Source organism: Bradyrhizobium sp. NBAIM14 (genome assembly GCF_020193895.1).
Classification (GTDB): domain Bacteria; phylum Pseudomonadota; class Alphaproteobacteria; order Rhizobiales; family Xanthobacteraceae; genus Bradyrhizobium; species Bradyrhizobium yuanmingense.
Map to the genome: position 1 here is coordinate 172,435 of NZ_JADYVQ010000002.1, position 230,686 is coordinate 403,120.

At 64.7% G+C, this 230,686-nt stretch carries 195 protein-coding genes and 1 pseudogene (2 of these 196 running past the window's edge); 81 read left to right on the plus strand and 115 right to left on the minus strand.

Annotated elements, in window-relative coordinates; all coding sequences use genetic code 11:
- A protein-coding gene (locus I6F28_RS06575) for a GMC family oxidoreductase (RefSeq protein WP_036006074.1) crosses the window boundary here: on the plus strand, positions 1–975 show its 3' portion. 645 nt of this gene lie to the left of the window's left edge; 975 of the gene's 1,620 nt are visible here — the last part of the coding sequence; its start codon lies off the left edge, out of view; it ends in the stop codon at positions 973–975.
- A 13-nt stretch (positions 976–988) separates the two neighbouring features.
- Positions 989–1,870 carry an alpha/beta fold hydrolase gene (locus tag I6F28_RS06580; protein ID WP_225139719.1) on the plus strand — a complete coding sequence of 294 codons (882 nt, stop codon included), beginning with the start codon at positions 989–991 and terminating at the stop codon, positions 1,868–1,870.
- A gap of 38 nt (positions 1,871–1,908) precedes the next feature.
- Here I6F28_RS06580 and hpnO read toward each other — a convergent pair whose 3' ends face one another.
- Complete coding sequence (hpnO, locus tag I6F28_RS06585; protein ID WP_036042881.1) at positions 1,909–3,300, minus strand: aminobacteriohopanetriol synthase HpnO; 1,392 nt, start codon at positions 3,298–3,300, stop codon at positions 1,909–1,911.
- A gap of 141 nt (positions 3,301–3,441) precedes the next feature.
- Here hpnO and I6F28_RS06590 point away from each other — a divergent pair, with 141 nt between their 5' ends.
- On the plus strand, positions 3,442–4,104 hold the full coding sequence (locus I6F28_RS06590; protein WP_036006080.1) for a DUF2147 domain-containing protein: 663 nt from the start codon (positions 3,442–3,444) through the stop codon (positions 4,102–4,104).
- Here the strand turns inward: I6F28_RS06590 and hpnN are convergent.
- Entirely contained in the window at positions 4,072–6,660 is a 2,589-nt protein-coding gene (hpnN, locus tag I6F28_RS06595) for a hopanoid transporter HpnN (RefSeq protein ID WP_036006082.1), read from the minus strand. The genes I6F28_RS06590 and hpnN overlap by 33 nt on opposite strands.
- A gap of 456 nt (positions 6,661–7,116) precedes the next feature.
- Here hpnN and ispH point away from each other — a divergent pair, with 456 nt between their 5' ends.
- Together ispH and hpnH are read left to right on the plus strand one after the other, a co-directional pair.
- A complete protein-coding gene (gene ispH, locus I6F28_RS06600) occupies positions 7,117–8,043 on the plus strand; it encodes a 4-hydroxy-3-methylbut-2-enyl diphosphate reductase (RefSeq protein ID WP_036006084.1) in 927 nt (308 codons plus the stop codon).
- A gap of 36 nt (positions 8,044–8,079) precedes the next feature.
- Positions 8,080–9,240: an adenosyl-hopene transferase HpnH gene (hpnH, locus tag I6F28_RS06605; RefSeq protein ID WP_036006086.1), complete on the plus strand. Its 1,161-nt coding sequence runs from the start codon at positions 8,080–8,082 to the stop codon at positions 9,238–9,240.
- A gap of 165 nt (positions 9,241–9,405) precedes the next feature.
- Here hpnH and I6F28_RS06610 read toward each other — a convergent pair whose 3' ends face one another.
- The 6 genes from I6F28_RS06610 to I6F28_RS06635 form a co-directional block, all read right to left on the minus strand.
- A complete protein-coding gene (locus I6F28_RS06610; RefSeq protein WP_225139519.1) occupies positions 9,406–10,155 on the minus strand; it encodes a phosphorylase in 750 nt (249 codons plus the stop codon).
- A complete protein-coding gene (gene shc / locus I6F28_RS06615; protein ID WP_036023097.1) occupies positions 10,152–12,104 on the minus strand; it encodes a squalene--hopene cyclase in 1,953 nt (650 codons plus the stop codon). Before shc ends, I6F28_RS06610 begins: the two co-directional genes overlap by 4 nt.
- 64 nt (positions 12,105–12,168) lie before the next feature.
- On the minus strand, positions 12,169–13,425 hold the full coding sequence (hpnE, locus tag I6F28_RS06620) for a hydroxysqualene dehydroxylase HpnE (protein ID WP_225113510.1): 1,257 nt from the start codon (positions 13,423–13,425) through the stop codon (positions 12,169–12,171).
- Positions 13,425–14,264, minus strand: a complete 840-nt coding sequence (gene hpnD, locus I6F28_RS06625) for a presqualene diphosphate synthase HpnD (protein ID WP_057027142.1) — start codon at positions 14,262–14,264, stop codon at positions 13,425–13,427. Before hpnD ends, hpnE begins: the two co-directional genes overlap by 1 nt.
- Positions 14,254–15,138 (minus strand): squalene synthase HpnC, encoded by an 885-nt coding sequence (gene hpnC / locus I6F28_RS06630; protein ID WP_036023092.1) that lies wholly within the window; start codon positions 15,136–15,138, stop codon positions 14,254–14,256. Before hpnC ends, hpnD begins: the two co-directional genes overlap by 11 nt.
- Positions 15,139–15,327: 189 nt before the next feature.
- Positions 15,328–15,561, minus strand: a complete 234-nt coding sequence (locus I6F28_RS06635; protein ID WP_025035011.1) for a hypothetical protein — start codon at positions 15,559–15,561, stop codon at positions 15,328–15,330.
- 458 nt (positions 15,562–16,019) lie between these two features.
- On the opposite strand from I6F28_RS06635, the gene I6F28_RS06640 reads away from it, so the two are divergent.
- Together I6F28_RS06640 and I6F28_RS06645 are read left to right on the plus strand one after the other, a co-directional pair.
- Complete coding sequence (locus I6F28_RS06640; protein WP_036006098.1) at positions 16,020–16,517, plus strand: hypothetical protein; 498 nt, start codon at positions 16,020–16,022, stop codon at positions 16,515–16,517.
- A gap of 91 nt (positions 16,518–16,608) precedes the next feature.
- Positions 16,609–17,442 (plus strand): hypothetical protein, encoded by an 834-nt coding sequence (locus tag I6F28_RS06645; protein WP_225139520.1) that lies wholly within the window; start codon positions 16,609–16,611, stop codon positions 17,440–17,442.
- Between the two features lie 16 nt (positions 17,443–17,458).
- Here the strand turns inward: I6F28_RS06645 and I6F28_RS06650 are convergent, their stop codons facing one another.
- The 5 genes from I6F28_RS06650 to I6F28_RS06670 form a co-directional block, all read right to left on the minus strand.
- Positions 17,459–18,241, minus strand: coding sequence for a class I SAM-dependent methyltransferase (locus I6F28_RS06650; protein ID WP_225139521.1), 783 nt, complete (start codon positions 18,239–18,241; stop codon positions 17,459–17,461).
- A 73-nt stretch (positions 18,242–18,314) separates the two neighbouring features.
- Positions 18,315–20,681: an efflux RND transporter permease subunit gene (locus tag I6F28_RS06655; protein WP_036006102.1), complete on the minus strand. Its 2,367-nt coding sequence runs from the start codon at positions 20,679–20,681 to the stop codon at positions 18,315–18,317.
- A gap of 208 nt (positions 20,682–20,889) precedes the next feature.
- A complete protein-coding gene (gene eutC / locus I6F28_RS06660) occupies positions 20,890–21,675 on the minus strand; it encodes an ethanolamine ammonia-lyase subunit EutC (RefSeq protein ID WP_225139522.1) in 786 nt (261 codons plus the stop codon).
- 6 nt (positions 21,676–21,681) lie between these two features.
- Positions 21,682–23,268, minus strand: coding sequence for a B12-binding domain-containing radical SAM protein (locus I6F28_RS06665; RefSeq protein ID WP_225139523.1), 1,587 nt, complete (start codon positions 23,266–23,268; stop codon positions 21,682–21,684).
- A 148-nt stretch (positions 23,269–23,416) separates the two neighbouring features.
- Complete coding sequence (locus I6F28_RS06670; protein WP_225133428.1) at positions 23,417–24,799, minus strand: ethanolamine ammonia-lyase subunit EutB; 1,383 nt, start codon at positions 24,797–24,799, stop codon at positions 23,417–23,419.
- A gap of 235 nt (positions 24,800–25,034) precedes the next feature.
- Between I6F28_RS06670 and I6F28_RS06675 the strand changes: the two genes are divergently transcribed.
- Positions 25,035–26,774 carry a methyl-accepting chemotaxis protein gene (locus I6F28_RS06675; RefSeq protein ID WP_225127280.1) on the plus strand — a complete coding sequence of 580 codons (1,740 nt, stop codon included), beginning with the start codon at positions 25,035–25,037 and terminating at the stop codon, positions 26,772–26,774.
- Positions 26,775–26,988: 214 nt separating this feature from the next.
- Here the strand turns inward: I6F28_RS06675 and I6F28_RS06680 are convergent, their stop codons facing one another.
- The 8 genes from I6F28_RS06680 to I6F28_RS06715 form a co-directional block, all read right to left on the minus strand.
- Positions 26,989–27,282: a hypothetical protein gene (locus I6F28_RS06680; RefSeq protein ID WP_225127281.1), complete on the minus strand. Its 294-nt coding sequence runs from the start codon at positions 27,280–27,282 to the stop codon at positions 26,989–26,991.
- A gap of 156 nt (positions 27,283–27,438) precedes the next feature.
- Positions 27,439–28,653, minus strand: coding sequence for an acyl-CoA dehydrogenase family protein (locus tag I6F28_RS06685; protein WP_225139524.1), 1,215 nt, complete (start codon positions 28,651–28,653; stop codon positions 27,439–27,441).
- A 223-nt stretch (positions 28,654–28,876) separates the two neighbouring features.
- Complete coding sequence (locus tag I6F28_RS06690) at positions 28,877–30,088, minus strand: ABC transporter substrate-binding protein (protein WP_036006122.1); 1,212 nt, start codon at positions 30,086–30,088, stop codon at positions 28,877–28,879.
- 223 nt (positions 30,089–30,311) lie between these two features.
- Positions 30,312–30,887 (minus strand): HdeD family acid-resistance protein, encoded by a 576-nt coding sequence (locus I6F28_RS06695; protein ID WP_036006124.1) that lies wholly within the window; start codon positions 30,885–30,887, stop codon positions 30,312–30,314.
- A gap of 144 nt (positions 30,888–31,031) precedes the next feature.
- Positions 31,032–31,658, minus strand: coding sequence for a GTP cyclohydrolase I FolE (gene folE / locus I6F28_RS06700; RefSeq protein ID WP_225139525.1), 627 nt, complete (start codon positions 31,656–31,658; stop codon positions 31,032–31,034).
- 171 nt (positions 31,659–31,829) lie between these two features.
- Positions 31,830–32,723: an alpha/beta fold hydrolase gene (locus I6F28_RS06705; RefSeq protein WP_225139526.1), complete on the minus strand. Its 894-nt coding sequence runs from the start codon at positions 32,721–32,723 to the stop codon at positions 31,830–31,832.
- A 134-nt stretch (positions 32,724–32,857) separates the two neighbouring features.
- A complete protein-coding gene (locus I6F28_RS06710; protein WP_036023069.1) occupies positions 32,858–33,685 on the minus strand; it encodes an HD domain-containing protein in 828 nt (275 codons plus the stop codon).
- Positions 33,686–33,895: 210 nt separating this feature from the next.
- Positions 33,896–34,795, minus strand: coding sequence for a LysR family transcriptional regulator (locus I6F28_RS06715; RefSeq protein ID WP_225139527.1), 900 nt, complete (start codon positions 34,793–34,795; stop codon positions 33,896–33,898).
- 150 nt (positions 34,796–34,945) lie between these two features.
- Between I6F28_RS06715 and I6F28_RS06720 the strand changes: the two genes are divergently transcribed.
- Genes I6F28_RS06720 through I6F28_RS06735 form a run of 4 tightly spaced genes read left to right on the plus strand, consistent with a single transcriptional unit; the run spans position 34,946 to position 39,180 of the window.
- Complete coding sequence (locus I6F28_RS06720) at positions 34,946–36,097, plus strand: ABC transporter ATP-binding protein (protein ID WP_036023063.1); 1,152 nt, start codon at positions 34,946–34,948, stop codon at positions 36,095–36,097.
- Positions 36,090–37,037, plus strand: a complete 948-nt coding sequence (locus I6F28_RS06725; protein ID WP_036006139.1) for a carbohydrate ABC transporter permease — start codon at positions 36,090–36,092, stop codon at positions 37,035–37,037. The genes I6F28_RS06720 and I6F28_RS06725 overlap by 8 nt, the downstream gene beginning before the upstream one ends.
- Positions 37,034–37,870 (plus strand): carbohydrate ABC transporter permease, encoded by an 837-nt coding sequence (locus I6F28_RS06730; RefSeq protein WP_036023062.1) that lies wholly within the window; start codon positions 37,034–37,036, stop codon positions 37,868–37,870. Before I6F28_RS06725 ends, I6F28_RS06730 begins: the two co-directional genes overlap by 4 nt.
- Before the next feature lie 29 nt (positions 37,871–37,899).
- Positions 37,900–39,180, plus strand: coding sequence for an ABC transporter substrate-binding protein (locus tag I6F28_RS06735; RefSeq protein ID WP_225139528.1), 1,281 nt, complete (start codon positions 37,900–37,902; stop codon positions 39,178–39,180).
- Between the two features lie 410 nt (positions 39,181–39,590).
- Here the strand turns inward: I6F28_RS06735 and I6F28_RS06740 are convergent, their stop codons facing one another.
- Both I6F28_RS06740 and I6F28_RS06745 read right to left on the minus strand, forming a co-directional pair.
- Entirely contained in the window at positions 39,591–45,134 is a 5,544-nt protein-coding gene (locus tag I6F28_RS06740; RefSeq protein WP_225139529.1) for a DUF4082 domain-containing protein, read from the minus strand.
- Positions 45,135–45,620: 486 nt separating this feature from the next.
- Positions 45,621–46,850 carry a GTP-binding protein gene (locus tag I6F28_RS06745; protein WP_036023058.1) on the minus strand — a complete coding sequence of 410 codons (1,230 nt, stop codon included), beginning with the start codon at positions 46,848–46,850 and terminating at the stop codon, positions 45,621–45,623.
- Between the two features lie 253 nt (positions 46,851–47,103).
- On the opposite strand from I6F28_RS06745, the pseudogene I6F28_RS06750 reads away from it, so the two are divergent.
- Positions 47,104–47,376: pseudogene (locus I6F28_RS06750) on the plus strand (caspase family protein); the annotation flags it as partial.
- Positions 47,377–47,534: 158 nt separating this feature from the next.
- On the opposite strand, the gene I6F28_RS06755 reads toward I6F28_RS06750, so the two are convergent.
- The 8 genes from I6F28_RS06755 to hpaR all read right to left on the minus strand — a co-directional run bounded on the left by I6F28_RS06755 (position 47,535) and on the right by hpaR (position 59,589).
- Positions 47,535–48,413 (minus strand): transglutaminase family protein, encoded by an 879-nt coding sequence (locus tag I6F28_RS06755; protein WP_036023057.1) that lies wholly within the window; start codon positions 48,411–48,413, stop codon positions 47,535–47,537.
- Entirely contained in the window at positions 48,410–50,923 is a 2,514-nt protein-coding gene (locus tag I6F28_RS06760; protein WP_036023056.1) for a circularly permuted type 2 ATP-grasp protein, read from the minus strand. The genes I6F28_RS06755 and I6F28_RS06760 overlap by 4 nt, the downstream gene beginning before the upstream one ends.
- Positions 50,924–50,950: 27 nt before the next feature.
- Complete coding sequence (locus I6F28_RS06765) at positions 50,951–54,220, minus strand: transglutaminase family protein (RefSeq protein WP_225139530.1); 3,270 nt, start codon at positions 54,218–54,220, stop codon at positions 50,951–50,953.
- Positions 54,221–54,510: 290 nt separating this feature from the next.
- Complete coding sequence (locus tag I6F28_RS06770; protein ID WP_225139531.1) at positions 54,511–55,815, minus strand: methyl-accepting chemotaxis protein; 1,305 nt, start codon at positions 55,813–55,815, stop codon at positions 54,511–54,513.
- A complete protein-coding gene (locus tag I6F28_RS06775; protein WP_036006163.1) occupies positions 55,793–56,311 on the minus strand; it encodes a PAS domain-containing protein in 519 nt (172 codons plus the stop codon). The genes I6F28_RS06770 and I6F28_RS06775 overlap by 23 nt, the downstream gene beginning before the upstream one ends.
- A 245-nt stretch (positions 56,312–56,556) precedes the next feature.
- Entirely contained in the window at positions 56,557–58,080 is a 1,524-nt protein-coding gene (locus tag I6F28_RS06780; RefSeq protein WP_225139532.1) for a D-arabinonate dehydratase, read from the minus strand.
- Between the two features lie 97 nt (positions 58,081–58,177).
- Entirely contained in the window at positions 58,178–58,954 is a 777-nt protein-coding gene (locus I6F28_RS06785) for an HpcH/HpaI aldolase family protein (protein WP_100230151.1), read from the minus strand.
- A 116-nt stretch (positions 58,955–59,070) separates the two neighbouring features.
- Positions 59,071–59,589, minus strand: coding sequence for a homoprotocatechuate degradation operon regulator HpaR (hpaR, locus tag I6F28_RS06790; RefSeq protein WP_057027114.1), 519 nt, complete (start codon positions 59,587–59,589; stop codon positions 59,071–59,073).
- Positions 59,590–59,700: 111 nt separating this feature from the next.
- Here hpaR and hpaH point away from each other — a divergent pair, with 111 nt between their 5' ends.
- The 6 genes from hpaH (at position 59,701) to I6F28_RS06820 (ending at position 66,095) form a co-directional block, all read left to right on the plus strand.
- The gene (gene hpaH / locus I6F28_RS06795) at positions 59,701–60,507 is read left to right on the plus strand and encodes a 2-oxo-hept-4-ene-1,7-dioate hydratase (protein ID WP_225139533.1); all 807 of its coding nucleotides are present in this window, start codon (positions 59,701–59,703) and stop codon (positions 60,505–60,507) included.
- 20 nt (positions 60,508–60,527) lie between these two features.
- Positions 60,528–60,926, plus strand: a complete 399-nt coding sequence (locus I6F28_RS06800; protein WP_225139534.1) for a 5-carboxymethyl-2-hydroxymuconate Delta-isomerase — start codon at positions 60,528–60,530, stop codon at positions 60,924–60,926.
- Positions 60,919–62,457 (plus strand): 5-carboxymethyl-2-hydroxymuconate semialdehyde dehydrogenase, encoded by a 1,539-nt coding sequence (gene hpaE, locus I6F28_RS06805; protein ID WP_225113529.1) that lies wholly within the window; start codon positions 60,919–60,921, stop codon positions 62,455–62,457. The genes I6F28_RS06800 and hpaE overlap by 8 nt, the downstream gene beginning before the upstream one ends.
- Positions 62,458–62,591: 134 nt before the next feature.
- Entirely contained in the window at positions 62,592–63,575 is a 984-nt protein-coding gene (hpaD, locus tag I6F28_RS06810) for a 3,4-dihydroxyphenylacetate 2,3-dioxygenase (protein ID WP_109144450.1), read from the plus strand.
- The gene (locus I6F28_RS06815; protein WP_225139535.1) at positions 63,575–64,444 is read left to right on the plus strand and encodes a fumarylacetoacetate hydrolase family protein; all 870 of its coding nucleotides are present in this window, start codon (positions 63,575–63,577) and stop codon (positions 64,442–64,444) included. The genes hpaD and I6F28_RS06815 overlap by 1 nt, the downstream gene beginning before the upstream one ends.
- Before the next feature lie 25 nt (positions 64,445–64,469).
- Positions 64,470–66,095 (plus strand): thiamine pyrophosphate-dependent enzyme, encoded by a 1,626-nt coding sequence (locus tag I6F28_RS06820; protein ID WP_225139536.1) that lies wholly within the window; start codon positions 64,470–64,472, stop codon positions 66,093–66,095.
- Here the strand turns inward: I6F28_RS06820 and I6F28_RS06825 are convergent.
- The 5 genes from I6F28_RS06825 to I6F28_RS06845 form a co-directional block, all read right to left on the minus strand.
- Positions 66,073–67,314 carry an MFS transporter gene (locus I6F28_RS06825; protein WP_225139537.1) on the minus strand — a complete coding sequence of 414 codons (1,242 nt, stop codon included), beginning with the start codon at positions 67,312–67,314 and terminating at the stop codon, positions 66,073–66,075. The genes I6F28_RS06820 and I6F28_RS06825 overlap by 23 nt on opposite strands.
- Positions 67,315–67,367: 53 nt before the next feature.
- Positions 67,368–68,021 (minus strand): DNA oxidative demethylase AlkB, encoded by a 654-nt coding sequence (gene alkB, locus I6F28_RS06830; protein WP_036023030.1) that lies wholly within the window; start codon positions 68,019–68,021, stop codon positions 67,368–67,370.
- Between the two features lie 9 nt (positions 68,022–68,030).
- Positions 68,031–68,777 (minus strand): 2OG-Fe(II) oxygenase, encoded by a 747-nt coding sequence (locus tag I6F28_RS06835; protein WP_036023029.1) that lies wholly within the window; start codon positions 68,775–68,777, stop codon positions 68,031–68,033.
- A 400-nt stretch (positions 68,778–69,177) separates the two neighbouring features.
- On the minus strand, positions 69,178–69,864 hold the full coding sequence (locus I6F28_RS06840; RefSeq protein ID WP_036023028.1) for a DUF2848 domain-containing protein: 687 nt from the start codon (positions 69,862–69,864) through the stop codon (positions 69,178–69,180).
- A complete protein-coding gene (locus tag I6F28_RS06845) occupies positions 69,857–71,206 on the minus strand; it encodes an amidase (protein WP_225139538.1) in 1,350 nt (449 codons plus the stop codon). The genes I6F28_RS06840 and I6F28_RS06845 overlap by 8 nt, the downstream gene beginning before the upstream one ends.
- A gap of 176 nt (positions 71,207–71,382) precedes the next feature.
- On the opposite strand from I6F28_RS06845, the gene I6F28_RS06850 reads away from it, so the two are divergent.
- The 3 genes from I6F28_RS06850 (at position 71,383) to I6F28_RS06860 (ending at position 74,042) form a co-directional block, all read left to right on the plus strand.
- Positions 71,383–71,796 (plus strand): Zn-ribbon domain-containing OB-fold protein, encoded by a 414-nt coding sequence (locus tag I6F28_RS06850; protein WP_027558650.1) that lies wholly within the window; start codon positions 71,383–71,385, stop codon positions 71,794–71,796.
- A 4-nt stretch (positions 71,797–71,800) separates the two neighbouring features.
- A complete protein-coding gene (locus I6F28_RS06855) occupies positions 71,801–72,940 on the plus strand; it encodes a thiolase C-terminal domain-containing protein (RefSeq protein WP_225139539.1) in 1,140 nt (379 codons plus the stop codon).
- A 187-nt stretch (positions 72,941–73,127) separates the two neighbouring features.
- Positions 73,128–74,042, plus strand: coding sequence for an SDR family NAD(P)-dependent oxidoreductase (locus I6F28_RS06860; protein ID WP_036023023.1), 915 nt, complete (start codon positions 73,128–73,130; stop codon positions 74,040–74,042).
- Between the two features lie 70 nt (positions 74,043–74,112).
- Here I6F28_RS06860 and ppc read toward each other — a convergent pair whose 3' ends face one another.
- Positions 74,113–76,911: a phosphoenolpyruvate carboxylase gene (gene ppc / locus I6F28_RS06865; RefSeq protein ID WP_225139540.1), complete on the minus strand. Its 2,799-nt coding sequence runs from the start codon at positions 76,909–76,911 to the stop codon at positions 74,113–74,115.
- A 1,232-nt stretch (positions 76,912–78,143) separates the two neighbouring features.
- On the opposite strand from ppc, the gene I6F28_RS06870 reads away from it, so the two are divergent.
- From I6F28_RS06870 to I6F28_RS06880, 3 genes are all read left to right on the plus strand, one after another.
- Positions 78,144–79,250 (plus strand): TRAP transporter substrate-binding protein, encoded by a 1,107-nt coding sequence (locus I6F28_RS06870; protein WP_036006206.1) that lies wholly within the window; start codon positions 78,144–78,146, stop codon positions 79,248–79,250.
- Positions 79,251–79,344: 94 nt separating this feature from the next.
- The gene (locus I6F28_RS06875; RefSeq protein ID WP_085968941.1) at positions 79,345–79,908 is read left to right on the plus strand and encodes a TRAP transporter small permease subunit; all 564 of its coding nucleotides are present in this window, start codon (positions 79,345–79,347) and stop codon (positions 79,906–79,908) included.
- A 26-nt stretch (positions 79,909–79,934) separates the two neighbouring features.
- On the plus strand, positions 79,935–81,329 hold the full coding sequence (locus I6F28_RS06880) for a TRAP transporter large permease (RefSeq protein WP_225127319.1): 1,395 nt from the start codon (positions 79,935–79,937) through the stop codon (positions 81,327–81,329).
- 73 nt (positions 81,330–81,402) lie between these two features.
- Here the strand turns inward: I6F28_RS06880 and I6F28_RS06885 are convergent, their stop codons facing one another.
- The 3 genes from I6F28_RS06885 to I6F28_RS06895 all read right to left on the minus strand — a co-directional run bounded on the left by I6F28_RS06885 (position 81,403) and on the right by I6F28_RS06895 (position 84,473).
- A complete protein-coding gene (locus I6F28_RS06885; protein WP_036023017.1) occupies positions 81,403–81,807 on the minus strand; it encodes a YccF domain-containing protein in 405 nt (134 codons plus the stop codon).
- 171 nt (positions 81,808–81,978) lie between these two features.
- A complete protein-coding gene (locus I6F28_RS06890) occupies positions 81,979–83,523 on the minus strand; it encodes an acyl-CoA synthetase (RefSeq protein ID WP_225139541.1) in 1,545 nt (514 codons plus the stop codon).
- A 140-nt stretch (positions 83,524–83,663) separates the two neighbouring features.
- Complete coding sequence (locus I6F28_RS06895) at positions 83,664–84,473, minus strand: crotonase/enoyl-CoA hydratase family protein (protein WP_225127324.1); 810 nt, start codon at positions 84,471–84,473, stop codon at positions 83,664–83,666.
- Positions 84,474–84,589: 116 nt separating this feature from the next.
- On the opposite strand from I6F28_RS06895, the gene I6F28_RS06900 reads away from it, so the two are divergent.
- Complete coding sequence (locus I6F28_RS06900; protein WP_109144463.1) at positions 84,590–85,462, plus strand: SDR family oxidoreductase; 873 nt, start codon at positions 84,590–84,592, stop codon at positions 85,460–85,462.
- A gap of 295 nt (positions 85,463–85,757) precedes the next feature.
- Entirely contained in the window at positions 85,758–87,335 is a 1,578-nt protein-coding gene (locus I6F28_RS06905) for a fatty acid--CoA ligase (protein ID WP_225139542.1), read from the plus strand.
- A 142-nt stretch (positions 87,336–87,477) separates the two neighbouring features.
- Here I6F28_RS06905 and I6F28_RS06910 read toward each other — a convergent pair whose 3' ends face one another.
- Positions 87,478–88,752 carry an acyl-CoA dehydrogenase family protein gene (locus I6F28_RS06910; protein WP_225139543.1) on the minus strand — a complete coding sequence of 425 codons (1,275 nt, stop codon included), beginning with the start codon at positions 88,750–88,752 and terminating at the stop codon, positions 87,478–87,480.
- A gap of 211 nt (positions 88,753–88,963) precedes the next feature.
- Here I6F28_RS06910 and I6F28_RS06915 point away from each other — a divergent pair, with 211 nt between their 5' ends.
- On the plus strand, positions 88,964–89,743 hold the full coding sequence (locus I6F28_RS06915) for an enoyl-CoA hydratase-related protein (RefSeq protein ID WP_036016254.1): 780 nt from the start codon (positions 88,964–88,966) through the stop codon (positions 89,741–89,743).
- 252 nt (positions 89,744–89,995) lie between these two features.
- Here the strand turns inward: I6F28_RS06915 and I6F28_RS06920 are convergent, their stop codons facing one another.
- The 3 genes from I6F28_RS06920 to I6F28_RS06930 are packed head-to-tail and all read right to left on the minus strand — an operon-like array spanning position 89,996 to position 92,148.
- Positions 89,996–90,373, minus strand: a complete 378-nt coding sequence (locus I6F28_RS06920; RefSeq protein WP_036023007.1) for a DUF6285 domain-containing protein — start codon at positions 90,371–90,373, stop codon at positions 89,996–89,998.
- 3 nt (positions 90,374–90,376) lie between these two features.
- Positions 90,377–91,363 (minus strand): phosphotransferase family protein, encoded by a 987-nt coding sequence (locus I6F28_RS06925; RefSeq protein ID WP_225139544.1) that lies wholly within the window; start codon positions 91,361–91,363, stop codon positions 90,377–90,379.
- Positions 91,360–92,148: an enoyl-CoA hydratase/isomerase gene (locus I6F28_RS06930; RefSeq protein WP_036044702.1), complete on the minus strand. Its 789-nt coding sequence runs from the start codon at positions 92,146–92,148 to the stop codon at positions 91,360–91,362. Before I6F28_RS06930 ends, I6F28_RS06925 begins: the two co-directional genes overlap by 4 nt.
- Positions 92,149–92,313: 165 nt before the next feature.
- Here I6F28_RS06930 and I6F28_RS06935 point away from each other — a divergent pair, with 165 nt between their 5' ends.
- The 4 genes from I6F28_RS06935 (at position 92,314) to I6F28_RS06950 (ending at position 95,918) form a co-directional block, all read left to right on the plus strand.
- Positions 92,314–93,093, plus strand: a complete 780-nt coding sequence (locus I6F28_RS06935) for an SDR family NAD(P)-dependent oxidoreductase (RefSeq protein ID WP_036044683.1) — start codon at positions 92,314–92,316, stop codon at positions 93,091–93,093.
- 106 nt (positions 93,094–93,199) lie between these two features.
- On the plus strand, positions 93,200–93,580 hold the full coding sequence (locus I6F28_RS06940) for a VOC family protein (RefSeq protein ID WP_036023004.1): 381 nt from the start codon (positions 93,200–93,202) through the stop codon (positions 93,578–93,580).
- 376 nt (positions 93,581–93,956) lie between these two features.
- Entirely contained in the window at positions 93,957–95,234 is a 1,278-nt protein-coding gene (locus I6F28_RS06945; protein WP_036023003.1) for an acyl-CoA dehydrogenase family protein, read from the plus strand.
- A gap of 69 nt (positions 95,235–95,303) precedes the next feature.
- The gene (locus I6F28_RS06950; RefSeq protein ID WP_036016244.1) at positions 95,304–95,918 is read left to right on the plus strand and encodes a flavin reductase family protein; all 615 of its coding nucleotides are present in this window, start codon (positions 95,304–95,306) and stop codon (positions 95,916–95,918) included.
- A gap of 194 nt (positions 95,919–96,112) precedes the next feature.
- Here the strand turns inward: I6F28_RS06950 and yghU are convergent, their stop codons facing one another.
- Positions 96,113–96,985: a glutathione-dependent disulfide-bond oxidoreductase gene (gene yghU, locus I6F28_RS06955; RefSeq protein ID WP_225139545.1), complete on the minus strand. Its 873-nt coding sequence runs from the start codon at positions 96,983–96,985 to the stop codon at positions 96,113–96,115.
- A gap of 285 nt (positions 96,986–97,270) precedes the next feature.
- Here yghU and I6F28_RS06960 point away from each other — a divergent pair, with 285 nt between their 5' ends.
- Positions 97,271–98,404: a nitronate monooxygenase gene (locus tag I6F28_RS06960; protein ID WP_225139546.1), complete on the plus strand. Its 1,134-nt coding sequence runs from the start codon at positions 97,271–97,273 to the stop codon at positions 98,402–98,404.
- Positions 98,405–98,527: 123 nt separating this feature from the next.
- Positions 98,528–100,036 (plus strand): acetyl-CoA acetyltransferase, encoded by a 1,509-nt coding sequence (locus I6F28_RS06965; protein WP_225139547.1) that lies wholly within the window; start codon positions 98,528–98,530, stop codon positions 100,034–100,036.
- A 141-nt stretch (positions 100,037–100,177) separates the two neighbouring features.
- Here I6F28_RS06965 and I6F28_RS06970 read toward each other — a convergent pair whose 3' ends face one another.
- The 6 genes from I6F28_RS06970 to ltnD form a co-directional block, all read right to left on the minus strand.
- Entirely contained in the window at positions 100,178–101,872 is a 1,695-nt protein-coding gene (locus tag I6F28_RS06970; RefSeq protein WP_225114884.1) for a methyl-accepting chemotaxis protein, read from the minus strand.
- A gap of 233 nt (positions 101,873–102,105) precedes the next feature.
- Positions 102,106–103,794, minus strand: a complete 1,689-nt coding sequence (locus tag I6F28_RS06975; protein WP_225139548.1) for a methyl-accepting chemotaxis protein — start codon at positions 103,792–103,794, stop codon at positions 102,106–102,108.
- 244 nt (positions 103,795–104,038) lie between these two features.
- Positions 104,039–105,730 carry a methyl-accepting chemotaxis protein gene (locus I6F28_RS06980; RefSeq protein WP_057027090.1) on the minus strand — a complete coding sequence of 564 codons (1,692 nt, stop codon included), beginning with the start codon at positions 105,728–105,730 and terminating at the stop codon, positions 104,039–104,041.
- A gap of 168 nt (positions 105,731–105,898) precedes the next feature.
- Positions 105,899–107,173 carry a 3-oxo-tetronate kinase gene (otnK, locus tag I6F28_RS06985; protein WP_225139549.1) on the minus strand — a complete coding sequence of 425 codons (1,275 nt, stop codon included), beginning with the start codon at positions 107,171–107,173 and terminating at the stop codon, positions 105,899–105,901.
- A complete protein-coding gene (gene otnI / locus I6F28_RS06990; RefSeq protein ID WP_225139550.1) occupies positions 107,170–107,952 on the minus strand; it encodes a 2-oxo-tetronate isomerase in 783 nt (260 codons plus the stop codon). The genes otnK and otnI overlap by 4 nt, the downstream gene beginning before the upstream one ends.
- Before the next feature lie 13 nt (positions 107,953–107,965).
- Positions 107,966–108,883, minus strand: coding sequence for an L-threonate dehydrogenase (ltnD, locus tag I6F28_RS06995; RefSeq protein ID WP_225139551.1), 918 nt, complete (start codon positions 108,881–108,883; stop codon positions 107,966–107,968).
- A 106-nt stretch (positions 108,884–108,989) separates the two neighbouring features.
- Between ltnD and otnC the strand changes: the two genes are divergently transcribed.
- Positions 108,990–109,664, plus strand: a complete 675-nt coding sequence (gene otnC, locus I6F28_RS07000) for a 3-oxo-tetronate 4-phosphate decarboxylase (protein WP_225139552.1) — start codon at positions 108,990–108,992, stop codon at positions 109,662–109,664.
- A gap of 181 nt (positions 109,665–109,845) precedes the next feature.
- Here otnC and I6F28_RS07005 read toward each other — a convergent pair whose 3' ends face one another.
- The 6 genes from I6F28_RS07005 to I6F28_RS07030 form a co-directional block, all read right to left on the minus strand.
- Positions 109,846–110,550, minus strand: coding sequence for an ABC transporter ATP-binding protein (locus I6F28_RS07005; RefSeq protein ID WP_061878149.1), 705 nt, complete (start codon positions 110,548–110,550; stop codon positions 109,846–109,848).
- Positions 110,534–111,265: an ABC transporter ATP-binding protein gene (locus I6F28_RS07010; RefSeq protein WP_225139553.1), complete on the minus strand. Its 732-nt coding sequence runs from the start codon at positions 111,263–111,265 to the stop codon at positions 110,534–110,536. The genes I6F28_RS07005 and I6F28_RS07010 overlap by 17 nt, the downstream gene beginning before the upstream one ends.
- A complete protein-coding gene (locus tag I6F28_RS07015) occupies positions 111,262–112,245 on the minus strand; it encodes a branched-chain amino acid ABC transporter permease (RefSeq protein ID WP_057027087.1) in 984 nt (327 codons plus the stop codon). Before I6F28_RS07015 ends, I6F28_RS07010 begins: the two co-directional genes overlap by 4 nt.
- Entirely contained in the window at positions 112,245–113,123 is an 879-nt protein-coding gene (locus I6F28_RS07020) for a branched-chain amino acid ABC transporter permease (protein ID WP_036004931.1), read from the minus strand. Before I6F28_RS07020 ends, I6F28_RS07015 begins: the two co-directional genes overlap by 1 nt.
- 174 nt (positions 113,124–113,297) lie before the next feature.
- Positions 113,298–114,542: an ABC transporter substrate-binding protein gene (locus tag I6F28_RS07025; protein WP_036043192.1), complete on the minus strand. Its 1,245-nt coding sequence runs from the start codon at positions 114,540–114,542 to the stop codon at positions 113,298–113,300.
- Between the two features lie 89 nt (positions 114,543–114,631).
- Positions 114,632–115,447 carry a putative hydro-lyase gene (locus I6F28_RS07030; protein ID WP_225139554.1) on the minus strand — a complete coding sequence of 272 codons (816 nt, stop codon included), beginning with the start codon at positions 115,445–115,447 and terminating at the stop codon, positions 114,632–114,634.
- Positions 115,448–115,567: 120 nt separating this feature from the next.
- Here I6F28_RS07030 and I6F28_RS07035 point away from each other — a divergent pair, with 120 nt between their 5' ends.
- The 5 genes from I6F28_RS07035 (at position 115,568) to I6F28_RS07055 (ending at position 120,583) form a co-directional block, all read left to right on the plus strand.
- Entirely contained in the window at positions 115,568–116,485 is a 918-nt protein-coding gene (locus tag I6F28_RS07035; RefSeq protein WP_036004923.1) for a LysR family transcriptional regulator, read from the plus strand.
- 32 nt (positions 116,486–116,517) lie between these two features.
- The gene (locus tag I6F28_RS07040; protein ID WP_225127336.1) at positions 116,518–117,768 is read left to right on the plus strand and encodes a Zn-dependent hydrolase; all 1,251 of its coding nucleotides are present in this window, start codon (positions 116,518–116,520) and stop codon (positions 117,766–117,768) included.
- 12 nt (positions 117,769–117,780) lie between these two features.
- Entirely contained in the window at positions 117,781–118,692 is a 912-nt protein-coding gene (locus I6F28_RS07045; RefSeq protein ID WP_225139555.1) for an NAD(P)-dependent oxidoreductase, read from the plus strand.
- Between the two features lie 11 nt (positions 118,693–118,703).
- A complete protein-coding gene (locus I6F28_RS07050; RefSeq protein ID WP_225139556.1) occupies positions 118,704–119,777 on the plus strand; it encodes a malate/lactate/ureidoglycolate dehydrogenase in 1,074 nt (357 codons plus the stop codon).
- Positions 119,778–119,941: 164 nt separating this feature from the next.
- Complete coding sequence (locus tag I6F28_RS07055) at positions 119,942–120,583, plus strand: suppressor of fused domain protein (protein WP_036004875.1); 642 nt, start codon at positions 119,942–119,944, stop codon at positions 120,581–120,583.
- 247 nt (positions 120,584–120,830) lie between these two features.
- Here the strand turns inward: I6F28_RS07055 and I6F28_RS07060 are convergent, their stop codons facing one another.
- Positions 120,831–121,904: a tartrate dehydrogenase gene (locus I6F28_RS07060; RefSeq protein ID WP_225139557.1), complete on the minus strand. Its 1,074-nt coding sequence runs from the start codon at positions 121,902–121,904 to the stop codon at positions 120,831–120,833.
- Positions 121,905–122,057: 153 nt separating this feature from the next.
- On the opposite strand from I6F28_RS07060, the gene I6F28_RS07065 reads away from it, so the two are divergent.
- Positions 122,058–122,834 carry an SDR family oxidoreductase gene (locus I6F28_RS07065; protein WP_225139558.1) on the plus strand — a complete coding sequence of 259 codons (777 nt, stop codon included), beginning with the start codon at positions 122,058–122,060 and terminating at the stop codon, positions 122,832–122,834.
- A 126-nt stretch (positions 122,835–122,960) separates the two neighbouring features.
- Positions 122,961–124,379: an amidase gene (locus tag I6F28_RS07070; RefSeq protein ID WP_225139559.1), complete on the plus strand. Its 1,419-nt coding sequence runs from the start codon at positions 122,961–122,963 to the stop codon at positions 124,377–124,379.
- Between the two features lie 114 nt (positions 124,380–124,493).
- Here the strand turns inward: I6F28_RS07070 and I6F28_RS07075 are convergent, their stop codons facing one another.
- The 3 genes from I6F28_RS07075 to I6F28_RS07085 form a co-directional block, all read right to left on the minus strand.
- The gene (locus I6F28_RS07075) at positions 124,494–125,930 is read right to left on the minus strand and encodes an extracellular catalytic domain type 2 short-chain-length polyhydroxyalkanoate depolymerase (protein ID WP_225139560.1); all 1,437 of its coding nucleotides are present in this window, start codon (positions 125,928–125,930) and stop codon (positions 124,494–124,496) included.
- Between the two features lie 104 nt (positions 125,931–126,034).
- Positions 126,035–127,144, minus strand: coding sequence for an amino acid ABC transporter permease (locus I6F28_RS07080; protein ID WP_225139561.1), 1,110 nt, complete (start codon positions 127,142–127,144; stop codon positions 126,035–126,037).
- A gap of 2 nt (positions 127,145–127,146) precedes the next feature.
- Positions 127,147–128,328 (minus strand): amino acid ABC transporter permease, encoded by a 1,182-nt coding sequence (locus I6F28_RS07085; protein WP_225139562.1) that lies wholly within the window; start codon positions 128,326–128,328, stop codon positions 127,147–127,149.
- Between the two features lie 87 nt (positions 128,329–128,415).
- Here I6F28_RS07085 and I6F28_RS07090 point away from each other — a divergent pair, with 87 nt between their 5' ends.
- From I6F28_RS07090 to I6F28_RS07105, 4 genes are all read left to right on the plus strand, one after another.
- A complete protein-coding gene (locus I6F28_RS07090; RefSeq protein WP_074447505.1) occupies positions 128,416–129,288 on the plus strand; it encodes a MurR/RpiR family transcriptional regulator in 873 nt (290 codons plus the stop codon).
- A gap of 3 nt (positions 129,289–129,291) precedes the next feature.
- On the plus strand, positions 129,292–130,641 hold the full coding sequence (locus I6F28_RS07095; protein ID WP_225139563.1) for an aspartate aminotransferase family protein: 1,350 nt from the start codon (positions 129,292–129,294) through the stop codon (positions 130,639–130,641).
- 12 nt (positions 130,642–130,653) lie between these two features.
- Positions 130,654–131,664 carry an amino acid ABC transporter substrate-binding protein gene (locus I6F28_RS07100; protein WP_057027076.1) on the plus strand — a complete coding sequence of 337 codons (1,011 nt, stop codon included), beginning with the start codon at positions 130,654–130,656 and terminating at the stop codon, positions 131,662–131,664.
- Between the two features lie 168 nt (positions 131,665–131,832).
- On the plus strand, positions 131,833–132,480 hold the full coding sequence (locus tag I6F28_RS07105; protein ID WP_225139564.1) for an aspartate/glutamate racemase family protein: 648 nt from the start codon (positions 131,833–131,835) through the stop codon (positions 132,478–132,480).
- 97 nt (positions 132,481–132,577) lie between these two features.
- On the opposite strand, the gene I6F28_RS07110 is transcribed toward I6F28_RS07105, so the two are convergent.
- Complete coding sequence (locus I6F28_RS07110) at positions 132,578–133,225, minus strand: TetR/AcrR family transcriptional regulator (RefSeq protein WP_036025733.1); 648 nt, start codon at positions 133,223–133,225, stop codon at positions 132,578–132,580.
- A 138-nt stretch (positions 133,226–133,363) separates the two neighbouring features.
- Here I6F28_RS07110 and I6F28_RS07115 point away from each other — a divergent pair, with 138 nt between their 5' ends.
- The 4 genes from I6F28_RS07115 (at position 133,364) to I6F28_RS07130 (ending at position 136,849) form a co-directional block, all read left to right on the plus strand.
- Positions 133,364–133,573 carry a ferredoxin gene (locus I6F28_RS07115; protein WP_018648108.1) on the plus strand — a complete coding sequence of 70 codons (210 nt, stop codon included), beginning with the start codon at positions 133,364–133,366 and terminating at the stop codon, positions 133,571–133,573.
- Between the two features lie 56 nt (positions 133,574–133,629).
- Positions 133,630–134,853 (plus strand): cytochrome P450, encoded by a 1,224-nt coding sequence (locus tag I6F28_RS07120; protein ID WP_225139565.1) that lies wholly within the window; start codon positions 133,630–133,632, stop codon positions 134,851–134,853.
- 86 nt (positions 134,854–134,939) lie between these two features.
- Positions 134,940–135,599: a sulfite oxidase-like oxidoreductase gene (locus I6F28_RS07125; RefSeq protein ID WP_225139566.1), complete on the plus strand. Its 660-nt coding sequence runs from the start codon at positions 134,940–134,942 to the stop codon at positions 135,597–135,599.
- 26 nt (positions 135,600–135,625) lie between these two features.
- On the plus strand, positions 135,626–136,849 hold the full coding sequence (locus I6F28_RS07130; RefSeq protein ID WP_225139567.1) for a bifunctional alpha/beta hydrolase/OsmC family protein: 1,224 nt from the start codon (positions 135,626–135,628) through the stop codon (positions 136,847–136,849).
- A gap of 10 nt (positions 136,850–136,859) precedes the next feature.
- Here the strand turns inward: I6F28_RS07130 and pdxR are convergent, their stop codons facing one another.
- Complete coding sequence (gene pdxR, locus I6F28_RS07135; protein ID WP_225139568.1) at positions 136,860–138,305, minus strand: MocR-like pyridoxine biosynthesis transcription factor PdxR; 1,446 nt, start codon at positions 138,303–138,305, stop codon at positions 136,860–136,862.
- 83 nt (positions 138,306–138,388) lie between these two features.
- Here pdxR and I6F28_RS07140 point away from each other — a divergent pair, with 83 nt between their 5' ends.
- On the plus strand, positions 138,389–139,303 hold the full coding sequence (locus I6F28_RS07140; RefSeq protein ID WP_225139569.1) for a DMT family transporter: 915 nt from the start codon (positions 138,389–138,391) through the stop codon (positions 139,301–139,303).
- On the opposite strand, the gene I6F28_RS07145 is transcribed toward I6F28_RS07140, so the two are convergent.
- The 16 genes from I6F28_RS07145 to I6F28_RS07220 all read right to left on the minus strand — a co-directional run bounded on the left by I6F28_RS07145 (position 139,282) and on the right by I6F28_RS07220 (position 153,221).
- The gene (locus tag I6F28_RS07145; protein ID WP_036004835.1) at positions 139,282–140,337 is read right to left on the minus strand and encodes a YeeE/YedE family protein; all 1,056 of its coding nucleotides are present in this window, start codon (positions 140,335–140,337) and stop codon (positions 139,282–139,284) included. The genes I6F28_RS07140 and I6F28_RS07145 overlap by 22 nt on opposite strands.
- A gap of 2 nt (positions 140,338–140,339) precedes the next feature.
- Entirely contained in the window at positions 140,340–141,341 is a 1,002-nt protein-coding gene (locus I6F28_RS07150) for a quinone oxidoreductase family protein (protein ID WP_225139570.1), read from the minus strand.
- 64 nt (positions 141,342–141,405) lie between these two features.
- On the minus strand, positions 141,406–142,737 hold the full coding sequence (paaK, locus tag I6F28_RS07155) for a phenylacetate--CoA ligase PaaK (RefSeq protein WP_225139571.1): 1,332 nt from the start codon (positions 142,735–142,737) through the stop codon (positions 141,406–141,408).
- A gap of 39 nt (positions 142,738–142,776) precedes the next feature.
- Positions 142,777–143,226 (minus strand): hydroxyphenylacetyl-CoA thioesterase PaaI, encoded by a 450-nt coding sequence (paaI, locus tag I6F28_RS07160; protein WP_225139572.1) that lies wholly within the window; start codon positions 143,224–143,226, stop codon positions 142,777–142,779.
- Between the two features lie 101 nt (positions 143,227–143,327).
- Positions 143,328–144,410: a 1,2-phenylacetyl-CoA epoxidase subunit PaaE gene (gene paaE / locus I6F28_RS07165; protein ID WP_225139573.1), complete on the minus strand. Its 1,083-nt coding sequence runs from the start codon at positions 144,408–144,410 to the stop codon at positions 143,328–143,330.
- Positions 144,411–144,412: 2 nt separating this feature from the next.
- Complete coding sequence (gene paaD, locus I6F28_RS07170; RefSeq protein ID WP_370143314.1) at positions 144,413–144,913, minus strand: 1,2-phenylacetyl-CoA epoxidase subunit PaaD; 501 nt, start codon at positions 144,911–144,913, stop codon at positions 144,413–144,415.
- Positions 144,907–145,683 carry a 1,2-phenylacetyl-CoA epoxidase subunit PaaC gene (gene paaC, locus I6F28_RS07175; RefSeq protein WP_225139574.1) on the minus strand — a complete coding sequence of 259 codons (777 nt, stop codon included), beginning with the start codon at positions 145,681–145,683 and terminating at the stop codon, positions 144,907–144,909. The genes paaD and paaC overlap by 7 nt, the downstream gene beginning before the upstream one ends.
- Positions 145,683–145,970, minus strand: coding sequence for a 1,2-phenylacetyl-CoA epoxidase subunit PaaB (paaB, locus tag I6F28_RS07180; protein ID WP_015687593.1), 288 nt, complete (start codon positions 145,968–145,970; stop codon positions 145,683–145,685). The genes paaC and paaB overlap by 1 nt, the downstream gene beginning before the upstream one ends.
- A 9-nt stretch (positions 145,971–145,979) precedes the next feature.
- On the minus strand, positions 145,980–146,972 hold the full coding sequence (paaA, locus tag I6F28_RS07185) for a 1,2-phenylacetyl-CoA epoxidase subunit PaaA (RefSeq protein WP_225139575.1): 993 nt from the start codon (positions 146,970–146,972) through the stop codon (positions 145,980–145,982).
- Between the two features lie 75 nt (positions 146,973–147,047).
- On the minus strand, positions 147,048–147,914 hold the full coding sequence (paaX, locus tag I6F28_RS07190; protein WP_225139576.1) for a phenylacetic acid degradation operon negative regulatory protein PaaX: 867 nt from the start codon (positions 147,912–147,914) through the stop codon (positions 147,048–147,050).
- 131 nt (positions 147,915–148,045) lie between these two features.
- Positions 148,046–148,816, minus strand: coding sequence for an esterase/lipase family protein (locus I6F28_RS07195; RefSeq protein WP_036025751.1), 771 nt, complete (start codon positions 148,814–148,816; stop codon positions 148,046–148,048).
- A gap of 203 nt (positions 148,817–149,019) precedes the next feature.
- On the minus strand, positions 149,020–150,306 hold the full coding sequence (locus I6F28_RS07200) for a DUF445 domain-containing protein (protein WP_225139577.1): 1,287 nt from the start codon (positions 150,304–150,306) through the stop codon (positions 149,020–149,022).
- 186 nt (positions 150,307–150,492) lie between these two features.
- A complete protein-coding gene (locus tag I6F28_RS07205; protein ID WP_036004804.1) occupies positions 150,493–150,948 on the minus strand; it encodes a phasin in 456 nt (151 codons plus the stop codon).
- A 223-nt stretch (positions 150,949–151,171) separates the two neighbouring features.
- Positions 151,172–151,765 (minus strand): GNAT family N-acetyltransferase, encoded by a 594-nt coding sequence (locus I6F28_RS07210; RefSeq protein WP_225127366.1) that lies wholly within the window; start codon positions 151,763–151,765, stop codon positions 151,172–151,174.
- Positions 151,762–152,844, minus strand: a complete 1,083-nt coding sequence (locus tag I6F28_RS07215; RefSeq protein WP_225139578.1) for a PHA/PHB synthase family protein — start codon at positions 152,842–152,844, stop codon at positions 151,762–151,764. Before I6F28_RS07215 ends, I6F28_RS07210 begins: the two co-directional genes overlap by 4 nt.
- Positions 152,841–153,221: a hypothetical protein gene (locus I6F28_RS07220; protein WP_036004795.1), complete on the minus strand. Its 381-nt coding sequence runs from the start codon at positions 153,219–153,221 to the stop codon at positions 152,841–152,843. Before I6F28_RS07220 ends, I6F28_RS07215 begins: the two co-directional genes overlap by 4 nt.
- Before the next feature lie 162 nt (positions 153,222–153,383).
- Between I6F28_RS07220 and I6F28_RS07225 the strand changes: the two genes are divergently transcribed.
- Together I6F28_RS07225 and I6F28_RS07230 are read left to right on the plus strand one after the other, a co-directional pair.
- Positions 153,384–154,298: an alpha/beta fold hydrolase gene (locus I6F28_RS07225; RefSeq protein WP_225139579.1), complete on the plus strand. Its 915-nt coding sequence runs from the start codon at positions 153,384–153,386 to the stop codon at positions 154,296–154,298.
- Between the two features lie 122 nt (positions 154,299–154,420).
- The gene (locus I6F28_RS07230) at positions 154,421–154,882 is read left to right on the plus strand and encodes a nuclear transport factor 2 family protein (protein WP_225127369.1); all 462 of its coding nucleotides are present in this window, start codon (positions 154,421–154,423) and stop codon (positions 154,880–154,882) included.
- A gap of 13 nt (positions 154,883–154,895) precedes the next feature.
- Here the strand turns inward: I6F28_RS07230 and I6F28_RS07235 are convergent, their stop codons facing one another.
- From I6F28_RS07235 to I6F28_RS07260, 6 genes are all read right to left on the minus strand, one after another.
- On the minus strand, positions 154,896–155,570 hold the full coding sequence (locus I6F28_RS07235) for a polyamine aminopropyltransferase (RefSeq protein WP_109144507.1): 675 nt from the start codon (positions 155,568–155,570) through the stop codon (positions 154,896–154,898).
- Positions 155,571–155,709: 139 nt separating this feature from the next.
- The gene (locus tag I6F28_RS07240) at positions 155,710–158,946 is read right to left on the minus strand and encodes a bifunctional cytochrome P450/NADPH--P450 reductase (RefSeq protein WP_225139580.1); all 3,237 of its coding nucleotides are present in this window, start codon (positions 158,944–158,946) and stop codon (positions 155,710–155,712) included.
- A 159-nt stretch (positions 158,947–159,105) separates the two neighbouring features.
- On the minus strand, positions 159,106–160,101 hold the full coding sequence (locus tag I6F28_RS07245; RefSeq protein WP_225139581.1) for an alpha/beta fold hydrolase: 996 nt from the start codon (positions 160,099–160,101) through the stop codon (positions 159,106–159,108).
- A 10-nt stretch (positions 160,102–160,111) separates the two neighbouring features.
- Positions 160,112–161,662, minus strand: coding sequence for a WS/DGAT/MGAT family O-acyltransferase (locus I6F28_RS07250; protein WP_036025769.1), 1,551 nt, complete (start codon positions 161,660–161,662; stop codon positions 160,112–160,114).
- 45 nt (positions 161,663–161,707) lie between these two features.
- On the minus strand, positions 161,708–162,508 hold the full coding sequence (locus tag I6F28_RS07255; protein WP_225139582.1) for an esterase/lipase family protein: 801 nt from the start codon (positions 162,506–162,508) through the stop codon (positions 161,708–161,710).
- Positions 162,508–162,765: a DUF6489 family protein gene (locus I6F28_RS07260; RefSeq protein ID WP_036004778.1), complete on the minus strand. Its 258-nt coding sequence runs from the start codon at positions 162,763–162,765 to the stop codon at positions 162,508–162,510. Before I6F28_RS07260 ends, I6F28_RS07255 begins: the two co-directional genes overlap by 1 nt.
- 328 nt (positions 162,766–163,093) lie before the next feature.
- On the opposite strand from I6F28_RS07260, the gene I6F28_RS07265 reads away from it, so the two are divergent.
- From I6F28_RS07265 to I6F28_RS07320, 12 genes are all read left to right on the plus strand, one after another.
- Complete coding sequence (locus I6F28_RS07265) at positions 163,094–164,689, plus strand: ABC transporter substrate-binding protein (RefSeq protein WP_225139583.1); 1,596 nt, start codon at positions 163,094–163,096, stop codon at positions 164,687–164,689.
- 104 nt (positions 164,690–164,793) lie between these two features.
- Entirely contained in the window at positions 164,794–165,774 is a 981-nt protein-coding gene (locus tag I6F28_RS07270) for an ABC transporter permease (protein ID WP_036004888.1), read from the plus strand.
- Between the two features lie 10 nt (positions 165,775–165,784).
- On the plus strand, positions 165,785–166,756 hold the full coding sequence (locus I6F28_RS07275) for an ABC transporter permease (RefSeq protein ID WP_225139584.1): 972 nt from the start codon (positions 165,785–165,787) through the stop codon (positions 166,754–166,756).
- 13 nt (positions 166,757–166,769) lie between these two features.
- Entirely contained in the window at positions 166,770–167,756 is a 987-nt protein-coding gene (locus I6F28_RS07280) for an ABC transporter ATP-binding protein (RefSeq protein ID WP_225129402.1), read from the plus strand.
- Positions 167,753–168,742: an ABC transporter ATP-binding protein gene (locus I6F28_RS07285; protein ID WP_036025780.1), complete on the plus strand. Its 990-nt coding sequence runs from the start codon at positions 167,753–167,755 to the stop codon at positions 168,740–168,742. Before I6F28_RS07280 ends, I6F28_RS07285 begins: the two co-directional genes overlap by 4 nt.
- 87 nt (positions 168,743–168,829) lie before the next feature.
- Positions 168,830–170,635, plus strand: a complete 1,806-nt coding sequence (locus tag I6F28_RS07290; RefSeq protein ID WP_225139585.1) for a gamma-glutamyltransferase family protein — start codon at positions 168,830–168,832, stop codon at positions 170,633–170,635.
- A gap of 9 nt (positions 170,636–170,644) precedes the next feature.
- Complete coding sequence (locus I6F28_RS07295; protein WP_036004762.1) at positions 170,645–171,355, plus strand: DUF1028 domain-containing protein; 711 nt, start codon at positions 170,645–170,647, stop codon at positions 171,353–171,355.
- Positions 171,352–172,341 carry an ABC transporter ATP-binding protein gene (locus I6F28_RS07300; protein ID WP_225139586.1) on the plus strand — a complete coding sequence of 330 codons (990 nt, stop codon included), beginning with the start codon at positions 171,352–171,354 and terminating at the stop codon, positions 172,339–172,341. The genes I6F28_RS07295 and I6F28_RS07300 overlap by 4 nt, the downstream gene beginning before the upstream one ends.
- Positions 172,341–173,447, plus strand: a complete 1,107-nt coding sequence (locus I6F28_RS07305; protein ID WP_225139587.1) for an ABC transporter ATP-binding protein — start codon at positions 172,341–172,343, stop codon at positions 173,445–173,447. Before I6F28_RS07300 ends, I6F28_RS07305 begins: the two co-directional genes overlap by 1 nt.
- 22 nt (positions 173,448–173,469) lie before the next feature.
- On the plus strand, positions 173,470–174,978 hold the full coding sequence (locus I6F28_RS07310; RefSeq protein ID WP_225139588.1) for an ABC transporter substrate-binding protein: 1,509 nt from the start codon (positions 173,470–173,472) through the stop codon (positions 174,976–174,978).
- Between the two features lie 10 nt (positions 174,979–174,988).
- Positions 174,989–175,930: an ABC transporter permease gene (locus I6F28_RS07315; protein ID WP_025034874.1), complete on the plus strand. Its 942-nt coding sequence runs from the start codon at positions 174,989–174,991 to the stop codon at positions 175,928–175,930.
- Between the two features lie 3 nt (positions 175,931–175,933).
- A complete protein-coding gene (locus I6F28_RS07320; RefSeq protein ID WP_057027046.1) occupies positions 175,934–176,818 on the plus strand; it encodes an ABC transporter permease in 885 nt (294 codons plus the stop codon).
- A gap of 21 nt (positions 176,819–176,839) precedes the next feature.
- Here I6F28_RS07320 and cnbZ read toward each other — a convergent pair whose 3' ends face one another.
- The 9 genes from cnbZ to I6F28_RS07365 all read right to left on the minus strand — a co-directional run bounded on the left by cnbZ (position 176,840) and on the right by I6F28_RS07365 (position 188,284).
- Positions 176,840–177,586, minus strand: a complete 747-nt coding sequence (gene cnbZ / locus I6F28_RS07325; RefSeq protein ID WP_225139589.1) for a 2-amino-5-chloromuconate deaminase CnbZ — start codon at positions 177,584–177,586, stop codon at positions 176,840–176,842.
- Between the two features lie 9 nt (positions 177,587–177,595).
- On the minus strand, positions 177,596–178,846 hold the full coding sequence (locus tag I6F28_RS07330) for an adenylate/guanylate cyclase domain-containing protein (RefSeq protein WP_225139590.1): 1,251 nt from the start codon (positions 178,844–178,846) through the stop codon (positions 177,596–177,598).
- The gene (locus I6F28_RS07335; protein WP_025034870.1) at positions 178,843–179,232 is read right to left on the minus strand and encodes a response regulator; all 390 of its coding nucleotides are present in this window, start codon (positions 179,230–179,232) and stop codon (positions 178,843–178,845) included. Before I6F28_RS07335 ends, I6F28_RS07330 begins: the two co-directional genes overlap by 4 nt.
- Positions 179,229–181,823: an ATP-binding protein gene (locus I6F28_RS07340; RefSeq protein WP_225139591.1), complete on the minus strand. Its 2,595-nt coding sequence runs from the start codon at positions 181,821–181,823 to the stop codon at positions 179,229–179,231. The genes I6F28_RS07335 and I6F28_RS07340 overlap by 4 nt, the downstream gene beginning before the upstream one ends.
- 130 nt (positions 181,824–181,953) lie before the next feature.
- Entirely contained in the window at positions 181,954–185,049 is a 3,096-nt protein-coding gene (locus I6F28_RS07345) for a MexW/MexI family multidrug efflux RND transporter permease subunit (RefSeq protein WP_036025801.1), read from the minus strand.
- 69 nt (positions 185,050–185,118) lie between these two features.
- The gene (locus I6F28_RS07350) at positions 185,119–186,312 is read right to left on the minus strand and encodes an efflux RND transporter periplasmic adaptor subunit (protein WP_036004727.1); all 1,194 of its coding nucleotides are present in this window, start codon (positions 186,310–186,312) and stop codon (positions 185,119–185,121) included.
- Position 186,313: 1 nt separating this feature from the next.
- Entirely contained in the window at positions 186,314–187,015 is a 702-nt protein-coding gene (locus I6F28_RS07355) for a TetR/AcrR family transcriptional regulator (protein WP_063822469.1), read from the minus strand.
- Positions 187,016–187,154: 139 nt separating this feature from the next.
- On the minus strand, positions 187,155–187,745 hold the full coding sequence (locus I6F28_RS07360; RefSeq protein WP_225139592.1) for a thiamine pyrophosphate-dependent enzyme: 591 nt from the start codon (positions 187,743–187,745) through the stop codon (positions 187,155–187,157).
- On the minus strand, positions 187,742–188,284 hold the full coding sequence (locus I6F28_RS07365; RefSeq protein ID WP_036004713.1) for a phosphonopyruvate decarboxylase: 543 nt from the start codon (positions 188,282–188,284) through the stop codon (positions 187,742–187,744). Before I6F28_RS07365 ends, I6F28_RS07360 begins: the two co-directional genes overlap by 4 nt.
- A gap of 105 nt (positions 188,285–188,389) precedes the next feature.
- On the opposite strand from I6F28_RS07365, the gene I6F28_RS07370 reads away from it, so the two are divergent.
- Both I6F28_RS07370 and rocD read left to right on the plus strand, forming a co-directional pair.
- A complete protein-coding gene (locus I6F28_RS07370) occupies positions 188,390–189,610 on the plus strand; it encodes a cytochrome P450 (RefSeq protein WP_225139593.1) in 1,221 nt (406 codons plus the stop codon).
- A gap of 231 nt (positions 189,611–189,841) precedes the next feature.
- Positions 189,842–191,056: an ornithine--oxo-acid transaminase gene (rocD, locus tag I6F28_RS07375; protein ID WP_036025809.1), complete on the plus strand. Its 1,215-nt coding sequence runs from the start codon at positions 189,842–189,844 to the stop codon at positions 191,054–191,056.
- A 290-nt stretch (positions 191,057–191,346) separates the two neighbouring features.
- Here rocD and I6F28_RS07380 read toward each other — a convergent pair whose 3' ends face one another.
- Entirely contained in the window at positions 191,347–191,517 is a 171-nt protein-coding gene (locus tag I6F28_RS07380; RefSeq protein ID WP_225139594.1) for a hypothetical protein, read from the minus strand.
- A gap of 167 nt (positions 191,518–191,684) precedes the next feature.
- Here I6F28_RS07380 and I6F28_RS07385 point away from each other — a divergent pair, with 167 nt between their 5' ends.
- The 3 genes from I6F28_RS07385 to I6F28_RS07395 all read left to right on the plus strand — a co-directional run bounded on the left by I6F28_RS07385 (position 191,685) and on the right by I6F28_RS07395 (position 197,112).
- Entirely contained in the window at positions 191,685–193,214 is a 1,530-nt protein-coding gene (locus I6F28_RS07385) for a Spy/CpxP family protein refolding chaperone (RefSeq protein ID WP_225139595.1), read from the plus strand.
- 102 nt (positions 193,215–193,316) lie between these two features.
- Positions 193,317–193,703 (plus strand): YybH family protein, encoded by a 387-nt coding sequence (locus I6F28_RS07390; RefSeq protein WP_051056878.1) that lies wholly within the window; start codon positions 193,317–193,319, stop codon positions 193,701–193,703.
- Positions 193,704–193,740: 37 nt separating this feature from the next.
- Positions 193,741–197,112: an AAA family ATPase gene (locus tag I6F28_RS07395; protein WP_225139596.1), complete on the plus strand. Its 3,372-nt coding sequence runs from the start codon at positions 193,741–193,743 to the stop codon at positions 197,110–197,112.
- A 564-nt stretch (positions 197,113–197,676) separates the two neighbouring features.
- Here the strand turns inward: I6F28_RS07395 and I6F28_RS07405 are convergent.
- The 9 genes from I6F28_RS07405 to I6F28_RS07445 form a co-directional block, all read right to left on the minus strand.
- The gene (locus tag I6F28_RS07405; protein ID WP_225139598.1) at positions 197,677–198,540 is read right to left on the minus strand and encodes a sugar phosphate isomerase/epimerase family protein; all 864 of its coding nucleotides are present in this window, start codon (positions 198,538–198,540) and stop codon (positions 197,677–197,679) included.
- A complete protein-coding gene (locus tag I6F28_RS07410; protein ID WP_225139599.1) occupies positions 198,540–199,730 on the minus strand; it encodes a dihydrodipicolinate synthase family protein in 1,191 nt (396 codons plus the stop codon). The genes I6F28_RS07405 and I6F28_RS07410 overlap by 1 nt, the downstream gene beginning before the upstream one ends.
- Before the next feature lie 120 nt (positions 199,731–199,850).
- Complete coding sequence (locus tag I6F28_RS07415) at positions 199,851–201,002, minus strand: Gfo/Idh/MocA family protein (RefSeq protein ID WP_225139600.1); 1,152 nt, start codon at positions 201,000–201,002, stop codon at positions 199,851–199,853.
- On the minus strand, positions 200,999–202,393 hold the full coding sequence (locus I6F28_RS07420; RefSeq protein ID WP_225139601.1) for a hypothetical protein: 1,395 nt from the start codon (positions 202,391–202,393) through the stop codon (positions 200,999–201,001). The genes I6F28_RS07415 and I6F28_RS07420 overlap by 4 nt, the downstream gene beginning before the upstream one ends.
- Before the next feature lie 4 nt (positions 202,394–202,397).
- Positions 202,398–203,228 carry an ABC transporter ATP-binding protein gene (locus tag I6F28_RS07425; RefSeq protein ID WP_192893460.1) on the minus strand — a complete coding sequence of 277 codons (831 nt, stop codon included), beginning with the start codon at positions 203,226–203,228 and terminating at the stop codon, positions 202,398–202,400.
- 14 nt (positions 203,229–203,242) lie between these two features.
- The gene (locus I6F28_RS07430; RefSeq protein ID WP_109144529.1) at positions 203,243–204,235 is read right to left on the minus strand and encodes an ABC transporter substrate-binding protein; all 993 of its coding nucleotides are present in this window, start codon (positions 204,233–204,235) and stop codon (positions 203,243–203,245) included.
- 57 nt (positions 204,236–204,292) lie between these two features.
- Positions 204,293–205,102 carry an ABC transporter permease gene (locus I6F28_RS07435; RefSeq protein WP_036004651.1) on the minus strand — a complete coding sequence of 270 codons (810 nt, stop codon included), beginning with the start codon at positions 205,100–205,102 and terminating at the stop codon, positions 204,293–204,295.
- 321 nt (positions 205,103–205,423) lie between these two features.
- A complete protein-coding gene (locus I6F28_RS07440) occupies positions 205,424–206,131 on the minus strand; it encodes a TetR/AcrR family transcriptional regulator (protein WP_193375190.1) in 708 nt (235 codons plus the stop codon).
- A 174-nt stretch (positions 206,132–206,305) separates the two neighbouring features.
- Positions 206,306–207,154 carry a VOC family protein gene (locus I6F28_RS07445; protein ID WP_225139602.1) on the minus strand — a complete coding sequence of 283 codons (849 nt, stop codon included), beginning with the start codon at positions 207,152–207,154 and terminating at the stop codon, positions 206,306–206,308.
- A gap of 212 nt (positions 207,155–207,366) precedes the next feature.
- Between I6F28_RS07445 and I6F28_RS07450 the strand changes: the two genes are divergently transcribed.
- Together I6F28_RS07450 and I6F28_RS07455 are read left to right on the plus strand one after the other, a co-directional pair.
- Positions 207,367–208,260, plus strand: coding sequence for a sugar kinase (locus I6F28_RS07450; RefSeq protein WP_057027031.1), 894 nt, complete (start codon positions 207,367–207,369; stop codon positions 208,258–208,260).
- A gap of 6 nt (positions 208,261–208,266) precedes the next feature.
- Positions 208,267–209,175 (plus strand): ribokinase, encoded by a 909-nt coding sequence (locus I6F28_RS07455; protein WP_109144532.1) that lies wholly within the window; start codon positions 208,267–208,269, stop codon positions 209,173–209,175.
- Positions 209,176–209,336: 161 nt separating this feature from the next.
- On the opposite strand, the gene I6F28_RS07460 is transcribed toward I6F28_RS07455, so the two are convergent.
- Entirely contained in the window at positions 209,337–210,554 is a 1,218-nt protein-coding gene (locus I6F28_RS07460) for an NAD(P)/FAD-dependent oxidoreductase (protein ID WP_225139603.1), read from the minus strand.
- Between the two features lie 227 nt (positions 210,555–210,781).
- Between I6F28_RS07460 and I6F28_RS07465 the strand changes: the two genes are divergently transcribed.
- Positions 210,782–211,576, plus strand: a complete 795-nt coding sequence (locus tag I6F28_RS07465; RefSeq protein WP_036004639.1) for an enoyl-CoA hydratase/isomerase family protein — start codon at positions 210,782–210,784, stop codon at positions 211,574–211,576.
- A gap of 239 nt (positions 211,577–211,815) precedes the next feature.
- Here I6F28_RS07465 and I6F28_RS07470 read toward each other — a convergent pair whose 3' ends face one another.
- Positions 211,816–213,528 carry an IlvD/Edd family dehydratase gene (locus I6F28_RS07470; RefSeq protein ID WP_225139604.1) on the minus strand — a complete coding sequence of 571 codons (1,713 nt, stop codon included), beginning with the start codon at positions 213,526–213,528 and terminating at the stop codon, positions 211,816–211,818.
- A gap of 365 nt (positions 213,529–213,893) precedes the next feature.
- Here I6F28_RS07470 and I6F28_RS07475 point away from each other — a divergent pair, with 365 nt between their 5' ends.
- Positions 213,894–214,865, plus strand: a complete 972-nt coding sequence (locus tag I6F28_RS07475; RefSeq protein WP_225139605.1) for a DUF6662 family protein — start codon at positions 213,894–213,896, stop codon at positions 214,863–214,865.
- A 15-nt stretch (positions 214,866–214,880) separates the two neighbouring features.
- Here I6F28_RS07475 and I6F28_RS07480 read toward each other — a convergent pair whose 3' ends face one another.
- Complete coding sequence (locus tag I6F28_RS07480; RefSeq protein ID WP_109144533.1) at positions 214,881–215,813, minus strand: LysR family transcriptional regulator; 933 nt, start codon at positions 215,811–215,813, stop codon at positions 214,881–214,883.
- 105 nt (positions 215,814–215,918) lie between these two features.
- On the opposite strand from I6F28_RS07480, the gene I6F28_RS07485 reads away from it, so the two are divergent.
- From I6F28_RS07485 to I6F28_RS07500, 4 genes are all read left to right on the plus strand, one after another.
- Entirely contained in the window at positions 215,919–216,731 is an 813-nt protein-coding gene (locus I6F28_RS07485) for an SDR family NAD(P)-dependent oxidoreductase (protein WP_036004628.1), read from the plus strand.
- A gap of 30 nt (positions 216,732–216,761) precedes the next feature.
- Complete coding sequence (locus tag I6F28_RS07490) at positions 216,762–217,295, plus strand: YkgB family protein (RefSeq protein WP_225139606.1); 534 nt, start codon at positions 216,762–216,764, stop codon at positions 217,293–217,295.
- A 166-nt stretch (positions 217,296–217,461) separates the two neighbouring features.
- On the plus strand, positions 217,462–217,914 hold the full coding sequence (locus I6F28_RS07495; RefSeq protein WP_225139607.1) for a carboxymuconolactone decarboxylase family protein: 453 nt from the start codon (positions 217,462–217,464) through the stop codon (positions 217,912–217,914).
- Positions 217,915–217,957: 43 nt separating this feature from the next.
- Positions 217,958–218,368, plus strand: a complete 411-nt coding sequence (locus I6F28_RS07500; RefSeq protein ID WP_225139608.1) for a cupin domain-containing protein — start codon at positions 217,958–217,960, stop codon at positions 218,366–218,368.
- Between the two features lie 7 nt (positions 218,369–218,375).
- On the opposite strand, the gene I6F28_RS07505 is transcribed toward I6F28_RS07500, so the two are convergent.
- Positions 218,376–219,200, minus strand: coding sequence for an NAD-dependent epimerase/dehydratase family protein (locus I6F28_RS07505; RefSeq protein ID WP_057027024.1), 825 nt, complete (start codon positions 219,198–219,200; stop codon positions 218,376–218,378).
- A 90-nt stretch (positions 219,201–219,290) separates the two neighbouring features.
- On the opposite strand from I6F28_RS07505, the gene I6F28_RS07510 reads away from it, so the two are divergent.
- Positions 219,291–220,268, plus strand: a complete 978-nt coding sequence (locus I6F28_RS07510; RefSeq protein ID WP_225139609.1) for an SMP-30/gluconolactonase/LRE family protein — start codon at positions 219,291–219,293, stop codon at positions 220,266–220,268.
- A 35-nt stretch (positions 220,269–220,303) separates the two neighbouring features.
- On the opposite strand, the gene bla is transcribed toward I6F28_RS07510, so the two are convergent.
- The 3 genes from bla to I6F28_RS07525 form a co-directional block, all read right to left on the minus strand.
- Complete coding sequence (bla, locus tag I6F28_RS07515) at positions 220,304–221,194, minus strand: subclass B3 metallo-beta-lactamase (RefSeq protein ID WP_225139610.1); 891 nt, start codon at positions 221,192–221,194, stop codon at positions 220,304–220,306.
- 123 nt (positions 221,195–221,317) lie between these two features.
- A complete protein-coding gene (locus tag I6F28_RS07520; protein ID WP_128263508.1) occupies positions 221,318–222,748 on the minus strand; it encodes an aldehyde dehydrogenase family protein in 1,431 nt (476 codons plus the stop codon).
- 268 nt (positions 222,749–223,016) lie between these two features.
- Positions 223,017–225,380 (minus strand): thiamine pyrophosphate-binding protein, encoded by a 2,364-nt coding sequence (locus tag I6F28_RS07525; RefSeq protein ID WP_225139611.1) that lies wholly within the window; start codon positions 225,378–225,380, stop codon positions 223,017–223,019.
- Positions 225,381–225,511: 131 nt separating this feature from the next.
- Between I6F28_RS07525 and I6F28_RS07530 the strand changes: the two genes are divergently transcribed.
- Positions 225,512–225,973: an Lrp/AsnC family transcriptional regulator gene (locus tag I6F28_RS07530; RefSeq protein ID WP_027571162.1), complete on the plus strand. Its 462-nt coding sequence runs from the start codon at positions 225,512–225,514 to the stop codon at positions 225,971–225,973.
- Positions 225,974–226,064: 91 nt separating this feature from the next.
- A complete protein-coding gene (ppk2, locus tag I6F28_RS07535) occupies positions 226,065–226,985 on the plus strand; it encodes a polyphosphate kinase 2 (RefSeq protein WP_036025906.1) in 921 nt (306 codons plus the stop codon).
- A 5-nt stretch (positions 226,986–226,990) separates the two neighbouring features.
- Here ppk2 and I6F28_RS07540 read toward each other — a convergent pair whose 3' ends face one another.
- The 4 genes from I6F28_RS07540 to I6F28_RS07555 form a co-directional block, all read right to left on the minus strand.
- Positions 226,991–228,070, minus strand: coding sequence for a zinc-binding dehydrogenase (locus I6F28_RS07540; RefSeq protein WP_225123688.1), 1,080 nt, complete (start codon positions 228,068–228,070; stop codon positions 226,991–226,993).
- A gap of 56 nt (positions 228,071–228,126) precedes the next feature.
- On the minus strand, positions 228,127–229,068 hold the full coding sequence (locus I6F28_RS07545; RefSeq protein WP_225139720.1) for a DMT family transporter: 942 nt from the start codon (positions 229,066–229,068) through the stop codon (positions 228,127–228,129).
- Positions 229,069–229,255: 187 nt separating this feature from the next.
- Positions 229,256–230,095: an aldo/keto reductase gene (locus tag I6F28_RS07550; RefSeq protein WP_225139612.1), complete on the minus strand. Its 840-nt coding sequence runs from the start codon at positions 230,093–230,095 to the stop codon at positions 229,256–229,258.
- A 200-nt stretch (positions 230,096–230,295) separates the two neighbouring features.
- On the minus strand, positions 230,296–230,686 hold the final stretch of the coding sequence (locus tag I6F28_RS07555) for an SMP-30/gluconolactonase/LRE family protein (RefSeq protein ID WP_225139721.1). It continues 506 nt past the right edge of the window; only the last 391 of its 897 coding nucleotides appear in the window; its start codon lies beyond the right edge, outside the window — the gene reads right to left on this strand; the stop codon is at positions 230,296–230,298.

A 230,686-nucleotide genomic window follows, 5' to 3' on the forward strand; every position in this document is an offset into this window, starting at 1 on the left:
CGGCTCGAGAAGCACGTGCTGGTCGACCGCCTCATCATCGAGCAGGGCCGCGCCGTCGGCGTGCGCTTCATCCAGAACGGCGAGATCATCGAGGCGCGCGCAAAGCGCGAGGTGGTGCTCTCGGCAGGCTCGATCGGCTCGGTGCAGGTGCTGCATCGCTCCGGCATTGGACCGGCCGACTGGCTGTCGCCGCTCGGCATCGACATCGTCATGGACAAGCCCGGCGTCGGGCGCAATCTGCAGGATCACCTGCAGCAGCGCGCGATCTACAAGGTCGAGGGCGTGCGCACGCTGAACGAGACCTATTACAATCTGTTGCGCCGCGGCCTGATGGGGCTCGACTACGCTGTCCGCCGCCGCGGCCCGCTCACCATGGCGCCGTCGCAGCTCGGCATCTTCACGCGCTCCGATGCGACGCGCGCCCGCGCCAACATCCAATTCCACGTGCAGCCGCTCTCGCTCGACAAGTTCGGCGATCCCCTGCACCGTTTCCCTGCGATCACGGTGAGCGCGTGCAATCTGCAACCGACCTCGCGCGGCACTGTGCGGTTGCGCGCGACAACGCCTGACGAGAAGCCGATCATCGCGCCAAATTACCTGTCGACCGACGACGACCGCCAGGTCGCCGCCGACGCCATTCGCACCACGCGGCGCCTGATGCAGCAGAAAGCGCTGGCCAAATATCGCCCCAGCGAATATCTGCCCGGCCCCTCCGTCGGCGACGACGATGCCTCCCTCGCAAAAGCCGCCGGCGACATCGGCACCACCATCTTCCATCCCGTCGGCACCGCGAAGATGGGCACGGCGAACGATCCAATGGCGGTGGTGGACGAGCGGTTGCGATTCTACGGCCTCGACGGCCTGCGCATCGTCGATGCCTCGATCATGCCGACGATCACCTCGGGCAACACCAACACGCCGACCGCGATGATCGCTGAGAAGGGCGCCACGATGATTCTGGAGGATGCGAAGTAGCATCCCATCGCTCATGATCGATCCGCACCGTTTCTCAATCGGTCCCGCCGACGCAGAGATCGCCATGCTGCAATGGGGCGACAGCGGCAAGCCGCCTGCCCTGCTCGTACACGGCACCGGCTTCGTCGCCGACGTCTGGCACGAGGTCGCGCGCGAGCTCGCATCGACCTACACCGTCTATGCCCTCGACCGACGCGGTCATGGCGCAAGCCACAAACCCGGCGCCTATCACTTCCTTGATTACGCCGACGACATCTGCCGGGTGGTCGATACGCTCGATCTCCGCGACATCTACGGGATCGGCCACAGCGCGGGTGCGACCGATCTCCTTCTCGCGGCGAAACTCCTGCCCGGTCGCTTCGCACGCCTGTTCGTGATGGAGCCGACCGTCATGGACCCGCGCGCGGCGCGCTCCGGAGGATTGAGCGAAGAATCGCTCGCCCGCGTGCAGGGCACGCTACGCCGACGCGCCGAGTTCGACAGTCCCGACGCAGTGTTCGAACGTTACCGCGCAGCACCGGCGTTTGCGGATTGGACCGAAACCTCGCTACGGACGTATGTGCGCCACGGCTTCGCGCCCCTGGATGACGGCCGCGTCCGGCTCTGCTGCACGCCCAAAATCGAAGCCGCGATCTTGCTTCCCATCTACGAGGCGATGGAGCAGGTCTACATTGGGGATGCCCGCGGCAATCCGTTCGCGATGCTCAGCGAGATCGACTGCCCGGTGCGCGTCACGACAGCGGCGAAGTCGGGTCCAATCTACAAGGAGATGGCGCAACGCGCTGTGTCGCTGATCCCGGGTGTGACCACACGGGTTTTCGAGAATGCCGGCCACTGCGTCGCGCAGGAAGTGCCGGAGCACGTGGTGGAAGCCGTGCGCGAGTTTGCCAAATAAGGTTCGGCCGCGGACCGAGGCGGCCTGAGCGAACGTCTCTAAGCCGACCTGCGCACCGCGTTGTCCACCAGTGTCTTACCGAGCGACCAGATCGCGCCGGGCACCTTGTGGCTGCCGGCGATGACGTCGTCGAACGCCTTCTCGATCCAGGCGCAGTCTTCCTCGGTGATCGTGAGTGGCGGCAAGAGCTTGATGGTGTGGCTGCCGTGGCCGGCGACTTGCGTGAGGATCTTGTGATCTTTGAACAGCGGCACGGTGATGAGCTGGCAGAATAAGCCCTTGTTGGCGGTCTCCAGCACGTTCCAGGAGGCCCGCAGGCGCAGCGACTTCGGGGGACCGAATTCGATGCCGATCATCAAGCCCTTGCCGCGGACTTCCTTGAGCAGCTCGTAGCCTGGCACCATGCGCGTCAGCGCGAGGCGCAGCTCGGCGCCGCGCTTGGCGGCCGCATCGATCAGCTTCTCCGATTCCATGACGTCGAGCGTGGCTATGCCCGCGGCCATCGCGAGGTCGTTCTTGGAGAAGGTGGAGCCGTGCACCACCGCGCGGTCCATCTGGTTGAAGATCTTGTCGAAGATGCTCTTGCGCGTCAGCACGGCGCCGACCGGCACGTGGCCGCCCGACAGCGACTTCGACAGCAGCACCATGTCGGGCTCGACGTTCCAGTGCTCGACCGCGAGGAAGCGGCCGGTGCGGCCCATGCCGGTCTGGATCTCGTCGGCGACGAACAGCGTGCCGTATTTCTTGCAGAGCGCGGCCGCGCCGGGCAGGAACTCGTCGGTGGGCATGTTGACGCCCTTGCCCTGGATCGGCTCGACCACGAAGGCTGCGACCTCGCGCGAGGCCAGCGCCTTTTCCAGCGCCGCCAGGTCGTTGAACGGGATCGCGGTGCAGCCCGGCAGCAGCGGCTCGAAGCCGGTGCGGAAATTGGCATCGCCGGTCAGCGACAGCGCGCCGTAGGTCAGTCCGTGATAGCCGTGCGCGCAATAGACGATGCCGGGACGCCCCGTCGCGCCGCGCGCGAACTTGATCGCGGCCTCGACGCATTCGGCGCCGGAATTGGCGAAGAACGCCTTGTCGAGATAGGGAACGTATTTCAGGAGGCGCTCAGCCAGCACACCTGCGAGCGTCGAGACGTCGAATTGGACGAGGTTGGGCAGGTCGGCATCGAGCACGCTCTTGAGCGCCTCGCGCATGACCGGATGATTGCGCCCGATCGCAAACACGCCGAAGCCGGACAACAGGTCGAGATAGCGCGCGCCCTCACGGTCGTAGAGATACTGCCCATGCCCCTTCTGAAAGCCGACATCGTAGCCGATGGTCTTGAGAACCCGGACGAACTGCTCGTTCAGATACCGGTTATGCAGGGTGCTGCGCTGGGCCTGACGGTCCGCGAATAGCTGAGACATGTCTGGATTTGGGCTGTGCATCCGCTACATACTTCGGTTGAGGGCCGTCTCGTCAACTGAAAACGGACCGTTACTGAAAACGGTCTGTGCGGCCTTTTGCCCTTTTTCGGACCATCTTCGCAAGCACAGCTTTAGACCATGTTGCACTGCCAAGGAACACACATGCGTTTGGCCCTTTACACCGGACTAATACTGGCTGGCGGTTACGCCGGCCTGACGCCCGCGCTCGCCGCGGATCCGACCGGCGACTGGCGGGTCGCCGACGGCGTTGCCAACATTCGCGTCGCCCAATGCTATGGCAGCATGTGGGGCGCGGTTTCCTGGGAAAAACAGCCCGGCGGACGCGACGAGAACAATCCGGACGCCTCGAAAAAGAACAGGCCGACGCTCGGCATGGCAACCCTGATCGACATGAAGAAGAAGCCCGGCGTCGATCAGTGGGAAGGACAGGTCTACAACGCCAAGGACGGCCAGCTCTACAGCGCGACCATCACGCCGGCCGGTCCCGACCAGCTCGAGATCAAGGGCTGCGTCATGGGCTTCCTCTGCGGCGGCGAAACCTGGACCCGGGTCGGCCCGCCGATCCCTTCGAGCCCTGCCAACGCCATGGCCAAGGGCGCAGCGAAATCCAGCGGCACTGCGCCGAAGCCCCAAGGGGGGCAAGCGGGGCAAGGGGCCCAAGCAGCCCAAGCCGGGAGCGGCACCACCACGCCTGCGCCCGCAGCTCCCAAGGCCGCCGGCGCAGCCAAGCCCGGTCAGAAGGGCGCCGCCGACCCGGTCGGCGACATCTGCCTACTCGCTGAGATTGCGGGGTTTGCCCATTAGGGCCGGCTGGAACAGCAGCACGGCGGCGAGCGTCGTCACCAGCGACAGTGCCAGCAGCTTGCCCATGCTGGACGTGCCGGGATGGCTCGACAGCCACAGGCTGCCGAACGCGGTCGCGGTCGTCAGCGCGCTGAAAAAGATCGCGCGCGTCAGGCTGGTCTGGAGCAGGTTCGTCCTGCCCGAGCGCCAGGCCACGACATAATAGATCTTGAAGGCGACGCCGACGCCGAGCAGCAGCGGAAGCGCGACGATGTTGGCGAAGTTGAGCGGCAGGCCGATCAACACGCAGATCTCGAGCGTCACCGCGCCGGCAACCAGCAGCGGCACCAGCGTCATCAGCACGTCGACGAAGCGGCGCAGCGTGATCCACAGCAGCAGCCCGATCACCAGCAGCGCATAGATGCCGGCGTGGATGAACGCCTTCACAACGGTGTCACCGGATTTCAGGATCGAGACCGGACCGCCGATCGCAGTCGGCTCGGCCTGGAGAACCGCCGCCGCGAATTTGCGCAGCGTATCGTTGTCGTTGGGATCGCCCTTGGGCAGCGCCTCGACGCGGATGATGCCGTCCTTGCTCTTCCAGGCGCTGACGAGATCGGGCGGCAGCGAGCTCAGGGTGACGGGACCTGCCTGCATCGCGTTCCTGAGCTGGTCGAACACGATCTTCAATGGCGCGACGAACACGTCCTGCGCCTTGTTGCGCGTGGCCTCGTCGCCGTTGGCGAGCTTCTCGAGCGCGTCGGCAAGACGGCGCGAGGCAACAGCGCCCGGGCCCTTCGCGTCGCCCGCGGTCCGGCGCAGATTGTCGACCGACGATTTCAGCGATTCGACATTCTCCTGGTCCGTCGGCGCCGCGTCGATCTGATCGGGGTTGAGCGCCGGATTCAACACCTTGGCGCCCTGCGCGATGAGCTTCAGCTTCGGCGGCTGGTCCTGCGGCACAAAGCTGTCGAGCGACATCACCCTGAGCACCTCGGGCACCTTCTCCAGCTTCGCCTCGACCTGCCTTGCCTGCTCCTCGGAAGTGGTCATCACGTTGATGGCATTGGCACCAGTATTGGGGTCCTTGCGCAGATCGAGGAAGGTGGCGATCGACTCGGCGTGCGGATTGCGCAGGTTCATCGGGTTGAAGTCGAACTTCATGAAGTAGAGCAGCGGCAGGCCGCCGAGCGCGAGCAGCAGCGTGCCGCCGACGATCAGCACCCGATGCTTTTCCAGGAAGTGATCGAGCGGCGCCAGGAAGGCGTACCCGACAGGCTCCGGCTCGCCGGGCGGGTTCAGAAGCTTGAGCAGTGCCGGCAGAACGGTGATCGACGAGATGAACGCCACCAGCATGCCGACGCCGGCGATCTGGCCGAGCTCTGCGATGCCCTTGTAGTCGGTCGGCATGAAGCAAAGGAAGCCCGCGGCCGTCGCCATCGCCGCCAGCGACAGCGGCACCGCCGAGCGCTTGGCTGCCAGCACCAGCGCGCCCGCGAGATCATCGTGCTTGTAGCGCTCCGAGCGGTAGCGGACGCTGTACTGGATGCCGAAGTCGACCCCTAAGCCGACGAACAGCACCGCGAACGCAATCGACAGCAGGTTGAACGATCCGACCATCATCAGGCCGGCCGCTGTCGTGATCGCCAGGCCGACGAACAGATTGACGAACACCGCGAAGATGATCTTCGACGAATGCAGTGCGAGCCAAAGGATGACCAGCACGACGAGAATCGTGCCGACGGCGTTGACGACCGCGCCCTCCTGAACGGTGGCGTATTCCTCATTGGCGATCGGCACCGGACCGGTCAGCCGCACCCGCGCCTGGTATTTGCCGGTAAAATCCAGATCCGCCGCCGCTTTCCGGATCGCGTCGGTCGCATCCTTGCCGGGCTCCAGCGCGTTGTAGTCGAGAATCGGCTTGAACTCGATGAAGGTGCGCTTGTCGGAATCCTTGAGCGGCTCGTCGCTGACGAGTTCGCGCCAGGAGAAGCTGGCGTTGCCCTTGTTGAGCACGGTCTCGACTGTCTGCGCGATCAGGTTGAAGGGCCGCTCGGTGCTGTCGAGCTTGACCTGGCCCCGCTTGACGCCGGCAAGGCCGGTCTCCAGCGCCCCGGTCAGGCCGCGGATCGAGGGATCGCCGGCCATGATCTCGATCAGCGGCGCGGCGGCTTCGAACTGGCCGGTGATCTTGCCGACCTCCTCGGTCGGCAGGAACAACAGGCCGTTCCGCTCGAAGAACGCGCCGCTGCCGAGCTGCTGCATCGAGTGGAAGTTGGTCCTGTCGTCCTTCAGCCTGGCATAGAGCGCGTCTGCCGCGGCGCTCGCCATTTCCGGCGTCCTGGCCTCGACCACAGCGAGGATCATTTCGTTCTGATCGAACGCCTTGTCGAATTGCTGGTCACGCTGCCGCCAGTCCAGATTCTGGGCAATCAGCGAGTTGATATCGGTGTTGATGGCAAAGTGGCGCGCAGCGTAATAGCCCGCCCCTACCGACAGCAGGAGCCCGAGAACGACGACGAGGGAGGCAAACCGGGTGCAGGCCCTGACGATGGCAACGACGACGCTTTGCAGCACTTCTTTTCTTTCTGCGGTTAACAGCTTGCCGGAAACGCCCGCTGTTTATCGGAGTTCCCGGCCGAAACCTATTGCTGTTTTGGGTGGTTCTCGCCGCCAGAAGGTTCGAGGTAAACGGCGGGAGACCGTGGCAAAATCATGCGGGGCGGCCGGTATAGGCAGGGAGTTGAGGCGGGAACGTGACGAAGGACTATGCAGGAATGTCGCGCACGCAGGCACACCGCAATCCCTACTAAAATACCTCACAGACGCCTCCCTCAGCGGTTCCACCTTCCCCTACCGCCGATTTTTTGACACAAAGTATTGCGCCTCCATGCGCCGGAGCCGTCCACACGGGTGGGTGGCTACCGCAGGCGCGAACCAATGGTGCGGATATTGCAACTCATTGGTCAGTATCGGAGTGCCGCTTGGGGACTGCAAAGAGCGGATTGGTGCAACTTGCGTGATGGGCGTCCAATGGAAGTTTATCTGGCGCAACCGCGCGGCTTCTGCGCGGGGGTGGTACGAGCAATCGAAATCGTGGAGCGGGCGCTGGAGAAGTACGGCCCGCCCGTCTACGTGCGCCATGAGATCGTGCACAACAAATACGTCGTCGAGAGCCTGAAGGCCAAAGGAGCCATCTTCGTCGAGGAACTCTCCGAGGTACCGCCGAAGGCGGTGACGGTGTTCAGCGCGCATGGCGTCGCCCGCAGCGTCGAGGAAGAGGCCGTCGCGCGCGACCTTCCGGTGCTCAATGCCACCTGCCCGCTGGTCACGAAAGTTCACAATCAGGGGAAGCGCTACATCGGCAAGGGCCGCACCCTGATCCTGATCGGCCACGCCGGCCATCCCGAGGTCGAGGGCACGATGGGCCAGGTCCCGGGGCCGGTGCAGCTTGTCCAGAGCGTTGAAGAGGTTAAGGCGCTGACCCTGCCGGCGGATACGCCAGTGGCCTACATCACCCAGACCACCCTGTCGGTCGACGACACCAAGGACATCATCGCGGCCCTTCAGGCCCGCTTTACAGACATTCAAGGTCCGGATATCCGGGATATCTGCTATGCGACACAGAACCGCCAATCTGCGGTAAGGGACTTGAGCAAGCTGGTCGACGTGATCTTGGTGGTGGGCGCTGCCAACAGCTCGAACTCGAACCGGCTCCGCGAAATCGGCACTGAGGCCGGCGTCGCGAGTTATTTGATTGCCGACGGCAGCGAGCTCAATCCGGAGTGGTTGAAGGATGCCAGGACCGTCGGCGTCACGGCCGGCGCTTCGGCGCCCGAGGTACTCGTGGATGACGTGATCGAAGCGATGCGGCGGATCGGACCGGTAAAGGTCTCGGTGTTGCCGGGCCGCGAGGAAAACATCGAATTCCGGCTTCCGGCCCAACTGGCCGCGAGCTGACCCACCCGAATTGAAAAGCCCAGAAAGAAACCTGTAATGGCTATCCCGTTCTTCAAGGAAATGCGTATCGGCGGCTATTTGCTCAAGCAGAAACTGCTTGGCCGCAAGCGCTATCCGCTCGTGCTGATGCTGGAGCCGCTGTTCCGCTGCAACCTCGCCTGCGTCGGCTGCGGCAAGATCGATTATCCCGATGCGATCCTCAACCGCCGCATGACGGCGCAGGAGTGCTGGGACGCCGCCGACGAGTGCGGCGCGCCGATGGTCGCCATTCCCGGCGGCGAGCCGCTGATCCACAAGGAGATCGGCGAGATCGTGCGCGGCCTCGTCGCGCGCAAGAAGTTCGTCTCGCTCTGCACCAACGCGCTGCTGCTGGAGAAGAAGCTCGATCTGTTCGAGCCCTCGCCCTATCTGTTCTTCTCGGTGCATCTCGACGGCCTGCGCGACCACCACGACAAGGCCGTGTCGCAGAAGGGCGTGTTCGACCGCGCGGTGTCGGCGATCAAGGCGGCCAAGGCGCGCGGCTTCACCGTCAACGTCAACGCCACCATCTTCGACGGCCACCCGGCCGAGGAGATCGCCAAATTCCTCGACCTCACCACCGAGCTCGGCGTCGGCGTCTCGATGTCCCCGGGCTACGCCTATGAGCGCGCGCCGGACCAGGAGCACTTCCTCAACCGCACCAAGACCAAGAAGCTATTCCGCGACGTCTTTGCGATGGGCAAGGGCAAGAAGTGGAATTTCATGCATTCCGGACTGTTCCTGGACTTCCTCGCCGGCAACCAGGAATACGAATGCACCCCGTGGGGCATGCCCGCGCGCAACATCTTCGGCTGGCAGAAGCCCTGCTACCTGCTCGGTGAAGGCTACGCGAAGACCTTCAAGGAGCTGATGGAGACCACCGACTGGGATTCCTACGGCACCGGCAAGTACGAGAAGTGTGCCGACTGCATGGCCCATTGCGGCTACGAGCCCACGGCTGCGACCGCAGCGCTCAACAACCCGCTGAAGGCGATGTGGGTGGCGCTGCGCGGCGTGCGGACGAGCGGCCCGATGGCGCCGGAGATCGACCTCTCCAAGCAGCGCCCGGCGCAGTACATCTTCTCCGAGCAGGTCCAGAAGAAGCTCTCGGAGATCCGCAAGGACGAAGCTGCGGCTGCGCAGGCGAAAGCAGCGCAGAAGGCGTCGACGGCGGCGTAAAGCGCAGAGCCCGTAGCCCGGATGGAGCGCAAGCGAAATCCGGGATGGTCTCTCCAAGGCCCCGGATTACGCTTCGCTCCGTCCGGGCTACGAACGTCGAAACAAAAAGGCCCGGACGCCAATGGCGACCGGGCCCTTTCTTTATTCTCAGATCGAAGCCCCCGCTCACGCCGCCTTCGACACCAAGGCCTCGCTCTCGACGAACTCCGTCCCGATCAGATAATCGCGGCAGCCGCGCAACGACCGCAGGGCGCGGTTGAAGTCGATGCCGGTCGAGACCAGGGCATGCAGCGTTGCCGGATTGCGCACGATGCCGCGCAGCACGGCTCCGAGGTCGATCTGGCCGTTCGGCTTGATCGCGGCGCGGGCCAGCGCCGGCAGCGCGCGGTGGGCGGGGTCGCTGATGACGCGGACGGCGGCGAAGGGCAGCCCGGCGTCGGCGGCGTAGGCCGCGGCGATGTGGCTTTCCATGTCGACCGCGGCGGCCCCCGTCTCGGAGTGCAGGGCCGCCTTGCAGGAGCGCTTCGTGACCACTTCCTCGGCACCGGCGAGACTACCGCGCACGACGCGGCGGCGGCCGGACGTCAGGCGATCGATCAGATCGTCGCCGAGCGACAGGCCGGCGGCCCAGCGGGTGTCGCCGGAGAGCACCTCGGTCGCCAGCACGACGTCGCCGGAGCGCAAGCTCGGGTCGAGCCCGCCGGCCACGCCGAACGAGATCACACCGCGAATCGTCTCAGGATCCACCACCGTCAGAAGCGCCCGCAACTGGGGCGGGCTGCTGGATGAACAGATGACCGCCATTCCGGGCCCAGCCGCGATGCGGGCCTCCTGAACCAATCCGGTCACGATCAGTATCGGCCGCGGGTCGATGGCCTGACCCGCGGTAACATAGTCCCCCGTCCCCAAAGTCACATTCCGACCCCTACCACCCTGCTGTTGGTGTTCCGTAAGTTCCGATACCGCGCCAACGCCCACAGCGGAAAGAACTTTGGGTAACCATGATAACGTAGATAGAACACGCGGGGGAAGCCTGTGGCGGTGTACCGCTGCTCGTCCCACAGTCCTTTTTTGTCTTGTGTTGCAATCAGGTACTCCACCCCGCGGGCAACGGCCGGGTGATCAACCTCGCCTGCCGCCATCAGGGCAAGCAAGGCCCATGCCGTTTGCGAGGCGGTCGAGGGAGCGGCCTCCCAGCCCTTGTAGTCGAGGCGGTAGCTGACGGCGTCCTCGCCCCAGCCGCCGTCGTCGTTCTGGATCGAGGTCAGCCAGGCCGCCGCCTTGCGGATCATGGGGTCCTTGTGGTCGACCCCGGCCATGTTGAGGGCGCACAGCACCGACCAGGTTCCATAGATGAAGTTCATACCCCAGCGGCCGTACCAGGACCCCTCCGGGTGCTGGGTCTTCCGCAGATAGGCGACCCCGGCGGCCACCTGCTTGCTGGTCTTGGCGGTCTCACCGAGCTGGGCCAGCATCGAGATGCATCGCGCCGTGACGTCCTCAGTCGGCGGATCGAGCAGCGCGCCATGGTCCGAGAACGGGATGTTGTTGAGGTAATATTCGAGGTTGTTGACGTCGAAGGCGGCCCAGCCACCGTCGTCGCTCTGCATGCCCTCGATCCACTCCCGGCCGCGGGCGATCGCGTCGTCATAGCCGGCCGCACCGTGCTCCCGGCGCATGCGGTCCATCGACATCACCACGACGGCGGTGTCGTCGAGATCGGGGTAATGGGCATTGTTGTATTGGAAGGCCCAGCCGCCCGGGCGCACGTCGGGCCGCTTCACCGCCCAGTCGCCCTTCACCTCGAGCTCCTGCCTCGGGATCAGCCAGTCGAGGCCCTGCTTGGCGGCCGGCACCGCCTTGTCACCGCCGGCCTCCAGCAGCGCATGCGCGGTGAGCGTCGTGTCCCACACCGGAGAGACGCAGGGCTGGCAATAAGCTTCGTCGTCCTTGATGACGAGCAACTTGTCGATGCCCCGGCGCGTGATCGCGCGTGGCGGGAAGTTCTCGTCCTTGCCGAGGGCGTCGTACATCATGACGATGTTGGCCATGGGCGGGTAGATCGCGCCCATGCCGTCCTCGCCGTTGAGCCGTTCCTCGGTGAAGGCGAGCGCGGCGTCGATCGCGCGCTTGCGCAGACTCTTCGGAAACAGCGGCTCGATCACGCGCAGGATCGCATCGAGCGAACGAAACAACAGAAACCAGGCCATGCTCTGGTGCGGCGCCTTGGCGGTCATGCCGATCGAGCGCGGATCCTGCAGGAACAATTCGTCGATGCCGACGCCCTTCGGATTCCTCGCGCGCGGCTTCAGCGCGGCGATCACCATCAGCGGCACCATCGTGGTGCGCGCCCAGTAGGAGATCTTGTTGAGGTGGAACGGCGACCAGAACGGCAGCAATACGATCTCGATCGGCAGCACCGGCACCGCGCGCCAGGTCACGACACCGAAGGTCGCGAGAAGGAAGCGGGTGAAGACGTTGCTGTTGATCGCGCCGCCGCGGGCATGGATTGCCTCGCGCGCCCGCACCATATGCGGCGCGTCGATGGAGTCGCCGATCATCTTCAGCGCGAAGTACGCCTTCACGCTGGCGCTCATGTCGAACTCGCCGTCATGCACCAGCGGCCAGCCGCCATGGGTACCCTGGATGCGGCGCAGATAGTTGCCGATCTTGGCCTCGAGCACGGTGTCGACGGGCTCGGCGAGATAATGGCGCAGCAGAACGTATTCGGCCGGAATCGTGCAGTCGGCCTCGAGCTCGAACACCCAATGGCCGTCGGCTTGCTGGAAGCCGAGGAGGCCCTGGGTGGCCGACGCAATGCTCGATTCCAAAGCTTCGCGGCTGGTCGCGGTCACGGAATCCATGTCGCTCGATTGCTCCGATAGTCGATTGAAAGTTGACCGGGAGAATTGCCCGTCGGGCCGCCTTTCAGGATCCTTTGGCGGCCAGAACCAGATCGGCGGCGCGGTCACCCGACCGGACCGATCCCTCGATGGTTGCTGGCAATCCCGTAGCAGTCCAGTCGCCGGCGAGGAACAGGTTTTTCAGCGCAGTGACCGGCCCGGGACGCAGGGCGTTCTGGGCCGGCGTCGCCGCAAATGTGGCGCGGCGCTCGCGCACGATCTGCCAAGGAGGCAGCTCACCGGAGACACCGCCCGCCTCGCAGACCTCGTTCCAGATCGTCTGCGCCAGTTCCTCGCGCGGCATGTCGACCAGGCGGTCGCCATTGCTGATGGTCACCGAGAGCCGGTTCGGGAACGCGAACAGCCATTCCACCACGCCGCCGATCACGCCGAGGATGGGCGCCGAGCCCGGCGGCGGCTCAAAGCGGAAATGCGCGTTCACAATGGCGCGGAATTCGGTCGGCGTCTTCAGCCCCGGGAGCAGGCTAGCGGCCGCGCGCGGCGGCACCGCCATCACGACGACATCGCCCGCACCGAGCTGGATCAAATCCTCGCCGCCGAAATTCAGCGCGGTCACCTTGCCGTCCGTGCTGACGAACGAGCGCAGCTCGTGGCCGAGCTGAACGCTGTGACCACGCTCCTGCAGAAACTTCACGGCGGGTTCGATCAGAACCGCGCTGAGACCGTCGCGCGCGATCAGCGGACGACAGGCCTGCCCGCCCGCAAGCAGCGTCTCCCGCACGATCGCGCCGGCGAGCCCGGCCGAGCCCTCGGGCGGATCGACGTTGAGAGCTGCCAGCAGCAGCGGCTGCACCAGGCGCTGATAGAGGATGCCCTCGGTCGGAATCGACTTGCCGACCAGCGTCTCCTCCGACGCCCAGATCAGTGGCGCCAGCTTGAGATAATCGGAAAGGCCGGTGTCGGGCACGCGGCGGCTTTCGTCGAGCACCCAGGTCGGCCACCGGCCATCGCCGAGATCGATCTGCCAGCGCTGCCCGGTTTTGACATCGACGAACGGAAATTGCGCCCGCTCGGGGCCGACCAGGCCCGCCTCGGTGCCGATCGCGCGCGCATAGGCGCGCGCATGGCTGTTGCCCGACAGCAGCAGATGATTGCCGTTGTCGATGGTGAGATTGGTGGCGCCGTCGAAATAGGACCGGCAGCGGCCGCCGGCCTGGTGCGTCGCCTCGTGCACGGCGACCTTGAAGCCGGCATTGGCGAGCCGCACGGCGGCGGAGAGGCCGGAAATTCCAGCGCCGATGATGTGAGCTGTGTTTTGCATCAGATGAAAGCGTAACGGAGCAGGATCAGGATGCGCGTGATCTTCGACACACGGACCGGCTCGCGCGGCGCGGTGAAGCCGCGCGCGATCAGGAGGTCCAGAATGGAATGGTAGTATTTCGACATGATCCGCGGCGCGCGCACGGCGCGGCGCCTGTTGCGGTTCATGATCTCGTCCGACTTCTCGAAGTGCACCTTGGCGCGCTGCGCCAGCGGCATGCAGACCTTCGGCAGCGCGCGCTCGGCGATCACGCGGTTCGGATCATCAGAGGTGATGCCGGCATGCAGCAGCGCCTCGCGCGGCAGATAGAGCCGGCCAAGGCCGGCGTCCTCGTCGATGTCGCGCAGGATGTTGGTGAGCTGCAGCGCGCGGCCGAGGTGGTGCGCGAGCAGGATGCCGTCTTCCTCGGGCATGCCGAACACGCGCACCGACAGCCGCCCCACGGCGCTGGCGACGCGGTCGCAATACAGATCCAGCGTCGCCATGTCGGGCGCACGGATGTCCTGCGGCACGTCCATCTCCATGCCGTCGACGATGGCGAGGAAATCCTCGCGCTTGAGCCCGAAGGTCTTCACCGAGGCGACGTAGTCCTTCAGCCGCGGCGGCGGATGGCCCTGATAGAGCGCGTCAATATCGTTGCGCCATTCCTGAAGTGCGGCGAGCCGCTCGTCGCGCGGGCCGTCGGAATCGGCGATGTCGTCGACCTGGCGGCAGAAGCTGTAGATCTGAAACATCGCTTCGCGCTGATCACGCGGCAGGATGCGCATCGCGGCATAGAACGAGCTGCCGGATGCGGTCGAGCCGTAATTGGCGCCGGGCGTGGTCGCCTCAAGCGTCATGGGCAGTCCCCGGTCTGGAAATGGCCTTGCGACGGATCGCACGGCGGCCAACTTCGCCGATGATCCCGGCGAGGCTGAAGGCGAGCAGCTCGAATTTGTTCAGATGTACGCGCTCCCGCAAGGGATCGCGTACCTTGAGCAGGCGCACGATGCGGTCGGCATAGGCCTGGATGACGGAGACGTCGACGCCGAGACGGAAATCCCGGATCTCGGCTGCGAGCGACCTGCCCTCTCCGAGCAGCGCCTCGTTGCGTGCGGCGAGCGACTGCAGGCAGGCCAGCATCGCCGGCGGCGACTGCGCGAGACCGAGCTGCTCGACGGTGGCGCCGTGTGCTGCTAGCGCATCGCGCGGCAGATAGACGCGGTTGAGCTCGCGATAATCCTTGCCGCAATCCTGCAGGTGATTGTTGATCTGAAGGCCCGCGCAGAGCGCGTCCGAGGCGGCCCATGTCGAGGTGCTCTCGCCGTGAACGTCGAGCATGAAGCGGCCGACCGGCATCGCCGAGTAGCGGCAATAATGGATGACCTCGTCCCAGGTCTCATAGCGCAGCTTGGTCACGTCCATGCGGAAGGCGATCAGCACGTCGAGCGCATGACGTGGCGCCATGCCGCGCTCGGCCAGCGCGCGGCGCAAGCTGACGGCCTCAGGCTGGGTGTCACCCTTGCCGAGCAGTTCCGCCTCGAGCAGATCGAGATAAGCGAGCTTCTGGTCGGGGGGGAGCGTGGCGTGATCGGCGATGTCGTCCGCGGTGCGGACGAAATTGTAATAGGCCAGGATCAGGGCGCGATGACGCGGATGAATGATCCAGGACGCGACGGGAAAATTCTCGTCGCGGTCACCCTTGCCGGATCGCAATTCGCTCGCAGAGGTCATCGAGGGCTGGTTTACAATCGTTTGGACAGGAAGGGCTTTTTCGCTCGGGCGGGCTCACGCCGCGACGCCGCCGCGGCCCCCATATAGGGGAATACGGCCGCAAAACCAATCCTGTCCGTCGATGGCTGCCCCTTCGAATTGGGCCCGGAAAAGCGGCCGAGGGCCGCCTTTCTAGGCCAATGGCCGAGTTTATTGATTGTGGTTCTTCAGCACCTGGTCGCAGGCCTGCGAGATCTTGGCCCGGTTCTCCTTGAGGCAGGCCAGGATGGTGAAATCGCCCTGGTCGATGACCGGGCGGCAGAACTTCTGCACATCGCGGGTGCAGGCCTTCTGCTCGGCGTCCGTGCCACGCCCTTGTTGGGCGAACGCTGCCGTCGAAAGGGAGGCCGACAGCAGGGTGAGAGCGACGAGAAGATTGCGCATTGTATTCCTTCATTCTGACGGCAGAATCGCACCGATCCCGGACTGCGCAGGGCGGATGGCCGGAACGGATTGGTTCTGATGGCAAGTCGCCGCTTGTAGCGGCCTCAGGGAAGGCACAAGCACTGGCAAATGCGGCCAAATTGGCGCCGCCCCCGCCGAATCAGGTCTTCCCCGCGCCTTCATTGACAGATGTAAGGGATTGATACTACATCATAATTCGGGAGCATTGCGTTTTAATGCAGACCTGTTGCCGCGCTGCATCTCTTCGCCCGTCCTCGGCTGCCGGAAACATGACGAAGCGCGGCAAATCGCGGCCCCTGGAAGCACGGCGCGGCCGCGTGAACCGCCGTCTCTGGCCGCAGGGCTTTGAACCTGCGACTTGCTCGGAGCACTAAACTTTCGATGTGGCGAGACGTTCTCGATCGAAGCGAACGTCGTTCCAAAGCGGGATATTCGAGATGACATTCTTTTGGCGATCTGGACTGGCAATCAGGGCGGCCGGCATCGGGGTGGCGCTGCTCTTCTCGGCATCGGCAAGCCACGCGCAGTCGTCCGGACCGTTTGCCGGTTTCGACGGCGCGTGGACCGGAACCGGCACGGTGTCGCTGTCCGACGGCTCCACCGAGCGCATTCGCTGCAAAGCGGACTATAAGGTCGCCGGCAGCGGCCTCAACCTGAAGCAGGCGCTGAGCTGCGCCTCCGACAGCTACAAGTTCAACCTCACCAGCGACGTGACGAGCCAGGGCGACCGCATCTCCGGCAACTGGAGCGAGTCCAGCCGCAACATCTTCGGCAATCTCCAGGGCACCGCCGGCGGCGGCCAGATCGAGGTCTTCGTCGAGGCCAACGGCTTTGCCGCCAACCTGTCGCTGCGCACCAACGGCACCAAGCAGACGGTGCAGATCTCGTCCAAGGGCGAGATCCGCGGCGTCAACATCACGATGACGAAGGGCTGAAGGCCTTTCGCACGCAATGAGGAACATGCCCCCGGTTCTCGCGAGCCGGGGGCTTTTTGCTGACACGAACTGACCGGCTGGATTTGCTGAGATGGACCCGATCCGCAGACATCTGCTGAAGGCCGCCGGGCTCTTCGTGGCCAGCCGCGCCTTCGCCAGCGATCAGCAGGGAGCGAACATGCAGCCTTCGTCCGTGAAGCCGCGTCACGTGCTCTGCTTCCTCGGCAGGAATGAAAGCCTGCTGCATCCGCCCAAGGCGGTGGCGAAGACGATCGCCGACTTCGGCTTCGAGATCGACCGCACCTATTCGCAAGCCAAACCCGATCCGCACATGGAGCGCTCTTTCGGTGTGTGCTGGGACCGCGTCTTTCCGAAAGCGTGGTCCGAGGCGGACGAAATGGCCGTACTCAATCACAAAGCGGTCCTCTACGTGCTGAGCCCGCCGATGGAGCAGCACAAGACGGTCGCCTATTCAGCTGCCGCCTTGCGAATTGTCGAGGAGATGATCGAGGCCGGCGCCACGGCCGTGAAAGGAGAAAGCGCGGGCGTTGCCCACGGACTCACGCGATGGCGGCAACTGGCCCGCGAGTGCAAGGCCGCCGCAAACACGAACCAGGGCCTTACCGTCACGCCAGCGATGGGCCGATCCTGTCGCCTCGCCTTCGCCAAGCGTCCGCTTGCCGGCGACACCTACAACGAAAGCGTCGGCTTCCACCTCGTCGGACTGCCGGAAATCTATGTCGCGCGATCGCGCGGCAGCGACCGGAACGCAGCGAATCTGATGGACGAAATCGCGGACGCAATGGCCGAGCGCGGCATCGAGGCAACGCTGCGCGACCGCAAGCTCGCGCTGTCGCGGGAGCAGGACTACGCCGAGGGCGACTTCAAGTTCAATCCCTATGGAATCGTCCGCGTCGAGGCGTGAGCCGAACCGCGCCGGATCAGTCCTTTCGCGCGATGCATTCGCAGCGGCATCGGAAATAGACCGCGTCCGGATCGCGTTCCCAGGCCTCCCAGCCGGCAAGCGCGGCCCGGATCTCATCGTCTGTCGCGAGCCGCCTGGCCACGAGTTGCGGTCCGAGCCCCAGCAGGCTCCGCTGCGCATCGGCAACGGCCTCGCTGCGGCTCTGCGCATCGGCACTGTGGTTGACGTAGCTCGCACCGGCCCAGACCGGCGCGAAGCCGTGGGCTCGGAGGATGGAGCCCTGCCGGCGCCCGAAGCGAAGCGCCTCCAAATCGTCGTGCTGGTACCAGCGTTGCCAAAGATCGAGCGCGAGCCGCACGCCGTCGATTTCAGGGTGAAGAACGTTGCCGCCGACGTCGGCATCGCGCGTTGCGACGAGGCCGCCCGGCTTCAGCACACGTCGCGCTTCGGCCAGCGTTCGCACCAATATCTCTCGGCTCTGATGGTAGAGCACCGCGTGAAAGAACACGGCATCGAACGTTCCATCGTCGAACGGCAGCGCCGTCATGTCGGCTTCGACAAAGGCCAGATTGGTCGAGCCCGCCGCCGACACGAGCCGATTGGCGGCGGTAATGGCCGTCGGCTCGATATCGAGGCCGACGGCCCTTTCGACGTGCCCCGCCAGCGCTGCCGTAATGGTGCCGGGCCCGCAGCCGGCGTCGAGCAGGGTCATACCCGATGTCAGGAACGGGACGAAAAAGGCGGCTGAATCGCCGCCTCGCTTCTGCTGAAACGCCACGATCGCGCCGTCGTGCTGCATGATTCGTCCCCGACCGGAACTCCGGCGCAGTCATTCAGACTGCGCCGATTCCATGTCCGGTGGATGAAGCCCCTCAGATCGCCTGCTTGTCCGCGCCATGCAGCTTGGCGTGCAGATTGATCAGCCACATCGCCGTCGGCCGGAGGATGAAGAGATCAGCGACCAATGCCATCACCATCGAGAAGGCGCTGAGCCAGCCGAACAGACGCAGCGATGGCAGGTCGGAGAACACGGTGACGACGAGGCCGCAGGCGAGCACCACCGTGGTCAGGATCAGCGCAGGTCCCACCAGCACGGTGGCCCGCTCCACCGCGAGCGCCGAGCCGACACCCGGCTTGTTCTCCAGCCGCAGGCGGTTGAGGAAGTGGATGGTAGCGGAAAGGCCGAGGCCGAACGAGACCGTGAGCGCAACGACGCTGGCGAATTGCAGCCCCTCGCCCATCGCCCACAGCACCGTGCCCGACATCACCACCGGGAAGATGCCCGGCAGGATGCAGGCGAGTGTCACCACCCAGGAGCGGAAGGCGAGGCCGATGAAGATCGCGACCAGCGCGAATTCGATCGTGAGGCCGTGGTTCAGCTTCTCGATCATGTTGGCCGAGTTACGCGCGGCGATAGCGGCGAGACCCGTCACGGCGATCTCATAGCCCGGATGCTTCTTGCGGACGGCGTCGAGCTCCGAATCGAGCTTGTCGACGATCGGCAGGAGCTGGCTGGAATCCTTGTCCGGCACGCGGCCGGCCACTACGACAGCGTCCTGCTCGGCGTCGATGAAGCGGCGCACCAGGTGCTCGGGGATGACGCTGACATATTCCTTCAGCGTCGCGACGTCGGCACTGCCGGCCTTCTCCGCCAGCCAGCGGCGCAGCGTCTCCAGCGACCACACGTTGCCGACCCCTGCGGATTTCTCGACTGTCGCGTGCACCTCGGCGATGGTCTGGAGCGTCTGCGGCGAATAAAGCGATTCACCCTTCGGGAACACGATCAGCACGTTGACGGGATTGGCGCCGGTCAGCTTGGCGTCTAACCGGTCGCTGGCGGCAACCGCCTGGCGCTTGTCCGGCACCTGGTCGGCGAGCCGGTAGCGCGGCTCCAGATTGGCATAGATGACGCCGAGGCCGCCGACGAACAGCACCGCCAGCAGGCTGAACAGGCCGGGCCGGCCGACCATGCGCACCGCAATCCAGTAGCAGAAATTGCGCAGCGCCTGTACGCCGGCATCAGCGCCCTGGAACTTGACTGCAAAGACCTTCTCGTTGCGCACGAACAGCACGCCGAAGACAGGCACCAGCGACAGCACCGCGACCAGCGCGATGATGGTGGCGGCAAGGCCCGCCTCGCCGAACTTGCGGATCAGGTCGGAGTCGGAGAATTGCAGCGCGATGAAGGAGATGCCGGCGGTGCCATGCGTCAGCACGCAGGCCGGGCCCACCACCAGCACCGCGTTCTTGAACGCGGTGAACTTGTCCTGGCCCGCGATCAGCCGGTCGCGCGCGGCGAAGGTCAGCTGCATCGAGTCCGAGAAGCTGATCACCATGATGAGCGGCGTCATCACGTTCAGGAACATGTTGAGGTTGAAATTGGCCCAGCCGAGCGCGCCGAGCGCCAGCAGGATAGCGATCATCGGCGGGAATGCCGCCGCGATCATGAACGAGATCTTGCGGAAGAAGATGATGGCGATGATGCAGCCGGCGAGGATGCCGAGGATGTTGTAGGTCAGCCCGTCGCGCTCGACCGCGTTGCGGATCTCGAGCTGCATCACCGGGACGCCGGAGAGCTGCACGTTGAGGCCGGTGTCCCCGAGCGTCTCCTTCATCAGCGCACGGATGTCGGCGACGGTCTTGGTCAACTTGTTGGAAGCGACCACCTCCGGATCGAGCGACAGCACAACCAGCGCCAATGTGCCGTCCTCCGACAGCAGCTTGCCGCGGATGATCTCGTTGTTCTTGACGGTCTCGATGAACTTGTCATAGGCCGCGCCCTCCGGTAGCTCGGGCGGGAACAGGGCCGCCGGCAGCTTGCCGGGGGCCGGCGCCTGGCGCGCCGAGAACAGCGAGACCAGCCCGCGCGTGCCTTCGACCAGCTGCAGGTCGGTGACGAAGTCGCGCAGCTTCTCGAGGTTGCTGCGTTCCAGGAGGGTCTTGCCCTCGACCACGACAAGTACGTCGAACTCTTCGGCCGGGAACTTCTTGGTCACCTCTTCATATTGTTTGAATTCGCGAGTGTCGGAGCGGAACAGCTGCGACAGCGAATCGTCGATCTTGATCCGGTAGATGCCGAACACCGCGCCGACGATCAGCGCGAGCAGGACGATGCAGGAGACGATTGGGGCCCGAACGGCGATCAGCCCGAGACGCTCCAGCCCGAAGGCGATGGAGGACGTAGATCCCTGCTCGACCTTGTCGACATGAACCTCACTCTCGCTGTGCTTTTCGAGCATGCCTTGTCCAGTTCCTAAATCGGCTCGGGCTGTGAGCTTATCGCGCCGCGCGAACGGCTTGAAAACGCCATACCAATGGGAGGCTTGCCCTTTGAAAATGCGCGGAAAATCGCCGGCAGCGGTTTAGCAGGTCAACAGGTCTTTTCGCAAGCAGGCCCGGCGCGGCCGAATCGATCAGAAAAGTGGCGATCCGGGCGTGGAATGACCCTCATCCCGGCGAGGATGTGCCAATCTGGCGCGGCGCGCGGTCCGCACTCTCGTCCTTCAGCGCCACGCCGGTGATCTCCCGGGCCAGCCCCTCGCGGACCAGCCAGGCGATCTTGAACGCCGCCTCCTCGTGGCTCAACCCGGCGTGGTGGATGTTGGAGACGCAATTGCGCTCGGCATCGGTGCGGCCGGGCCTCGGCGCAAAGGTCAGATAGGCGCCGAGGCTGTCGGGCGCGGACAGGCCGGGCCGCTCGCCGATCAGCATCATGACCATGCGCGCGCCGAGAATGGCGCCGATCTCGTCGCCGAGCGCGACGCGCGCGCCCGATGCGACGACGACATGGCCGATCGCGACGGCATCCCCCTGCGCAAGCGATTGCAACAGGCGCCTTACCACGATCGCCGCATGGCTATGGACCGCCGCCGCGGACAGGCCGTCTCCGATCACGACCGCGAGCTGGCACGGCGCCGAGATGCTTCGTGCCAGACGCTGCGCCGAGTCTTGGTCGAGCTGTCGTCCCAAATCCGGCCGCCGCAGATAGTCGCTGCGATCGACCGCCCGGCTCCTGACCTCGGTCACCGCAACACCGAGTGCGTCGAGATCGGCGATGAGACGCGGCGTGTCGAAGGCCGCATGCACAGCATCGCGCGCGCGGGCATGGTCCAGCGTGAAATCGAGCAACGCTCTCGTCGGCAGGCTCGCGCCGCTGCGCCCCAGCGCGACGCGCGCAGGCGTAAACGAGCGCAAATCGAGGGTCGGACGGCGCGGCAGGGCCGGGTCAGACATGTGGCATCATTCGGCGGGCACGGCGGCCTCGCGCAGCCGGATCGAATAGTTCGAGGCGTTCTGCTTGCCGCTGGAGGCCGCGCGCGCAAAGGTGATGAGATGGTGCGCGACCAGCGTGCAGCCGATCAGGCCTTCGATGTCGCCGCGCTTGATGCGGCCCAGCGCGAACTTCCAGAACACGCGCCTATAGTCGCCGAGCACGCCGACCTTCCAGAAGATGTTGCGCAGTATGACGAGGCCGCGCCGGATGCTGCGCCAGGTCTTCATCTCGTCCGGCACCGGTACCTTGAGCCGGTTCACATAGACGTGGTCGCATTGGTGCTGATAGCGCGCGTAGACCTTGTCGGGCGCGTAAGCGACTGCCATGGCGTGCTTCCAGGACGCGACGACCTCGTCATAGGGCAGCAGGAAGTCGACGTTGGAATCGCGGCCATCGTCCTCGACCAGCCGCCCCTCGCGCTCAAGCCGGTCCCATAGCGGCGTCTTCGGCAGCGCCTGCAGCAGATTGATGGTGAGCAGCGGAATCCGGGACTCCTCGACGAAGGCGAGCAGCGCCTCCGAGGTGTTCGGCTTGTCGGTGTCGAGTCCCATGATGATGCCCGAGACCACCTCCATGCCATAGGAGTTAATGGTGCGCACGCCCTCCAGGATCGGGACCATCATGTTGTGGTCCTTCTGCATCGCCTTCAACGCGTCGGGATCCGGCGTCTCGATGCCGCAGAAGATGGTGATGAAATAGGCCTCGCGCATCTTCTCGAGGATCTCGGGGCGCTTGGCGATGTTGAGCGTCGCCTCGCAAGCGAGCCGCACCACGTAGCCGGTCCGCTTCTGCCACTCGATCAGGTGCGGCAGCAGGTCCATGGCCGCCTTGCGGTTGCCGATGAAATTGTCGTCGACGAAATAGACCGTGTCGGTCATGCCGCATTCGCGCAGGCGGTCGAGCTCGGCGATGATCTGCTGCGGCGTCTTGATGCGCGGATTGCGGCCGTAAAGGCCGGGGATGTCGCAGAACTCGCACTGGTAGGGACAGCCGCTGGAATATTGGATGCTGCCGAGGAAGTACTTCTTCACGTCGGCGAGCTCGTAGGCCGGGATCGGAAACTCCGTCATCGGCACGCGGTCCTTGGTCGTGAGCACGACCTGCTGTTCGGGCCGCGAGGTGCCGCGCGACAGGATCTCGATCAGCTGGTTGGTGGCATCGCCGAGCTCGCCGACATGCAGATAATCGAAGGACGGGTAATAGTCGGGACAGGCGCTGACAGAAGGCCCGCCGAGCGCGACCGGCAGATCGAACTCATGGGCGCGGCGGCAGATGTCGGTCATCTGCTGGCGCTGGATGTGCATGCCGCTGACGAAGACGGCTTCCGCCCATTCGAACTCCTCCCTCGTCGTGCGGCGCAGGTTCTCGTCGACGAATTTGACCTGCCATTCCTTCGGAAGATAGGCGGAGATCAGCAGCAGCCCTTGCGGCGGCATGAAGGCGCGGACGCCATCGGTCAGGGGATAGGAATGCTCGAACGTGCCGAAGGACGAGGTGTAGCGCGGAAACACGCAGAGAATCCGCCGGGACGTTCCGTTACTTTCAGCTCGCATCAAAGCTCCCCCGCCACACTCAACCGATGGTACGGAAATTGCCAGCCCGACACATAGCGTAATGCTGTCGCCGGAATTTCTCAATATTGTGGCGTAAGCATAATTCCGAGAGGCGCCGATGGTTTCCCAACCGAGTTGACCTTCCGCCTCATGCGATCAGCCGCGCGGCAAAATCGGGCAGCAGGCCTGCATCGCCGGCAATCCGGAAATCGGCACCTGCAATGCCCGAGCGCGCCAGCCAGTCGTCGAATTCCGGCGCGCGGCGCAGCGCGAAGACGTCCCTGACATAGAGCGCGTCGTGAAAAGACGTCGACTGGTAGTTCAGCATGACGTCGTCGGCACCGGGAACACCCATGATGAAGGTGACGCCGGCGGCGGCGAGCAGCGTCAGGAGATTGTCCATGTCGTCCTGATCTGCCTCGGCGTGGTTGGTGTAGCAGATGTCGACCCCGAGCGGCAGGCCGAGCAGCTTGCCACAGAAATGATCCTCCAGCCCCGCGCGGATGATTTCCTTGCCGTCATAGAGATATTCCGGGCCGATGAAGCCGACCACGCTGTTGACCAGCAGCGGAGCGAAGGCGCGGGCGACCGCATAGGCGCGCGCCTCGCAGGTCTGCTGGTCGACGCCGTGATGGGCGCCCGCTGACAGCGCCGAGCCCTGGCCGGTCTCGAAATACATCAGGTTCCGCCCGACCGTGCCGCGCGACTGCGACAGCCCGGCCTCTTGCGCCTCCTTCAACAGTGCGAGGTCGATGCCGAAGCTGCGGTTGGCGGCCTCGGTGCCCGCGACCGACTGGAAGACGAGGTCGACCGGCACGCCCTGCCCGATCAGCGACAGCGTCGTCGTGACATGGGTCAGGACGCAGCCTTGCGTCGGGATCTGTAGCCGCGCGATGATCTCGTCGAGCAGCCGCAGCAATTGCGCGATGACGGCGGGGTCATCGCTGGCGGGATTGATGCCGATGCAGGCATCGCCCGCCCCCAGCAGGATGCCGTCGAGGATTGAGGCGGTGATGCCCCTTGCATCGTCGAAGGGATGGTTCGGCTGCAGGCGTGTGCTCATCCGCCCCCTCAGGCCGATAGTGTTGCGAAAGGCGGTGGTGACCTCGCATTTCCGCGCCGCCAGGATCAGATCCTGGTTGCGCATCAGCTTCGACACCGCGGCCGCCATCTCCGGCGTGATGCCGGGCGCCAGCTTGCGCAGGATCTCGGGCGTTGCGGCGTCCGACAGCAGCCAGTCGCGGAAGGCGCCGACCGTCAGCGATGCCACCGGCGCGAACGCCTTGGCGTCATGGCTGTCGATGACGAGGCGGGTGACCTCGTCGGCCTCGTAGGGAACGACGGCTTCCTGCAGGAACTGGCCGAGCGGCACATCGGCGAGCGCCATCCGCGCGGCGATCATCTGCTCGGAGCTGGCAGCGGCAATGCCGGCCAGCCGGTCGCCGGAGCGCGGGGGTGTCGCCTTGGCGAGCAGGTCGCGCAGGTCAGGGAAGCTGTAGGTCGTGGCGTCGATGCTGTGGCGGTAGACCAAGGGTCTCTCCGGGGTTGCTCGGCCAACGGCCGACTCCAAGACTATCCCAAAAGACTATCCTGAAACTAAACCTTCGGATCAAGACGCTGAAATGACTTGCCTTTCCTTCGACCAAGGACGGAGGCGGCCAGGCCGCGCGTTAACGAGGCGTCCATCTTCGTTCTGCATAGTTTTGCAACAATTTGCCTGACCCCGTTCACCGGCCGGTCAGGCCAATCCGGGCTCCTTGAACATCATGACATCCGACCGATCTGGGAATGCCGCAAAGCCGGCAGGCCGCTTCACGCTTGCCAGCAAGCTCTATGCGATCTTCGCGCTGTTCGCGCTGCTCACGGCAGCGATCGCGATCTTGTCCGACTACAACAGCCGCCGCAGCGCGGACCTCGCAGTCGCGATTGAGACGGCCAATGCCGCCGCGCTGAACGTCGAGCGGGTCAACTCCCTCGTCTATGCGGTGGTGATGGAATCGCGCGGCATCTACATGTCGACCGAGCCGGCCGTGGTGAAGAAATACGGCGACGGCCTGCTCAAGTTCAACGCCCAGATCCTCGACGTCGTGAAGCGCTGGGAGACCATCGTCAAGGCCGACGATGCCGAGCAGTTCGCGACCTTCAAGAAGCGCATCGAGCAGTTCGTCGAGTTCCGCAAGGAGCTGGTGCGGCGCGGCGTCGAGATCAACGCGGCAGCGGGCCGCGAATGGGGCGACAACGACGCCAACCGCAGCGTCCGCTCGGCGCTGAACAAGGACCTCGAGGCGCTGTCCAAGGTCTATGCCGAGCGCGGCAGGCAGATCGCGCAGCAGACCGAGACCGCCCGCACATTGTCGTTCATCCTCACCTGCCTCGGCGGCGTGGCGCTGGCCCTCGTCGTCGCTGGCATCGTCATCATTGCCCGCTCGATCGCCCGGCCGCTCGCCGCGATCACCGCAACCATCAAGCAGGTCGCCGACGGCGCCGCCGATGTCGTGGTGCCGCACTCCGACCGCGCCGACGAGATCGGCGCGCTGGCCCGCGCCATCCAGGTGTTCCAGGACTCGATGGGGCGCAACCGCAATCTCGCCTCGCAAGTGTCGCAAGACGCCGCCGCGCGCGAGGAGCGCGCCCGTCACGTCGAGCGGTCCGTCGAGCAATTTCGCGAGGCGATCGGCGCGATCATGCGCGGCCTCAGCGACAACGCCTCCGTCATGCGCGAGACGGCGCAGACCATCACGCGGGTCACAGCGGATGCGAGCAGCCGCGCCGGCACCGCGGCGAACGCCACCGAGCAGGCCTCGCACAACGTCACCGCGGTGGCGGGCGCGGCCGAGGAGCTTTCGGCCTCGGTGGTGGAGATCGGCCGCCAGGTGCGGCAGAGCGCCGGCGCGGTCGAGCAGACCGGCCAGCGCACCGAGAAGTCGATCTCCGAGATCGAGAGCCTCGCTGCAGCCACGCAACGCATCGACGGCGTGCTCAACCTGATCCAGGCGATCGCCGAGCAGACCAACCTGCTCGCGCTGAACGCCACCATCGAGGCGGCGCGCGCCGGCGATGCCGGCCGCGGCTTTGCCGTCGTCGCCCACGAGGTGAAGGCGCTCGCGGGCCAGACCGCCAAGGCCACCGCCGAGATCAGCGAGAACGTCGCGATGATCCAGGCCTCGACGCGGAACGCCGTCGACGCCGTGCGCGAGATCGGCGGGGCGGTGCGCGAGATCAACGAGGTCACGTCCGCGATTGCCGGCGCCGTCAGTCAGCAGGACCAGGCCACGCGCGAGATCTCCTCCAACGCGCAAAGCGCTGCCCAAGGCAACGAGACGCTGGTGGCGAACATCACCTCGCTGCGCGATGCCATCGGCGAGACCGATACTGCGGCGGCTTCGGTGTTCACCGCCGCCAGCAGCCTGACCGAGACGGCGCAGACGCTGTCGCGGGAGGTGGAGACGTTCTTCCAGAATCTGCGCGCGGGGTCGGCGGACGGTCGCATCGCCAAGGCGGGGTAGCGGCCCGCCTGGCGCCGCGAAAACGGTCGCTCCAGCAAAAACGGAAAAACAACCCCATGCACAGTAGACGGGGGTCAGCTTTTTCAATGGCTTGGCGGCCCGGCGCGAAGCCCTGCTGTTTTTACGGACCGATTTTGACTCGTCGGGCAAAACAGGGGCATGATGTCAGCATGCCGAGCGTGGCGCCTGTGCCGCGGCTGGCAACCGAACGGGGTTACCGCTCCGAACCCGATCGAGCGACCAAGATCCGGACGCGGCCGCCGGCATCCTCGAGCTCGCGGTAACGACTTAGTTCGGCCTGGAGCTCCGGATCGGACCTTGCCCAGGCCAGCCAGTCGAACGGGACCGCGCTGAGCAGCCGGGTATCCACGAGGATCACATCCGGACGACCGGCGCGCAGGTCCGCGAGCAAGTGCCGCCGCTCGAAATCGATGATGCTGTCCAGTCTTGCGCGCTCGCCTTCGGCATCGGACGTTTTCTCGCGCAAAAGCGATCTATGCTCTTTCACCTGGGTGAACCCGCCATGGCGTGCAGGGTCACTCTCGGTCAGCAGTTACTATCGTACTACACTGATCTGAGGCCATACTGCATCGCGGCCAAAAGACTTGCCCGTCGCGGCGCTTCGAAGCGCCGCCGATGCGCAATCCGGCCAAGGGCCACGGCGCTACCCCATCACCCCGCCGCGCCTGATCAGCTCCTTCCCGACGGCCGCGAGATGCACCTGGTCCGGCCCGTCGCCGATGCGGATGAAGCGGGCGTAGACGTAAGCGCGCGCGAGGAACGTGTCCTGCGAGACCCCGGCGGCGCCGTGAATCTGGATGGCGCGGTCGATGACGCGGGCGGCCATGCTGGGGACCACGATCTTGGCCGCGGCGATCAGGTCGCGCGCGGCCTTGTTGCCCTCGCGGTCCATCTTGTCGGCGGCCTGCAAGGTAAGCAGGCGGGCTTGCGCGATCTCGCAGAAGGAATGCGCGATGTCCTCGCGCACCGAGCCCTGCTCTGCGAGCGGCTTACCGAAGGCGACGCGCGAGACCGCGCGCTGGCACATCAGTTCGAGCGCACGCTGGGCGCAGCCGATCAGGCGCATGCAATGGTGGATGCGGCCGGGGCCGAGACGGCCTTGCGCGATCTCGAAGCCGCGGCCCTCGCCGAGCAAAATGTTCTCGGCGGGCACGCGGACGTTGTCATAGACGATCTCGGGATGGCCGACCGGCGCATCGTCATAGCCGTAGGTGAGCATGTCGCGGACGATGCGCACCCCACGCGTATTCTTCGGCACCAGGATCATGGATTGCTGGCGATGGCGGTCGGGATGGTCGGGCGCGGTCTTGCCCATCACGATCAGGATCTCGCAATCCTCGTTCATCGCGCCCGAGGTGAACCATTTGCGGCCGTTGATCACGTAGTCGTCGCCGTCACGCCGGATCTCGCACTGGATGTTGGTGGCGTCGCTGGAGGCGACCTGCGGCTCCGTCATCGAGAAGCCGGAGCGGATGCGCCCCTCGAGGAGCGGCTTCAGCCAGCGCTCCTGCTGCGCCTTGGTGCCGTAGTTTGCGAGCACCTCCATGTTGCCGACATCGGGCGCGGAGCAGTTGAAGACCTCGGGCGCCCAGAGGATGCGGCCCATGATCTCCTTCACCGGCGCGTATTCGAGATTGGTCAGACCCGGCCCGTGCTCGCCGGACAGGAACAGGTTCCAGAGCCCCTGCTCGCGCGCCCGCCGCTTCAGATCCTGAAGGATTTGCGGAGTCTTGTAGCGTGAAGCTTCCGGCTTGACCTGCTCGTAATAGAGCTCCTCGACCGGCTCGACATGGGCCTGCATGAACTGGCGAACGCGGTCCTGGAGCTCCAGCGAACGGGCGGAGTGGTGAAAGTCCATGGTGGTCTCCTGTTCGCCAAGTATATTGCGCTCGATGAGGGCGCTTCTTCCCTTCTCCCCTTGTGGGAGAAGGTGGCGCGAAGCGCCGGATGAGGGGTTGTCTCCGCAACACAACAGACAGCTTCGCACGCGGAGAGAAACCCCTCACCCGGCTGCGCTTCGCGCATCCACCCTCTCCCACAAGGGGAGAGGGTGCACCGCCGTGTGACCGCTATTTCATCTCTCACGTCCCGCGCAACAGCTCGCTTGCCACCACCCAGTCGTTGCCGTCGAACTGGAGCATGTAGCCGTCCTTGATCGGGCGGAAATCCTGCGGCGTGGTGTTGAGGGTGATGCCGGGCATCAGGAGCGACAGCGGCACGTTCTTCAGATTCGCGGCCTGCGCCATGATGTTCTCGCGCGTCAGATTGTCCTTGCACTGCTTCAGCAGCGCCACCAGCGCCTCGGCGACGGTGTAGCCATAGAGGCCCGCGACGTTGTTGATGTCGGCATTGGGCAGGCGCTTCTTCATGAAGTCGATATAGGCCGTCATCGCCGGATCGTCCTTCGGCGCCTCGACGAACGGCTTGAGCGCGCCGAGCGACAGCACACCCTTGCCGGCCTCCAGGCCAGCGGGCGCCATCACGGTAGCCTTGTTGGCGCAGCCGGAGGCCAGAAAGCGCGTCGGCTGCCAGCCGACCTCGTGCGCCTTGCGGATCGCCTGCGCGCAGGCGCGCGGCGTCACCGAATAGATCATGAAGACGTCGGCCTTGGTATTGGCGAGCGTCAGGACCTGGGAATCGACGGTGGGATCGGCGACCTCGAAGCTCGAGGCCATCGCGATCGCCTTGTCGGCGTCGGCACCGAGCGCCTCCTTGACGCCGCGAAGATATTCCTTGCCGGCGTCGTCGTTCTGGTAGAGCACCGCAAAGCGCGCATTCGGGTTCCTGGCGCGGGCATAGGCGACGTCGATCGCAGCCTCGCTGGTGTAGTTCGGCGCCCAGGGCAGCGCGATCGACCAAGGCATGTTGGCGGGATCGTTCCACTTCGAGGCCGAGCTGATCAGGAAGATCTGCGGCACCTTGTTGCTGTTGAGATATTTTGCGATCGCCGAGCTCGGCGCCGTGCCCATGGTGGCGAAGATGAAGGCGACGCCGTCGCCTTCGACGAGGCGCCGCGCGGCTTCCATGGTCTTGGGCGGCGAGAAGGCATCGTCGAGCGAGATCAGGTTGAGCTTGCGGCCGCCAACGCCGCCCTTCTCGTTGATCTCGTCGAAATAGGCGGAGATCACCCGTCCCGTGATGCTGAGCGGCGATGCCGGGCCGCTATAGGGCATGGTGTTGCCGATCTTGATCTCGGTGTCGCTAACTCCAGGACCGTAGGATTTTTGCGCGGAGACAGGAGCGGACAAGCAGGCGGCAGCCAGCGCTGCGGCCAGGGCCAAAGCGGCTTTCATGGTTTCTCCCCAATGATTGTCGCCGCGGCGAAACGACCGCGCGGCGCGCTGCTTCTTGTCAGCGCGTCAGATCAGCGGAGTTCATCAAGATGGTCTTGCGTCGAGTTGCTGATGGCATCGCCTGAAGCGCGACGAGATTTTGATGAATCGTCATCGTGCGTCAGGTTGTTCTTGACGCATGAGCTTTCCGGAAAACCGCTTCGGCACTTTTCCGGATCATGCTTTAGCCGCGCCGCTTCAAGGCGAAGCCCAAGCTGACCCATCCGGCACCGGCCATGATCAGGTCGATGCCGAGGAACAGGCCGAGGATGTAGACGCTGTTCACCGGCCAGCGCACCAGGATCAGCAGCCCGAGCAGCAGCGTGACGACGGCCGACACCGCCACCCAGCCCCACGGGCTTTCGCGCTTCATGCTGAAGGCGAGAAACAGCCTGACCGCGCCGGAGGCCAGCAGCGAGGCGCCGAGGAACAGCGTGAGCAGAACCGCGGCGAAGAGCGGGTTCGCGAAGGTGAGGAAGCCGGCAACGATGTAGAGCACACCGAGCAAGGCCCAGATCAGGAACTTTCCCCAGCTCTTCATCTGGAATGCGCCGATCACCTCGGTGACGCCGGCGACGATCATCATTGCGCCGACCACGATCACGCTCGCCACCGTTGCCATCACCATGCTGCCGAGCGCGACGAAGCCGGCAATCAGGTAGACGACGCCGAGCGCGACGATCCAGCCCCATTTGGCGTGTAGCGCAGCCATTCCCGAGCCGAGACCGGACGGATGAGACGTATCTGACGCAGTTGTCATGGGCCACTCCTGCATGCGAAGCCCCCGGGCACACGCCATGATAGCACGCACCCGACCGAGACAACACCCAGCAGAGCAGACCTCGCCTGCCGCAACCTTGACGCAAATCAAGATCGAATGCGGCGGGTCAGCGCCGAGCGCAGGTCAATCGTCCGAACTGGCGAGCCCCAGCAGTTCCTGGCGCGTCAGCGCATTGTCGCGGAACACACCCAGCATACGGCTGGTGACGAGATCGGTCCCGGGCTTGTGCGCGCCGCGCGTGGTCATGCAGTGATGCGTCGCCTTGATGATGACGCCGACGCCTTCGGGCTTGAGCACGTCGTTGATGGTGTTGGCGATCTGTGCGGTCATCTTCTCCTGGATCTGGAGCCGTTTTGCGTAGACGTCCACCACGCGTGCGAGCTTGGAGATGCCGACGACGCGCCCCTGCGGAATATAGGCGACCCAGGCGCGGCCGACGATCGGCGCCATGTGGTGCTCGCAATGGCTCTCGAAGCGAACGCCGCGCAGCACGATCATCTCGTCATAGCCTTCGATTTCCTCGAAAGTCTTCTGCAGAATTTCGGTCGGGTCCTGCGCGTACCCCGAAAAATACTCCTCGAAAGCGCGTGCGACGCGATCAGGTGTCTCGCGCAGACCGTCGCGCGCGGGATCATCGCCGGCCCAGCGGATCATGGTCCGGATCGCCTCTTCGACCTCCGCCCTGTCAGGCCGATCGCTCGGCGTCTGCGCCACGGCGACACGTTCCAGCTTGCGCACTTGTGACTTCATCAAGCTTCTCCCCTGCAACGAGCCCGCATATGGAAGCGGGCCCACAGCTTGGACGGCCGCAATCGGAAAAGGTTCCCGAAAGTCGGGGAAATTTGGGGAACGGATGGATGGCCTAGTGCCGACCCGCCAATCCCCTCATGATGAGGTGCGCCGAGGGCGCCTCGGGGCCGCCTATGACGCAGCCGCTTTCCGCACGTCGATCACGGCCTGTGCCCATTCGGCCGGCCGCTCCTGCGGCAAATTGTGACCGGCATCGGTGAAGACGCGCCGCTCGAAGAATCCCTCGAACTTGCGCGCGTGGTGGGCGGTGCCGGAATTGACGCCGTCGCTGTCGCCGTCGATCGCGATCGTCGGGACGCGGATCGTCGGCTGCGCGGCGAGCTTTGCCTCGATCCCCGCATAGGCGGGATCGCCGGCCACGAGCGCGTAGCGATGGCGGTAGGAATGGATCACGACGTCGACGAAATCAGGATTGTCGAACGACACGGCGCTCGTCTCGAACGTTGCGTCGTCGAAGACCCATTTCGGCGACCACATCGTCCAGAGCTGACGGGCAAAGCCGCGGCGGTTGCGCTGCAGCGCGCGGCGGCCGCGCTCGTTGTGGAATAAATATTGATACCAGAACGCCGCCTCCTCCGGCGGCGAAGCCGGCTCCATGGCGAGGGCGATGTTCTGGATATTGTAGGAATTGCCGGAGACGAGACCGACCACGCGCTCCGGATAGAGCGCCGAGACCACACAGGCGGCACGCCCGCCCCAATCGTAGCCGCCGACGACGGCGCGCCTGATACCGAGCGCATCCATGAAGGCCAGGAGATCGGCACCTAACGCCGCCTGCTCGCCGGAGCGCAGCGTCTCAGCGAAGCGAAACCGCGTCGGCCCGTACCCGCGCAGCCAGGGCACCAGCACGCGTGCGCCGGCCTCGGCGAGGATCGGCGCGGTCTCGGCATAGGCGTTCGCGTCATAGGGAAAGCCATGCCCCATGATGCAGGGCCAGCCGTCCGGCGCACCGTATTCGCGATAACCGATGTCGAGGATATCAGCGGTGATGGTTTTTTGTTGCATGATTTGCTCACGGATGATCTCGTTGCGCAGAGCTCTTGTAGCCCGCATGGAGCGAAGCGCAATGCGGGGACGCCTGTATCCGCGAATCCCGGATTTCGCTTACGCTCCGTCCGGGCTACGAGGCTACAAGGCGCCTATTTCTGCGGACCGGACAGCGAGATGTCACGTTCGGCGCGGAACACGTTGCTGTAGAGGTTGGCGATCCATTGCCGGCCGATCTCGGTCTTGTTGAGATAGCCGATCTCGGTCTGGATGTGCGGAGCAACGCTGTTCCAATAGAATTGCGGGTAGCGGTTCACGATGTCGGCGGGCGAGTCGTAGCCGAGCTGGCGGTTGATGCCGACCTCCTCGAACTCGTAATAGAGCGCGTTGGCCTTGCGCAGATAGTTGGGATCGCCGAGCTGGCCGATGAAGTCGGCCGCACGCAGGATCGAGGCTTCGTCGTCGTATTCCTGGCCTTCACGGGCGGGAAAGCGCGTCCCCTCGATGGCGCGGGCAACGCGCTCCGGATCGACTCCCGGGATATGGCGCAGCCGCCGCGTCACATACAGCTTCGAGCGGTCGACGTGATACATCATCAGGCTCGCGTCCGATGCACCGCGCGGCAGCGAGATCTTGTTGTCGGCGGCGTCGATGACGAAGCCGTCGGCGTCATCCTCCTCGAACAGGCCGCGGACATAGCCGATGTCGTGGGCGAGGCAGGCGATCAGGACATGAACGTAATCTTCCGCCGAAAGATGGGTATGAAGGCTTCGGCCGCGGAGGATCGCCTGGGCGGCCAGGGTCACCAGCATCGTATGCTCGATATTGTGGTAGAGCGCATCGCTGTTGCCGATGCATTCCATCGCGGTACGGGTTGCGCTGGCAACGATGCTTGCGGAAGTCTCATCGTACCGGCGGCGCATGAAGTTGCCGAGGAACTGCTCCAGCGATTCAGCTGCCAGTCTGGGTAAGGTTATCATGGACGCAGCCCCGTCCGCCGCTGGTATCCCATGCCATCTCCCGACGTCTCATTCTTGTCGTCGACGCAGCGGGGAGCATAGCCCATCTTGGGCCGGGTAACCAAACTTCGGGGACGGAAAATACGCAAATACCTTACCGTCCCGCTGCGCAACATCACGGTTGCCGTCACAGTTCAGCACAACCCAAAGCGGCGGGAAGGCGGCCGCCGCTCAGGGCGCGGCCAGGATATCGGCGCCGTCGGCCGGGCGCGAAAGGCTTCTGGCGAGATAGAACAGCTCGACCAGCTTGCCGCGCTTGCCCGCCAGCGAGAAGATGTATTCGGGCGACTCCGCCTCGATTTCCGCGATCGCCACCTTCGCGATCCGGTCGATGCGGCTCGAGCCGTGCTCCCAGACAAAGCCGACACCAAGCCGGTTGGCGACGGCCTCCAGCATCCCCTCGCGCGTGTTGACGATGATCGCCGGATTGGCGCGCAGGTTGACGGCGCGAAACGCCCTGTCCACGGCGCGCTGGGTCGCGGAATCCCGGGTCCGAAACACCAGCGGATACTGCACGAGGCCCGCAATGGATATCCGCGCTTGACGGCTGAGGTCGTGAACGGGATGGCAGATCGCAACGACGCGTTGCTGCACGCAGGGCTCGCGCCGGAAGCGGTTGTCCTGCGGCACCTCCGGCAGTACGGCGACGTCGACGCGCTGGTCGACCACCGCGGCCATGATCGCCGACCAGCTGCCGATCTCGATGTTGATCTGGATCTTCGGATAGAGATTGCGGAACGCCGCGATCAACGCCATGCCGGGCATGGCGTTGCCGAGCCCGATGCGAAGCTCACCTCCCGTGAGCTCGTCGCGCTGCTGCAGGATGGCGAGCGCATCGGCTTCGACCGCCTGCATGCGGCTCGTCGCGGCATAGAGCCGCCGGCACAGCGATGTCGCGATCAGGGTCTGGCCGTGCCGGTCGAACAGCGCCACCCCGAACTCGGCCTCCAGATCCCGCACCAGCTGCGCAACGGCCGGCTGCGACACCCCGAGCCGCCTTGCCGCAGCGGCAAAGCTGCCGGTATCGAACACCGCATTGACCGCCCGAACGCGCGACGACGTCAACGCCACGACGACAACCCCAAGATGATATTCCCCGTCGGACGGGGCGAAAGCAAAACCTGGGATGACCATAAGGAAGGCCATTGACCGTTATGTGAATGTCAGACGCGCTTCCTACTCCTCGTGCGCCGCAAACGGACCAGCAGGGGATCAGCGCGCATGGCGCAAATCGAACTATCCGCAATCCGCAAGTCCTTTGACGGCACCGACGTCCTGAAAGGCATCGATTTCCGCATCGCCGACGGCGAATTCATCTCGCTGGTCGGCCCGTCCGGCTGCGGCAAGTCGACCCTGCTTCGCATCATTGCCGGGCTCGAGCCGCAAGATTCCGGCGAGGTCCACATCGACGGCCGCCCCGTGGACGGCATTCGCCCGAGCGCGCGAAACCTCGCGATGGTGTTCCAATCCTATGCGCTTTATCCGCATTTGAGCGCCTTCGACAATATCGCGGTGCCGCTGCGGATGCGGCGCCTCTCCGCGATCGAGCGACTGCCACTGCTGGGTGCGCTGCTGCCGGGCCGGCGCGCCAAGGAACGGCACATTCGCGCCGACATCGAAGGCATCGCCGAGCAGCTCGACATCAGCCCATTGCTGCGGCGCAAGCCCGGACAATTGTCCGGCGGACAGCGGCAACGCGTCGCGGTCGGACGCGCCATGGTGCGCGAGCCGGTGGCCTTCCTGTTCGACGAACCGCTCTCCAATCTCGACGCCAAGCTGCGCGTCCACATGCGCGCAGAGCTCGCCGAGCTGCATCGCCGCCTCAAGGCAACGTTCGTCTACGTCACGCACGACCAGGCCGAGGCGATGACGATGTCGAGCCGGATCGCCGTCATGATGGGCGGTGAGCTGATCCAGGCCGGCACGCCGGCCGAGATCTACAACGAGCCCGGCGACATCCGCGTTGCCGAATTCATCGGCAGCCCCAAGATCAACGTTCTCCCCGGCCGGATCCGAAAGGACGGCGGCGTCGATGTGCTGGGGACCGCCTTGAAACTTACGTGCAATGCGGCGGCCGGCGATTGCCGCATCGGGGTCCGTCCGGAGCGGATCGAGCTCGGCACCGGGCCGTTCTCCGGAACCGTCGTCCATCTGGAGAATCTCGGCGCCGAGGCCTTCGTGCATCTGGCGGTCGAAGGCATCGGGTCGCGCCTGATCGCGCGGCTCGCGGACGTCAAGCATTTGCCGGCGATGGCAAGCTCCGTCGCCTTCGGCTTCGCACCAGACGCGGTGCGGATGTTCGATCCGGCCGGGAAACGGATCGAGCTCAGAATGGAGCAGGCCGAGCGCATCCGTGAGCCCGCCCATGTCTGACGGCTCCATCACCATCGGGGCGACTGTTGCTCCCGCGGGCACGACGAGGCGCACGCTGCCGGCCCATGGCAGCAGGCGGAGCCATGCCGCCTACGCGCTGGTGACGCCGGCCGCCGCGCTCATGCTGGTCATGCTGCTCGGTCCGCTCGCCGGCGTGATCGCCCTCTCCTTCACCGACTATCAGCTCGGCGCGCCGCATTTCTCCTGGATCGGGCTCGCCAACTACCAGGACCTGTTCGCCGACAAGGTGTTCTGGACCGCGCTGCGCAACACGCTGACTTACGTCGTGATCGTGGTGCCCGGCGCCGTGATCGCCGGCCTTGCGATCGCGCTTTTGATCCAGAGCGGCACCAGCCTGCGCAGCCTCTACCGGACGATCTATTTCCTGCCCGTCATGGCGACCCTGATCGCGATGGCGGTGGTGTGGGAATTCATGCTGCATCCGCAGTTCGGCCTGGTGAACGGGCTGTTGCGCGGCGCCGGCCTGCCGGCCTTCGCCTGGCTGCAGGACCGCAGCACGGCGCTCTATGCGCTGTGCGCGATCGGCATCTGGCAGGCCGTCGGCTTCAACATGGTGCTGTTCCTGGCCGGCCTCGTCTCCATCCCCAAGCAGCTCTACGAGGCGGCCGAAATCGACGGCGCCTCGAGCGGCTGGGCGCGCTTCCGCCTCGTGACCTGGCCAATGCTGGGGCCGGTCACGACCTTCGTCGTCGTGATCTCCGGCATTCGCTCGTTCCAGGTGTTCGACACCGTGCACGTCTTGACCAAGGGCGGCCCGTCGAAATCCACCGAGGTCCTGATCCACACGATGTACACGGAAGGATTCGAGTTCTTCCGCTCGGGCTACGCCGCGGCGATCACCGTGGTCTTCCTGGTCTTCGTCCTCGCGCTCACCCTGATCAAGTCGAGGCTCGCCGATCGCGGCGTGCACTACACATGACCAACGCGCATCCCATCCCATTCCGGGCGATCCTCCGCCACGTGCTGCTGATCGCGGGCGCCGCGCTCATGCTGGCCCCCTTCATCTGGATGATCTCGACCGCGTCCAAGCCGCAGACCGAGATCTTCTCCAGCGAATTGCACCTGATCCCGCACCAGTTCGCGCTTGTCGAGAATCTGCGCGAGGCCTTCGCCAAGGCCAATCTGCTGCGCTTCCTGCTCAACGGAATCATCGTCACGGTCTCGATCTTCGTGCTGCAGGTGATGGTGGCGCTGCCGGCGGCCTACGCGCTGGCAAAACTCCGCTTCCTCGGTCGCGAGACGCTGTTCGCCCTGGTGCTGTTCGGAATCCTGATCCCGCCGCAGGCGACCGCGATCCCGGTCTTCCTGCTGCTGCACAAGATCGGTCTGCTCGACAGCTATGCCGCGCTGGTGCTGCCCTTCACGATCTCGGTGTTCGGCATCTTCCTGATGCGCCAGTTCTTCAAGACCGTGCCCGACGATCTCGTCGACGCCGCGCGCATGGACGGCATCTCCGAATTCGGCATCGTCTGGCGGGTGATGCTGCCGGCCGCGATTCCCGCAGTGACCGCCTTCGGCATCTTCTCCGTGGTCGCGCATTGGAACGATTATTTCTGGCCACTGATCGTGCTCAACAGCGAGCACTTGCGCACGCCGCCGCTCGCGGTCGCCCATTTCCGCAACAGCGAGGCCGGCACCAGCTACGGCCCGCTGATGGCCGCCGCGATGGTGATCATCGCGCCGCTCGTCATCGCTTTCCTCTTTGCCCAGCGCCGCTTCATCGAAGGCATCACCCTCACCGGGATCAAGTAACCGCGTCACCTCAAACAGGGAGTCTATCCATGCTGAAGTCCATCATCGCCGCAGCGGCTCTGTCGCTCGTGGCCGGATCTGCGCTCGCGCAGGCCCAGACCGAGATCGTGATGCAATATCCCTATCCGGAGCTGTTCACCGAGACACACAAGCGCATCGCCGAGGAGTTCGCCAAGGTGCGCCCGGAGATCAAGGTCACCATGCGGGCGCCTTACGAATCCTACGAGGACGGCACCCAGAAGGTGCTGCGCGAGGCCGTGACCAACCAGATGCCGGACGTGTCCTTCCAGGGCCTGAACCGCATCCGCGTCCTGGTCGACAAGAACATCCCGGCCGAGCTCGACGGCTACATCGCTGCCGAAAAGGATTTCGACAAGCAGGGCTTCCACCAGGCGATGTTCGACATCGGCACCGCCAGCGGCAAGGTCTACGCCCTGCCCTTCGCGATCTCGCTGCCGATCGTCTACGTCAATCTTGACCTGGTGAAGCAGGCCGGCGGCGACGTGAACAATTTGCCGAAGACATGGGACGAGCTGATCGCGCTGGCCAAGAAGATCAAGGCGCTCGGCAATGACAACAACGGCGTCACCTATGCCTGGGACATCACCGGCAACTGGCTGTGGCAGGCGCCGGTGTTCGCGCGCGGCGGCACCATGCTCAATGCCGACGAGACCAAGGTCGCCTTCGACGGAGCCGAGGGCAAGTTCGCCATCAACACGATCGCGCGGCTCGTCAACGAGGCCGGCATGCCCAATCTCGACCAGCCGTCGATGCGCGCCGCGTTCGCGGCCGGCAAGACTGGCTTCCACGTCACCTCGACCTCGGACCTCAACAAGGTCACACAGATGACCGGCGGCAAGTTCGCGCTGAAGACAATTTCGTTCCCGGACCTCGCCTCCCCGAAGGGCAGGTTGCCGGCCGGCGGCAACGTCGTGCTGATCCTCGCTAAGGACAAGGCCAAGCGCGACGCCGCCTGGGAGGTGGTGAAGTTCTGGACCGGCCCAAAGGGCGCTGCGATCATGGCGGAGACGACCGGCTACATGCCGCCGAACAAGGTCGCCAACGAGGTCTATCTGAAGGATTTCTACGTCAAGAACCCCAACAACTACACCGCGGTCAGCCAACTCGCGCTGCTCACCAAATGGTACGCCTTCCCCGGCGACAACGGCCTGAAGATCACCGACGTGATCAAGGATCATCTCAATTCGATCATCTCGGGCGCGCGCGCCAAGGAGTCGGAGGCCGTTCTCGCCGACATGACGGCTGACGTGCAGAAGCTGCTGCCGAAGACGACCGGCGCGGCGCGCTGACCATCCTCACATCCCCCGGCACGGGACGCACCAGCGCCCCGTGCCGCCGTATTGACGCGGCTGTCAGGCATGGATCGCGAGACCATGGTGCGGTGACCGGCGGGCGCCGACCATTTCCTGCGGTTCTTCACCTTGATCCAGAACTTTTGCCGTCCGCCGGGTAAGGCCGATCGCGATGCTTGGGCAGGAGACCTGATTTCAAAATCTGCAAAAACAACCCGATGCAGTAGCCGACACGAGCTCAGGCGACCCTTGCGGCACCAACCGCAACCCGCGCTCTAGTAGAGACACGGTGGGAGGAATTTCGGATAAGCTAGTGTAATGATTCATCGACTGAAGTCATGGAGCGTACTCCGCATTGCGTCCTTGCCATCTGACCGTAGTCGCTACGCAAACGGGCGCTGCCCCCGTTAGCCAGTCAGTTGCTGGCGGAACAGAACGTCCACACCGTAGCTCGTTGAGTTGTAAGTGTCGGTTGGGAAGAGGCTGTTTGATCCATATGCATACACTCCATTGCCTCCGCTCGAAGCCGAGGATGGCGCAGTCAGCGGTCCGTTGCTAACCGCCGAGCTAAACAAGTTGGGATCGGCGGAGTAGTTTCCCGACGTATGATAGGATGCAACATACGTCTGCCCTGGCGTGATCGTCACCGGTGTGGCGAAGTTGACTTGCTGCCAGCCGCTCGCCGTCTCGTTGGTGAAGGTGGCGGTGGCCAGCAGGGTGCCGGTGCTGCTCCAGAGATTGGCGGTGTGAGTGCCGGTGTTCGACGGGCCCTTGTAGAAGCGTAGCCCGGTGACATCGCCGGCGCTCGACGCCCGGAATTTGAACCCAAGCTCCACCGAATTCGGATCATTGACCGATACCACACTCGGCGTCGGATTATTGCTGAACAGACTTACGATGCTCGCAGATGCTGCGTTGACGTTGAGAGAGGCGGACGCGCTTGCCGTCCCACCTCGACCGTCAGAGATTGCATAAGTGAATGACGCCGGTCCCGTATATCCGGAGTTCGGGGTGAAAGTGACGGTGCTGGTCTGCGCGTTGTAGCTCGCGACGCCGCCGGCGCCGTTGCTGACGCCCGTGATGGTCAGGGCATCGCCGTCGGGATCGGTGTCGTTGGCCAACAATGCCGAAGCCGGGATCGAGATCGCAGTGTTCTGAGTAGCGCTGAACCCGGAGTCATTCGCCGCGACTGGTGGCCGGTTGACGCCGCTCGCGGGGCTATACATCACGTCCACCCAGTAGTTGGTGGCCCCGAAGGTGCTGGTTGGGAACAGATTGCCGGTGCCGTAGGTGTAGACGCCATTGTTGCCGGCGGGCGCTGTGAGCGGACCATTGACGCGCGGGGCCGTAAAGTAGTTGCTCGTGGACGTGTAGTGCCCGTTGCTGTGGTAGCTTGCCACATAGGTCGTGCCGGCGGCGATCGAAACCGGATTGTTGAAGATGACGGTCTGCCATCCACTGCTGGTTTCGTTCGTGAACGTCGCGGTCGCGAGCAGCGTGCCCGTGCTGCTCCATAATGACCCCGTATGGGTGCCGGTGTCGCCGGTACCCTTGTAGTACTTGATGCCGCTGATGGTGCCGGCCGCGGATGACGTGAAACGCACCCCGAGATTGACCTGGGCCGCGTCAGGATCCGAGAGAATGGCCGGCGTGTCGGAACTTGAAAACAGGCTCACTGTCGGCGGGGTCACTGTCAAATTAGCCGTTGCAGTTGCGGTGCCGCCGCGACCATCCGAGATGGCATAGCTGAAGGATGCAGCGCCGGTGTAGCCGGTGGTCGGCGTGAAGGTGACGCGATTGGTCTGGGCATTGAAGCTGACGGTACCGTTGACGCCGCCGCTCACGCCCGTGATCGTCAGCGGGTCGCCATTCGGATCGGTGTCGTTCGCAAGCAGGGCCGACGCGGCAATCGTGAGAGCCGTGTCCCGCGTGGTGCTGTAGCCGCTGTCGTTGCTAGCTACCGGCGGCTGGTTCGTTGCGGTATTTACCGTCAGGCTGACCGTGGCAGTTGCGGTTCCGCCCTGTCCGTCGGCAATGGCATAGCTGAAGGATGCCGCACCGGTATAGCCGGTAGTCGGCGTGAAGGTAACTACATTGGTTTGGCTGTTGAAGCTGACGGTGCCGTTGACGGCGCCGCTCACGCCGGTGATTGTGAGAGTGCCGCCATTGGGATCGGAGTCGTTGGCGAGCAGCGCGCTGCCCGCAATCGTCAGTGCGGTATTCTGGGTGGTGGTGTAGCCGCTATCGTTGTTGGCAACCGGTGGCTGGTTGCCGCCGCCGGACGGCGCGAACACAACATCGACCCAGTAGTTGGCGGCGTTATAGGTACTGGTCGGGAAGATGCCGGACGTGCTGGTGCCGCCATAGGAATAGACGCCGTTGCCGCCGGCCGTCGTAGTCGAAAGCGCGGTCAATGGGCCGTTGGTGACAGCCGTGGTGAAGTAGTTGCTGGTGGCCACATAGGAGCCGGTGGTGTGATAAGAAGCAACATAGGTCGTGTTGGCGGCGATCGAAATTGGGGACGGCAGGGTAACGGTCTGCCACCCGCTGACCGACGTATTGGTGAAGGTGGCGGTAGCAAGTCGGGTGCCCGTTGACGTCCAGAGATCAAGCACGTCGGGACCAGTGTCGCCGGCGCTGCGGTAGAATTTGAGAGCCGTGATCTGGCCGGCGACGGAGGACGTGAACTTCATCCCGACTTCAAGCTGCGATCCGTCATTGAGGTTGGTCTGCGCTGGTATATTTGACGCGCTGAACAGGCTGACGGGAGCCGCACCGGGCGGTACCACCGTGAGGCTGACACTGGCAGTGGCCGTACCGCCGCGCCCGTCCGAAATCGTGTAGCTGAAGCTGGCCGGACCGGTATAGCCGGCGGCGGGCGTGAATGTGATGTTGTTATTCTGCGGATTGGGTTGCGTGTTGAGGACCACGGTGCCGTTTGTCGCTGCGCTTACTCCGCTTATGGTTAGGGCGTCCCCATTGGGGTCGCTGTCGTTGGCGATCAGCGACGCCGCAGTGATCGTCATGGGCGTATTTTGCGTCACGGTCGGCCCGGTATCGTTCGTAGCCACCGGCGCGGAATTGGTGGTGGAAGGGTTGAACATGACGTCAACCCAGAAATTTGTCGATTGGAACGTGGTGGTCGGGAATGCCCTGTTGCTGCTGTAGGTATAGACGCCGTTACCATTGGCGAGGGCGGTCAGCGGACCGCTGGTCACATTGCTCGTGAAGTAGTTCACGCTGGAGGAGTAGTGGCCTACGTTCGTGTGATAAGACGCGACATAGGTGGTGCCTGCCGTCAGCGGGACCGGGTTGGAGAAGGTCACGCTCTGCCAACCGCTTGTCGTTTCGTTTGTAAACGTGGCGGTTGCCAGCAAGGTGCCGGTGCTGGTCCAGAGTTCACCCGTGTGGGTGCCTGTATCCTGGCTGCTCTTGTAGAAGCGGATTCCGCTTACGGTGCCGGCAGTCGACGTCTGAAACCTCACACCGAGCTCGACGGCGCTGGCATCTATGGTGTTGACTGTGGCGGGGGTCGCCGAGCCAGGAAAGAGCGAGATGAAGGACGGCGCGCTCACGGTCACCGTGCGGCCCGCCGAAGGCGTTTCCAGATTGATGCTGTCGTCCACCGCGCGTGATTTGATCGTGTAGGTCCCGGCAACTTGCGGCGCCCAGGTATAAGTCCACGTCTCATCGCCAATCGCGTTCTGCCAGCTCAGCCCACCATCGGTCGAGACCTCCACGCCGGCGATCACGCCGCCGCCCACATCGGCTGCCGTGCCGGAAATCGTGACCGTATTTCCGGCACTGAAATTTGCCAGGGCGTTGATGGTGGAGGTCGGAGCTGTCGAGTCCGTCGAGCCGGTACCCGCGACCATCCCCGGTTGGAGCGTTCCCGGTTGAATCCCCATGTCGGCGAGCAGATTGATCATAGCCTGTTGCACGCGCGGATCGGTCGGCGTCGGCGCTAGGTCGTGATTGTCGCTCAGGCCCCATGCCCAGTAGACCGTACCGGCGCCGAAGACTAATGCGCCGCTCGGAGCGCGATAGAGGGTCAGGTTATGGGTTGAAACGCCACTTCCGGTCGTGTTGCCATAGTCAAGCAGATAGGTATTGACCGGAATGGTTGTCGAGGAAAGCCGAACCAGGCCGGCTGGATCGAATCCGTTGTCAGGCGCTTCATCCCACTCATAGCCAAGATAGTTCTTGGTCAGCGTTGCCGTTTGCCCGGGCTGAAGATTGGCAACGCTGGTATTGCGCCAGAAGCGCAGGTTAGCGTCGTCATAGGGAATTGTGATTGACTGGAGGCCGCTGCCTTGGCCGACATCATCGACCTGGAACATCTGTCCGATCAGGGCATTTTCCGGGATTCCCCCGCCGACCGCCGGCGGGCTGAGGCGCGGATCACGGAACGTTCCTGTCCACTGGTCGCTTGGATCAATCGACGCTCCTGGTGAAAAAGTCTCCTTATAGGAGATCAAGGTGCGGTAGGCGGTGGCGTCGCTGCTTATGCTGTTACCCCAGCGCGTGCGCCAATACATCTCGTTGCCGCTCCAGAACGCAAGATTCACGCCGGCATCGCGGGCCGCCTGGACATTGGCGCGTTGCTGCCCTGACCAATACTCGTCGTGACCAACGTCGAGATAGAGCTGGTGGTTGAGGAGGAGACTGCCGTAACGATCGGCATCGACTCCCGACATGTAGGAGACGTCGTAACCATTCTGCTCCAGCCAGTAGATCGCAGAATACTCAGCGCCGAACAAATAGTCCTGCGGGCCGGCATAGGTCCCGACGTTGCCGCGGGTGGCGATCGGCCGGTTGTAGCTCACCGCGTAGGCGCGCCCGGCGCCTTGACCGGTCGCGGGACCGTTGCCGCCATAGAAATTTGCACCACCCCAGCCGTTATAGGCCTGCCAGGTTGTATCCGAGGTCTGGAAGATCACATCGCTGGTGCTGCTGTCGTCTCGAACGATGAAGGGGATGTGATTGGCGCCGGCAGTTCCGTCCTGGCGCACGAGCTTTGCAATATAGACGCCGGACACGGCATCGGCGGGAATATCCCAGGAGGCTGAGATGGACCAATTGCCGGCATCGACCAGGCCGGTCGCCGCGTCGCGCAGCGGCGTAGGCTGGTTCTGCACGCCCGTGTGCTGGATGGTGGCGACCTTTCGCGCTCCCATGCCGCCATAGTAGCCGAGGCGGTAGATGTCGATCCGGTAGTTTGATGAATTCGTATTGATCTTGAAGTCGACCCGGTTACCCCGATTGACGCTGATGTCGGTGGCGAAACCTTCGATATTCGAACTGCCCGCGCCAACGATATCCCATTCGCTTTGTGGGTTTCCCGGCTTCTGGTTCTCGAGAACAATTGGGTTTGTGGAAGTCGCTGCAGCCGCGAGACTGCTGGTGGACTCCGTTGTGGCGGCCTGCCGGCCGGCTGGGGGAGCCTTTGCGGTTGTCACCGAGCCGGACAGAATTCCAATTGGGCTGGTTGCCGTCCCGGTACCGGTCTCTCCTCCACCTGGCAGCGCGTTCCAGTTGATAAGAGGCGTAACCTGCTGCAATGGCATGTCGGCACTGGTGGAGGCTCCCATGATTCCGGTCTGGCCGGTCAGCACGAAGTCCGCTCCACCAGATAAACGATTACCTTGCAACTGCCCGATGTGGGCTGCACTTTGATCGAGCAATCGTGTTGGAGCAATGAAGTAGCCGCAACCACAAACCTGCGCGGCCGCTGGAATCCCCGACGATCCAACGATACTCGGAGCCAAGGCCGCCGAGGGAATCCGACCAAGAATGACGACCGGATTTGAGGTCGTTTGGTCGGCTGCCGCAGAGGTTGGCGTTCGCCATCCTGCGGTTACCCTCGGCAATTCGGCGCTCGAAGCCAAATTGGATAAAGATAGTGCAGTGGCATCTGAGGCGCGCAGGTCCGTTTCAAGCGGATTGCGCACGGGGTGCGTTGGCAGCAGCTCGTCCTTAGCCTCTGGATCTGACGCCCAAATGCTCCTCCGGTGCAGGGTCCGTGGCCAAGTCCGCAATCCGAAAGCCAACTGGCTCAAGCCAGACTTTTCGTACAAGGACCTCATGACATCCTCGCGAGAGATGTGAGAGTGTGAATGAAAGATTCTGATGCCCGTCACCTAGACGATGACGTGGATGTCGGAGGGACATCCCCAATGTTCGCGAACGAGCCAATTTTGGACTGACAGGCGGGGCTCTGAACCAGTAGGCGAGCGGGAAGCCGCACTGCTCGATCTGCCTTTCGGCTGCGGTTGCACCGTTACTGGTAGCGGCTGCCATGATTGCCCAAAATTCAATTCCGCCGAATTAAAGCGCACATTTTAACTTATTAAATATTAAATATCAAGATTTTTCATATCACATACTCGCCATCTGGCCGTCTTGATGTAGCTAAAATGCAAAGCGCCCGGCGCCGCCTAGCTTACGTGATCAGGATATTGCCAGGGCGGAAAGGGATCGCTGAGATTGCGCCAACTCTGGGGATCGAACCCATTCTCCGAATCGGCAAGGCAGGCATCCAGCGAAGCTCGGATGGACACTTCGTCCATGCCTGAACCGATGAACACAAGCTCCTGGCGGCGATCGCCCCAGGTGTTGTCCCATTGGTGATCGAGATGTTGTTGGACCTGAGGATGGCTTGGCCACGTCGACTTCGGGACCGTCGCCCACCAATGTCCCATGGGCTCGCATCGACGCTGCATCCCTGCGACGGAGAGAACACCCACCCAATCCGGGCGGGTCGCAAGCCAAAAATGTCCTTTGGCGCGCAATACGCCTGGCCAGGGTTTATTGAGAAAGGACAAGAGACTGACGGGATCGAACGGACGTCTTTCCAAGTAGACGAAACTGGATATGCCGTACTCCTCGGTCTCCGGCACATGGCAAGCGGGATTGTACAGCTCCTTGTTCCAGAGAGGATGTGTCGCAGCCTTGGCTTCATTGAAGAGGCCGGTGTTAAGAATTGTGTGGAGAGGAACGTCGCCAAAGTCGGTCTCGATTGTGCGTGCCCGGGGATTGAGCGCGGCAACCACCTTGCGCACGTCCGCTCGCGTCGCCTCGGTCACTTCTGACACCTTGTTGATGACGACTACATCAGCGAATTCGATCTGCTCAACTAGGAGATCGACGACCGTACGAACGTCGGAGGCATCACGTAGCTCGCCGTGGTCGCGCAAAAGATCGCGACTGCTATACTTGGCGAGCAAGTCCGTCGCGTCCACGACGGTCACCATCGTGTCGAGTTTCGCAAGATCGGAGAGCGAGACGCCGGCTTCGTCGCGAAAGGAGAAAGTTGCCGCGACAGGGAGAGGTTCAGAAATCCCGGTCCCTTCAATCAGAAGATAGTCAAAGCGCCGCTCCTCGGCCAACCGCCTGACCTCCACCAGGAGATCGTCGCGCAGCGTGCAGCATATGCAACCATTGCTGAGCTCCACGAGTGTTTCGGTGGTATGCGATAGGTTCGCGCCACTGTTGCGAACCAGATCCGCATCTACGTTCAACTGACTCATGTCATTGACGATGACTGCAACTCGGAGGCCCCCGCGATTCCTCAGCACGTGGTTGAGCAATGTCGTCTTCCCCGAACCCAGAAATCCACTGAGCACGGTGACCGGTAGCCGATTGGCGGCGCTTGCTCTCTCTTGCATAAGTCTCCCCGGCCGATGACGTCCCAACTAAACAACGTTGACGGAGGCAAGTAGTGCTGCTGCAGGCGCGCATCGCAACTATTTAGACCTATCTGTCTCTTCCGAGTCTGCCAGTTATTAGTATAATGACAATATTAATAACAGGTCTAACAATTAAATCAGCGAATCGCCGCCGGCAGAAGTTCGTCCGTGTTCCCGACACGGCGCTAGGGCCTGCTTCGGCTAATCGCCTTATTGATATTGTGCAGTCTGGTTGGGCTATAGCTCCGCACACGCTGAAAAGCGCGGCGCGCTGGTGATCGGTAACTCGGCGCGAAGCTGGCGAACCCCACGAACGATGCCGCATTAGTCGCCGGCATGCAGGAGGGCCGGGTTCGATAATGTTAACATCAAGCTCGAACTCAATGTTTCGGAGATGCGCAGGACGCTGCGCGACTTTGGCAGTAAGGCGCGCGATGCCGAGGTCGCGGTGGTCTATTACGCCGGGCATGGCACCGAACTGGACTGCATCAACTATCTGATCCCGGGCTGCCGGCTGGTAAGGTCCGGTTGTCGGACAGAAGGCACTGTCGTACGAGTACGCGGTGGGAGGGCACAGCGGAAGTGTGTGATTGAGCCGCGCGGCCGCACAGCTCACGTCAACTTCCGCAACGGGGTCATAAGCCGACTCTTTGAGTACCCACCCTACTCCACCAGCAGCACGTCGACGGCGACGCCGAGCTTCTGCTTGGGCGAGCCGACGATGATGCCGTCGACCGGCGAGACGTCGGAAAAATCGCGTCCCATTGCGAGCACGATGTGATCGTTGCCGACGAGGAGATCGTTGGTCGGATCGAGATCGATCCAGCCAAGCTCGGCCCCGCACCAGAGCGACACCCAGGCATGGGTGGCGTCGGCACCTTGCAGCCGCGGCTGGCCCGGCGGCGGAATGGTGCGCAGATAGCCGCTGACATAGGCGGCCGGCAGGCCGAGCCCGCGCAGCCCGGCAATCATCACATGGGCAAAGTCCTGGCAGACGCCGTGACGCTTGTCGAAGACTTCCTCGAGCGGTGTCGAGATCACGGTCGCCTTCGGATCGTAGCGGAACTCGCCGCGGGTGCGTCGCATCAGGTCGACGGCGCCGGCGAGGATGCCCGCGCCGGGCGGAAAGCTCATCCCCGCATAGGCGCTGACCGGGCGCAGCACCGGCACCAGGGGGCTGGCAAAGACATAACCGACCGGCGAGGACGGCCCGAGGCTGGTGGCTTCGAACGCGGTGTCGCGGACGCTCTCCCAGGGCGGGCTGACCGCATCTCGCGCCGGCGGTTTGCGCGACACCGAGACACGCGAGCGCGAGTCGATGCGCAGATTGCGATGCGCGGCTTCGATCGTCACGCTCTCGGTCAACGTGCCGAAGAAGTCGCGCCGCACATTGCGCTCGGCCGGGCGCGGATGGATCTCGACCTCGTGCGAGATCAGTTCCTGGCCGCCGCCGCTTCTGGGCTCCAGCCGCAGCGTGCAGCGGGCGAAGCTGACGGGATTCTCGTACTCGTAGGTGGTGACGTGACGGATGTCGTAGATCACGCCAGCCCCGTCAGCTTTTCCGGCCGGCTGGCATTGGGACCGTGCGGGAAGTAGTGCTGCCCGATCGCCTCGCCGAGGCTGAGCAGATCCTGCTCCAGGGCGAACAGCGTCTTGACCTCGAGCTTCTCGGCCTCGGCGGTCGCGAGCATCGCCTGCATCGCCACGGCGAGACGCTGCGGTTTCTCGATCAGGCCATGCTCCTTCAGGCTCGGCAGCGCCGCAATGTGCTCGTTCAGCGTCGTGACCTGAAACGCCACCGAACGCGGATTGTAGCCGTCGAGCACCGCGAGGTCGCGCACCGGGGCCAGAATGGGCGCCAGCAGATAACGCGAGCGGTAGGTGATCTGGCAATCCACCAGCGTCAGCAGGATGTCGAGATCCTCGTCGCCGGCCTCGTCATAGGCGAACTGACGGGTGAAGCGCGTGGTGTTGATGGCGCGCTCGATGCGGCGGCCGATGTCGAGGAAGCGCCAGCCGGCGGCGCGGTTCATGTTCTCCTGCGCGAGGCCTGCGAAGCTCGCCAGCTCCTGCAAGGTCAGCTCGGCGGCGCTCAGCACGCTGTCGTCGTCCTCCACCTCGATGGCGAGGCGCTCGGCCATCTCGGTGATCACCTGCCAGGCATCGGGCGACAGCCGCTCGCGCAAGGAGGTCGCCGTGCGCTGCGCCGCCCTCACCAGCGACAGGGCCGAGCCGAAACGCTCCGCGCCCTGCAGCGCTTCGGCGACGATACGCCCCGCGGCCGTGCGCGAGGATTGCGAGACCGCGCCCCAGGCGACAAGGAGGCGCTGGATGCGTTCGGCCGATTGCACCGAGGCCGCCGTGCCCTTGTTCGGCCCGCTCGGCGAGCCCAAGGCGCGCAGCAGCCGCAGCGTCGCCTCGGCGCGCTCGAGATAGCGGCCGAGCCAGAACAGATTGTCGGCGGCGCGGCTGGGCAGCACGCCAGCGATGCGGCGGATGCGCACCTTGTCGGTCGCCGGCAGGAGCGTCGCGGTCGCGACCTGCTTGTCGGAGACGACCCAGACGTCGGCGGCGCGCGCGCCGTCGCCCATCGACACCGCGCGCGCGTCCGGCTGCTCGGCGATGCGGCAGAAGCCGCCGGGCATGATGGCCCAGCCGTCCGGCGTGGCGGCGGCGAACACGCGCAGCACGAAGGGGCGCGGCGTGAGCTGCCCGTGCTCCCACACCGGCATGGTCGAGAGCCGCACCACCTCCTGGCCGACATAGTCCATGCCGCGCGCGCTGATCGCATCGATCAAGCGCTGCCGGGCGCTGACGTCGAGCTCGCTCGCGAGCACCGGACCATTGCTGTCGAAACCGGGAACGCCGCGTCGATAGGCGCCTTCGATCGCGACCTCCTCGAGCCGCGCCAGCACCTCGTCGCGCGCCACGCGCTGGCCGCACCACCAGGTCGCGATGTGCGGCATCTTCAGGTCTTCGCCGAGCAGGCGGCGGCTCAGCGCCGGCAGGAAGCCGAGCAGCGCCCGCGCCTCCAAAACGCCCGAGCCTGGCATGTTGGCGACGACGACGCCGTCCTTGCGCAGCACGTCGATCAGGCCGGGCACACCGAGCCGCGAGGAGGCATCGAGCTCGAGCGGGTCGAGCGAGTTGGAATCGACCCGGCGCAACAGCACATCCAGCCGCTTCAGGCCGGCGACGGTGCGAATGTGGACGCGGTCGTCGCTGACCGCGAGATCGTCGCCCTCGACCAGCAGGAAGCCGAGATAGCGCGCCAGCGTCGCGTGCTCGAAATAGGTCTCGCTGAAGCTGCCGGGGGTGAGCACGCCGATCCTGGGCTCGTCGCGATCGGCGCGCGCGCGCAAGCTGTCGCGGAATGCCTCGAAGAACGGCGCGACGCGCGGCACGTTCATCGACTTGTAGAGATCGGAGAAGGCGCGCGACAGCACCAGGCGGTTCTCCAGCGCGTAGCCCGCACCCGATGGCGCCTGGGTGCGGTCGCCGAGCACCCACCAGCGGCCGTCGGGCCCGCGGCCGACATCGGCGGCATAGATCGAGAGATAACGTCCGCCGGGCGGCGGCACGCCGCAGACCGGACGGAGATATTCGGGACTGCCGGCGATCGCCGCGGCCGGGAGCGCGCCTTCGGCCACGAGGCGCCCCTCGCCATAAATGTCGCGCAGCACGCGCTCGAGCAGCTCGGCGCGCTGGGTGATGCCGGCGCAAAGCTGCTGCCAGTCGGCCTCGTCGATCAAAAGCGGCAGATGGCTGATCGACCAGGGCCGGTCGGCGCTATCGCCGGGCGCGCGGTAGGTGACGCCGGCCTCGCGGAGATGGCGATCGGCCATGCCGAAGCGGCGCTCGATCTCGTCGGGCGCCAGCGCGCCGAAGGCGTCGAAGAAGCGGCTCCAGACCGCGCGCGGCGCACCGTCGGGCCCCAGGAACTCGTCGGGGATGCCGGGCAGGCGGCTATAGTCGCGGACCCACTGCGCAATCCGCTGCTGGGCATTTGCCCTGCCCGCCTGGTCGTTGTCTTCGGCTGCGCCCTCGCCCATGGGCCTTTCCCTCCCCCACCATCATACTCATTGCAGGAGCGGGGTCCGCAAGTCGAGGGTCAGCGGAAATTCATTTGTGCGTTCCTCGGGCGGCGGCTGCATCGGACCCGGGGTGTGGCCGTGGTCCTGGAAGCGCGCCAGCCGCCGGGCCTCGGCCTCGTAGGTATTGACCGGCTTGGTGTCGTAGTTGCGCCCGCCAGGATGGGCGACGTGGTAGACGCAGCCGCCGAGCGAGCGGCCGTTCCAGGTATCGATCAGGTCAAAGGTCAGCGGCGCGTGCACGGGGATGGTCGGGTGCAGGCCGGAGGCCGGCTGCCAGGCCTTGAAGCGGACGGCAGCCACAGCCTCGCCGGAGCGGCCGGTCGGGGTCATCGGCAGGCGGCGGCCGTTGCAGGTGACGACATGGCGGCCCTCGACGAAGCCTTCGGCCTTGACCTGGAGCCGCTCGACCGAGCTATCGACATAGCGCACGGTGCCGCCGGCCGAGCCCTCCTCACCGAGCACGTGCCAGGGCTCCAGCGCCTGCCGCAGCTCCAGCGTCACGCCGCCATGGTGGATGCGGCCGAAAGCGGGGAAGCGGAATTCGAGCTGGGCCAGATACCATTCCGGCTCGAACGGATAGCCCGATTGCTTGAGCTCGCCGAGCACGTCGAGAAAATCTTCCCAGATGAAATGCGGCAGCATGAAGCGGTCGTGCAGCGCGGTACCCCAGCGCACGAACTTGCCGCTCAGCGGCTCACGCCAGAACTTTGCGATCAGCGCGCGGATCAGGAGCTGCTGCGCCAGCGACATGCGTGGATCCGGCGGCATTTCGAGCGCGCGGAATTCGACGAGGCCGAGCCGGCCCGTCGTTCCTTCCGGCGAATAGAGCTTGTCGATGCAGATCTCGGCGCGGTGGGTGTTGCCGGTGATGTCGACCAATAGATGCCGGAACAGCCGGTCCACCAGCCAGAGCGGCGTCTGGTAGCTGGGCGGCGGCACGTGCGAGAGCGCGATCTCGAGCTCGTAGATGCTGTCGTGGCGCGCCTCGTCGATGCGCGGCGCCTGGCTGGTCGGGCCGATAAAAAGACCGGAGAAGAAATAGGACAGCGCCGGATGGCGCTGCCAATACAGCACCAGGCTCTTCAGAAGATCGGGCCGGCGCAGGAACGGCGAGTCCTGCGGTGAGGAGCCGCCGACCACGACGTGATTGCCGCCCCCGGTGCCGGTGTGACGGCCGTCGACCAAGAAACGGTTGGCGCCGAGGCGGACCTTGGCCGCATCCTCGTAGAGGCCGGTGGTGATCTCGACCGCATCGCGCCAGCTCTTGGCCGGCTGGATGTTGATCTCGATGACACCGGGGTCGGGCGTCACCTTGATCACCTCGATGCGCGGGTCGAACGGCGGCGGGTAACCCTCGATATGGACCGGAAGCTGCATCTCCTCGGCGGTGTCTTCCAGCGCCGAGATCAGCTCGAGATAATCCTCGATGCGCTCGACCGGCGGCATGAAGGCGCAGATCAGGCCGTCGCGGATCTCCACGGCCATCGCCGTGCGCACGGGTATAGCGGTGTTGAGATGCTCGGGGGCCGTACGCGGCGGCGATGGCGGACGCGCCATGCGGGTGAACACCGGCAGCCTGCCCCGCGGCTCCATCGGGTCCTGCTCGACGATGTAGGGATATTGGTTGGGCGGGACGTGACCGAGCGAGCCGATCGGCAGGCGCAGGCCGAGCGGTGAATCGCCCGGCGTCAGGAACAGATGATTGCGCCGCAGCGGCCAGCGTTCGCTGCGCCAGCGCGGAGGTGCATTCCAGCGCTGGATCGGCAGCACGAAGCCGCGCGGCGTATTCAGGCCCTGGTCGAACACCCGCGCCATGCGTGCGCGCGCTTCGGGATCGGACAGCTTGGAATCGGTGGGATCGACATTGACCGGAAGCTCCGCTTCCTTCTGCAGCCAATAGGCGGGATCCTCATAGGCCGGCATGATGTAGCCGAGGTCGACGCCGAGTCGCGCCGCCGTGCCTTCCATGAAGGCCTCGGCATCCTTGACCTCCGGTCTCCTGGGATTCTCGATCCTGGCGATGAGATCGGCGTTCTTCCAGATCGGCACGCCGTCCTTGCGCCAATAGAGGCCGAAGGCCCAGCGCGGCAGGCTCTCGCCCGGATACCATTTGCCCTGGCCGTAATGCAGCAGCCCGCCCGGCGCGAAGCGCGTGCGCAGGCGGCGGATCAGATCGTCGCCGAGCGCGCGCTTGGTCGGGCCGACGGCCTCCGTATTCCACTCGCCGGCCTCGAGATCGTCGACCGAGACGAAGGTCGGCTCGCCGCCCATGGTGAGGCGCACGTCCTCGCTGGCGAGATCGCCATCGACCTGCTCGCCGAGATCGTCGAGGCGCGCCCAGGATTCGTCGGAGAACGGCTTTGTGATGCGCGGCGCCTCGCGGATGCGCCTCACGCTCATGTCGAAGGAGAACTCGACCTCGGCAAAGCCGGCCCCGCCGGAGATCGGCGCCGCCGAACGGTAGTGCGGCGTGGCTGCGACCGGGATGTGCCCCTCGCCTGCGAGCATGCCCGAGGTCGCGTCGAATCCGATCCACCCCGCGCCGGGCAGATAGACCTCGGCCCAGGCGTGCAGATCGGTAAAATCGTTCTCGACTTCCGGCGGCCCCTCGATCGGATCGATGTCGGGACGGATCTGGACCAGATAGCCCGAGACGAAGCGGGCGGCGAGCCCGAGATGGCGCAAGGTCTGGATCAAGAGCCAGGCGGAGTCGCGGCATGAGCCTGCGCCGGAGACAAGCGTCTCCTCCGGCGTCTGCACGCCCGGCTCCATGCGGATGATGTAGCGGACCTTCTTCTGGATCTCGCGATTGAGGTCGACCAGGAAATTGACCGTGTTCGGGGCTTCGTGCGGGATCGAATCGAGGAACTTGGCGAACAGGCGATCGGGCTTGATGGTCTCGAGATAAGGCGCGAGCTCCGTCTTCAGATCCTTGGGATAGTCGAACGGAAAGCTGTCGGCATACGGCTCGACGAAGAAGTCGAACGGGTTGACCACCGTCATCTGCGCCGTGAAGTCGACCTCGAATTTCAGCTCGGTGGTCTTCTCCGGAAAGACGTAGCGCGCCAGCCAGTTGCCCTGCGGGTCCTGCTGCCAGTTCACGAAATGATTGGAAGGCGTGACCTTGAGCGAATAGCTCAGGATCGGCGTGCGCGTATGCGGCGCCGGCCGCAGCCGTATCGTCTGCGGGCCAAGGTCGATCGGGCGGTCGTATTTGTAGTGCGTGACGTGGTGTAGCGCGACGTAGATCGACACGGGATGCGGTGCTCCAGCAGCTTTTTTGAGCAGAACACCTGAGGTCAACGCGATCAAGCACTAACAACGGGCACGGGGTGCCTAGGTAAGGTGCGGGGCGGGTGATGGTGGTTGTTATTGGGCCGCGCCGGCGAGGCTCTTCCCTTCTCCCCTTGTGAAAAGGTGGCGCGAAGCGCCGGATGAGGGGTCTCTCTCAACCCGCAAAACCGCTCGTGAGGATAGAGACCCCTCACCCGGCTTCGCTTTCAGCGAAGCCACCCTCTCCCACAAGGGGAGAGGGTTTGAAAGCCCTACGCCGCCGAGGTCAGCCTTTGCAGGAATTGGGTCACTTCGCGGCGGAGCGTCTCGACTTCGCCGTGGACGCGTTCGGAGGCGCTGTTGACGCGGGCAGCGACGCGGCCGGTGTCGGCGGCGGCTTCGCTGATGCCCGTCACGTTGGAGGAGACCTGCAAGGTGCCGGCGGAAGCTTCGTGAACGTTGCGGGCGATCTCGCGCGTCGCCGCGCCCTGCTGCTCGATCGAGGCGGCAATCGAGGCAGTGATGCCGTTGATCTCGGCGATGGTCTGCGAGATCGCCTCGACGGCCGCGACCGAATTGGTGGTCGATTGCTGCATCTCGCCGACCTTGGCGCTGATCTCTTCGGTCGCCTTGCCGGTCTGGTTGGCGAGGCTCTTGACCTCGGAGGCCACCACCGCGAAACCGCGGCCGGCGTCCCCTGCCCGCGACGCCTCGATGGTGGCGTTGAGCGCGAGCAGGTTGGTCTGCGAGGCGATCTCGCTGATAAGCTTGACGACGTCGCCGATCTGCATCGCGGCGTCCGCAAGGCTCCGGATCTCGCTGCCGGCGCGATTGGCTTCGTTCACCGCCCGTCCCGTGCTCGCGGTCGAGCCGGCCACTTGGCGATTGATCTCGGCGATCGACGATGCGAGCTGCTCGGCGGCGCTGGCGACAGTGGCGACGTTGCGCGAGGCCTGGTCGGACGCGGAGAGCACGCCGGAGGTTTGCAGGCTGGTCTTCTCCGCCGCCGCCGCCATCTGGCCGGCATCGGATTCGAGATCGGTCGCGGCGCCCATCAGCGTGCCCGCAACCTGATCGAGATGCGTGCCGAACCGCCTGGCGAGGTCCGCGATCTCGACGACGCGGCGGCCGAGACTGTCGGTGCCGGCATTGATGACGGTCGCCGAGCGGCGGAACGAGCCGGGCAATCCGCGCGCCAGGATCTTGCGGAAATACTTGCCGCGGCTAGCATACTCCATCGATGCCGAAGCTTCCCGCTGGAGCGCATCGGTAATGTCGAGCATGTCGTTGACTGATCTCTGGATGGCGCCGATGCGCCCGGCCTGCCGCTCACTGAGGATGCGCGCCTCGAGATCGCCGCCCGCCGCCTTGCGGCACACAGCGGCGACCTCGTCGACGGCAATCGCGGTGCGGTGCTGGCACCAGACGGCATAGCCGGAGAGCGCGATCGTCGCGCCGAGAGAAGCGGCACTCGCGATCCCGGTCATGCCGAGAAGCGAGAGAACGAACGCAAGGACGGCAAGACCACACGCGAGCGCGGTTGCTCCCTGCGCCTTAGAGAGAGAGCACAAATTCATCGTAACCGACACCCTGTTGCTTGAGCAGCCCGACCATCGCCTCGAAGCTCGCCTGCATGCCCTCCTTGGCATTGGCATGCCGCGCCTCCTCAGTGCACAGCGTCTTGTAGATCGGCTTGATGCGCTCGATCTGCGCGGGATCCGGCTTGCGACGGTTGGAGTGATAGCCGACGATGTTGCCGCGCTCGTCGAATGTCGGCGTGACGTGGGCGAATACCCAATAGTGACTGCCGTCCTTCGCTAGGTTGACGACGTAGGCGAAGATCTCCTGCTTGGACTGCAGCGTGTCCCAGAGCAGCTTGAAGACGGCGCGCGGCATGTCGGGATGGCGGATCAGGCTGTGGGGCGCGCCCATCAGCTCCTTCCACGAGTACTTCGCCATGCGGATGAAGACGTCGTTGGCGTAGGTGATGCGGCCTTTGAGATCGGTCTTCGATACGATCAGCTCCTCCTCACCGAGGAGATTTTCCACCCCAGTGGGACGTATCGCTTGCATCGGCTCGATCCTCAAATCACGCCGGCCCCACCACGCTGTGAAGCCGCATCACCCTCGTGTCTACGACAACAATATTAACCAGGTGTAAGCCGGGAACTTTTTGCGGCAGGCGCCCACCTCCGTATCATTACTTAGCGAACGGCCGTTGCATTTCGGATCGCCACACGCGCTCCGATTCCGGTTGCGATCATCGGATACCGGCGGCGCTTGATTGGGCTGCGCGGCGATGCTCGCGCGACGCGCGACTACATCGTCGCGCCAAGCACCCAGGGCGCGAACTCGGCGCCACCGAAATCAAAGCTCTCGCTCTTGGTCGGCTGGCCCGAGGCCGTCTTGAGGATGAGTTCGAAGATGCGCTGTCCGCATTGTTCGACGCTCTCCTCGCCTTCGAGGATGGTGCCGCAATTGACGTCCATGTCCTCTTCCATGCGCTTGTACATGGGCGTGTTGGTGGCGAGCTTGATCGAGGGCGCCGGCTTGCAGCCGAACACACTGCCGCGGCCCGTGGTGAAGCAGACGAGGTTGGCACCTCCTGCGACCTGCCCGGTCGCGGCCACGGGGTCGTAGCCGGGCGTGTCCATGAACACGAACCCCTTCTTGGTGACGGGCTCGGCGTAGCGCAGCACCTCGACGAGGTTGGTGGTGCCGGCCTTCGCCATCGCGCCGAGTGACTTTTCCAGAATGGTGGTGAGGCCGCCGGCCTTGTTGCCGGGGCTGGGATTGGCGTTCATCTCGGCGCCTTCGCGCGTCGTGTATTCGTCCCACCAACGCATCAGGTCGACCAGCTTCTCGCCGACCTCGCGGCTGACAGCGCGGCGCGTCAACAGATGCTCGGCACCGTAGGTCTCCGGCGTCTCCGACAGGATCACGGTGCCGCCGTGACGCACGATGAGGTCGCTGGCCGCGCCGAGCGCAGGATTGGCCGACACGCCGGAATAGCCGTCCGAGCCGCCGCATTGCAGCGCCACGGTGAGCTCGCTCGCCGGCACCGTCTCGCGCTTGACCTTGTTGGCATCGGCGAGCGCCTCGCGCACGAAGGCGATGCCGGCTTCGACCGTCTTGCGGGTGCCGCCGACCTCTTGGATATCCATCGCGCGCAGGCGGCCGGCAAGCTTCTGCTCTTCCATCAGGCCGCCGATCTGGTTCACCTCGCAGCCGAGACCGAGCACGATGACGTGCGAGAAATTGACGTGCCGCGCATAGCCGCCGAGTGTGCGGCGGAGCAACGCCAGCGGCTCGTTTTGTGTCATGCCGCAGCCGGTCTTGTGGGTCAGCGCAACCACGCCGTCGACGTTGGGGAAGTCAGCGAGCGGATTGTCGCCGGTGAACGGATTCTTCTTGAAGACGTCGGCGACGAGGCTGGCGACATGCGCGCTGCAATTCACCGAGGTGAGGATGCCGATATAATTGCGCGTGGCGACGCGGCCGTCCGGACGGCGGATGCCTTCGAAGGTCGCCGGCAGGTCGAAGTTCGGCGTCGGCTTGACGTCAGCGCAATAGGCATAGTCCTTGGCGAAATCACCCATTCCGCAATTCTGCACGTGCACGTGCTGGCCCGGCGCAATCGCTTGCGTGGCAAAGCCGATGATCTGGCCGTAGCGCTTGACCGGCTCGCCCACCGCGATCGGCTTGATCGCGACCTTGTGGCCGGAGGGGATGCGGTCGACCGTAGTCACGCCGTCGGCCACCAATGTTCCCGGCGGCAGGCTCGCGCGCGCGATCACCACACCATCATCGGGATGCAGGCGGATGACGGGGCTGATGGTCATGGCGGGTCTCCTTTGGAGGCGAATAGCGAATGGCGAGTGGCGAATGGAAAAGGGAGTAGCCCTATTCGCTACTCCCCATTCGCCATTCGCGAGTTTCTCAGGCCTTGCCGCCCGATTCCTTGCGGGTGGCGTTCACCTGCATCTTGGCGTAGGTCGTCATCAGGCCGACTTCATTGGACAGCGTCACCAGCTTGAAGCCCATGTTGATCGCGCGCGCCGCGCCTTCGGCGCCGCTGCAATGGATGCCCGGGTTGAGGCCGCGCTTGCCGCACTCCTTGATGATCTTCTCGTAGATCGCGAGAATCTCGGGCTCGCTGCGGTCGAGCTTGGGCTCGAGGCCATAGGAGAAGCCGAGATCGGACGGGCCGATATAGACGCCGTCGATGCCTTCGACGTCGAGGATCGCTTCCATGTTCTCGACGGCGGTCCGCGTCTCCATCATCGGCAGCAGCACGATCTCGTCGTTGGCCGTCTTCTGATAGGAGCCGGCGGTGCCGTACATGCCGGCGCGGATCGGGCCGTTGGAGCGCACGCCCTTGGGCGGATATTTCGAATAGGAGACCAGGTTCCGGGCTTCCTGCGGCGTGTTGACCATCGGGCAGATCACGCCATAGGCGCCGCCGTCGAGCACCTTGCCGATGATGCCGGGCTCATTCCAGGGCACGCGGACCATCGGGGTGACCGGATGCTTGTCCATGGCCTGGAAGCACTGCACCATCGAGAGATAGTCCTGCACGCCATGCTGCATGTCGACCGTGACGCTGTCGAAGCCGCATTGCGCGATCATCTCGGCCGAGAAGCCGGAGGGAATGGCAAGCCACGCGTTGACGACCGCCTTGCCCGACTTCCAGATCTCTTTGACTTTATTGGCCACGTTGCCTTTCCTTCCCTGTTGCTCTCACTTCGCCGCGGATCGGGTTGGGCCGCACTTTGAGCGAAAAAAAGCGTCAATGTCCATGGCTCTCGCCGCGCACGCACGCATATCAGGGTTCATCCCTCCGCGAGGGTATCATCGGTGCTGCCGAGCCCCGCAAGGCTCCGTTCGAGTTCGCCGAGCATCTCCTGCAATTCGGCGAGCTTGCGGGCGCCGAAACGCCGCGTGATCTCGGCATAGATCGCCTCCGACGTCGGCGCGACCGAGGCCATCAGCTTCAGCCCCTCCTTCGAGATCGAGACCATGCTGCGGCGCTGGTCCGCTTTCGCCGTCTTGCGCTCGATCAGGCTGCGCGCCTCGAGGTCGCGCAGGATGCGCGACAGGCTCGGCCCGAGCAGGAACGCGGTGCGCGCGAGTTCCGTGACCTCGACCGCCTCGATCGCCGCCAGTGCGCGCAGGATGCGCCATTGCTGCTCGGTCAGGCCGTGCTCGCGCAGCGAGGGACGAAACTGCCGCATCACAGCTTCCCGGGCCCGCAGCAGCGACATCGGCAGCGAACGCGAGAAATCGCGCATCGGCACCTGGCGCGTAGCAGGCGGGTGACCGTTGACGGGATCGGCGGATTTCTTCGTCATGACGCCCTTTCAAGCCGCAAAACGTTTGCAGTGCAGCAAGCCGAATTTGTGTTTGACGCATTCACTTAACATGTTAAGTATCTCGCGGCACCACGATTTGTAAGATCACAAATGGCGCTTTCCAACGACGATATCCAAGCTTGTGCGAGGCGTCTGCACCAGGCGGAGAAGACCCGCACGCAGATCCGGCAGCTCTCGCAGGACTTCCCGGACATCAGCATCGCGGAGGCCTACGCGATTCAGAAGGCCTGGGTCGACGTCAAGATCGCCGAGGGGCGCATGGTCAAAGGCCACAAGATCGGCCTGACCTCGAAGGCGATGCAGAGCGCGCTTGGCATCGACGAGCCGGATTCCGGCGTGCTGCTCGACGACATGTTCTTCGCCGATGGCGGATTGGTGCCGACCGAGCGCTTCATCGCGACGCGCGTCGAGGCCGAGCTCGCCTTCGTCATGAGCAAGCGCCTTTCTGGGCCCGACTGCACGCTATTCGACGTGCTCAACGCCACCGACTTCGTGGTGCCGGCGCTGGAGATTTTGGATACACGGATCGAGCGCGTCGATCCCAAGACCAAGGCGACGCGAAAGATCTTCGACACCATCGCCGACAATGCGGCGAATGCCGGCATCGTGCTCGGGGGGCGGCCGATCCGCCCGCTGGATGCTGACCTGCGCTGGATCGGAGCGCTGTGCTTCAAGAACGGCCAGCTGGAAGAGACCGGCCTTGCCGCCGGCGTGCTCAACCATCCCGCGACTGCCGTCGCCTGGCTCGCCAACAAGATCGCCCCGCTTGGGCTGGCGCTCGAGCCGGGCCAGGTCGTGCTCGCCGGCTCGTTCATCCGTCCGATCGAGACCCGCAAGGGCGACACAATCCAGGCCGATTATGGCGCCTATGGCTCGGTCAGCTGCTACTTCGCCTGAAGACAGGGAGTGAAACCGCGATGCCGCATTTCACCATCGAATATTCGGCCAATCTCGACGGCCGCCTCGACATCGCCGCGGTGTGCGAGGTCGTGCGCAAGGCAGCTAGCGAGACCGGTATCTTCCCGCTCGGCGGCATCCGCGTTCGTGCCATCCGCTGCGAGCACTATGCGATTGCGGATGCAAAGCAGGATTACGGCTTTCTCGACATGGTGCTGCGCATCGGCGAGGGCCGCGACCTGCCTACCCGCCAGAAGGCCGGCGAGCACGTCTTCCAGGCGCTCTCAAGACATCTCGATCCCGTCTTCGCCGCCAGCAAGTTCGCCCTGTCGTTCGACATGCAGATCAACGACAAGGACACCAGCTGGAAGCGCAACAACATTCACGACGCCCTGAAAGCGGAGACCGCTCATGGATAAGCCCACGCCGAAAGCCGATCTGTTCCAGGCCAACCGTGACCGCCTCGCGCCGCTTTTGAAGACTCTGCGCGCGGACGGCATCGGTCACATGACCGACGGAAAGACCGTCGCCTCGATCTCCGGCGAGACGTTCGAGACCAGGTCGCCGGTCGATGGTGCCGTGCTCGCCAGTGTCGCGCGGGGCAAGGCCGAGGATATCGACGCGGCGGCGACTGCGGCTGCGCTCGCCTTCAAGTCCTGGCGCGACATGGGTCCGGCCATGCGGAAGAAGCTGCTGCATCGGGTGGCCGACGCGATCGAGGACAATGCGGAGGACATCGCGGTACTCGAATGCATCGATACCGGGCAGGCCTATCGCTTCATGGCCAAGGCCGCGATCCGCGCCGCCGAGAATTTCCGCTTCTTCGCCGACAAATGCGCAGAAGCTCGCGACGGCCTCAACACGCCGAGCGACGAGCATTGGAACGTCTCGACGCGGGTGCCGATCGGCCCGGTCGGCGTGATCACGCCATGGAATACGCCATTCATGCTCTCGACCTGGAAAATCGCCCCGGCGCTTGCGGCCGGCTGCACGGTCGTGCACAAGCCGGCCGAATGGTCGCCGGTGACGGCCTCCATTCTCGCCAGGCTCGTCAAGGAAGCCGGCGTCCCCGACGGCGTGCTCAACACCGTGCACGGTTTCGGCGAGGAAGCGGGCAAGGCGCTGACCGAGCATCCCGCCATCAAGGCAATCGGCTTCGTCGGCGAGAGCGCGACCGGCTCGGCCATCATGATGCAGGGCGCGCCCACGCTGAAACGCGTGCATTTCGAACTCGGCGGCAAGAATCCGGTGATCGTGTTCGACGATGCCGATCTCGACCGCGCGCTCGATGCCGTCGTGTTCATGATCTACTCGCTCAACGGCGAGCGCTGCACCTCTTCCAGCCGCCTGCTGATCCAGCAGAGCATCGCGAAAGAATTCGTGGAGAAGCTGACGGCGCGGGTGAAGGCGCTCAAGGTCGGCCATCCCCTCGATCCCGCCACCGAGATCGGCCCGCTGATCCACGAGCGGCACTTGGCAAAGGTCTGCTCGTATTTCGACGTGGCGCGCCAGGACGGCGCGACGATCGCGGTCGGCGGCAAGGCCTATGACGGGCCCGGCGGCGGGCATTATGTCGAGCCGACACTGGTGACCGGGGCGCACGGCAAGATGCGGGTGGCGCAGGAGGAGGTGTTCGGGCCGTTCCTCACCGTGCTGCCGTTCCGCGACGAGGCGGACGCGGTCGAGATCGCCAACGACATCCGTTACGGTCTGACCGGCTATGTCTGGACCAATGACATGGGACGCGCGCTGCGCGTTGCCGATGCGCTGGAGGCCGGCATGATCTGGCTGAACTCGGAGAATGTCCGCCACCTGCCGACGCCGTTCGGCGGCATGAAGGCTTCAGGCATCGGGCGCGACGGCGGCGATTATTCGTTCGACTTCTACATGGAAACCAAGCACGTCTCGCTGGCGCGGGGCACGCACAAGATTCAGAAGCTGGGAATTTAGCGGCGGTGTCATTCCGGGGCGGCCCGAAGAGCCGAACCCGGAATCCATCGAGCAGCAGAGTTGGTGGATGAATGGATTCCGGGTTCGTGCTTCGCACGCCCCGGAATGACGAAGCCGAGAGAGGGGAAACGCACATGCCGGTACCGCAACACGTCTTCGAGCCGCCGTTCAACATCATTCGCTCGAGCCACGTCGTGCTCGACGTCACCGATTTGAAGCTGAGCCGCGAGTTCTACGAAAGCATGGTCGGCCTGCATGTCGAGGACGCGGACGACGAGGTCGTGTACCTGCGCGCGGCCGAGGAGCACCAGCATCACTCCCTGGTGCTACGGAAAGCCGCCGCGCCGGCTTGCGCCCGGCTCGGCTTCAAGGTCGGCAACGACAAAGATCTCGACAAGGCCGCCGCGTTCCTGTCCGAGAACGGCCTCGCCTACGCCTTCGTCGACCAGCCGTTCCAGGGCCGCACGCTGCAATTCACCGATCCCTTCGGCTTTAGAATCGAGCTCTACGCGGCGATGGAGCGGCGGCCGCATCTCTTGCGCCGCTACGACCTCTATCGGGGCTGCCACCCGCAGCGGCTCGACCATTTCAACGTCTTCGCCGCCGAAGTGCAGGACACCATGGAATTCTACGCCCGGCTCGGCTTTCGCCTCACCGAATATGCCGAGGAGGACGGGCCGGACGGGCGCATCGCCGCGGCCTGGATGCATCGCAAGGGCAATGTCCACGATTTCGCCATCACCAACGGCAAGGGTCCGCGGCTGCACCATTTCGCCTATTGGACGCCGACGGCGATGAACATCATCCATCTCTGCGACGTCATGGCTTCGCAGGGCTTCGTGAAGAACATCGAACGCGGTCCGGGACGCCACGGCATCTCGAACGCGTTCTTCCTCTATGTGCGCGATCCCGACGGACACCGCCTCGAGCTCTACACCAGCGATTATTTCACCGGGGACCACGACCACGAGCCGCTGCGCTGGTCGCTGCGCGATCCGCGCCGTCAGACGCTGTGGGGCGCCCCTGCCCCGCGTTCCTGGTTCGAGCAGGGCTCGCCGTTCACGGGGCAGGCCGTGCGCGAGCCGAAATTCGTGGCCGATGTGCTGGTGGCGGATTGATGAAGCTGCCTCGTCTCGCCACCTATTCCGTCAAGGGTGATGTCAGCTATGGCGCCGTCCTGGAGGGCGGCATCGTCGATCTCTCCGCGCGCTATGCCCAGACCTATCCGACGCTGCGCGAGGTGATCGCGTCCGGAAAGCTCGTGAGCCTTGCAGAGGAAGCCGCTGGTCGCACGCCGGTTCACGCACTCAGCGAGATTACCTCGTTGCCGCCGGTACCCGCGCCGGAGAAGATCATCTGCATCGGCGTCAACTATCCGGACCGCAACGCCGAATACAGGGATGGCCAGGAGGCGCCGAAATATCCGAGCATGTTCATGCGCTCGCCCCGCTCCTTCGTCGGGCACGACACGCCGCTGGTGCGCCCGCGCGCCTCGGTGCAGCTCGACTATGAGGGCGAGATCGTGCTGGTGATCGGCAAGCCAGGCCGGCATATCCCCGAAAGCAGCGCGCTCGACCACATCGCCGCGCTGACGCTCTGCAACGAGGGCTCGGTGCGCGACTGGCTGCGCCACGCCAAGTTCAACGTGACGCAAGGCAAGAACTTCGATTCCAGCGGCAGCCTCGGCCCGTGGCTCGTGCCCTACACGCGGGAATCGCAGGTCGCCGACATCAGGCTCACCACGCATGTCAACGGCGAGCTCAGACAGGATGATCGCACCAGCCGGCTGATGTTTTCGTTCCGCTATCTCCTGAACTATATCTCGACCTTCGCAACCCTCGTCCCCGGCGATATCATCGTCACGGGCACGCCGACCGGCGCGGGTGCGCGGTTCGATCCGCCGCGATATCTGAAGCCCGGCGACATCGTCGAGGTCGAGGCCGAGGGGATCGGACGCTTGCGCAACGGCGTGGTCGACGAAGCCTGAACAACAAGCGAAATGGAATAGCCAAATGACCAGCCTCACCGGCGGCGAAGCGATCGTAAGCGGGCTTGTCGCCCACGGCGTCGACACCGTGTTCGGCCTGCCCGGCGCGCAGGTCTACGGCCTGTTCGACGCCTTCCACCAGGCCCAGCTCAAGGTGATCGGCGCGCGGCACGAGCAGGCCTGCGGCTACATGGCATTCGGCTATGCGCGCTCCAGCGGCCGGCCCGGCGTGTTCAGCGTGGTACCCGGCCCGGGCGTGCTCAATGCCAGCGCGGCGCTGCTCACCGCGTTCGGCTGCAACGAGCCGGTGCTGTGCGTCACCGGCCAGGTGCCGACTTCGTTCCTGGGCAAGGGTCGCGGCCATCTGCATGAGATGCCGGACCAGCTCGCAACCTTGCGCACCTATGTGAAATGGGCCGAGCGCATCGAATATCCCGGCAATGCGCCGACGATCGTGGCACGCGCGTTCCAGGAGATGATGTCGGGACGGCGCGGCCCCGCCTCGGTCGAGATGCCCTGGGACGTCTTCACGCAGCGCGCGGCAACAGTGCCTGCGCAGGTGCTGGAGCCGCTGCCGGCGCCGCAGCCCGATCCTGATATGATCAAGCAGGCCGCCGCGCTCATCAGGACCAGCAAGGCGCCGATGATCTTCGTCGGCAGCGGCGCGATCGAAGCGGGTGAGGAGATCCTCGAACTCGCCGAGATGATCGATGCGCCCGTGGTCGCCTTCCGTAGCGGCCGCGGCATCGTCTCCAATGCGCACGAGCTCGGGCTCACCATGGCCGCGGCCTACAGGCTGTGGCCGAACACCGATCTCATGATCGGCATCGGCACGCGGCTGGAGCTGCCGACCATGTCGCGCTGGCCGTATCGGCCCGCTGGCCTGAAGTGCATCCGCATCGACATCGATCCGGTCGAGATGCGGCGGTTCTCGTCCGACACTGCGATCGTCGCCGACGCCAGGGCCGCGACCCGCGATCTCGCTGCCGCCGTGGGCAAGGCCGGCTACAGCAAGACCTCCGGACGGCGCGCCACGATCCGCGAGGCCACCGCGGCCGCGCAAGCCGAGATCCAGCGGGTCCAGCCGCAGATGGCCTATCTCAACATCCTGCGCGAGGTACTGCCGGCGAACGCGATCGTCACCGACGAACTATCGCAGGTCGGCTTCGCCTCCTGGTACGGCTTTCCGGTGTACCAGCCGCGCACCTTCATCACCTCGGGCTACCAGGGCACGCTCGGCTCGGGTTTCCCGACCGCGCTCGGCGCCAAGGTCGCCAATCCCGACAAGCCGGTGGTGGCCATCACCGGGGACGGCGGCTTCATGTTCGGCGTGCAGGAGCTTGCCACCGCCGTGCAGTTCAACATCGGCGTGGTGACGCTGGTGTTCAACAACAACGCCTACGGCAATGTCCGCCGCGACCAGCGCCAGCATTTCGATGGCCGCGTGGTGGCGTCCGACCTCATCAATCCGGATTTCGTCAAGCTCGCGGAATCCTTTGGCGTCGCCGCGGCGCGCGTCACCGCGCCGGAGCAGTTCAAGGCGGCGATGGAGAAGGCGCTCGGCCACGGCGGGCCGGTGCTGATTTCAGTCGAGGTGCCCAGGGATTCCGAAGTCAGCCCGTGGGCTTTCATTCACCCGCCGAAGCCTTGAGGCCGGACGCTCCCTGTAGCCGCGCGGCTGCAATCACCAGCAGACCGGCGCCTGCGACCGACCAGCAGGCGACCGGCGCCCAGTGCAGCAGCGGCGCGTATTCCGGCATCTTCTGCAGGCCGCCGGCAACCGCCGCCATCCGCGCGAAGGTGCCGAGGGCGAGCGCGGAGAAGACGAGGCCCGTGACCTTGCCTTCAGCGCCGGTCGAGCCGATCGCGAGCGCAGCCGAGACCGCGCTCATCAGCATGCAACCCCACGCGGCTCCGGCGAGAAATTGCGCGGCGATCAGCATGTTGAGATTGCCGGCGAACTCGGCCGCCGCAATCGCCACCGCACCGAACAAGCCCGCGGCACCCATCACGACGAGGCCGCCACGATGCTTGACGACGAGGCTTGCCGGAAACATCGCGATGTTGAAGCCGATCCAGAACACCGGCATCAGCCATTGCAGGTCGCCGGGAGCTGCAAAGCGCAGATAGAACGGCGCGCTGTTCATGGCAAAGTGCAGCTGGTAGCCGAGTGCGAGCGCGACCATCGCGACGATGAAGGTGATCGGGACGAGACCGAGCGGTGCTGCCGCTTCGTCCGGTGTGGGCGGCACGGTGTCGCGCGCCACGTCGTGCTCGATCCTGGACAGCCCGAGCGCGGTCAGGAGCAGCACCACGCTGGAGATCACGAACGGCAACCGCGCATCGTGCTCGCGCAGCACCACGCCGAGATAGGGCGAGAGCGCGCCGGCGACGCCGTAGCCTAGCATGGTCAGCGCGGCGAGGAACGGCACTTGCGGCTTGGCGCGGTACTTGCCGAGCAAGGTCAGAGGCGGCGCCCGCAACGCAGAGGACGTGATCGACCAGATCACGATCAGCGCGATGAACCAGCCCTGCGCCGCCGCACCGGCTCCGGCAACGAACGGAAGCGCGACGAAGGCGCCGCAGGAGATCGCGGTCACGAGGGCGACGAACAGGCCGAGCCTGCCGACATGGGGCGCGAGCTTGTCGGCGGCGATTCCCATCGCGGTGTCCGCAATGGTGAAGATCGCCTGATCCAGCATCAGGATGAGGATCACGGCGGACGGCGCGATGCCGACCTCTGCGGCCAGCTTTGGCAGGTAGACAACGTAGGTCGTCCAGCCCAGCGTGAACACCAATTGCAGGCCTGCGAGATAAAGCCCCGTGCGGTTCGCCGTGCCCGTGCCGGTCGAGTTCTGTGTGGTGGTCATGTCGCCGCCTCCCCGCCCGAAGCTTAGACGAGCGAAGGCGGCGAGGAAACGCGTCAGCGCGTCCTGCGGAAGGTCAGATTGATCCGCTTCCGGCCGAGCAGCGGATGCTCGCCGTCGGCGAGCGGCGCGACGCCGTGATAGGCGAGCCTGCTGGCCCCGCCCCAGACCACCACGTCGCCATGGACGAGGCGGAAGCGGCGCGGCTTGTCATTGCGCGCGAGGCCGCCGAACAGGAAGGTCGCGGGCAGGCCGAGCGAGACCGAGACGATCGGCGCGGAATAGTCCAGCTCGTCCTTGTCCTGGTGCAGCGACAGCCGCGTGCCGGGCTCGTAGCGGTTGACGAGGCAAGCATCGGGCGCAAAGCCTTCAAAGCCGCCCTGCTCCGCGGCGCCGCGGGCGAGATCGGCCAACAGCGGCGGCATCGCCGGCCATGGCGCACCGGTGCGCGGATCGATGGGATCATAGCGATAGCCGGTGTGATCCGTGATCCAGCCGCGCTCGCCGCAATTGGTCATCGCCACCGACATCAGATGGCCGCCCGGCGTCGTCATCCGCCGGAACGGCGATTGCGCCACGATGGCGCGCACGGCGTCGATCAGCCCGCTCTCGATCGGCTTGACGAAGCCGCGCAGCAGCACGGCCCCATCGGCGATGTTTTCGCGCGACGGTTGGGCTTCTGCGACGCTATCGAACAAATCAGCCGTCAACGGCTCCGCTCATTTGGCATCGTGAAAAATCACACCCAGCGTGTGGCGCTGGCCGGACCTGATCCGGCTGACGCCGTGGCGGAGATTAACGCGGTAGGTGCCGCGTGTCCCCTGCACCGGACGATGATGCACAGCGAAGGCGACCGCATCGCCCTGTGCCAGCGGCACCACCTCGGCGCGGGACTGCATGCGCGGGCGCTGCTCGGTCAGCACGAACTCGCCACCGGTGAAGTCGCGTCCGGGCTCGGAGAGCAGGATCGCGACCTGGAGCGGGAACACGTGCTCGCCATAGAGGTCCTGGTGCAGGCAATTGTAATCACCGGCCTCATATTGCAGCAGCAGGGGCGTCGGCCGCGCCTGCCCGGCATCGTGGCAGCGCTTCAGGAACGCCGCGTGTGCGGCGGGATAGCGGATGTCGATCCCCATCGCCTCGTTCCAGCGATTGGCGACGGCTTGAAGATGCGCGTAGAGCGCCGGGCGCAGCTGCGCGATCAGATCGGGCAGCGGATAGGCGAAGTACTTGTACTCGCCGCGGCCGAAGCCGTGGCGGCCCATCACGATGCGGCTGCGGAAGTGCGCATCGTCCGGGTAGAGCGCGGCGATGGCGCGGCATTGGTCAGGCGTCAGCAGGTTCTTCAGGACGGCGCAGCCCTGGGTGTCGAGCTCGGCGGTGATCTGCGGCCAGTCGAGGGCGTCGACATGGTCGGCGAGGTTGGGAACGGAGTCTGGTGCGGAAACGCGTTTCGCGATGGCCATAGCAATCATCCCATTCACATCCGTCATTCCGGGGCGCGACGAAGTCGCGAGCCCGGAATCCATAACCACGATCGGGAGTATGGATTCCGGGCTCGCGCCCAAGTGGGCGCGCCCCGGAATGACGGGAGTGGGTGTCGCAGATCCCGGGCGCCACAACCACCCGATTTCCGATGATCGTCTCCACCGTCATTGCGAGGAGCCCTTGCGACGAAGCAATCCAGACTGGTTCCGCGGAGACCCTGGATTGCTTCGCTTCGCTCGCCGACGCGGAGAGAGATCAGCCCCTCACCGGCAGTTTCGTAGGGTGGGCAAAGGCGCTCTTGCGCCGTGCCCACGTCTTCGCAATACGTGGGCACGCTTCGCTTTGCCCACCCTACAAGGCCGTCGCTTGTGGCGCGAGTTACCCCCTCACCGGCAACGTCGCCACGTCGTAGCCGTGCCTGATCGTTCGCTTCAGCACGGGGTCTTCCAGCTCGAAGTCGAAGCGGTCGGCCGGGCGGATGCCGCCCTTGGCGGCGAACGTGCCGCCGAACATGGCGCAGCCGTCGGGAAACTTGCCACCGTCAAAGCCGCGCGCGATGAGGTCGGCGACCGGCAGCATCGCATCCAACGTGCCCTCCTGGTAGAGCACGCGCTCGCCTTTGATGGTGGCGTAGGAGCGCAGGATCATCTTGTCCCAATGACCGATGACGTCCTCGAACTCCCACAGCGTCGAGGCGATCGGCTTGTCGCACATCTGCTTGGAGACCGTGACGCTGTAGGCCTCGACCTTGCGGTCGGTGTGATCGGAGCCGCAGCCGACGAAGATGCGGCCCTGCCAGCCGATGAGCACGAATTCGACCTCGCCGGAGGAATCGCCACCGGTGCATTCGATGCTGTCCTCCTGGGTCAGCCGGCGCGCCGAGGCGCGATAGTAGATCGGCGTCGAGGCTGGGCGGGCGATGCCCATCTCCTCCAGCTCGGCGATGTGCTTGTCGCGCGCGACCGTGTCGCGGCCGGTCCAGCCGGCGATGACCAGCTGGTCGATCGCCAGCGTCAGCGGCGTGGTGGTGTCCTGGGCATCGACGGTGAACGTGAGATCAAACACGAATGACGGCCTCCATGCCGGCAGCAAGCTCGAAGATACGGCGGTCCGAGCCGCCTGCGCCCGCCAGCATCAGGCCGACGGGAACGTCGCCCTCGCGATGACAGGGCAGCGAGATGGCGCAACCGTCGATCAGGTTGATCAGGCTGCAATTGCGCAAGGCGCGGATGTTCTCGCGGGTGAACGCCTGATCGTCGGCGAGGTCGGCGATCTTCGGCGGTGTGTTGGGCGTGGTCGGCAGCACCAGGGCGTCATAGGGCGCGATGCGCGCATTGACGCGCGCGATCAGCGAGCGGCGTTCGTTGAGCAGGTCGATGTAGTCGGCCGCGCTCTGCGCCTCGCCGCGCATGATGCGCACCGCCACCCTGGGATCGTAGACGTCGCCCTTGGCCGTGATCAGATAGCGGTGCCAGGCATAGCTCTCGGACGCCGCGAAACCGCCCTTCGCGTTCATCGGACCGACGTCATGGAACTCCGCCATCTCGATACGCTCGACGATGGCGCCGTGATCGGACAGCGTCTTCAGCGCGCGCTCGAAGGTCTTGGCCACCTCTGCGTCGAGATCGTCGAGCGCGATCGTGGTGGGCACCGCGAGGCGCATGCCCTGGGTCGGCCGCGGCCTCAAGGCGACGATCGGCTCGGCCGCGAGCACGGCATCGAGTATGGCACAGCAACTGACCGATCGCGCCAGCGGCCCGATGCTATCGAGCGAGAACGACAGCGGCACCGAGCCGTCGAGCGGCACGCGGCGCTGCGTCGGCTTGTAGCCGACGATGCCGTTGAAGGCGGCCGGAATCCGGCAGGAGCCGCCGGTGTCGGTGCCGAGCGCGCCATGCGCCATGCCGTCGAGCACGGACACCGCCGCGCCGGCGGACGAGCCACCGGGCACGTGGCCTTCCGAGCGGTTCCAGGCCCCCTTCGGCGTGCCATAATGCGGATTGATGCCGATGCCGGAATAGGCGAACTCGGTCATGTTGGTGCGGCCGATCACGACGAAGCCGGCCTTGCGCAGCCGCGCCACCGTCGCGGCATCGTGCTCGGCAGGGGCTGAGTCATCCAGCGCGCGCGAGCCGGCGCGCGTCACCTGGCCCTTGATGTCGAACAGATCCTTGATCGAGACCGGGATGCCCGCATAGCGCGACGGCGCCGCCTTGGCCTTGCGCAAGCCATCCATCGCATCGGCCGCCGCGAGCGCGGCGTCCTTGTCGACATGGATGAAGGCGCGCTGGCCCTCGCCCGCGGGGTCGGCGATCCTGGCGAGGCAGGCCTCGACCAATTTGCGGGAGGTGATGCGGCCGCTTTCGAGGTCTTCGGCAAGCTGCGCCAGTGTCGGAAAATCAGACATGTCTGTCTCACGGAATATTTCGCGCGCAATCTATAGCGCTGGCTCAGCTCGACACAAGCATTGTGCGCATGATGGCATGCATGCGCATTGCTGGACCGTTGACGCGCCATGGTCGATTGTCGCATCAAGTTCGAAACCGGCGGGCGCGAGGCCTGCTTTTGGGAGGAGCCGCCCACATGGCCGAACCGCAGCGCGCGCGACCGAAACCGACGCCGGAGACCCAGCATTTCTGGGACGGCACCAAGGCCGGCGAATTGCGCCTGCAGCGCTGCGATGCCTGCGCCCATGTCTACTTCCCGCCGCGCCCGTTCTGCCCCTCCTGCGCCTCGCGCAAGGTCAGCATCTTCAAGGCCAGCGGCAAGGGCTTTCTCTACAGCTACGTGATCAACCATCGTCCGGCCGCGCCGGGCTTCACGCCGCCTTACGCCATCGCGGTGGTCGAGCTCGACGAGGGCCCGCGGATGATGAGCAACATCATCGACTGCCCGCAGACACCCGAGGCGCTCGAACTCGACATGAAGCTCGAGGTCGCGTTCCAGGAGCTCGACGACAAGATCACCCTCCCCGTCTTCCGCCCGGCGAAGGGGTAAGGTCATGCGCAAGAACCAGGTTGCCGTCGTCGGCGCGGCCGAGACCACTGAGCTCGGTGTCATTCCCAACGCCTCGCAGCTCCAGCTGCACGCGGATGCCGCGCTCAACGCCATCGCCGACGCCGGACTGAAACTGTCCGACATCGACGGCTTTGCCACCGCGGTCGAAACGCCGCAGCAGGTCTGCCACTATGTCGGCATCAAGCCGACCTGGGTGGACGGCACCTCGGTCGGCGGCTGCTCCTTCATGCTGCATGTCCGCCACGCCGCGGCGGCGATCGAGGCGGGTCTGTGCAAGACGGTGCTGATCACCCACGCCGAGAGCGGCAAGTCGATGATCGGCAAACTGCCGCGCTCGACGCCGGCCGATAGCCTCAACGGCCAGTTCGAGGCTCCTTTCGGCGTCTACGGCCCGCCCAGCATGTTCCCTATTCCCGTGCTGCGCTTCATGAAGACCTACGGCATCACCCACGAGCAGCTGGCTTCGGTCGCGGTGGTGCAGCGGGAATGGGCGACGAAGAATCCGCGCGCGATGATGAAGGAGCCGATCACGGTCGCCGACGTCCTCAACTCGCGCATGATCGCCTATCCTTTCCGGCTTCTGCAGTGCTGCCTCGTCACCGACGGCGGCGGCGCGCTGATCCTGACCTCGGCCGACCGCGCCAGGGATTTTCCGCGCAAGCCGGTCTACATCATGGGCACCGGCGAGAGCGTCGAGACGCCGATGGTCAGCCAGATGGAGACGTTCAACTCCTCGCGTGCGTTCAAGACCGCCGGGCCGCTGGCGTTCAAGGAAGCCGGCATCGCCCACGGCGACGTCGACCATCTCATGATCTACGACGCGTTCGCGCATCTGCCGCTGTTCGGCCTCGGCGATCTCGGCTTCATGCCCTATGAGGAGACCGGCCAGTTCATCGCCGACGGCAACACGCGTCCCGGCGGGAAACTGCCGCTCAACACCAATGGCGGCGGCCTGTCCTACATGCATTCGGGCATGTACGGCATGTACGCGCTGCAGGAGAGCGTGCGCCAGATGCGCGGCATCGCGCCGGCACAGGTGCCGAACGCGAAGATTTCGGTGTGCCATGGTGTCGGCGGCATGTTCGCCGCGAGTGGCACGATCGTGTTTACGAACGAGAGGTAATGCGCCGCTCGCCTCTCCCTCTCCCCGTTCTTACGGGGAGAGGGTTGGGGTGAGGGGCCTCTCTCCACGGATGAGATGGCCGCGAGACCTGTACCCCCTCACCCGGATCGCATCTTCGATGCGATCCGACCTCTCCCCGCAAGCGGGGCGAGGTAAGAAACGCCGGAACGCATAGCGGAGAACCCACATGAGCAAATCACTGCAAGACAAGGTCATCATCGTCACCGGCGCAGGCCGTGGCATCGGGCGCGAGATTGCGCTTCTGTGCGCCGCCGAGGGCGCCAAGGTCGTCGTCAACGATCCCGGCGGAGCCGCCGACGGCGCCGGCGCGAACGCGGCGCCCGCCGAGGAGGTGGTCGAGGAGATCAAGAAGCGCGGCGGCACGGCGGTCGCCAATTTCGAGAGCGTCGCGGAAGCGATCCCCGCCAGCAAGATCGTGAAGACCGCGACCGATCATTTCGGCCGGCTCGACGGCGTCGTCAACAATGCCGGCATCCTGCGCGACATGATCTTCCACAAGATGAGCGTGGAAGCGTTCGAAGCCGTCATCAAGGTGCATCTGATGGGCTCGTTCTACGTCAGCCACGCCGCGGCGCGCATCTTCCGCGAGCAGGAGTCGGGCTCGTTCGTGCACTTCACCTCGACCTCCGGCCTGATCGGCAATTTCGGACAAGCCAATTACGCGGCGGCCAAGCTCGGCATCGTCGGGCTGTCGAAGTCGATCGCGCTCGACATGGGCCGCTTCAACGTCCGCTCCAACTGCGTCTCGCCGTTCGCCTGGACCCGCATGATCGGCACCATCCCGACCGAGACCGACGCCGAGAAGGCGCGTGTCGAGAAGATCAAGCAGATGGGCCCGGAGAAGATCGCGCCGCTCTGCGGCTACCTGCTCGGCGATTCCGCCAAGGACGTCACCGGCCAGATCTTTGGCGTGCGCATGAACGAGATCTTCCTGTTCAGCCAGAACCGTCCGATCCGGTCGGTGCAGCGGAACGAAGGCTGGACTCCGCAGTCGATCGCGGAACACGGCATGCCGGCGCTGAAGGGCTCGTTCTACAAGCTCGATCGTTCGGCCGACATCTTCACCTGGGATCCGGTGTGAGGTAGCGCGAATCGGGAGTGGCGAATGGCGAATAGGGTTTCTATTCGCTACTCGCCATTCGCAATTCGCCCTACCCCGTATTCCGCAAGCCCGCCGAAATCCCGTTGATCGTCAGCTGGATCCCGCGCAGCACCTGCTCGTCGGGGTTCTGCGCGCGGTGCTCTCTCAAGAGCTCGACCTGCACGTGGTTGAGCGGATCGAGATAGGGGAAGCGGTGGCGCACGGAGCGCTCCAGCAGCGGGTTGCCCTGGAGCAGACGGTCCTGACCCATGATGTCGAGCAGCGTCTCGATGCAGGAATGCCATTCGCGGCGGATGCGGCCAAAGATTTTTTCGCGCAAGGCCTCGTCCGGCACCAGCTCGGCATAGCGCGAGGCGATCGCGATCGAGCTCTTGGCTAGCACCATGTCCATGTTCGACAGCAGCATGCGGAAGAACGGCCATTCCTGGTAGAGCTCTTTCAGGAACGGCATGCCCTGCTCTGGATGCTCCGCGATCCACTGTTCGACCGCGCTGCCGAAGCCGTACCAGCCCGGCAGCATCAGTCGGCATTGCGCCCAGGAGAACACCCAGGGAATCGCGCGGAGGTCCTCGATCGCGCGCGTCTTCTTGCGCGAGGCCGGACGGCTGCCGATGTTGAGCGTGGCGATCTCGTTGATGACGGTGGACGACCAGAAGTACTCGACGAAGCCTTCGGTCTCGTAGACGAGGCCGCGATAGGCCTTGAAGGCGAGGTTCGAGAGTTCGTCCATCGCGGTCAGATATTCGCGGCGCGGCGCGCTCTGGCGCGGATGCAGCAGACTTGCCTCCAGCGTCGCCGCGGAGAGGATTTCCAGATTGTTGCGGCCGACCTCGGTGTTGGAATATTTCGACGAGATGATCTCGCCCTGCTCGGTGATGCGGATCTGGCCGTTCACCGCGCCGCCGGGCTGCGCGATGATGGCGTCATAGCTCGGCCCGCCGCCGCGCCCCACCGAGCCGCCGCGGCCGTGGAACAGGCGTAAGCGCACGTGGTGCCGCTCGAACACTTCGACGAGGCCGATCTCGGCCTTGTAGAGCTCCCAGCCCGAGGTGACGAAGCCGCCGTCCTTGTTGCTGTCGGAGTACCCAAGCATGACCTCCTGCACGCTGCCGCGGCTGTCGACGAGCCGGCGGTAATCGTGCAACGACAGCATGCGGTCCATGATGCTGCTCGAAGCCTGCAAATCCTCGATGGTCTCGAACAGCGGCACGATGTTGATGGCGCTGCGGCCGGAGGGATGGACGAGGCCGACCTCCTTCAGGAGCACGGCGACCTCGAGCATGTCCGACATGCCCTTGCACATCGAGATGATGCATTGAGGAATGGCGTCCGAGCCGAATTTCGCATGCGCTTCCGCGGCGGCATGGAACACGTTGAGCTCGCCCATGGTCTCGTCGCTGTATTTGACGAAGGGCGAGACCAGCGCGCGCGTCGAGCGCAGCTCGTTCGTCAGCAGCGAGATGCGGGCGTCCTCGCCAAGCGCGAGATAGGACATGCCGGGATTGGCGGCGTCGATCAACTCGGCGATGGTGCGCTCATGGACGGCCGAGTTCTGGCGGATGTCGAGCCGGGCGAGGTGAAAGCCGAAGCAGTCCACCGCGCGGCGCAAGAGCCGCAGCCGGCCGCGCGCGATGACACGGGCGTTGTTGGAGATCAGCGAGCGGTGCAGCACGTCGAGATCGGCCTGCAGCTCCCTGACGCTGTCGTAAGGCGCCGCTTTGCCGACCGGCCGGCGCGTGATCTCGACCTCGAGCTTTTCGGCCGTCGCGGTCAGGCGCGCGTAGATGCCTGATACCGCCAGACGATAAGGCTCGCCGCTCCGATGCGGCGAGGTGTCCGGCGAACGCTCCGCCAAGTTGCGCAGCTCTTCGGAGACGTCGGCAAGGTGGGCCGCGATCGACAGCTCCGCGCCGAGCACGTGCAGCTCGTTCAGATAGAACTGCATCACCCGGCTCGACTGCAGCCGCAGCGTGCCACGCATCACGTCGGCGGTGACGAAGGGATTGCCGTCGCGGTCGCCGCCGATCCAGCTGCCCATGCGCAGGAACGAGGCGAGCTCGCTGGCGGCCTGCTCGCCGCCCTCCTCCAGCCTGTCCTCCAGCGCGTTGATGAGCCGCGGCACCTCGCGCAGGAAGGTGTAGTCGTAGAACGACAGCCCGTTGGCGACCTCGTCCAGCACGGTGAGCTTGGTCCGGCGGAGCAGATTGGTCTGCCACAGCGTCAGCACCTCGCGGCGGAGCTGCTCGTCGCCGGCATCGGCCTCCTCCGCGGTCATGGCGACACGCTCGCGGCGATCGAGCAGGGCTGCGATCTCCATCTCGCGGTCCATGGTGCTCTTGCGGCGGACCTCGGTCGGATGCGCGGTCAACACCGGGCTGACCAGCGCGGTCTTGAAGAAGGTGCGGAGCTGATCGGGACCAATGCCCGCCGCCTTGGCGTGCGCCAGTGTCTCCGCCAGCACGCCGGAGCTGCCATTCTTGGCCGCCGCGCGTGCGCGCATCTGTCGAATATTGTTCTGGTCCTCGGCGATGTTGGCGAGGTGCGAGAAATAGCTGAAGGCGCGGACGATCCGCACCGTCTCGGAGGTCGACATGCTGTCGAGGATCTGCTCGAGCTCGCGGCGGGCGAGCCGGTCCTCGTCGCGGTGGAACCTGATCGAGGTCTGCCTGATGCGCTCGACCAGGTCGAACACGTCGGCGCCCTCCTGGTCGCGCACGGTGTCGCCCAGAATGCGCCCGAGCAGGCGGATATCGTCCCGCAGCCGGGCATCGGCCTCCATCGCCTGGACATCCTCAGGGCGGTTGGGGCGCTGCTCAGTGCTGTCGGATGGTACGGTCTGGAGGGACATGGCTCGCTCCCCTGCTCGCGCCCTTGGCGGCCCGGTCCGGCGGAGTGTGCGATACTTTTCTACCGCAGTGCAAGATGAAGTTGGGGCGACGCACCGTGGATCGGAGTGCGACGACCTCGTGTCCCGACAAGCAGCAACGCCTTCGAGCGTTGCTGCGCCGAGCCGGGACCCAGGAGCCTCAGAGCACATCGCCGCAATGGGCCCCGGCTCTGCAGCGCACCACGCCGCGAAGGCGCGGCGCACTGCGCTGCGTCCGGGGCACGAGAAAATACTAGTCGTATAATAAGCATGCCTTCTCGGTCTCGCGGCGCAGGCGCCCGAAGTTTTGCTTTCCGTTTCGCCCTCATCGAGAAGCAAGGGCGCAGGGAAGGCCGGGCGCCAGCCGGCACCCAAGGTCCGCACGCGACAAGACGCACGCGGGGTGACCACAGGTGATGCCGGAACATCCCGGCCTTCCCTGCGCAATGGTTTTACGGCTTATGGCGCGCTCTCCCCGGGGAGCGATGCACTATTGCCCCCGTCGCCTTGCGGATCACTGATGCGCGCACCCGGTCGGGCCGCTTCACCACCGCAAGCCTTGACGCACAGACCCCGGGCGTCAGGACCACACGCTTTTGCCGTCCGCGGACGTCTCTCCCGGACTGTCGGAAGCTCGCGCGTGCTCGCCCCCAATGCCGAAAAGCAACGTTGTGACCACACCGTGTCGTGCCGCGGATCGCGATGGCTCACGGGTTTGCCCGCCCTGCCATCCCGTCACGCGCCGGCGCTGCCGCGTCCATCGCATCCTGGCCTACGTATCGTGACGATCGCGAAACGTCCCTTTGACGAGCCGGGATGTGCTGCGGTTTACCCGAAACGGCGAATTCGGTCAATCAGAATATTTGCACTCCCGCCACTTGACCTGCATTGGCGTGTTTTGCCCGTCGGGCAACGCGAGGCATGGTGTGCGCCGCATCGCCTGGCCGCGTCCCGCCGCAGCCAAAGGCGCCCCCGGCGTCTGGTTTGCCACCGACAGCCAGCGTAACAAACGAATGGAGGTTCGTCGCCGAAGGGTCAAAGAGCTGACGTCTCGACCATGTCCAATTCCAGCGCTTGCTACCGCCAGAAAGCAAGATGACAACTTGCGGCGATGGTGGCAGAATGATGACAGACGTGGTTTGAAGACTTGGCGACCAAGAACAACGAAGAGAATAGTTCGCCGCGGTCACGTTGTCCAAGGGAGGAGATGGCTCATGAAACGCATGTTTCTGGGACTGGTCGCCGTTGCCCTGATCGCTTCGGCGTTTGTCGTATCCACCACAACAGTCATGGCGCAGACGAAGGTGTTGAAGATGCAGGCCACATGGCCGGCGTCGCTCACGCTCTATGACAACTTCACCTATTTCGTCGATCGAGTGAACAAGCTGTCAGCCGGCGCGCTGAAGATCGAGGCGATGCCCGCCGGCCAGGTCGTGCCGGCGTTCGAGGTGCTGGACGCAACCAACAAGAAGGTGCTCGACGGAGCGCATGCGTGGGCCGGCTACTGGACCGGCAAGAACAAGACCGCGATCCTGTTCACCGGCGGTCCCGGCGGCACCTTCGGCATGGACTTCATGGACGTGATGGGTTGGCTCTATCACGGCGGCGGCCTCGAGCTTTACAACGAGTTTTATCAGAAGGAGCTCAAGCTCAACCTCGTCGTGTTTCCAATCCTGCCTGCAGGGCCGCAGGCGTTCGGCTGGTTCAAGAAGCCGATCCAGACGGTCGAGGACATGAAGGGCATGAAATGCCGCCAGACCGGCATGGCCGGCGAAGTGTGGCAGGCGCTCGGCTTCACGGTGGTCAACATGCCGGGCGGAGAAATCATTCCCTCCGCGCAACGCGGCGTGATCGATTGCGCCGAATGGGTCGGCGGCATCGAGGACATGCAGCTCGGCTTCCACAACGTCTGGAAGTATCACTATTCACCCGGCTTGCATGAGAACGTGACGGTCGGCGAGCTCGTCATCAACGGCGATGTGTGGAAGGAGCTCAGCCCGCAACATCAGGAGATCATCAAGTCGGCGGCCAACGAGACATTCCTCGTCTGGTGGACCAAGTGGCAGCGCCAGAACGCCGATGCGCTGATTGAGATGCAGCAGAAGCACGGCGTACAGATTCTCCGCACGCCGACGGAGATCCTGCTGGCCTTCATCAAGAAGTGGGACGAGATCGCGGCCGCCGAGGGCGCCAGGAACCCGTTCTTCAAGAAGGTGCACGACTCGCAGAAGGCGTATGCCAGCGCTGTGGTCCCGTACAAGAGGTCTTACTTCCCGCCATACTCCTTCATGGCGAACTACTACTTCCCAACCGAGAAATAGGACTTCCTCCGAGGGCGGCCGATTTGACCGCCCTCAATTCGCACGCAGGCGGCCTGCTTTGCGCCGCACGAATGATCGGCGAAAGGGGCGAGGCATGGCTGAGATAACAGGCGGGCAGCCACCGGCGCTTCTGGCTATCATCAGGATGATCGACGGCTTCACCGACCGGACCGGCACGATCATCTCGTGGCTCTCGGTGCCGCTGGTTCTCGCCGTCGCCTATGAGGTTGGGGCGCGTTACCTGTTCAACGCGCCGACCATATGGGCCTACGACGCAACCTACATGCTCTACGGCTCGCTCTTCATGCTTGGCGCCGCTTACGCGCTGCACAAGGGTGCTCATATCCGTACCGACTTCTTCTGGGAGAAGTTCTCGATCCGTAGGAAGGGCTGGATCGATACGATCTCCTATGTCGTCTTCTTCTTCCCGAGCCTGATCATGCTGTTCCTGATCAGCTGGAACGAATTCCACTACGCCTGGCTGATCAACGAGACTTCGGACCAGACTCCCTGGCGGCCCGTGCTGTGGCCGTTCAAATTCGTCGTGCCGCTCGCCTGCCTCCTGCTGCTGGTCCAGGGCGTGTCCGAGTTGATCAAGAGCATCTACATGGCGCGCACCGGCGTCGAGCTGGAGCATAAGGAGAAAGTCGAGATATGACCGCAGAAGCGCTCATCGGCCTCATCATGCTGCTGGTGCTGCTGGGCGCGATCTTCATCGGTGTGCCGATCTCGTTCACGTTGCTGTTTCTCGCCTTCTCGTTCGGCTACTGGGGCATGGGCGGGACGGTCTTCGAGCTTGGTTACTTCCAGACCATCGGCATGATGAAGGAAGAACTTCTCGCCGCCGTACCGCTGTTCATCTTCATGGGCTTCATCACCGAGCAGGCGGGACTCATGGAGCGCCTTTTTACCGCGTTCCGCATGCTGCTTGCGCCGGTGCGCGGCGCACTCTTCCTCGTCGTCATCCTGACCTCGACCGTGTTCGCGATGGCGACAGGCATCGTCGGCGCAGCCGTCACCGTTCTTGGCATCATGGCATCGCCGATCATGACGAAGGCGGGCTATGATGCCAAGCTTTCAGCGGGCACCATCACGGCGGGCGGCACGCTCGGTATTCTCATTCCCCCGTCGGTCATGCTGATCGTGATGGGGCCGGTGCTCGGGGTTTCGGTCGCCGATCTCTATGCTGCAGCCTTCGGACCGGGCTTTCTGCTGGCCGGCGTCTACATCATCTATCTGATGGGCCGCTCCTTCATCAATCCCAAGCTCGGGCCGCCAGTGCCAAAGGATGAGCGGATCTACTCCGCTGGATACATTGCACGCGAGGTGGCCGTCGGCACGCTGCCGCTGCTCGGGCTCATCACGGCGACGCTCGGCTCGATCATCGGGGGGCTTGCGACGCCGACGGAGGCCGCCGGCATCGGCAGCGTCGGCGCGCTGATCCTGGCCATCGCATATCGCAGGTTCTCGCTCAGCGGACTGCAACGGGCGCTGATCTCGACGATGGCGACGTCGAGCATGGTCCTCCTGCTGGCGGTCACGTCGAACATTTTCGGTGCGGTGTTCGCCCGCCTTGGCTCAGCGAACTGGATCACCGAGACGATGCTCGGCCTGCAGTTGCCGCCGAGCCTCATGCTGATTGTCGTGCTCCTTCTCATTTTCCTGCTGGGGTGGCCGTTTGAGTGGCCGGCCATCATCCTGGTGTTTCTGCCGATCTTCTATCCTGTCGTGAAAGGCATGGGCATCGACCTCATATGGTTCGGAGCGTTGGTTGCGGTGGTGCTGCAGACCGCTTTCCTGTCGCCGCCCGTCGCCATGTCAGCGTACTATCTCAAGCAGGTGGTCAAGGGCTGGAGCCTCGGAACGATCTACGCTGGCATGTTCCAGTTCATGGTGCTGCAGGTGATCTGCGTTGGCCTGATGATTGCCTTCCCCGGCATTGCGACCTGGTTCCCGCACACGCTGCATGAAGCATCTCGCAGCCAGGTGATCCCGGAGGAGTACAGAAAAATCCTGGAACAGCAGAAACAAGCACCGTCTCTGGAAGACGAGGACTGGTTGACACCAAAAAAGAAGTAGCCCGCGCGATTGAGTCCGCGACGGCGCCACACGGCTCCGCTCTGCCGCCGAGCGCCGATGTTGAGGCAACGTCCTAAGCCGGCACGATCACCTTGCCGATCGGCCAGAGCGCGATGCCGGCGAGCTTCAGATGAGCCCAGGCGAACGGGATACCGATGATGGTGACGGCGAGGACGAGCGCGGTCAGGAGGTGACCGAGTGCGAGCCACCAGCCGGCGAGCACGAACCAGATGATATTGCCGATCACCCCGAGCGGGCCGGTGCCGATATCCTCGACGCCGGTGACATCGTAGCGGTTGACCGCCCGGGAGCCGAACGGCAGCAGCGTGTAGACGGCGATGTTGAACGCCGCCCGCGCCCAGGGCAGGCCGATGATGGTGATCGCCATGACAACGGCCGCGATCAGCCAGCCGAACGCCATCCAGGCGCCGCCGATGAGGATCCAGAGGATGTTGAGAAGGATGGAAACGGGGGCCATGGGATGATCCGGAGGTGGATGATCCCATTCATATAGGCTCGGAATTTGTTCGTGCCAGGACGCTTCCAGCGCGCGGGGCGTAGCCCGGATGGAGCGAAGCGTAATCCGGGATGATCTTTCCACGGCGAGAGATCCCGGATTACGCTTCGCTCCATCCGGGCTACGAAGTAGCTAGATCTTCCGGCCCGCCTGCTCCCAATAGGGATCGCGCAGGCGGCGCTTGAAGATTTTTCCGGAATCTTCGCGCGGCAGGCCGGTGCGGATCTCGATGTGCTTGGGCACCTTGTAGTCGGCCAGATGCGCCTTCAGCGCGGCGCGGACATCGGAAGCAGCGAGCGTGACCCCGGGTTGCGGCTCCACCACCGCCATCAGCGCCTCGCCGAACTCGGCGTCGGGGATGCCGAACACGGCGCAATCATGCACGCCGGGCACCGCATGCAGCACGGATTCGATCTCGGCCGGGTAGATGTTGACGCCGCCTGATATCACCATGTCGCGCTTGCGGTCGCAGATGAAGACGTAGCCGTCTTCATCGATATAGCCGACGTCGCCGGAGGTGATGAAGCCGTCGCGGTCGATCTCGGCGCGCTTCTCCGGCTTGTTGTGATAGGTGAAATCGGCCATCTCGGCCATGCGCGAATAGATCTCGCCGATCTCGCCGACGCCGAGTACGCGTCCGTCGTCGCCGATGAAGCGCAGCTCGGCGCCGGGCGAGATCCTGCCGACGGTGCCGGGCTTCTTCAGCGCGTCCTCCGACGTCGCGAAGGTCACGGCGCTGGATTCGGTCGAGCCGTAGAACTCGTAGATCACCGGCCCCCACCATTCGATCATGGCGCGCTTGACGTCGGCCGGGCACGGCGCGGCGGCGTGGATGACGTGGCGGAGCGAGGAGACGTCGTACGTCCTGCGCACCTCCTCGGGCAGCTTCATCAGGCGGATGAACATGGTCGGCACCATGAAGATGGTGTCGATCTTGTAGTGCTCGATCGCCTGCAGGAATTCCTCCGCCTCGAAGCGCGGCATCAGCACCAGCACCCCGCCGAGCTTGCCGGCGCGGATGCCGAACGAGTTCGGCGCGGAATGATAGAGCGGCCCCGGCAGCAATGCGCGGGCGCCGGGCTTGAGCCCATAGATCATCGCACGCATGCGCTCACCGGCAGCCTGCTGCTCCGGCGTCGGCGCGTTGCGGCGGACGCCCTTGGGATGGCCTGTCGTGCCCGACGTGTAGATCATGTTCATGGGCTGCGGCACGATCGGGCCGTCATAGGGCGGGTGTTGCGCGAGCCAGGCTTCGAAATCGATCGCGAAGTCCGGCGTCTTCAGATGATCGGGATCGATCTTGTAGTTGGAGCGGATTTCCGGCGGCGTCGGCACGCTGAGCACGGTGACTCCCTCAGGAATCGCATCGCGCAAACCGTGCAGCATGTCGGCATGAGCGATCAGCACGGCGGCGCCGGAATCCTTCAGGATGTAGGTGATCTCCTCCGGTTTGAAGTGCCAGTTGATCGGCACGCCATAGGCGCCCAGCCGCATCGCGGCGTAGGCGGCTTCCAGGAAGGCGATGTCGTTGCGCATCAGCATGCAGACGCAATCGCCTTGGCGGACGCCGATCTTGGCGAGGCCGGAGGCGATGCGGTCGGCGCGCTCAGTGACCTCGCCGTGAGAGCGGCGGCGCTCGCCGGAGACGATGCCGAGGAAGGGGGACGTTTGGCTCATTGTTGTTTTTCTTTGTTGTTGTTTGTGCCGTCATTCCGGGTCGATGCGCAGCATCGAACCCGGAATCCATTTCACAGCGAACGATGCGGCTCGATGGATTCCGGGCCTGCGCCTACGGCGCATCCCGGAATGACCCAAAGCTAATCCGCAAAATTCGGCGCGCGCTTTTCCAGATTGGCGCGCACGGCCTCGGTCTGGTTGGGGCTGCCGATCAGCTTCTGCTGCTCGACGGATTCGGCGAGCAGCGCCGGGCCCGGATCGACCGAGAGATTGTTCAGCATCCGCTTGGCCGCGCGGATCGCATCGGGGCTTTTCCCTGCGATCTCGCGCGCGACATCAAGCGCCGCAGCGCGCGGATCGTCGCAGATGCGCGTGGCAAGGCCGTAAGCCAGCGCCTCCTGCGCCGAGAAGATCCGCCCGGTGTAGGTGAGATCGCGCAGGATGTCATCGCGCACCAGCGAGGCCAGGATCGGCGTGCCAGCCATGTCGGGGACGAGGCCCCATTTGATCTCCATGATCGACATGCGCGCATCCGAGCTGAGAAAGCGCATGTCGGCGCCGAGCGAGAGCTGGAAGCCGCCGCCGAAGGCGACGCCATGCACGGCCGCGATCACGGGCATCGGAAGCTGACGCCAGCCCCACACCGCCTGTTGCGCGAAGTTGGCCTTGCCATAGGTCCGCACCGTGAGATCGCGATTTTCGCCACCCGGAATTCCGTTGCCGCCCTTCTCCTTCATGGCGGCAAAACGCCCCATGTCCAATCCGGCGCAGAAGGCACGGCCTTCGCCCGAGAGCACGACGGCGCGCACGCCCTTCTCCTTCGACAGCCGGTCGGTTGCGGCGACGAGGGCCTCGAACATGGGCTGATCCAGCGCGTTCATTTTGTCGGCGCGCACCAGGCGCACATCGGCGACGCCTTCCGAGATCGAGATCGAGACGCGGTCGTCCATGGACGAATTCTCCCCTAGTTCTTGCCTGTTCTTGTTCAGTGCCGCTTTACAGGACGCCGGCGGCCGGATTTAGTCAATCGACCAATTAACTGACAATCGCGGCAGAGGAAACAGCCATGTTCAAGGAAAATCTTCTGGCCGGCCGGCGCATTCTCGTGACCGGCGGCGGCACCGGTCTCGGCAAATCGATGGCGGCGCGCTTTCTCCAACTCGGCGCCGAGGTGCACATTTGCGGTCGGCGCAAGATCGTGTGCGACGAGACCGCAACCGAGCTGATGGATCTCTACGGCGGCCGCGTCACCAGCCATGGCGTCGACATCCGCAACGCGCTTGCGGTCGAGGAGATGATCGAGAGCATCTTCCGCGATGGCCCCCTCACCGATCTCATTAACAATGCGGCCGGCAATTTCATCTCGCGGACCGAGGAGCTCTCGCCGCGCGGCTTCGATGCGGTCGCCAACATCGTCATGCACGGCACGTTCTACGTGACACATGCGGTCGGCAAGCGCTGGATCGCCTTGAAGCAGCCCGGCAACGTCGTCTCGATCACCACAACCTGGGTGCGCAACGGCTCGCCTTACGTGGTGCCCTCGGCGATGAGCAAGTCGGCGATCCACGCCATGACGATGTCGCTTGCCACCGAATGGGGACGACACGGCATCCGCCTCAACACCATCGCCCCGGGCGAGATCCCGACCGAGGGCATGAGCAAGCGCATCAAGCCCGGTGACGAAGCCGGCGCGCGCACCAAGGCGATGAACCCGATGGGCCGGGTCGGCACCATGGAGGAACTGCAGAACGTGGCCGTGTTCCTGATCTCCGGCGGCTGCGACTGGATCAACGGCGAGACCATCGCCATGGACGGCGCCCAGGCGCTCGCCATGGGCGGCAACTTCTACCAGCTCCGCGACTGGAGCGACGACGACTGGAAGACCGCGCGCGAGAGCATCATGGCGCAGAACGAGAAGGACCGCGCGAAGCGGGGATGACGGCGCATTGCAAATGCGCGGACATGTAAGGGGCTGACGTTTTCACCACGCCCCCAGTCGTCGTCCCCGCCTAGTGCGCAAAGCGCACGGGGGCGGGGACCCATAACCACAGGGAGCAGTCGTGGCGCGAGACAGGTAACTGCATGTCTTCGCCAAACAACTTCCTGTCGCTATGGGTCCGGATCTGCGCGCGCTTGAGGCGCGCTTGTCCGGGACGACAGCGGAGCCCATCTTGTCTTCACCGGCGGATGACGCCACACTCCCGGGCATAAAAACAAACGCCTGCGGGAGAAACATGTCCACACAGAAACTGGCGAACCTCGCCGACATGGTGCGCGAGCGTGCGAAGAGCCGCGGCAGCGCCATCGCCTATGAATTCGAGGGCCGCACCACGAGCTTCGCCGAGTTCGACATCAAGACCAACAAGGTCGCGAACGCGCTCCTCGCAATGGGCGTGAAGAAGGGCGACCGCATCGCCTATCTCGGCAAAAACAGCGACATCTATTTCGAGCTCCTGATGGGGGCGATGAAGACAGGCGTCGTGATGGCGCCGGTGAACTGGCGGCTAGCAGGGCCCGAGGTCGCCTTCATCGTCTCAGATTGCAAGGCGCCGGTGCTGTTCGCCGGGCCGGAGTTCATCACTCAAGTGCGCCAGATCAGGGAGCAGATACCAAGCGTGCGCACCGTCATCACCACCGAGGGCGGCGCGCCGAAATGGCCGGATTTTACGGCATGGCGCGATGCGCAGAGCGGCGATGATCCGAAGGTGCCGATCGAAACCACGGACATCGCGATCCAGCTCTACACGTCGGGCACGACGGGCAAGCCGAAGGGCGCGATGTTGTCGCATGCCAACTTCCTCAACCTGGTGCAATCCGGCAATGCCGAGGACAAGCCGGAGTGGAACCGGTGGTCGACCGACGATGTCTCGCTGGTGGCGATGCCGATCTTTCACATCGGCGGTTCGGGGTGGGGCGTCATGGGGCTCTATCACGGCGCCCGCGGCGTGATCGCGCGCGAGTTCGACCCGACCAAGGTTTTGGATTTCTTCGAGCAGTCGGGCATCACAAAACTGTTCATGGTGCCGGCGGCGATGCAGTTCGTGGTGCGGCAGCCACGCGCCAGGACGGTCGACTTCTCGCGGCTGAAATACATGCTGTACGGCGCCTCGCCGATTCCCGCAGCGCTGCTGAAGGAATGCATCGAGGTCTTCAAATGCGGCTTCGTGCAGCTCTACGGCATGACCGAGACCACCGGCACCATCGTCGCGCTGCCGCCGGAGGATCACGTCGAGGGGCTGGAGCGGATGCGCTCGGCCGGCAAGGCGCTGCCGGGCGTCGAGATCGCGATCCTGGATCCGGACGGCAAGCCGCTGCCGCCGCGGCAGGTCGGCGAAATCGCAACGCGCTCGGGCTCCAACATGGCCGGCTACTGGAACCTGCCGGAGGCGACCGCATCCACGCTGCGCAGCGACGGCTGGCTGCGCACCGGCGATGCCGGCTACATGGACGAGGACGGCTATCTCTACATCCATGACCGCATCAAGGACATGATCATCTCCGGCGGCGAGAACATCTATCCGGCCGAGGTCGAGAGCGCTCTGTGCGACCACCCCGATGTCGCGGAAGCCGCCGTGATCGGCGTGCCTGACGACAAATGGGGCGAAGCCGTGAAGGCGATCGTGGTGATGAAGCCGGGCAAGCAGGCGACTGCCACCGAGATCATCAACTTCACCCGGACGCGCATCGCCGGCTACAAGACGCCGAAGAGCGTGGAATTCCTGCCTGCGCTGCCGCGGAATCCGTCTGGCAAGATCCTGCGGCGGCAGCTGCGCGAGCCGTATTGGGCGGGGAAGGATCGGCGGGTGAATTGATCCGCGGTGCCGTAGGGTGGGTTAGCCGTAGGCGTAACCCACCTCTTTGCAATCCACGCGGATGGCGCTGGTGGGTTACGCCCTGCGATCGCGCTTCGCGCAATCGCAGCGCTAACCCACCCTACGATAGCAGTGCGAGCGTCTAATGCTTCCCCGGCCCCATATACCCGAACAGGAATCCCGCCACTTTCCGCATCTGGATCTCCTCGCTGCCTTCGGTGATCCGATAACGGCGATGGTGGCGATAGATGTGCTCGAACGGCTTGTGGCGTGAATAGCCCATGCCGCCATGGACCTGCATGGCGCGGTCGGCGGCCTCGCAGCAGAGGCGGTTTGCCCAATAATTGCACATCGAGACCCGGTCGGACAGGGTGCGCTCGATTTGCTCCTCATTGAGCTGGTCCATCTCCCAGGCGGTCTTGCGGATCAAGAGGCGCAGCATCTCGGCTTGGGTCGCAAGCTCGACCAGCGGGAACTGGATCGCCTGGTTCTCGGCCAGCGCCTTGCCGAACGGTTTGCGCTCACGCGCGTATTTCACACTCTCGTTGATGCAGTAGACCGCGGCGCCGAGCGAGCTTGCCGCCTGGCGAATGCGGTTCTGGTGCACGAAGCATTGCGCCAGCGACAGGCCGCGGCCGACCTCGCCGAACAGCGCATCCTCCGGCACGAAGACGTCGGTGAAGCTGACGCGCGGATGGTCGGTCGGCATGTTGAAGGTCCACATGTACTCCTCGACCTTCACACCATGGGTCTTCGCCGGCACCAGGAAGCAGGTGATGCCGCGGGCGTCGCCATCGTTGCCGCTGGTGCGCGCGAACAGCGCGCAGTGCGTGGCGACGTGCATGCCGGTCGTCCACATCTTCTCGCCGTTGATGATCCAGCCCTTGACGTTGTCGCGGGTGGCTGCCACCGCGCGCGTCTCCATGTGGGTGGCATCCGAACCGTGATGCGGCTCGGTCAGGCCAAAGGTGATGCGGTACTTGCCCTTAATGGAGCCGTCGATCATCGCCTTCTGGTCGTCGCGGCCGTAGCGGTCGAGCATGGTGACGACGGGGAAGTTGCCGACGATGGAATGCTCGTTCTGGAGGTCGTTATGCAGGCCGAGGCCCTTTGCGGCAAAATGCTCGCGGATCACGGCCATCCAGAGGTTGGAGCCGTCCTTGCCGCCATATTGCTTCGGCACAGGAAAGCGCAAATGCCCGGCGGCATCCGCAAGATCCTTGGCCTTGCGCAGCAGCGCCTCCCATTCGTGACGCGGCAGGCCGCCATTGTCGAAATCGGTGCGCGCCCATTCGCGGCGATGGTCGAAGAAGCGGATGTTGTCGTCGGCCCGTTCCAGCGGCTTGATCTCGCGTTCGATGAAACGGTCGAGTTCTCCGAGATAGGCGACGAGATCGGCAGGCAATGAGAAATCCACAGGTTCTCTCCCGGATTGATTTTATCGTTTTGCGTTAAGGCGCTGGGCGCATTCTTGCTTGGTGCGATTAAGGTGAGAAGAGCGCGTGCAAGTCAAGCAAGCCGAGATGTGAGGAGCGCAAGGCGCGCCCGCGCAATTCGATGGTGCTCTGGCGCACCCGCACGGTAGTATGGGGCCAATATTCCTTCGAAAGAAAATCCGGGAGCGCGCGATGGAGCTGAAATTCTCAAAGGTGGAACGCAAGGGGCCGATCACGATCGTGACGCTGTCGCGGCCCGAGGTCTACAACGCGCTGCACACCGATGCGCACTTCGAGCTTCAGAAGGTGTTTGACGATTTCTCCGCCGATCCCGAGCAGTGGATCGCGATCGTCACGGGCAGCGGCGATAAGGCGTTCTGCGCCGGCAACGATCTGAAGTGGCAGGCAGCGGGGGGAAAACGCGGCTGGGACAAGGGCGGCTTCGCCGGCCTCACCTCACGCTTCGACTGCGACAAGCCGATCATCGCCGCGGTGAACGGCGTTGCCATGGGCGGCGGCTTCGAGATCGCGCTCGCCTGCGACCTCATCATCGCCGCGGAGAACGCGACCTTCGCCCTGCCCGAGCCGCGCGTCGGCCTTGCCGCGCTCGCCGGCGGCTTGCACCGGCTGCCGCGCCAGATCGGGCTGAAGCGCGCCATGGGCATGATCCTCACCGCGCGCCATGTCAGCGCCAAGGAAGGGCTCGAGCTCGGTTTCGTCAACGAGGTGGTGCCGCAGGGCGAGGCGCTCGCGGCCGCGCTGCGCTGGGCCGAGATGATCGCCAAGAATTCGCCGATGTCGATCCGGGCCTCGAAGCAGGCGATTCAGAAGGGGCTTGGCGTGTCGCTGGAGCAGGCGATCGCGGAGCAACGGGACTATCCGGCCGTGCAGGCGATGGTCGCCTCGCAGGATTATATCGAGGGCCCGAAGGCGTTTTCCGAGAAGCGGCCGCCGAAATGGGTGGGAAAGTAGGAAACGGGTCTCCCCACTCGTCATTGCGGAGCGCGCCGACAGGCGCGAGCCCGGAACCAATTGAGCGACAGAACGTGCGGATGAATGGATTCCGGGTTCGTCGCTTCGCGACGCCCCGGAATGACGGCGGAGAGAGGAGCGCCCCCTCTCTCAACACTGTCATTGCGAGCGTAGCGAAGCAATCCAGGCTGCCCAGCAGAGACAGTCTGGATTGCTTCGTCGCAAGGGCTCCTCACAATGACGGGGAGAGAGCTATCCGCCCCGCCCCAGCTCGCGCTTGTAGGACGCGTAGTTCGGCTGATCCACCGCGAGCTTGTCCATCGTGGTCGCCCAGAGATGCTCGGCGAGACCGGGGGTCGCGAGATCGACTTCTCCCCTGGCGATGCGCTCGGCGAGCACGCGGTTGAGTTCGGCGATTGAGCCATCCAGGCCGAGCAGCGCGCGCAGGCGCTCCACCTCCTTCGCATCGCTTCCCTCCTCCCGCGTCAGCTGCCGCGTGACGAGGTCGAGGATGTTGATGGCGACGCGCAGCTTGAAGGCTTGGTGGCCGGAGATCAGCGGCGTGATGTCGCTGCGGAGGAAATCGGCGACTGCCTTGGTCAGCTCGATCGGGGTCGGCTCGTCCTGCATGTGTCAGCTCCCGCGCGGCGCCAAAAGCCGCAACAGATCGATCTCGGTCTCGCTGGCGCGGCGGCCGATCATGGCGCGCTCCATGGAATGGTCGGGCCCCTCGCGAAAGCGCTGCATCATGCCGCCGCACATGATGCCCCAGCGCAGCGTGCCCATCACCTCCCAGAACTTGACGCGCGCGGGATCGACCTTGCGGCCCGCGGCCTCGTAGCCCGCGAACAGTTCCTCGCGCGCGCCAAAGCCGCCGACGGGCTTGTCGATCTCGCCGAAGCGCCAGGAGTTCACGCATACCCAGCCGAGGTCCTCCATGGGATCGCCGAGATGGGCGAGCTCCCAGTCCAGCACCGCGCGAACGCCCTCGGCGCCGATGATGAGATTGCCGTTGCGGAAATCGCCGTGCACCAGCGTGGTCTCGGCCGCGGGACCGGGATCGTGATCGCGCAGCCAGCGCAGCGCCAGCTCGAATACCGGCTTGGGCCAGTTCAGGCTGCGATAGTCGCGCTCGAACTCGGCGATCTCCTGGGTTGCGCCGCGGCTGCGCAGCTCGGGCAGTCTGTCCAGCGGCAGCTTGTGCAGGCCGGCGAGAATGCCGCCGATCTGCCGCGCCAGAATGGGTCGCGCCGCAGCAAACTCCTCATCGCGAAGAATCTTGCGCGCAATGGTCTCGCCCTCGACCCGCTGCATGATGAAGCCGGTGCCGAGATCGTCCTCCGGCACCAGCACATGCAGGACGCGGGGCGACGGCACGCCGGCCTCATAGGCGAGCTGCATCAACTGCGCTTCCGCGGCAAGACCGGCCGCGCGGGTCGGCGCGGCGCCATAGCCCTTTGGTGAGCGCCGCAGGATCGCGCCGATCGGCCCGTCGGGATGGGAGATGTCGAAGCGCCAGGTTTCCTGGCTGGCGCCGCCGGAGAGCTTTGCCGCACAGGTCGCGCCGGTCGCCCCTTTGCACCAGCGCTGGACGCTGCGTGAAAGCGCCGCCTCGATCATTTGCCCTTGAACTGCGCGGGCCGCTTCTCGAGGAAGGCGCCGACGCCCTCGCGGAAATCCTCGGTGTCGCCGGCGCGGAGCTGGCACTGGAATTCCAGATTGAGCTGATCCTCGAAGGAATTTTCCGGGCTGTCCCAATAGAGCTTGCGGATCAGCGACAGCGCCACGGTCGGCCCGCTGGCGAGATCGCGCGCCAGCTTCATCGCTTCCTCCATCAAGACGCCGTCATCATAGACGCGGTTGACAAGGCCCCATTCCAGCGCCTTCTCGGCCGGCAGGCGCTCGCCCATCAACGACAATTCGATCGAGCGCGCGCGGCCGACGAGGCGCGGCAACAGCCAGGTCGAGCCGCAATCCGGCACGAGGCCGATGCGGCGGAAGGCCTGCAGGAAATAGGACGAGCGCGCGCATAGGATCATGTCGCCGAGCAGCGCGAAGCTCATGCCGGCGCCGGCGGCCGGGCCATTGACCGCGGTGACGATCGGGCAGTGCAGGTTGCGGATGCGGCGCAGGAAGGGATGAAAGCCGGTCTCCAGCGTAAGGCCGGCCTTGGTCTTCTTCGCCTGGTTGTTGCGGCCTTGCAGATTGGCGCCCGTGCAGAACGCCCGCCCCGCACCGGTCAGCACCACGCAGCGCACCTCGTCCTTCTTCTCCTCGATCGCATCGAGCGCCTCGGAAAGACCGCCCAGCATGTCGACGGAGACCGCGTTCATCACCTCCTGATGGTCGAGCTTGAGGATCGCGACCGAGCCATCGAAGTCGAGCGTGACGTGTTTGAACTGCATGGTTTCCTCATCAGTTGCGGCCCGCACCAGTTTCGCAGGCCGGAATTCGTTTTGCCGGGGCGCATATTTGATTTTTGGCGCGGTCTTGTCCATGGTGATCGGAGCATAGCAAGCATCTTGTGCGCAGCGGCTGATGCGCCGCAGTCAAAAAACAGGAAACGCGCCATGAACCTCTTCGACCTTTCCGGCCGCGTGGCCGTGATCACCGGTGGCAATGGCGGCATCGGGCTCGGTATCGCGCAGGCGCTCGCGGGCCAGGGCTGCAACGTCTCGATCTGGGGCCGCAATGCTGACAAGAACAAGGCCGCTGCCGCGAGCATGGAGGGCCTGTCCGGCAAGGTCGACAGCCGCGTCTGCGACGTCACCGATCCGGCCTCGGTCGCTTCAGCGATGAAGGCGACGCTCGACACCTTCGGCCGGGTCGATGGCTGCTTCGCCAATGCGGGCATCGGCGGCGGTGGCCGGCGCGCCTTCATCGAGCGCACCGAGGAGGAATGGCGCACGATGTTCGCGACCAATCTCGACGGCGTGTTCCACGCGTTCCAGGCCGCCGCCAAGCACATGACGGATCGCGCCAATGCCGGCGATCCCTTTGGCCGGCTGGTCGCGACCTCGAGCCTCGCCTCGATCTTCGGCACGGCGCGCAACGAGCATTATGCCGCGACCAAGGCCGCCATCAACGCGCTGGTGCGCGCGCTCGGCGTCGAGCTGGCACGTCACGGCGTCACCGCCAATGCGATCCTGCCGGGCTGGATCAAGAGCGACATGACCGCAGGGCTCATGGCGAACGACAAGTTCGTAGCCAACGTGATGCCGCGGATTCCGATGCGGCGCTTCGGCGAAGCCTCCGATTTCGGCGGCATCGCGGTGTATCTGATGAGCAAGGCGTCGTCGTATCACACCGCGGATACGTTCGTGATCGACGGCGGCTATACCGCTTTTTGATTCTCGTAGCCCGGATGGAGCGCAGCGAATCCGGGACGGCCAAAAGCAAGCAAGACCCGGATTTCGCTCTGCTCCATCCGGGCTACAACACTGAGGGAACGGGCAAATGTTTTCACACGTCATGATCGGTACCAACGACCTGGACAAGGCCAAGGCGTTCTACGACCAACTGCTCGGCACGCTCGAGGTGCGGCCGGCCAGGGTCGACGGCCACCGCATCTTCTACATCACCAAGACCGGAGTGTTCTCGGTATCGAAGCCGATCAACGGCGAGCCGGCGACCTGCGCCAACGGCGGCACGATCGGCTTTGCCGCCAATTCGCCGGAACAGGTCGATGCGTGGCACGCGGCGGGCGTTGCAGCCGGCGCAAAATCGATCGAGGATCCGCCCGGCATTCGCCAGGGCCCGGGCGGCAAGCTCTATCTGGCCTACCTGCGCGATCTCGATGGCAACAAAATCTGCGCGATGCATCGGATGGCGAACTAGCCACATCCACTGCTGTCATTCCCCGCGACCCGGCTACGCCAAGGCTTCGCCAGGGTTGAGGTCCAGGGGCGCCGAAGCTTTAGCGTAGGCGGCAGGCGGGGAATCCAGTACGCCGCAGCTACTCTGTTCAATCACTGCCGTCTCGGAGTACTGGATCGCCCGCCCCAGTGCGCAAGTGCGCACAAGGCGGGCGATGACGGCGGAGAGCGTGGCGCGGGCGTGCCCAGTGCGCCGCGCCCATTCAAACAACATTTCAAACGGCCTTGCGATATTCCATCGCATGGCATGGCCTCACGCGTGAAAATGCGCCCTCGCACTTTGCCGGCGCTGCGACTATTCTTGCGCACAACACGTTCTAGCGATCCCGGGAGGACCAATGACAAAACACACCTACATTCCCCGCACCACCAACTACACGCTCAATCCCGGCGACGAGCTCAACGACTTGCGGATGTCGGACCAGGTCCGGCCGCTTTACGATCACGTCAAGAAGTTCATCCGCGATACCGTCGAGCCGATGTCGATCGAGTTCGCCAAGGCCGGCGAGGGCAAGGAAGATCGCTGGAGTTTTACGCCGAAGCAGCTCGAGGTGCTGGAGAAGGCCAAGAACAAGGCCAAGCAGGAAGGCCTCTGGAACTTCTTCCTGCCCGATGACGAGACCGGCCAGGGCCTGAAAAATCTCGACTACGCCTATATCGCGGCAGAGCTCGGCAAGAGTCCGCTGGCCTCGGAGACCATGAACTGCTCGGCGCCCGACACCGGCAACATGGAAGTGCTGGAACGGGTCGGCACCAAGGAGCAGAAGGAGAAATGGCTGAAGCCGCTGCTCAACGGCGAGATCCGTTCGGCCTATGTCATGACCGAGCCGAACGTCGCCTCCTCCGACGCCAAGAACATCTCGACCACCGCAAAGCTCGTCGGCGACGAATGGGTGATCAACGGCGAGAAGTACTACATCTCGGGCCTCGGCGATCCCCGCTGCAAGATCCTCATCGTGATGGTGAAGACCAACCCGGACGCGGCGCCGAGCAAGCAGCAGTCGCAGATCCTGGTGCCGCGCGACACGCCCGGCGTCGAGGTGCTCGGTCCCATGTACGTGTTCGGCCAGGACCACGCCCCGCGCGGCCACATGCACATGCGCTTCAACAATGTGCGCGTGCCGAAGGAGAACATCCTGCTCGGCGAAGGCCGAGGCTTCGAGATCTCGCAGCTCCGCCTCGGCCCCGGCCGTATCCATCACTGCATGCGCACCATCGGCAAGGCCGAGAAGGCGCTCGACCTGATGGTGCAGCGTGGCCTCACGCGTGAGGCCTTTGGCAAGAAGATCGCCCATCTCGGCGGCAACATGCAGATCATCGCGCAGGCGCGCTGCGAGATCGAGGCGATGCGGCTGATGGTGCTGAAAGCGGCGAAGGCAATGGACGTGCTCGGCAACAAGGAGGCCCGCGTCTGGGTCTCCATGGTCAAGGCCATGGTGCCCGAGCGCGCCTGCAAGATCATCGATCAGGCCATCCAGATGCACGGCGCCACCGGCATCTCGCACTGGACCCCGCTCGCCGAGATGTATCAGGACGTGCGGCACCTGCGCTTCGCCGACGGTCCGGACGAGGTGCACTGGATGGTGGTGGGCCGCCACGAGCTGAGCATGGCGTGAGCCGCTCTCTTGGCGCGCGTCGGCCTCTCCCCGCCCACGGGGAGAGGCGCAGAAAGAAACGGAGCCACCATGGACTACGCCGCCAGCGAGCTGACGCCACGCGAGCGCTACAAGGTGCTGACGTCCTTCATTCTGCCGCGGCCGATCGCGTGGGTGACCACGCTCGGGCCGACCGGCGTGGTCAACGCCGCCCCGTTCAGCTTCTTCAACGCCTTCTGCGAGGATCCGCCGCTCTGCATGTTCGCGGCCAACCGCAAGCCGAACGGCGAGGACAAGGACACGTTTCTCAACATCCAGCGCACCGGTGAATTCGTGGTCAACCTCACGGACGAGCCGCTGGCGCGGGCGATGCACGAGAGCAGCGGCGATTTTCCGCCTGAGATCAGCGAGCCCGATTATCTCGGGCTGAAGCTTGCGCCCTCGACGAAGATCGGGGTGCCACGGCTAGCTGACACGCCCTGGGCGATGGAGTGCAAGCTCTGGAAGCTGATCGACGTCAACGACGATCGCCGGCTGATCATGGGCGAAGGCCTCCACTTCCACATCCGCGACGAGCTCTGGGACGACAAGGCGATGCGGGTGCACATGGACCGCTATCACCCGATCGGCCGCATGTTCGCCGACCGTTACTGCCGCACCGATGACCGCGTGGTGTTTCCGGCGGCGGAGGGCATGAAGAAATAGGCCGCAGCAACGGTGCGCTCCCTCGCCCCATTCTTACGGGGCCGCGACGAGCTTGGCTCGCGCTGAGAGGGTTGGGGTGAGGGGCTTTCTCCACGCGCGAGACTGTCGAGGGACCTGTACCCCCTCACCCGAATTCGATCTGCGATCGAATTCGACCTCTCCCCGCTTGCGGGGAGAGGTGATGAACCCGTCAGCTACGTTGCGGGCACGAGCTTGTCCTGGGTCTTGGTCTCGAAGTCGCTCGCGTCGTGGCGCTCGTGGAGCTGGCTGGCGGGATCGCCGGAGACCCGGTTGACCATGCGGCCGCGCTTCACGGCGGGGCGCTGCGCAATCTGGTCGGTCCAGCGCTGCACGTTCTTGTAGTCCTGCACCGACAGAAATTCGCCGGCGCCATAGACCAGCCCCTTGGCGAGCGCGCCATACCAGGGCCACACCGCCATGTCGGCGATGGTGTAGTCCTTGCCCGCGAGATATTCGTTGTCGGCGAGACGCCGGTCGAGCACGTCGAGCTGGCGCTTGGTCTCCATCGCGAAACGGTCGATGGCGTATTCGATCTTGGTCGGGGCATAGGCGTAGAAATGGCCGAAGCCGCCGCCGAGATAGGGCGCGCTGCCCATTTGCCAGAACAGCCAGGACATCGCCTCGGTGCGGGCCTTGACGTCCTTCGGCAGGAAGGCGCCGAACTTCTCCGCGAGGTAGAACAGGATCGAGCCTGACTCGAACACCCGGACAGGCTCGGGACCGGAGCGATCCATCAGCGCCGGGATCTTGGAATTCGGATTGATGTCGACGAAGCCGCTGCCGAACTGATCGCCATTGCCAATCTTGATCAGCCAGGCGTCATATTCGGCGCCCTTGTGGCCGAGCGCCAGGAGCTCCTCCAGCATCACGGTGACCTTGACCCCGTTCGGCGTCGCCAGCGAGTAGAGCTGAAGCGGATGCTTGCCGACTGGCAGCTCCTTGTCGTGGGTGGGGCCGGCAATCGGGCGGTTGATGTTGGCGAATTGCCCGCCGTTCTCCTTGTTCCAGGTCCAGACTCTGGGCGGCACGTAAGGGGCGTCGGTCATGCGGGGCTCCGGGCAAAAAGGATGCGTCTGCATTAATTAGCCCGCAAACGGCCGATGACAAGGGCGCCGCAATGCATTGCCGGATGGGACAACTCTGCGTTTTGTCATGGCAGCCCCTCCCCTCCGTCATTCCCGGGTGCCCGCAGGGCCTGCGGCCCGCGGATAGAGCGCGACGTCTGCACACAAGATGCCTCGCCAGATCCGGCATGTCATCGATCGGCTAGCGTCACTTTGCTTTGCCAGCGAAAGCAACGAGAATGCGAAGCCTGCCGCCGGGAGAGAGCCATGAAATCGCCGATCTGCGACATGCTGGGGATCGAATTCCCGCTGCTCGCCTTCAGCCATTGTCGCGACGTCGTTGCCGCCGTCAGCCGCGCCGGCGGCTTCGGCGTGCTGGGCGCGACCGTGCATACGCCGGACACGCTCGAGCGTGAGCTGACGTGGATCGATGATCACGTCGACGGCAAGCCTTACGGCATCGACGTGCTCATCCCGGAAAACATCTCGACGGCCGGCGAGAAGGACGTCACCTGGAAGAGCCTGGAAGCGCGCGTGCCGCAGGAGCACCGCAACTACACGCGCGATCTCCTGAAGAAGTACGACATCGAGCTGACCACCACCGAGGTCGCGGACAACCAGCCGCAGCCGTTCGACGGCAAGACCGCGCTTCAGCTGCTCGAGGTCTCCTTCAATCATCCGATCCGCCTGATCGCCAATGCGCTGGGCGTGCCGCCGAAGGCGATGATCGAGATGGGCAAGAAGCACGGCGTGCCGGTTGCAGCGCTGGTCGGCGCCAAGGAGCACGCGCTGCGCCAGGTCGCGGCCGGCGTCGATATTCTCGTCGTGCAGGGCACCGAGGCCGGCGGCCATTGCGGCGAGGTCTCGACCATGGTGCTGGTGCCGGAGGTGATCAAGGCGATCAAGACTATCCGAGACGTGCCGGTGCTGGCAGCCGGCGGCATCATGACGGGACGGCAGATGGCGGCCTGCATGGCGATGGGCGCGGCCGGCGTCTGGACCGGCTCGGTGTGGCTGGCCACGGTCGAGTCCGAGACAAGCGAGATCTTTCGCGAGAAGATGATCGCGGCATCCTCGCGCGATGCGGTGCGCTCGAAGGGCCGCACCGGCAAGCCGGCCCGGCAGCTCCGCTCAGTCTGGACCGACGCCTGGGACCGCGCGCCGGATAGCCCGGGCGCGCTGCCGATGCCGTTGCAAAGCATCATTAGCCGCGACGCCTTCCATTCGATCGACCGAGCCGCCGCAAGCGGCAACGCCAAGGCGCGCGATCTCGTCAGCTATTTCGTCGGCCAGGGCGTCGGCCTGATCGACAGCGTCAAGTCGGCGGGTGCGGTGGTACAGGAGTTCAAGCAGGATTTCGCCGAAGCCGTCGAGCACATGAATGCGCTGGTGGCGGAGTGACGATCCCACTTGTCATTGCGAGCGCAGCGAAGCAATCCAGACTGCCTCCGCGGAAAGATCCTGGATTGCTTCGCTGCGCTCGCAATGACGAACAACTGACATCGTGAACTGAAGCAAGAAGAAATGACCAATATCCCCGAAGACCGCATCCCCGTCATCGTCGGCATCGGCGAGATCGTCGATCGCCCCAAGGAGATCGCCGAGGGTCTCGAACCGCTCGACCTGCTCGAACAGGCGCTGCGGCGGGCTGAACAAGACGCCGGCGCAAAGCTGCTCGGCGAGGTGCAATCGCTCGACGTCGTCAATTTCCTGAGCTGGCGCTATCGCGATCCGGAGCAGCTTTTGGCTCAGCGCCTCGGCATCTCGCCCGCGCATTGCTATTACGGCCCAGTCGGCGGCGAGAGCCCGATCCGCTACATCCACGAGGCGGCCAAGCGCATCGCGCGCGGCGAGTGCAGCGTGGCGGCGGTGTGCGGCGCGGAAGCGCAATCGAGCGCTACCAAGGCGGAGCGCGCCGGCGTCAAGCTGCCGTGGACGCCGTTCGCCTATGACGTCGAGGAACCCAAGCGCGGCGCGGCGTTCCAGAAGCCGCTGGCGGTGAAGCTCGGCGTGTTTCGACCTGTGACCGTCTATCCATTCTATGAAGCGGCCTCCTCCGCGCATTGGGGTCAGACGCCACGCGAAGCCATGGCGGAGTCAGGCACGCTGTGGTCGCGCTATTCGGAAGCCGCCGCGGAGAACCCGAACGCCTGGCTGAAGCGGCGCTACACGCCGGAGGAGATTACGACGCCGACCGCGGACAATCGCCTGATCGCCTGGCCCTACAACAAGCTGATGGTGGCGAACCCCAGCGTCAACATGGGCGGTGCGCTGCTGCTCACCAGTCTCGCCAAGGCACGCGCAGCCGGGATCGCCGAAGACAAACTGGTCTACCCGCTCGGCGGCGCCTCCGCGGAAGAGCCGCGTGACTATCTGCTGCGCGACCAGTTTTACGAGAGCCACCCGCAGAACGCCGTGCTGAAAGCGGCGATGGACCTCGCCGGCGGCGACGGCAAGTCCTTCGACGCGATCGAGCTCTACAGTTGCTTCCCCTGCGTGCCCAAAATGGCGCGGCGGACACTGGGCTTAGGTGCCGACGTGCAGCCGACCGTGACGGGCGGCCTCACCTTCTTCGGCGCGCCGCTCAACACCTACATGACGCATGCCGCCTGCGCTATGGTGCGGCGGCTGCGCGACGGCGCCAAGCTCGGCCTGCTCTATGGCCAGGGCGGCTTCGTCACCAAGCACCACGCGCTGGTGGTGTCGAAGACGGCGCCGCGCGAGGCGCTGGTGCAGGAAACGAGCGTGCAGGCCGATGCGGACCGCAACAAGCGCGCGGTGCCGGAGTTCGTCGCGGAGGCCACTGGCAAGGGCACGGTCGAGAGCTTCACCGTGCTTTACGGCCGCGGCGGCAATATCGAGCATGGCGTCGTGATGCTGCGGACAGAGGACGATCGCCGCACGCTGGCGCGGGTCCCGGCGAGCGACGGCGCGACGCTGGCGCAGCTGCTCGCCATGGATCGCACCCCGGTCGGCTCGTTCGGCGAAATCGCTATGGCAGAAGATAACGTGCCCGAGTGGCGGGTGGCGTGATCTCGTAGGGTGGGCAAAGCGAAGCGTGCCCACGGCCTTCGTGTGATCCGGAAAGAATGGTGGGCACGGCGCAAGAGCGCCTTTGCCCACCCTACGAGATCTCAGCCCTTCGGCGCCTGTTTTTTCCGACGCGGTCGAGAGTCAGGCGGCGCGAACCGAGTTCAGGAACTTGCCGACCTCGAGCTTGAGGCGGTTGGAATCGCGGGACAGCATCTGGGCCGCCGACAGCACCTGCGTGGACGCTGATCCCGTCTCCGAGGCGCCGCGCTGCACGTCGCCGACGTTGGACGAGACCTGCTGGGTGCCCAGGGCGGCCTGCTGCACGTTGCGGGCGATCTCCTGGGTCGCTGCGCCCTGCTGCTGCACGGCCGTCGCGATGGCCGAAGCGATCTCCGACAGACGCGCGATGGTGCCGCTGATCTCCCCGATGGCGCTGACCGAATCCTGCGTCGCCGCCTGGATGCCGCCGACCTGCTGGCCGATCTCGCCGGTGGCCTTGGCCGTCTGCTCGGCGAGCGCCTTGACCTCGGAGGCCACCACCGCGAAGCCGCGGCCGGCTTCGCCAGCCCGCGCCGCCTCGATGGTAGCGTTGAGTGCCAGGAGGTTGGTCTGGCCGGCAATCGCATTGATGAGCTCGACGACATCGCCGATCCGCGCCGCAGCCCGCGACAGCTCGCTAACACGCTCGGTGGTGGCATGCGCCTGGCTGACCGCCTCGCTCGCGATCCGGGAGGAATCCTGCACCTGCCGCCCGATCTCGCGCACCGAGGACGACATCTCCTCGGCAGCCGAAGCCACCGAATGGACATTGCTGGAGGCGGCCTCCGAGCCGGACGCAACTACCGTGGCCAGCTCCTGCGCCCGGCCCGCGGTCGAGGACAGGGTCGAGGCCGATGCCTCAAGCTCAGTCGCGGCGGCCGATACGGTCTCGACGATTTCCCCGATCGCCGCCTCGAAACCGTCGGCAAGCTTGGTCATGTCGGCCTTGCGCTGCGCCTCGGCGCGGCGCTGCACCGCCTGCACCTCGTCGCGGCTGAAACGGACGATGGTCTGCACGGTCTGAAGGTTGCGCAGCGCCTCGCCGATCTCGTCGTCGCGCTCGATCACGATGCGATTGTCAAGCTTGTCCTGCACGAGGTTGACCAGCGTGTCGTTGAGCTGCCGCATCGGTCCCTGAATAGCACGCATGGTCGCAAGGCCTGCGAAGCCGACGATAGCCGCACCGGCGACAGCCAGCAGCGACAGGATCAGGCTGGTCGAACCGCCGGTGGCGACCGCGCCACCGATGCCGAGCGCGAGCATGAACAGCGACTGCAGCACCATCATCGTGATCAGGCGCGCCTTCAGCGTCCCGGTAAAGATGCTGAAGTGGTCGAGCCAGGAGCGGCGGCGGATGATGCCGGCGTCGATGCGATAGCCATGCGGCTTCTTCTCGCGGATGGCGGCATAGACCTCTTCGGCGAGCTTGCGCTGGTCGGCCGGCAGCTTGGTGCGGATCGACGTATAGCCCTTGACCTCGCCGTTCTCGCGGATCGGAGAAGCCGTCGCCAGCACCCAATAGAAGTCGCCGTTCTTGCGTCGGTTCTTGACTGCGCCGAGCCAGGGCTTGCCGGCCTTCAGCGTGTCCCAGAGATTGTCGAATGCCTCCGGCGGCATGTCGGGGTGGCGGACGATGTTGTGCGGCTGGCCCATCAGTTCCGCCGACGTGAATCCGGCGGCAGCGAGGAAGTCCTCGTTGAAGTAGGCGAGCTTGCCCTTCAGGTCGGTCCGCGAAACGATCAACGTCTCATCACTGACCGGATATTCAACGGTGGTGACGGGAAGATTCTTGCGCATCAGAGCCCCCAAACAATGCGGTATGCGTTCATTCCAAGACAGGACGGCCGCTGCTCGAGGCGCCTTCCGCCGATTCTCGTGAATCGAATTTAACTATCCATGAAACGGGCGCCCCGTATGTTTACGGTCGGCTCCCCATGATCCTACCGCCAGACGACATCACGCTACCGCAGAAAAAAAAGAGCGGCGCTTTTGGGCGCCGCTCCCGGTTTGATCTATCCTTCGGCCGCGCCTTACGCGGCGCGGACGTTGGTCAGGAACTTGCTGACCTCGCTCTTCAGCCGGCTCGAATCGTTCGACAACATCTGCGCCGCCGACAGCACCTGCGAGGAGGCCGTGCCGGTCTCGGTTGCGCCGCGCTGCACGTCGGTGATGTTGGACGACACCTGCTGGGTGCCCTGCGCCGCCTGCTGCACGTTGCGGGCAATCTCCTGCGTCGCGGCGCCCTGCTCTTCCACCGCAGCCGCGATGGCCGACGAGATCTCCGACAAGCGCTCGATGGTCGAGGAGATCTCCTTGATGGCGCCGACGGAGTCGTTGGTCGCCGCCTGGATGCCGGAGATCTGCTGGCCGATCTCGCCGGTCGCCTTCGCGGTCTGCTCGGCGAGCGCCTTCACCTCGGAGGCGACGACGGCAAAACCGCGGCCGGCTTCGCCGGCGCGCGCCGCCTCGATGGTGGCGTTCAGCGCCAGCAGGTTGGTCTGGCCGGCGATGGTGTTGATCAACTCGACGACGTCGCCGATGCGCGCGGCGGCCTTGGACAATTCGCTGACGCGCTCGGTGGTGGCACGGGCCTGACCGACTGCATCGCCCGCCATCCGCGCCGATTCCTGCACCTGGCGGCTGATCTCGCCGACCGACGAGGCCATCTCCTCGGTCGCCGAGGCCACCGACTGCACGTTGGTGGAGGCTTCCTCCGAAGCGCCGGCCACCGTGGTCGCGAGCTTCTGGGACCGCTCGGCCGTACCTGTGAGGGTGGTGGCCGATGCTTCCAGCTGGGTCGATGCCGACGACACTGTTCCGATGATCTGGCCGACGGCGCTCTCGAAGTCGTCGGCGAGCCTGACCATGTCGCGTTTGCGCTGCTCGGCATTGCGACGCTCGGTTTCAGCCTGTTCCGCCTTCAGCCGCTCGACCTCGATGGCATTGGTCTTGAACACCTGGACCGCCTGAGCCATCTCACCGATCTCGTCCTTGCGTTCGATACCCGATACGATCACCGAGGTGTCCCCATTCGCGAGAACACCCATCTCGGTCGTGATGCGCTGGATCGGGCGGGTGACCGCGAAGGCGACGCCGAAGGCGCCCACGAGCGAGAGCAGCAGGGTGACGAGGCCTCCGATCAGCATGGCCATGGTGGCGCTGGACGAGGCGGCGTCGGAGGCAGCCGCCCGCACTGACAACAGCGACCGCTCTTCCCTGTCCATTTCCTGGACGACGGCGCGGAGGCCATCCATCGACTTCTTGCCGGCTCCGGAAGCCTCGAGCTCACGCGCCTTCGCCTGGGTTGCCGGATCCTTCATCAGCGCGATTTCGCGCTGCGCGACGTTGGTTGCCCAGTCGTTGGCAAGCGCCTTGACCTGCTCGAGTCGCTTCTGCTGCGTGGCGTTGTCCGAGGTCAGGCTGTCGACTTTGGCCGCCGCAGTCTGAAATTGTTTCAGCCCGGCTTCGTAAGGAGCGAGAAAGCCGGCATCGCCAGACACGAGATAGCCGCGAACGCCGGTTTCCTGATTGACCATCGCACCGACAAGCTCGGAAAGCTGCTCCAGCACCTGATAGGTATGCACTGTCATCTTCGCCGTGGAATTCATTACGCTCAGCGAGTTGTAGATGGCTGCGGTGCTGCCGGCGACGACGAGACAGATCGCCGCGAATACGGCGGAAACCTTAATGGAAATACGAAGGTTGTTGATCCAAGACATTAAATCCTCCCCAATGCTGACGGTCGGGAGTTGCTGGTCCGGACCGGCTCCGATCGTGCTACGACTTCCGCCACGATCTTACCGTCGCTCAGGATTGTTAGGTTTAACGACGCTACGCAGTAGTACGGAGCTTTCGCTGAAGAGTACGTCGCAATTCTACGGGCATATCGACAGCGCAACGCGCGCAGGAAAAACTATGAGCGGCGCCGATGGCGCCGCCCTTGCTTGTGGAACCCACGTCTGTCTACGCGGCGCGGACGTTGGTCAGGAACTTGCTGACCTCGTTCTTCAGCCGGCCCGAATCATTCGACAGCATCTGCGCCGCGGACAGCACCTGCGAGGAGGCCGTGCCGGTCTCGGTCGCGCCGCGCTGCACGTCCGTGATGTTGGACGACACCTGCTGGGTGCCCTGCGCCGCCTGCTGCACGTTGCGGGCAATCTCCTGCGTCGCGGCGCCCTGCTCTTCCACCGCAGCCGCGATGGCCGACGAGATCTCCGACAAGCGCTCGATGGTCGAGGAGATCTCCTTGATGGCGCCGACAGAGTCGTTGGTCGCCGCCTGGATGCCGGAGATTTGCTGGCCGATCTCGCCGGTCGCCTTCGCGGTCTGCTCGGCGAGCGCCTTCACCTCGGAGGCGACGACGGCAAAACCGCGGCCGGCTTCGCCGGCGCGCGCCGCCTCGATGGTGGCGTTCAGCGCCAGCAGGTTGGTCTGGCCGGCGATGGTGTTGATCAACTCGACGACGTCGCCGATGCGCGCGGCGGCCTTGGACAATTCGCTGACGCGCTCGGTGGTGGCACGGGCCTGACCGACTGCATCGCCCGCCATCCGCGCCGATTCCTGCACCTGGCGGCTGATCTCGCCGACCGACGAGGCCATCTCCTCGGTCGCCGAGGCCACCGACTGCACGTTGGTGGAGGCTTCCTCCGAAGCGTCGGCCACCGTGGTCGCCAGCCGCTGCGAGCGGTCGGCGGTCGCGGTCAAGGTCGAGGCGGAGGCCTCTAACTGGGTCGAGGCCGATGACACGGTCTGGACGATCTCGCCGATCATCGTTTCGAATTCGCGGGTGATGTCGTCGACGCGGCGGCCGCGCTCGATCTTGGCTTCGGCGTCGGCCGCGGCGGCTTCGTCGGCGGCCTTCTTGGCGATCAACGCCTCCTTGAAGATCTGGAGCACGTCGGCCATGGCGCCGATCTCGGTCTTCTCGCCGCGATGCGGGACTTCGGCGGAGAGGTCGCCTCGGCCCAGGGCCTGCATCGGCAGGGTGATCGAGTTGATGCCGCTAGAGACGTCGCGGACGAGATAGAAGCTGACGGCGATGCCGATGACGATAGCAGCGCCGAGAATGGCCGAGACCAGCATGAAGGCGTAGGCGTAACTGTCGGCGGCGTCCTGGGCGGCCTGTTCTCCGCCTTTGGTGTTGAGCTCGATGTCCTTGGTCAGGACCTCGTCTGCCTGAAGACCGAGCTTGTTGACGGTCTTCGTATTTAGCTCCCGGGCCTCGTGTGGGATCTTGCCGGCTTCCTTGCGCGAGAGCGCCATCACCTCTTCGGTGCCCCTCTTGTAATCGTCCCAGAGCTTTGCCCATTGGGTGTAGAGCGCCCTCTCCTCCGGCGAGGTGATCATCGGCTCGTAGCGGCTGCGGTATTTGGCAAGCGCCTCGAGCACCGTCACGGCCGTCTTTTCGTTGGCGAGCTTCTCGTCCAGCGTGTCGGAAAGCATGTGCTGGCGGACCACGTTGCGATAGGTGATGACGCTCGCCCGAAGCTCGCCCAGCACCCGCACGCTGGGCATCCAATTCATCGTGATGTCGACCGTGTTGGCGTTCATCGACCGCATTTTCATGATGGCGAGCAGGCCCATGCCGGCCATCGCGACGAGCAGGAATGCCACGACACTGATGATCTTGGCGCGGATGGAAATGTTGGCGAACATAATCGGATCTCGTTGTGCTGGCGCGGATGCGCGTCGAAGCTCTAAGAATCAACCAAAGAGGAGCTGCGGCGACATCTGAGCGCAGAGCACCTGCGCAAATGTTAACTGCGGCTCCGTACGAGTACCGAAGCCGAAAGAAATGAACGATGGACTAAGGAGGCTCTGCGCTCAGCGCATGAGCCTAAGCGCGTCGGAGAAGAAGTCCGGACCGCCAAAGTTTCCAGATTTCAAAGCGAGCAACATCTCGCCGGAGCTTGCACCGACCGCGCGCAGCACCGGGACTCCCGCCGCGATTTCTACTCCTACGAGAAATCCAGGAATTTTCAACCGATCGACCACGGCGCCGGATGTCTCGCCACCGGCGACGATCAAGCGACGGACGCCGGCCTGCACCAGACCCTCGGCGATACCGGCCATGGCCTGCTCGATCGCGTGGCCTGCGGCATCGCGGCCATGGCGTGCCTGCACGGCCGCAACGGCGTCCGGCGTCGCGCTCGAAGCGATCAGCACCGGACCTTCCGCAAGCCGCGGCCTCGCCCAGTCCAGCGCACGCTGCGCTTCAGCAGCGCCCGCGACGATCCGCTCCGGATCGAGATGAAGCACCGGCATGTTGCGTTCGGCGCTGGCGATCTGCTGAAGCGTCGCCTGCGAGCAGCTGCCGGCAAGGCATGCCGCCAGGCCGCCGACGGCCGCGCCGGTTTCGCCGCTCGGTGCCGACTTCACCTTGCCCGTCGACACCAGCGCGCGCGCAAGCCCGAGGCCCATGCCGGACGCGCCGACCGACAGAAGATGTTCAGCGGCGACGAGACCGATGGTCTCGAGGTCGCGGTCGAACACGGCGTCGATGATCGCAGCACCGATGCCCCTGGCGGCGAGCTCGGCCAGCCGTGCCCGCACGGCCTCCGCGCCGCGCGCGACGGTGGCGAGATCGACGAGGCCGATCTGCGTGCTGCTCTGGCGCGCCAGCACGCGCACCAAGTTGGAATCATGCATCGGGTTGAGCGGATGGTCCTTTAGCGGGCTCTCGCTGAGCGGCACGGCGCCGACGAACAGATTGCCCTGATAGACGGTGCGCCCGGTCTCCGGAAAGGCAGGCGTCACCAGCACGGCTCCCTCGCCGCAATCGGCGCGCAGCGCATCCATGACCGGGCCGATATTGCCGGCGTCGGTGGAATCGAAGGTCGAGCAGATCTTGAACAGCACGTGGCCCACGCCGCGGCCGCGCAGCCATTTGTCCGCCGCGCGCGAGCGCGACACGGCAAGGCCGGCCTCGATCGAGCGGCTCTTCAGCGACACCACGACGGCATCGACCTCGGGCAGCATCAGATCGTCGGCAGGGATGCCGATGGTCTGGACGGTGCGCAGGCCGGCGCGCGTCAGCGTGTTGGCGAGATCGGAGGCGCCGGTGTAATCGTCGGCGATGCAGCCTAACGCTGGGGTCACGGCTTCACTCCCGCATAGGGCTTGAACCAGGCGAGGCCATCGGTGGTCTTGCCGCGCGGATTGTATTCGCAGCCGACAAAGCCGGCATAGCCGAGCCGGTCGAGCTCACCGAACAGGAACGGATAGTTCAGCTCCTCGCCATCGGGCTCGTTGCGCGAGGGAATGCTCGCGATCTGGATGTGGCCGATGATCGACATCATCTCGCGCAGCCGCATGGTGACGTCGCCATGGATGATCTGGCAGTGATAGATGTCGAACTGGAGCTTCAGGTTCGCAAGCCTCAGCTCCTGGATCAGATCCCGCGCAAAGCCGAAATCGTTGAGGAAGTAGCCGGGCACGTTGCGCGCATTGATCGGCTCGATCACGATGTCGATGCCGTGCGGCGCGAAGAACTCGGCGGCCCAGGCCACCGATTTGTAGAAGGCCTCGATCGCGACGCGCTCGCCGCGATTGGCGATGCCGGCCATCAGGTGCAGGCGCTTGACGCCCGTCGCCTTGGCATAAGGCAGCGCCGTCTCCAGGCTCGCCTTGAGATCGGAAAAGCGCGATGGCAGCGCCGCAAAGCCCTTCTCGCCGGCGTTCCAGTCGCCCGGCGGCAGGTTGAACAGCGCCTGGGTCAGGCCGTTGCGCTTGAGCCGTTCGCCGACGGCCTCGGCGGCATGCTCGTACGGAAACAGGAATTCCACCGCGGTGAAGCCCGCTTGCGCGGCGGCGTCGAAGCGGTCGAGGAACGGCACCTCGGTGAACATCATCGAGAGATTGGCGGCGAAACGGGGCATTGGAGATCCTCTGTTACTTGTCGCCGGGCAGCTTGACGCCGGTGACCTGCGCATACATGCGCGCGACCGATGCGTCGTCGTCGCGGCCCATGCCGGCGGCCGATGTCATCAGGAACATCTGGAGCGCGGCGGCGGAGACCGGCACGGGGAATCGGGCCGTGCGCGCCATGTCCTGGATGATGCCGAGGTCCTTGACGAAGATCTCCACCGCGCTTCGCGGCGTGTAGTCGCCGTCGAGCACATGCGGCATGCGGTTCTCGAACATCCAGGAATTACCGGCCGAGGCCGTGATCACCTCGTAGACCTTGCGGATGTCGAGGCCCTGCTTGGCTGCGAACGCCATGGCTTCGCTGGCGGCGGCGATGTGAACGCCGGCGAGCAGCTGATTGATCATCTTGAACGCAGCGCCCTGCCCGGCCGCATCGCCGAGCTCGTAGAGCTTTGCAGCCATGGCATCGAGCGCCGGCCGCGCCTTGGCAAAGGCGGCCGAGCTGCCGGAGGCAAGAATCGTCAATTCGCCTTGCGCGGCGCGCTGCGCCCCGCCGGAGATCGGCGCATCCAGATAGTGCCGGCCGGTCGCCTCCAGCTGCTTGGCAAGACGGCGCGCCACGTCGGGATCCATCGTCGCCGAGGAGATGAACACGCTGTCCTTGGGCATGGTCTCGGCGGCGCCATCCTTGCCGAACAGGATGGTTTCGGTCTGCGCGGCATTGACCACCACGCTGACGACGATGTCTGCGTCCTTGGCCGCTTCGGCCGGCGTCTTGGCCCCCGCGCCGCCGTCCTTCACGAAGCGCGCGACGGCATCCGCCGAGACGTCGCAGCCGGTCACGGCATGGCCGGCGCTCTTGAGCGAGGTCGCCATGCCAAATCCCATCGAGCCGAGCCCGACGACGGCAATACGCTGATTTTGTGAGGTGGAGGCGGACATATGCAACTGACCCTTGCGAGCGTTTCCCAGATGGCCGCCCTTTGCGGCAGCTTGGCAACCGAATAACACGGCTTGGCCGCGCTGCCAAAGCGTGAGACAAGCAGGCATGACGGCCATGAGCAATGAGACATTGCTGCGCGAGGACATCTGCCGCTTCGGACGGTCCCTGTTCGAGCGCGGGCTGACGCCGGGCTCCTCCGGCAATATCAGCGTCAAGCTGGACGATGGCGGCTGGCTGGTGACGCCGACCAACGCCTCGCTCGGCTTCCTCGATCCCGCGAAACTGTCACGGCTGGACCAGCAGGGCCGGCTGGTTTCGGGCGATGCCCCGACCAAGGAAGTTCCGCTGCACAATGCGCTCTACGACACGCGCGGCAGCGCGCGGGCCATCGTGCATCTGCACTCCACGCATTCGGTGGCGCTGTCGATGCTGCCCGAGATCGATCCGCGCGCCGCGCTGCCGCCGATGACGGCCTATTATTTGATGAAATGCGGCGCCACCGCGCTCGTGCCCTATTACCGCCCTGGCGATCCCGCGGTCGCAGATGCGATCAAGGGGCTGGCTGGGAAGTACTCATCCGTGCTGCTCGCCAATCACGGCCCGGTCGTCGCCGGCGACACGCTGGAAGCGGCGGTGTTCGCGACGGAAGAGCTGGAGGAGACGGCGAGGCTGTACCTGCTGCTGCGCGGGATGAACCCACGTTACCTGTCGCCGGAGCAGGTGAAGGATCTGGTGCAGGTGTTCGGGGTGACGTTGCCGGAGCACGGGCACGAGTATTAGCGACTTGCGGTAAGGGGTGGACGAGCGTCGCCTCACCACCGCTGTCATTCCCCGCGAAAGCGGGGAATCCAGTACGCCGCGGCTTCTCCGCATATCTCTGACGTCTCGGAGTACTGGATCGCCCGATCAAGTCGGGCGATGACACCGGGTATGTTGCGCGGGCGTGCCCGATACTATTCGGCTACAGCCCCAGATATGCCTTCCGCACATCCGGATTGCCCTTTATCTCGCTGGCTGCGCCCTGCATCAGCACACGGCCGGTCTGCAGGATGTAGGCGCGGTCGGCGATCTCCAGGCATTCGGCCATGCGCTGCTCGACGATGAGGACGGTCATGCCGGAGTCACGGATGAGCTTCACCGCCTGGAAAATTTCGTCGACCAGCTTCGGCATGATGCCCTGCGAGGGCTCGTCCAGCATCAACAGCCGCGGACGCGTCATCAGCGCGCGGCCGATCGCGAGCATCTGCTGCTCGCCGCCAGAGAGCGTCTCGGCGCGCTGCTCCAGACGTTCCTGGAGGCGCGGGAACAGCTTGAAGACGAGATCGAGCGGCTCTTCGCGGTTCGCTTCGCCCCTGTAGAGATAGCTGCCGAGGCGAAGGTTGTCGCGCACCGACAGACGCGGAAACAAACGGCGGTTTTCCGGCACATAGGCGATGCCGGTGGCCGTGATGTGATGCTGCGCCATGCCGTCGAGGCGCTTGCCGTCGAAGGTCACGCTGCCCGAGCGCGGACGCTCGGCGCCGGCGATCGACTTCAGCAGCGTCGACTTGCCCGCGCCGTTGGCGCCGGCGACGCAGACGATCTCGCCCTTCTGGACCTCGATCGAGACCGCGGAGATCGCAACCAGGCCCTGATAGGCGGTGGTGACTTCACGCACCGACAGCATGACGATCTCCCAGATATGCCTTGATCACCTTGGGATCGCGCACGACGTCGGCGGGCTTGCCCTCGACCAGCACCTTGCCGAGATCGAGCACGATGGCGCGATCGACCAGCGGCATCACGATCTCCATGACGTGCTCGACCATCAGCACGGTGATGCCGGTATCGCGCACCTTGCGCACCAAGGCGACGCCGGTCTGCGCCTCGGTCGGCGTCAGTCCGGTGAGGACTTCGTCGAGCAGCAGCAGCTTCGGTTCGGTCGCAAGCGCCCGCGCGACTTCGAGGCGGCGCTTCTCGGCCGGAACGAGGTCGCTCGCGAGCACGTCGGCGCGCGCTGCGAGCCCGGTGAATTCCAGCACTTCATGCGCCTTGCGGCGCGCCTCGCGCATCACGGTGGTACGCACGAGCGCACCGACAATGACGTTGTCGATGACAGTCATGGTCTCGAAGCTCTTCACGACCTGGAAGGTGCGCCCGATGCCGCGCTGACAGCGCGCGGCCGCCGGCATGCGGGTGACGTCCTCGCCGTCGAATAGAATCGAGCCTTGGGTCGGCGGCAACACGCCGGCGATGAGATTGAACAGCGTCGACTTGCCGGCGCCGTTGGGACCGATCAGGCCGACGATCTCGCCGCGGCCGACCGAGATCGAGATGTCGCTGTTGGCGACGAGGCCGCCGAAGCGCTGCCAGACGCCGCGGGTTTCGAGCAGCGCGCTCATCGGGCAGCTCCCGTCTTCTTCGGGCGTGAAAACAGGCTCAGCAGGCCGCGCGGCAGGGCCAGCGAGATCAGAACGATCAGCGTGCCGTAGACAATGAGGTCGACACCCCGCCCCGAGCCGCCGAACTTGAAGCGCGTCAGCTCAGTCAGCGGGATCAGGATGGCCGCCCCTAACACCGGCCCCCACAGGGTGCCGATACCGCCGAGCACGGCCGGCAGCGCCATCAGCAGCGAAAACTGAAAGCCCATGACGCTTTCCGGATCGATGTAGGAGACGAACTGGGCGTAGAAGCTGCCGCCGACCGCGACAAGGAAGGCGGAGACCGCGGCCGCACCCATCTTGGAATTGAACACGTCGACACCGAGGCTCTCGGCCGCCTCCGGGTTGTCCTTGACGGCGCGCCACCAAAATCCCCATTTGGAGTTTTCCAGCCACCATGTCACGAACCAGGCGAGGCAGCACAGCGCCAGCGCGAAATAGAAGTAGGGCAGCTTGGTGCGCAGAAACTGGAATTTCAGCCAGCTGTCGCCGCGGATCGGAATGGTGATACCCATCGCAGCGCCTGCCCATTCCCAGTTGTGGAACAGAAGCAAGCCGATTTCGGCGATGACGATAGTGGCGATCACGAAGTAATGGCCGCGGAGGCGGAAGAAGGGATAGCCGAGCCCCATCGCGATCAGCGCCGACACCACCCCGCCCGCCAGCATGCCGAACCAGGGCAGCACGCCGAACTTCGTGAACAGCAGCTCGGTGGTATAGGCTCCGAGGCCGAAATACAGCGCGTGGCCGAGCGAGATCTGCCCGCAATAGCCGGACAGGATATTCCAGCTCTGCGACAATCCCGCATACATCAGTGTCAGGATCAGGATGTTCTGGACGACGACGTCCTTCACGAACAACGGCGTCAGCGCGGCAATGGTAGCGAGCGCTGCGGCGATGATGAGGTTGCGGCGGCGCCGCGCTGCAAAATCCTTGTCCATCACATCGATCCGAACAGGCCGCGCGGCCGGATGAAGACGACCAGCAGATAGACCGAGTAAATGCCGACCGATTTCAGCGACGGCGGCAGCACCAGCGCGGTGACCGCTTCGACGAGACCGACGATGATGCCGCCGGCGAAGGCGCCGAACACGCTGCCGAATCCGCCGAGCGCCACCGTGACATAGGCGATCAGCGCAAAGGACGCGCCGACGTCGGGATAGATGTAGAAGAACACCGCCATGATCGCGCCGGCGAGACCGACCAGCGCGGCGCCGAGCCCCCAGCCGAACGCGAAGACGCGGTTCTTGTCGATGCCGACGAGCGCGACTGCACCGGGATCCTCGCGGGTCGCTTCGATCGCGCGGCCGAAATCGGTTCGGTGGATGAAGAAGTAGAGACCTGCAAAAGCGGCGATCGAGACCAGCGCGCCGACCAGTTGCGGCTCCGGCAGGAAGATTCCGCCGACCGAGATGGTTTTGCCGCCGAGCCAGGACTGCGGAATGCTGCGATAGTCCGGCGTGAAGAAATACTGCGCAAGGCCGCGCATGACGATGGCGAGGCCGAAGGTGGTGAAGATCTGCACCATGCCGGCGTTGGCCTTGGCCCGCATGGCGAAGCGTACAAGGAGCAGGTAGACGACCGCTCCGAATATGAAGAGTGCCGCAGCGACCAACGGCGCCGACAGCAAGGGATCAATCGCGAAGAACGCGAACAGGAAGAAGGACAGATACATCGCGATCATCAGGAACTCGCCATGGGCGAAGTTCGTGACGTCCATCAGGCCGAAGATCAGCGCGAGGCCGACCGCGATCAATCCGTAGAGCAGGCCCATCAGAAGGCCGCTCGCGAGACTCTGGATAATGGCTTGGGCTGTCAACTCTGGTCCCCCGTTCGAAACGTCACGACAGGCTTCGTCATTGCGAGCGAAGCGAAGCAATCCAGAAATGTTTCGAAGGAAGCAGTCTGGATTGCTTCGTCGCTTCGCTCCTCGCAATGACGGTGTGGGAGCAGCTTGCTTCCCACAGCGCCTGCTCCGCTGCCCCCGCAGCGCTTACTTCATCGGCCAGATCGCCTCGGCGATCGCGGCCTGCGGCGGGAAGATGGTGACGAACTTGCCGCCGACATATTGCAGCAGCACCGGATCGGCGTCGTTGTTCTGGCCCATCTCGTCGAACTTGACGCGCTTCCAGGGCATGATGGTCTTCTCGCCCGGGATGTCGGTCGCGGCCAGCGCGTCGCGGATCTTCTCGCCGTCGGTCGACTTGGCGCGGCTGATGGCGTCGGCGAGGATGATCAGGCCCATGAACTGCCGCGAGGTGAGGTCGTTGAAATCCTTGCCGGACCTGGCCTTGAACATCTCGTTGATCTTGCCGACCATCGGCCGCTTCTGCGCGAGGTCGAGCGAGAAGGTGCCGCGCGAGATCACGCCTTCGAGCTTGTCGCCGACGGCATCGTAGAGCGCCTTCTCGGAGAAGCCGGCGTCCTGCGCCACGATCGCATTCGGCTTGTAGCCGAGCTCGGCCATGGTCTTGACCAGGAGGATGCCGTCGGTGGTGTAGCTCGACGGCATCAGCACGTCGGCATTGGCGGTCTTGAGCTGCTGCACCTCGGCAGAGAGCGAGGGCGAGTTGGCGCGATACTTGATGTCGGTGACGATCTTATAGGCGCGCTCGCCGGCGATCTTGGTCTGGGCATTGCCGGAATCGGTGCCGAAGATGGTGTCCTCGTGGAACAGCGACAGCGTCTCGATCTTGGTGCCCTTCTTCTTCATGGCGTCGAAGAAGTCGAACATCGCAGCCGAGTACATCTCGTCGTGCGGCGAGGCGCGGAAGTAATATTTCAGGCCGCGGCGGTGCAGGCTCGGCGAGGAATTGTCGGCGGACAGGAACGGGACCTGATAGCGCTCGCAGATCTGGCTGACGGTGACGGCCACCGCGCTCTGGTAAGTGCCGATGACGGCGCAGACCTTCTCCTGCGTGATCAGGCGCTCGGCCTCGGCGCGGCCCTTCTGCGGATCGGCCTGATGGTCGGCGAACACGAGTCGGATCTTGGCGCCACCGAGGCCCGGCAGGCCTTCGCCCTTCGCCAGCGGCAGGTCGAAATCGCTGTCCTTGTTGATGACTTCGAGCGCGGTCTCATAGGCCTTCTGCGCGTCGACGCCCTGCTGCGCGCTGCCGCCGGAGAAGGGATAGATCACGCCGATCACGACTTCCGAGCTCTGTGCGCGCGCTGCCAGCGGCACTAGGGCGGCAGTGGCGGTGGCCCCCAACAACACGTCGCGGCGAGTGATCGTCATGGCAAAGTCCCCTGTTACTGAATTTCGGCTGATCGAATGAAGCGATTGGTGGATGCGGTAAAGCCCGAAGAAGCAGCAGACGCTGCCCACTAAATCACGGCCATGTTTCTGTTCTTGAGATCGGTCACCAGCATCAGGCCGGGCGAATGCGTGATCGCGAACGGCAGTTTCGCGGCGTTGATGACCGATTGCGGCGTCACCCCGCAGGCCCAGAACACCGGGATCTCGTCGTCGGCGACCGGCACCGGATCGCCGTAGTCGGGCTTGGCGATATCCTTGATGCCGATCAGATGCGGATGGCCGAGATGCACGGGCGCGCCGTGCACGGCCGGATAGCGCGAGGTGATCTGCACCGCGCGGATCGCATCGGCCGGCTTGAACGGACGCATCGACACCACCATGGGACCGGCGAACGGACCTGATACACCGCAGGCGATGTTGGTGCGGTACATCGGCACGCGCACGTTCTTCTCGATGTGGCGGATCGGCATGCCCTCCTCGAGCAACGCCTCCTCGAACGAGAACGAGCAGCCGAGCACGAAGGTGACGAGATCGTCGCGCCAGTAGCTCTTCACGTCGGTGGGCTCGTCCACGACCTCGCCGTCGCGCCAGACGCGGTAGCGCGGAACGTCGGTGCGGATGTCGAGATCGGCGCCGAGCGAGGGGATGTAAGGGCTGCCGACGTCGGACATGCCGATGATCGGGCACGGCTTGGGATTGAGCTGGCAGAAGCGGTGGAAGGCACCGGCATATTCCGCCGGCAGGATCGCCAGATTGCCCTGGACGTATCCGGGGGCGACACCGGCGGTGGAGGCGGCCAGCCCCTCGCGGTAGGCGAGCCGGGCCTTGCGGCTCGGGAGGGCGTCGGGTGTTTCAGTCTGCTGCGCTGCCACCAAAACAGTCATGTGATCGACCTGCCTATAAACTCGACAAAGACAAGCCAACACCAAGCGTGCTATAAAGTCTAATCTTCGTTTCTAATCAATCTCGATAAATCTGATTTATCGACTGGGGAAATCCTTCCAATGCTGGACTTCAGGTCGATCGAGACGTTCCTATGGGTTGTGAAGCTCGGTAGCTTCCGTGGCGCCGCGCAACGGCTCAACACCACCCAGCCGGCGATCTCCCAGCGCATCGCCCAGCTCGAGCGCGAGATGGGCGTGAAGCTCCTGAACCGCGATCATCGCATCGCCTCACCGACACCGAGCGGCCGGCAGATGATGGTCTATGCGGAGAAGCTGATCGGCCTGCGCGCTGCGATGATGGCGGAGATCGGCGATGCTTCGGCGATGCGCGGCGTGATGCGGCTCGGCGTCGCCGAGACCATCGTGCACACCTGGCTGCCGCGGCTCGTCAAGAGCGTCAACGAGGTCTATCCGAACCTGTCGCTGGAGATCGAGGTCGACATCACGCCGAACCTCACCGCGCGCCTGCTCGCACAGGAGATCGAGCTCGCCTTCGTGGTCGGACCGCTGTCCGCCTCCGGCGTGCACAACCGCGTGCTCGCCGATTATCCGATCGGCTTCCTCGCGAGTCCCTCGCTCGGGCTCGGCAAGGGCCCGGTGACGCCGGCGGACCTCGCGCGGTTTCCGATCATCACCTTCCCGCGCAAGACCAAGCCCTACGAGGTCGTGCGCGAGGTGTTCGACCGGCCGGAGCTGCCGCCGATCCGCCTGCATGCGTCCGCTTCGCTGGCGACCGTCATCCACATGGCGGTCGAGGGCCTTGGCATCGCCGTGATCCCCGACGCCATCGTCGAGAACGAGCTCGCCGACGGACGGCTGCAGCTGCTCGACACCGATCTTTCCATCGCGCCGCTGACCTTCACCGCGAGCTGGCTGGCCTCGCCCGATGTCGTCGCCGTGGAGCGCGTCGCCGAGCTTGCACGGCAAATTGCGCAGAGCAGCCTCGCGGTTGACGCGCCCGCACAGGCGCGTCATTGAAAAAGGCGCCGGACAAAAGAGAGAACGACCGCATGAGCCGAGCCGCGACCAACCTGCAAATCGATTCCGCCCGCCTGTGGGGCTCCATCCACGAGACCGCGCAATTCGGCGCGACGGCCAAAGGCGGCGTGCGGCGGCTGACGTTGAGCCGTGAAGACAAGCAGGTGCGCGATTGGTTCCGCAAGGCCTGCGAGGATGCCGGACTGGAAGTCCACGTCGACGCGCTCGGATCACAGTTCGGCCTGCGCAAGGGCCGCGACATGTCGAAGCTGCCCGTCGGCATCGGCTCGCACCTCGACACCCAGCCGACCGGCGGCAAGTATGACGGCATCCTGGGAACGCTCGGCGCGCTGGAGGTGATTCGCACGCTGAACGATGCCGGCATCGAAACCGAGGCGCCAATCTGCGTCGTGAACTGGACCAACGAGGAAGGCTCGCGCTTCGCACCGGCGATGATGGCTTCCGCCGCCTATGTCGGCGACTTCACCACAGACGACATTTTGTCGCGCAAGGACGCCGAGGGTACCACCGTCGGCCAGGCGCTCGACGGCATCGGCTATCGCGGCGACAAGCCGGTCGGCTTCCAGAAGCTCGGCTGCTTCGTCGAGCTGCACATCGAGCAGGGGCCGATCCTGGAAGCCGAAGGCAAGACCATCGGCGTGGTCGATTCCGGCCAGGGCGTGCTCTGGTACGACGGCAAGATCTCCGGCTTCGAGAGCCATGCGGGCTCCACGCCGATGCCGCTGCGGCGCGATGCGCTGGCGACCTTGTCCGAAATCGTGCTGGCGATGGAGTCGATTGCGAGGAAGCACGGACCGAACGCCGTCGGCACCATCGGCGAGGCCGTCATCGCCAATCCCTCGCGTAACGTCATTCCCGGCGAGATCGCCTTCACCATGGACTGCCGCAGTGCCGATGGCGCCATCATGGATGCGCTCGACCGCGATCTGCGGGCGGCAATCGCCGAGATCGCCGCGCGCCGCAAGGTCGAGGTCAAGATCGATCTGGTATGGCGCAAGCCGCCGACGCATTTCGATCCGAAGCTGATTGCTGCCGTCGAGAACGCCGCTAAGACGCTCGGCTATTCCTCGCGCCGCATCACCTCCGGCGCCGGCCACGACGCCTGCAACCTCAACACGATCATGCCGGCGGCGATGGTGTTCGTGCCCTGCAAGGACGGCATCAGCCACAACGAGCTGGAGGATGCGACGCAGGGCGACTGCGCCGCGGGCACCAACGTCCTCATGCATACCGTGCTGGCAGTCGCCGGCGTCGCATCCTGAGCGGAGAGAACCATGCGCGGAGTTTTCGTCGACGCCAATGAATCGCTGGCCGTGATCATGGAGCGGCTGGAGAAGCCTGGTGATCCCAAGGTGCGGATCAACAGGAATCCCGACATCACGCCCGAGCAATATCCTGATATTCTCGACGGCGCCGAGATCGCGATCGTCGACCACACCGCACTGCCGACCGAAGTCGCGAAGAAATGCACCGGGCTGAAGCACGTCGTGTTCCTCGGTACCGGCGCGCGCAGCTACATGAATCCGGAAGAGCTCGCCGAGCTCGGCATCTCCGTGCATCTGATCAAGGGCTACGGCGACACGGCGGTTGCGGAATCCGCGATCGCGCTGATGTGGGCGTCGGCCCGCGTCATTGCGATGATGGACCGCGAGATGCGCGCCGGGAACTGGCTGCGGGAGGACGGCATGCAGCTCACCGGCAAGACGCTCGGCCTGATCGGCTTCGGCGGCATCGCCGCGGAGGTCGCGCGCATCGCGTCCGGCAGCGGCATGAAGGTGATCGCCTGGAACCGTTCGCCGAAGAGCTATCCGGGGGTCGAATTTACCGATCTCGACAGCGTGCTGGCGAGAAGCGACGTGGTGTCGCTGCACCTGCTGCTCAACGACGAGACGCGCGGCATGATCACGCGCGAGAAGATCCTTGCTATGAAACGCGGCGTCATTCTCATCAACACCGCCCGCGCCGCTGTTGTCGACGAGGCCGCCATGATCGAGGCGCTGAAGTCCGGCCATATCCGCCACGCCGGCCTTGATGTCTTCAACATCGAGCCGCTGCCCGGCGATCATCCGCTGACGAAGCTGCCGAACGTGACGTTGTCGGCGCATTCGGCCTTCCGCACACCGGAGGCGAGCGAGAACCTGATTGAAGCGGCGTTGGTCCATTGCCGCCGGATCGTGAAGGGATAAGAGCAACAACAATGGCCGACTATCGCATCATCAAGGCAGAGTCGCTCACCAAGGCCATCCATGCCATCGTCAGGGCCGGCGGCTCCTCGGACCGCGAGGCCGAGCTCGTGGCCACCAATCTCGTCGAAGCCAATCTGAAGGGACACGACTCGCACGGCGTCGGCATGATTCCGCGCTACGTCCAGAGCGTCACCAATGGCGGCCTCGCCGTGAATTCGCACGTCAAGATCGTGCTCGACACCGGCCCGCTTCTCACCCTCGACGGCCTCACCGGCTACGGCCAGGTGATCGGCCATGAAGCGATGGAGCTCGCGGCCGAGCGCGCAAAGAAGAACGGTGTTTGCCTTGTCGGCCTCTCAAATTCGCATCACATCGGCCGCATCGGCCACTGGGCTGAGCAGTGCATCGACCACGGCCTGGTCTCGATCCACTTCGTCAACGTGATCTCGCGGCCGATCGTGGCGCCCTGGGGCGGCAGCGACGCACGCCACGGCACCAACCCGTTCTGCGTCGGCATCCCGCGCGCCGGCAAGGATCCCATTGTGCTTGACTTCGCCACCAGCAGGATCGCGCAGGGCAAGACCCGTGTTGCACATAACAAGGGTGTCGAGCTCGAGGCCGGTACGATCATCGATCACGAAGGCAAGCCCACGATCAATCCGCGCTACACCGTGATCCCGCCCTACGGTGCCATCCTCCCGTTCGGCGAGCACAAGGGCTCGGGCCTTGCGCTGGTGTGCGAGATCCTCGGCGGCGCGCTCTCCGGCGGCCAGGTGGTCAAGGGCTCGTCCGACGGCAAGTACAACGTCCTTAACGGCATGCTCTCGATCGTCATCGATCCGGGCAAGCTCGGCACCGGCGAGAACCTTGCACGCGAAGTTGAGAGCTTCGTGAGCTGGCACACCGGCTCGCCGCCTGCCCCCGGCATCGACAAGGTCAGAATCGCGGGCGAGCCGGAGCGCGAGATCAAGAAGAAACGTCTCGCCGAGGGCATCCCGGTCGACCCAACCACCTGGCAGGAGATCCTGGATGCCGGGAAGAAGTTCGGGCTGGAACAGACGGCCATCGAGAAGATCGCGAGCTGATCGGAGCGAGGCGCGCTCCTCGGCGTCGCCTCGCGCCTCATGACCAATCGCGCAAGAGAGACTGGACGGCGGCGAAATGTCGACGTGCTCGCGGCACGGGTTTGAACCGCCCCGCATGACCTTGCGACAATGCGGATATCCGATTGCATCCGCCCGAGGTTCGCATGCTCTCCCGTCTCGCAAAATTCGTGTCCGGCTCAAACCTTCCGTCGCCCGGATCCGATCTCTACCGGCAACGGCTCGCCATCTACGAGAGCGAGCTTGGCGAGCCCGAGCGCACATTCACTGATAACGCAGAGCGCCGCATCGACATCCACGCCTTCGGCCGCGATTTCGTCCCGGTCTGCCAGGAGGGCTCCGACGAAGGTTATGTCCTTCTCACAAACGGGATGAGCGAGCAACGGATGCACGGCGTCCCCGGCGACGCGAAGCCCCGGGCCGAGCTGATGTGGTACGTCCGCGAGCCGACGCAGGACGTTTGCGCCAATCTGCGCTGGCTGGCCAATCTGCCGTTCATCGACACGACCTGGTTCGGCTTCGGCCATCGCGTCGCGCTTCCGTGGCCGCCGGTTGCAGGAACGGACTTCCAGACGTTCCTGTTGCTCACACCGATCATCGGACCCGACAAGGAGATCGCCGAGGCGCTGGAGATTGCGGGCGATCCGGTGGAGATCCTGACCGTGAATCTGATCTCGCATCAGGAGCTCGGGCTGATCAAGTCCAGGGGGCTCGATCCGTTTCTCGATCTGCTCGACGAGAACGACTATCCGCCGATATTCGATCCGTCGCGGAAGTCGTATGTGTAGTCGTAGGCCAAAGCACTGCTGCCGTTCCCTTCTCCCCTTGTGGGAGAAGGTGGCATAGGCGGCCTTGGGCCGCCGTTCCTAAGAACGCCGAAGCGAAGCTTCGGCTATGGCGCCGGATGAGGGGTTCTCTCGGCGAACAATTTTACGGCTGATAGGTCTGCATCTGCGGAAACAGACCCCTCACCCGTCTTCGATGCTTCGCATCGAAGCCACCCTCTCCCACAAGGGGAGAGGGTGAGGCGGCGAACTAATCCACCATATCCGCAACCGCCTTGCCGCACGCCGTCGTGTCGGCATTGCCGCCGAGATCCTTGGTGCGCAGCGTGCGTTCGGCGAGCGTGCGCTCGATCGCCTCGACGATCGACTTGCCGGCTTCCTTCTCGCCGAGATGCTCGAACATCATCGCGCCGGACCAGATCATGCCGATCGGGTTGGCGATGCCCTGGCCGGCGATGTCGGGCGCCGAGCCGTGCACCGGTTCGAACACGGATGGGAAATCGCCCTCCGGGTTGATGTTGCCGGACGGAGCGATGCCGATGGTGCCGGTGCAGGCCGGGCCGAGGTCGGAGAGGATGTCGCCGAACAGGTTGGAGCCGACCACGACGTCGAACCAGTCCGGATGCAGCACGAAGTTCGCGGTGAGAATGTCGATGTGGTACTTGTCCCACTTCACGCCTGGAAACTTCTTGGCCATCGCCTCCACGCGCTCGTCCCAATAGGGCATGGTGATCGAGATGCCGTTGGACTTGGTCGCCGAGGTCAGGTGCTTCTTGGGCCGCGACTGCGCGAGCTCGAAGGCGAATTTCAGGATGCGGTCGACGCCGGTACGGGTCATCACCGTCTGCTGCGTCACGAACTCGCGGTCGGTCTCCGGGAACATGCGGCCGCCGACCGAGGAATATTCGCCTTCGGTGTTCTCGCGCACCACCCAGAAATCGATGTCGCCGGGTTTGCGCCCCGCCAGCGGCGACGGCACGCCGGGCATCAGCCGCACCGGGCGCAGGTTGACGTACTGGTCGAACTCGCGGCGGAACTTGATCAGCGAGCCCCACAGCGAGACGTGGTCCGGGATCTTGGCCGGCCAGCCGACCGCACCGAAATAGATCGCATCGTGCTTGCCGATCTTCTCCTTCCAGTCGTCGGGCATCATCTGGCCGTGCTTCTCGTAATAGTCGTAAGACGAGAAGTCGAAATGGTCGAAATGCAGCGAGACGTTGTGCTTCTTCGCCGCCGCCTCCAAAACGCGCAGGCCCTCGGGCATCACCTCCTTGCCGATGCCATCGCCGGGAATGACCGCGATCCGGTATTGCTTCTTGCTCATCGAGAACGTCCTTGGTTGGTCCGGCAGTCGCCGCCTTCTGACTGCACTGCAATGGACCAAACGCGGCGGCAGTGCAACGCTGCACTGCAATGTTGACCATGGCGCGGCCAAGCGCCTACTGATTTGATCCTGTTCCCACGAACGAGTATCCCCATGGATCTGCATCTGCGCGGCAAGCGCGTCCTGATCACCGGCGCGTCCAAGGGCATTGGCGCAGCCGCCGCCGAGGCCTTCGCCGAGGAAGGCGCGCATCTCCTCCTCGCGGCGCGTAGCGGCGATCAGCTCAAGGCGCTGGCCGACCGTTTGCGCGCCGCGCACCAGATCGACGCCACAACGAGCATCGTCGATCTGCGCAAGGAGGACGACGTGGCCCGGCTGGCGAAGGAAGCCGCCGACATCGACGTCCTCGTCAACAATGCCGGCGACATCCCCGGCGGCTCGATCGACAAGATCAATGAGGCGACCTGGCGGCACGCCTGGGAATTGAAGGTGTTCGGCTATATCAACCTGACTCGCTACATCTACGCCCAGATGAAAGCCAGGGGCGGCGGCGTCATCGTCAACGACATCGGCGCGGCCGGCGAGAAGTTCGACGCCAACTACATCTGCGGCAGCGCCGGCAATGCCGCGCTGATGGCGTTCACACGGGCGCTCGGCGGCAAGAGCCTGGGCGACAACATCCGCGTGGTCGGCATCAATCCCGGCCCCGTCGGCACCGACCGCCACGTCACCCTGCTCAAGACGCGGGCCAAGCACCAGTTCGGCGACGAGAGCCGCTACAAGGAATTCCAGAAGAGCCTGCCGCTCGGCCGTCCCGCGCATGCGCGCGAGATCGGCGACCTCATGGCGTTCCTGGCGTCGGATCGCGCCGGCTATACGTCGGGCGTGATCTACACCGTCGACGGCGGCATCAGCGCCGGGTGGGGTTAACTCTATTCTCGTCATTGCGAGCGCAGCGAAGCAATCCAGGAATGCCTCTGTAGCAACGGTCTGGATTGCTTAGTCAACTCGCTCGTCGCAATGACGAGCCCTCGAATAAGGACAGGAGCAAACTAAGTGTCCCAGGATCTGATCCGCGAAACCGCCTGCACCGTCGTCGACAAGCTGCGCTCCGGCGACGTCTCGCCGCTCGAGCTCCTGGACGTGGTGGAGACGCGCATCCAGGAGGTCGACGGCAAGGTCAACGCGCTGCCGACGCTGTGCTTCGATCGCGCGCGGGAGAGTGCGAAGACACTGATGCAGAAGCCGGCCGGCGCGCGCGGGCTGCTCGCCGGGCTGCCGGTGCCAATCAAGGATCTGACCGACGTTGCAGGCGTGTTGAACACGCAGGGCTCGCCGATCTTCAAGGACAACATCCCCGCGAAGTCTGACCTCATGGTCGAGAACCTCGAGGCCAACGGCGCGGTCGTCTACGCCAAGTCGAACACGCCGGAATTCGGCGCCGGCGCCAACACCTTCAACGAGGTGTTCGGTCCGACGCTCAATCCCTGGGACACGACGAAATCGGCCGCGGGCTCCTCCGGCGGCGCGGCGGTGGCGCTGGCAACCGGCATGGCCTGGCTCGCCCAAGGCTCCGACATGGGCGGATCCTTGCGCAGCCCCGCGGCCTTCTGCGGCGTCGTCGGCATGCGGCCTAGCATCGGCCGCGTCGCGCATACCCCAAAGTCCGGCATCGATCGCAATCTCGGCGTGGTCGGCCCGATGGCGCGCAACGTCGAGGATCTCGCGCTGCTGCTGGATGCCATGAGCGGCGACTATGCCGACGATCCGCTGTCGCTGCCGGCTCCCGCAACCTCGTTCCTGTCGGCGGCCCAGGCGGGCAAGCGGCCGAGGCGCATCGCCTATTCGCCCGATCTCGGCATCACCCCGGTCGATCCCGAAGTGAAGGCGATCACACGAAAGGCCGCCGAACGTTTCGCCGAAGCCGGCGCCATCGTCGAGGAGGCGCATCCGGACTGGCGCGAGGCGCATGAATGCTTCCACGTGCTGCGCGCCTTCGACTTTGCGATCACCAAGGCCAATCTGTTGCGCACCAAGCGCGACCTGCTCAAGCCCGAGGTGATCTGGAACATCGAGGAGGGTCTGAAGCTCACAGTCGAGCAGCTCGCGCGCGCCGAGGCGCAGCGCGTCGGCATGACGGCGCGGGCAGTCGAGTTCTTCAAGAGCTACGATCTATTGCTGACGCCGACCACGATCGTTCCACCCTTCCCGATCGAGCATCGCTATGTCGCCGAATGCGCCGGCAAGAGGTTCGAAAACTACGTCGAGTGGCTCGGCATCGTCTACGCCATCACGCTGGCCTGCTGCCCGTCTCTCTCCCTGCCCTGCGGCTTCACGGCCTCGGGCCTGCCGGTCGGCGTGCAGTTGGTCGGCGCGCCGCGCGCCGACGCGCAGGTGATCGCCGGAGCGAAGGTGCTGGAGGATATTCTGGGCCTGCGCGGTACGACGCCGATCGATCCGAAGGTGAAGGACTAGCCTCACTCTCGTGTCCCGGACAAGGGGCAGCGCGCCAGCGCTGCGTCGCAGAGCCGGGACACGAGACCTCACCTCCCGCTGGCCGCCTCCAGGCTGGGGCGGTTACTCGGTTCGCTATTTGGCGATCGGGCAGGAGCCGGGATTAGCGCAGCGAGGAGGCGTCGATCGCGTGGTGCCGGTCGCCTCCTCGGAGCTCGGGCCCACCGCCCCGTTCAGAATGACCGAGACACGCCATCGATATGTTGTTTGCGGCGTCAGACCGGAATCCCCAAAGCTCGCGCCTGTCACGTCGCCAACCGATTGGAACGCACCATCGGGTCCCGCACGCGAAACCCGGTAGGTTGTTCCGTCGTCTCCTGGAGACCAGGCCAGGTCAGCGCCGCTATCCGACGTATCGATCACCGTGAGCGACTGCGGCGCCGATAGCGAGGGCGCGGTCGCGCCGGCGGGCGCCGCGGCAGCGGCCGTGAGCGCATCCAGCACCGCCTTGATCGCCTTGATTTGCGATCCGGACTTCGTCACGTAGCTATCCTGATGGTTGACGTAACTCCACCAATCCCAACAGGCCTGCGGATTGCTTGGCCAGTATGGGCTGGTCTTGGTCTGCGGATAGAGAATGATCATGCGGTTCGTGTCCGCCCACTCATTGTAGCCGGCCTCATCCACGAATTTGCGTCCGATATCGGCGACGTCCTGCTTGCATCCGTGGAGCGCAACATGGACGCGACACGGACTGCCCTGCTCGCAATCCCTGGGTACGAACACATAGCCGGTATCGCCCATGCTCAACGCGTCGGGCAGATGCGGCGTGGTATAGATCGATTGATCAAAGCTCTTCACCGAACCTGCAAGCTGCGCGGCATTGGGCGGATTCAGGCGGCCGTAAATATGCTGCAGGATGACGCCGGCCTGGTCATAGCCGCATTGGTCGATATAGGGCGCCGTGTTGGCCTTGCAGTCGTTGAGCCCGGGTGCACCCTGTTTCGCCACGACGAACGAGTGGCCCGCGCCGAGCGTGGCCTGATAGAACAAGTTGCCGCGATTAGCATCCCCCAGATAATGGCGATAGAAATCGGCGGCCGCATCGGTCGCGGCCTTGTCGACGATCGCGTCATTGTAGCCGTGAAAGAGATAGATCTTCTGCCTGCCTACATTGCTGAGAGGGTCGATCTCGCCCGCTGCGGCCTTCGCGTCGGCCTTTGCCGTAAAATCCCTCGGATTCAGATCCGACGCCGGCCCTTTCATGCATGCACCCGTGGCCCGCCGGATCGGCCCCCAGTACCAGGTGACGGCGTCGAACGCGTCCGCCTTTGCGCACCAGTAAGGGCCGCCCGCGACCACACCGACGCCCTTGATCACCGACGACCATGCCGTGCCGAACTGAACGGCCATGAACGCGCCCGACGAAATTCCCGAAATCGAACTCTCACCGATCGGCGCGCGATAGCGCCGCAACCCCTCCGCGGCGCACGATGACACGCCGAGAGCGGTTGTGAAGATCAGGACGCAAATCTGGGCGGCGGTGAATTGCCGCAAAACGGCCACGCGCATGACAGCCTCGCCAAGTCGACCGCAGGAGCAACCTCTGGTATTAGAGATCAAGATCGGAAATCGGCGCAAGCGCAAACAAGCGGCACCAAACCAGAAACCGCCCGTCACTTCGGCGTTGTCGGCGCCTCCAGGCTCCGGCTGTAGCGCGACATCGCGAAACAGAAGACGAAGTAGATCGCGGCCACGAAGATGTAGACCTCGACCGAAAACTGCTGCCAGGCGGGATCGATGATCGCGGTCTTCGCCGTCGTCAGCAGGTCGAAGATGCCGATGATCAGCACCAGGCTGGTGTCCTTGAAGAAGGCGATGAAGGTGTTGACCAGCGGCGGGATGACGTGGCGGATAGCCTGCGGCAGGATGATCAGCCGGTGCTTGCGCCAGTAGGACAGGCCGAGCGCGTCGGCGGCTTCGTATTGTCCGCGCGGCACGGCCTGAAGCCCGCCGCGGATCACTTCGGCGAGGTAAGCACCGGCGAACAGGATGATCGCGATCTGTGCGCGCAGCAGCTTGTCGATGTTGAATCCGGCCGGCATGAATAGCGGAAACATCACGCTCGCCATGAACAGCAGGCTCACCAGCGGCACGCCGCGGATCAGCTCGACATAGAGCACGCTGAGCGAGCGGATCGCCGGCAGCTTCGAGCGCCGCCCGAGCGCGACCAGGATACCGAGCGGAAAGCCGACAGCGAGGCCGAACGTCGCCAGGATCAGCGTCACGGGCAAGCCGCCCCAGCGGTCCTGCGAGACGAACGACAGGCCGATCACGCCGCCCCACATCAGCACGCTGATCAGCGCCAGTGCGCCGATCCAGAGATAGACAAGCTCGCGCCGCCATAGCGCGCGGCGGGTCGAGAGGTAGTACAATGCGATGAACAGCACGACCGACAGTGCCGGCCGCCACTGCTCGTCGAACGGATAGGTGCCGAACAGGATGAAGCGATACTTCTCGGGGACGATGGCCCAGCAGGCGCCGAGGCCACGCGCGGCGCGACAGGCGCTGGAATCGTTGGTGGGCGTCAGCCAGACCGCATTGGCGATGCCCCATTGCACGGAGCTGAAAATGCCCTTGGCGAGCAGCACCAGCAGCAGGACGGTGATGATCCCATTCGGGATCGAGGAGAACAGGTTCTTGCGCAGCCAGTGCAGCACCGGATTGCCCAGCTGCGGTCGGCGAGCGGCCCGGGGTGCATCGGGGATGTCCGTGATCGCGGTCATGATCAGCGCTCCACCAGCGCGATGCGCGCATTGTACCAGTTCATGAAGAAGCTGATCGAAAGGCTGATGGTCAGGAACACCGCCATGATCAGCGCGATGGCTTCGATGGCCTGTCCGGTCTGATTCAGCGTTGTGTTGGCGATCGAGACCACGTCCTGGTAGCCGATCGCGACCGCGAGCGAGGAGTTCTTGGTCAGGTTGAGATACTGGCTCGTCATCGGCGGCACGATGACGCGCAGCGCCTGCGGCAGGATGATCTGCCGCAGCATGAAGCTGCGACGCAGGCCGAGTGCGTTGGCGGCATCCCATTGCCCGCGTGGCACCGACTGGATGCCGCTGCGCACGATCTCGGCGATGAAGGCGGAGGTGTAGGTCACCAGTGCGATCAGCAGCGCGAAATATTCCGGCGCGAGCGTCAGCCCGCCGACGAAATTGAAGCCGCGCAGCTGCGGCCACTCGACCGTCCAGGACACGCCGAGCACCAGCGAGACCGCCGCCGGCACCACGACGATGAGGCCGAGCGCAGACGGCCAGGCCGGCCGCGGCTTGCCGTCGCGCATCTGCTGTGCGACCAACCAGCGACGGAAGAGGAAGAACACCGCACAGCCCAGCACCGCGGTGCCGAGCACCGTGAGCTGCGGCGGGCCGAACGGGATCGCCGGCAGGATCAGGCCGCGATTGGACAGAAATACGCCCTCGACGGGCCGCCAGGCGGCACGTGCAGCCGGCAGCGCCTGCATCAGCACGTACCAGAACAGTAGCTGGAGCAGCAGCGGGATGTCGCGGAGCGTTTCGACGTAGACGGCCGCAAGCCGCGACAGCAACCAATTGGCCGACAGCCGCGAGATCCCGATCAGGGTGCCGAGGATCGTCGCGAGCACGATGCCGATCACGGCGACGCGCAAGGTGTTGGCGACGCCGACGACGAAGGCCCAGAGGTAGGTATCCCCGGGATTGTAGGCGAGCAGGCTGTCGGCAATCGGCATGCCGGCCTCGCGGCCGAGAAAGGCGAAGCCGGTCGTGATGCGGCGGGCCGACAGATTGGTGACGGTGTTGGACCAGAGGAAGGCGATCACTGCGATCGCGATGCCGACCACCAGGACCTGCCAGAACAGGCCCATCAATTGGTTGCGGCCGAGCACGAAGCGGCGGCGCGGCGGCGGCCTGGGATGATCGGCGGTCACAGCACAACAATCCTTCGTCGAATGCAGCGATTTCCGGCGCGCACGTCAACTGTTGCACCGAATTCGAATTCATGCAACAAATGTTTCATGGCCGAGCCCGCGAAATCCTCGCCCCTGAGCGAACTGCGCATCGCATTGCCGTCGCTCCCCCTGCGCTTACAGGAGGTCGGCCGTTTCGTCGCCGCCAATGATTACGATGCCACCACCCGCTCGATGCGCGATCTCGCGGCGGAAGCCGGTGCCGATCCCGCCGCGTTCACCCGGCTTGCGAAAGCGATCGGCTATTCCGGATGGGACGAGCTGCGTGCGGCGCTGACCGAGGCGCGGCGGCCGTCCCAGACCGCGCCCTTCTCCGGCCGCACAAGAGGCCGCCGTCACGGGCCGAACGCCGATGTTACGCTCATCCTCGACAAGCTCGAGGCCGAGGCCGCCGGCCTTCCGCGCATCCCGGCACAGCCGATCGCGGAAGCGGCGCGCGCGCTGCACGAGTCCAAGCGGATCTGGATCGCGGGCTATCGCAGCTGCCGCAGCGTCGCGGAACTCCTGAACTACGAGCTGCGCCTGTTCCGGCCCGAACAGGTGCAGCTCGTCGGCACGTCCGGGCCCGACGACCTCGATCTCGGCGCGTTCCGGCCCAGCGAAGCCGTCATCGTCATCGGCTTCCTGCCTTACACGCATGCGAGCGTCCGCGTCTCGCAGGCCGCGCATCGCAGCGGCGCGACGCTGATCGCGATTGCGGACAGCCTGTCGGCACCGATGGCCGAAGGCGCCGACCATGTGCTGCTGTTCGAGGCAGCCTCCTCGCCCGGCTTTTTCCCCAGTCTCACGGGCGCGATCGCGATCGCGCAGTCGCTCGCGGCGGTCACGTTCTCGCTCGGCGGCGCCGCCGCGAAGAAGCGGCTGGAAAACACCGAGGCGCGGCTCACTGCTGCCTCCACCTACGTCCCGGAGAAAGGTTGACCCATGAGCACTCGCACCAGCCGCGTGCTGCATCGCTCGCTGCGCGAAACCCCGCCAAAGGCGATCGGCGGCGAGGGCGTTTATCTCTTCGCCGAGGACGGACGTCGCATCATCGATGCCTCCGGCGGGGCGGCGGTCTCCTGCCTCGGCCACCAGCATCCGCGCGTGATCGCGGCGATGGCCAAGCAGGCGTCCACCCTCGCCTATGCGCATACGGCTTTCTTCTCCTCCGAGCCGGCGGAAGCACTTGCTGAAATACTGGTCGGACACGAGCCCGGCGGGCTCGCCTACGCCTATTTCGTCAGCGGCGGATCGGAGGCGATCGAAGCCAGCATCAAGCTGGCGCGGCAATATTTCATCGAGCGCGGCGAACCGCAGCGGCAGCACTTCATCGCGCGGCGGCAGAGCTATCACGGCAACACGCTCGGCGCGCTCGCCGCCGGCGGCAATGCCTGGCGTCGCGCTCCCTATGCGCCGCTGCTCTCGACCGCTTTCAGCCACGTCACGCCGGCGTTCGCCTATCGCGAGAAGCGCGAGGGCGAGTCGGACGCGCGGTTCGTCGCGCGCCTCGCCGCCGAGCTCGAAGCCGAGTTCCAGCGGCTCGGCCCCGACACCGTCGCCGCCTTCCTCGCCGAGCCCGTCGTCGGCGCCACCGCCGGCGCCGTGACCGCCCCGGACGGCTACTTCAAAGCGATGCGCGAGATCTGCGACCGTCACGGTGCGCTGCTCATTCTCGACGAGGTCATGTGCGGCATGGGCCGCACCGGCACGATGCATGCGTGGGAGCAAGAAGGTGTCGCCCCCGACATCCAGGCCATCGCAAAGGGGCTCGGCGGCGGCTATCAGCCGATCGGTGCGATGCTGGCAAGCGGCAAGATCATCGACACCATCCGCGCAGGCTCGGGCGCGTTCCAGCACGGCCACACTTATCTGGCGCATCCCCTCGCCTGCGCTGCGGCGCTCGCGGTGCAGGATGTGATCCGCGAGGATGGCCTGCTCGACCGCGTGAAGGAGCGCGGCAAGCAGCTCGAGCAGCGCCTGACCGAACGCTTCGGCAATCATCGCCATGTCGGCGACATCAGGGGCCGCGGCCTGTTCTGGACGATCGAGCTGGTCGCCGATCGCGCTAGCCGCATCTCGTTCGATCCGGCCCTCAAGCTGCACCAGAAGATCAAGGCGGAGGCCTTTGCCGGTGGCCTCGGCTGCTATCCCAGCGGTGGTACCGTCGATGGCGTGCGCGGCGACCACGTGCTGCTGGCACCGCCCTATATCGCCTCGGCGGACGAAATCGACCTGATCGTCGACAAGCTGGGCACGGCCGTCGACAGCGTGTTGCGTAGTGTCAATCAGTGAGGGGAGAGTAGTATGAGGAAAGTGGTTATCGCAGCGGGCCTGCTCGCGGCATCGACGATGATCGCAGCGGCAGCGACGCTCGATACGGTGAAGAGCCGCGGCACGCTGGTGTGTGGCGTCAGTGCCGGTTTTGCCGGCTTCTCGGCGCCGGACTCGCAAGGCAATTACAGGGGTCTCGACGTCGATTATTGCCGCGCGCTGGCGGCCGGCGTGCTCGGCGATCCTACCAAGGTGCGCTACGTCTCGCTGACGGCTCAGAACCGCTTCACCGCCCTGCAATCGGGCGAGATCGACGTGCTCTATCGCAACTCGACGCAGACCTATTTGCGCGGCGCGACGCTGGGCCTGCGGCAGGGTCCGATCAACTTCTACGACGGCCAGGGTTTTGTCGTGAAGAAGGACCTCGGCGTCAAGGAGCTGAAGGACCTCAAGGGCGCCACCGTCTGCGTCGCGCAGGGCACCACGCACGAGGTCACGCTCGGCGATTACGGCCGCGCCAACGGCATCGACTGGAAGCCCCTGGTGTTCGACCGCGTCGACACCATGTACCAGACCTTCTTCGGCGGCCGCTGCGATGCGATGACCCAGGACGCTTCGGCCCTCGCCGGCGCGGTGACCACGGCCGCGCCGAACGCAGCCGACTACATTGTGCTGCCGCAGACCATCAGCAAGGAGCCGCTCGGACCCTTCACCCGCAATGGCGACGAGGTCTGGAGCGACATCATCGCCTGGCTGCATTACGGCCTGATCGAGGCCGAGGAGCTCGGCGTCACGCAAGCCAATGTCGAGGAGATGACGAAGTCGCAAACGCCTGCGATCCAGCGGCTGCTAGGGGCCAGCGGCGACCTCGGCTCGCGGCTCGGGCTCGACAACAAATGGCTGGTCAAGGCGATCAAGGCCGGCGGCAATTACGGCGAGATTTTCGAGCGCAATGTCGGCAAGGCCAGCCCGCTCAAGCTCGATCGCGGCCTCAACGGCCTCTGGAGCAAAGGCGGCTTGATGTACGCCATTCCGTTCAAGTAAGAGAGTTCACCTCTCCCCGCTTGCGGGGAGAGGTCGGATTGCGCAGCAATCCGGGTGAGGGGGAGTTTCCGCCCGTCCAACTCTCACCTTTTTGTGCCGAGAGAGCCCCTCACCCCCGACCCTCTCCCCGTAAGAACGGGGAGAGGGAGAAGAAGCATCGAGCCCCCCATGCGCATCGCCCTTATCCACGCCCTCAAGCATTCCATCGCCCCGATCGAGGCAGCGTTTGCGCAGGCGTGGCCCGAGGCGCGGCTGATGAACCTGCTTGACGACAGTCTCTCGGCGGATCTCGCCCGCGACGGGCACCTCAACGATGCCATGACGGAACGGTTCCTCGCGCTCGGCGACTATGCAGCGGCGACGGGAGCGGATGGAATCCTGTTCACCTGCTCCGCCTTCGGCCCGTGCATCGAGGCCGTCGCGCGCGCGCATGCGCCGATGCCGGTGCTGAAGCCGAACGAGGCCATGATCGACAGGGCGGTGACCATGGGCCGGCGCATCGGCCTGCTCTCGACCTTTCCGCCGACGCTGGCGTCGATGCCGCCCGAGTTTCCCGCCTCCGTCGAGGTGGTGCCGAAGCTCGCCGACGGCGCGCTGGCCGCGCTCGACCGCGGCGACCGCGCCACGCATGACCGGCTGATCGCGGAGGCCTCACGGAGCTTGCGCGATTGCGACGTCATCGCGCTGGCGCAATTCAGCATCGCCGCGACGGCGCCGCTGGTCGCGGAGGCCACCGGCCGCCCCGTCGTGACCACGCCGGACAGCGCGGTCGAAAAGCTGATGAAGCTGCTGAAGCTGCTGAAGGCGAAGGCCTAAAGCGCGATGCGATTAGGATGGATCGTCATCGCGCTTTAGGTTATTGTTTGAGCATGATCTTTTCGGAAAACCGCCATGCACTTTTCCGGATCATGCTCTAAGCGCCGGCCTTGGTCCGACGTCGCGCATCCTTGATCGCGACCGCAAGCGCAGCCTTCGTCTCGTTGACGAAATCCTCGACCAGCTCCTCGCGCGTGGCATGCGCCGCCTCGCCCGTGAACAGGCCCTGCTCGGCCAGCATCACCACGCCGTGCAGCGCCGCCCAGATCTTGAGCGCCTGCCGTTCGCGCAAATAGCCCACGGCGGGCGCTTCCAGAGCTTCGATGACGAGCGCAAAGGTCTCCCGCGTTGCCTCGTGCAGCTCGCTGCCCTTGGCCGCGCAGGACACCGTGCGCGAGGCGAACATCAGGCGGTAGATGCCATTCCGGCGCAAGCCGAAATCGAGCGTCGCCTGTGCGAGCCGCGAGAGCTTCGATTGCTGCGACGGCTTTGCCATCGCATCACGCAAGAGCGCCGAGAGCTGCCGGAATGCTTGCGCGGTGACGGCGGCGAGCAGCGCCTCGCGGTCGGCAAAATGCCGGTATGGCGCCGGCTGCGAGACCCCGAGCTTCTTGGCAAGCGCCTTGATGCTGATCGCCTCCGCGCCGCCCCGCTCCGCCTCTTGCAGCGCGGCCTCGATCAACGCATCGCGAAGATCGCCATGGTGGTAGGTCTTCGCGGGCTTGCGGGCTGGTCGTGAACGCATGTCGGGGCGAAGCCTACAAGTTCCCGCTTGACAAGGGAAGCCCGCCGCGAATGTAATAGTATATAACTTAAATAGAACCGAGATGAGGAAACGCGCCGCCTTCGGGCCCTCGCGCGCACACGACCAAGGAAGCCGAGAATGGCAGAGCGACTGAAGGTTCACGTCGATCCCGACAAATGCCAGGGCCATGCCCGCTGCAAGGCGCTCGCGCCGGAGCTTTTCGAGCTCGACGAATACGGCAACGCGCACGAAGCTGGTGACGGCACCGTCCCTCCGGGACTCGAGGACAAGGCCTGGCTTGCGAAATCCAACTGCCCGGAAATCGCAATCGATGTGATCGAGGAATAGTGCGGCCGTTGCCGCCCCGCTGCGTTCAGCGAATACGAGCCAAGGGATTCCCTGCCATGTCCGACGTCGACCAGCCTGTCGCCCATCCGCCCGTCACCGACTGGGTTCATGATTTCGACCACACCGATCCGCAATGGACCGAGGATCCGTTCCCGATCTGGGACGAGCTGCGACCCGTAAGCCCCGTGGTGCACACGAAACGCTTCCTCGGCTGCTATTTGCCGACGACCTATGAGGCCGTGCGCGAGATCGCCAACGACACCGAGCACTTCTCCTCCCGCCGCATCATCGTCCGCGACGTACGGCCGGAAATCACCAGCAGGAACGCAGCCCCGCCGATCACCTCCGATCCGCCCGAGCACAAGCCGGCCAAGCAATTGCTGCTGCCGCCGTTCACCCCGGACGCTATGAAGAAGCTCGAGCCGCGCGTCCGCGCCATCTGCAACGAGCTGATCGACGACTTCATCGCCGAGCAGAGGGTGGACGCTGCGGCGCGCTACACCAAGCACATCCCGGTTCGGGCGATCGCGCACATGCTCGGTATTCCCGAGAGCGACAGCGACCTTTTCATCAATTGGATCCACATGATCCTCGAGCTCGGCATCAAGGACGAGAGCAAGCTGCTCCAGGCCGTGCAGGAGATGACGGCCTATTTCGGCGGCCACATCGAAGCGCGCAAGAGCAAGCCCACCGACGACCTGATCTCCTACCTGATGAACGCCAGGGACAAGAACGGCAATCCGCTCGAGGACACCCATGTGATGGGCTCGCTGCGCCTGCTGCTGATCGCCGGCATCGACACCACCTGGAGCGCGATCGGCTCCTCGCTCTGGCATCTTGCGAAGACGCCGGCCGACCGCGAGCGGCTGATCGCCGAGCCCGGACTGATCCCGACAGCCGTGGAGGAGCTGCTGCGCGCCTATTCGCCGGTGACGATGGCGCGTGAAGTGGTCAAGGAGACTACGGTGTCCGGCTGTCCGGTCAAGCCGGGCAACATGGTGCTGCTGTCGTTCCCGGCAGCCAACCGCGACCCCAAGGTGTTTCCGGACGCTGACAAAGTCGTGATCGACCGGCGCGAGAACCGCCATGCGGCCTTCGGCCTCGGCATCCACCGCTGCGTCGGTTCCAACCTCGCGCGCATGGAAATGCAGGTGGCGCTGGAGGAATGGCTGAAGCGGATTCCCGACTTCCGGCTCGATCCGGCAGGCACGGTGACTTGGTCGCAAGGAACGGTGCGCGGCCCCCGCCAGTTGCCATTTTTGCTCGGAAAGGCGATGTAAAGCCTTCCCAAAGGAAGCGGACAGGCCTTTCATGGCGTGCGCGACACCAAGCACGCCTCAGCCATGCATCGCCACGAGCACAGGCCATGACCGACGAGACGCCATCCGACAGCAAGCTGACGCGCACCAAGGAGAAGTGGGCGCGCGAGGGCCGCTTTCTCACCGGCAAGATTACACGCCCGGAGGATCAAAGGCTTCCGCCCGGGCAGCACCTCACCAAGGACTGGCCGGTACTCGATCTCGGGGTCACGCCGCCGGTCTCGCGCGAGCGCTGGCGGCTCGACGTCTATGGCGCGGTCGAGACCCCCGTTTTCTGGACCTTTGCCGAATTCGCCGCGCAGAAGCAGTCCCGGTTCACCTCGGACATCCATTGCGTCACGACCTGGTCGCGCTATGACAACGAATGGGAAGGGCTCGCCACGCGTGAGCTGCTGGCGGCCTGCCAGCCGCGCGAGGATGCTCGCTTCGTCGTGCTGCATTCCTATGACGGTTACACCACCAATCTCGCGCTGGAGGATTTTGCCGCCGAGGACGCGCTGCTCGCCCACAGCTGGTCCGGCCAGCCGCTGGCGGAGGAGCATGGCGGCCCGGTGCGGCTGGTCGTGCCGCACCTCTATTTCTGGAAGAGCGCAAAATGGCTCCAGGCCATCGAATTCCTGACCGAGGACGCGCCGGGCTTCTGGGAAGTCCGCGGCTATCATAACCGCGGTGATCCCTGGGCCGAGCAGCGCTATTCGGGCGATTAGGTTCGAGCAAGACGGGGGGGAAGCCCATGCCGACGGAACGCTTTCAATTCACCGGCGAAGGCGGCCATCAGCTCGCGGCCGCGCTGGAGCTGCCTGACGGCGAGCCCGCGGCTTTCGCGCTGTTCGCGCATTGCTTCACCTGCGGCAAGGACACGCTGGCGGCCAAGCGCATCTCGGTCGCGCTCGCCGCCAAGGGCATCGCGGTGCTGCGCTTCGACTTCACCGGGCTCGGCTCCAGCGGCGGTGATTTCGCCAACTCGACGTTCTCCTCCAACGTTGCCGATCTCGTGCGCGCGGCCGATCATCTGCGCGAGACCCGCAAGGCACCCTCGATCCTGATCGGCCATAGCCTGGGTGGCGCCGCGATCCTCGCCGCTGCCGGACAAATTCCCGAGGCACGAGCGGTGGCCACCATCGCAGCGCCCTCGGATCCCGCCCACGTCACCGGCCTGTTCAGGGAGCATCTCGACAACATCCGCGCGCAAGGCGAGGTCGAAGTCTCGCTCGCGGGACGCCCGTTCCGGATCAAGCGCGAATTCCTCGACGACATCGCCGAGCACGAGCTGATGAAGGACGTCACCGGCCTGCACAAGGCGCTGCTGGTGATGCATTCGCCCCTCGACGACACCGTCGGCATCGACAACGCAACGAAGCTCTTCGTCGCGGCAAGACACCCCAAGAGCTTCGTCTCGCTCGACCATGCCGATCATCTTCTGACCAAGCCTGCCGACGCGCTCTACGCCGCCGACGTGATCGTGGCATGGGCCAGCCGTTACGTCGATGCAGCGACGCCCGCGAAGGCGATGGATCTGCCGGAGGAGCCGCGCAAGGTCGTGGTGCAGGAGACCCGCAAGAGCAAGTTCAACCAGACCATCACCGTCGGCCCGCATCGTCTGGTGGCGGACGAGCCGCTCGCGGCTGGCGGCGCGGATACCGGACCCGGCCCGTACGATTTCCTGCTCGCCGGCTTAGGTGCCTGCACCTCGATGACCATGCGTCTCTATGCCGACCGCAAGTCGCTGCCGCTCGACCGCGTCACGGTGACGCTGAAGCATTCCAAGATCTACGCCAAGGATTGTGCGGAGTGCGAGACTCGCGAGGGCATGCTCGACCAGATCGAGCGCGACATCGCGATCGACGGCGCGCTCGATGCCGAGCAGCGCAAGAAGCTGATGGAGATCGCCGACAAGTGCCCGGTGCACCGGACGCTGACGTCGGAGATCCGGATCGTGACGAAAGCGGTGGAGTAGCGATGCCCCACTAGAAGCACGACGCCATCGTGCGCACGGCCGCGCTGATCTCGTTTTCGCGCCACGCCGCAAAGCCGAGCAGCAGGCCGTGATCGCGCGGCTTGCCGAGCGCTAGGCTGGACAAGGCGCGCGTTTCGACGCCCGCCTCGACCAGCCGCTTCACCGCCGCCCGATCAGTGCGGCCGCGCTCGAGACGGGCGACGAGCTGGATACCGCCGGGGGGCACCTCGACTAAGAGCATGCCACCGAGATGCCGCTGCAGCTCCTCGACAAGATGATCGCGGCGCGCGTGATAGAGCCGGCGCATGCGGCGCAGATGTGCGAGGAAGTACCCATCGGCGATGAATTCGGCCAGCGCCTCCTGGATGTGGCTGGCGGCGATCAGTCCCATGTGCTGCTGCGCGATCTCCAAGGTACTGACCAGCGCCGCCGGCGCTACCAGATAGCCGAGCCGGATGTCCGACCTCATCGCCTTCGAGAATGTGCCGACATAGAACACACGGCCATGGGCATCTAACCCCTGCAAGGCCGGCACCGGCCGGCTGTCGTAGTGGAATTCGCCGTCGTAATCGTCCTCGACGATCCAGGTCCTGCCGGGCCGGCTTGCCGCGAGAAACTCGGTTCGACGGGCCAGCGACATCAACCGGCCGGTTGGGTGCTGATGCGACGGCGTCATGAAGATCAGCCTGGGAGCTCCAAGGCCTGGCATTCGCTGCATGCCCTGTTCATCCAGCCTGATGCCGGTCAGGCGCGCGCCGGATGCGTGAAAGGCAGCCGCCGCGCCGGGATAGCCAGGGTCTTCAACCCATACATGATCGCCCGGTGAAATGAGTGTGGCAGCAATCAAGGTCAGCGCGGCCTGCGCGCTCGGCAGGATCATGATCTGCTCCGCCGTGGCGCGGACGTCCCGGTTCGTCGCCAGATAATGCGTCAGCGCCTCCCGCAGGCGCAGCCGGTTGACCGGTCCCAGCTCGCGCCTGCCTGCATGCACGGCGCTGCGGCGCAGGCACCGTGCCCAGACCTCGTTCGGAAACTCCCTGAAATCGCCCAGCCCCGGGCGCAGCGGTTTGAGCTCCCCCCGATAAGACATCGGCCAGTCGGCCTGCTGGAGCTTCGTAGCCCAAGGCGAGAGCTGCAGTTTGCCGACGCATTCGCCCGCTGCGACGGCGCCCCGTTCGATGCGTTCGTGGCCGTCGATCATGACCACGGGACGGCGGCCATGAGACGCCGCGACATATCCCTCGGCCGCGAGCTGCTCGAACGCGTATGTGACGGTGTTGCGCGAGACGCCGAGATCGCTCGCAAGCCGTCGGCTCGACGGCAGAACGCGGCCTTTGCCGAGGCGGCCGGTCGCGATCAGGCCTCGCAGCTGGCTCGTCAGTTGCGCCACCAGCCCCTCGCCATCGGTCCGCTTCAGCTCGATCAACGCGGAGATCGTCGTGTCGGATACTGGCACTCTCTTCTTCTCCAATCTGGCACTTTTTCAAATGCCAGTCGGGATGCTATCCGGCGGCTCGGACTGCTTCAAGGACCTGCGACATGAACACCCTGTCACCCCGTGCGGCCATCGGCCTGTTCCTCATCGTGGTGCTGGCCTGGGGCGTGAATTGGTCGGTGACCAAGCAGCTCGTGCAGTTCGTCCCGCCGTTGTGGAGCGCGGCAATCCGGAGTTGGATCGCGCTGGTTGGATTGTTCGTGCTGCTCGGACTGAGCAACAATCTCGTGATCCCGGAGCGACGCGACTTTCCCGTGATCCTGAGCGTGGCGCTGCTGCATATGACGCTGTTCTCGATCCTGGTTGCCAGCGGCCTTCGCTTCCTGCCCGCAAGCAAGGGCATCGTGCTCGGCTACACCACGCCGCTCTGGGTCGCACTCGCCGCGCCCCTTTTCGGCAAGGACACGCTGACGGCGCCGAAGCTCGCCGGCGCTCTGCTCGGGCTGATCGGCCTTGCCGTCATCCTGAATCCATCCTCGATCGACTGGACCAACCCAAACGTGCTGCTCGGCGCCGGCATGGTCATCCTGGCCGCGATCTCTTGGGCTGCGAACATCATCTATATCCGCGCGCATCGCTGGATCGGATCTCCGCTTCAGCTTTTGCTTTGGCAGGTGCTCGTGGCAACGATCGTGCTGTCGGTCGGCGCGACAGCTGTGGATGGCCTCCCGCATGTGGAGTGGTCGTGGAGGCTCGTATTGTTGTTTCTCTATTCGGGCCTGGTCGGAACGGTCCTGGCTTATTGGGCGATGTCGATGGTCAACAGGAGCATCTCAGCCCTGACGACGTCGCTCGGCACCACCGGGACACCGCTGGTCGGCATCGCCAGCGCTGCGATCCTTCTGGGTGAACCCATCGACGCGAGCCTTGCCGTCGCGGCCGCGCTGATCGTCTCCGGCATCGGCCTTGCGACGCTGGGCGATCGGTTGTTGCGCAGTCAGGCCACCGCGAGAGGCTGAACCCGCAGAACCCCGCGCAGGCCCGCCGCGGTGCCGAGCAGGATGCCCGCAGCCGCGACGAACGATCCCAGCGCGAGCGTAGACACGCCGGTGAGCCCCTGCCCGATCGAGCAGCCGAACGCCATCACGCCGCCGATCCCCATCAGCGCGGCACCGGTCCCTGAGCGGAGCATGTGGCGCGGCGAGGAATAGCCTTCGAGCTTGAAGCGGCCAGTTGCGAGTGCCGTCACCAGACTGCCGGCGAAGACGCCGGCCACCGTCGCGATGCCGAAGTTGAGCGTCAGTCCAGTCGAGAGCATGGCATATTGCAGGCTATCGGCGATCGGCGCGACGAACGTAAGGGAGGTCACGGGGACCGGATTGAAGTCGTCGGCACCGAGATAGCCGGTGGCCAGCCAGCCGCCGGCGACGAGGAGGCCCACAATGATGCCCGCTACGACCTGACCGGGCGAGCGACGGAACGCAGGATGCGCGAAAGCGAACAGGCTCAGCGCGACGGTTGTCGCGGCCGCGGCGAGCGCGCGTGAAAGCGATTCCGTGAAGCCGAGCGTCGCCAGCAACGACGGCAGCGAATTGGCAGGAGCCGTGGCTTGCGTTGCCTGGACCAGCGCAATGCGCGCCGGTGCGATGAGGCCCTTCAGCGTCATCTGCGCGGCAATCGCGAGCACGATCACGACCACGAAGGAGCGGAGATTGCCGCGGCCGAGCAGCACCAGCGCCCGCGAGCCGCAGCCGTTCGAAAGCACCATGCCGTAGCCGAACAGCAGGCCGCCGAGGAACAGCACCGCCGGCGAAAACGATTGCTGCAGATAGATCGACTTGCCGAGATCGACCGTGCCGCTGCCGGCGAGGAACTGGCTCGCGGCGATCGCAACAGCGATTGCGAGCGCGTAGGTCCGCACCAGCCGCCCGTCGCCCTCAGCCAGTAACCCGCGCATGCTGCTCATCAGGCAGAAACCGCTGAGCAGGCCAACGGCACCGTAGACGAGACCGATGGCCAGGCCGGCGAGGATAACGAGTTGCGTGGATTCCATGGTTACGGCTTCAGGATCACCCGGTCACGTGACGAGCCGGCGACCGCAACATACGCTTCCTTCGCGCGCTCCAGCGGATAGATCGCATTCGCCCTGATCGGAAACGGCTTCAGATGGCCGCTCGCAAAACCCGGCCCGATGTCGCGCAGCACCGCACCCGTCGCGGCCGAGGATAGACCCAGCGTGTCGATGCCGACATAAGTGTGCTGGCCCCGATAGAATTCGAGGATGTTGAACTGCACGATGCGGTCGATCGCGGCGATCAGGATTTGGCGGCCGCGAAGCGCGAGCGATTTGTGCGCGGCCTGGAAATAGGGATCGCCGACCGTGTTGAAGACGACGTCGGCGCCCTTGCCGCCGGTCAATTCGTGCACGCGCGCGGCGATTTCGGTGGCGGAGGCGTCGATCACCTCGATGGGCGCGTTGGTGTGGCCTTCATAGGCTTCCGCCCTGCGCACCACACCGATCACGCGCGCGCCCTGCCAGGTCGCGATCTGCACCGCGGCCTGACCGACCTTGCCATTCACCCCGAAAACCAGAACGGTCTCGCCGCGCTTCGGCACGCCCGCCCTGCGAAAGCCTTCCATCGCGGTCACGAAGGGCACGCCGATGCCGGCGGCCTCCTCCCAGGACACAGTCTTCGGCTTCTCCACGACCGCATCGGGTTCGACCACGAGATGGCTCGCATGAGTGCCGTCACGACGAATGCCGAGGTCCCCGGACGAGCCGAACACTTCGTTCCCAATGGTGGCGGCGGGCCCGTCAATCACCACGCCGGCATAGTCGCGGCCGGGGGTCCGGGGGAACACGGCATAGGGCATCAGCCCGGTCGCAGCCTTGACGTCGGAGGGATTGACCGCGGCAGCCTTCACCTCGATCAGAAGATCGTTCGGCCCGCGCGCAAGCATCTGCCGCTCAATTGTCGGCGCAAGCGCAGCGGCATTTTCAGCTTTGGCGCTGAGGCGCACACAGCGCGCTTCGACGGTTTTGGCATCGGCTGACATGAAAAGACCCGCGATTTCTCGCGGGCCTTGTCGCCTCTGGCGCCGGTCGAGTCAATCCGTCCGGTCAGTCCTTTGGCCGCTTGTCGAAGAGCCGCTTGGCCTTGCCGAGCGAGCGCTCCAGCGTGGCCGGCGCAACTACCTGCACCCTGGAGCTGACGCCGATCGTATTCTTGATGTGGGTCGAAATTCGATCCGCATGGTCGACGAGGCCGCGGCCGTCCCAGCTCTCGGGCCGCGCCTCGGCGATGATGGTGAGCTCGTCCATGCGGCCTTCCCGGGTGAGCTCGAGGATGAAATGGCCGCCGCACCAGTCGGTCGCGAGCAGCACCTCCTCGATCTGGGTCGGGAACAGATTGACGCCGCGCAGGATGATCATGTCGTCCGAGCGCCCGGTCACCTTCTCCATCCGCCGCATGCCCGGCCGTGCCGTTCCCGGCAGCAGCCGCGTCAGGTCGCGGGTTCGATAGCGGATCACCGGAAAGGCTTCCTTGGTGAGCGAGGTGAAGACCAGCTCGCCCTTCTCGCCGTCGGGCAGCACCGCGCCGGTCTCGGGGTCGATCACTTCCGGGTAGAAATGATCCTCCCAGATGTGCAGGCCGTCCTTGGTCTCGATGCATTCCTGAGCGACGCCCGGGCCGATCACCTCGGACAGGCCATAGATGTCGGTCGCGTCCATGTCGAAGGCGTCCTCGATCTCGGCGCGCATCGCGTTGGTCCAGGGTTCCGCGCCGAAGATGCCGATCTTGAGCGAACACTGGCGCGGATCAAGCTTCTGGCGCTTGAACTCGTCGAGGATCGCCAGCATGTAGCTCGGCGTCACCGTGATGATGTCGGGCCGGAAATCATTGATGAGCTGCACCTGCCGCTCGGTCATGCCCCCGGAAATGGGGACAACCGTGCAGCCAAGCTTCTCGGCGCCGTAGTGCACGCCGAGACCGCCGGTGAAGAGTCCATAGCCATACGCATTGTGGATGATCATGCCGGTGCGGCCGCCGGCGGCGCGGATCGAGCGCTCCATCACCTCGGACCAGGTGTCGATGTCGCGCTGCGTATAGCCGACCACGATCGGCTTTCCGGTCGTGCCGGATGAGGCATGCACCCGCACCAGCTTTTCGCGCGGCACGGCGAACATGTCGAAGGGATAATTGTCGCGCAGGTCCGTCTTCACCGTGAACGGAAATTTGGCAAGATCAGAGAGTTCGCGAAAGTCGGACGGATGCACGCCCGCTTTGTCGAACGCCTTGCGGTAATGCGCGACATTGTCGTAGGCGTGCTTCAGCGACCACGCCAACCGCTGCTTCTGCAGCGCCATGATCTCGTCGCGCGAGGCGCGCTCATGCGCATCCATCTCGGCGCTATAGGCGTTGCCACCTTCCTTGAGCCTCGTCAGAGCCATCCTCGTTTCCCCACATTGCCTGTTCTTTTTTGTTTGGTTTTATTGATCTTGCGCCGGCAGCCATTTGCCGGGAATGACGCGGGAATGTCCGCGGAATTCCGCGATGACGACCTCGCCCACCGTGACACGCACGTCGTAGATGCCGGAGCGGCCGCCGCGGGTGATCTCCCGCGCTCTTGCGATGAGACGATCGCCAAGCTTGCCCGGCTTGATGAAGGTGATCTGGCCCTGTGCCGCCACGACGCGCTCATTGTGCGAGTTGCAGGCGAACGCGAAGGCGGAATCGGCGAGCGTGAAGATGAAGCCGCCATGGGCGATGCGCTGGCCGTTGACCATATCAGGCCGCACCGTCATGGCGAGCGTCGCAAAGCCCGGGCCGATCTCGACGATCTCCATGCCGAGACCTTTGGAGGCATCGTCCTCGGCCCACATCGCATCGGCGCAGGCACGGGCGATATCCTCAGGCGACAGGGCGGCTTTCACGTTCACGCGCTTCTCCCGGCCAGACGTTTGCTCATGATGTTGTTCTGGTTGGCTCACACTGTCAAATATTGCGACGCATTTGCATTGCGGAGCCGCAGAAACCCTGATCAGACATGATCATAATCGACCACGACGCGCTCGGTGGACGGCTTGGCCTGGCAGGTGAGAACAAAACCGGCCTCGAGCTCCCACGGTTCCAGCGAATAGTTGATGTCCATCGGCGCCTCGCCTTCGACCAGCTTGGCGCGGCAGGTCGAGCACATGCCGCCCTTGCAAGCGAAGGGCAGATCGACGCCGGCGCGCAGCGCGGCATCGAGGATGGCCTCGTCCTCGGCGACGGGCACGTCGCGGCGCTTGCCGTCGATGATCAGCGAGGCGATCGCCTTCGGCGGCGCGTCGGGCGCAACCGCCTTTTTCGGCCGCGGCTTGCCGCCGAACTCGGAGACGAAGCGCTCGACATGGATGCGCTCGTCGGCGATGCCAAGATCGCGGCAGGTCGCCTCGATGTCCTCACTCATGCCAAGAGGACCGCAGATGAAGACGTGATCGACGCTGGCCGCCGGCACCAGCGCGCGGAGCAGCACCCTCACCTTGTCGCCGTCGAGCCGGCCATGCAGGATCGGAATGTCCTGCTCCTCGCCGGAGAGCACGTAAAAGATCGAGAGACGATCGATGAAGCGATCCTTCAGCTCCTCGAGCGTCTCGAGAAACATGACGTTGTCGGTGGTGCGGTTGCCGTAGAACAGGAAGAAGCGGCTGTCCGGCTCGCGCGCGAGCACGCCCTTCACGATCGACAGGATCGGCGTGATGCCGGAGCCGGCGGCGAAGCCGACATGAACGCGCGCACGATCTGCCGGCGGGACCAGACCGAAGCGGCCGGTCGGCGTCATCACGTCGAGCTCGTCGCCGCATTTGAGATCTTCGGCTGCCCAGCTCGAGAACGCGCCGCCATCGACCTTCTTCACGGCGATGCGGATCTCGCCATCGTCGGGGCCGGAGCAAATCGAATAGGAGCGGCGCACCTCTTCCCCGTCAAGCATGGCGCGCAACGTCAGATACTGGCCGGGCGTAAAGGCGTAAGCGCCGGCGAGTTCGTTGGGGATGGCAAAGGTCATCGAGACGGCGTCCGTGGCCTCGCGGCGGAGGTCCCTGATGGCGAGGCGATGGAAGCGCGGTGCGGCTGCGGACATGGTCAATGGCACTTGAAATAGTCGAAGGGTTCGCGGCAGGCCTTGCAGCGCCAGAGCGCCTTGCAGGAGGTCGAGCCGAATTCGGACAACAGCTCGGTCTTGTCCGAGCCGCATTGCGGGCACGCCACCGTCTGATCGCCGAACAGCGCGCGGCGCGAGTTTGAAGCTTGCGGCGGCGCGATGCCGTAAGCGCGCAGCTTCTTGCGTCCGTCCTCGGTCAACCAGTCCGTGGTCCAGGCCGGCGACAGCACGGTCCGTACCTTTGCATGTTGAAAACCGGCGCGCTCCAGCGCAACCTCGATTTCGAGCGCGATCATGTTCATGGCCGGGCAACCCGAATAGGTCGGTGTGATCGCGACCTCGACATGATCGCCGTCGAGAACGACGTCGCGGAGCACGCCGAGATCGCCGATGGTCAGCACCGGGATTTCCGGATCGACCACGCTGGCGGCGGCGTCCCAGGCGCGCTGGCGCAGCGCGGCGTCATCGGTCACCATCACCATGTCAGCCCCGGAAAAGTCCGCTGGATCGATTGCAGCTCCGACAGGAGGTGGCCGAGATGCTCGCTGTGACGACCGGAGCGGCCGCCCTGCTGCATCCAGTCGTTCTGCGGCAGAGCGAGCGTTGCTTCACGCGTGACCTCCGAGAGAGTCGCCAGCCAGCGCCCGCGCAAGCTTGCGGGATCGACGGCAATGCCGGCATGGATCAGCGCGCGTTCGCCGTCGTCGACGGCAAACATCTCGCCGGTAAAGGCCCAGAGATTGTCGATCGCAGCCTGCGCCCGGCGATGACTCTCCTCCGTGCCGTCGCCGAGCCGGATGATCCATTCCGAGGCATGGCGCAGATGGTAGGCGCTCTCCTTCTCCGATTTCGCAGCAATCGCCGCCAGCGTCGCATCGCGCGAATTCATCATCGCGCGCCAGTAGAGATCGGCGAAGGCGGAATAGAAGAATTGCCGCACCAAGGTCTGGGCAAAATCGCCGTTGGGCTGCTCGACTAGGAGAAGATTGCGGTACTGCCGCACGTCACGCAAGTAAGCGAGCTTGTCCTCGTCGTTGTCCCTGCCTTCGACCTTGGCGGCAAAGGTATAGAGCTCCCGCGCCTGGCCGATCAGATCGAGAGCGATGTTGGAGAGCGCCATATCCTCTTCCAACATCGGCGCGTGTCCGCACCATTCCGACAGCCTGTGACCGAGGATCAGCGCATCGTCGGCGCGGCGCAGCGCGTAGATTACCAGCGGGGTTTCGGAGACCTGGATGTTGGCGACCATCATCACATGTGTCCCACTTCTTCCGGCACTTCGTAGAACGTCGGATGCCGGTAGATCTTGGATTCTGCCGGCTCGAACATCATGCCCTTCTCGGCGGGATCGCTCGCGGTGATGGCGCTGGAGGGCACGACCCAGATCGACAGGCCCTCGCCGCGCCGGGTGTAGATGTCGCGGGCGGCCTGCAGCGCCATCGTCGCATCGCTCGCATGCAGCGAACCAACATGCTTGTGCGCGAGCCCGTTACGGCTGCGAATGAAGACTTCCCACAGCGGCGTGTTCGGCGTGGCCATATTGGTCTCCTATTCGGCAGCCTGGGCGGTCTGACGCTGGGCGCGCTTGGCTGCATAGCTAGCTGCCGCCTCGCGCACCCAGGCGCCCTCCTCGTGCGCCTTGCGGCGCGCGGCGATGCGGTCGCGATTGCAGGGGCCGTTGCCGGCGAGCACCTGCTTGAACTCGGTCCAGTCGATCTCGCTGTAGCGCCAGTGGCCGTCGGCGTCCTGAATCATGCCGGGATCGGGAATGGTGAGGCCGAGATATTGCGCCTGCGGCACGGTGGCATCGACGAATTTCTGGCGCAGCTCGTCATTGGAGAAGCGCTTGATCTTCCACTTCGTCGAGGTGTCGCTGTGCTGGCTCGTCGCATCCGGCGGGCCGAACATCATCAGCACCGGCCACCACCAGCGGTTCAGCGCGTCCTGCGCCATCGCCTTCTGCTCCTCCGAGCCGCGGCACAGCGTCACCATGATCTCGTAGCCCTGGCGCTGGTGGAAGGACTCCTCCTTGCAGACGCGGATCATCGCGCGCGCATAAGGCCCGTAGGAGCAGCGGCACAGCGGGATCTGGTTCATGATCGCGGCGCCGTCGACCAGCCAGCCGATCGTGCCGATGTCCGCCCAGGTCAGCGTCGGATAGTTGAAGATCGATGAATATTTGGCCTTGCCGGCGAGCATGGCGTCGACCAGCTCCTCGCGCGAGGAGCCGAGCGTCTCGGCGGCGGCATAGAGATAGAGCCCGTGGCCGCATTCATCCTGCACCTTGGCGAGCAGCGCGGCCTTGCGGCGCAAGGTCGGCGCGCGCGTGATCCAGTTGCCTTCGGGCAGCATGCCGACGATTTCCGAATGGGCGTGCTGGGAGATCTGGCGGGTGAGCGTCTTGCGATAGGCCGCGGGCATCCAGTCGTTCGGCTCGATGCGCTCCTCGGCATCGACGCGGGCCTGGAATTGCGCAGCTTTGCCTGCGTCCTCGAGATCGCGATCAGCGGTCTCGGCCGTGTTCAGCGCCTGGGTGTACATGCGCATCCTCCCGCTTATTGGGAAGGAATATATAACAAGATTTACATCATGCAAGATATTTCTGTAACATAATGGTCAAGCGCCGAACCTTCGTTCCAGCAGCTTTCGCGCGGGCGGCAACGGCCCTTTTTCATTGGTTCCATGGCTGTCGAGCCATTGTTCGGACGGAGCAAGCAGCGCGCGATAGATCTCGCCGCAGAGTTCGCGGGCGGCCCTGCCCGGCCAATCCGGCGGCAGCAGGCTCTCGGGCAGCAATGGATCGCGCAGCACGACGCGGCGGTAATGGTGGATCAAGAGGATCCGCGCGGTGAAGGCGTCGGCCTCGGACAGATCCGTGCCGCGCGTGATCGCGGCGCGCAGCGGCTCGAACGTCTTCATGAATTTCAGATAAGCGTCGGCGGTCCGATCGAGCGGCCAGCTCGCGCTGAGCAGACGGCGGCCGCTGTCGTCTTCCGCCGAGACTTCGAGGCGGATCGCGCCCGCCGCCTCATCCGGCACCGGAACGCCCGATGGTGCGACCCATACGCCCGGCAGAGGGCTGCCGAAGCCGGCATTGCGGAGCGCTTCGCGCGAAGCCTCGCGATCCTCGCTATTGCCGATCAGCAGCAGTTCGAAGCGTTCGGTCCAGTCGGACGGCGGCGGATCGTAGATGTGGCGCGTCGCGGCCTCGAAGGTCTGGCGGCCCTTGTCGGCCAGGCGATAGAAACTGTTGCGGCCGACCTTCTCGCGCGTCAGCCAGCCGTCGGCGGCAAGCCGCGACATTGCGGTGCGCACCACGCCGCTGTCGATGTCGAGGCTTTCGAAGAATTCCAGAAGCGTGCCGAGCCACACCGAGCCACCGCGCGGCACGATGGCATCACCAAACACTGTGATGACGATGGAGCCGGTGCGCGAGGGCTCGCGCTTGAGCTGGTCGATGATGCGGGAGAGCGGATGCGCCATGCGGCAGGCTTAGCGCGTTTGGTGCAGGCGCGACAATGGAGGGGGACGACGGCTCTTCTCCTTCTCCCCGCTATCGCATCTCCGATGCAATCCGACCTCGCCCAGCTTGCAGGGAGAGGTGAAGAGGAGCGCTACCGATGCGGATCGGGATACACCACGCTGCGCCAGCCGCTGCGATCGAACGGGCGCCACTGGCCTTCCTTCTGCGCGAGGCGATCGGCTACGGCATAGACGGCGGCCGGATGATGGCCCATGCCGCAATGGCTGCTCTCGACCTCGATGCTCTCGGTCTGTGCGCCCGTCTTCTCCATGCAGCCTTGCCAGGCGCAGACGCCGTCGGTACGGCTGAAGATGGCGGTGGTCGGCACCGGCGGCGGAGCGGCAAGCTCGCCGCCGAAACGCGGATCAACCTCGTCGGCCTTGCGGCCGCTCGCCCATTCATAGACGCGCCAGGCGTTGGTCGAGCGTGGATCGCCGGCAAAGGGGCTACCAAGCGTGATCACTTGGCGCACGCTGTCCGGCACCATCTTGGCAAGCTGGCGCGCATAGATGCCACCGAGGCTCCAACCGACCAAGCTGATCTTGCGGCCGTGGGTGTCGTTGAGCTCTCGGATCTGACCGAGCATCGCATCCTGCACGCCGGGCCGCAGGCCGTAGTTGCGGCCTTGGCGCCAACCAGCCACTGCATAGCCCTTGCTGCTCAGAAACGTGCGCAGCGCGCCAGTGGAGGTGTCGGAGGCCACGAGGCCCGGCAGCACCAGCACCGGATGCCCATCGCCGCGCGGCGCAAGGCTCAGCAGCGGAAGCGCGCCGAGGAATGCGCCGAACTCGTGGATCGCGCGTCCTTCCAGAAACATCAAGGTACGGGACGGCGGACGCAGCGTCTGGGCAGTTGCGGTCATCAATATTTCCCCTGGGAAGAATTCCTGGAAAGGCCGCCGGCAGCGAGACCGGCAAATCGGCATGAATTCCAATGCACCGGCTTCTGGATCGTTCCGCAGCGCAACATGAATCAGCTAGGCGGCCGGTTCCCGACATTCAAGCGGGAGAGACGCGGGGCGACAATAGGTCCGCGCGTTAATGCTTAACGGCCGTGACGCAAAAGTCACAACAATCGGAGCAGGAATTCTACGGTGTAGAGCGCGAGCCCGGCGAGCCCGCCGATCAACGAGCCGTTGAAGCGGATGTATTGCAGGTCGCGGCCGATGTTGATCTCGATCAGCGAAATCAGCTGCGTCATATTCCACGCCTTGACCTGATCGGAGATGAAGGTCGAGACGCCGCTCTTCTGGTCCGCGACGAAGCTGCGCAGCACGGTGACGAGACCCTTGTTGATCTCGCCGCGCAACTCGGCATCGCTGGCGAGCGCCTCGCCGGCTGAGACGAACATCTCGGCGAGATGATGTTGCAACACCTGCGTCTCGCCGCTCGCGCTGCGCTCGATAAAGGAGCGCGTGTTGGCCCAGACGGTGCGGGCGAGATCGGCAAGCTCCGGCCGCGCCAGGAGATCGCGTTTCAGGCCGTCGATGCGGTCGATATAGGCCTGATCGGTGCCGAGCCTGTCGACGAAGTTCAGCACCATGCGGTCGAACTCGTCGCGGAACGGATGCTTGGGGTCGCTGCGCACTTCGTTGAAGAAGGCGGTGGCGGAGGCCACGATCTTGTTCACCAGAAACTTGTCGGCGCGATAGAGCTTGAGCAGGGTCGGCAATTCCGCGCGCACCTTCTCGCGGATCATCGCCATCGTCTCCGTCTGGTTCAAGGTCTCGTGCATCACGCGCAGGAGATCGTCGAACAGGATCTGGTGCCGTCCCTCCGCGACGAAGCCGCGCAGCGTGCCGGCCGCGAGCGGCGCGAGGTCGATCGCCTGGAGCTGCGAGGACATGCGGCGGATGATGAAGGTCATCAGGCCGGAGCTTTCGGTTGCGGATACGGCCTCCGGCAACAGCCGCAGCGCAAAGCGCGCAAGGTCGTCGCTGCGCTTGCGGTCGCGCAACCAGTCGGCGACGAAGGAGCCGAAGTCGATCTCCTTCAGCTTGGCTTCGACTGGACCCGCCTCGAGGAAATGCACCTGGATGAATTCGCCGAGCTTGTCGGCGATGCGGGCCTGGTTGCTCTGGATGATCGCGGTGTGCGGGATCGGCAGGCCGAGCGGCCGCTTGAACAGCGCCACCACGGCATACCAGTCGGCGAGCCCGCCGATGGTCGCGGCCTCGGCGAAGGCGGCAATGAAGCCGAACACGGGATGCACGGGCAGAAGCCATTTCGCGACGACGAACAGTGCCAGCGTCGCGGCCAGCACCAAAGTCGCCAGCGCCTTGACGCGGCGCAGCTCGGCCGCTCGTTCGGCATCGCCGGGGGCGTCGAAGGAAAAGGTGACAGATGAGTCCATGACTGCATCACAGTACTCGTCATTGCGAGCGAAGCGATCCAGAATCGTTCAAAGACTTTGGATTGTTCGTCGCATCAGCGCAAAATTGCTACGCAATTTTGTCGCGAGCTCCTCGCAATGACGGCGGCGCAAAAACAAAGGCCCGCCGAAGCGGGCCTTAAATTCAGTTTGTGCTCAGGCGCCAGATCAGGCGGTCTTGCTGTAGACCTTGGCGAAATTGTCCTGAGCGGACTTCGCACCGTTGGCGGCGAGCTTGCCGAGATAGTCGGCGGTCGCCTTGGCGCGCGAGACGAACACTTCGCCGCGGGAGCGGAGCAGGCTCGACTGGATCTCGACGGCTTCGCTGACCGACTTGGCGGACGCGAGCTTGTCGATGCCCGAGAAGAACGCCTCGGCGTCCTCGTAGATCGCCTGCTGGATGTTGCGGCTGATCTTGCCGGCCTCGGTGATGGACTCGGTCACCGCGTTCTCGACGGCGGCGGTCACGCGCTCGGAGCCAGCGAACACCTCGGCAGCACGGTCCTTGGCAGTGTTGGCAGTCTTCTTGACGAATTCGCGGGCGGCCTCGGGAACTTCCAGGTTCTGGATGTTCTTGAAAGCGTCCTTGAAGCCCTCGAAAGCGGTGTTGGTTTCAGTGGTCATGGGGTTCTCTCCATCCTCAATGGTTTGAGCTATGGGCTCACCCCGTCCGCATTGGCCCGGGGCACGACCTATATGGCACGGTTAATTGTGCATTGCAATATTGATATTGCAGTGCGATATCACGAAATAGTGAACAGCCCTCGCGAGAGGCATCCTGATGCTTCCGTAGCCATGGGGGCACGTGAATGGGTCCGATCCGGACCCAATGTCGGACGCCCCCTGTTTAGTGCTGCACGGCGCCAGGCAGGCCGTAGGCCTCCATCTGAGCCTGGACCTGCGCGATGTTGTGGCCGAGCACGACGATGTCGTGGGTCTTGCCGTCGACGTCCCGGACATGGTCCCGCAGCAGGGCCTCGGCCTTGAAGCCGAGGCTCTCGAACAGGGCGATCGCCGCCTGCTGATCCACCGTCATCTGGACCGAGAGCTTTTCCAGGCCCGCTCCGAGCGCCAGCGCAAAAGTCTCCTGCGACAGCGCCTTGCCCACGCCCTTGCCGCGGACCTCAGGCGAAACCACCATCCGGATCTCACCGACATGAGGCGACCAGGAATGGGGATCGCGCACCAGCGTGCCGCAACCAACGACCCTGCCCTCTCTCACCGCGAGCAGGCTCTGAATAGCTCCGCGCTCGATTTCCTTGACCCAGGCCGACAGCACCTTCGGCTCGCTGATGTTGCGTGGCAGGAACAACAGGTCATGGGTCGGCAGGCCCTTGCCAAAAGCCAGCACCGCGGCCTCGTCCGCGGGCGACATCAGGCGGATCTCGATAGTGCCGGCGTCGGTCTTGACATGGCGCGGATAGGAACGCTGCTCGCTCATATCGATCTCTTTCCCAGCCAGGAATCCAGTTTCGGCCACAGCCGCTTCACCGCGTTGGCGCCGGCAACGAGCGAAACGTGACCGCCCTTCAGGATCACCTCTTCCTTGTCGGTCGAGCCGACCTTGGCGATCAGGTGCTTGGCCGCCTCATAGGGCACGATATGATCGTGCTCGGCGACGGCATGCAGGATCGGCACCGTGATGTTCTCGAGCTTGGCCGCACGGCCGCCGACCGACATGGTGCCGTCGAACAGCTTGTTGTCCCACATCAGGTCCTTGGTGATGGTGCGGAAATATTCGCCGGCGAGCGGCAGCGTGTCGGTCGCCCAGCGATCGAACATGCGGTACGACTTCACGAACTCGTCGTTCCAGATGTTCTCCCAGAGCTGGATCTGGCTCACCGTACGCGAGGCCGGCCGCAGCATCTCGAACGAGGACAGGATCATCTCCGGCGGCACGTTGCCGACGCTGTCGACGAGGTGGTCGACGTCGAAATAGCGGCGATCGGAGAAGTTCGAGAACAGCTTCATCTCCCGGAAGTCGATCGGCGTGGTGAAGCAGATCAGGTTCTTCATCGGCCCGTCCTTGTGGATCGAGCCGTAGAGCAGCGACAGCACGCCGCCAAAGCAATAGCCGATGACCGAAACGTCCTGCTCGCCGGAATCGGCTTGCACGCGGCGGACGCAGTCCGGAATGAAGTCGAGGACATAGTCCTCCATGCGCAAGCTCTTCTCCTCCGGCCTCGGCGCGCTCCAGTCCAGCATGTAGACGTCGTAGCCGCGTTTCAGCAGGAACTCGATGAAGCTCTGGCCGGGCACGAGGTCGAGGATGTAGCCGCGATTGGTGGTTGCCATTACGATCAGCACCGGCACGCGGTAGATCTCGTCCGACATCGGCCGGTAGTGATAGAGGCTCATGGTGCCGCGCGAGTGCAGCACGTCCTTTGGCGTCGAGCCGAGCGAGGGGCCCGAGGTCGAGAAATATTCGACGCCCTTGATGCTGCGCTGAATCGCGCGCTGCACCTCGGACTGGATGCGCTCCGGGATCGAGGCAAGATCAAGTCCCGCCGGCGCGTTCATTTTTGGTCTCCGCCTTCGGACGGCGGACGCTTGGTTCGCGGTGGCCGCGGCGCGGCGCCGGGTTGCGGCGCGCCCGACGTGGCCGACATCTGGCTCAGCATCGACTTGATCTCGCCGAGCTGGCCTTCGATCGACTGGAGCCGTTCCGCGATGCCGGTCATCTGCTCGCGGCTCGGCAGGTTCATCGAGATCAGGTACCTCTCCATGAGATCGCCGAATTGCTTCTGAGCACCTGCAGCAACGCCGCCGGCGCGGTTCATGGCCTGCGAGAATTCGGGCGTCTCCATCGCCTTAGTCGCGAAGGAGTTGAAACCCTTCTCCATTTCGCCAACCATCTTCTGCCACAAGGCGACCGGATCAGTGATCTTGTCGGTCATCAGCGTCCTCCCAATGCGGAGGGCTTTGCACCCTTCTTGTCCCGCCATACCACACCGTTGCGTGGTGCCGGTCAACCGGCAAGCAACTGACGCAACGTCGGAGACGCGGCTTCTTCGTGGAATGAAACCGTGCGATACAGCATCGGTCAGCAGGAGGAACCCGTGACCGCCCATCAACCGCCCCAGACCGTCCGCGCCAACGGCATCGACATCTGCTACGAGATCTTCGGCAACGAAAATGCCGAGCCGCTACTGCTGATCATGGGCCTCGGCGCGCAGATGATCCATTGGGACGATGCGTTCTGCGAGCAGCTCGCCGCACGCGGCTTCCGCGTGATCCGCTTTGACAACCGAGACATCGGCAAGTCGAGCCATCTCACCGGCGGCAAGCGGCTGACGCCGTTCGAGCTGCTGAAGCTGCGCTTCTTGCGGATCCCCGTAGCCGCCACCTACAAGCTGATCGACATGGCCAAGGACACGGTCGGGCTGATGGATGCGCTCGGCATCAAGTCGGCGCATCTCGTCGGGGCGTCCATGGGCGGCATGATCGCGCAGGAGGTGACGCTGTCGTTTCCGCACAGCGTGCGCTCGCTGACCTCGATCATGTCGACGACGGGCAATCCGCGCGTACCGCCGCCGACCCGCGAGGCCGCCGCGGTGCTGATGGCGCCGCCGCCGCGCAGCAAGGAGGAGTTCATCGTCCGCTACGGCCAGACCTGGAAGGTGCTGCGCGCCGGGCATTTCCCGGAAGAGGAAGCGCTCGACCTTGGGCGCGCCGAGCGCGTGTTTGCACGCGGGCTCAATCCGGCCGGCGTCGGCCGCCAGCTCCGCGCCGTGCTTGCCTCGGGCAGCCGCAAGGAGCGGCTGCACACCGTGAAGGTTCCGACGCTCGTGATTCACGGCACCGTCGATCCGTTGGTCCGCCCCGAAGGCGGCAAGGACACGGCCGCGTCGATCCCGAACGCAAAGCTGCTGATGATCGAGGGCATGGGCCACGCGCTGCCCATGCGCTTCTGGCCGGAAATCATCGACGCGATCGACAAGCACGCGCATGGCGCGGCGGCGCAGGCGGCCTAGGCCGGCCGGTCTCCTCCAAGTGACCATGTGAGCAGCCGGTGCCTGTCTTAACGCGGGTTCCGATGAAGGCTATACAGACCGTCTCAGACGCCAGACAGAGGCTGCGGCCTCTCGGAGCTCACATGCACTTCATCATTCGATCGGCGGCAATGGCCGCTTCCATTCTCATGTTGTCTCTCGCCGGCGGCGCCGCGATGGCGGCCAGCGCGCAGGAAGAAGCCAACCGCCAAACTGTGCTGGCCTTCTATGAGAAGGGCCTCAATCAGAAGGACGCCGACGCCGCCCTCGCCTATGTCGGCAACCGTTACGTCCAGCACAATCCAACCGCTCCCGACGGGCCGGAGGGCTTCCGGAAGTTCATCGGCTTCCTGCGCGAGAAGTTTCCGAACTCGCGCAGCGAGATCAAGCGCAGCTTCGCGGAGGGCGACTTCGTCATCCTGCACGTCCACTCCGTTCGCGAGCCCGGCACCAGGGGCCGCGCGATCGTCGACATCTTCAAGCTGGAGAACGGCAAGATCGTCGAGCATTGGGACGTCATTCAGGAGATTCCTGAAAACCCGGCGAACGGCAACACGATGTTCTAGCCTCGAGGCGCGCCTAGCCTTTCCGCGCGATCCAGATCACGTGGCGCGCGCCGCCGCCTCTGCCGGTGGCGCGAACGTTGACTTCGTTGACGTCGAAGCCGGCGCGCTTGAGGCGCCCTGTGAACGGCGGATTGGGTCCCGACGACCAGACGGCCAGCACGCCTCCCGCCCGCAGCGCCGTCTTCGCAACCTGCAGCCCGCTCGCATCGTAGAGCGCGTCATTGCCCTTCCGGGTCAGCCCTTCGGGCCCGTTGTCCACGTCGAGCAGGATGGCATCGAAGGCCGAACGCTTCGCCCGGATGATTTCACCGACATCGATCTCGCGAATGCTCACCCTGGCATCATCGAGGCTGTCGCCGAAGACCTCGGCCATCGGGCCTCGCGCCCAGGCGACAACCGACGGGACCAACTCGGAGACCACGATCTTCGCCTGGGCTCCGAGCACGGCCAGCGCCGCGCGTAGCGTAAAACCCATGCCGAGACCGCCGATGAGAACGACGGGCTTTGCGACTTTCTCGATCTGCTTCGCGGCAAGGGTTGCCAGCGCCGCTTCCGACCCCGACAGGCGGCTGTTCATCAGCTCGTTGGTGCCGAGCTTGATGGAGAACTCCTTGCCCCGCCGCATCAGGCGGAGCTCCTCGTCGGAACCGGGGATCTTGGCGGTGTCGATCTTTTCCCAGGGAATCATGGGAATGCTTTAGCACGAACAGGATTGTAGGGTGGGTTAGCCGAAGGCGAAACCCACCGCTCGGACAGAATTGGTGGGTTACGCCTAGCGGTTTGCGCTTCGCGCAATCCGCGGGGCTAACCCACCCTACGATCTGCGGCTACGCTCCCGCCCAGACGTCCAGCACATAGCGGTTGTTCGCGCCCATCTCCTCGATCCAGCGCGCGCCTGCCGCGGCATCACTGCCGCTCTTGTCGCGGTGGATCGCGACGAGCGCCGCCTTCACGTCGGGCTCCATCTTGCCGCCATCGCCGCACACATAGATGATCGCGCCCCGCTCGATCAGCGGCCAGACCTTGTCCTTCTGCGCCGCGATCACCTGCTGCACATAGGTCTTCGGCCCGTCCGCGCGCGAGAATGCCGTGAACAGCTCGGTGATGCCGCTCGCCGCCAGCGCCTTCAGCTCCTCCGCGTAAAGAAAATCCTGGTCGGGATGGCGGCAGCCGAAGAACAACATGGCCGGGCCGAGCGCGGCCCCTTTCGCCTTGCGCGCGGCGCGCTCCTGGAGGAAGCCGCGGAACGGCGCAAGTCCCGTGCCCGGACCGATCATGATAACAGGCACGGAAGGATCGTCCGGCAGGCAGAAGCCCGCCTTGGTCTCGCGCACGGTGGCATAGATCGTATCGCCCTCCCGCCGATTGGCGAGATAGTTCGAGCAGATGCCCTTGTAGGTGCCGCGGCCCGAGGCAGCCGGACCTTCGACCACGCCGACCGTGACGCTGCAACGCGCCGGGTCGACCGACGGCGAAGACGAAATCGAGTAATAGCGCGGCGCCAGCAGCGAGAGCATTTCGAGATAGACGTGGAACGGCAGTTCGCAAGCCGGATATTCGAGCAGCAGGTCGAACACCGATTTGCGCTTGGCGAGGATCTCACTGCGATAGCGCTCGAGCGGCTCCGCCTCCTCGCCGACGAAGGCCAATAGCTTCGGCTTGGTGACGGGACAGCGGGTGTGCTCGGCCATGATCTGGATCTGCTTGCGGGTCGCGACCTGCTGCAGCTCGACGAACTCGCTGAGCAGGCGGCCAACCGACACGGCCGCGCCGACCGGCAATTGCGCGCGCCGGCCTTCGGCCACCTGAAGCCTGATCTGATCGGCCGGCAAAAAGCCGAAGCGGCGGGCAACCGAATCAACCAGCGTAGGATCGTTGCGCGGAACGACGCTGAGGTGATCGCCGACGCGGTAGCTGAGGTTGGCCGGTAGCTGCACCTCGATGTGGCGCGTCGAGCGCTCGGAAGCATTCGCGCCGGACTTGTTCTGGAGCTCGTCATTGACCAGCACCTTCATCGCCACTGCGCCGCCCTGGGCGACGATGGTGTTGACGGCGGTCACCGCGACCGGCTCGATTGCATAGAGCGGATCCTCCTCGGCGGTGCGGGTGAAATTCCAGTCGATGCCGAACTCCTTGGTCGCGACTTGCGCGGCGGCGGGGAACCATTTCTGGAACTGGCCGTCGAGATCGCTGCGCGCATCGCCCTCGCCGCGCGGATAGACCGCGCGCGCACCATGCTTCGACAATTGCTCGTCGATGAAGCGCGGCACCGATTGATAGGTCGCGGCCCAGTCGCTGTTGCCGCAGCCGAACACGGCGTAGCGCACACCGGCGAAGGCATCCTTCGGCAGATCCTCGCCGAGCCATTTGACGAACTGCGTCGCATTGTCCGGCGGCGCGCCGTTATAGGAGGCGCAGATGATCAGCACGCCGCCCTCCTGCGGCAGCTTGCCGACATAGTCGTCGAGCGGGCCGAGATGCACGGCAAAACCGTTGATCTCGGCAAGATCGGCCATGCGCGTTGCGAGCTCCTCGGCGGTGCCGAGATTGGAGCCGTAGAGCACCAGCATCGGCGTGTTGTGGCCGGGCCGCGTGGTGGGCTGACGCTGCGCCTTCGGTGCCGAGGACGCAGCCGCAACGGGCCCGCCATAAGCGCCGCGCTCGCGATCGGCGCGCGGCCGCACCTTGATCTTGAAGCCTTCCGGCTTGATGGTCAGCGTCTCCTTCAGGTGCATCTGGTAGCGCTGGTGGTCGATCAGCTTGAAGCGCTGCAGGATCATGCCGAGTGCGAGCGCTGCTTCATGCATGGCGAAGCCGCGGCCGATGCAGGCGCGCTGGCCGTTGCCGAACGGCTTCCAAGCATTGATCGGCCGTCTTGCCTCCGCCTCGCGGCTGAAATTCTCGGGGTCGAAGGCGTCGGGGTTGGGACCCCACACGCTGGGATCACGATGCAGCGCCGTCACCAGGATGGTGACGAACGTTCCCTTCCTGAACTTGTACTGCCCGCCGCCGATGGTCTCGTCGTTCAGCGGCGAGATGCCGTAGGCCGGCGCCGGCGGCCACAGCCGCAGCGACTCCTTCAGGATCTGCGTGATGTAGGTGAGCTGCGTCACCTGCTGATAGGTCGGCTTGGCGTTGACGTCGGGGCCGAAGACGCGGTCGACCTCGTCATAGGCCTTCTTGAGAATCTCCGGGTGCTTGAGCAGCGCATAGAGCGTGTAGGACAACAGGCCGCTGGTGGTCTCGTGCCCTGCGATCAGGAAGGTGTTGATCTGGTAGCGGATATTGACGTCGTCGAGCTGCTCGCCGGTGGAACGGTCGACGCCGGTCATCATCGCGGCCAGCATGTCCTTCTTGTCGTCGATGCCTTCCGCGCTCTTGCGGCGTTCGGCGATGATCTCGTCGACCATCTTGTTCATGAAAGCGACGTCTTGGGCCAGCGTCTTCCGCCGCTTCTGCATCCAGAGCTGCTCGAACGGCAGGCCGCGCGTCATCATGATGGTTTCGAGCGATCGTACCAGTGACTCGACGAAAGGATGGTAGTCGCGCCGGTAGAACGAGTTGAAGCGGTACTCGAAGCCGCACAGGCCGATCGTATCCAGCGTCAGCGCGGTCATGTCGTGGACGACGTCGATCTCGTCGTCGGCGTTGAGCCGCTCCCATTTCTGGACGAGCTGCTCGGCGATGTCGACCATGCTCGGGTGATAGGACTGCATGGCGCGGTTGCCGAAAGGCTGCAGCAGGATGTTGTGCGCCTTGCTCCAGTTCGGCTCACGGGTGTCGGCGGTGAAGAGGCCGTCGCCGCCGACCGCACGCACGCGCCGCAGCGCGCCGCGCACCGTCTTGTCGAACCGCTTCTCGTCGGAGAGCTCGTCGACGAGATCGTGGCCGGAGACGACGACGATCGGCGAGCCCATCATGTCAAGCCAGAAGATCGGACCGAGCTCCTTGGCAAGCCGCGTCAGGTGCTGCACGGGAGCGGCCGCGTCCAGCGACAGCATATTGCCGACCACTGGCTTGGTCGGCGGCTGCGGAATCGGGTCCAGACGGTTCTTGGATGACATCGAAATGTAGTCCCCCTGCCTCAATGTCGTCGTTGCGAGCGAAGCGAAGCAATCCAGAAATGTATCCGTGGAGGCAGTCTGGATTGCTTCGTCGCCAGCGCAAATTGCTTGGCAATTTGCCGCGGGCTCCTCGCAATGACGCGTTCCCAATGACGACCGCTAGCCAAACCGCCTTCTCCGCCACTCGATCAGCTTGGCGCTGACCTCCTCCGGCTTCTCCTGTTGCGTCCAATGGCCGCTGTCCTTCACCAGATACTTCTCGAGATCATCGATCAGTTTCTCCATGCCGTCGGCCGCCGAGGGCGGCAGCACGGCATCATTCTCCGCCATGATCATCAACGAGGGCACGTGGATGTGGTGGTCCAGCCCCTCGGCGCGCTCCCAGTTGCGGGTGAAGTTGCGGTACCAGTTGATGCCGCCGGTGAAGCCGGTCTTCGTGAAGGTGTCGACGAACACCTTCTTCTCATCAGCCGACAGGATCGGCGTGCGCGGATCGACCTTGGCGTCGTACGCCGCAATCATCTGCGGGAAAGCCAGGTTGGTCTTCGACGAGGCGCCGACACCCGCGATCGGCGGCTCGTCCGGTTTCGCTGCCGGCTTTGCCAGCGGCTTGCGCATGAAGGCGTCGAAGGTCTGCTCGACGCGGCTGCCGAAGATCCTGTCCGGCTCGCGCGCGGGATCCTGGAACTGGACGATGTACATCTGGTCGCCGTAACGCTGGCGGAACAGCGCGATCGGGTCGATCGGCATGCGGTCCCAATGCGGGGTGTTGACGCCGACGACTCCGGCGACGCGCGTGGGATGCCGCAGCGGCATCTGCCAGACGACGAAGCCGCCCCAGTCGTGGCCGACGAAGATCGCCTTGTCGATCCCGAGATGATCGAGCAGACCGACGAGATCGCCGGTCAGGTGCTCCATGTCATAGGCTTCGACCGGCTCGGGCCGGTCGGTCGCGCCGTAGCCACGCTGGTCGGGCGCGACTACGCGGATGCCGGCCTCGCTTAGTGCCTTGATCTGGTGACGCCAGGAGAATGCGAGCTCCGGCCAGCCGTGGCACAGCACGACCGGCGGTTTGTCATCGGACGGGCCCGCCTCGTAATAGCCCATGCGGATTCCGTTCGTCGTCGCGAACTTGAGCGGCGGCATTTCAATCATTGCAAAGTCCTTACTCGGCGGCGCCCTTGATATCAGCGGCCGGCGGCGTGTACGCCGCCTCCAGCGCGGCGAATTCCTCAGGCAGCATGTCGCACATCACCTGCACATGCGGAATGATGTTGGCACCGACGATAAAGCCGAAATCGAGCTGGTCGCGATAGCTCTGCACGGTGATGTTGAGTGCCTGCCCGTGGGTCGAGATAGACACCGGGAAGATGTGCAAGAGCTCGGCACCGGCGGCATAGAGCGTCTGCCGTGGCCCGGGCACGTTGGACACGGTGATGTTGGCCGCGGGCGGCAGCACGTCGGAGAGGTTCGAGCGGCTATAGAGCAGCGCCAGAATCTGCACCATGATCGGCGCGCCCAGCATCGAGATGTTGGAGACCTGCGGCATCAAAGCCCGCAAAGGATGCGACATCTCCTTGGACTTGGTTGATTGCGCGATGATCGCTTCCAGCCGCGCCTTGGGATCCTCGATGTTGGTGGCGATCGAGCAGATCATGCCGAACACCTGGTTGTTGGCCTCGGTGTTGCCCTCCTCCCGCAGCGAGATCGGCACCGCTGCGGTCAGGGATTTCGCCGGCAGCGTGCCGTATCGCAGGAGATAGCGGCGGACGACGCCGGAGGCGAGCGCCAGCACCACGTCGTTGAGCTTGCCGCCGGCCTGCTTGGCCAGCGCCTTCGCCCGCGACAGCGGGATCGATACGCCGGCAAAGCTCCGCTCCGAGGAGATCGTCTTGTTGAGCATGGTCGGCGGCGACACCATGCTGGCAAGGCTCTCGCGCGACTTCGGATCGGCGATCTTGCCGAGCACGTCGGAGACGCTCTTGAGCACGGTCGGGATGTTGCCGGCGAAGCGCACCGCGCTCTCGATCTGGTACATAGCGTTGTCGAACAGGATCGAGCCGATATCGCTCTTGCCGGTGCGGGGCAGCTGCAGGTTCTTCGCCGCTTGCGAAGCCTCCAGCGGCTGGCTGAACAGCTGCTGATAGGAGTCAAGCAGGTTGGCGGCGATGTCGCGCGGCTCCTGCCCGGGCTTGCTGCCCGCGGTCGGCGGATCGACCTTCCGCGGGATCGGCGAGATGTCGTAGATCATGTTGGTCAGCGCCGCACCGGCGCCGCCATCGATCGCGGCATGGTGCATCTTGGAATAGAGCCCGACCTCGTTGTCCTTCATGCCCTCGAACACGTAGAACTCCCAGAGCGGACGGGCGCGGTTGAGCAGCTTGGCATGCATCCAGCCGACGATGCGCTCGAGCGTGGCGCGGTCGCGCGGCTGCGGCAGGCTTGCCCGGAAGATGTGGCGGTCGATGTCGAACTGGTCGTCCTCGACCCAGGAGGGATGATCGATGTCGAGCGGCGCCTTCTCCAGCCGCGCCTTGAGAATCGGCGCGATGTGCAGGCGCGAGACGATCATCGCCTTGAACTCTTCGAAGAAATCGCCCTTGTAGTCGTCAGGCAGGCGGAAGATCGCCATGCTGCCGACATGCATCGGCATCTCCGGTGTTTCCAGATAGAGAAACGACGCGTCAAGCGACGACAGCTTCTTACCGTCAGCCATGGTTCCCTCCCGAGTATTCGACGGGCGCCTTGGCGGCGCTTCTCGTCAGGCCGATACTGCCCGGTCCGGCGGGGCATATGCAATGGCAAACGGCCCCGCCCGGTCAAATGGCCGGAAGTCTCCCTCCGGTTGCGCCAGGCGATCCGCCACGGCCCACAGCACCGCCGGGTTCACGCCAAGCCCAATATGGCTCGCCAGGTGCACCTCGATGTTCTCGGCACGGTCGGAGGGGCGCAGCACACAGGTCCGCCAGTTCACGACGCCGTCGGCGCGCGAATAGATCGACGTTGCCGGCACCGGCAGATCGCCGGCAATCGCCTCGCGCGCTTCCGCATAGTCCTCCACCTTCTCGCCGGATAGCGTCTCATAGAGCCGCGTCGCGTGGGTCGCCCGCACATCGTTGGCAAAAGGGCTGCCGAGCGTGACGACGTAGCGGACCTTGTCCGGCGCCCAAAGCGCGAGATCGCGGGCATAGACGCCGCCGAGACTCCACCCGACCAGGCTGACCTTGCGTCCCGTGGCGGCATGGATTTCGGCCAAGCGCATGCGCAGCGAATCCCGCATGCGCCCGAGCCCGCCGAGATTGCGGCCCATCCGCCAGGCATGCGCCGCATAACCGAGCTCGCTGAGGTAGCGCCGTATCGGCACCATCGAGAGGTCGCTGGCGAGAAAGCCCGGCAGCGCCAGCACCGGATGGCCATCGCCCCGCGGCGCCCGGATCAGGAGCGGCGACAGCAAGAGGCTCGCATTCAACTCGAATAGCCCACGGGCCTCGGCGAGCAGCAGGCCGAGACCCGGCGGACGAAGCCGGCCTTCTTGCAGCGCCCCGTCCGGCCCGGGCGACACTATTTTTTCTTGTCGCCGCTGCGCGTGCCGCCGAGGCCTGCCATCGCGACGAACATGTCCTGAAACCGCTCGGCGATCTTGGGATCGAAGGTGAACCAGCTCTGGATCAGCGATTCCGGCGAGACCTTCTCGATGTTGCTGAGAACCTGCTGCTGCAGCTTGTCCATCACGGCCGTCTGCATCGGCCCCACATCGGGCAGACCGAAGAACTGGCGGGCCTCAAGGGGGGTGCAGTCGATTTCGATGTTAACCTTCATGTCCCCTCCAGATGAGATTCGAGCGGCCCGTCGGAGTATCACCGCGAGAAGGTCTGCAAGGCAAGCGACCTGAGGGGAAGCCGCTGGGATCGGCTTCCCCAATCGGCTCGTATGGTCAATCAATCAAATTGGCTGGCCCGCGACCCGCGCAGAAGCTCGCCGGCCGGCCGCGGGGGACGCCGGGCAGCATTGCTGCACAGCGGTGCAACTTGGCGCGTTCCTTGCTGGAATGACGCTTGCACGGGTCGAGAACTCTGGGCAACATGGATCGGTCAGCCCCGCCGAACAATCAAAAATCACCGGCGCGGCAGTGTGGAGAGGGTCAAGAATGTCAATCGGTCAAAGTCTGTTTGCGGCGACGCTCGCAGGTACGCTTGCGTTGGCGGTCTCGCCAGCGACCAGCCAGACGCTACGTTATGCCAACCAGGGTGACCTGAAGTCGCTCGACCCCTATACCCTGAACGAGAGCACCACCCACGCCCATCTCGGCCACGTCTATCAGGGCCTCACCGCGCGCGACAAGGACCTCAAGATCATTCCGGCACTGGCGGAAAGCTGGGAAACCCCGGAGCCGACCCGCTGGCGCTTCCATTTGCGCAAGGGCGTGAAATTCCACAACGGCAACCCATTCACCGCCGACGACGTGGTGTTCTCGGCCGATCGCGTCCGCAAGAAGGGGTCGAACATGCAGACCCGCCTTGCGCCCGACGTCAAGGTAGTGAAGGTCGACGACTACACGGTCGACTTCGTCCTGCCCTCGCCCAATCCCATCCTGCACAACGCGTGGGATGTCTGGTACATCATGAACAAGAAATGGGCCGAGGAGAACAACGTCGTCGATCCGACGCCGGTGGCGGCGACCACGCCGAGCTATGCCTCACTGAACGAGAACGGCACCGGTCCCTTCATCATCGAAAGCCATCAGCCCGGCGTGAAGACGGTGTTCAAGGCCAATCCCAATTACTGGGGCAAGGTCGAAGGCAATCTCAAGGAGATCATCTTCACCCCGATCGCTTCCGACGCCACCCGCGTCGCCGCCCTGCTCTCGGGCGAAGTCGACGTCATCGAGCCGGTTCCGATCCAGGACATCTCCCGCGTCGATTCCAGCCCGAACGCCCAGGTGCTGAAGGGACCGGAGCTGCGCACCATCTTCCTCGGCTTTGACCAGATGCGTGACGAGCTGCTCTACTCCAACATCAAGGGCAAGAACCCGTTCAAGGACGTCCGCGTCCGCGAGGCCTTCTACAAGGCGATCGACATCGAGCTGATCAAGACGCGCGTGATGCGCGGGCTGTCGACGCCGTCGGCGCTGATGATCGCACCGGAACTGTTCGTGCTGTCCAAGGAGTTCACGCGGCCGAAATTCGATCCTGACGGCGCCAAGAAGCTCCTGACCGAAGCCGGTTACCCCGACGGCTTCGAGGTCACCATGGACTGCCCGAACGATCGCTACGTCAACGACGCCGCGATCTGCCAGGCCGTGGTCGGCATGCTCGCCCGCATCGGCGTCAAGATCAATCTCCTGGCGCAACCGAAGGCGCAGTACTTCGCCAAGGTGCTGAAGCAGGGCGGCTACCAGACCTCGTTCTACCTTTTGGGCTGGACTCCAAGCACGATGGATTCCCACAACGTGCTCTACGACATCATGGGCTGCCGCGACGATGCGAAATCCTCGCGCGGCGAGGCCAATCTCGGCGGCTATTGCAACAAGGAGTTCGACGCCATCACCGACAAGGTGCTGGTCGAAGCCGACACCACCAAGCGCAACCAGTTGATCAAGCAGGCCTACGAAATCGGCATGAAGGACTGGTCCTACATCCCGCTGCACCAGCAGGCGCTGGCCTGGGGCGTTTCGAAGAAGGTGAACCTGCCGCAGCGCGCCGACAATCTCGTCATGTTCCACTGGGCAACCAAGAAGGAATAGGATCGGTTGAACACGAGGTCCCGGCGGCATCCGCCTTCCGGGACCTTTTCTTTTCCGGCCGCCAAGGACGTCGGCCGTACGCTCACCCAAGGACAGTGGAAGGCATGCTCGCTTTCACGCTTCGCCGCGCCGTTCAGGCCATCGGCGTCATGTTCGCCGTCGGCATCATCGCGTTCTCGATGTTCCGCTTCGCCGGCGACCCCGTCAACCAGATCGTCTCGATCGACACCTCGGCCGCCGAACGCGCGATCGTGCGCAAGTCGCTCGGCCTCGACGACCCCGTGCCGGTGCAGTTCGTGCGCTATTTCGCCGATGCGGCGCAGTTCAAGTTCGGCGTCTCCTACCAGTTCCGCCAGCCGGTCGCGACGCTGTTGATGGAGCGCATGCCCGCGACGCTGGAACTTGCGATCTGTGCGACCGTGTTTGCCATGGTCTTCGGCATCCTCATGGGCGTCTATTCGGCGCTCAAGCGCGATACCGTGCTGGCCAAATTATTCCAGGCGATCTCGCTGATCGGCATCTCGCTGCCGACCTTCCTGATCGGCATTCTCCTGATCTACCTGTTCGCCGTGACATTGGGCTGGTTGCCCTCGTTCGGCCGCGGCGAGGTGGTCAAGCTCGGCTGGTGGACGACCGGCCTGCTCACGGTGTCGGGACTGAAGGCACTGATCATGCCTTCGATCACGCTCGGCCTGTTCCAGATGACCCTGATCATGCGGCTGGTGCGCGCGGAGATGCTGGAAGTGTTGCGGACCGACTATATCCGCTTCGCCCGCGCCAGGGGGCTGACCACGCGCGCCATCCATTTCGGCCACGCGCTGAAGAACACGCTGATTCCGGTGATTACCGTAGCCGGGCTTCAGTTTGGCTCGGTTATTGCATTTTCGATCATCACCGAAACGGTGTTCCAATGGCCGGGCATGGGGCTTCTGTTCGTCCAGGCCGTGCAAAACGTCGACATTCCGATCATGGCCGCCTACCTGCTGATGGTTTCACTAATCTTCGTCACCATCAATCTGGTGGTCGACATTCTCTACACGGTGGTCGATCCGCGCTTGCGCTCGACCGTCGGTCGCGCCGCATAGGACAACCTGCATGTCCGACGCAGTCGTTTCCAATTCCGACAAGCAAAGCGCGCAGCCGGTGCAGGTCGCCCATGGCTGGTTCAGCCGCACGCTCGACAGCGACTTGTTCTATTCGTTCCGCCGCTCCAAGCTCACCATGGTGGCTGCGGCCATCACGGTCCTGTTCTTCCTGCTTGCGATCTTTGCATCCGTGCTCGCGGTGCAGAACCCGTTCGATCCGGCACAGCTGCAATTGATGAATTCGCGGATTTCACCGCTGTGGACTGCGGACGGCCAGAGCCCGTTCCTGCTTGGCACCGACGAGCAGGGCCGCGACGTGTTCTCCGCGATTCTCTATGGCATGCGCATCTCGCTCGCCGTGGGTGTCGCCGGCGTGATCTTCGCCGGCGCGCTCGGCATCGCCCTCGGCCTGATCGCCGGCTATTTCGGCGGCGCAGTGGACGGCGTGATCATGCGGATCGCCGACGTGCAGCTGACATTCCCTGCAATCCTGATCGCGCTGCTGGTCAACGGCATCGCGAAATCAATCCTCGGCAACCGGCTGGACGCCACCAGCATGCTGGTGGTGCTGGTGATCTCGATCGGCCTGAGCTTCTGGGTTGGCTATGCCCGGACGGTGCGCAGCTCCGTGATGGTCGAGAAGAACAAGGACTACGTCGCCGCCGCACAGCTGATCGGCCTGCCGGCGCCGAAGATCATGCTGCGGCACGTGCTGCCGAACACGATGGGCCCGATTCTGGTCATCGCCACCATCAACCTTGCGCTCGCCATCATCACCGAGGCGACGCTGTCCTTCCTCGGCGTCGGCCTGCCCGACACCATGCCCTCGCTCGGCACGCTGATCCGCATCGGCAACAATTATCTGTTCGCCGGCGAATGGTGGATCGTCGCCTTCCCGGGGCTCGCGCTCGCGGCGCTGATCCTGTCGATCAATCTGCTCGGCGACTGGCTGCGCGACGCGCTCAATCCGAAGCTTCGATGAATACGCCTCGTCCATGACCGAACCCGTCCTTTCCGTGCGCGATCTTCACGTGGAGTTTGCCTCCCGCCGCGGCACGCTGCGCGCCATCGACGGCGTCTCCTTCGACATCGCCAAAGGCGAGGTGCTCGGCGTCGTCGGCGAGTCCGGAGCCGGCAAGTCCGTCACCGGCCTCGCGGTGATCGGCCTGATCGATCCGCCCGGCCGCATTGCCGGCGGCGAGATTCGTCTCGCGGGCCTGCGCATCGACAATCTGCCGCCGGAGGAGATGCGCCGTATCAGGGGCAAGCGCATCGGCATGATCTTCCAGGATCCGCTGACATCGCTCAATCCGCTGTACAAGGTCGGCGACCAGATCGTGGAGACGATCCGCACCCACCTCAATCTGTCCGAGTCGGCCGCCCGCCGCCGCGCCATCGACCTCCTCGCCGAAGTCGGCATACCCGCGCCCGAAAAGCGCATCGACGGCTATCCCCACGAGTTTTCCGGTGGCATGCGCCAGCGCGTCGTGATCGCGCTCGCGATCTGTGCCGAGCCCGAGCTGATCATCGCGGACGAGCCGACCACCGCGCTCGACGTCTCCGTGCAGGCGCAGATCATCTCGTTGATCAAGCGCCTCGGCCGCGACCACGGCACCGCGGTGATGCTGGTGACGCACGACATGGGCGTGATCGCGGAAACCTCCGACCGCGTCGCGGTGATGTATGCCGGCCGCGTCGCCGAGATCGGCCCGGTGCAGGACGTCGTGAAGAATCCGCTGCATCCTTATGCCAAGGGCCTGATGGGCGCGATCCCGACGCTTGCGGGCGAGGACAAGCGCCTGGTGCAGATCCCGGGCTCGATGCCGCGCCTGTCGGCGATCCCGCGCGGCTGCTCGTTCAATCCGCGCTGCGCCTTCGCCTTCGATCGTTGCCGTGTCGATCGGCCGGAGCCGCTGCCGCGCGGCGCGCAATCGGTGGCCTGCCACCTCTATGACGACGTGCCGGCGGAGAGCGTGGCATGAGTGCTCCCTTCGTCCAGGCCACAAACCTGCGCCGCGTCTTCGACGTCTCGAAACCCTGGCTCAACCGCGTGCTTGAAGGCGGACATCTCGAATATCTCAAGGCAGTCGATCACGTTACCTTCGACATCAGGAAGGGCGAGACGTTTGCCCTGGTCGGCGAGTCCGGCTCCGGCAAGACCACGGTGGCACGCATGGTCGTCGGCCTGCTGCCGCCAAGCGCCGGCGACGTGCTGATCGACGGCGTCTCCATGACCGACCCGCGGCAGGCGCCAGCGCGGCGGAAGCTGCGCCGGCGCATCCAGATGATCTTCCAGGATCCCTATGCGAGCCTGAACCCGCGCTTCCGGGTCGATGCCATCATCTCCGAGCCGATCCGTGCCTTCGACCTGATCCAGGGCGAGCGCGACATCCAGGCTCGCGTCGGCGAGCTGCTCAGCCTCGTCGGCCTGCATCCGGACGACCGGCTGAAATATCCGCACGAATTCTCCGGCGGCCAACGCCAACGCATCGCGATCGCGCGCGCGCTCGCGTCCGACGCCGAATTCATCGTCTGCGACGAGCCGACCTCGGCGCTCGACGTCTCCGTGCAGGCGCAGATCCTGAACCTGATGCGCGACCTCCAGGACAAGTTCGGCCTGACCTACATGTTCATCAGCCACAACCTCGCCGTGGTGCGCCACATGGCGAGCCGCGTCGGCGTGATGTATCTCGGCCGCATCGTCGAGATCGCGGACGGACGCGAGCTGTTCGCAAATCCGCGCATGCCCTACACCAAGATGCTGCTGGGCGCCGTGCCTGATCTTGCCATGAGCGGCCGCCAGCGCATTCCGGTCAAGGGCGAGATCCCCAACCCGATCAATCCGCCCTCCGGCTGCGCCTTCAATCCGCGCTGTCCGCTGGCGTTCGATCTCTGCCGCAAGGAGACCCCGGAACTGATCGACGGCGTCGCCTGCCATGCGGTCAACACCGCGCCGGTCCCGGCGTGACGCGCGCGTGCCATGCAGCCTGCGCATTTGGAAGCGGCGTGGCCCTGTGATCAATTGCGCGCGCCGGAAATAAGGTGGTGAAGTCCCATGGGCAGTAATATCAATCCCGATCCGTTCACGACGAGGCCCGAGATCGAGGGCACGTTCGGGGTCGTCGCCTCGACGCACTGGATTGCGACTGCCGTGGGCATGGCCATCCTGGAAAAGGGCGGCAATGCCTTCGATGCCGGCGTTGCCACCGCCTTCACGCTCCAGGTGGTCGAGCCGCATCTGAACGGTCCCGGCGGCGACGTGCCCATCATCGTGCATGACGTCAAGCGCGGCCGCACCGAGGTAATCTGCGGCCAGGGCCCGGCGCCGGCGCGGGCCACCATCGCGCATTACAGAAGCGAAGGCCTCGACATGGTGCCGGGCACGGGTCTGCTCGCCGCCTGCGTTCCCGGCACCTTCGAATCCTGGATGATGCTGCTGCGCGACTACGGAACGATGCGCGTGCGCGACGTGCTGGAGCCGGCGATCTCCTACGCCCGCGACGGCTATCCGCTGGTCGAGCGCGCCTGCGCCACGATCCAGACCGTCGAGCAGCTGTTCCGCAAGCACTGGCCGACGTCCGCCGCGGTCTACCTCCCGAACAGTGAAGTGCCGAAGCCAGGCACGCTGTTCACCAACAAGACACTGGCTGCGACCTACGCCCGGATCCTGAGCGAGGCGGAAAGCGGCGTCGGTGGCCGCGATGCGGAGATCGAGCGCGCGCGCAAAGCCTGGTCGCAAGGCTTCGTCGCGGAAGCCGTCGACAAGTTCTGCCGAACCCAGGAGGTGATGGACGTCAGCGGCTCGCCACATCGCGGCGTGCTCTCCGCCGACGACATGGCGCGCTGGCAGCCGACAGTCGAGGCGCCGCTCACCTACGACTATGGCCGCTACACCGTCTGCAAGGCCGGCGTCTGGAGCCAGGGTCCGGTCACCTTGCAGCAGCTCGCGCTACTGAAGGGCTTTGCGCTCGACGGCCTCGACCCGACAGGGCCGGAGTTCATCCATCTCCAGATCGAATGCGCCAAGCTCGCCTTTGCTGATCGCGAAAAATTCTACGGCGATCCCAAGTTCAACGAGATCCCGATCGAAACGCTGCTGTCGGATACCTATAACGACGAGCGCCGCAAGCTCGTCACCGACAAGGCTTCGCTCGATTTCATCCCTGGTTCTGTCGAGGGCTTCGGCGGTGTCGTCAAGCTGCGCCGCGCGGAGGGCCAGCGCGAGGCGGTCGGCGCGCTCGGCGCCGGCGAGCCGACCGTGGGCCGCTTCGGCGAGGTGCGCGGCGACACCGTGCATTTCGACATCATCGACAGCGACGGCAACATGGTGTCGTCGACGCCGTCGGGCGGCTGGCTGCAATCCTCGCCGATCATTCCCGAGCTCGGCTTTTGCCTCGGCAGCCGCGCTCAGATGTTCTGGCTGGAGGAAGGTCATCCCGCCGCGCTCGCGCCGGGCAAGCGGCCGCGCACCACCCTCTCTCCGACCATGGCGCTGCGCGATGGCGAGCCCTACCTCGCCTGGGGCTCGCCCGGCGGCGATCAGCAGGACCAGTGGATCACGCAGTTCTTCCTGCGCCACGTCCATTGTAACCTCAATCTCCAGGAAGCCATCGACGCGCCGGCCTGGCATTCCGAGCATTTCCCGATCTCGTTCTGGCCGCGCACCGCACGTCCCGGCGTGCTCGTGGTCGAGAACCGCGTGCCGAAGGCGACGATCGAGAACCTGCGCGAGCGCGGGCATATAGTCGAGGTCGGCCCCGACTGGTCCGAAGGCCGCCTCACCGCGGCCTCACGCGTAGGTCGCCGCCGCCGTGCCGCCGCCAATCCGCGCGGCATGCAGGGCTATGCGGCGGGACGCTGAAGGCAGCACATGACCTGGTCGATCATCGCGCGCGATCCTGCCACCGGCCAGTTCGGTATCGCGGTTGCGACCCGCTTTTTCGCCGTCGGCGCGCGCGTGCCCTACATCGCCGCTGGCCTCGGCGCCATCGCGACGCAGGCCTTCGTCAATCCCTATTACGGCATCGACGGCGTCAAGCTCTTGCGCGAGGGCCTCAACGCCCACGACGTGCTCGCCACGCTGCTGGCGACCGATGACGGCCGCGAGAGCCGGCAGGTCCATTTGATGGATGCCAGCGGCGCCATCGCCGCGCATACCGGGCGCGACTGCGTCGATTGGTGCGGCCATATTGCCGGCAGCGGCTTCTCGATCGCCGGCAACATGCTCGCGGGGGCCGACGTGCTCGACGAGACAGCGAGGACCTATATCGCGAGCGACAGCCTGCCCTTCCCACGCCGTCTGCTCGCGGCGATGCGCGCCGGCGAAGCCGCCGGCGGCGACAAGCGCGGCAAGCAATCGGCCGCGCTCGTGATCCACGGCGAGGAGGAATGGCCAGCGCTGGACATTCGCGCCGACGACCATCCCGATCCGCTCGGTGAGCTCGAACGCCTCGAGCGCGTCAGCCACGAACTCTGGGTGCACTTCCGCGCCTCCATGCCGACGCGGCAGAACCCGGCCGGCAACACCGATCGCAGCGTCATCGACGCCAGCATCGAAGCGGCGCGCGCGAGACGATCATGAGCGCCAGCCCCCTCATCGAGATCAAGGATCTGCGTATCCGCTTTCATGGCGACGACGGCCGTATCACCCACGCGGTCGACAGCGTCGATCTCAGCGTCGCCAATGGCGCGACGCTCGGTCTCGTCGGGGAATCCGGCTGCGGCAAGAGCGTGACGTCGCTGGCAATCATGGGCCTGCTGTCGAAGCAGAGCGCGGAAATAAGTGGCGCGATCCGCTTCGACGGTTTCGACCTGCTGACCACGCCGGACCAGACGTTGCGCGATCTGCGCGGCAACCGGCTGGCGATGATCTTCCAGGAGCCGATGACCTCGCTCAATCCGAGCTTCACGATCGGCGACCAGATCATCGAGACAATCCTGCGTCACCGCGGCGGCTCGCGGAGGAACGCGCGCGAGCGCGCGATCGAGCTGTTGCGCCGCGTCCATATCCCTTCGCCCGAGCGTCGCATCGACGACTACCCGCACAAGCTCTCCGGCGGCATGCGCCAGCGCGTCATGATCGCGATGGCACTCGCCTGCGACCCGCGGCTGCTGATCGCGGACGAGCCGACCACCGCACTCGACGTCACCCTGCAGGCCCAGATCCTGGAGCTGATGCGCGAGCTGAAAGCCGCGAGCGGCGCCGCGATCATCCTGATCACCCACGATCTCGGCGTCGTCGCCGAGGTCTGCGACGAGGTCGCGGTGATGTATGCCGGCGAGATCGTCGAGCGGGCGCCGGTCGATGAATTGTTCTCCGCGCCGCAGCATCCCTACACCGTCGGCCTGCTCGGCTCGATCCCGCGGCTCGACCACCGCGCCGAGCAGCTTGCGACAATCGAAGGCATGGTGCCGAACATGGCGCGGCCGCCCGGCGGTTGCCGCTTCGCCGCGCGTTGCCCCTTCGTGCTCGACGCCTGCACCAGGGCGCCGCCGCCGCTGGTCGAAGTCAGCGGCGGCCACCTCTCGCGCTGCATCCGCGCGCCGCTCGAACTTCTGGTGTCGTGATGGCGCTGCTCGAGGTTGAAGGCCTGGTCAAGCATTTTGTCGCCCAGCGGTCGCTGCTCGGCCGCGCGCTGGCGCACGTCAAGGCGGTCGATGGCGTGTCCTTCTCGCTGGAGGCCGGCAAGACGCTGGCCTTGGTCGGCGAATCCGGTTGCGGCAAGTCCACCGTCAGCCGCCTGGTGCTGCGGCTGATCGAGCCGGACGCTGGTATGATCCGCTTCGACGGCCGCAACCTGCTCGCGCTCGACGCCGGGACCTTGCGCGCCTTCCGCCGCGAGGCGCAAATCATCTTCCAGGATCCCTACGCCTCGCTCAATCCGCGCATGACGGTCGGCCAGATTCTGACCGAGCCGCTGGCGTTGCACGATCTGGTGCCGCCGGTGCGGCGGGCCGAGCGCGTTGCCGAACTGCTGCGGCTGGTCGGGCTGGAGCCGCGCCTCGCCCGCCGCTATCCGCATGAATTCTCCGGCGGCCAGCGCCAACGCATCGCGATCGCCCGCGCGCTCGCGGTCGAGCCGAAGCTCATCATCTGCGATGAGCCGGTCTCGGCGCTCGACGTCTCGATCCGCTCGCAGATCCTCAATCTGCTACGCGAGCTCCAGGACCGGCTTGGCCTCGCCTACATCTTCGTCTCGCACGACCTTGCCGTGGTCAAGCACATCGCCGACCACGTCGCGGTGATGAATCTCGGCCAGATCGTCGAGACGGCCGAAGCTAACGCGCTGTTCGCCGCGCCGCGCCATCCCTACAGCCGCGCATTGCTGTCCGCGATCCCGCTGCCGCAGCCGAAGGCGAAACGGACGACGGTGCTGCTGGAGGGCGAAATCCCGAGCGCCCTCAATCCGCCCGCCGGCTGCCGCTTTCACACCCGCTGCCCGTTCGTGATCGAGCGCTGCCGCAATGAGGCGCCTGCGCTTCTAGCTGACCGCACCGGCCATGCCACCGCCTGTCACCGCACCGCGGAGCTGCCGTCTGCCGACGCCATTCTACCCACCGCCGGCGGGTTTTCGCCGGCGCTTGCAAAGCTGGTCGCGGCCTTCAGCCAAAAGACGGAAGGCAGCAGCCCCGACGGGGTTGGTATACAGTGCGCCGCGTCCGCAACGAAATAGCCGAAGCAATGGGGATTGACCGATGAAGATGTTTCGCCTGGCCGCAACAGCCGCCGCTGTGCTGGTGTCGATCGGGGCCGCGCAGGCCCAGACCACGTTGCGCATCGGCCTCGCCGAAGACCCCGATATCCTCGACCCTACGATGGCGCGCACCTATGTCGGCCGCATCGTGTTCTCCTCCTTCTGCGACAAGCTGTTCGACATCGACGAGAAGCTCAACATCGTGCCGCAGCTGGCGCTCTCGAGCGAAACCGCCGACGACGGCAAGGCGCTGGTCATCAAGCTGCGGCCCGGCGTGAAATTCCACGACGGTGAGCCGTTCGATGCCGAGGCCGCAAAATTCTCGCTGGAACGGCATCTGACGTTCCCCGGCTCGTTCCGCAAGCCGGAGCTCGCCTCGGTCGATCGCGTCGAAATCGTCGATCCCCTCACGATCAAGCTGGTGTTGAAGTCGCCGTTCTCGCCCCTGCTCGCTCAGCTCACCGACCGCGCCGGAATGATGATGTCGCCGAAGGCCGCCAAGGAGGCCGGCGACAAGTTCGGCCTTCGCCCGGTCTGCGCCGGCCCCTACAAGTTCGTCGAGCGCGTGCAGCAGGACCGCATCGTGTTCGAGAAATTCGCCGACTACTGGAACAAGGACAACATCTTCATCGACAAGATCGTGTTTCAGCCGATCGTCGATGCGACCGTGCGGCTCGCAAACCTGAAATCCGGCGGCCTCGATCTGATCGAGCGCGTACTCGCCACCGACCTCAAGGAGGTGCGCGCCGACTCCCGGCTGAAGGTCGCGACCGCCATCGAGCTCGGCTATCAGGGCATCACGCTCAACATCGGCAAGGACAAGGCCAAGGGCCCGCTCAGCCAATCCGCCAAGGTGCGGCAGGCACTCGACTGGTCGATCGACCGCGAGGCGATCAACCAAGTGGTGTTCAACGGCGAATTCAAGCCGGGCAACCAATGGGTCAATCCCGATCACCCCTATTATCAGGGCGCATTTCCGGTCCACGGCCGCGACATCGCCAAAGCCAAGGCCCTCCTGAAGGAAGCCGGCGTCACTGGGCCAGTCAGCGTTGACTTCCTGGTACCAAAGGGTGCCGAGACCGAAGCGGTGGCTCAAGTGGTGCAATCCATGGCGAGCGAGGCGGGCTTCGATATGAAGATCCGCGTCACCGAGTTTGCGACGTCGCTGAAGCAGGCCGAGTCCGGCGAATACCAGGCCTTCATGCTGGCATGGAGCGGACGCATCGATCCCGATGGCAATTCCTACGTGTTCCTGCGCAAGGATGCGCCGCAGAACTACAGTGCCTGGACCAACGCCGACGCGGACAAGGCGCTCGACGATGCCCGCCGTACGTCGGACATGGCTCAGCGCAAGGCCGCCTACGAGAGACTTGCGAAGCTGGAGCTGGAAGATCACGCCATCCTCTACCTCTATCACCGCCGCATCATCATCGCGCACACGACCAAGCTCGAAGGCTATAGGCAAATGCCGGACGGCCTCGTCCGCGTTGTCGGCCTCAAGCTGAAGTGACGCTGCGAGGATGCTGAACTTCCTCGCCCGCCGCCTTGTGCAGATCGTGCCGACGCTGTTCTTCGTCTCGGTGCTGATCTTCTCGCTGCAGCAATTGCTGCCGGGTGACCCCGCGCTGGTGATGGCGGGCGAGGAGCGCGATCCCGCCGTGATCGAGCAGATCCGCCGCCAGTACCGGCTCGATCAGCCCGTCCCGGTGCAGTACGCCTACTGGATCAAGGGCGTGCTCTCTGGCGATTTCGGCGAGTCGCTGCGCAACAAGATGCCGGTGCGCGAGTTGATCGCACAGAAGCTGCCGGTGACGCTGCAGCTCGGCTCGATGGCGATTCTGATCGCGCTGCTGATCGGCATTCCCGCCGGCATCGTCGCGGCCGTGAAGAAGGGTTCCGCGTGGGACTACGGCGCCAATCTCTTTGCGCTGTGGGGCATCTCAACGCCGAACTTCTGGCTCGGAATCATGCTGATCTTCCTGTTCTCGATCGAGCTTGGATGGTTGCCGGCTTCCGGCTACGTGCCGCTCACCGAGAACTGGCGCGCAAGCCTGGCCGTCACCATCATGCCGGCCTTCGTGCTCGGCAATGCGATCGCCGCGATCCTGATGCGGCATACGCGCAGCGCCATGCTTCAGGTGCTGGAAAGCGACTACGTGCGCACCGCGCGCGCCAAAGGACTGTTGGAGCGCACGGTGATCCTCAAGCATGCCATGCGCAATGCGCTGACCCCCGTCATCACGCTCGGCGCGCTCGAGCTCGGTACGCTGCTCTCCGGCGCGGTCCTGACCGAGCAGATCTTCTCCATTCCCGGCTTCGGCAAGCTGATCGTGGATGCCGTATTCAACCGCGATTATGCCGTGGTGCAGGGCGTCGTCCTGGTGACGGCCACGGTCTACATCACGCTGAATCTGGTGGCCGATATCGCCTACATCCTCGTCAATCCGCGGCTCCGGGGCTGATCCATGACCGACGCCGCGCTGCCGAGCCCTCTCACGCGAGCCGACGAGCTGGATAGCCCGGCCCGCCGCGCGCGACGGCGGCTGTTCAAGCGCAAGGCAGCGGTGTTCGGGCTCGTCGTGCTCACGATGTTCATCGCCCTTGCCGTGCTCGCTCCGCTCATCGTGCCCTATGATCCCATCGCGACGAGCTGGAGCCTGGTGCGCAAACCGCCGACCTCGGCCCACTGGTTCGGCACCGACGAGCTCGGCCGCGACATCCTCAGCCGCGTCGTCTACGGCGCGCGCGCCTCGCTGCTCGCAGGCCTGATCTCGGTCGCGATCGCGCTCGGCATCGGCGTGCCGCTCGGTCTCCTCGCCGGCTACCGCGGCGGCTTCACCGACGCGCTGATCAGCCGCATCACCGATGCGATGCTGGCCTGCCCGTTCCTGATCCTGGCGATCGCGCTCGCCGCGTTCCTCGGCCCGAGCCTCGGCAATGCCATGATTGCGATCGGCATCTCGGCGACGCCGATCTTCATCCGCCTGACCCGCGGCCAGGTGCTCGTCGTCAAAGCCGAAGACTATGTCGAGGCCGCGCGCGCACTCGGCAATCCGCCGTGGCGGATCGCGCTCTCGCACATCCTGCCGAACATCCTCCCCTCGCTTCTGGTGCAGGCGACGCTCTCGATCGCTGCCGCCATCATCGCCGAGGCCGCCCTCTCCTTCCTCGGCCTCGGCCAGCAGCCGCCGGCGCCGTCCTGGGGCAGCATGCTCAACGCGGCACAACGCTTCCTGACCCAGGCGCCCTGGATGGCAATCTGGCCGGGCCTGGCGATCTTCCTCGTCGTGCTGTCGCTGAACTTGCTCGGTGACGGCCTACGCGACGCGCTCGACCCAAGGCAGCGCTGATTATTCCTCTTGGTGAGGAGCTCAGACCACCACCTCCCGCAGCACGCGGCGGCAATCCATCTCGAATTCCAGATCGACCACCGGCGGACGGGCGAAATGCCAGGTCAGCCCGGAGCGGAGCGCGCCGCGACGGACCAGTTCGTCCACCAGCGCATGGTGAAAGTCGTGCACGGAATAGGCCTGCACCCCGGTTGTATCCTTCCAGCCGAAGCCGAAGGCTGCCATCCGGTTTTCCATCTGCGACGTGGTGGTGAAGCGCACCTTCTCGCGCAGCCCCTCCGGGCTGAGATCGCGGTAGCGCACCGTGCGCTCGACATAGGAGCCGCTGCCCTCGCGCGCCTCGGCGCCGCCGGCGATGACGAAGCTCGGCGAATCTGACCGCGTCGGACGCGTGAAGGAGAACGCATAGAACGACGGTTCGGACGGCGGATCGATCTCGGGGCAGACATTGCTGCGCGCCACCGGATTGGTGCTGCCGTCGAAGATGCCCCATTCGGACAGCGTCTTCACATAGTGCAGATTGAACGCGCGAAAGCCTTCCTCGCTGAAGGCCGCGGGCGAGCGCAGCTCGCAGGCACAGAATGCCGTCAGCGGACGCCCCGCCTCCTGGATGAACTTTGCGGCCAGCGCAAACCCTTCCGCGAGCGGCACCAGGCGGTCGAACCGGACCCGCTCGATCTCGTAGCCCTCATCCGCGGCAGCACCGGCGGAATATTGGAACACGGACGGGATGAAACGATAGTTGCCGGCCGAGAATTCGCGCGTCATGACGGACTCCTATTCCAGTTGCATGCGAGTGCCCTTGGCGCCGTTGAGCAGGCGCTTCAGGTGAAATCCGGCCAGCGGATCGTCGGCGTGCATGCCAACCAGCGCGGCGAAGGACGGCATGGCCGCGGCATCGCCGGCCTCCATCTTGGCAAACGCTTCGGCATATTGCGCCGTCGCTGGCGCCTCGAACCTCGCCTGCGGCAGCGGCTCGAATGCGCGCAGCGGCTCGCTGCGTCCGCGCAGCATCAGGTCGCCCACGGGACGGCCACGAAAGTTTTCGGCCCCATTCGCAACGCTGGCACTAACGCAAATGCGCGTTCCCAGGTGCTTGTTCGCCGCCTCAAGCCGGGCCGCAATATTGATGGTGTCGCCATAGGCCGTGTAGTCGAAGAAACGGTTGCCGCCGAAATTGCCGACCAGCGCCGGACCGGCATGAGCGCCGATGCGGGTAGCTCCGAAATTCACGCCTCTTGCCTTCCAGCGCGCCGAAAAGTCCTCCGCCCAGGCGTCGAGAGCATGGGCACAGGCGATCGCGCGCGTTGCATAGTCCGGCTGGTCGCCGGGGGCGTTGAACAGCACCTGGATCGCATCGCCGATGATCTTGGCGACCGTCCCCTCATGGGCGAAGACGATCTCGGTCATGCCGCCGACATATTCGTTGAGGAGCTCGCCCAGGGTCTGCGGAGGCGCGGTCTCGACCAGCGAGGTGAAGCCTGTAATATCGGTGAACAGGGTGGCGACATCGCGCCACTGCACCTCAATGCCGTCGCCATCGACGTTCGCGGCCAGCCGCCTTGCAATCTCCGGCGAGAAGAAGCGCGACAGCGAGGCATGGGCGCGCTCGGCTTCCATCTGGCGCCGCCGCACCTCGCGCAGCATCTCCACATGGCGGACGGTCTTCTCGATCGTAGCTTCGAGGTCGGCGAAGTCGATCGGCTTGGTCAGGAAGTCGAACGCACCGCGGTTCATGGCGGTGCGGATGTTGCTCATGTCGCCGTAGGCCGAGACGATGATGGTCGACTTCTTCTCCTGGGCCTCCTGGAGCTTCGCGAGTAGCGACAGGCCGTCCATTCGCGGCATGTTGATATCGGAGACCACCATGTCGACATGCGGATTCTGCTCCAGCGCTTCCAGCGCCTCCAGGCCGTCGCGCGCGAAGATCAGCGCGAGCTGCCCATCGCGGATCTGCCTGCGAAATTTCTGCAGGATCAGCGCCTCGAGATCCGGCTCGTCGTCGACGAAGAGGATGGTCGCAGTCATGCGGCTTGCTCGAGCCTCGTGTCGATCTCCTGCCGCAGCAGCGCAAAGTCGATCGGCTTGGTGAGGAGCCCGACGGCGCCCCGTTCGATCGCCTTGCGGCGCGTCTCCGCATCGCCATAGGCCGTGATCATGATGACGGGAACATCGGGATGCGCGGCACGCACCTTCGGCAGCATGTCGAGCCCGCTCATGCCGGGCATGTTGATGTCCGACAGGATCAGGATCAGCGAGGGATCACGGACTTCGGCGGCGCGCTCGAGCGCCTCGGGGGCCGAGAGCGCAAACTCCATCTGAAACCGGCCGGCGCGCAGGTCGCGCCGGAACTGCTGCCGAAACAGTGCCTCGACGTCGGGCTCGTCATCGACGACCAGGATGTAAACGTTCAAGACTTTCCTCCGGAAGTGTCGCCCGCTGCCATCGTCCGCGGCAGCGTGATGATGAACTCGGTGAATACACCTTGTGTGGTGTCCACGTCGATCGTGCCGCCGTGTTGTTTCACCACGATGTCGTGGCTCATTGAAAGGCCTAACCCCGTGCCCTCGCCGGCCGGCTTGGTGGTGAAGAAGGGATTGAACATCTTTTCCTTCACCTCGGCTGGAATCCCGGTGCCGTTGTCGCGAATCCGGATCTGGACCCTGTCGCCGAGATTCTTCGTTACCGCGCGCAAAGTGGGCTCGAATGCATCGCCCTCGCTCTCCTTGCGCTTGGCCGCGGCATAGAAGCCGTTCGAGATCAGGTTCAGCAAGACGCGCGTGATCTCCTGCGGATACACCTCGATCATGCCGGCATCCGGGTCGAAATCGCGCTGGAGCGTGACGTTGAAGGCGGGCCTTTCGGCGCGCGCGCCGTGATAGGCGAGATTGAGGCTCTCCTCGACCACCGCATTGATGTCGACGGCGCGATGCTCGCCGGAACCCTGACGCGAATGCAGCAGCATGTTCCTGACGATGGAATCGGCGCGCTTGCCGTGCTGCACCACCTTCTCGAGATTGGCCCTGAGCATGCCGGTCAGCTCGTCGACCTCCTTCTTCGTCTTGCCGTCGAGCGCGGCCGATTGCAGGATCTCGTTGAGCTCGTCGATCAGCTCGGTCGAGACCGCGGAGAAGTTGTTGACGAAGTTGAGCGGATTCTTGATCTCGTGGGCGATGCCGGCGGTGAGCTGGCCGAGGGAAGCGAGCTTTTCGGTCTGAATCAGGCGGTCCTGCGCGGTGCGCAGATTGTCGAGCGATTGCGATAGCTCGGTCGTACGCTCGCGCAATTGCTTCAGCAGGCGCGTATTCTCGATCGCGATGACGGCTTGCTTGGTAAAGTTCTCCACCAGCGCGACTTGTTTGTCCGTGAAGCCGCGAATCTCTTGTCGAAAAATCGTCATCGCGCCGATCAGATCATCCTCTTTCAGCATGGGTACGGAGAGAAGGGTTCGGGCGCCGGCAACGTCGGCCATTCCGACGACAAAGGGAACACCGGCCTTGTACCCAGGACTTTCCCTCAAGTCATTGATCTGCGCGGGCTGATGCGTCGCGATGATTGCAGCCAGCGTCGTTCCTGGATGTGGGAAGATCGGAGTCCGCTTACGGAAGGCGGAGAAATCGGGCGGAATGTTGTAGTCGGTGACGATGTTGAATTTCTGGCCGTCCCACAGATTCATCGTGCCGAAATTCGCACCGCAGACGCGGGTAGCATTCTCCAACATCTTCTGAAACACCGGCTCTAACTCTCCCGGAGAGGAGCTAATGACTTCGAGCACCTCCGACGTCGCCGTTTGTTGCTCGAGCGACTCCCGCAATTCGGCGGTCCGCTTCTCGACCTTGTTCTCGAGGTCCGCATAGGATTCCTGCAGGCGCGCGCCCATGTCGTTGAACTGGTCGGCGAGCCCTTCGAGCTCGTCGCCGGTCTTGATCGAGATGCGCTGGGAGAAATCACCACCGCCCATTCGTTCCGCGCCGCTCCGCAGCGCCTGAATCGGCCCGACCATGCGGCGCGCCAGGAAGATCCCGGCCAGCACCGCGAAGATGGATGCCGCGAGCAGCACGATTGCAAGGCGCTGCAGCGAAGCATAAAGCGCGGCATAGGCTTCCTCGACCGGCAGCTCGACGAACATGGTCCAGCGCAGCGGCTCGATCGGGGCCGATGCGGTCAGCACCTTCTGCCCCTGGATGTTGTGGGCCTCGGAAAGCACGTCTGGCATGGCGCCGCCGGCTTGCACGGCGCGTACCTGCGCAAGGCCGGACATGTCGGTGTTGCGCAGCACGAGACTGATGTCGGGATGCGCGATCAAGCGGCCCTCCGGGCCGACCACGTAGGCGTTGCCGTGCTCGCCGACCTTGATCTGGGACACGACGTCCCAGATCAGCTTGAGATTGACCTCGGCGATGCTGACGCCGGCATCCTTGCGTGCGCCCGCCAGCGCCAGCGTCATGTAGGGCTCGGACTCCCGGCGAAAATAGACCGGCCCGTAATAGACCTTGCGCGCGACCGCTTCGGTGAACTTCGGATCGCTCGACAGGTCGATCCCGCTGTCGAGCACGTCCATCGCCAGCCGCGAGACCCGCAGCCGCTCCTTGCCAGTCGAATCCACCTGGGCCAGCTCGGTGATCGCAGGGACCTGGCGCAACAGGCGCAGCGCGTCGAACCGGCGCTGCTCGATCGAGCCGCCCGACCAGGGCAGCTGCGTGGTCCAGCCGAGCTGGCTCTCGATCTCCTTGACGAACCGGCCGATCTTGGCAGCGGCCGCCTCGGCCTGCTCGTGCTGGACTCGGATCAGAGAGGCCTTGTGCTCGCGATAGTAGAAGTAGACCTCGAACAGGCCATTGGCGAGCAGCGCAATGGCGACGACCGCCACGAAAAGCGCGACGTATTTGGCGAAGAGCCGGGTCCGGATTCCGCGCCCCGCAGTGTCGCCGGAGGCGACCTCGCCTGGGGCCGCGCTCGGCAATGTCCCGGCTCGAGGTGTATCGGGGTGGAGGGACAGGCTCATTCCACGGAACCTAGCAAGAAGACCGGACCTTGTCTCTCGCAAGCGCGGCAAGGAGCTCGCCCGAGACCCAACGAAAAGGGCGGCAGCGGATCACCGCTGCCGCCCTTTCGGGACTAACCTGCCAGCGGCCTCAGGTCGGCCGTAGCGCCTTTGAATCGAGGTCCAGCTCGCCGATCTGCTTGTTCCGCTCCGAATCGGCCGCCGCGCGATGGTCGGTCGCCAGCACCACATAGACTGCCGGCAGCACGAACAGCGTGAACAGCGTGCCGATCGACATGCCGGCGACGACGACGAGACCGATCGAGAAGCGGCTGGCCGCGCCCGCGCCGGTCGCGGTCAGGAGCGGGATCAGGCCGGTCACCATCGCGGCCGTGGTCATCAGGATCGGCCGCAGACGGATGCGGGCCGACATCTCGATGGCCGAGCGGCGGTCGAGCCGCTCGTTAACCTGGAGCTCGTTGGCGAACTCCACCATCAGGATGCCGTGCTTGGTGATCAGGCCGACCAGGGTGAGCAGACCGACCTGGGTGTAGATGTTTATGGTCGCCATGCCGAAGAACAGCGGGATCAGCGCACCGACGATTGCCATCGGCACCGAGATCATGATGACCAGCGGGTCGCGCAAGCTCTCGAACTGGGCCGCGAGCACCAGGAAGATGATAATCAGCGCGAAGCCGAAGGTGATGGCAAGCTGATTGCCTTCCTGCACGTATTGCCGGGAGTCAGCCAGATAGTCGTGGCTGAAGCCTTGCGGCAGCTTCTTGGCCTCGCCTTCGAGGAAGTCGACCGCAGCGCCGACGGTCACGCCGGGCATCGGCACGGCGGAGAACGTCGCCGAATTGAGCTGGTTGTAGTGCGTCAGCGAATTCGGATCGGTCTTGGTCCTGATCGAGACCACGGTCGACAACGGAAGCTGCTGCCCGGTGTTGGTCGTCACATAGTAGCCACCGAGCGATTCCGGGGACAGCCGCTTGCCGCGCGGCACCTGCGGAATCACCTGATAGGAGCGGCCCTCGAGGTTGAACCGGTTGATGTAATTGCCGCCGAGCAGCACCGCGAGCGTCGAGCCGAGGTTCTGCATGTTGACGCCGAGGTCCTGAGCCTTGGTGCGGTCGATCGTCACCTCGACGTTCGGCTGGTTGTAGGCGAGGTCGCTATCGGAGACGATGAACATGCCGCTCTTGCGTGCAGCCTCCTTCAGCTTCTCCATCTGCTCATAGACGGTCTGGAAGCTGGCCGTGGAATTGATCACCATCTGGATCGGCAGACCGCCGGGTCCGCCCGGCAATGGCGGCAGGTTGAACGCGAACGCCTGCACGCCCTCGATCTTGGAGAGCTCGGCCTGCACCAGCGGCTTCAAGGCGATCGACGAGCGTGTGCGCTCGTCCCAGGGCTTCAAGAGCATGCCGGCAATGCCGCCTTGCGGGCCGTTGATGCCGTTCAGCACGAAACGCAGATCGGTCTCGGGGAATTTCTGGAATTCCTTGTCGAGCTTCTCGCCGTAGAAATCGACATAGTCGATGTTGGCGTATTTCGGCGCCTTGGTCACCGCGAACACGATGCCCTGATCTTCCTCGGGCGCCAGCTCCTTCGAAGTGTTCATGTAGAGGAAGCCGACGAGTCCCAGGATCGTCACGGCGAACAGGCCGGTGATGGCCTTGTAGTCGAGCGAGCGGTCGAGCTTGCGGCCATACCACCGCGTCATGGCGCCGAACACCCGGTTCACCAACTTGGCGAAGCGGCCCTCTTCGGTGTTCTTCAGCAGCACCGAGCACATCATGGGCGACAGCGTCAGCGCGATCACGCCTGATACGATGACCGAGCCTGCGAGGGTAAAGGCAAATTCGCGGAACAGCGACCCGGTGAGGCCACCGAGGAACCCGATCGGCGCGTACACGGCGGCGAGCGTGATGGTCATGGAGATGACCGGCCCGACGATTTCGCGCGCGCCTTGTAGCGAGGCCTGGACCGGCGTCTTGCCCTCCTCCAGATGGCGATGGATGTTCTCCACCACGACGATGGCATCGTCGACGACGAGGCCGATCGCCAGGACCATCGCGAGCAGGGTCAGCAGGTTGAAGCTGAAGCCCAGCGCCAGCATCATCGTGCAGACGCCGATCATCGACAACGGAATGGTGACGACGGGAATGATGACGGAGCGCAGCGAGGCCAGGAACAGGAAAATGACCACGATCACGATGATGACGGCTTCGCCCAATGTATTCCGCACCTCGTCGATCGAAGATTGGATGAACTTGGTCGAGTCGTAGGCGACCTTCATCTTCATCGAGGGCGGGAGGTTGCGTTCGAGCTCGGGGAACAGCGCGCGCACACCCTTGACCAGCGTCAGCGGATTACCCTGTGGCGTCGCCTGCACGCCAATGAAGATGGCGCGCTCGCCGTTAAAGGCGACGCTGGCATCCGTGCTCTGGGCTGCAAGCTCGACGGTGGCGATGTCCTCCATCCGCACGAAGCCGCCGTCCTTGGCCTTGACGATCATCTTCTTGAACTGATCGACGTTGGTCAGGCCCGTGTTGGTCGAGACGTTCGAGACGATCAGATAGCCCTTGGTCTGGCCGGCCGCGGACTGGAAGTTGTTGGCCTGGATCGCCGCCGCAACGTCAGCCGGCGATACGTTGCGGCCCGCCATCTTCACGGGATCGAGCCACAGCCGCATCGCAAAGGTCTGGCCGCCCAAAATGTCGGCCGAGGCGACGCCGTCGACGGTCGACAGCACCGGCTGCACCACACGCGTCAGATAGTCGGAGATGGCCGAGCCGGACAGCTCGTCCGAGGAGAAGCCGAGATACATCACGGCCGTGGTCTGGCCGGTGGTCTTGGTGACGATCGGGTCGTTGGATTCCTTCGGAATCAGGTACTTCACTGAATTGGTCTTCGCCAACACCTCGGTGAGCGCCTGGTTCGGATCGAAATTCAGCTTGATGTAGACCTGGATCGTCGAGGTGCCGAGCACCGAGGACGAGGTGATGTAGTCGACGCCTTCGGCGGACGCGACCGCCTGCTCGATCGGCGTGGTGATGAAGCCCTGGATCAGGTCTGCGGACGCGCCGGGATAGACGGTCGTGATGTTGATGACCGTATTCGACAGCTTCGGATATTGCCGGATCGGCAGCACCATTGCCGCGCGCAGGCCGATCAGCAGGATCAGCAGGCTGACGACGACCGACAGGACCGGTCGTTTGATGAAAATGTCGGTAAAGGCCATCGCGGGCGATCTCGATTTCTTTTTTTCAAGACGCGTGATCCGGCCGGGCCGGATCACGCGAGGATATTGTCAGTAGCGCGGCGGCTGCGCCGGGATCTGCGGGGCCGGATCGGTCGAGATCGATACCGGCGCGCCTGATTGCAGCTTGAGCTGGCCGAGAGCGACGACCTTGTCGCCTACCTTCAGGCCCTTGACGATCTCGACGCGACCCTCGACCCGGTTGCCGGTCTGCACGAAGGTGCGCACCGCCGACAGGCTGGTCTTGCCGTCCTCTTCCTTCTTCTCGGTGATCACGAACACGGAGTCGCCGTACAGCGTGTAATCGACTGCCGTTTCAGGCACCGTGATCACGGCCGGCTTTTCCGGCAGCACCACGGTCGTGGTGACAAACATGCCGGGCTTCAGGATCTTCTCCGGATTGGCAATCGTGGCCTGCACGCGGATGTTGCGAGTATCGGTCGAGATCTGGGGCTCGATCGTGGTGATCTTGCCCTCGAAGGTGCGGCCCGGATAGGCGTCGACCTTCAACCGCACGACCTGGCCGACCTTGAGGCTGCCGGAATCCTTTTCCGTCACCGTGAAGTTGGCCCACAGCTCGGACAGATCGGTCAGCGACACGATCGCCGTGCCGGCGGTCAGATACTGGCCGACCTCGACCTTGCGCATGCCGAGATCGCCGGCGAACGGCGCGCGCACCAGCTTCTGCGAGATCAACGCCTCGGTCTTGGCGATGCCCGCCTGGGCCTGGTCATAGGCAGCCTGCGCGGTGTCGACGGTCGCCTGCGGACCGAACTGGCGCGAGGCCAGCTGCTTGGCGCGTTCAAGCGACAGCTGCGCGACGGTCGCTTGCGCCTTGTAATTGGCGAGATCGCCCTGCTCGGGCGCGTCGAACAGTTGCACCAGCGGCGTGCCGGCCTCGACGCGCGTGCCCGGCTCGAACTTGATCGCGGTGACACGGCCGTTGACGTCGGCGCTGACGTCGACCTGATGCACGGCGACGAGGCTGCCGACCGCCGTGAGCAGGTTCGGCACCACCTCGGACTTCGCCTCGGCCGCGCTGACAGCGGTCGGCGGCGGCTTGTTGTTGGCGAAGAATTGCTTGATCATCTGGCCGCGGAAGTAATTGAACCAGACGAGCCCTCCGACGAGCACGGCCAGAAGCGTGCCAACGATGATGAACCAGCGCACTGGCCGGACCGGACGCTTGGGAGCCTTGTTGTCGATCGGTTGCCCCGAAATCTTGTTTTCGGCCACGATGTTCATGTCATGCACTTTCTGCAATCGCCGCCCGGTTCGCATCCGCGGCCTGATTGCGGCCCAGATGCGAAGCAATTGCGGCGTCGTTAAGTCCGATACCCCTCAGGAGAAACTCACAGAGCTGCCGCTCCAGGTCGGTCGCCCTGCCGTAAGCAAGACAGGGCGTGGCCGGCAGCCTGGTCAGCGCCGCGGTCATCACCGCATGATGCGCGAACCAGAACAGGTTGAGCGGATCGCCAGCGCAGGGCCGCGCGTCACCGCTCGCAACCGCACGCTCGAGCGAGGCGACGAAGACAGCGCCGATCAGCGTCTCGATCTTGGCATACAGCAATCGGGCGAATTCGCCGTCATCCAAATGGCTCGTGGCCATTAGCCGCAGGCGCTGGGCCTCTTCCTGATCGGGACCGTCGGCGATCTGGAGGAAGTGTTCGACCATGCCGCGGATCACCTCGACCAGCGTAGCCGTCGACGGCTCGCGCTCGAGCAGCTCCATCAGAGCGGGATCCGCCTCGCATTCGTCGCTGAGGATCTCGGCGTAGAGCGCCGCCTTGGACGGGAAATGCTTGAACAGCAGCGCTTCAGAAATGGCAGCGGCGGCCGCCACGCTCTTGGTCGTGGTGCCGTTATAGCCGTGTCGGGCAAAGCAGCGCTTTGCGGCGCCGAGGATCAATTGACGCCTCAGGTCGCTCGTCATACGCAATGAGCTCATGCTGGGTGAGTAAGCACTCACCCACGCAGGAGTCAAGCACTATGTTGCATCGCAACCTGCGTGCGACCTAGAATCAATGGAAATTGGCCGAGCCTGCACGGCCCGCGTGCAGACGTTCAGCAAGGCATTACCGGACCGCCTAGATCGGCTGGAAGCCCAGGTCAGCACGGATCCGGTTGACGATGTAGGTCCCGTCCCGCGTCGGCAGAATCCGCTCCAGGCCGGCGCTGTCGATCTTCACATTGGCAAAGCGCGGACCCGCGGAGAGGTCATGGACGGCTTTGGCGAAGGCTTCGACTTCGGCCATGGTCGTGACAGCCCGGCTGTCCTTAATGCCGCAAGCCCTGGCGATGCCGACGAGGTCGGCGGCGGCGGAGGTGTGGCTGGTCTGGCCGCCGGTCTCGCCATAGGCCTCGTTGTCGAGCACTGCGATCGAGAGGTTGGCCGGCTTCTGCAGGCCGATGGTGGCAAGGCTGCCCATGCCCATAAGCATCTCGCCGTCGCCGGTGATGACCAATACCGGCAGCTTCGGCTGCGCCAGCGCCAGACCCAGCCCGATCATCGCGGCGCCGCCCATGCCGCCCCAGAGGTAAAAGTTGCGGGCGTGGTCGCCGGCGGCGCACATGTCGTTGGTGGACGCACCGAGGCCGCCGATCGCGACGACGTCCTTGCGGTTCGCCAGCAACGTGGACACCACCTGCCGGCGGTCGAGGAGATTGGCCTTGCTCATTTGGTGAAAACCTTGGCGCCGATCAGGCGCTGCGACAGAAGGACGGCGGTTGGCGTCAGCGCGTTGTAGGCCTGCGCCGCGGCCGCTTCCAAGACGGCAGGCACCTCGGCAGCGTGCGAGGCGCGCAGCACCTTGACGCCGGAGAGCTCGAACACGCCTTGCGTGGTCGAGCCCATCGGCACCTGCCACGGATTGAACTCGCCCCACTCGCCGCGCATCGTCACGAGCGTGAGGAACGGAAAGCGCAAGATCGGGATCAGCGACAGCATGTTGATGCAATTGCCGACGCCGCTCGACTGCATCAGCAGCACGCCGCGCTGTCCGCCGGCCCAGGCGCCGGCGAGCAGCGCCACGCCTTCCTCCTCCGTCGTCAGCGCAATGCCGCGCATGGTGGAGGAGGCCAATACGCGCTGGATCAGCTTGGAATGACCGGCGTCCGGAACGTAAGGCACCTGCCGGACGTCGAAGCGCTGGAGGGTCGCGAAAATATCGTCGGGCCAGTTCGGCGCCGTGTCGGCAGCGTCAGCGCGTGCGTGCATTTTCCTGTCCGGTCGGCTAGCAGTGTGCGAAGACTGTAGACGCATGCATGCGCCGACCAGAACAACAAAAACGGCATATCGGCTTTAACCGGCGAGTATAACGGGATGAACGCAGATGCGAAGGCGCTGGCGGCAAGCTTCGACCTCGAGAAGCTGACGCCGGAGTTCTACGACAACCCCTATCCGACCTATCGTGCACTGCGGGAGAACGAGCCGGTCAAGCGCCTGCGGAGCGGCACCGTGTTCCTGACCCGCTACGATGATCTCGTCACCACCTACAAGAACACCAAGTCGTTCAGCTCGGACAAGAAGCGCGAGTTCGCGCCGAAATACGGCGACACCCTGCTCTACGAGCACCACACCACCAGCCTCGTGTTCAACGATCCGCCGTCCCATACCCGCGTCCGCCGCCTGATCATGGGCGCGCTGTCGCCGCGCGCGATCGCCAGCATGGAGGGGGACCTGATCAAGCTGGTCGACGGCCTGCTCGATGCCATCGAAACCAAGGGCGCTTGCGAACTGATCGAGGATTTTGCCGCTTCGATTCCCATCGAGGTGATCGGCAACCTGCTCGACGTGCCTCACGAGGAGCGCGGGCCGCTGCGCGACTGGTCGCTGGCGATCCTGGGTGCTCTCGAACCCGTAGTGTCGCCCGAAGTAGCTGCGCGCGGCAACAAGGCGGTGGCGGACTTCCTCGCTTATCTGCAGACGCTGGTGTCGCGGCGGCGCGCGAAGCCGGGCAATCCCGAGCGCGACGTGCTGACGCGTTTGATCCAGGGGGAAGAGAACGGCGAGCGGCTGACCGAGAAGGAGCTGCTGCACAATTGCATCTTCCTGCTCAATGCCGGCCACGAGACCACCACCAACCTGATCGGCAACGGCCTCGTGGCGCTCGACCGCCATCCCGACCAGAAGCAGCGCCTGATCGAGAACCCGGACATGATCAAGACTGCGGTCGAGGAGATGTTGCGCTACGAGAGCTCCAACCAGCTCGGCAACCGCATGACCACCGAGAAGGTCGAGCTCGGCGGCGTCATGCTCGATGCCGGCACGTCGGTGACGCTGTGCATCGGGGCTGCCAATCGCGACCCCGCGCAGTTTCCCGACCCCGAACGTTTCGATATCGCGCGCACGCCGAACCGGCACCTCGCCTTCGCCACAGGCGCGCATCAATGCGCAGGCATGGCCCTGGCGCGGCTGGAGGGGGCGATTGCGATCTCGCGCTTTCTGGCGCGCTTTCCGAACTATGCCGTGAGCGGCCCGCCAGTGCGCGGCGGACGGGTCCGGTTCCGCGGCTTCTTGAGCGTGCCCTGCGCGCTTGGCTGAGGGGCCGGCAACCAAACTGCGAAAACAACCCCATGCACAGTAGAGCCTGGGTCGCAGAACGGTGCCCTGTGGCCCGGCAGAACCACCTGACATTTCGGGACTATCAGGCCGCGCCGCGCCATCGGCGCATCAAGGCTTCCGAGCTGACAAACCGATACCCACATTCATTTGGGCGCGACCCGCCGGTGCAGTCGATTGACGCCGCCGCGCGCAGCAATGGAGTGACGGCAGATGAGCTCGTCGGTCATTGATTTCATCGCGACAGAAGCGCGCTTCGGGGCCCGTAATTACGAGCCGATCGGGGTCGTCCTGTCGCGCGGCGAAGGTGTCTGGGTCTGGGACACCGAAGGCAACCGGTACCTTGATTGCCTGTCCGCCTATTCGGCGGTCAGCCAGGGCCACTGCCACCCCAAGATCCTGGCGGCGATGGTCGAACAGGCGCACAGGTTGACGCTCACCTCGAGGGCCTTCCACAACGACCAGCTCGCCTTGTTCTACGAGGAGATCGCCGCGCTCACCGGTTCCCACAAGGTGCTGCCGATGAACAGCGGCGCCGAGGCGGTGGAAAGCGCGATCAAGTCGGTCCGCAAATGGGGCTACGAGGTGAAAGGCGTGCCGGACGGCCAGGCCGAGATCATCGTCTGTGCCAACAATTTCCACGGACGCACGCTGGGCGTCGTCGGCTTTTCAACCGACCCCGAGACACGCGGACACTTCGGGCCGTTCGCGCCGGGCTTCAAGGTCATCCCGTTCGGCGACGCCCCGGCGCTTGCGGAAGCAATCACCCCAAACACGGTCGCCTTTCTGGTCGAGCCGATCCAGGGCGAAGCCGGTGTCGTCATTCCTCCGGCCGGCTATTTCACTGAGGTCCGGGAGCTCTGCACCGCCAACAATGTGATGCTGGTGCTCGACGAGATCCAGACCGGGCTCGGTCGCACCGGCAAGCTGCTCGCCGAACAGCACGAGGGAATTGAGGCGGACGTGACGCTGCTCGGCAAGGCCCTGTCCGGCGGCTTCTATCCGGTCTCGGCCGTGCTCTCAAACAACGACGTGCTCGGGACATTGAGGCCCGGGCAGCATGGCTCGACCTTCGGCGGCAACCCGCTTGCCTGCGCCGTGGCCCGCGCGGCGATGCGCGTGCTGGTCGAGGAAGGCATGATTGAGAACGCGGCGAGGCAAGGCGCGCGCTTTCTGGAGGGCTTGAAGGACATTCGCGCCAATACGATCCGCGAGGTGCGCGGGCGCGGCCTGATGCTGGCGGTCGAGCTGCATCCCGAGGCCGGGCGCGCACGCCGCTATTGCGAGGCGCTCCAGGCCAAGGGCATCCTCGCCAAGGATACCCATGAGCATACGATCCGCATCGCCCCGCCGCTGGTGATCACAAGCGACCAGGTCGACTGGGCGCTGGAGCGGTTCGCCGCGATCCTGACGCAGGATTTCTCTTGAGACTGGCTGCGTCGGAAGATCGCAATGCCGGCTGTGACCAAGGACGAACGATTCCACAGTCTGTGCGTTGAAAGTCGTGGGCGATTACGAGTTGGGAGCTAGGATCATGCTTCCGCGTGGCGTTTGCCTGACGGCTGTTTTGGTTGGCGTCTCGATGCTGACGACGAGCGCGCCAGCCCAGGGACCTCTCGGACACGGACGGGGTGGAGGACCACCAGGACCAGCCGCAGCGCCGCCATCAGCACCACCGGCCATGGCCCGCCCGGCAGCACCACCGGCAGCACCACCGGCTATGGCTCGTCCAGCCGCACCGCCAGCAGCACCGCCAGCCATGGCACGTCCGGCCGCTCCGCCAGCCATGGCGCGTCCGGCTCCGCCAGCCATGGCGCGTCCCGCCGCGCCGCCAGCCATGCCGCAGCGACCGGCGATGGCGCCACGTCCGGCGCCCCACATCGCCTCACCGCCACCGCGTCCGACCCCACAAATCAGTGCCCCCCGAGCCGCCCCGCAGGTGGCAGCGCCCCGGCGCGAAATCCATCGCCCGCCGGCAGCGCCGCAACGTCCGGCCATGGCGCCGCGGCCGACGCCGCAGATCGCCGCCCCTTCGCGCCCAAGTGCACCCCCGGCCGTGAGCGAGCGTTCGGGACCGCCGCGTGAGATGCTTTCGCGCCAATCCGCGGAACGCCAAGACCGCATCGACCGCTTGCAGCAGCGCGTGCAGCAACTGCAATCGCAGAAACCGGAAGGCGCAAGGGCGCAGCAACGGCAGCAACGGCTGCTGCAGTCGCAGAGCCGTCTTCTTGAGCGCGAGCAACGCGTGCAACAGCGCTCGCAGCACGTCGAGCAGCGGCAGCGCGACATGCTGTCGCGCCAGACGACGGAGCGCCAGGCCCGCATCGAACGCCTGCAGCAGCGGGTGCAGCAATTGCAGTCGCAAAAGCCCGAAGGCGTGCAAGCGCAACGGGCGCAGCAGCGAATGCTCCAGGCGCAAAACCGCTTGCTTGGCCGAGAGCAGCGCGCGCAGCAAATTGACCTGGCGCGCCAGCAGCGGCTTGGGCTGCAGGCTCCGGCGGAGCGCGCTCCGGCACTTGCAGCCGCTGCGCCGGCCGCCGAGCGCGGACGGTTTGCGGAACGCTTCCGCGAGCAGTCCACTGCGCTGACCCAAGCGGCTCTCGTCACGCGCCAAAGCGGCTGGGCACCCCGGCAGGCCTGGCGTCACCGTCATCCCGCGGTGTTCGTGGCTTGGCTTGGGCCCGTGTTCTGGCCTTACGCCTATTCCGACATCTTCAACTACACATTCTGGTCGTATGGCTACGAGCCCGGATATTGGGCGTACGCCTATGACGACTTCGTCGACACCGTGTTCTGGGGCGGTGACGGCCCCTACTCCGCTTATGCCAGCACCAACTCGTATGACTACCCTCAAGCCGGCGGCGGCTACCGCGCGCGCCAGCGTGCCAGCGTGAGCCCGCAGACGCTTCAGCAATTGTGTGCCACGCCGGACAAGGGCGTGACCGCCTGGCCGCTTGCCGATATCGCACAGGCGGTGCGGCCGACGCCGGAGCAACGCGCATTGCTGGACGAGCTCAAGACCGCGGCGGCCAACGCTGCCGGTGTGTTCAAGGATTCCTGCGCGGAGACTTATGCACTGACTCCCCCTGGCCGCTTGCGCGCGATGATGAACCGCATCAGCGCGACGCTTGAAGCCGTCAAGATCGTTCGACCGGCACTGGAGAATTTCTACAACTCGCTCAGTGACGAGCAGCAGGCCCGCTTCAACGCGCTTGGCCCCAATGTCGGCGAGCGCTCGCCGCAGCAGCAGGAGGCGAGTAGCGAGGGCTGTGGCGATCCGAAGTCCGGGCTGACGCAGTTGCCGATCCAGAGGATCGAGGCTGTGCTCCACCCAGCCGGCAAGCAGAAGGAGGCGCTCGACCGCCTCAGCGAAGCGACGGCGAAGGGCGTTGAGGGCCTACAGGCGGCCTGTCCGAACGATGCGCCGCTGACACCTGTCGGACGGCTGGAGACGATGCAGCATCGGCTCGAGGCCATGCTGACGGCCGCCAAGCTGGTCGAACCCGCCCTGGACGAGTTCTATGCCACGCTGAGCAGCGAGCAGAAGGCGCGCTTCAACAGACTGCAACAGGTCGCAGCCCAATGAAGGCGGCGTCGCGTTCCCTCGTTGCAGTTTGCAGCGGTCGAACGACGTCAGGTGACGTTATCGTTCTCCAACGAAAGCAAGCCCGCGTTTGAGGGAGGGATCATGACAGCCTTAGCTTCCTCCATAAGACACGACATTGCTGCGGCGTACGCCGCGTGGGATTCAGCATTCAACAAAGCAGATGCCAGGGCTATCGCGGCGACTTACGTGCCAGACGCCAAATTGTTGCCGCCAACGCATCAGGTGATATCCGGTCCGACAGAGATCGAGAGCTTCTTTGCTGGGCTGTTTTCAAGCGGATTCACCGATCACAGGTTGGTCGTCATCGACGCCGGCGGAGATGAGAAGATCGTCTACGGCACGGCCCATTGGAGCGCCAACGGTAAGACAGCGGATGGCGCCAGCCAACCTGCAGGCGGGATCGCAACCCACGTGTTTGAGCGTCAGGCAGATGGTTCGCTGAAGCTGAAGTTGCATACTTTCAATTGAGCTGACCGTCGCCTGATCCGGCACGAGGAGGCTTGTCGTGGATATCGCGCAATGGCTTCGCGGTCTCGGGCTGGAGCGCTACATAAAGACCTTTTGTGACGCTGAAATCACGTCCGAAATTTTGCCAGAACTGACCGAAGCCGACCTGCGGGAGCTTGGCTTGCCACTCGGCCCACGCAAGGCTGTGCTAAAGGCAATCCATGCACTCGCTGCGCCGATCACCCCGGTGGCTGTCAACGCCAATGGACCTGCCGACTACGCGAAGCCATCGATCCCTTCGGACGCGGAGCGTCGACAGCTCACAGTCATGTTCGTCGACCTGGTCGGCTCGACGGCACTTGCTTCAGGGCGGGATCCCGAGGAGTTGCGTGACCTCTTGCAGGCCTACCATAACACCGTGGTGGGCGAGATCGACCGATTCGAAGGCCACATAGCCAAATTCCTCGGCGATGGCGTTCTCGCTTATTTTGGCTGGCCGCGGGCGCACGAAGATGAGGCGGAGCGCGCCGTTCGCGCCGGGCTTCGAGTGACCAAGGCGGTCGCATCCCTTACCGAACCGGGTGGTGCAGCGCTCGCCGCTCGCGTCGGCATCGCAACCGGTCTGGTCGTGGTCGGCGAGCTGATTGGCGAGGGAGAGGCTCGCGAGCGCGCAGTCATCGGCGAAACACCAAACCTAGCCGCCCGACTGCAAGATCTGGCCAACCCAAGTGATGTGGTGATTGCGGAATCGACCCGCCGCCTACTCGGCGAAGCTTTCACGTACCGCGACCTCGGCACGGTGCCTCTCAAAGGTTTCCCGGAACTGGTGCAGGCGTGGCTTGTCATTGGTGAAGGCGCGGCAGAGAGCAGGTTCGAGGCTCGGCATGGCTTGGCAACGACCGCACTGGTCGGACGGAATGAAGAACTTGCATTGCTCCTGGATCGCTGGGAGCGGGCGAAAGAGCGGGAAGGACAGATCGTCCTGCTCGGCGGCGAAGCCGGCATTGGCAAGTCGCGGCTCGTGCGAGCCTTACGGGACCAGGTCGCCCGTGTGCCGCACACGCCGCTGAGTCATTTCTGTTCACCATTTCATACCAACACCGCTCTATATCCCGTCGTTGGCCTCCTTGAACGGGCAGCGGCAATACGGCGGGAGGACGCTTCCGACGAACAGCTCGATAAACTCGAGGCCATGCTCGCGCTTGGTGCGGACAATGTGCATGAGAGCGCGCCGGTTCTCGCGGATCTCTTGGCAATCCCGACCGGGGAGAGATACCCGCCTCTCGCACTCAGTCCGCACCAGAAGAAGGAGCGAACCTTCCAGGCCCTTCTGGAACAGATACAAGGCTTAGCGGCAAGACAGCCAGTGCTTGCCGTCTACGAGGACGTCCATTGGGCGGACCCTACTATGCTCGAATTCCTCGATCGGCTCGTCGACGAGGTGCAGCGACTTCCAATTTTGATGATCGTTACCTTCCGGCCCGAGTTCATTCCGCGCTGGACGGGTCATGGACATGTGACAGCGCTCTTTCTAAGCCGGCTGGGACGTAGGCAAGGGGCGGCAGTCGTTGACCGGATCACGGGCGGCAAAATGCTCCCTCAGGAGGTGCTTGAGCAGATTTTGGCCAAGACCGACGGCGTGCCGTTGTTCGTCGAGGAGCTCACCAAGGCCGTCGTCGAATCCGGGCTGCTCAAAGATCAGGGCAGCCGCTATGAGTTGATCGGCCCACTACCGCCGCTGGCGATCCCGACGACGCTGCAGGACTCCTTGATGGCCCGCCTCGATCGATTGGCGCCGGTCAAGGAAGTTGCCCAGATTGCAGCTTGCATCGGACGCGAATTCGGACACGATCTTCTGCGCCTTGTAACGGCACTCGAAGAGCACGCGCTCCAGCATGCTCTCACTGATCTATTGGCCGCGGAACTGATATTCCGTCGTGGCGTACCTCCGAATGTTGCCTACAGCTTCAAACATGCGCTGGTGCAGGACATCGCGCACGAGAGTCTCCTGAAGAGCAAGCGGCAGCAGATCCATGCCCGCATAGCTGCAGCTCTCGAACAACATTACCCTCCCCGTGCGGAGGCGGAGCCGGAGACAATCGCTCTACATCTCACCGAGGGTGGACTGGCAGGAAAGGCGGTGGACTACTGGCTGCGGGCCGGCCGCATTGCGGCTGGGCGTTCCGCCAATCTCGAAGCGATCACTCATCTCACAAGGGGGCTGGAGGCACTCAAGTCCAATCCACCAGGGCCGGAGCGCGATCGTCAGGAACTCGCTCTGCAAACGGCAATCGGAGGTCCACTGATTGCCATCCACGGATACACGGCTCCGCAGCTTGGCACAGCCTTCAGCAGGGCTCATGCGCTCTGCTATGAACTCGACGACACGGGTGCGTTGTTCTCCACCCTTAGCGGCAAATTCATCTTCCACTTCGTGCGCGGCGACTATGCTGCCATGCAGAGCCTCGTTGCCGAAACGCAGCGCGCCGCTGAGCGCACCGGGCACACAGCACTGGAATTGGCTACGCATCGTCTGGCCGCGCTCACCGCAATGCATGCCGGTGATTTTCTGACCGCACGCTCGGAGTTCGAAACGATCCTGAGTCGCTATCAGCCAGAGGAGCATCGGCCGCCGCCTGTGCACTACGTACATGACCCGAAGGCCTCTGCGCTACCCTACTTGGCGATTGTGCTTTGGGTTCTTGGTTACCCCGAACAGGCTCAGCGGACTAGCCGTGCCGCATCTCAATACGCTATGGAGTTGAATCAGACGAACCTTACCGCGCATGTGCAGGTCTATGGCGAGGCGGCTCTTGCGGAGCTAATTGGGAACGTGGCGGCCGTACATGCGCATGCCGACACCATCATCCATCTCGCCGATCAGAACAGCTTGAACTATTGGCGCGTGAGCGGCCTCGTCCTGCGGGGCTGGGCAATGGCGCAAGAGGGCAACGTAGAGGCCGGCCTGGCGCTCATGCGCCTCAGTCTGAACGAGCGGAACAGGCTCGGGGCCAGTTGGTACCAGGTTCGGTACTTGTGGATGCTCGCGGCCACCTACCTCAACTTAGGTGACCACGACAACGGCGTCGCTACCCTTGCCGAGGCAAAGGCCCTTGCTGCGCGCAGCGGCGAGCATATGTGGGAGGCAGAACTTGCATGCATCGACGGTGAACTGCACCGCTGTCGTGGTGCTCCAGCTGACGAGGTCGAGGGGTATTTGCAAACTGCGCTCAAGATCGCCCAAAGCCAGAGCGCAAAGTCCTTTGAATTACGTGCCGCAATGAGTTTGGCTCGGCTTTGGCGCGACCAGGGAAGGAGGGCCGACGCGCGGTGCCTTCTTGGCTCGGTTTACGGCTGGTTTACGGAAGGCTTCGAAACGCCGGACCTTCGTTCCGCCAAGGCGCTCATGGAGGAGCTTTCCCGATCATGATCGCGCATTTCCAAACTCCAGACGTTGGCGGACAGCAAGCACACGGGTGACACGGTAACCTTCTACTTGCGTTATTGGAACTGACACGGATCAACTCCGCTGTCGGGGCACAAGCAGTCATGCTCTGAACGATCTGCACTCAGAGCTCTTCCTTTCATGAGTTCACGGCCTTTCTGATCTCACGCGACGGAAATCGTCGTCGACCCAGCATCACTCGCGTTTGTGATCGATCGAGACTGCTGGGCCTCATTCGAGACAATGGCGTTGCATTGTTGGAAATGGGAAGACAGCTCGAGGTCAGCCAGATGATCCCAGTATTCTGCCTCTGCGAGCAGCTTCCATTTGTTCATGCTGTTGTACGCGGCCTGTTGCCGGCACAGTGAGCTCATCGCACGCAAGCGTCGCACTTTCTCCACTGCGAACCTCCCTCCGCGCCTGCTTGGTTGCAAGCGCATTTGTGTCGTTGGAGCTTCGCAGATCGAATTGACGAGTGATAGTCCGAGATTCAACGGAAAAATCGATGATAGCGCAATCGTCTGACTTTTCACGAGACACTCGAGGCAACTACACCACCGTCCTATGCCGCGTGATGCAGGTGCGAAGCACCTCGTCCATCGGCTTGCCCCACCAATCGGTGGAGAAAATCTCGATCTCGGAATAGCCGGCAAAGCCCTGCGCTTCGACCGCTGCACGCACCGATTTGATGTCGATGACGCCGTCGCCCATCATGCCGCGGTCGTTGAGGATGTCCCTGGTCGGCACCAGCCAGTCGCAGACATGGAACGCCAGCAGGCGGTCCCGGCCGGCGCGTGCGATCTGGTCCATCAGCTCCGGATCCCACCAGATGTGATAGACGTCGAGCGCGACGCCGAGCATGCCGGTGCGGCCGGGGTCGAGCCGGTCGCAGATATCGAGCGCCTGCTTGGTTGTGTTCACGCAGGCGCGGTCGGCCGCATAGGCCGGGTGCAACGGCTCGATCGCCAACGGCAGCTTGGCTTGCCTCGCGTAGTCGAGCATGTCAGCGAGCGCTTCCTCGACCTGCCCGCGCGCTGCCACCAGATCCTTCGAAGCTTCACTGCCCAACCGCGAATATTGCGGCAGGCCGCCGACGACGAGGACGATGCAGGGCGCGCCCAGTGCCTTGGCTTCATCGACACAGCGCCTGTTATCGTCGCGCACTTCGCCCCGGCGCGAGACATCCGAGGTGAACATGCCGCCGCGGCAATAGCCAGAGAGATCAAGGCCAGCCTCGCGCACCGCGCGCGCGACGCGGTCGAGACCGACGTTCGCGACCTGGTCGCGCCAGGGATCGATGGCTCGGATGCCGTGCTTCGCGCAGGCCTCGATGATGGCGACGAGGTCACCCTGCTTGCGGACGGTCGCCGTGTTCAGCGACAGCCAGCGATGGTCGGACGAGAAATCGCGCATCAGGATTCGATCCCGTGGGTGGCCAATACGGTCTTCATCCGTTGCGTCGCGAGTTCAGGGTTGGCGAGCAGACCGGCTTGGTCGGCCAGACGGAACAGCTCGGCGAGATGCAACGTCGAACGCGTGCTCTGCTGTCCGCCGACCATGGTGAAGTGATCCTGGTGTCCGTTGAGATAGGCCATGAACACGACCCCGGTCTTGTAGAAGCGCGTCGGCGCCTTGAAGATGTGACGCGACAGCGGGACCGTCGGGCCAAGCACGTCGTGGAAGCCGGCCTCGTCGCCTGCCGCCAGCCGCGACAGCGCGTAGGACGCCGCCGGCGCGATGGCATCGAAGATGCCGAGCAGCGCGTGTGAAAAACCTTCACTATCGCCGGCGATCAGCTCCGCGTAGTTGAAATCGTCGCCGGTGTACATCTTGATGCGGCTGTCGAGGCGGCGACGCATGTCGATCTCGCGCTGCTTGTCGAGCAGCGAAACCTTGACGCCGTCGACCTTGGCGGCGTTGCCGTTGATGATGGCGACGGCAATGTCCATGGCCTTGTCGAGATCGTTGGTGCCCCAATAGCCCGCCAGTGCCGGATCGAACATGTCGCCGAGCCAATGGATGATCACGGGCTCACGGACCTGCGAAAGCACGCGGTCATAGACCTTGGCGTAATCGTCGGCATTGCGACCGAGTTTTGCCAGGGCCCGCGAGGCCATTAGGATGATGCGGCCGCCGACCTTCTCCACTGCCGAGATCTGCTCCTCATAGGCGCGGATGACGTCGTCGAGGTTTCTCGCGTCCTCCACTGCGAGATGATCCGTGCCTGCACCGGAGAACACCAGCGCGTTGCGGCGCTTGGCGGCGGCGACCGAGCGCGTGATCAGCTCCAGCGAGGTGGGCCAATCCAGCCCCATCCCGCGCTGCGCGGTGTCCATGGCTTCGGCAACGCCGAGGCCGAGGTCCCAGACGTGCTCGCGGAAGGCGATGGTCTTGTCCCAGTCGATGGCGGCCGACAGCCAGGGATCGTTCTCGGCGAAGGGATCGGCGACGGTGTGCACGGCCGAGAAGGCGATGCGGTTCAGCGGCCCCTCGAGCTTTGCGGGGAACGTGCGCGAGGCCGCGAGCCGATAGGTCTCGATCGAGCGATCGGGCTTGGGGAGCTTCAGCGACAGGGATGACATTGGTTGGACGGGCTTGTTCATTTTGGTCCTCTCTCCGTCATTGCGAGGAGCGAAGCGACGAAGCAATCCAGGGTCTTTCCGCGGAGGCAGTCTGGATTGCTTCGCTTCGCTCGCGATGACGAAATCATGAGCATCGGAATGTCACACCTTGATGGGCGCGACGTCGATCCAGCGCCGCTCCTTCCAGCTCTTCAGCGCGCATTCGGCGAGCTGCACGCCCTTGGCGCCTTCGAGCAGTGTGAACTTGTAAGGGGCGTCCTCGTAGACGTGGCGGATGAACATCTCCCATTGCTCCCTAAAGCCGTTGTCGTAGGTGACGTTGTCGGGCAGCTTCTGCCAGTCGCCGTAGAAGTCGTGCAGCCGCTTCTCGTCGGGATTCCACACCGGGCGCGGTGTCGCCTGCCGCGCCTGGATCATGCAGTCGGTGAGGCCCGCGACCGCCGAGCCGAGCGTGCCGTCGACCTGGAAGGTGACGAGATCGTCGCGATAGACGCGCGTCACCCAGGACATGTTGATGTGGGCGATGACGCCGCCTTCGAGCTGGAATGTGGCGTAGGCGGAATCGTCCGCAGTTGCCTTGTACTTCTTGCCCTGCTCGTCATAGCGCTCGGGGATGTCGGTGTTGCCGATGCAGCTGACGCTCTGGACGTTGCCGAAGAGGTTGTCCAGCACATAGCGCCAGTGGCAGACCATGTCGAGGATGATGCCGCCGCCATCCTCGTCGCGATAGTTCCAGGAGGGCCGCTGCGCCTCCTGCCAGCCGCCTTCGAACACCCAATAGCCGAACTCGCCGCGCACCGAGAGGATGCGGCCGAAGAAGCCGGAATCGCGCAGGAAAGCGATCTTCTTCAGCCCCGGCAGAAACAGCTTATCCTGCACCGTGCCGTGCTTGACGCCCTTGGCATTGGCGAGCTTCACGACCTCGACCGCTTCCTCGAAATTCGTCGCAATCGGCTTCTCGCAATAGACGTGCTTGCCGGCGTTGATGGCCTGGGTCAGCAGGCCGGGACGGGCCTGCGTCGTCGCGGCGTCGAAGAACATGGTGTCGTTCTTGTCGGCTAGCGCGGCATCGAGATCGGTGGTCCAGCGCGTGATGTTGTAGCGTTTGGCCAGCGCCTCGACCTTGTCGGCGCTGCGGCCGACCAGGATCGGGTCGGGCATGACACGGTCACCGTTCTTCAGGCGCACGCCGCCCTGGTCGCGGATCGCGACGATCGAGCGGATCAGATGCTGGTTGAGCCCCATCCGGCCGGTGACGCCGTTCATGATGAGGCCGAGGCGTTGGGTGGTCATGCCAATTGCTCCTGAGATCTTGGCTGGGCGAGCGGGCGCAATGCCGACCAGTCCGGATGGACCGACGAGGCGAAGCCCGCGCAATGAAGCGATCCCGTCAGGAGATCGCCGTCGTGAATGGAGAGCCGGATGCCCCGCCTGGCATCGGCATAGAGATCGGGATGCGCGGCGGCGAAGGCCTGAGCTTCTGCTATGGGCGTTTCACCGAAGCCATCGACGTAGTGGTGGCCGTTGCGCTCGGCGTGGGTGACGCCGATGAAGGCACCGAGCGCAAGATCCTGCTGCACGGCAAGGCCGGCCTGGCAGGTGAGGTCCTCACCAGTGATGAAGAAGGCTTCGCCTTGCGCGCTCCATTTCGCCACACGCGTGGCGTTGATGATTGACTTGTAAAGTCCCTTGCAAGATTTCGAGGAGATGCCGCGATAGCCGAGCGCCCGTGCTGCCGGAAACGCGTCGTAGGAATCGTCGGCTTCGTCGATGATGAAGCCGCGTGTGCCCAGCGCGCCGAGCGGCGTTCGCCGCGTAATGTCGCGCGGCATCGGCTGCTCGACATAGAGCAGGCGCGCGGCAATCGGGCGCAGCGCGGCGTCGCGATTGAGCCCGTCCATCAGCGCCTGTAACGCGGCGAGATCGGCATACTGCTCGTTGGCATCGAGCGTCACCTTGTAGTCGCGTCCAAGCGTGTCGAGCTGCTTGCCGATCCGGGCGAGCCGCGCCGCATCGGCAGCCGGATCGCCGGACAGCTTGAGCTTGAAAAAGCGCGCGCCGGTATTCTCGCGCGGATCGGCAATGCCGCCCTCACCCTCGACGACATCATCAAGGCCGACGGTATGCCTGATGGCAACACGCGCCAGCGGCACCCGGCCGGCGAGAAACGTCCTGATGTCCCGCTCGCTCAGGTCAGGAGAAAGCCGCGCATCGATGCCGGCGATGTTCGCGGCCATTCCTTCATAGAAGCTGGTCCCTATCGCGCGCAGCAGCGCATCGAGGATGGCCTTGTCGATCTCCGCCGGGCCATAGGCCGCAGCCAGCCCCGGAATGTTCTCCTTCGCGCAGGTCGCGATCTGGGCACCGATGCAGGAGGCATGCAGATCGAACGCCGTCTGGAAGCCGGTCCGTGCCAGATAGAGTCCGCGCGCGATCTCCAGCGAGCGACGCAACTCGTCCACCGTCTGCGCTGGCGACAGCTCCGGCCGCTTGTCGAACCACTTTGGTACCAGCAGCTCGGCGCTGGCACCGACGGCGGTACCCCGGCCCTCGACCTCGATCTCGGCCCGCACGAACAGCTGCGGCGTCGCGTTGATCGTGATCGCACCGAAGCGGAACGGCCGCGCGAACTGCACGGGACGTTCGAAGAAGGCGATGTCTCGCAGCTTCAGGCGGGGGGACATGGTTTCAGTCCAACGCCCCTTGCGAGAAGAAATGCTTGCGGATGCGCTGCACCAGCTCCGTAAACACCGGGTCGGCCATCGCGTCGAGCGAGCGCGGGCGCGGCAGCGGCACGTCGTAGATCGCGGCGATCGCGCCGGGGCGCTCGGTCATGACCAGCACGCGGTCGGCGAGGAACACGGCCTCCGGAATCGAATGCGTGATCAGGAGCACGGTCTTCTTCGTCTCGCGCTGGATCCGCATCAATTCGACATTCATGCGCTCGCGTGTCAGCGCGTCGAGCGCGCCGAACGGCTCGTCCATCAGCATGATCTTCGGATCGTGCACCAGCGCGCGGCAGATCGAGGCGCGCTGCTGCATGCCGCCGGAGAGCTGCCAGGGCAGCTTCTTCTCGAAGCCTTCGAGGCCGACCAGCTTCAGCAGCGACTTGGCGCGGTCGAGATATTCCTGGCGCGGCAGCCGCTTCATGTCGATCGGCAGCATCACGTTGGAGAGGATGTTGCGCCAGGGCAAGAGCAGCGCGTTCTGGAACACGATGCCGACATTGCCGTGCGGCGTCGTCACCTTCTGGCCCTCGACCAGGATCTCGCCCGTGGTCGGCGCCAGCAGGCCCGAGATCAATTTGAGCAGCGTGGACTTGCCGCAGCCGGAAGGGCCGACCACGACGAAGAACTCGCCGTCATTGATGTGGAAGTCGAGCGGCCGCAGCGACGGCACATCGCCGTCGCGCGTCCGGTAGGTCTTCGACACGCCCGACAGCTTGATGCCCGACGCATCGCCGGCAGCCCGGTCGCTCACCAGTCTCAGATGAGCGGCCGACTGCGCGGTTTCACTCATGACAGTCGCAGGTTTCACGAGCCGCTCTTCGGCAGGTAATCGCTGGTGTAGAAGGCCTTCGGGTTCTCCTTGGCCTTGGCATCGAGGCCGCCATATTCGACCAGCAGGTTGACGGTCTCGGTCATGTTCTGGTCGGTGACCTGGAACGGCCGCTTGCCCTTGGTCTCCGCGGTCCGGTAGAGCGGGATGGTCAGCTCAAAACCCTGCGTCAGCGTGTCGATCTTGCCGCCCTTGGGGTTGGCATCGAGGATCGATTGCGCCGCCGCCTTCGGCTCCTTCTCGGCAGCTTCGACCGCCTTGGTCGTCGCCGACATGAAGCGGCGGACGAGGTCCGCATTGGCCTTCACGTAGTCGGTGTTGGCGATGACGCCCGAGGAGACCATGTTGATGCCGTAGTCGGCGAACTTGATCGGATAGACATCCTTGCCGGTCGCGTCCTTGATCTTCATCGACTGATCCATGACGTAGCCGAGCAACAGATCCGCCTGGCCGTTGATGACGGCGTTGAGCTTGGTCTGGCCGTCGCCGGCGACGGTCTTGAAGTCGCTTTCCTTCAGGCCGGTCTTCTTCAGGAACAGCGGCCAGATCTGCGTCATGGAATCGGCCGGCGTGATCGCCACCGTCTTGCCCTTGATGTCTTCAGGCTTCCTGATGTTCTTGTCGGCGAAGCCCATGGCGGACATCGGGCTCGTTTGCAGCAGCACGCCGGTTGCGACCACGGGCGCGCCCTTGATCGCGGCGCGCATCATGGTGGGGACGTCGACATAGCCGAAGTCCGCGGTCTTGGCGGCAACCGCCTGCGTGGTCGCAGCCGAGCCGCGGCCTTCCTGGATCTCGAGCTCGATGCCTTCGGCGGCGTAGATGCCCTTGGCCTTGCCGTAATAGAACGGCGCGTGCTCGCCATAGACGTACCAGTTCAGCATCAGCACGACCTTGTCGGCTGCCTGCGCCGGCATGGCTGCGAACGCCATCAGTGCTAAGGATGCAGCTCCAATCAACCGCTTCATCGTTTCTCTCCCTTGCCGTTGGTTGCGTCGGCCGTTGGTGGCCGCTCGTTGCTTTAGTCAGGATGCAAAGATCACGTCCTCGCGCTGGCTGACATGCCAGGGAATGACCAGCTTCTCGACCCGGTCGACGATCCAGAACAGGACCACGCCGAGCAGCGCCAGGATCACCAGCGCCGCGAACATCGTCGGCAGGTCGAAAGTGCCGATCGAGCGCTGCATCACGTAGCCGATGCCGGAATTGGAGCCGACGAACTCGCCGACCACCGCGCCGACCACGGCCAGCGTCACCGACACTTTGAGACCGGAGAAGATCGCCGGCAGCGCATGCGGCAGGTTCACCGCGCGGAACACCTGCAGGCGGCTGCCCTGCATGGCACGGGCGAGATCGACCATATCGGGATCGACCGATTTGAAGCCTTGCACCGCGGAGACCACGACCGGGAAGAAGCCGAGCAGGAACGCCGAGATCACCTTGGGAATGATGCCGAAGCCGAACCACACCACAAACAGCGGGGCGATCGCGATCTTGGGCACGGATTGCGAGAACACCAGCAGCGGATAGACGTAGCTTTCCACCGTCTTCGAACCCGCGATCAGCATCGCGACGGGAATGCCGAACAGTGCCGACAGCAGGAAGCCGCAGACGGTCGCATAGGTGGTCGGCCAGGACTGCCGCAGCAGCTCCGGCCATTCGGTGCGCAGCACGGCGACGACGTCGAGCGGCGCCGGGATTTGGTACGCGGGGATTCTGAACAGCCGGATCGCGAGATCCCAGGCGACGACGATGAAGACCAGGAACAAGAACGGCCGAACCCAGGCTGCATTCAGCAGCTTGGAAACAGCGTTTTGCGGCTTCGGCTCGGCCAATTTTCACTCCCGGCAGTCTTCTTCGTTATGGGGAGAAATTAACCCGTTGGATAAATACTGTCCAGAGCTTTCCCTGTGACGTTTTGTGCTCGGGGTTCCGGGAGCTTTTGGGGACGGGACTATCGCCTTCCGTGTCCCGGACGCGCTGCAATGTAAGCGTTGCTGCGCTGCGTCGGGGCACGGGAGCGGAGTGAGGTGCACGCGCCTCCACGTGGTCATTGCGAGCGCAGCGAAGCAATCCAGAATCTTTCCGCGGAGACAGTCTGGATTGCTTCGCTGCGCTCGCAATGACGGAGCAAGGCGCCCCATCATGGCTACGGGCTACACCGCCTGCACGACCGCGGCGCGCGACTTCGGCGTCTTCGCGATCTCGAACAGCGCCGCGGATTGCCCCGTCAGCGCGGCCAGCACCAGGCCCACCATATGCGCCAACCGCTCCTCCTTGGCCTTCTTGTCCAGGAGATCGCGGCCGAAGATCACGCTGAGCGTTGCCGAATTGGAGAGATAGAAGAAGCTGAGCGCTGCGATCGAGATGTAGAGCTGCACGGGGTCGACCGCGACCTGGAAGTCGCCGCTGTCGACGCCGCGGCGCACCACGGTGCGGATCATCTCGACGAAGGGCGAGTGCATCGACTTGACCTTGGTCGATTTCTTCAGGTGCTTGGCGCGCGCGAGGTTCTCGGTCTGCAGCAGCGAGAGGAATTCGGGATTGCGCAGGAAGTAGTTCCAGGTGAACTCGATCAGGCGGCGGATCGCCTCGGGCGGATCGAGATGTTCGAGGTCGAGCCCCCGCTCCTCGCTGCGGATCTTGTCATAGGCGCCTTCGAGCACCGCGAGATAGAGCTCGTCCTTGTTGCCGACGTGATAGTACAGCATGCGCTTGTTGGCGCCGGCCTTGGCGGCGATGCGGTCGACGCGCGCGCCGGCAAGGCCATGGGCGGAAAACTCCTGCTTGGCGGCTTCGAGAATGCGCAGCCGCATCCCCTCGGGGTCACGCTGCCATTTCAGAGTTCGCTTTGCCTTCGCCAAACCGGGTGCTCGCTGGGTGCCGACAAGACGCGTGTAGCACGCGAGCGTGAGTTTGAGAATGTTCGTCATTCCGGGGCGCGCCTCTTGGCGCGAGCCTGGAATCCATTGGGCGGCAGAGTCAGCCGCGAAATGGATTCCGGGTTCGATGCTACGCATCGCCCCGGAATGACAGAATCACTCCACCGGCTTCGGCGAACGCTCCAGCAGCACGGTCTGGATTCCGCAGGTGCCGTTGCGCACGGTCATGATGCGCGTCCCCGGCTTGCGGCCGGTGCGGACCTCCGAGACGTCGAGTCCGCTCGCGATCAGGCGGGCGCGGGTGGCGTCGATGTCGCCGACCCGCCAGCTCAGGCCCCAGAGCCGGTCATGCGCGGCATCGCCGCCCGCGACCGGGCGGCGCACCACCTCGACGATGAGGTCGCCGCAGCGGAAGAACATCAGCTGGCCCCAATCCTGGTGCGAGCGGTCGAGCGCGAGATCAAGGCCGAGCCGGGCGCCGTAGAGCGCGGCGGCGCGCTCGGAATCCTCCGTGGTGACAACGACGTGGTCGAGCCCCTCGATCGGCGCGATGTCGGTCACGGCGGACTTCGGACGCTCGTCGGCCAGCTCCAGGAAGAACATGCGCACGCCGCGCGTCAGCTCGGTGGCGGCCCGCGTGCGCTTCCAGTGCAGCACGGCGTCGGTGGCGGCGTCGCTGCTCTCGACCTCGGCGACCGTATCAGGCCTCAGGGCCACCCGCTCCAGCCGGCGGTGCATCTTGCCGATGTCGGCGACACGAAAGCACAGGCTGGCGAGCATGCCTTCCTGGTCGCCGAGCAGTGCGCGCATGCGGTCGGCGGTGACGCTGAAGCCGTGAGGGGCCATCAGCTCGATGGTCATGTTGTCGAGGGTGAACAGCACCCGGTCGGCGCCCTCGCCCGAGTTCTGCCAGGCCGGCGCGCGGGCGAGCAGCGTCTGATAGGCCGCCTTGGCCGCACCGATATCGCCTACGAGAACGACGATGTGATCGAGGCCGGTGATCATTCTGCACCCTTTTTGTGGACGGGGAACCCCGGGAGCGAAAGACGGCGTTTGTCCGGGCTTGGCATAGGCCAGTGATGGTCGTATTCCCGGACCATGCTGACCTCAAGCGCTTCGGGCGGCAGTTTTGCGAATAATTTCAGCGTCCCTCCGGAGCGGAACCGGTGCTAGAGTAATCTCGCCGGCCGGGACCACAAGCGCATCACGGACAAGCAATGCAGGCTCTCTTCATCGGACAGACCTATATCGACGTCGTCTTCATCACCGACCACATGCCGACCGGCGACGAGAAGCACGTGGCGCGTGACTACGCGGTCTCCTTCGGCGGCAATGCGGTGACGGCGGCGTTCTGCTGCGCCAAGCTCGGCATCGTGCCGGACCTGATCGCGACCGCAGCCAATGACTGGCTGGGGCGCATGTTCCAGGACATGTGCGCGAAGTACGGCATCTCGCTGCATGGGCGCAAGGTCAACCAGTCCTCGCTCTCCTTCATCATGCCCAAGGACGGCAAGCGCGCCATCGTCCGCTGCCGCGACGACGAGCACATCCACCCCTTTCCGATGCTCAATCTCGGCGGCTGCCGCGCGCTGCATGTCGACGGCCACCAGCCGGATGCCGCCATCCACTACGCCAAGGTGTGCCGCGAGGCCGGCATCCTGACCTCGCTCGACGGCGGCGGCCTGCGCACCAACACCCATGAGCTGCTGGAATTCATCGACGTCGCCATCGTCGCCGAGCGCCTGTGCGAGCAGATGGATCTGACGCCGGAGAAGATGCTCGACTATCTCAAGAGCCGCGGCTGCAAGATCGGCGGCGTCACCATGGGCGAGAAGGGCCTGTTCTGGTACGACGAAACCGGGACGGTGCAGGTGATGCCGGCGATGCCGATCCCGCGCGAGCGCGTGATCGACACCAACGGCGCTGGCGACGTCTTCCACGGCGCCTATGTCTATTCCTACCTCGCCCATCCCGGCAAAAGCTGGCGCGAGCATTTCGACTTTGCCCGCGCCGCCTCGACCTACAAGATCCAGCGCCTCGGCAACGAGGCCGGCTTGCCGACGCTGGTCGATATCGCCAAGGTCAGGCACGAGTTCGAGGTCAGGGTCTAGAAAGAGATGGGGCGGGTCTTCGTTGCCGGCAGCATCAACATGGATGTGGTGGCCACGGCCGATCGCCATCCGCGCGTCGGCGAGACCGTCGCCGGCCGCCAGGTCCTGTATTTCCCAGGCGGCAAGGGCGCGAACCAGGCGGTCGCGGCCTCGCGGTTAGGGGCGCGGACCACGCTGATCGGGCGGCTGGGCAGGGATTCGTTGGGCGCTGAGCTGAAGGCCTTTCTCGGCGACCAGGGCATCGACCTCGGCTATGTCGTGGAGATGGCCGAGGCGCACACCGGGACGGCCATCATCACGGTGGCCGAGGCCGACAACACCATCGTCGTCGTTCCCGGAGCGAACGGGCTGGTCGGCGCTGATGACGTCAAGGTCGTGCCGCTGCTGAAGGGCGACGTCGCCGTCAGCCAGTTCGAGATTCCGCTGCCGACGATCGCTGCCTTCTTCCACCGCGCCCGCGCGGCGGGGGCAGTGACCGTGCTGAACCCGGCGCCGGCGCAGAAGATGCCGGGCGAGCTGCTGGCGCTGGTCGACATCCTCGTGCTGAACGAAACCGAGCTCGGCTTCCTCGCCGGCGTTGAGCTCTCCGAGAGCGACGCGGCCGGCCGCATCATCGATGTCGCGCGAAAACTTCAGGCGCGCGAGGACCAGACCATCTGCGTCACGCTCGGCAAGCGCGGCGTGCTCGCGCTCGCCGGGCACGAGGAGATCTCGGTGGCCGGCCGTGTGGTGAAGGCACTCGACACCACCGGCGCCGGCGACTGCTTCGTCGGCGCGCTCGCCGCGCAACTCGCTGATGGCGCGCCGTTGCGTGAGGCGCTGACGTTCGCCAATGCCGCCGCCTCGATCAGCGTGCAGCGCATGGGCGCCGGACCGTCGATGCCGACGGGGGCGGAAGTGGCGGCGATACTGTAGAGGCCTCTTCGCCTCTCCCCGCTTGCGGGGAGAGGTCGGAATTTGCGAGAGCAAATTCCGGGTGAGGGGGACTCTCCGCGAGTCCGACTGCTATCCTATGCGCGGAGAAAGCCCCTCACCCCAGCCCTCTCCCCGTAAGAACGGGGAGAGGGAGAAGAACTTCATGCCAGCGCGCTCTTGAGGTCGAAGCTCTCGTCCGCGGCCTGCTCCGGCGTGATGGAGCGGTCCATAGCCTGCAATCTCCGGCCGAACATGTGATCGCCGGCGCGGTTGATGGATTCGATTCCGAGCAGCTTGTCGCCGTGATAGCAGAACGCCGAGAATGCCTTCTTGGCGGGATCGCCGCGCAGCACGACGCGGTCGTAGCCGGTCGTCAGCCCCGCGATCTGGAGCTTGTCGTCGCCCTGATCGCTCCAGAACCAGGGATGGCTGTCGTACGGTTTCTTATCCCCGGTCAGCTTTGATGCGAGGCAGCGGGCCTGATCGGTGGCGTTCTGCACCGATTCCAGCCGCAGCGATCCGCCGAAGCGCGGGCTTGCGAACAGCGCGCAATCGCCAATGGCCGAAATGTTGGGATCAGCCGTCGACAGATATTCATCGACGATGATGCCGGCGGCGACCGGCAGCCCTGCCTCGGCCGCGAGTTCGATGTTCGGCAGCACGCCGACGCCGACCACGACGAGGTCGGCCGGCAGATGCCGCCCGTCGCTCAAGGACACGCCGGTGACCTTGCCGGCCTCGGCTTCGATCGAGGTCGCCTGCACACCGAGATGGATACGGATGCCGGCCTCGCGGTGGCGCGCCTGAAAATATTCGGAGACCTCCGCCGTCACCGCCCGCGCCATCACACGCGGGGCGAGCTCGAGCACGTCGACCTCGAGGCCCTTGATGCGGGCGGTCGCGGCGAATTCGAGGCCGATGAAGCCGGCGCCGATGATCACGGCGCGCGTCTTCGACGGCATGATCGCGCGCAGCGCCTCGCTGTCATCGAGAATGCGCAGATATTTCACGTCGGGCAGATTGGCATTGGGCAAATCGAGCAGGCGATTGCGCGCGCCGGTCGCCAGCACGAGGTGCCAATAGTCCAGCGTCTCGCCGGATGCGAGATGCACCTTACGCGCGGCGCGGTCGATCGAGGCGGCGCGGCCGGCGATCAGTTCGATGCTCTGGTCCTGGTAAAACTTCTCAGGCCTGAACATCAGGCTCTCCGGGCCCGCGGAGCCCTTGATGTAGGCCTTGGACAGCGGCGGCCGCTGATAGGGCAGATGCGGCTCGTCATTGATCAGGCAGATGCGCTCGGCAAAGCCGGCCTGGCGCAGCGATGCCGCGATCTGGTAGCCGCCATGGCCGGCACCGACGATGATCACCGGGCCAGTCATCGGACAGCCCATTTCCGGAAGACACGAGCGTGACCCATGCCGCCTCCTCTCTCGCTGATTTTGCTTGCTGGCCTTGCGAGGAGCCGGCGCTCGTGTCCGTCCCTTGGCGAAAGCGGCTCCATTTGAGCCTATCGTTCCGCCCGGCGCAAGAGCGGTGGTTCGGGGATTGTCACCCCTGCCCTTCTGCGATTTAGTTCGAGCCTCGACCTCCTGCCGGAGAATTTAAGATGACCGCTCCCGTCTCAAAGCCCGACGATCCCGCCCTGCTCAAGGTCGACGGCCCGATCGCGACCATCACGCTGAACCGCCCTGCCGCATTCAACGCGATCGATCTTGCGATTGCCCAGAAGCTCGAGCAGCTCGCAACCTATATCGAAGGCGCCGACGACATCCGCGTCGTGGTGCTCGAAGGCGAAGGCCGCGCGTTCTGCGCCGGCGGCGACCTGCAGACGATCGGGGCCGCCGCCGAAGCCGGCACGGTGACGCCCGTCGTCGGCGAGCTATTGAAGCACTATCACGCCTTCATCGAGATCATCAGGCGCATGCCGAAGATCTCGCTGTCGAGCGTGCACGGCTCGGCCGCCGGCGCCGGCATGGGCCTCGCCTTCGTCACCGATCTCTGCATCGCCGCTGACGATGCCAAGTTCACGCCGGCCTATGCCAAGATCGGGGTGTCGCCGGACGGCGGCTCGACGGTCGGCATCGTCGGCACGGTCGGCTCCCGCCGGGCGCTGCAGATCTTTCTCGCCGAGGATAATTTTACCGCGCAGCAGGCCTATGAATGGGGCTTGGTTGCCAAGACCGTCCCCGCGGCCGAGTTGAAGACCGCGACGCGAAAACTTGCCGAGCGTCTCGCGCAGAACCCGCCGGCTTCAATCGCCGGCACCAAGCAGCTGGTCTATCAAGCGGCGACCACGCCGGTGAAGCAGCAGCTCGATGCCGAGGAGCACAAGATCATCATGGCGATGAACACGGAAGCGTTCCGCACCGCCGTGAAGAAGTTCACGAGCAAGAGCAAGTAGCGGCCAAACGATCGGTGCCGAGGCTATCGCATATGACCTGTGGCGGCGGCCTGCGCGCACGCCTCATCCTTCGAGACGGCGCTGACGCGCCTCCTCAGGATGAGGCTAATCAGCGTCAGCGCCCGTTGAAACTGTAGCCGCGCACTCCGTCCTCATCCTGAGGAGCCCGCCTAAAGCGGGCGTCTCGAAGGATGGCCGCAGGGAAAGCTCTCAAATGCGATATCCCTGCGGTCGGTGGCTCAGCCCTTCGCGGGGCCATTCCTCTGCATGAAGTCGAAATCGCAGCCCTCGTCGGCCTGCAGGATGGTCTCGTTGAACAGCCAGGCGTAGCCGCGCCGCGCCTCTTCCGGCGCGGCCACCGGCTTCAACGCAGCGCGGCGCCGCTCCAGCTCGGCGGCGTCAACCAAGAGCTCGATGCTGCGCTTGGCCACATCGAGGCGGATCATGTCGCCGTTCTCAACCAGCGCCAGCGGCCCGCCGACGGCGGATTCCGGGGTGATGTGCAGCACGATGGTGCCGAACGCGGTGCCGCTCATGCGCGCATCCGAGATGCGCACCATGTCCTTGATGCCGCCGCGCGCGAGCTTCTTCGGGATCGGCAGATAACCGGCTTCCGGCATGCCCGGCGCGCCCTTCGGGCCGGCGTTGCGCAGCACCAGCACGTCGTCGGCGTTGACGTCGAGATCGGGATCGTCGACCCGCAAGGTCATGTCCTCGACGGATTCGAACACGACGGCGCGCCCGGTGTGCTGCAGCAGCTTCGGGCTGGCGGCGGATTGCTTGATGACCGCGCCGCGCGGGGCGAGATTGCCGTGCAGGATGGCGAGGCCGCCCTCCTTCTTGATCGGATTATCACGCGGACGAATCGCATCCTGGCCCGGCACGTCCTCCGCATTCGCCGCGATCTCCCGCAACGTCTGGCCGCTGATGGTCTTGGCATCGAGGTCGACGAGATCGCCGAGCTGCGCCAGCAGCTTCGGCACGCCACCAGCGTGGTGGAAGTGCTCCATATAATGCTCGCCGGACGGCTTGAGATCGACCAGCACCGGCACCTCGCGGCCGATCTGGTCGAACGCTGCGAGGTCGAGCCGGTGCGGCGAGCGATGCGCCATTGCGGTGAGATGGATCAGGCCGTTGGTCGAGCCGCCGATCGCCTGCAGCACGACTTGCGCGTTCCTAAACGAGGCCGGCGTCAACACTTCGCTCGGCTTCGGACCCTTGGTCTTGGCCATCTCCGCGGCAACCTTGCCGCTGGCCTCGGCGAGACGGAAGCGCTCGGCATGCGGCGCGGGAATCGTCGCGCTCATCGGCAGCGACAGGCCCATCGCCTCGATCATGCAGGCCATGGTCGAGGCCGTGCCCATCACCATGCAGGTGCCGACCGATGGCGCCAGCCGGCCGTTCACCGCCTCGATCTCGGCATCGTCCATGTCGCCGGCGCGATATTTCGCCCAGAGGCGGCGGCAATCGGTGCAGGCCCCCAGCACCTCGCCCTTGTGATGACCGACCACCATCGGCCCGACGGGGATGACCACGGTCGGCAGGTCGGCGCTGATCGCGGCCATCACCTGCGCCGGCAGCGTCTTGTCGCAGCCGCCGATCACGATCACCGCATCCATCGGCTGGGCGCGGATCATCTCCTCGGTGTCCATCGCCATCAGATTGCGCAGGTACATCGAGGTCGGATGCGCAAAGCTCTCCGCGATCGAGATGGTCGGGAACACGAAGGGCATCGCGCCCGACAGCATCACGCCGCGCTTGGCGGCTTCGATGATGTCAGGGACGTTGCCGTGGCAGGGATTGTAGTCGCTATAGGTGTTGGTGATGCCGACGATCGGGCGCTCCAGCGCGTCGTCAGAATAGCCCATGGCCTTGATGAACGCCTTGCGCAGGAACAGCGAGAAACCGGCATCGCCATAGCTCGTCAGACCCTTGCGCAAGCCACTCGTCATCAGGGCGCTCCCTTCAGCTTTTGTCGTGGTGGTAAGGCCAGCGCCCTGATTGTCAATAACTCGACTTGCAGGCCTGACGCTTGGTTTCTGGCACTCCTGAGCACCGCGCGGCATTGCCGCACGGGACGGCGCCGAACGCGCAGGGAATCTCCCGTTTCCAGCCTCTCCAGCGTGGATCGGACCCGACCCGCCGCCCAGCCGAAGTGAATTGCATTGAACGCAACTAAGAATGATTAGCAAGTAGTTGCACGGCCGGCCATTCTGTGGAATTGTTCTTGCGAATGACTTGCAATCGCAGGGGCTGCGCGTGAACCAAGCTCCCTGCGTCGATCAGTGTCCTTGGTTCGCGCGGGTTGGTGGATGTCGTGCTGAGAAAGTTGAGCTTGCGGGGCGCAATAACGGCCGCAATTGTCGTCGCCGGTCATCTGGCGAGTTGCGTCTCCGCCTCTGCCGACGACGGTCCACGCGGCCTCGCCTATGCCTGGCCCGGCTCCGCACCGGCCCCCGGCGTCAGCAAGCTGACGGGAGGTTTGCCGTCGGCTCATTCGGAGATCGACACGGAGCACATCTTCGGTTTCAGCATGGGCTCCGACATCGGCAAGCCCGGCGAAATGGAGATCGAGTTCGAGAATGTCGGCGCATTCGGCAAGCGCTCCGGCACTTACGCAGCCTGGGCCAATCTCAATCAGGTCAAATACACGGTCTCGGACAACTTCCGGATCGCGCCAGGATTTGCACTGACCGGACATCACATCAATGGCGTTCCGGGACTTGAGGATCATCGCGACCTCGCTTTCGGCGGGGTGGCGCTCGAACTGCGCTACAAGCTGCTCGATCGTGCCGTCGCGCCCTTTGGGCTGACTCTCCATGCGCAGCCCGGCTGGAGCCGGATCGACGATGGCAGCGGCATGCACATCGCGCAATACGGCGCAGAATTTGCCGCCCTGTTCGATCGCGAGCTGGTCAAGGACAGGCTGTTCGCCGCCTTCAACGTCTGGTACGGGACCGGCGGGACCCGCGAGACCCTAACCAATCTTTGGCGACACGATTCCGAGATGCAGCTCCAGGCCGCGATCTCGTACGCAGTGCATCCCGACCTCGTGCTCGGCCTCGGCGTACGCTACGCGCGGGCCTATGACGGCGGCGGCCTCGACCGCTTTTTGGGAGACGCAGTCTTTGCTGGCCCAACCTTCTCCTACAACATCTCGAAGCAGGTCGGCATCTCCGGCACCTGGCAGATGCAGGTTGCCGGCCAGGCGATCGGCGACGTTCGCAGCCTCAACCTCGATCAGTTCGAGCGGCACCAGGCGCTGTTGCGGCTCAACCTGCATTTCTGATGTGCGGGCCCGCAGTTACGCCCGCGGCCTCCGCGGCGCAACGTTGCCGGGACTGTCGGCCAAGCGCGCCCTCAGGCGCGGCCCTGCGAAGTCGAGAAACGCTCGCAGCTTCGCCGGCATGAAGCGGTTGGGCGAGTAGACGAAGCTGACCGGCTGCGGCGGCGGTTGAAAGTCCTGCAGGACCGCAACGAGCTCTCCAGACCTCAGCGCATCCGACGCCAGATAGGAGAACACGACGGTGATCCCGATGCCTGCGCGCGCGGCATCGATGGCCGATTCCAGATTGCTTGCAATGAAGCGCGACCGAACCGGCACTGCATACTCGGTCTGCCCTCGTTTGAATCTCCACGTGCCCGGCGATTGAAGCGGAGGATAGCTGATGCAGTCGTGGGCGGAGACATCATCGGGAGCCTTCGGCGTTCCCCGCAGCTTCAGATAGGACGGGCTGGCGCAGGCGACGCGGTGAATTTCCCCCACGCGCACGGCGATCAGGCCGCTGTCGGCGAGATCGCCGACACGAAGCGCGACGTCAATGTTCTCGTCCAGAAGGTTGAGCGTCCGGTCCTGCAAGATGAGCTGAACATCCACCTCCGGAAATGCCGCAAGAAACTCGGCCAGGATCGGCTGCAAGCATAGCCGACCGAGCGCGACCAGCGTCGTGATGCTGAGATCACCACGCGGCGTGGTGTATTCGCCGGAGGCAACGCGCTCGGCTTCGGTGAGATCGGCGAGAATTCGCTTGGCCGCGGCGATGTAGGAGCGACCGGCGTCCGTTGGGACGAGCGCGCGGCTCGAGCGATGAAACAGCTTGGTCTGGAGGTGCTCCTCGAGCTCCGAAACCTTCCGGCTCACCGTTGCCAACGGCATTTTCTGACGGCGCGCGGCGGCGGACAGGCTGCCCGCCTCCGCCACCGCCAGGACCACCGACATGCTTTCGAGACGATCCATGGGACACTTCCATATTCTGGAAGGAAAGATCCCGATTTTGCCAGATACCCACCATTTCCGGAAGTGCCTATTCCTCTCCGCACCCAAACCGAAGGAGAGACGAAAATGACCCAGACCAGAACAGGCACTGCCCTCATCACCGGAGCTTCGACCGGAATCGGCGCGATCTACGCCGATCGCCTGGCGAAGCGCGGCCACGACCTCATCCTCGTTGCGCGCAACAGGCAGCGGCTCGCATCGCTCGCGCGCAGGCTCGGCAACGAAACTGGCCGCAAGGTGGAAACGGTGGAAGCCGATCTCACATCCCCTGCCGACCTCCGCCGCGTCGAGCAACTCATCAGAACCAACGGCGACATTTCGGTGCTGGTCAACAACGCCGGCGTCGGCGCCTCGGCCCCGCTGATCGATTCCGACATCGACAAGATGGAAGACATGATCCGTCTCAACGTCGGTGCACTGACGCGCCTGACCTACGCAGCGGTGCCCGGATTCATCGCCCGCGGCCACGGCACGATCATCAACATCGCTTCCATCGTCGCGATCGCGCCGGAGCTGCTCAACGGCGTCTACGGCGGCTCGAAAGCTTTCGTGCTCGCATTCACCCAGTCACTCGTTCACGAGCTCGCCGGGAAGGGCATCCGCATTCAGGCCGTGCTGCCGGGCGCCACTGCGACGGAGTTTTGGGACATCGCGGGCACGCCGGTTCACCAGCTTCCGGCAGAGATCGTCATGTCGGCCGACGACCTGGTCGACGCCGCGCTCGCCGGTCTAGACCTCGGCGAAGTCGTGACGATCCCGGCGCTGGCCGACAAGTCGGAGTGGGATCGCCACGAGAGCGCGCGGCTTGCCATGACGAACAAGCTCTCGAGCACTATTCCCGCCCCTCGCTACAACCTGCACACGCACGTGAATGCGTGAGCGAACAACCGGCATCAAACGGAGATCACCATGTCACGCATCATCAGCCAATCGTCCACCTTATCCATCGCCCTGCGTCGCACGATCAGTTGGCGCGAACAGTCTGAACGCCTGCTCGCTTACGCCGAACCGATCAGCCGGATCGGTCTCTACGCCTCGCTCGCAATCATCTACGCCTGGTTCGGCGGGATGAAATTCACCGACTACGAAGCACAGGGACTCGTACCCCTGGTCGAGAACAGTCCGCTGCTGCGATGGTTCTACACGCTGTTCTCGGTGCGCGGCTTCTCGACCTTCCTCGGCTTCGTCGAACTCAGCATCGGGCTTCTGATCGCGCTCCGCCTGTCCAGCCCGATCTACTCCGCGGCCGGCGGCCTGTTGTCGGCCGGGCTGTTCCTCACCACGCTGAGCTTCATGATCTCGACGCCCGGCGTCGTCGTGCCGGAGCTCGGGGTCCCCGCGATCACGGTCGCTCCGGGTCAGTTCCTGCTGAAGGACGTCGGCCTGCTCGCCGCTTCCTTCTGGGTGTTCACGGACTCGCTGAAGGCTGTCATCCGCAGGTGAGAGCTCAGCCACAGCAACAACCAAAGTCGAAACAGGAGCCCCGCCATGAAAATACGATTCATCCTCGGCGGGGCTCGCGCTGCTCGCAGTGTTCGTCGTCGACAGCAGCGAGAAGGATCTGACCAGCGCCGCGCCGTTCAGCAGAATGACCGTCAAGGAGAGAAACATGAGCAAGCGTCTCGACTACAACCAGATCGCGCCGGCAGGCATCAAGGCGCTCGGCGGCGTCTACGGCTACGTCCTGCAGAGCCAGCTTTCCGCCACGCTGATCGAGCTGGTTTATCTGCGGATCTCTCAGATCAACAATTGCGCCTACTGCCTGGACATGCACACCCGCGACCTGCTCAAGAAGGGAGAGAAGGTCGAGAAGATCGCGCTGCTGCAGGCATGGCGCGAGGCCGGCAATCTCTTCGACGAACGCGAGCAGGCTGCCCTTGCCTGGGCGGAGACGGTGACACGGGTGGCCGAGACCGGCGTGCCCGACGAGGCATACCAGGCCGCACGCGCGGTGTTCGAAGAGCGTGAGCTCGTGGACCTCACGATCGCGATCAGCCTGATGAACGCCTACAACCGCATGGCCATCAGCTTTCGCGCAACGCCGGCGGCTGCCACCGGCTGACGTGTTCCCGACAACATCCTGCACAAGTCGAAAGGACATTCACATGACGAAACCTGGGATCATGATTGCGGCGGCGCTGATCGCCGCAACCAGCCTGGCCTCGCTCTCGGCGCGATCCGAAGAGCCGCGACTGGGAGACATCAAGCGCACACATCTCATGAAGGAAGCACTCAGTGCGCCCGGGCGCGAGGTCGTCCAGGTTCGCGTCGACTTTCCTCCGGGCATCGTTGCCGTCAGGCACAGTCACCCGGGCGAAGAACTCGTCTATCTGATCGAAGGCGAGCTGGAATATCGGCTCGACGGCAGACCGCCCGTCATCCTGAAGGCCGGCGACGTGCTGCTCATTCCTCACGGAGTGCATCATGCCGTGAAGAATGTCGGCAGCGGCAACGCCGCGGAGCTTGCGACCTACATTGTCGAGACCGGCAAGCCGCTGTTGACGCTCGGCCGGTGAACGATCTCTACCGCTTATTCCAGTCGATCACACGATCCGGATCAGCGTCGAACTCCATGCTGCAGAACGTGCCGCCCTGGAAATAGTCGCCGACCGGGTCCGGCTTCAGCTTGGCCTGCTCGGCCATGGCGTGCTCACGGAAATCTTCGGCGCGGCCGGTGGGGCGATAGCCGAATTCGTAGGCGCGGTGGTTGTCCCACCAGGCGCGCTCGTTGAAAGAGGCGCCGTAGAAGATCTCGAAATGGATGTCGGGATGCTCGAGCCCGATGCGGCAGAGCTGCACGAGATCGTCCGGCTTGAGCCAGATCGAGAGCCGGCGCTTGTCCAGCGGCATGTCGCCGAAATTGCCGATGCGCAGGCACGTCACCTTCATCCCGTGCTTGTCGGCGTAGAGCGCGCCGACGGCCTCGCCGAACACCTTGCTGACGCCATAGCGGCCGTCGGGGCGCGGGGTAACGTCGGTGCCGATCTTGTGATGGCGCGGATAGAAGCCGACGGCGTGGTTCGACGAGGCGAACACCACGCGCTTGACGCCCTTGCGGTAGGCCGCCTCGAACAGGTTGTAGCCGCCGATGATGTTGGCCTGGAGGATCTGATCCCAGGTGCCTTCGACCGAATAACCGCCGAAATGCAGGATGCCGTCGACGCCCTCGCAGATCGCCTCGCATTGCGCGAGGTCGGCGAGGTCCGCGGCCTTGAATTTTTCATCGGGGCCGAGATCAGCCGGTGGCTTGATATCGGACAGTAGGAGATCCGGGTAGATCGGCGGCAACAGCTTCCGCAGGCTGGTGCCGATCCCGCCCGAAGCTCCCGTCATCAGAATACGCGGCATGTCGTCCCTCGCCGTTGGTGACCGAATTTGCGATCACGTGTCTCTAATGATAGCAGGATTGTCCAGAGGGAACGAAACGAGAGAACCGGCATGAATGAGGCATCGTCCCACACGGAGGAACGGCCAGGCTGGCGGCCGGCGACCTATTACCCCGATCCCGCGATCAAAGCGCTCGATCCCCGCTTCGAAAAATACTGGCTGAAACTGTCGGCGGTGGAGCGGCTGGCGACCGGCCTGCGCTGGGCCGAGGGGCCGGTGTGGTTCGGCGATGGGCGTTATCTCCTGTGCAGCGACATCCCGAACCAGCGCATCCTCAAGTGGGAGGAAGAGACCGGTGCGGTCAGCGTGTTCCGCAAGCCCTCGAATTTTGCCAACGGCAACACGCGAGACCGGCAGGGCCGGCTCGTCACCTGCGAGCACGGCGGCCGGCGCGTGGTGCGCACCGAGTATGACGGCAGCATCACCGTGCTGATGGATCAATTCAACGGCAAGCGGTTGAACTCGCCGAACGATGTCGTTGTCAAATCGGACGGCTCGATCTGGTTCACCGACCCGACCTTCGGCCTGCTCGGCAATTACGAGGGCTACAAGGCCGAGCCCGAGATCGATCCCAACGTCTATCGACTTGATCCCGATACCGGCAAGGCGACCATCGTCGCCGAAGGCGTGCTCGGACCGAACGGCCTGTGCTTCTCACCGGAGGAGAAGATCCTCTATGTCGTGGAATCGCGAGGCGTGCCCAACCGCAAGATCCTCGCTTACGACGTTTCGCCCGAGGGCAACACGATCGCAAACAAGCGCGTCCATATCGATGCCGGGCCGGGCACGCCCGACGGCATGCGCTGCGACATCGACGGCAATCTCTGGTGCGGCTGGGGCATGGGCGATCCCGAGCTCGATGGCGTCGTGGTGTTCGCGCCCGACGGCGTCATGATCGGCCGCATCGCCCTGCCCGAGCGCTGCGCCAACGTCTGCTTCGGCGGCGTCAAGCGCAACCGCCTGTTCATGGCCGCGAGCCAGTCGATCTACGCGCTGTATGTGAACACGCAAGGTGCTGTGGGGGGATAGGTTTTACATACAGCGCGCCCAACCACCGACCGCCTCTACCCCTTCTTCTCCTGTACCGCCGCGGTCTGCTTGACGAGCGCCTCTTCGAACGCCTTTTCCAGCGATGCCGCATAGACCTTGAACTCGCCCGGGTCGACGAACGGATTGGGTCCGCCGCCGGCGAGCTTGGCGCGCTTCTCGGCCATCTTGTACATCTCGGGATGAGGAGCCAGCAGGATGTCGACCTTCATGTCCTTGGCACGCGCAAAGGTCTTGCGATAGTCGTCAACGATGCCGGCATAGGTCGGCCTGCCGACAAGCCGGTTCAGCGCGACGGTGCCGCTGCAGAAGATCAACACCGAGCGTGTTGCATCGCCATCCTTCACCGAGAATGCCCAGCTGGTGCAGCCCGGCGAATGGCCGGGCGTCTCGCGCGCCGTTAGCGTGACGCTGCCGACCGCGACGTTCTCGCCCTCACGCACCGTGCGGTCGACTTTCACCGGCGGAAAGTCGAGCGCCTTCTCCTCCTGCGCACCCGGATAATAGCCGCCTTCGAGCAACGGCTTGTCGGCCTCGCCCGCGACCATCTGCGCGCCGCTCGCCCGCTTCAACTCGGCGAAGCCGCCGGTGTGGTCGATATGGGCGTGGGTGTTGATGAGATACTTGATGTCGCTGATCTTGAAGCCGAGCTTCTCGATGCTCGTCCTGATCTGCGACGTCGATTCCGGCATCACGGTATCGACCAGAATATGTCCCTGTGGCGATGTGATCAGGTAGGACGCGAGGCCGTTGGTGCCGACATAGTAGACGTTGTCGATGATCTTGACCGGCTCGGTCGGTTCGTTCCATTTCGCCCTGAGCGTGTTGAGCAGATCCTTCACCGTCTGGGCCTGCGCAGCGCCTGACAGCGCCAGCAGCGCAACGAATGCGATGATCAGTTTTCTCACGTTCCGTCCCTTTGCTTTTCTTGATTTGACGGGCTGTTGTCGCCGTAAAGCGGCTGGTCTCACAGCAAAGATGCCGGCTTCCCTGGAAGCCGGCATCCCCTCGCGGCGCAAGCGCCGTATCAACTACGCCGCGTTGAAGCCGGCGACGGCCTTCACTTCGAGGAAGTCCTCGAGGCCGAACTTGCCCCATTCGCGGCCGTTACCGGACTGCTTGTAGCCGCCGAACGGCGCGGTGCGGTCGTTGGGTACGCCCTGCAGGTTGACGTTGCCGGCGCGGATCTGGCGGCCGACGCGCTTGGCGTCCTCGACCGTCGGGCCGGTGACGTAACCGGCGAGGCCATAGGGCGTATCATTGGCGATCTTGACCGCGTCGGCCTCGTCCTTGGCGCCGATGATGGTCAGCACCGGCCCGAATATCTCTTCGCGCGCGATCGTCATGTCAGGCGTGACGTCGGCGAAGATGGTCGGGCGGACATAGAAGCCCTTGTTGACGCCTTCGGGCAGGCCAGGACCGCCGGCAACGAGCGTTGCGCCCTCGTCGATGCCCTTCTTGATCAGGCCCTGGATCTTGTCCCACTGGCCGCGATTGACCACGGGACCGATGGTGGTGCCTTCGGCGCGGGGATCACCGGCCTTGGTCTTGTCGGCGACGGCCTTCGCGATCGCGGCGACTTCCTTCATCTTCGACAGCGGCACGATCATGCGCGAGGGCGCGTTGCAGGACTGGCCGGAATTGTTGAACATGTGCATCACGCCGCCGGTCACCGCCTTCGTGAGGTCGGCGCCTTCGAGGATGACGTTCGGCGACTTGCCGCCGAGCTCCTGGCTGACGCGCTTCACGGTGGGCGCGGCGCGCTTCGCGACGTCGATGCCGGCGCGGGTCGAGCCGGTGAAGGAGATCATGTCGATATCAGGGTGCTCGCTCATGGCGGCGCCGACCTCGGGGCCGAGGCCGTTGACGAGGTTGAACACGCCCTTGGGCACGCCGGCTTCATGGAGGATCTCCGCGAAGATCAGCGCCGAGGTCGGCGTGAACTCGCTGGGCTTCAGGATCATGGTGCAGCCGGCGGCGAGCGCGGGCGCGACCTTGCAGGCGATCTGGTTCAGCGGCCAGTTCCAGGGCGTGATCATGCCGACCACGCCGATCGGCTCGCGCAGCACCATGGCGGTGCCGACCGGCTCCTCGAAATGATAGTTCTTGAGCACGTCGAGCGTGGTCATGAGATGGCCGAGGCCGGCGCCGGCCTGCAGCTTCTCCGCCATCGGCAGCGGTGCGCCCATCTCGTCGGAGACGGCGGCGCCGATCTCCTTGAGGCGGCCCTTGTAGACCTCGATGACCTTGCTGAGCAGCGCGACGCGCTCCTCGCGGCTGGTCTGGGAGAAGGTCTCGAAAGCGCGCTTGGCGGCGGCAACCGCCTTGTCGACGTCGGCCTTGGAGCCGAGCGCAACCTCGTACATCGCCTCTTCCGTCGCCGGATTGATCACGGCGGTGGACTTCTTGACGGCGGGGTCGACCCAGGCGCCGTCGATGTAGAATTGCATGCGATTGACCATCGTTAACCTCTTCTTGGGGGCTTGGAGGGGGCGTTTCGGCAGGCATCCTTGCACGAAAGCGCCGGCAATTGAACCCGCCATATGCGGGGCCAGCGTTGCGGCGAGCGGAGGTTATATGAGCCGATGGCGGGAACGAGGCAAGGTGGCCCCGCAGTCATTCCGGGGCGCGCCTTTTGGCGCGGGCCCGGAATCCATACTCCCGATCGTGGTTATGGATTCCGGGCTCGACGCTTCGCGTCGCCCCGGAATGACGAGGCAGTTACCTCCGCTACACCGCCATCTTCCGATGCAGCACCGGCGCGCCGGTGGTGAGGCTTTCGGCCGCATCGATGATGGCGTTGGCGTCGATGCCATAGTGCCGATAAAGGTCCGCGATGCTGCCGGTCTGGCCGAACTGCTCGACACCGAGCGCCTCGGCGCGATGGCCACGGACGCTGCCGAGCCAGCCGAGCGCAGACGGATGGCCGTCAATCACGGTCACGATGCCGCAGTCGCGCGGCAGCGGCGCGAGCAGCTTTTCGATGTGGCTGAGATGCTGCACGCCGCGGCGGTCGCGCCGCAATTTCCGCGCGGCGGTCCACCCCGAATGCAGACGGTCGGCCGAAGTGATCGCGAGCAGGCCGACGTCACGGCGGCTCTCGCCGATGAAGCCGGTCGCCTCGATCGCTTCGGGCGCGACCGCGCCGGTATAGGCGATCACGACCTCGGCATTCGGGCCCGGCTTGCGCAGCCAATAGGCGCCGTCGGTGATGCCCTGTCGCAGCTCCGGTGTCATGATCCGCTGCGCCTGCTCGATGGCGCGTGTGGAGAGGCGCAAATAGACCGAACCGCCCTCGCCCGGTTCGCGCTGCATGTGCTCGAAGCCGAAAGCCATGATCACGGCGAGCTCGTCGAGGAAGGCCGGCTCGAACGAGGCCAGGCCGTCCTGCGCCATGCCGATCAAGGGCGTTGCGATCGACTGATGCGCGCCGCCTTCGGGCGCGAGCGTGATGCCGGACGGCGTCGCCGCCACCATGAAGCGCGCGTCCTGGTAGCAGGCGTAGTTCAGCGCATCGAGGCCGCGCTCGATGAAGGGATCGTAGAGCGTGCCGACCGGCAAGAGCCGCTCGCCGTTGATCTGGTGCGACAGGCCGAGCGCCGAGAGCATGATGAACAGGTTCATCTCGGCGATGCCGAGCTCCAGATGCTGGCCCTTTGGCGAAGCGTCCCAATTGTAGGTCGAGGGAATTTTCTCGCTGCGGAACAAGTCCGCCTTCTCGGCCCGCGCGAACAGGCCGCGGCGGTTGACCCAGGGGCCGAGATTGGTGGAGACGGTGACGTCCGGCGAGGTCGTGACGATGCGCCTGGCGAGCTCGCTGTCGCTGCGCGCGATCTCGTTCAGCACGAGGCCAAAGCCCTGCTGGGTCGACATCTGCGGCGACGGCTTGAAGGCGAGCTGTTGCGGCACCTCGACGACGGGCGCCGTGAGCCGGCGGCCATCCTGATTGAACGGCACCCGCGCGAGGAAGGCCTCGAGCTCGGCCGCATCCTGCGGCAGCCCTTCGAACTTGTCCCATTCGCGTCCGGGCCGGATGTTCTGACTGTCGCGATATTTCTCCATCTGCGCAACCGTCATCAGGCCGGCGTGGTTGTCCTTGTGGCCCTGGAACGGCAAGCCGACGCCCTTGATCGTGTAGGCGATGAAGCAGACGGGGCGGTCGTGATCGATGGAATCGAACGCCTCCAGCACGCTCGCCATGTCGTGGCCGCCAAGATTCGACATCAGCGCCAGCAGCTCCTCGTCGCTGCGCTTGTCGATCAATTTTGTGATCGGGCCCTGGTCGCCGATCTCGTCATGCAGATGTTTTCGGAAGGCCGCGCCGCCCTGGAAGCACAGCGCCGCGTAGAGCGCATTCGGGCAATTGTCGATCCACGTCTTCAGCGCCTCGCCGCCGGGCTCGGCGAAGGCCTCGCGCATCAGGCGGCCGTATTTCACGATGACGACGTCCCAGCCGAAATTGCGGAACATGGTCTCGAACTTTTCCCAGAGCCCCTCGCGCACGACGGCATCGAGCGACTGCCTGTTATAGTCGACCACCCACCAGGTGTTGCGCAGGCCGTGCTTCCAGCCCTCCGCGAGGGCCTCGAAGATGTTGCCCTCGTCCATCTCGGCATCGCCGACGAGGGCGATCATCCGCCCCTCGCGGCGGTCCTTCATCCAGCCATGCGCCTTGACGTAGTCCTGCACAAGCGATGAGAACAGCGTCTGCGCGACGCCGAGGCCGACCGAGCCGGTGGAGAAATCGACGTCGTCGACGTCCTTGGTGCGCGAGGGATAGGACTGCGCGCCCTTGAAGCCGCGAAAATTCTCCAGCTTCTCGCGGCTCTGCCGGCCGAACAGATACTGGATGGCGTGGAACACCGGGCTCGCATGCGGCTTCACCGCGACGCGATCCTCAGGGCGCAGCACGTGGAAGTACAGCGCGGACATGATGGTGGCGAGCGAGGCGGACGAGGCCTGGTGGCCGCCGACCTTGAGTCCGTCGGCATTGGAGCGGATGTGGTTGGCGTGGTGGATGGTCCAGGACGACAGCCACAGCGCCTTGCGGCTGAGGGCGGTCAGGATGTCGAGACGGGCGGGGTCAACGGGCATGGCGATGCTCCGGGAAATATGCACCGATCATACGCCTGCGCGGTGCGTCAAACTTCTCAATTTTTCGCGCCATACCCGCCGATATTGGGATACTTTACCAACGTAGCGGACAAAATGCAGGTTTCATCCCAATGCCCGAGCTCGACGCCATCGACCGCAAGATCCTCAGCCACCTTCAGAACGACAGCCGCCTAACCATGCAGGAGCTCGCCGACAAGGTCGGGCTCTCGGTCTCGCCCTGCCATCGCCGCGTCAAGCTCCTGGAGGAGCGCGGCGTCATCTCGCGCTATGTCGCGACCGTCGACCAGAAGGCGCTGGGACTGCATGTCAGCGTGTTCATCTCGATCAAGTTGGCACGGCAGAAGGAGGAGGATCTCAACCGCTTTGCCCGCGCCATCTCGAAATGGGACGAGGTGCTGGAATGCTATCTGATGACCGGGAACCGCGATTATCTGCTCCGCGTCGTCGCCGCCGACCTCGCCTCCTACGAGACGTTCCTGAAGACCAAGCTGACCCGGCTTGACGGCATTGCCTCGATCGAGTCCAGCTTTGCGCTTAGCCAGGTGAAATATTCGATCGCGCTGCCGGTGTGACCAAGCGTCCGCCGGATTGCATGTTGTCACATGGGCGCAACAAACCCCGCCGATGGTCGTTGTGCTGGTATCCGAGCCGAGAGAAGAACCCATGACCGCAGCCGATCGCAAATCCGAGATATCCAAGCGCGAGCGCATCATCCAGGAAATGGCCGACGATCTCGACGAGGAACTTGAGATGGAGATGGATGATACCCGTCTCGACGAGCTCCTCGACGAGACCGGAACCCTGAGGCCGATGGTCGATCGCAGGCTCTATTTCCGGGAACTGCTCCGCCTCCAGGGCGAGTTGATCAAGCTCCAGGACTGGGTGCAGAGCGAGAGGAAGAAGGTCGTGGTGCTGTTCGAGGGCCGCGACGCCGCCGGCAAGGGCGGCGTGATCAAGCGCATCACGCAACGGCTCAATCCGCGTATCTGCCGCGTCGCGGCGCTCCCCGCGCCGAACGAGCGCGAGCGTACGCAATGGTATTTCCAGCGCTACGTCGCGCACCTGCCGGCCGGCGGCGAGATCGTGCTATTCGACCGAAGCTGGTACAACCGCGCCGGCGTCGAGCGCGTGATGGGCTTCTGCTCGGAGGCGGAGTACCAGGAGTTCTTCAAGACCGTGCCGGAATTCGAGCGCATGCTGATCCGATCCGGCATCATCCTGGTCAAGTACTGGTTTTCGATTACCGACGACGAGCAGCAATTCCGCTTCACCATGCGCATCAAGGATCCCCTGAAGCAGTGGAAGCTGAGCCCGATGGACGTCGAGTCCCGCAGTCGCTGGGAGGCGTACACCAAGGCCAAGGAGACGATGCTGGAGCACACGCATCTGCCGGATAGCCCGTGGTGGATCGTCGATGCCGTGGACAAGAAGCGCGCCCGGCTCAACTGCATCGCACACCTATTGACTCAGATCCCGTACCAGGAGGTCGTGCGGGCTCCGGTGACGCTGCCGCCGCGCGTGCGACATCCCGACTATCAGCGAGGCCCGGTCCCGCCAGAGATGTACGTGCCGGCGAAATACTGACACTCCTACCGCCACGGCTGCACGATGATCTTGGTGTGGGCTTCGGGGTTGGCGAGATCGGCAAAGGCCTTGGCGACGCCGTCGAGGCCGACTTCGGCGGTGACCATCGCGGCCGCGTCCACCTGCCCTTCGGCGATCAGGCGCAGCGACGCAGCAAACTCCTCCGGGGTGTAGCCGAGCACGTATTGGACGTTGAGCTCCTTCATGATGCCGAGCATGGGCTCGCTTCTGTCGCTCTCCATGCAGACGCCGACCACGACGATGCGCGCATCGCGCGGGGCACCCTCGAACACCTGTTGCAACAGGCCGGGCACGCCGACGCATTCGAAGATGATCGCGGGCTTCAACGCGGGCAGCATGGCCTGGAACGGCGGCCGCGCCGCCTTCTCGGCCTCCGACATCTGCGCGTGCTCGGCCCAGGTCGCGTAAGGCTGCGACGTTCGGGGATCGACGACGATGTCGGCACCGAGTTTTGCGGCGAGCGCGCGCCGCGCCGGCGAATAGTCTGCCGCGACGATCGGATGCAGCCGTTTGAGCTTCAGCGCGGCGATCACCGCGAGTCCGACCGGGCCGCAGCCGATCACGAGCGGCACCTCGCCGCCACGGATATTGGCTTTGGCGACGGCATGAACGCCGACGGCGAGCGGCTCGGTCAGCGCGGCATGCTCCGGCGCGAGGCCGTTGGGTACTTCGAGCAGCAGCGCTTCGCTCAGCAGCATCGCCTCGGCATAGCCGCCGATATTGTCGTTGGAGTAGCCGATCCCTTCGATGCCCTGCGGCGTCACCAGCGCGGGAAGCGAGCAGACCTGGGTTCCCGGCTTCAGCTTGCGCGATGTGCCGGGGCCGTAATCGACGATCTCACAGCAGAATTCGTGGCCGAACACGACGTCGCGGCTGAGGTCCATCGGCTTGCGCCCGGTCTTCCGCGCCATCTCCACCATGCGATGGGCGTGCTGGCGCGCGTGCAGGTCGGAGCCGCAGATGCCGCAGGCGAGCGTCTTGACCAGAACCTGGCCGGGGCCCGGCGTCGGCTCGGCCATCCGACCTACGACAATCTCACCGTTCCTGAAAATCGCGGCGCGCATCCGGCTCCTCCCCTTTGGAGCGAGTGATAGCACGAAGCAGGACTTGCAAACTTGCGTCAGGGGTTCGGGGACCGCTCTTCCAGCACCAGCAGCTGGGCGCGGCGCACCCGCTCGCGATGGGCGATATAAAGACCGCTGGCGACGATGAAGGCGGCGCCGACGACCGTCCAGATATCCGGGACCTCGCCGAAGATGAAGAAGCCCAGAATGCTGACCCAGAGCAACTGCGTATAGGAGAACGGCGCCAGCACCGAGGCATCGCCGTAGCGATAGGCCAGCACGATGATCCACTGGCCCACGGTCGAGGCGACGCCGATCACGATGCCCAGCCCGATCGCGGTCCAGCTCGGCGTGACCCAGACGAACGGCACCATGACGCTGAGGATCGCAACGCCGGTCAGCGCGGAATAGGCCATGGTGGTGAGCACCGCTTCGCGACCGCTCATCATCCGCGTCAGGATCAGCGCGGCGGCCCAGCAGAACGCCGAGATGATCGGGAAGAATGCGGCGGCATGGAACGCGCTCGTGCCGGGCCTCAGGATGATCAGAACGCCCGTCAGGCCGATCGCGGTCGCGATCCAGCGGCGCATGCCGACCTTCTCGCTCAGGAAGATGATCGACAGCGCGGTGACGAATAGCGGCGAGACGAAGCCGGTGGCGGAGGCTTCGGCGATGGGCAGAAATGCAAGCCCGGTGATGAAAAACAGCGACGAGCCGAGCAGTGCGGCGCCACGCATCAATTGCAGGCCGAGCCGCTCGGTGCGCATCGCATGCAGTGGCGAGCCCGGCAGCATCACGGGCGTGAATAGCAACGCGAACGTGACGAAGCGGATCCAGGTGATCTCGATCGAGGGCAGGCTGGTCGATAGATATTTCGCGGTGACGTCGGAGCAACCGAGGAAGATCGTCGAGAGCAACACCAGCGCAATGCCCTTGAACGGATGATCGACGCGCGCAGGCGCGCTGCGAGCCTGCTGCTTCTTCTCCGGAACGGGCATGGGAATACTGTCGAGCCTTGCGGCTGCGGCGGGCGGCGGTGTCACGGCTGGAACCCGGGCAAAATGCGAATCGAGAACAGCCGTAAAAAACGACATCTGCCCCGCATTCACAACTTCCGAAAACAGGATGCCGATATGCGCGAGCCGCCGCGCGCGTCAATGCTCCGTTAATATTGCCTGTTGTGCACTACAGCATGGGCAGGCCGCGCGGCTTCGGCCCGCGGGGAAACGCCGCGTCGAGCGCGGCAATCTCGTCCTTCGTCAGCACGAGATCGCCTGCCGCCGCATTCTCGCCGACATGTTCCGCAGACGAGGCCTTCGGAATGGCGAACACCGTAGTCGCACGGGTGAGGAAGCTCAGCGCGACCTGACGCGGCGTCGCACGATGCGCTTCTGCGATGCGCGCCAGCACGGCGCCGCCCTTGCTGCTGCCTGCCGGGAAATCGTCGTGGCCGAAAGGCGAATAGGCAACGACGGCAACATTATGCCGTTCACACCACGGGATCACGGCGTGCTCGATCGCGCGCTCCTTCAGGTGATAGAGCACTTGGTTGCAGGCGATCCGCCCCTCGCCGGAGACTTCGAGAATCTCGTCGAGATCGTCGGCATCGAAATTGGAGACGCCCCAGGATTTGATCTTGCCTGATTGCACCAGCTCCTCGAATGCAGCGACGGTGTCCTCCAGCGGGTAGGAGCCGCGCCAATGCAACAGATAGCAGTCGAGCCGATCGGTCTTCAGCCGCTTCAGCGAGCGCTCGCATGCGGTGATGGTGCCGCGGCGCGAAGCATTGCTCGGCAGCACTTTGGACACGAGGAACACCTCGTCGCGCCGGCCTGCGATCGCATCCGCGATGACGAGCTCGGCATCGCCGTACATCTCGGCGGTGTCGATGTGGGTCATGCCGAGATCGAGCCCGCGCTGCAGCGCCGCGATCGCGCGCTTGCGGTCGCCGTGGTCGAGATACCAGGTGCCCTGTCCGATCACGGAGACGTTTGCGCCGGTCTTGCCGAAGGGTTTCTTGTTCATGGTCGCTCCGATCTCCGCTGTTATTTTTCCCTCTCCCCGTTCTTACGGGGCCGCGACGAGCTTCGCTCGCGCTGAGAGGGTCGGGGTGAGGGGCTGCTTCCGCAAACTCGATAGCAAAGAGACTCGCGGAGGCCCCCCTCACCCGCCGCGCTTTGCGCGTCGGCCTCTCCCCGCAAGCGGGGAGAGGCGAAACGTCAGCGCTACAATCCGCCGATTTCGGCCACCAGCACGCTGCCGGACGACGACTCCGTGATATAGAGCCGATCCTTGTTTTCGCCACCGATCGCGACATTGGTGCAGTTCGGTCCCGCGCACGATTTGATGCGCGCGATCAGTTCCCCGTTCGGCGCGAACACGAAGACGTGGCCGAGCGAGGGGTGGCCGACGAACAGGCGGCCCTTGGCATCCATGGTCAAGCCGTCGGGGCCGCTGGTGCCGAACAGCGAGCAGAAGCGGCCGACCTTGGACACGCTGCCGTCCTTCATGAACGGCAGCCGCCACACCGCGTTGTCGCGCGTCATCGCGACGAACAGCACGGTTTCGGCTGGGTCGAGCACCAGGCCGTTCGGACTGATGCCGGTGTCGAGCAGG

Excerpts from the sequence above, each read along its gene's own strand:
- I6F28_RS06580 (WP_225139719.1), top strand. The coding sequence starts at position 989 with ATGATCGATCCGCACCGTTTCTCAATCGGTCCCGCCGACGCAGAGATC.
- hpnO (WP_036042881.1), bottom strand. The coding sequence starts at position 3,300 with ATGCACAGCCCAAATCCAGACATGTCTCAGCTATTCGCGGACCGTCAG.
- I6F28_RS06590 (WP_036006080.1), top strand. The coding sequence starts at position 3,442 with ATGCGTTTGGCCCTTTACACCGGACTAATACTGGCTGGCGGTTACGCC.
- ispH (WP_036006084.1), top strand. The coding sequence starts at position 7,117 with ATGGAAGTTTATCTGGCGCAACCGCGCGGCTTCTGCGCGGGGGTGGTA.
- hpnH (WP_036006086.1), top strand. The coding sequence starts at position 8,080 with ATGGCTATCCCGTTCTTCAAGGAAATGCGTATCGGCGGCTATTTGCTC.
- shc (WP_036023097.1), bottom strand. The coding sequence starts at position 12,104 with ATGGATTCCGTGACCGCGACCAGCCGCGAAGCTTTGGAATCGAGCATT.
- hpnE (WP_225113510.1), bottom strand. The coding sequence starts at position 13,425 with ATGCAAAACACAGCTCACATCATCGGCGCTGGAATTTCCGGCCTCTCC.
- hpnD (WP_057027142.1), bottom strand. The coding sequence starts at position 14,264 with ATGACGCTTGAGGCGACCACGCCCGGCGCCAATTACGGCTCGACCGCA.
- hpnC (WP_036023092.1), bottom strand. The coding sequence starts at position 15,138 with ATGACCTCTGCGAGCGAATTGCGATCCGGCAAGGGTGACCGCGACGAG.
- I6F28_RS06635 (WP_025035011.1), bottom strand. The coding sequence starts at position 15,561 with ATGCGCAATCTTCTCGTCGCTCTCACCCTGCTGTCGGCCTCCCTTTCG.
- I6F28_RS06640 (WP_036006098.1), top strand. The coding sequence starts at position 16,020 with ATGACATTCTTTTGGCGATCTGGACTGGCAATCAGGGCGGCCGGCATC.
- I6F28_RS06645 (WP_225139520.1), top strand. The coding sequence starts at position 16,609 with ATGGACCCGATCCGCAGACATCTGCTGAAGGCCGCCGGGCTCTTCGTG.
- I6F28_RS06650 (WP_225139521.1), bottom strand. The coding sequence starts at position 18,241 with ATGCAGCACGACGGCGCGATCGTGGCGTTTCAGCAGAAGCGAGGCGGC.
- I6F28_RS06655 (WP_036006102.1), bottom strand. The coding sequence starts at position 20,681 with ATGCTCGAAAAGCACAGCGAGAGTGAGGTTCATGTCGACAAGGTCGAG.
- eutC (WP_225139522.1), bottom strand. The coding sequence starts at position 21,675 with ATGTCTGACCCGGCCCTGCCGCGCCGTCCGACCCTCGATTTGCGCTCG.
- I6F28_RS06665 (WP_225139523.1), bottom strand. The coding sequence starts at position 23,268 with ATGCGAGCTGAAAGTAACGGAACGTCCCGGCGGATTCTCTGCGTGTTT.
- I6F28_RS06675 (WP_225127280.1), top strand. The coding sequence starts at position 25,035 with ATGACATCCGACCGATCTGGGAATGCCGCAAAGCCGGCAGGCCGCTTC.
- I6F28_RS06685 (WP_225139524.1), bottom strand. The coding sequence starts at position 28,653 with ATGGACTTTCACCACTCCGCCCGTTCGCTGGAGCTCCAGGACCGCGTT.
- I6F28_RS06690 (WP_036006122.1), bottom strand. The coding sequence starts at position 30,088 with ATGAAAGCCGCTTTGGCCCTGGCCGCAGCGCTGGCTGCCGCCTGCTTG.
- I6F28_RS06695 (WP_036006124.1), bottom strand. The coding sequence starts at position 30,887 with ATGACAACTGCGTCAGATACGTCTCATCCGTCCGGTCTCGGCTCGGGA.
- folE (WP_225139525.1), bottom strand. The coding sequence starts at position 31,658 with ATGAAGTCACAAGTGCGCAAGCTGGAACGTGTCGCCGTGGCGCAGACG.
- I6F28_RS06705 (WP_225139526.1), bottom strand. The coding sequence starts at position 32,723 with ATGCAACAAAAAACCATCACCGCTGATATCCTCGACATCGGTTATCGC.
- I6F28_RS06710 (WP_036023069.1), bottom strand. The coding sequence starts at position 33,685 with ATGATAACCTTACCCAGACTGGCAGCTGAATCGCTGGAGCAGTTCCTC.
- I6F28_RS06720 (WP_036023063.1), top strand. The coding sequence starts at position 34,946 with ATGGCGCAAATCGAACTATCCGCAATCCGCAAGTCCTTTGACGGCACC.
- I6F28_RS06725 (WP_036006139.1), top strand. The coding sequence starts at position 36,090 with ATGTCTGACGGCTCCATCACCATCGGGGCGACTGTTGCTCCCGCGGGC.
- I6F28_RS06730 (WP_036023062.1), top strand. The coding sequence starts at position 37,034 with ATGACCAACGCGCATCCCATCCCATTCCGGGCGATCCTCCGCCACGTG.
- I6F28_RS06735 (WP_225139528.1), top strand. The coding sequence starts at position 37,900 with ATGCTGAAGTCCATCATCGCCGCAGCGGCTCTGTCGCTCGTGGCCGGA.
- I6F28_RS06745 (WP_036023058.1), bottom strand. The coding sequence starts at position 46,850 with ATGCAAGAGAGAGCAAGCGCCGCCAATCGGCTACCGGTCACCGTGCTC.
- I6F28_RS06760 (WP_036023056.1), bottom strand. The coding sequence starts at position 50,923 with ATGGGCGAGGGCGCAGCCGAAGACAACGACCAGGCGGGCAGGGCAAAT.
- I6F28_RS06770 (WP_225139531.1), bottom strand. The coding sequence starts at position 55,815 with ATGAATTTGTGCTCTCTCTCTAAGGCGCAGGGAGCAACCGCGCTCGCG.
- I6F28_RS06775 (WP_036006163.1), bottom strand. The coding sequence starts at position 56,311 with ATGCAAGCGATACGTCCCACTGGGGTGGAAAATCTCCTCGGTGAGGAG.
- I6F28_RS06780 (WP_225139532.1), bottom strand. The coding sequence starts at position 58,080 with ATGACCATCAGCCCCGTCATCCGCCTGCATCCCGATGATGGTGTGGTG.
- hpaR (WP_057027114.1), bottom strand. The coding sequence starts at position 59,589 with ATGACGAAGAAATCCGCCGATCCCGTCAACGGTCACCCGCCTGCTACG.
- hpaH (WP_225139533.1), top strand. The coding sequence starts at position 59,701 with ATGGCGCTTTCCAACGACGATATCCAAGCTTGTGCGAGGCGTCTGCAC.
- I6F28_RS06800 (WP_225139534.1), top strand. The coding sequence starts at position 60,528 with ATGCCGCATTTCACCATCGAATATTCGGCCAATCTCGACGGCCGCCTC.
- hpaE (WP_225113529.1), top strand. The coding sequence starts at position 60,919 with ATGGATAAGCCCACGCCGAAAGCCGATCTGTTCCAGGCCAACCGTGAC.
- hpaD (WP_109144450.1), top strand. The coding sequence starts at position 62,592 with ATGCCGGTACCGCAACACGTCTTCGAGCCGCCGTTCAACATCATTCGC.
- I6F28_RS06815 (WP_225139535.1), top strand. The coding sequence starts at position 63,575 with ATGAAGCTGCCTCGTCTCGCCACCTATTCCGTCAAGGGTGATGTCAGC.
- I6F28_RS06820 (WP_225139536.1), top strand. The coding sequence starts at position 64,470 with ATGACCAGCCTCACCGGCGGCGAAGCGATCGTAAGCGGGCTTGTCGCC.
- I6F28_RS06825 (WP_225139537.1), bottom strand. The coding sequence starts at position 67,314 with ATGACCACCACACAGAACTCGACCGGCACGGGCACGGCGAACCGCACG.
- I6F28_RS06835 (WP_036023029.1), bottom strand. The coding sequence starts at position 68,777 with ATGGCCATCGCGAAACGCGTTTCCGCACCAGACTCCGTTCCCAACCTC.
- I6F28_RS06845 (WP_225139538.1), bottom strand. The coding sequence starts at position 71,206 with ATGTCTGATTTTCCGACACTGGCGCAGCTTGCCGAAGACCTCGAAAGC.
- I6F28_RS06850 (WP_027558650.1), top strand. The coding sequence starts at position 71,383 with ATGGCCGAACCGCAGCGCGCGCGACCGAAACCGACGCCGGAGACCCAG.
- I6F28_RS06855 (WP_225139539.1), top strand. The coding sequence starts at position 71,801 with ATGCGCAAGAACCAGGTTGCCGTCGTCGGCGCGGCCGAGACCACTGAG.
- I6F28_RS06860 (WP_036023023.1), top strand. The coding sequence starts at position 73,128 with ATGAGCAAATCACTGCAAGACAAGGTCATCATCGTCACCGGCGCAGGC.
- ppc (WP_225139540.1), bottom strand. The coding sequence starts at position 76,911 with ATGTCCCTCCAGACCGTACCATCCGACAGCACTGAGCAGCGCCCCAAC.
- I6F28_RS06870 (WP_036006206.1), top strand. The coding sequence starts at position 78,144 with ATGAAACGCATGTTTCTGGGACTGGTCGCCGTTGCCCTGATCGCTTCG.
- I6F28_RS06875 (WP_085968941.1), top strand. The coding sequence starts at position 79,345 with ATGGCTGAGATAACAGGCGGGCAGCCACCGGCGCTTCTGGCTATCATC.
- I6F28_RS06880 (WP_225127319.1), top strand. The coding sequence starts at position 79,935 with ATGCTGCTGGTGCTGCTGGGCGCGATCTTCATCGGTGTGCCGATCTCG.
- I6F28_RS06885 (WP_036023017.1), bottom strand. The coding sequence starts at position 81,807 with ATGGCCCCCGTTTCCATCCTTCTCAACATCCTCTGGATCCTCATCGGC.
- I6F28_RS06890 (WP_225139541.1), bottom strand. The coding sequence starts at position 83,523 with ATGAGCCAAACGTCCCCCTTCCTCGGCATCGTCTCCGGCGAGCGCCGC.
- I6F28_RS06895 (WP_225127324.1), bottom strand. The coding sequence starts at position 84,473 with ATGGACGACCGCGTCTCGATCTCGATCTCGGAAGGCGTCGCCGATGTG.
- I6F28_RS06900 (WP_109144463.1), top strand. The coding sequence starts at position 84,590 with ATGTTCAAGGAAAATCTTCTGGCCGGCCGGCGCATTCTCGTGACCGGC.
- I6F28_RS06905 (WP_225139542.1), top strand. The coding sequence starts at position 85,758 with ATGTCCACACAGAAACTGGCGAACCTCGCCGACATGGTGCGCGAGCGT.
- I6F28_RS06915 (WP_036016254.1), top strand. The coding sequence starts at position 88,964 with ATGGAGCTGAAATTCTCAAAGGTGGAACGCAAGGGGCCGATCACGATC.
- I6F28_RS06920 (WP_036023007.1), bottom strand. The coding sequence starts at position 90,373 with ATGCAGGACGAGCCGACCCCGATCGAGCTGACCAAGGCAGTCGCCGAT.
- I6F28_RS06925 (WP_225139544.1), bottom strand. The coding sequence starts at position 91,363 with ATGATCGAGGCGGCGCTTTCACGCAGCGTCCAGCGCTGGTGCAAAGGG.
- I6F28_RS06930 (WP_036044702.1), bottom strand. The coding sequence starts at position 92,148 with ATGCAGTTCAAACACGTCACGCTCGACTTCGATGGCTCGGTCGCGATC.
- I6F28_RS06935 (WP_036044683.1), top strand. The coding sequence starts at position 92,314 with ATGAACCTCTTCGACCTTTCCGGCCGCGTGGCCGTGATCACCGGTGGC.
- I6F28_RS06940 (WP_036023004.1), top strand. The coding sequence starts at position 93,200 with ATGTTTTCACACGTCATGATCGGTACCAACGACCTGGACAAGGCCAAG.
- I6F28_RS06945 (WP_036023003.1), top strand. The coding sequence starts at position 93,957 with ATGACAAAACACACCTACATTCCCCGCACCACCAACTACACGCTCAAT.
- I6F28_RS06950 (WP_036016244.1), top strand. The coding sequence starts at position 95,304 with ATGGACTACGCCGCCAGCGAGCTGACGCCACGCGAGCGCTACAAGGTG.
- yghU (WP_225139545.1), bottom strand. The coding sequence starts at position 96,985 with ATGACCGACGCCCCTTACGTGCCGCCCAGAGTCTGGACCTGGAACAAG.
- I6F28_RS06960 (WP_225139546.1), top strand. The coding sequence starts at position 97,271 with ATGAAATCGCCGATCTGCGACATGCTGGGGATCGAATTCCCGCTGCTC.
- I6F28_RS06965 (WP_225139547.1), top strand. The coding sequence starts at position 98,528 with ATGACCAATATCCCCGAAGACCGCATCCCCGTCATCGTCGGCATCGGC.
- I6F28_RS06970 (WP_225114884.1), bottom strand. The coding sequence starts at position 101,872 with ATGCGCAAGAATCTTCCCGTCACCACCGTTGAATATCCGGTCAGTGAT.
- I6F28_RS06975 (WP_225139548.1), bottom strand. The coding sequence starts at position 103,794 with ATGTCTTGGATCAACAACCTTCGTATTTCCATTAAGGTTTCCGCCGTA.
- I6F28_RS06980 (WP_057027090.1), bottom strand. The coding sequence starts at position 105,730 with ATGTTCGCCAACATTTCCATCCGCGCCAAGATCATCAGTGTCGTGGCA.
- otnI (WP_225139550.1), bottom strand. The coding sequence starts at position 107,952 with ATGCCCCGTTTCGCCGCCAATCTCTCGATGATGTTCACCGAGGTGCCG.
- ltnD (WP_225139551.1), bottom strand. The coding sequence starts at position 108,883 with ATGTCCGCCTCCACCTCACAAAATCAGCGTATTGCCGTCGTCGGGCTC.
- otnC (WP_225139552.1), top strand. The coding sequence starts at position 108,990 with ATGACGGCCATGAGCAATGAGACATTGCTGCGCGAGGACATCTGCCGC.
- I6F28_RS07005 (WP_061878149.1), bottom strand. The coding sequence starts at position 110,550 with ATGCTGTCGGTGCGTGAAGTCACCACCGCCTATCAGGGCCTGGTTGCG.
- I6F28_RS07010 (WP_225139553.1), bottom strand. The coding sequence starts at position 111,265 with ATGAGCGCGCTGCTCGAAACCCGCGGCGTCTGGCAGCGCTTCGGCGGC.
- I6F28_RS07015 (WP_057027087.1), bottom strand. The coding sequence starts at position 112,245 with ATGGACAAGGATTTTGCAGCGCGGCGCCGCCGCAACCTCATCATCGCC.
- I6F28_RS07025 (WP_036043192.1), bottom strand. The coding sequence starts at position 114,542 with ATGACGATCACTCGCCGCGACGTGTTGTTGGGGGCCACCGCCACTGCC.
- I6F28_RS07030 (WP_225139554.1), bottom strand. The coding sequence starts at position 115,447 with ATGACTGTTTTGGTGGCAGCGCAGCAGACTGAAACACCCGACGCCCTC.
- I6F28_RS07035 (WP_036004923.1), top strand. The coding sequence starts at position 115,568 with ATGCTGGACTTCAGGTCGATCGAGACGTTCCTATGGGTTGTGAAGCTC.
- I6F28_RS07040 (WP_225127336.1), top strand. The coding sequence starts at position 116,518 with ATGAGCCGAGCCGCGACCAACCTGCAAATCGATTCCGCCCGCCTGTGG.
- I6F28_RS07045 (WP_225139555.1), top strand. The coding sequence starts at position 117,781 with ATGCGCGGAGTTTTCGTCGACGCCAATGAATCGCTGGCCGTGATCATG.
- I6F28_RS07050 (WP_225139556.1), top strand. The coding sequence starts at position 118,704 with ATGGCCGACTATCGCATCATCAAGGCAGAGTCGCTCACCAAGGCCATC.
- I6F28_RS07055 (WP_036004875.1), top strand. The coding sequence starts at position 119,942 with ATGCTCTCCCGTCTCGCAAAATTCGTGTCCGGCTCAAACCTTCCGTCG.
- I6F28_RS07060 (WP_225139557.1), bottom strand. The coding sequence starts at position 121,904 with ATGAGCAAGAAGCAATACCGGATCGCGGTCATTCCCGGCGATGGCATC.
- I6F28_RS07065 (WP_225139558.1), top strand. The coding sequence starts at position 122,058 with ATGGATCTGCATCTGCGCGGCAAGCGCGTCCTGATCACCGGCGCGTCC.
- I6F28_RS07075 (WP_225139560.1), bottom strand. The coding sequence starts at position 125,930 with ATGCGCGTGGCCGTTTTGCGGCAATTCACCGCCGCCCAGATTTGCGTC.
- I6F28_RS07080 (WP_225139561.1), bottom strand. The coding sequence starts at position 127,144 with ATGACCGCGATCACGGACATCCCCGATGCACCCCGGGCCGCTCGCCGA.
- I6F28_RS07090 (WP_074447505.1), top strand. The coding sequence starts at position 128,416 with ATGGCCGAGCCCGCGAAATCCTCGCCCCTGAGCGAACTGCGCATCGCA.
- I6F28_RS07095 (WP_225139563.1), top strand. The coding sequence starts at position 129,292 with ATGAGCACTCGCACCAGCCGCGTGCTGCATCGCTCGCTGCGCGAAACC.
- I6F28_RS07100 (WP_057027076.1), top strand. The coding sequence starts at position 130,654 with ATGAGGAAAGTGGTTATCGCAGCGGGCCTGCTCGCGGCATCGACGATG.
- I6F28_RS07105 (WP_225139564.1), top strand. The coding sequence starts at position 131,833 with ATGCGCATCGCCCTTATCCACGCCCTCAAGCATTCCATCGCCCCGATC.
- I6F28_RS07110 (WP_036025733.1), bottom strand. The coding sequence starts at position 133,225 with ATGCGTTCACGACCAGCCCGCAAGCCCGCGAAGACCTACCACCATGGC.
- I6F28_RS07115 (WP_018648108.1), top strand. The coding sequence starts at position 133,364 with ATGGCAGAGCGACTGAAGGTTCACGTCGATCCCGACAAATGCCAGGGC.
- I6F28_RS07120 (WP_225139565.1), top strand. The coding sequence starts at position 133,630 with ATGTCCGACGTCGACCAGCCTGTCGCCCATCCGCCCGTCACCGACTGG.
- I6F28_RS07125 (WP_225139566.1), top strand. The coding sequence starts at position 134,940 with ATGACCGACGAGACGCCATCCGACAGCAAGCTGACGCGCACCAAGGAG.
- I6F28_RS07130 (WP_225139567.1), top strand. The coding sequence starts at position 135,626 with ATGCCGACGGAACGCTTTCAATTCACCGGCGAAGGCGGCCATCAGCTC.
- I6F28_RS07140 (WP_225139569.1), top strand. The coding sequence starts at position 138,389 with ATGAACACCCTGTCACCCCGTGCGGCCATCGGCCTGTTCCTCATCGTG.
- I6F28_RS07145 (WP_036004835.1), bottom strand. The coding sequence starts at position 140,337 with ATGGAATCCACGCAACTCGTTATCCTCGCCGGCCTGGCCATCGGTCTC.
- I6F28_RS07150 (WP_225139570.1), bottom strand. The coding sequence starts at position 141,341 with ATGTCAGCCGATGCCAAAACCGTCGAAGCGCGCTGTGTGCGCCTCAGC.
- paaK (WP_225139571.1), bottom strand. The coding sequence starts at position 142,737 with ATGGCTCTGACGAGGCTCAAGGAAGGTGGCAACGCCTATAGCGCCGAG.
- paaE (WP_225139573.1), bottom strand. The coding sequence starts at position 144,410 with ATGTCCGCAGCCGCACCGCGCTTCCATCGCCTCGCCATCAGGGACCTC.
- paaD (WP_370143314.1), bottom strand. The coding sequence starts at position 144,913 with ATGGTGATGGTGACCGATGACGCCGCGCTGCGCCAGCGCGCCTGGGAC.
- paaC (WP_225139574.1), bottom strand. The coding sequence starts at position 145,683 with ATGATGGTCGCCAACATCCAGGTCTCCGAAACCCCGCTGGTAATCTAC.
- paaB (WP_015687593.1), bottom strand. The coding sequence starts at position 145,970 with ATGGCCACGCCGAACACGCCGCTGTGGGAAGTCTTCATTCGCAGCCGT.
- paaA (WP_225139575.1), bottom strand. The coding sequence starts at position 146,972 with ATGTACACCCAGGCGCTGAACACGGCCGAGACCGCTGATCGCGATCTC.
- paaX (WP_225139576.1), bottom strand. The coding sequence starts at position 147,914 with ATGGCGCATCCGCTCTCCCGCATCATCGACCAGCTCAAGCGCGAGCCC.
- I6F28_RS07195 (WP_036025751.1), bottom strand. The coding sequence starts at position 148,816 with ATGACCGCAACTGCCCAGACGCTGCGTCCGCCGTCCCGTACCTTGATG.
- I6F28_RS07200 (WP_225139577.1), bottom strand. The coding sequence starts at position 150,306 with ATGGACTCATCTGTCACCTTTTCCTTCGACGCCCCCGGCGATGCCGAA.
- I6F28_RS07205 (WP_036004804.1), bottom strand. The coding sequence starts at position 150,948 with ATGACCACTGAAACCAACACCGCTTTCGAGGGCTTCAAGGACGCTTTC.
- I6F28_RS07210 (WP_225127366.1), bottom strand. The coding sequence starts at position 151,765 with ATGAGCGAGCAGCGTTCCTATCCGCGCCATGTCAAGACCGACGCCGGC.
- I6F28_RS07215 (WP_225139578.1), bottom strand. The coding sequence starts at position 152,844 with ATGAACGCGCCGGCGGGACTTGATCTTGCCTCGATCCCGGAGCGCATC.
- I6F28_RS07220 (WP_036004795.1), bottom strand. The coding sequence starts at position 153,221 with ATGACCGACAAGATCACTGATCCGGTCGCCTTGTGGCAGAAGATGGTT.
- I6F28_RS07230 (WP_225127369.1), top strand. The coding sequence starts at position 154,421 with ATGCACTTCATCATTCGATCGGCGGCAATGGCCGCTTCCATTCTCATG.
- I6F28_RS07235 (WP_109144507.1), bottom strand. The coding sequence starts at position 155,570 with ATGATTCCCTGGGAAAAGATCGACACCGCCAAGATCCCCGGTTCCGAC.
- I6F28_RS07240 (WP_225139580.1), bottom strand. The coding sequence starts at position 158,946 with ATGTCATCCAAGAACCGTCTGGACCCGATTCCGCAGCCGCCGACCAAG.
- I6F28_RS07245 (WP_225139581.1), bottom strand. The coding sequence starts at position 160,101 with ATGATTGAAATGCCGCCGCTCAAGTTCGCGACGACGAACGGAATCCGC.
- I6F28_RS07250 (WP_036025769.1), bottom strand. The coding sequence starts at position 161,662 with ATGGCTGACGGTAAGAAGCTGTCGTCGCTTGACGCGTCGTTTCTCTAT.
- I6F28_RS07260 (WP_036004778.1), bottom strand. The coding sequence starts at position 162,765 with ATGAAGGTTAACATCGAAATCGACTGCACCCCCCTTGAGGCCCGCCAG.
- I6F28_RS07265 (WP_225139583.1), top strand. The coding sequence starts at position 163,094 with ATGTCAATCGGTCAAAGTCTGTTTGCGGCGACGCTCGCAGGTACGCTT.
- I6F28_RS07270 (WP_036004888.1), top strand. The coding sequence starts at position 164,794 with ATGCTCGCTTTCACGCTTCGCCGCGCCGTTCAGGCCATCGGCGTCATG.
- I6F28_RS07275 (WP_225139584.1), top strand. The coding sequence starts at position 165,785 with ATGTCCGACGCAGTCGTTTCCAATTCCGACAAGCAAAGCGCGCAGCCG.
- I6F28_RS07280 (WP_225129402.1), top strand. The coding sequence starts at position 166,770 with ATGACCGAACCCGTCCTTTCCGTGCGCGATCTTCACGTGGAGTTTGCC.
- I6F28_RS07285 (WP_036025780.1), top strand. The coding sequence starts at position 167,753 with ATGAGTGCTCCCTTCGTCCAGGCCACAAACCTGCGCCGCGTCTTCGAC.
- I6F28_RS07290 (WP_225139585.1), top strand. The coding sequence starts at position 168,830 with ATGGGCAGTAATATCAATCCCGATCCGTTCACGACGAGGCCCGAGATC.
- I6F28_RS07295 (WP_036004762.1), top strand. The coding sequence starts at position 170,645 with ATGACCTGGTCGATCATCGCGCGCGATCCTGCCACCGGCCAGTTCGGT.
- I6F28_RS07300 (WP_225139586.1), top strand. The coding sequence starts at position 171,352 with ATGAGCGCCAGCCCCCTCATCGAGATCAAGGATCTGCGTATCCGCTTT.
- I6F28_RS07305 (WP_225139587.1), top strand. The coding sequence starts at position 172,341 with ATGGCGCTGCTCGAGGTTGAAGGCCTGGTCAAGCATTTTGTCGCCCAG.
- I6F28_RS07310 (WP_225139588.1), top strand. The coding sequence starts at position 173,470 with ATGAAGATGTTTCGCCTGGCCGCAACAGCCGCCGCTGTGCTGGTGTCG.
- I6F28_RS07315 (WP_025034874.1), top strand. The coding sequence starts at position 174,989 with ATGCTGAACTTCCTCGCCCGCCGCCTTGTGCAGATCGTGCCGACGCTG.
- I6F28_RS07320 (WP_057027046.1), top strand. The coding sequence starts at position 175,934 with ATGACCGACGCCGCGCTGCCGAGCCCTCTCACGCGAGCCGACGAGCTG.
- cnbZ (WP_225139589.1), bottom strand. The coding sequence starts at position 177,586 with ATGACGCGCGAATTCTCGGCCGGCAACTATCGTTTCATCCCGTCCGTG.
- I6F28_RS07330 (WP_225139590.1), bottom strand. The coding sequence starts at position 178,846 with ATGACTGCGACCATCCTCTTCGTCGACGACGAGCCGGATCTCGAGGCG.
- I6F28_RS07340 (WP_225139591.1), bottom strand. The coding sequence starts at position 181,823 with ATGAGCCTGTCCCTCCACCCCGATACACCTCGAGCCGGGACATTGCCG.
- I6F28_RS07345 (WP_036025801.1), bottom strand. The coding sequence starts at position 185,049 with ATGGCCTTTACCGACATTTTCATCAAACGACCGGTCCTGTCGGTCGTC.
- I6F28_RS07350 (WP_036004727.1), bottom strand. The coding sequence starts at position 186,312 with ATGAACATCGTGGCCGAAAACAAGATTTCGGGGCAACCGATCGACAAC.
- I6F28_RS07355 (WP_063822469.1), bottom strand. The coding sequence starts at position 187,015 with ATGAGCTCATTGCGTATGACGAGCGACCTGAGGCGTCAATTGATCCTC.
- I6F28_RS07360 (WP_225139592.1), bottom strand. The coding sequence starts at position 187,745 with ATGAGCAAGGCCAATCTCCTCGACCGCCGGCAGGTGGTGTCCACGTTG.
- I6F28_RS07365 (WP_036004713.1), bottom strand. The coding sequence starts at position 188,284 with ATGCACGCACGCGCTGACGCTGCCGACACGGCGCCGAACTGGCCCGAC.
- I6F28_RS07370 (WP_225139593.1), top strand. The coding sequence starts at position 188,390 with ATGAACGCAGATGCGAAGGCGCTGGCGGCAAGCTTCGACCTCGAGAAG.
- rocD (WP_036025809.1), top strand. The coding sequence starts at position 189,842 with ATGAGCTCGTCGGTCATTGATTTCATCGCGACAGAAGCGCGCTTCGGG.
- I6F28_RS07390 (WP_051056878.1), top strand. The coding sequence starts at position 193,317 with ATGACAGCCTTAGCTTCCTCCATAAGACACGACATTGCTGCGGCGTAC.
- I6F28_RS07405 (WP_225139598.1), bottom strand. The coding sequence starts at position 198,540 with ATGCGCGATTTCTCGTCCGACCATCGCTGGCTGTCGCTGAACACGGCG.
- I6F28_RS07410 (WP_225139599.1), bottom strand. The coding sequence starts at position 199,730 with ATGAACAAGCCCGTCCAACCAATGTCATCCCTGTCGCTGAAGCTCCCC.
- I6F28_RS07415 (WP_225139600.1), bottom strand. The coding sequence starts at position 201,002 with ATGACCACCCAACGCCTCGGCCTCATCATGAACGGCGTCACCGGCCGG.
- I6F28_RS07420 (WP_225139601.1), bottom strand. The coding sequence starts at position 202,393 with ATGTCCCCCCGCCTGAAGCTGCGAGACATCGCCTTCTTCGAACGTCCC.
- I6F28_RS07425 (WP_192893460.1), bottom strand. The coding sequence starts at position 203,228 with ATGAGTGAAACCGCGCAGTCGGCCGCTCATCTGAGACTGGTGAGCGAC.
- I6F28_RS07430 (WP_109144529.1), bottom strand. The coding sequence starts at position 204,235 with ATGAAGCGGTTGATTGGAGCTGCATCCTTAGCACTGATGGCGTTCGCA.
- I6F28_RS07445 (WP_225139602.1), bottom strand. The coding sequence starts at position 207,154 with ATGATCACCGGCCTCGATCACATCGTCGTTCTCGTAGGCGATATCGGT.
- I6F28_RS07450 (WP_057027031.1), top strand. The coding sequence starts at position 207,367 with ATGCAGGCTCTCTTCATCGGACAGACCTATATCGACGTCGTCTTCATC.
- I6F28_RS07455 (WP_109144532.1), top strand. The coding sequence starts at position 208,267 with ATGGGGCGGGTCTTCGTTGCCGGCAGCATCAACATGGATGTGGTGGCC.
- I6F28_RS07460 (WP_225139603.1), bottom strand. The coding sequence starts at position 210,554 with ATGACTGGCCCGGTGATCATCGTCGGTGCCGGCCATGGCGGCTACCAG.
- I6F28_RS07465 (WP_036004639.1), top strand. The coding sequence starts at position 210,782 with ATGACCGCTCCCGTCTCAAAGCCCGACGATCCCGCCCTGCTCAAGGTC.
- I6F28_RS07470 (WP_225139604.1), bottom strand. The coding sequence starts at position 213,528 with ATGACGAGTGGCTTGCGCAAGGGTCTGACGAGCTATGGCGATGCCGGT.
- I6F28_RS07480 (WP_109144533.1), bottom strand. The coding sequence starts at position 215,813 with ATGGATCGTCTCGAAAGCATGTCGGTGGTCCTGGCGGTGGCGGAGGCG.
- I6F28_RS07485 (WP_036004628.1), top strand. The coding sequence starts at position 215,919 with ATGACCCAGACCAGAACAGGCACTGCCCTCATCACCGGAGCTTCGACC.
- I6F28_RS07490 (WP_225139606.1), top strand. The coding sequence starts at position 216,762 with ATGTCACGCATCATCAGCCAATCGTCCACCTTATCCATCGCCCTGCGT.
- I6F28_RS07495 (WP_225139607.1), top strand. The coding sequence starts at position 217,462 with ATGAGCAAGCGTCTCGACTACAACCAGATCGCGCCGGCAGGCATCAAG.
- I6F28_RS07500 (WP_225139608.1), top strand. The coding sequence starts at position 217,958 with ATGACGAAACCTGGGATCATGATTGCGGCGGCGCTGATCGCCGCAACC.
- I6F28_RS07505 (WP_057027024.1), bottom strand. The coding sequence starts at position 219,200 with ATGCCGCGTATTCTGATGACGGGAGCTTCGGGCGGGATCGGCACCAGC.
- I6F28_RS07510 (WP_225139609.1), top strand. The coding sequence starts at position 219,291 with ATGAATGAGGCATCGTCCCACACGGAGGAACGGCCAGGCTGGCGGCCG.
- I6F28_RS07520 (WP_128263508.1), bottom strand. The coding sequence starts at position 222,748 with ATGGTCAATCGCATGCAATTCTACATCGACGGCGCCTGGGTCGACCCC.
- I6F28_RS07525 (WP_225139611.1), bottom strand. The coding sequence starts at position 225,380 with ATGCCCGTTGACCCCGCCCGTCTCGACATCCTGACCGCCCTCAGCCGC.
- I6F28_RS07530 (WP_027571162.1), top strand. The coding sequence starts at position 225,512 with ATGCCCGAGCTCGACGCCATCGACCGCAAGATCCTCAGCCACCTTCAG.
- ppk2 (WP_036025906.1), top strand. The coding sequence starts at position 226,065 with ATGACCGCAGCCGATCGCAAATCCGAGATATCCAAGCGCGAGCGCATC.
- I6F28_RS07540 (WP_225123688.1), bottom strand. The coding sequence starts at position 228,070 with ATGCGCGCCGCGATTTTCAGGAACGGTGAGATTGTCGTAGGTCGGATG.
- I6F28_RS07545 (WP_225139720.1), bottom strand. The coding sequence starts at position 229,068 with ATGCCCGTTCCGGAGAAGAAGCAGCAGGCTCGCAGCGCGCCTGCGCGC.
- I6F28_RS07550 (WP_225139612.1), bottom strand. The coding sequence starts at position 230,095 with ATGAACAAGAAACCCTTCGGCAAGACCGGCGCAAACGTCTCCGTGATC.